This is a genomic window from Halopseudomonas litoralis (assembly GCF_900105005.1).
In the GTDB taxonomy this organism is placed as follows: Bacteria; Pseudomonadota; Gammaproteobacteria; order Pseudomonadales; family Pseudomonadaceae; genus Halopseudomonas; species Halopseudomonas litoralis.
The window spans coordinates 229,095-453,685 of record NZ_LT629748.1; the positions used below are offsets into that span (position 1 = coordinate 229,095).

Here is a 224,591-nt window from a genome sequence, read left to right on the forward strand (position 1 = left end):
GCTAGTGCTTCACGGCGCTGTCGCTACCACCATTGGTGCTGGGGTACGACGCATATCCACCAGCTGCGGTGCCACTTCAATGCCGGGGAAGCCGATCTTCTGCAGGCCGTTGACCACCACCCGTTCGCCTGCGGCAAGGCCCTCGGTGATCACCAGCATGCCATCGACCCGGCGGCCGGTTTCGACAATGCGCCGCTCGACCCGGTTGTTATCTGCCAGTACGTACAGATAACGACGATCCTGATCGGTCAGTACGGCTTTTCGATCAACCAGCAGCGCTGCACTGGCGGCGGCCACCGGCATCTCTACCCGGGCAAACTGGCCCGGACGCAACCTGCCATCAGGATTGGCTACCTGTGCGCGGTATTGCAGGGTGCCGGTACGCGCGTTGTATTGGTTGTCGACAAAGTCCAGCTGCCCCTGGTAGGGAAAGTCCTGCCGGCCGGATAACCCGATACGCACCGGCACTGCCTCGCCGTGGGGATTGTCCTGTACGGTCTGCTGATCACTCTCGAAATAGACATATAGCGGATCGACCGAGACTAATGTGGCCAGCAGGGTAGCGTCGGCGGTGGCGAGATTGCCGAGGGTCGCCTCGGCCCGGCCGATACGCCCACTGACCGGCGCTGTGACCTGGGTGTATTCCAGATCCAGCTTGGTACTTTGCAGCGCTGCAGCGGCGGCGTTGACTGCGGCCTGTGCCATGGTCCTGGCAGCATTGCGTTGCTCGAACTCCTCGCGGGATATCGCCCGGCGTTCCCATAACTGTTCGGCGCGAGCCGCCTCGCTGCTTGCCAGCGCCAGCTGGCTGCGCATACGTGTCAGCTCTGCCTCGGCCAGTTGTACACGAGCCTTGTAGGGGCGTGGGTCAATTACAAACAATACATCGCCTGCATTGACCAGCTTGCCCTCTTCGAAGTTGACCTGGTCGATATAACCGCTGACCCTCGGGCGCAGCTCCACAGTCTGCGGTGCTTCGACCCGTCCACTGAAAGCACCCCACAGTGTGACCGGCTCGGCCTTGACCTCAGCTACTTCGACCTCGGGAGGCGGTGGTGTAGGGTTATCCTGGTTCTGGCCCCGGGCATCGCAGCCGGCCAGCACAGGCAGAAGCAATGCGCCGAGCAGCGCTGATCTTGCCTGATTGAAGTTGAATGCGTGCATGTGTGGTCTCGCTTCCCCTCGGGGGATCACTGGTCGAAGTCATCGGCGCAGGGCGCCATGTGGAGGCGAACAGTAAGACCGGAGCTGCCAGAGGAGATAGCGCATTACTGCGGCAAGATTGCCTGATTCTGTTTCAGGCGCATTTGAGCAGTGTTCGCATGCTTATGACCGGATTGTTCATGGACTGATATAACTGGTCTGGAAGGCTTTATTCATAAAGGTTTGAGCGATCCTGCAGGATTGTTGCCTATTCCTGCAAACCGTCGGATCAGGCCTTATGCCTTACCCGATCCTGTATATACTGCCTCCACGCTCTGGAGGTCCGCCATGCTTGATGTTGCTTACTTACCCTCACGCCCTGCCAACGCCCCGGTACTGCCGGCCGAACCCATGTGTCGGCAACTGGCCGATCTGGTATCAGCCAGAGCCACTGGTGAAGGCATTCACAAAACCATCATTCCGGGGTTGGATCTGTTTCGCATCGATGCGCCTTCCGGTTGTGTGTCAACGGTTTATGAGCCCTCCTTATGTATCATTGCCCAGGGTCGTAAGGTTGTTGAACTGGGTGACCGGGAAATCGTCTATGGCGCGCTCAGCTATATGGTTTCCAGTGTCGATCTACCGGTCCAGGGGCGGGTTATAGATGCCTCCCCTGAACAGCCCTACCTGGCGGTAAAGATCAATATCGATCCGGCGGAAGTGGCCGATCTGGTGTTGCTGTTAGGCGAAACCGAGGCGAGCGGGGAGCCGATTGACTGCCCTTATTCAGCCTGCGGTCTGTGCATTGCCCAGGTCGATTTGGGCATACTCGATGCCATGACCCGACTGGTGCAGCTGCTTGACTCGCCGACCGATGCAAAAGTGCTGGCGCCGTTGATCCAGCGGGAGATCATTTACCGCGCACTGATTGGCGAAATGGGCGCGCGTATGCGCGAATTCGTCTCGGCTGACAGTCAGTCGCACCGAATCTCCCAGGTGATTGCAACGCTCAAGAGCCGTTTCGCCGAACCCTTGCGGGTGCGGGAGTTGGCCGAAGAAGTGAACATGAGCGAATCAGCGCTGTACCACAGCTTCAAGCAGGTGACCTGCATGTCACCGGTGCAGTTTCAGAAAAAACTGCGCCTGCATGAAGCGCGTCGCCTGATGCTCAGCGAGGGACTGGAAGCGGCCACCGCAAGCTACCGGGTCGGCTACGAAAGTCCGTCCCATTTCAGCCGCGAGTACAGCCGCATGTTCGGGGCGCCGCCCCGTGCCGATGTCACCAAGCTGCGGCGCGAAACCCGCATCAGCATGCAGGCCTGACCGGCTTATGGTAGCCGCCTCTGTACCTGGCCACTTTCCATTAAAAGCCCCTGCGACAACTAACCACGCCCTCTATCCCGCATCTCCCGCAATTATTTGATATCCATCAAGGGGTGGTTCCCCTGCCAGCTGTAGCCTGATCCTGAAGCTCGGTGGTGGGTGTCAAGATCGATGTTAGTCGGATGGTTTTACACTCTCCCGGGCATGTTCCGACTCTGCAATGGCAGGGTCTCACCTGATCGGGATCGAACTCATGAGAGCCTTTCTTCTCTACCTTTTTACCTTCTGCGGACTTGTCGGGTTTGGTGCGCCCGCGATGGCCGATCACTCAAGTGGCACCGCCAGCGTGAAGCCCGTGCCGGATGTCGTCTTCACGCTGCGCACTGATATTGCCGATGGCAAGTTGGTCTACATCAGTGAAGCGGGTCCGACCAAGGGGCAGGTGAACCCTGATCTTCGCGTGGCGGAAGATGCCGTGGTGCAAGTGAATATCGTGAATGGTGATGGAGCCCTCCATGATTTCTCCATCCCGGATTTCAGCGTCAAATCCGATCAGATCGGCGGCAAGGGCTCCGCTACTGCGATCGTCTTCCGGGCGAACAAGGCCGGCCTCTACGAGTATCTCTGCACCCTGCCCGGGCACAAGGCAGCGGGTATGTTCGGCAAGCTGATCGTGGGTGATGTCCAGGAAACGGTTGTCAGCAACTTCCCGGACCTGTCCAAGAACCCCAGTGAAGTGGGCGAGCCGGTCGGCAAGCGCGGGGCCAAGGAAATTACCATCGATCTTGAGGCCACCGAGGTAGAAGGGCGTCTGAGCGATGGCGCGAGCTACAAGTTCTGGACCTTCAACAACACCGTACCGGGCCCGATGCTGCGGGTGCGCGTGGGCGATACCGTGAACATCAACTTGAAGAACTCCCCTGACAGCGCACATATTCACTCGGTCGACTTCCATGCCGTCACTGGCCCTGGTGGTGGTGCTGCGGTGACTCAAGTGGCGCCCGGCCATTCCAAGAGCTTCTCGTTCAAGGCGCTGGCTCCCGGCCTGTACGTCTACCACTGCGCAACACCCATGGTGGCCCAACACATCACCAACGGTATGTACGGCATGATTCTGGTCGAGCCTGAGGGCGGCCTGTCAAAAGTCGACCGCGAGTACTATGTGATGCAGGGCGAGCTGTACACCGCGCAGCGTCACGGTTCGGCCGGCCTGCAGGAGTTCTCGCTGGACAAACTGCTCGACGAACGTCCCGAACACATGATGTTCAACGGCTCCATGGATGCGCTGTCGGCCACCCACAAGATGGAATCCAGCGTTGACGAAACCGTGCGCATCTTCTTCGGTGTCGGCGGCCCCAACCTGGTGTCCAGCTTCCACGTCATTGGCGAGATCTTTGACCGAGTGTACGACCAGGCATCACTGACCAGCCCACCGCTGACCGATGTGCAGACCACACTGGTGCCCCCGGGCGGTGCAACCATGGTTGAGTTCAAGACCGAGTATCCCGGCAACTACATTCTGGTGGATCACGCATTGTCCCGCGCCGAGAAAGGGCTGGTGGGTATCCTGACCGTCAACGGCGAGGCCAATGACGAGATCTTCAAGTCCGAGGAGGAGGTGGATCACAGCAGCGGTCACTGATTGACCGGCGGTAAGCAACGCCCCGGAGGCTAAATGCCCTGGGGCGTTTCTTATTGCTCTGCTCAGATCGGCTGGCGGGTCGGCCGGACCACGATCTCGTTCAGCGAGACACGCCCCGGCTGGCTGAGGGCAAATAGAATCACCTCGGCTATATCCTCCGCCTGCAAGGCATCGATGGATTACTTCAGCTTGTCGAAGCTTTGCTTCTTTTTCTCGTCGGTAATCCCATCGAAAAATTCGGTATTCACCATGCCGGGATATATCTTGATTACCCGCGCATTGCTTGCGCATGACCTCGGGAAAAGCGGCGACGGCGGCCTTGGAGGCGGAGTAGACGGCGGAGCCGGGGATCAGGGCGTGAACCACGGAAGAGGATATGTTGATCAGCGTACCCTGGGTTTTTTCCAGCAACCCGCCGCGTGACAGTCCGGCATTGTTGACCAGCCTATCCAGAGAACCGCCCCATTCCAGCGCCTATTCCACAGGAGGCTCCGGTGACCATCACAACCTTGTCCTGTAGAGGTTTTGTCATTGTTATTCACTCCTGTTTGCTTGATGTCTCTCGGCTGCGCTTTGCGACTGGGGTCAACAAATGAACAAGCGTTCATTTGTTGACCCCCAATTAACGGGGCAGACAGGCTCACTCATCCAGCAACATGCGGAAGCCACCATAGATCAGGCGCTTGCCGTCGAAGGGCATGGGATTGGCGTCCGGTTGCAGGCGGGGATCCTGCATGACCTTGGCCATGCCTGCATCCCGCGCTTCCCGGGAGGGCCATTCGATCCACGAAAAGATCACGGCTTCCTCGGGCTCTCGTTTCACGGCCATGGAGAAGGACGTGGTCTCGCCTTCGGGAACATCATCACCCCAGCATTCCGTTACCCGCAGTGCGCCGTGCTCCTTGAACACCAGAGCGGCCAGACGTGCGTGTTGGATATAGGCGTCCTGATTGGCGGTGGGAACCGCTGCGACAAATCCGTCGATGTAGTTCATGTTCATCTCCTGTTTCGGTATTTGAGCTGTTTCAGTCTTTCGGTGGCAGCTCGCGGGCGGGCCGCACTTCGATGCTGCCCAGGCGCGCCGGTGGAATACGGCTGGCGAGCCGGATTGCGTCGTCCAGGTCAGTGGCCTCGAGCAGGTAGAAGCCGGCCAGTTGCTCCTTGGTTTCAGCGAAGGGGCCGTCGGTAATCAACGTCTCGCCGTTGCGCACGCGGACCGTGGTGGCGGTCGTCACCGGTTGCAGGGGCTGACCGGTGATGTACTTGCCATCGGCGGTCAGTCGTTCGACGCCGGCAATGCATTGCTGATTGAGGTCGTGCCACTCCTGCTCGGTCATGGCTTCAATCAGACTCTCCTGGTAGTACACCAGTGCGACGTATTTCATCGGGTATTAACCTCCTCAGTGTCTGCGTTTTGCGGGCATTGACCAGTGCCGTAACCGATCATCCAATGGGTGCCGAAGCGGTCGGTGGTCATGCCGAAGCGTTTGGCCCAGAAGGTTTCTTCGAAGGGCATGATGGTCTGGCCGCCCTGCTGCAACTGCTCGAATACCTCGGCGGCGCGCTCAAGGGTGTCGAACTCCAGGTGAACGCAGCTGCCCTGCATCGTCTGATGACAATCGCCAGCCATATCGGCGCCCATCAGCCGCCGGCCACGAATGTTCAGGGAGGCGTGGATGATCCGGTCGGCCAGCTCGGCCGGCACTTCCGTTGCCGCGGGTGTCTCGCTATAGGGGATCATGGCTTCCAGCACACCGCCGGTGACCTGCTGGTAGAAGGTCATGGCTTCACGGCAGTTACCGGGGAATGACAGGTGGATATTCATCTCCATCGGCAGCTTTACCTGCCGCTGATGCTCATCCTTGAGCGCACCGAGTTCGAAATCGCTCAGCTCGAAATAGCGGCGCAGCTCCAGGGTGGCGTTGCCGTCGCTGTCCTCGAGCGGCCATTGCCTGGCCCAGTCGATGGCCTCTTCCAGGGAATCCACTTCCAGTACCGAGTAGCCGGCCAACTGGTCCGAGGCGGGAGTGAAGGGGCCGCGGTGGACGGTGGCTTCACCGTTGCGAAAGACGATGCGACAACCTTCGCTGGTGGGCCTGATGCCATTGCCGAACAGGAAGACGCCTGCCTGAATCATGCGTTCGTTGTAGTCGTGCATCGCACGATAAACCTGGTCGGATGGCAGAGTGCCTTTTTCGGTGTCTTCATCCGCTTTGCGCATCAGCATGAACTTCATTTTGTCGCTCTCCTCTGGTGGATGGTTACCCGTGAGTCGTGCGGACGAGGATCAGATCGACAACGGCGTCGATTTTTCGATGAAATTTTTATGGTCGGCTGGTGAGTTGCTCTTCCAGAAGGCGCAGTTGGCGCGCCAGAAAGCGGCGCTCCGGCTCCTGTACCACCAACGCGAGTGCCCGCTGGTAAGCCAGTCGGGCCGATTCGAGGTCGCCTGCGCGGCGCAGCAGGTCGGCGCGTGCGGCATGAAACAGATGGTAATTGAGTACTTCCCGGCTGGCGCTGAGTTGATCCAGCAGCCGCAGCCCTTCCTGCGGCGAGTCGCGCATGGCCACCGCCACAGCCCGGTTGAGCGCTATCACGGCGGATGGTTGTTGTCGGTGCAAGGCGTCATAGAGTAGGGCGATCCGCCTCCAGTTGGTGTCGGCGGCATTGCTCGCGGTGGCGTGCTCCGCTGCGATGGACGCCTGCAGCGTGTAAGGGGCGACGGGGGTGAGTTGCAGCGCCCGGGCCAGCCAGTCGAGCCCGAGACGGATATCCTTCTGATGCCAGAGACGGCGGTCCTGCTGTTCCAGTGTGACCAGCTCGCCATCCTGGTCCTGGCGGGCGTCACGCCGCGAATGCTGCAGGTACATCAGGGCAGCGAGCCCGTACACTTCTCCATGGGGCAGTAGCCGAGCGAGTGATTCGGCCAGCCGGATGGCCTCGCCAACGAGGCTGACATCGAGGACATGCTGGCCTTCGCTACGCGAGTAGCCTTCGTTGAACACCAGGTAGATCACCTTGAGCACGTCCGGCAGCCGTTGCGGCAACTCGTGATGGTCCGGCACCTTGTAGGGGATGCCCGCGTCGCGGATCTTGCGTTTGGCCCGGACGATGCGCTGCGCCACGGTGACAGGTCGCTGCAGCAGGGCGCGAGCGACCTGCTCGGTAGTGAGGCCGCACATTTCCCGCAGGGTCAGCGCCACTCGCGCTTCCATGACCAGCGCCGGGTGACAGCAGGTGAACAGCAACCGCAGCAGACCGTCATCGATGGGCGTTTCGTTGACCTCCACTGTGACAGCATCGCCAGACTCCATCAGGTGAGCATGGCGACGCACAGTCTGGTTGCGGCGGATCTGATCAATGCCGCGCCGCTGGCCAGTGCTGATCAGCCATGCGGCAGGGTTGTCGGGAATACCTTCCTGCGGCCATTGCCGCAAAGCTGCGACGAAGGCTTCCTGCAGAGATTCCTCGGCCAGACTGAAGTCGTTGAGCAAGCGGATCAGCGTCGCGAGAACCCGGCGAGAATGGTCCCGATAGATCTGCTCGATGTGGGCGGGAGAAGCGGACATGACATTCATGGTGGGCAGCTCGGTTGTCGTTAACCATGGTATGGAACGCTGGCGGCGAATATTGAGCCTATATTGATCTGACACCCCTTTGCTACCGGAGCCATGATGCCCAAGCAGCCGTCCGCAGCCGAACAACGCGCCATACTTCAGCGGCTCGATAAATTCAGCCGTTTCACCGACAGCAGCATCGGCCTGCCTTTCACCAGATTCAAGATCGGCGTCGAGGCCATCATTGGCCTGGTGCCGGGTATCGGGGATCTGGCTGGGTTGGCGATGTCCGGCTATGTGTTGCTTGAAGCGCAGCGGGCGGGTGCGAGTAGCAAGGTAAAAAGGCAGATGCTACGCAATATCGGCATCGATTTCGTTGGCGGTCTGATACCGGTGGTGGGGGATGCCTTCGATGCTGTCTACAAGGCCAATACGCGCAATACCCGGCTGCTGAGAAACTATCTGAACGAGCAGCTCGCCATAGAACTGCCCCCGCCGGCCTTTCCATGGAAGGTATTGATCGGTTTGTCTGTATTGTTTGCGGTGGTTATCGGGGGGGTGGTGATCTTGGTGTGAAAGTGGAAACAGGGCTCAGATGAAACTTTGCGCTTATCCGAGCCCGTTCAGTTCCGCGTTACTGCCTCACATATTGCGGTGACCGTGGTCCAGGCAAGATTCCATTCTGCATACCTACCTCAGATACACGTGCTGCCCCCGTCCACCGGCAGGGCGATGCCGGTAGTAAATCCGGCGCTTTCCGAACACAGGTACAGCACCGCGGCAGCGACCTCTTCAGCTCTGCCAACGCGACCAACCGGATGCAGTCTGGCGGCGGATTCGGCTTTGCGCGGCTCGATCTCGACGGCACGGCGGAACATGTCGGTGTCGATTACCGCGGGGCAGACCGCATTGATGCGGATGCCTTTTCTGGCGTATTCCACCGCGGCCGAACGAGTAAGCCCCAGCACGGCATGTTTGCTGGCGGCGTAGGCGCTCATCTTCGGCGCAGCGCCCAGCGCGGCGATGGAGCCGGTGTTGACGATGGCGCCGCCACCGTTCTTGAGCATCAGCGGAATCTCGAAGCGCATGCACTGCCAGACGCCCTTGACGTTGACGTCCATGATGCGATCGAACACGGTCTCATCGGCGTCGGCCAGCTTGTCCTGTTCGAACTCGACGCCCGCGTTGTTGAAGGCACAGTCCAGTCGCCCGTACTCGCGGTCAATCATCGCCGTCAGGGCTTTGACCTGTGCGGCGTCGACCACGTTGCAGGGGTAGAATACCGCGTCACCGTCGTTCGCCCGTATGTTGGCGGCTACCGCCTCGCCATTGGCGGCGTCGATGTCCGCCAATACCATCCGCGCCCCTTGTACGGCGAATGCCTCCGCGGTTGCCTTGCCGATCCCGGCTGCAGCACCGGTGATCAATACGACTTTGCCCGAATACGCTGAACTCACGCTATCTGCTCCTGAGCGAGGCACGCAGCCCATGCTGCGTTTGCCGTCGAGCCGAGAATATCAATGTGTCGCTCCGTTTGGGGTTGGATCAGATTGGCTGTTTACGCATCATATTGTCCGCTGATGAGACAGCGGCGTGTGGGTCATCTCGGGTTGAGGCGTATCGGTCAATCTATGCGCCCTCGCGTTTTCGGTCTGGGCCATCGCGATGCCCGATGATGCGCGCATATCAATGCAGGCCGCAGTGGACTGGATTGCGACCAATCTCGGTTGGTATTACGTGGTGACAGTAACGCTGGTGATCGGCTTTGTGCTGTGGGTAGCGCTGTCCAGGGAAGGTAGTGTGGCTCGGCCCTGACCATTCGCGGCCGCAGATGTTTTGGTTTGAGAAAAACCAGGCTGAGGGTTTGCTGTAAACTCGCCTGCTTGATTTAACTTATTGTGCCCACGGAGCCATCATCATGACCTATATCGAAGAATCGCTGTCTTCAGGCGAGAAGATCGAAGCGCTTTTTCCGCTGCACTGGTTTGCGCGAGTACCTATGTACCTCTGGTTGGTGCTGGCTATCCCAACGCTGGGCCTCACGCTGATTCTTGCGCTCTATGAGTACCTCAAGCTGAAGCACCTGGAGCAGGGTGTAACCAATAAGCGAGTTATTCTCAAGCGTGGCATTATCAGCCGCAACACTGAAGAGATGAAGCTGCAGTCAATCGAGACGGTCGAGATCGAGCAGGGTATCGGCGGGCGGATGTTCGGCTACGGTACCGTCAAGATCACCGGTCGTGGCATCAGCGATGTGACCTTCAAGGGAATCGATGATCCCATGCAGGTCAAGCGCGATATCGAAAGTGTAAGCAATCCGCTGGGCTGACCGTGCTCAGGTACCTGAACGGCTACGGTCCTGAGGTTAAGCAGCAGGTGCAGCAACTGATCGACAATGATCAGCTGGGGGTTTGGTTGCAGCGCCGCTACCCGCCGGACAGCGGGCATGCGATTCAGACTGATGTTGCGCTCTATGACTATACCCAGCGCCTCAAACAGCAGTACATGCGTAGCAGTGGGCCGATAAGCAAGGTGTTCTTTGATACGCGTATGCATGTGATCGACAACGCGCTCGGTCAGCATCAGTTCGTCAGTCGCGTGCAGGGCAATAAACTCAAGCGCAAAAACGAAATCAAAGTCTCAGCTCTGCTGAAAACCTTACCCGAGGCGCTGCTGCGGATGGTCGTGGTGCATGAGCTTGCGCACCTGCGTGAGAAGGAGCATAACAAGGCCTTCTATCAGCTCTGTCAGCATATGCAGTCGGACTATCATCAGTTGGAACTGGATCTGCGGCTGTTTCTTACCTTTCGAGAAATAAATGGGGACAAGTGAGAAGGGAGCCTTCTCACACACAGGTGCTTCCACCATCCACCGGCAGCGCGGAGCAAGGGTCTTACCCCAACTGGCGAATCCGAACCACCAAATGGCCAGGGACTGCCGTTTGAACTATGTTCAGGGGCAGCACAGGAGAAATCAATGCATCCGTATAGAAACTTCATCTTGATGATTGCGGTATCCGCTACGCTGATGTTCTGTTTGATGTACTTGAATACATATCAACTTGATCATGTCTGGTTCAGCCAGACTCGTCTGTTCATGACGTTCATCATGGCTGGCTGCATGGCTCTGGTAATGCTCTTTTTCATGCGTCATATGTACAGGAACAAGATGGCGAACCTCGCTATCGTCATAGGGAGTATTGCGCTGATGGGTTTGGGCCTGGGGCTCGTCCGAAGCCAGGCTACTGTTGCCGATACCGCCTGGATGAAAGCCATGATTCCCCACCATTCCATTGCCATCCTCACGAGTGAGCGCGCTGATATCACCGATCCTCGTGTCAGAAAGCTGGCTGACGACATCATTGAGGCGCAGCGGCGCGAGATCGGCGAGATGGAATCGCTGATCAAGGACCTCAAGGGTCAATCAGCGGAAGCACCACGCAAGTGAAATTTGGCAATGTTCGGCAGTTGATGCAACGGATCACGCGTGCAATTTGCAGCCTCCGCTCAATCTCTTACCGTCTTCCACGGGCGCTGAACTTTGACGTCGAGTCTTGGAGGTCACTTGGAGCAACTGTTCTTTAGCGGAACGCAGAGCCTGTTCCGTACCTTGCTCGTCGGTGTGCTGGCGTATGTCACCTTGGTAGTGTTCCTGCGCATTTCGGGGAAACGTACGCTATCGAAGATGAACGCCTTCGACCTGGTTGTGACCGTCGCCCTCGGTTCCACCTTGGCGACGGTTCTGCTGACCAAGGACCTGGCGCTCGCCGATGGAGCATTGGCCTTCGCTCTGCTGATTGGGCTTCAATTTATAGTCACTTGGTCCAGTGTGCGAGTGCGCTGGGTGCGGAAAGTCGTTACCGGAGAGCCGCTGATGTTGCTGCATCAAGGTGCTCTGTTGCCGTCAGCCCTTCGCCGTGCGCGGGTCACGGAGGATGAGATCAGAGCGGCTGTGCGCACGGCTGGGCTGGCTTCCCTGTCGGATGTTGAAGCTGTGGTGCTCGAAACGGACGGCTCGTTCAGCGTCATTCGGCAGAGTGAGGGTAACCCCTCCGCTCTCATCGGCGTTCGAGATCCCGCGGGTGAAGCTCAACAAGCGAACCGTGATGAAAGTTAATTTTCAGGGAGATCGGAGATGCAGGATTCAAAGCATTCTGGGTATCCGCATCGGCCTCAGCCTGAAGGCGTCAACTGCTCCTGAACGATCTGGTCCAGCTGGCCACTCAGGCGCTTGCGCAGTTCAGCCTCGATCACCGGCAATATTTCATCAATCACATCCTGCATGACCAATTGCGCTTCGGCTTGCAGGCGAGCTTCCATCCGCACTTCGCGCGCACCGACATGCGGGCCAGTGAGTGATCGCGGAACAGCCTGCTGTAACAGTCGCTCAAGCTGAACCCGTTCACCAGCCAGCCGCGCCAGTGATTCATAAGGCAGAAAAGGGTTGGATGTTTTGTCGTCGTTGGTCGAAGCGACCGGAGCCAGCGTATCGCTGCCGGAACCGATAATGTCCTGCAGAAGAGGGATGTCGAGGTGGGTATCTGGCTGTTGACTGGTTGCAGATGGTTCATCCAGCAAGGTGCGGATGGATTCCAGGTCCTTCAGCAAGCGAGATGGGTCCGTTTGTTCGCGCTGCGTCATACATCATCCTGCTATCCGTATCTGATGAGTGTTCAGAGGATAGCCCCGTTTGCGGTAAAAACGAAATCGTTCACGCGCTGGAACCAGAATTGGGTCGTGTTCCACCAGTATTTCCGCCAGACGGTTGAAGCGGCTGAAGAATTCGGGGGTGTCATTGCTCAGGTTGATGAGGAAGTCATTGTGCGGGTCAGGGGTATCGCCGCACCCGCAAACGATGACCTCGTTGGGCTGATCGGCATGCGGTGCGTGGGGAAGAAAACTGTCCGGTCGAAATGACCAAAGCAGTTCATCCATTGCGCCAACCGCGGCCTCGTCAGCGCAATGCAGATATACCCGCCGATTCTGCTCCCAGGCCTTGCGTGCCAGGCGGCAGGCAAAATGCAGTCTGGCCTCGGGGCGTGAGCTGGAGAGTACATAAAAATCAATATTGGTCATGGTCGCCATTGCTGTTGAAGGGGCGGTGGACGTCGGGTCCTGATGGACCCGACTCCGTTTTAGCTCAGCCTTGAACCTGATTCAGCAGATACTGGGTCAGTAGCGGAACTGGTCGCCCGGTGGCGCCCTTGTCTTTACCACCGCTGATCCATGCGGTGCCTGCGATATCCAGATGCGCCCAGGGGTAGGCCTTGGTGAACCGCGACAGGAAGCAGGCAGCGGTGATGGTGCCGGCCTTGGGGCCGCCGATATTGGCGATGTCGGCGAAGGGGCTGTCCAACTGCTCCTGGTACTCATCGAACAACGGCAGTTGCCAGCCGCGGTCATCGGCCTGCTTGCCGGCGTTGAGCAACTGATCAACCAGCACGTCATCATTGCCCAGCACCCCGGTAGTGTGGCTACCCAGCGCGACAATGCAGGCGCCGGTGAGGGTGGCGATATCGACGACGCTGGCCGGCTTGAAGCGCTCGGCATAGGTCAATGCATCACACAGAACCAGACGGCCTTCGGCGTCGGTATTGAGAATCTCGATGGTCTGACCGGACATGCTGGTGACGATGTCACCCGGCTTGGTGGCAGTGCCACTGGGCATATTCTCGGCGGAGGCGACCAGAATGGTCAGATTGATCGGCAGCTGCAGGCTGACCACGGCCTTGAATACGCCGAGCACGGTGGCTGCGCCGCACATGTCGTACTTCATTTCATCCATGCCGGAGCCGGGCTTGAGGCTGATACCGCCGGTGTCGAAGGTGATGCCCTTGCCGACCAGTACATGGGGCTGGGCGCTGGCGTCGGTGCCCTGATAGCTGAGGCGGATCAGTTTGGCGGGCTCGGCGCTGCCGGCACTGACCGACAATAGCGAACCCATACCCAGCGCTTTCATGTCCTTCTCTTCCAGCACTTCCACTTCGGTGCCCTTGAACTGCTTGGCCAGAGCCTTGGCTTCTTTTGCCAGATAGGTCGGGGTGCAGACATTGCCAGGCAGGTTGCCGAGGTCGCGGGTCAGGTCAGTACCATCGCTGATGGCCTGGCCGTGGGCGATGGCCTGTTTCAGAGCAGCGGCATCGGCCTTGTCGGCGGACCAGAGGGCGCATTTCTTCAGGCGTGGCTTGTCGGCTTTCTTGCTCTTGAACTGATCGAACTGGTACAGGTTCTCGCGGATGGTTTCTACCGCCAGACGCGTACGTGCGTACAGGTCCCGGCCCTGGACGGACAATTCGCTGAAGGTCAGCACCGCGTCGGTGGCGCCGCCGTCTTTCAGTGTGGCGACAGTCTTCTGCAGCAGTTTGCGATAGTCACGATCGCCCAGTGCCGGCTTCTTGCCGCTGCCGATCAGCAATACGCGCTCTGCACTGATGCCGGGCAGGGCGAACAGCATCAGGGTCTGGCCTGGCTTGCCGGTGATGTCGCCGCGTTTGACGGCCGCGCTGATCTGGCCGCCGCAGATGCCATCGAGATGGGCGGCGGTACCGGTGAGGGTGCGTGCTTCGTTGATGCTGACGACCAGGCAACCGGTTTTAATGGTTTCCGCTGCGCCGTGTTTGACGTTGAACTCCATGGTGCTCCCCAAGACAAATCATGTGGTTTGACCGATAATGCAGCTCATTATGACCGGCACTTGTGCCGAAGCAGGCCGGACAACTGCAGACAGTGATGCTGTAGCTGCATTCTGGCCTATTCCCGAGAGCCCTTAAAGCCCCGGATTCAAGGAAACCAATGTGATCGTATTCCGATACCTCAGCCGCGAGGTGCTGACGACGCTTGCGGCCGTCAGTGGTGTACTGCTGCTGATTATCATGAGTGGCCGCTTCATCAAGTATCTGGCCCAGGCCGCAGCGGGGCAGCTGGACCCCGGCGTGCTGTTCATGATCATGGGTTATCGCCTGCCGGGCTTTGTCGTGCTGATTCTGCCGCTGGGCATGTTTCTGGGTATCCTGCTGGCCTACGGGCGGATGTATCTGGACAGCGAAATGGCGGTCCTGTCGGCTACCGGTGTCAGTGATCGAAAGATCCTCGGCTACACTCAGGGCCCGGCGTTGCTGGTGGCGTTGCTGGTCGCCTGGCTGAGCCTGTGGGTGGCGCCGGCCGGTGTGCTGAAGACCCAGCAACTGTTCAATGAGCAGGATGCCATGACCGAGTTCGACACCCTCGCAGCCGGACGCTTCCAGTCGCTGGGCAGCGGTCAGCGGGTGACCTACGCGGGTGGGCTCTCGGATGACCGCACTGAGCTGGAGACCATTTTCATCGCCGAAAGCACCGGCTCTGGCGAGGACGCCAGTGTTGGCGTGCTGGTAGCCGAGAGTGGACGCCAGCAGATGAACGCGGACGGCAGTCGCTATCTGGTGCTGCAGAACGGCTTTCGCTATGACGGGCGCCCGGGGGCAGCTGATTTCAGGACCATTGAATACGATGCCTACGGCGTACTGCTGCCCAAGCCGGAGGTGGTGACCGAAGTGACCGACCGTGAGGCGATGCCATCCACACAACTGCTCGGTAGCGCGGATCTGAAGAACCGGGCCGAGCTGCAATGGCGCCTGGCAATTCCTCTGTTGGTGCCCATAGTCGCGTTTTTTGCGGTGCCGCTGGCGCGCGTCAATCCGCGCCAGGGTCGCTTCCTCAAGTTGTTACCGGCCATCATTCTGTATATGGCCTATCTGGGCCTGCTGGTCACTGCACGAGGCTGGATGGAGGCGGGTAAAACCCCTGCAGCGCTGGGTTTATGGTGGGTCCATGGCCTGTTTCTGATTGTTGGCGTGACGCTCAATTTCCGTGCCCTGACCGCGCCCAGTGCGCCAGCGGGAGGTCGTCATGCGGCTGCTTGATCGCCATATCGGCAAGACTGTTTTTATCAGCGTGCTGACGGTGGCGATGATCATCGTTGCGCTGGATCTGCTGTTCGCCTATATCGGCGAACTGGAAGATCTGGAAGGCGGCTACGGTGCAGTCGAGGCGCTGACCTATATCTTCCTTACCCTGCCCCGCCGGCTGTATGACCTGTTGCCGATGGCAGCACTGGTCGGCTGTCTGATCGGCTTGGGCACCCTGGCGAGCAACTCGGAACTGACAATCATGCGCGCCTCGGGTATGTCCATCGCGCGGATCATGGGCGCGGTGTTGAAACCGCTGCTGGTGCTGATGTTGGCTGGGGTACTGCTGGGGGAATATGTCGCGCCGTACAGCGAAAACATGGCGGAAAGCCGCCGCGCGCTGGCGGTTGGCAGCGGCGAGGCGGTCAAGTCCAAGGGGCTGTGGCATCGCGAAGGCAACGACTTCATTCATATCAATGCGGTCCAGCCGAACGGCGTCCTGCATGGCATCACGCGCTATCGCTTCGATGAGCAACGCGAGTTGCTGGAAACCAGTTTTGCCCAGCGTGCCAGGGTTCAGGGGGAAGATTGGTTGCTGGAGGATGTGGCCACCACGCTGTTCGAGCCTGAAGGCACCAGCCGTGTGGAGCAACACACGCAGCAGCGCTGGGACGTGGGCTTGTCACCGCGCTTGCTGCGTGTTGTCCTGCTCGATCCCGACGTATTACCGCTGACCGGTATCTGGCATTACCAGAACTACCTCGCCGAGCAGGGCCTGAATAACAGCCAGTACTGGCTGGCCTTCTGGAAGAAGTTGTTGCAGCCGGTAACCACCGCTGCACTGGTGTTCGTCGCCATCTCGTTCATCTTCGGCCCCCTGCGCTCGGTCACCCTGGGGCAGCGTGTCTTTACTGGTGTGCTGGTCGGCTTCAGCTTCCGCATTCTGCAGGATCTGCTGGGGCCATCCAGTCTGGTGTTTGGTTTTTCACCGTTGATTGCGGTCTTGCTGCCCATATTGATACTGGTGGTGATGGGTAGTTGGTTGATGCGCAGGGCAGGGTGATGTGCCTGCGCACATCACTACTTCGGCAACACCACTGTCCGGGTGCCGGATGCAATGTCCTGCCAGGTGCGCGACTCCTTGTCCCACAACGCCCACCAGATCCCCAAGCCACCGCAGAGCCATGAGATCAGAGCGACGGTGACGCGGTTGATGGACTGTTGCCAGGTGATGGACCTGCCGTCGGGTTGCTGTATGCGAACACGCCAGGCTTGCATGCCCAGAGTCTGGCCCTTGAGCGTCCAGAACAGGCCGAAGAAGCCGTAAAGGCTGATGATCATGAGTATGGTCAGCACCGGGTCGCGATCCAGAGTGCCGGTATCAGCCATGGCGCTGAGTGCTTCGCTGCCGTGGATCAGGCGCAGAATGCCTTGCTGGTAGGTCAGGGTCAGCACCATGAGCAGGGCCAGACACAGGGTGAAATCATAAAAGCTGCTGGCCACGCGGCGAGCGAGACCAGGAGCGGGGAAGTCCCCGGTGGGTTGCAGTTGCTTGACCGCCATGCGGCCTCCATCTGAGTAGGGTAAGCGGGGTGCTTAGCGACGAGTCAAAGGTTGGCGATCAAAGCTGACACCGGCCAACCCCTGATTCATCAACGAGCGAATGTTAGTGTGATCGCTGCCGTCGGGGCTGGCCAGCACGGACTGATAATGCTCGGCGAAGCACTTGAGCGCCTGCTCATCAGTCAGTCCTTGGTCCAGCGCCATGGCGAGCAGCTTGCAGGAGCCCTGGTTCTGCTCTGCGCTGTTGCGTACGTCACCATTGCTGAAGGCGCTGGGCTGATAATGATAGTGCTGCTCGATAAACGCCAGGGTCTCGGCAAAGCGATGATCCGCCGATTCCAGCCGAGCCTTGAACTGCTCGGCGGTCATGACCGTTCGGCGCTCAGGGTGATGGACACGGACTCGGCAAACCGCAGGGCGTGGGGCTTGTCCACTTCAACTTCGGCATAGCGCACCTGCTCGTGCTGCATGATGATATCAAGCAGCTCTTGGGTGAGCCGTTCCAGCAGTGCAAAACGGTTGTTTTCCACATGGCCGATAAGCGCCTTGGTTATGGTGCGGTAATTCAGCGCGTGGTCGATCTCGTTCTCGGTCACTGCATTGTCGGCCGGGTAGAGAATGCGGGCATTGATCAGCACGTCCTGCCGGTTGTTGATTTCCTCTTCCTTGATGCCGATGAAGGTACGCAGGCGCAGATTCTTGACCCGGATACGCGCCATGCCTGGCTCAAGACGTTCCATATCAGTTGCTCCGGCCGATCAGTTGCAGGAATTCCTGGCGGGTATTGACCGACTCGCGGAAGCTACCGAGCATGACGGATGTGAGCATGGATGAATTCTGCTTCTCGACGCCGCGCATCATCATGCACATATGTTTTGCCTCAATGACCACCGCCACGCCCTGGGCGTCGGTAACTGACTGCACGGCTTCGGCGATCTGTCGGGTCAGGCTTTCCTGAATCTGCAGGCGGCGGGCGAACATGTCGACAATGCGCGCGATCTTGGACAGGCCCACCACCTTGCCGTTAGGCATGTAGGCCACGTGAGCCTTGCCAATGAAAGGCAGCATGTGGTGTTCGCACAGGGAGTACAGCTCGATGTTCTTGACGATGACCATCTCGTCGCTGGAGGACTCGAACAGTGCACCGTTGACGATCTCTTCGAGTGATTGGTCGTAGCCGCGGCAGAGAAACTGCATGGCCTTGGCTGCCCGCAGCGGCGTGCCCTTGAGACCTTCGCGCTCCGGGTTCTCACCTAGGTTGGTCAGAATGTCGTGGTAGTTGCTGGTCAGCTTTTCGAGGCTCATCGGAATTCTCTCATGGATTCACTTCAGGTTTCTGCCGCCATTCAGGTCGAGGCAGGTACCGGTTACGTAGGGGTTATCCAGCAGATAGCGGATGGACTGGTAGACCACATCGGGTCCGGGCTCGATGCCCAGTGCCGATTTGGCCAGCGCCTTGCTGCGATAATCAGGCGAATCGCCTTCATTGAACATGATTAGCGCCGGCGCGATGGTATTGACTTTGATGCGTGGCGCAAGCCGCGCTGCGAAGGAGCGGCTGAGGCCCTCCAGACCGGCCTTGGTGGCGCTGTAGGCAATATGCTTGGCACTGCCGCGCTGGGCTACATGATCGCTGATATGAATGATATCGCCGGTAACATCGGGATCGAACAGCTCTGCGCAGGCCAGGTTGAGCAGATAAGGTGCCTGCATGTGCACCATGAACATCTGCTGAAACGCGTCGGCTGCGTTGTCATCATTCATCCACTCCGAGGCATTATGGATCAGTGCGCGCAGGCGGATCTGCCGGCGGGCCAGGGTATCGATCAGTTGTTGTATGCCATCCTCAGTGGAGAAGTCGGCCAACAGCACCTCAATATTCTCCAGCGGCTCGTCCTGCCACTGCGCACGAGACTGGCGACATGTGATGATCACCCGAAAGCCGTCAGCCACAAGACGCTGGGCGCAATACAAGCCCACACGCTGTGCTGCTCCGGTAATCAGAATGGTCTGCTGCTCGTTCATTGCGCCGGGGTCTGGTTGGTTCTGGAAAGCGGCTATCTTAGCATGTATGCCCGCAACGGGCGCTGATGTGGGAGTCTTCCACGGCAGCGGCGGGCTGATTCGGGCATAATATGCGCCCGGTCAATTTTCAAAGGGGGCAGAAAATGCATCTGGCAATACTCAGTGGTTCGGTTTTCGGTACCGCCGATTTTCTCGCGGACGAGGCAGCTGAGCGCTGTACCGCAGCAGGTTTGCAGGTCAGCCGGATCAACCCACCCTCGGTCGATGCTCTGCTGGATGCTGGCGCGGATGCGATTCTGGTGTGCTGTTCGACCACCGGTATGGGTGAGCTGCCCGACACCATAGTACCGTTCTACAGCGAGATGCAGACGCGCTTTCCGCTGCTGACCGGCGTTCCTTTCGGGGTGATCGGGCTGGGTGATTCGTCCTACGCCGATACCTTTTGTCAGGGCGGTGAGCAGATTCGCGAACTGCTGCTGGAGTTGCAGGCGCGCGAAGCCTTGCCCATGCTGCAGCTTGATGCCAGCGAGACGGTGACTCCCGAGACTGATGCCCAGCCCTGGCTGGATGAGCTGATCGTACTGCTGAAAAGCGCCTGAGGTATTTCTTCAGAGCAGACTATCGGTACCGGTCGCCAGGCGGGTCAGCGCTTCCTCATCCAGAATGGTGATCTGGCTGTAGTGGATGCTGATCCAGCCGGCCTGTTCGAGTTTCTTCAACAGTTTGTTGATGCTCTGGCGCGAGCTGTTGAGCATCAACCCAAGCATTTCCTGGGACAGCTGGATCGATAGCCGTTCGTTACCCAGGGCCACGTCGCCATAATACTGCGCATGCATCAGTAGCCGCTTGGCCAGTCGGGCGGGCAGCGGCAGCAGAGCGCTGTCTTCCATCATGTTGAAGGACAGGCGCAATCGCCGACACAGCAAGCGCATGAAGTGTGGGTACAATTCGGGACGGTGCCCAAGCAGCTGCTGGAAACCCTTGCGAGGAATCATCAACACCTCGGTAACGCCCATGGCGTGGGCATCATGGGTGCGTGGCAACCCGTCAAACAATGATATTTCACCAAACCAGTTGCCGGGACTCAATACCGTCAGCAGCGCTTCGCGGCCATCGGCGCCGGTATTGCTGATGCGCATGGCGCCCGTGCTGACGCCATACAGGCCATCCGGCAGATCACCGCGGGCATGCAGCCGCTGGCCATCCTCCAACCGGCGCAGCCGTGCCATCGACACCATCTCACTGATGCAATCCGCCGGCAGGTCGCGAAACCACCGGTTGCGCTGCAGCAGCGCGACATGTTGGTCGCTACCATGCTGCGACACTGTAAGCTGGTTGACAGTGCTGTCTGCTGCCACGTTCTAGACTCTCCTCAAATGCCCGGTCAGCATATATTGCCGCTGAATATGCGCAGTATGCCGCAGTTGACCGAAAAGTCCTGCCCCCGGCGCGTCCCTACATACAAGAGGATCACCTCCATGAATGCAATTCAGTCACTGCCCGTAACCGATGTTCAGGCGCTGGTCAGCGCCGAGGAATGGCAGACCCGTGTGGATCTCGCGGCCTGTTACCGCCTGATCGCCATGCAAGGTTGGGATGACGTGGTCTTTACTCACGTATCGGCCAAGATTCCGGGCACTGAACACTTCCTTATAAATCCCTATGGATTGATGTTCGAGGAAATGACTGCCTCCAATCTGGTCAAGATCGACCTGCATGGCAACAAGGTCATGGATTCGCCTTACGAAATCAACCCGGCAGGTTTCACCATTCACAGCGCGGTGCATGAGGTACGGCATGACGCTGGTTGCGTATTGCACACCCATACGCCGGCCGGGGTCGGCGTGTCCTGCCAGAAGGACGGCATCCTGCCGATTTCTCAACAGGCGCTGTTCGTCATGTTCAGTCTGGCCTACCACGACTATGAAGGGGTGGCGCTGAACGAAGAGGAAAAGGTACGGCTGCAGGCGGACCTGGGCAGAGCCAACAATCTGGTGCTGCGCAATCATGGTCTGCTGACCTGTGGCAAGACGGTGTCCGATGCCTTCCTGACCATGTACACATTGCAACGCTGTTGCGAAATTCAGGTCGCGGCCCAGGCGGGCGGCGGCGAGCTGCTGACCATTCCCCAAAGCATTCTCGATGGCGCCAAGGAAAGCATGCGCAAGGTGACTCGTGGCGCGGGCAGCGGTATCGCCTGGCCGGCACTGCTGCGCAAGCTGCAGCGGGTCAACCCGGGATTCGATGTCTGATATGGATCGGCTCGCGGGCATCGCCCTGAGCGACTGGCAGGCTCAGGCGCGGGAATTCGATTTCCGCGGTCACCCGCTGCGTTACTGGGAGGCCGGGCAAGGCGAGCCGCTGTTGCTGATCCACGGTTTTCCTTCGGGGTCCTGGGACTGGCACTATCTGTGGCAGCCATTGGCTGAGCGCTATCGGGTCATCGCCTGTGACATGCTCGGCTTCGGCTTTTCTGCCAAGCCGCGGCGGCACAGCTACAGTCTGTTGGAGCAGGCCGACATCCAGTCGGGTCTGTTACGGCAACTGGGTGTGTCGAACTACCACATTCTGGCCCATGACTACGGCGACAGCGTAGCGCAAGAGCTGTTGGCGCGGGATCTGGAAGGTGAGCGGCGGATTGGCAGTCTGTGTTTTCTCAACGGCGGCCTGTTCCCGGAAACGCACCGGCCAGTGCTGCTGCAGAAGCTGCTGATGAGCCCCATCGGTTTTCTGATTGGTCGGCGTTTCAGTAGGGCGCGGTTGGCTGAAAACTTCGGCAAGGTGTTCGGGCCGCAGACGCAGCCCGATGAAGCTGAGCTGGATGCGTTCTGGCGCATGATCGAGACCAACAACGGCCCGGCGGTGATGCACAAGCTGATTCATTACATGGCTGAGCGGCCGGTGCACCGCGAGCGTTGGGTCGGCGCCATGCAGCGCACTCCAGTGCCGATGCGAGTGATTGACGGTGCGGTCGATCCGATCTCGGGCTCCCATATGGTGGCGCGTTACCGGGAATTGATTGCCGAGCCTGACACGGTCTTACTGGAAGGTATCGGGCATTATCCGCAGATCGAAGCGCCAGAACGGGTGTTGGCTGGCTATCTGGCGTTTCGGGACAAGCTTGAACAGAGCAGCTGAGCTGCCCTGTTTCACTTCTGCTCTTCGCGCAGGAACACCAGTTTGTCGGGGCTGGAGCTGGCCTTGTCGTAGTAGTACCCCTCGAGGTTGAAGTCCTTCAGGCCTTCGGGGTCCTTGAGCCTTTCCGTGATCACGTAACGGGCCATCAGACCACGAGCCTTCTTGGCATAGAAGCTGATGATCTTGTACTGGCCATTCTTCTGATCCTTGAATACCGTCTCGATCAGTCGACCCTTCAACGCCTTGGGTTTGACCGCGCCGAAGTATTCCTGGGAGGCGAGGTTGAGCAGCACGTCATCGCCCTGGTCCTGCAGGTCCTGGTTCAGCCAATCGGTAATGTCATTGCCCCAGAATGCGTACAGGTCCTTGCCGCGCGGGTTGGCCAGCTTGGTGCCCATCTCCAGGCGGTAGGGTTGCATCAGGTCCAGGGGACGCAGAATGCCATACAGCCCCGACAATATGCGCAGATGCTGCTGAGCGAAATCGAGGTCGTCCTCGCTGAAATCAACGGCGTTCATGCCCGTGTAGACGTCACCCTTGAACGCCAGCAAGGCCTGTTTGCTGTTGTCGGTAGTGAATTTTTCGCTGAAGCTGCCGTAACGGGCAACGTTCAGTGCAGCCAGCTTGTCCGAGAGGGACATCAGCTTGGCGATCTCCTGGGGAGATTTTTCCCGGAGCACGTCAATCAGCTCCTGGCTGTGATCCAGATAGCGCGGCAGGGTGTGGCGGTCGGTGGCCGGGGCTGTCTCGTAATCCAGGGTCTTGGCGGGGGAAATCACCATCAGCATGACAAAGGCTCCTTCGATTCGTTGCCCGGTATTATGCCGCATATGGGGCGTGAAGGCTTGCAATGGGTGTGATAGAGGGGGTTGATGAGCTAACTGGGGCGCCTCCAGCCCTCTCCCTCAAGGAGAGAGGGGCAGGGCGTGTCGAGCGCTGTTCTAGAGGTGAGTTTCGGCGTATTCAGCCAATATAGACCGCGGTACGCCTTGCAGGTGGATATGTACGCCGTGGGGGAAGTCCTTGAAGCACTCGGTCAGATAGGTCAGCCCCGAACTGGTGGCGTTCAGGTAGGGCGTATCGATCTGCGCCAGGTTGCCCAGGCAGACCACCTTGGAGCCGGCGCCGGCGCGGGTGATGATGGTCTTGATCTGGTGCGGCGTGAGGTTCTGGCTTTCGTCGATCAGGATGAAGCTTTGCTGAAAACTGCGTCCGCGAATGTAGTTGAGGGACTTGAACTGCAGCGGCACTCGATCGAGTATGTACTCGACACTGCCGTGGGTGCACTCGTCATCCATGTGCAGGGCTTCCAGGTTGTCGGTAATCGCGCCCAGCCAGGGCTCCATTTTCTCCTTCTCGGTTCCCGGCAGAAAGCCGATATCTTCATCCAGCCCTTGGGTACTTCGGGTGGCGATGATGCGTCGGTAGGTCTTGCTGACCATGGTCTGCTCGATGGCTGCTGCCAGCGCGAGGATGGTTTTGCCCGAGCCAGCAGCGCCGGTGAGGTTGACCAGGTGAATATTCGGGTCAAGCAGGGCATGCAGAGCCAGTGCCTGGAATGTATCTCGTGGGCGAAGCCCCCAGGCTTCCTGATGCATCAGCGGTTCCTGATGCATGTCGAGTAGCTGGAGGCTGCCTCCGTCAACCGCCTTGACCTGTCCGATGAAACCCTGCTCGTCAATGATGAAGTCATTGATATGCAGGGCTGGCAGAGGCTCGATGAGCTGAACTTCATGCACTGTATGACCGGTAAGCTGGCGGGTCTCGACCTTGTTAGCGCGATCCCAGAACGAGCCGTCCACCTCATGATAACCGCGGGCCAGAAGATTGATGTCATCCAGCAACTGATCGGTGTGATAGTCCTCCGCGTCGATACCGCAGGCCCGGGCCTTGAGCCGCATGTTGATATCTTTCGATACCAGGGCGATGCGGTTATCGGGGTGGCGCATCTGCAGTTGGCACAGCTGGTTGATGATCTTGTTGTCGTTGAGGTCGTTGGGCAGGCAGTGGGCGGGAAGCGGGGCCTTGTCCATCAAAATGGCAAGGGTACCGTGGGCGCCGAGCTTGCCTCGTTGAATGGGAACGCCCGATTCGACCAGGTCGGGTGGCGCATCGGCCAGGGTCTGGTCGATCAGCCGGATGGCCTGGCGACAGTCCGCTGCGGTGCTGGTCTTGCCGGATTTGAGCTTGTCGAGTTCTTCAAGGACGGTCATCGGGATGATGACGTGGTGTTCTTCGAAATTGAGCAGTGCGTTAGGGTCGTGGATGAGGACGTTGGTATCAAGTACGTAGAAGGTGTGTCGGGTTGCTCCGCACGCTTCCATGGGCTATTACCTCGCAATGGTCGCAATCACGAGACTGGATCAGGCGTCGGTCCGCACCTGGCAGTCCGCAGGCCGACTCGCATTACCCGGCGGTATCAATGGATTACCGCTGGGTTTCGGTCGGTTGATTGAGGTATAGCTCAAAATAAATGACAGTCACAAGCATTGTGCAAGTAAATGTGAAAGTTAGTAGCTAACGGACCGGTGGTGGTTCACCGGGGCCGGATGCGGTATATAGTCATCGGCCCGGTTATCTGAAAACCTTTCAGAAACCTTAGCGGCGGTCCCGTCGCCCATCTCTTCTGTTGCCCGAACGCTTGCGGTTGGCCGCAGCAGCGGCAGCCTGCTCCGCCTCGTTGGCGTCGCTGACGGCTTTTTCCTCTGCTGTGCGTTGAAGCTTGGGTACCGGTTTGAGGTAGATCTCTTCCGGCGGAATGCATTCAAGCTTGTCACCCAGCAGCTCCTCGATGGGCGGTAGCTGGAATGCATCATCCTCGCCGGCAAAACTGATCGAGGTGCCCTTGGCGCCGGCACGACCGGTTCTCCCAATGCGGTGTACGTAGTCTTCCGGATCGTCCGGCAGGGTGTAGTTGATCACGTGGCTGATGCCATCGATGTGGATGCCGCGGCCGGCCACATCGGTAGCGACCAGTACCCGCAGTTTGCCTTCGCGGAAATTATCCAGGGTGCGTACACGCTTGTTCTGCGGCACATCGCCGGACAGCTGGGCGGCGTTGATGCCGTCGCGTACCAGGCGTTCCTGGATGCGGCGCACTTCGTCCTTGCGGTTGGCAAAGACCATCACCCGTTCCAGCTCCAGCTGGGTGATCAGGTTGTACAGCAGCTTGTACTTGTCGCTGCCGCTGACGGCGTAGACTTTCTGAGTGATGTTTTCCGAAGCGGGGCGTTCCGGTTCGATTTCGACGATGGCCGGCTCGACTGTCCACTGCTGCGACAGGTTCATCACGTCATCACTGAAAGTGGCGGAGAACAGCAGCGTCTGGCGGTCACCCTTGCGTGGCGTCTGGCGGATGATCTGCCGCACCTGGGGAATGAAGCCCATGTCCAGCATGCGGTCGGCTTCATCGAGGATGAGTACCTCGACCAGATCCAGATGCACTTCGCCGCGGTTACAGAAGTCCAGCAGGCGGCCGGGAGTCGCTACCAGGATGTCGCAGTATTTCTTCTCCAGCTGCTTGAGCTGCTTGTCGTAATCCATGCCGCCGACAAAGCCCATGACGTTCAGCCCACAATGCTTGGTCAGGGCTTCGGCGTCGCTGGCAATCTGCATCACCAGTTCGCGGGTAGGAGCGATGATCAGTGCGCGCGGCTCACCCATGAAACGTTCATCCGGCGCCGGGGTTTCCAGCAGTTGGGTGATGGTTGAGATGAGGAAGGCGGCAGTCTTGCCGGTCCCGGTCTGGGCGCGGCCAATAGCATCATGACCGAGCAGGGTGTTGCCCAGCACTTCGGCCTGGATCGGTGTGCAATAGCTGAAGCCCTGATCCTGGATGGCGCGCATCAGGCTGTCGGGCAGCGGGAAGTCGTGGAAGCGTGTCTTGCCTTCTGCCGGCTCGATCGCGAAATCGGCGATGGACCACGGCTTGGCTGGCGGCGGGGCGGGTCGCGGTTTAGCTTGGCGGGTGCGCTTGGGACGTGCTTCCCTTGTTTCCTCCCGGGTTGCTGCTTCCGGCACCCGTGCAGCGGTGCTCGGGGTGACCGGAGCAGCCGCTGGCTCGATGTGCTTCTCGTGATGCGGCGCGGGCGTCTTGCCGGGCTTGAACAGTTTCTTCAGTGCTTTGAGCACAATATTCTCTCGATTGGATATGAATAATCACCGAGCAGTGTAAAGCAACCCAGGCGGTTAGCGAAGACCCAGACGGTCGACCAGCCAGGCGCGTATATCGTTGATCTCCTGCGGACATACTTCGTGGGCCATGGGGTAGGCATGCCAATGGGTGGTATGTCCGGCGTCACGCAAAAGATCATGGGCGCGGCGGCCCATTTCCGGCTGCAGGATGTCGTCGTGCAGACCGTGGGCGAAAAACGCATCCAGTACCGGTCCTTGATGCTCGCTCAGCATCTGTTCCAGAGTGGGGCCATAGGTTGATAGCGCCATGATGCCGCCCAGCGCCAAGCCACTTGCCAGAGCGGCATGCATGATCACCGCACCGCCCTGGGAGAACCCGGCCAGAATGATACGCCCGACATCGATGCCGCTGGCGATCTGCTCGTCGATCAGCGCCTGCACCATGGCGACCGATTCGGCCAGCTGCTGCATATTCATGACCCGCTGCGGCGTGACCGTCAGAATGTCGAACCAGCACGGCATGGGATAACCGCCGTTGATGGTTACCGGGCGGGTGGGCGCCTGGGGGAAAGCGAAACGCACACCATGATCAGTCGGCAATTCCAGCGCCTTGACCACGGGAACAAAGTCATAGCGATCCGCGCCCAGGCCATGCAGCCAGATGACGCAGGCATCAGCCGGCTGGGGTGACTCAATGATCAGGGGTTGGTTCGACATGCTTTATCCTCAGGCGCGCGACATGAATTTGCCGGTTTCGGTGTGGACGCGTACCACCTCGCCGGTTTCCAGGTACTCGGGAATCTGGATTTCCAGACCGCTGGCAAAACGGGCGGTCTTGGTACGGGCACTGGCGGACGATCCCTTGATCGCCGGCGGTGTTTCCTCAATGGCCATTTCCACCACGGCCGGCAGTTCGATACCCACCAGATTGCCTTCCACAATCAGGCCATAGACACCCTGAATACCATCGTGCAGATAAGGGATCTGCTCTTCGAGGGCATCCTCATTCAGGGTGAACTGGGAATAGTCCTCATTATCCATGAAGGTATAGCCGTCAGCATCCAGATAGAGAAACTGCACCGCGCGCTTCTGAAAGTCGATGGGGGCGAGGAAGTCATCTCCGGTCAGGCTCTGGTCGAGCTTCTGTTTGGTCTGCACATGGTTGAAGCGCACCTTGTACAGCGTGGTACCGCTGCGCGAGGAGGGGCTCTTTACATCGATCTGCGACACGATATACGGCTGGTTGTTGATCTGAACGATCTGGCCTTTCTTCAGTTCGGCGGCTTTCGGCATGGTGCTGGCTCGGTCACGTGGAGAAAAACGCTATTGTGCGTTCCTCCCCGGTCGCCGTGCAAGCTGCATACTTCACTCTCCTTGGCTGCTGACCAGGCGTTGCAGTCCCTCGCTGTTGAGCAGATTGACATCAATCTGCCGGGAGGCGATTTCGATATCGTTTTCGGCGAAAAGGCGATCAATCTCGCGGTTGGTTTCATCAATGGCCGCGTTGCGGTCGATCAACTGGCGCACATGCATGCGCAGCTCATGCTCGAGCCGGTGGTCATTGAAGTCGAAAAAGAACACCAGGGGTTCGGGGTCATCCAGCACCCGCGGATTGTCTTGGGCTATCTGTAACAGCAGCTCGCGTACCCGCGTCACATCCGAGCCTTTGGCTACGGCGATTTTCACCGTTACCATGGTGATGGTGTCGGATAGCGACCAGTTGATCAGATGCTCGGTGACAAAGGTCTTGTTCGGGATGATGATTTCCTTGCGGTCGAAATCGGTGATGGTGGTGGCGCGGATGCGGATGCGGTTGACCGTCCCGGTGAGGTCGCCAATGGTTACCACATCGCCGATGCGAACCGGCCGCTCGAACAGAATGATCAGCCCCGAGACGAAGTTGGCGAAGATCTCCTGCAGGCCGAAACCCAGCCCGACACCCAGTGCCGCCACCAGCCACTGCAACTTGCTCCAGCTGACCCCAAGGGCGGACAGACAACTGATGATGCCCACACTGACGATGAGATAGCTGAGCAGGGTGGTGATGGCGTAACTGCTGCCCTGGCGCAGTTCCATGCGCGACAGCACCAGAATTTCCAGCAGCCCCGGCAGATTGCGCGCCAGGGTGATGGTCAGCACGATGACGATAATCGCGCCCAGCAGATCGCCGGCACTCAACGGCTTCATCAAGGGGTTGTCGGCGGTGCCGCTGTTGTATTCCCACAGGGTGATGGATTCCAGATAGGAAGCCGCACTGATCAGGTCAGACCAGACCAGATACACCAGCACGCTGAACAGTATCAATAGAGCCAGCCGGCCCAACCGCAGTGACTGCTGATTGATCTGCTCCAGCTTGAGTTCAGGTATCTCCAGCGGTGTGTCGTTCTCGGTACCGTTGGCCTGTTCTTCCGCCTGACGCTTGCTGATTGCCCGCTGATAGGCGAGATGCCGGCCGGCCACACGCAGATTGCGCACCACGATACCTTGCAGCAGCATCCAGGCGGTGATCAGGTAGAGAGTGTCAATCATCCGATCCGCCAGACGGATGGCGGTGTAGTGATAACCCCAGACGGTCATGCCCGCCAGCACCAACGGTGTCAGGATCAGTATCAGCGAGGCCACGAAGTGGAATATCCGTGAATTGTTCAGAGGCTCGCTCTGGCGCATGAGACGGCCGACCAGCAGGCTGAACAGGCACAGGGTGGTGATCATGATCAGCCGGCCCAGCACGTCCCGGTCCAGGTGCTCCGGGTTGGTGGTGCCCAGGCTGATGATCAGCACCATCGGCAAGAGGACCCAGGCGAGCCGCCGAATCAGCCTGCGCATGCGCGAGACCTTGGTCGCGGACCAGCGGAAATGCAGGATGGTGATGCCCTGGGGGTCGAACAGCCGATATAGCAGGTGCAGTACGAACCAGCTCACTGACAGGTGCAGCAGCGCCTGCCCGAGCGTTGGCATGGCCGGTGTATCACCATAACTCAAGCCGAAGCCGGCGCCGGCCAGCAGTATGGGTATCGGCAACACCCAGGCCGCCGTCAGCAGCAGCGCAAGGGGGGTGGTGCGCTGGCTGTCGAAGCGGTAATGACCGACTTCGTCGTGGAGCTGCTGCAGACGTGTACGCAGCCGCTTGCGCAACAGCATCGGTATTGTCGCTACTGCCAGGAGCAGCGCCAGCCAGCCCGGATTGTCCCTGAGCGTCAGCAACAGGCGCTGAGTCTGCGGCAGGGGCTGCAGATCCTGCCACTGGGAGAGCATCTGCTTTGGCAGATTGAGCAGCCAGGTACGGTTGATGGGCGGATTGCTGGCCACCCAGAACAGCTGATCATCAATGGTTTGTTGGAGCTTGGTGCTCAGTTGCTGCAGCTGATCTTCGTTGATCTGCAGGGCGACAGCCTCACCCAGCAGGGTATTGATATGGGTGCTGAGCTGGTCCACCAGCGTAACCCGACTGCGAATCAGTTGCAGCAGATCCTCGCGCAGCGCATCCCGCTGCTGCTCCGGTAGCTGATTGAGCAGTCGCGTGAGATAGGCTTCCTCGTTGCGTAATTGCTCGCGCAGCTGATTGATCTCGAATTGGCGCAGGCGCATGTTCGCTACTGAGTCGGGCAGTGTCCGATCAATCTGGACAACCGGCAGCGCCTGTTTCTCCTGGTGCAGTATGCGCGATAGCAACAGACTGCCTTCCAGCACGCTGATCTGCTGATCCAGCGCGCTTTCCAGTTGCGTGAGGTAATCGACTTGCTGAGAGGTCTGGATATTACGGCGCGACAGGGTGCTGATGCGGTTGGATGATTCCAGTAAATCTTCGCTGATCCGCTGATTGATCAGGCTCTGCTTGTGCAGCAACTGGTGATTGCTGATCTGTGTTGATTCGGCGGCGGTGTCGCTGATGACCTGCTCCGACAGGCTACGTCTCTTCTCGTCGAGGACGTCCTGTAAGATATTGATTTCCTTGTCGATATTGCCCAGCTCGGCGAGTAGGAGGCGACGCTTTTCATTGGCCAGTTCCAAAAGCGTGTTATTGGCTGACAGTTGCTGGCGCAGCAGCGAATTGGATTGTTCCAACTGGGTCAGCTCGGCCTGGATGGCGGCTTCCCGCGCACGATTCAGCTGATTCTGCGGCTGGCGCTGCAGTTGACGCAGTTGCTCGTTGAGTTCATTGGCGCGCGATTGGTTGGCGGAGATCCGGCTCTGGGTCTTCTCCGGACGGGTTTCGGCGGAAATCAGCTCGCTGTTGATCGCGGTCAGCTCGTTCTGCCAGTCATACATCTTCGCCACCTGATCACCCAAAGTTGCGTCGAGCGTCTGCAGCGTGCTGGGGGAGAAGCGCTGGTGCAGTTGTTCTTCATTGATCGGCTTCAGTGCCTGGATTCGTTGGCGCAGCTGGCGCAATTCTTCAGGAGCGTTGTCGAGCGTCGATTGCAGCTCGGTCTGCTGTTCCCGCAGGGATTCGGTCCGTTGCAGAGCGGTCAGCGTTTGCTCCCAGGCTTCCTGCAGCTGCTGTTGTTCAGCAGCGGATTTTCCGCTGTCGGGCAGAGCAGCGATATCCGCCTGCAAGCGCTCGATGGCGCTGACATCGCTGTCGCTCTCCTGGGCATTGGCTGCGGGCAACAGCAATGACAGGCATGCGAACAGAATGAACGGCAACAGATGAAGGCGTGACATGGATAGCAATCCGCTGGGGGCTGATGGCTAGGTTAGACGGCGGGGCGGGGTAATGAAAGGGGGGAGGGGGAGGCTTGTTTGCGGACGTGACTTGAACGGCATGGCTCCCCCTCTCCCGCGATGGGAAAAGGGGGAGCAGAGGAATGCCTTAAAACCAACTATCCTGCATCTCCATACACGTCTGGTCACGTGCGTCGAGCAGATCCAGTTCATGGTGGCAGGCCGGCACTTCCCAGGTCAGGAAGTACCGCGCAGCCTGCAGTTTGCCACGGTAGAAGCTCTCATCGGCCGCATTGCCTCTGGCCAGTCCTTCCTCGGCCCGAATCGCCTGTTCCAGCCAGCGCCAACCAATCACTGCATGACCAAACACCTTCATGTACAGCGCCGAGTTGGCCAGGGTTTCGTTGACCTTGCCGCTGCCCAGATCAGTCAGCAGTGCCTGTGTAGTGGTCTGCAGGCGCTGCAGCAGTTGTTCCAGCGGTGCACGCAGTTCTTCCAGCGACGCATGTTCGGCGGCACGCTGAATGCTGTCCTGAATCAGACCGGTCAGCTGGCGCAGGCCGGCACCCTTGTTCTGGGTCAGTTTGCGAGCCAGCAGATCCAGTGACTGGATGCCGTGGGTGCCTTCGTGGATCGGGTTCAGGCGGTTGTCGCGGTAGTACTGCTCCACCGGGTATTCGCGGGTGTAGCCGTGGCCGCCGAGAATCTGGATCGCCAACTCGTTGGCCTTGAGGCAGAACTCCGACGGCCAGGATTTGACGATCGGGGTCAGCAGGTCCAGCAGCTCGTTGGCCAGCTGACGCTGTTCCTCGGTGGTGCCGGTCTTGCCGTCATCCACCAGGCGGGCACAGAACAAGCCCAGATCGAAAGCGCCTTCAACATAGGCCTTCTGCGTCAACAGCATGCGGCGCACGTCGGTATGTTCAATGATTGCCACCTGCGGGCTGGTCGGATCCTTGCCATCGGGGAGGCGACCCTGCGGACGCTCACGCGCATACTCCAGCGAATACAGGTAACCGGCGTAGCCGAGCATGATGGCGCCCATGCCAACACCGATACGCGCCTCGTTCATCATCTGGAACATGTAGGCCAGGCCCTTGTGCGGCTCGCCGACCAGATAACCCACGCAGTTGCCATTGTCGCCGAAGTTCAGCGCGGTGGAGGTGGTGCCGCGCCAGCCCATCTTGTGGAACAGGCCAGCCAGGACCACATCGTTGCGCTCACCCAGGCTGCCGTCGTCGTTGACCAGGAACTTGGGCACGATGAACAGGGAAATGCCTTTCACACCGGGCGGGGCGTCGGGCAGCTTGGCCAGCACCATGTGCACGATGTTTTCCGACAACGGATGATCGCCCCCGGAAATGAAGATCTTGTTGCCCTTGATACGATAGGTGCCGTCACCAGCCGGCTCGGCGCGGGTGCGCAGGTCGGACAGGGAAGAACCCGCGTGCGGCTCGGTCAGCGCCATGGTGCCGAAGAAGCGGCCTTCGATCATCGGCTGGAAGAAGCGCTGTTTCTGGTCTTCGGTACCGAACTTGCCGATCAGGTTGCTGGCGCCCATGGTCAGCATCGGATAGGACGAGGTGGCGATGTTGGCCGACTGGAAGTGGGCAAAGCACGCGCGCGACAGCAGGTTCGGCAGCTGCATGCCGCCTTCCTCGAAACTGCGTCCGGCATTCTGGAACCCGGCTTCGATAAAGGCATCGACGGCAGGCTTGACCTCGGGAATCAGCACCGCGGAGCCATCCACATACTCCGGCTCATTCTCGTCGCTCTTGCGGTTATGCGGGGCGAAGAACTTTTCCGCTATCTGCCGCGCGGTAGCCAGCGCGGCATCGAAGGTCTCGCGGTTGTGATCAGCGAAACGCTCGCGTTGGGTCAGTTCCTCGGCGTTCAATACTTCATAGAGTTCGAACGCCAGGTTGCGTGAGTCGAGCAAGGTATCGGTCATGGTTGCACCCCTGTGAGGTCACCTCTGTCATCCGTTGATTTGCAGAGGCTGCGAAGAATAGTGTGCCGCAGTGTATGCGGCACATTGGTCGTCGGGGAACAGCCATTGATGGTATTGATGAAGCAGGATCAGAAGAGCTTCAGAACAGCCGCAGCGTTGGTTCATCCAGTGCAGCGCGCTGTTCGCGCAAGGTGAGAATCTGATCGGCCCAATAGCGCTCGCTGGCAAACCAGGGAAAATGCATGGGAAAGGCAGGGTCATCCCAGCGGCGGGCCAGCCAGGCGCTGTAATGGATCAGCCGGATGCTGCGCAGGGACTCGATCAACGGCAGCTGGCGCGGGTCGAAGTCGTGAAATTCGTTGTAGCCGTCAACCAGCTCGGCCAGTTGCGCCTGACGCTGATCGCGCTCGCCGGACAACATCATCCACAGATCCTGAATCGCCGGGCCCTGGCGGCAATCATCCATGTCGACCATATACAGGCTTTCATCGCGCCACAGCAGGTTGCCGACGTGCAGGTCGCCGTGCAGGCGGATGGTCTGGTATGGGTATGTGCGGTAGATCTCATCGATGCGCGCCAGCAGGTCATCGGCCACGGAAAAGTAGGCTGGACGCAGGCTCGCCGGCACGCTGTCATGCTCGCGTAACCAGGCAATGCTCTCGTGGCCGAAGGATTGCACGGTCAATTCCGGGCGATGTTCAAAGGGGCTCATGGCGCCGACTGTATGCAATCGCCCGAGCAGACGGCCGAGCATCAGCAGATGATCGGGATTGTCCAGCTCCGGGGCGCGACCGCCGAAACGCTTGAACAGACTGAAACGAAAGCCGGCAAACTCGAACAGCGTCTGGCCGTCGATCTGCATAGGCGGTATCACCGGGATATCTCGTTCGGCCAGCTCCAGGGAAAACTGATGCTCTTCCAGAATCGCCGCATCACTCCAGCGCTCCGGGCGGTAGAACTTGGCAATCAGTGGCTGGCCGTCTTCGATACCGATCTGGAATACGCGGTTTTCGTAACTGTTCAGCGTTAGCGTACGGGCATCGCTGAGAAAACCGAGCGACTCCACCGCGTCCAGCACGGTATCGGGGGTCAGCAGGGCGAAAGGGTGACTCATCAACAACTCCTGATGAGCGGCGAGCCGCAAGCCGCAAGTTACAAGCAATCCGTATCAATCGGATCGCTACTCAATTGATTGCAGCTTACAGGGAATCACCACATACCAGCCAGCCGCACGGACAACTTGGCGAATGCCGCTACGACTAAGGTGTGCGTGCGACGCACCAAATGCTGACGCTGGCCGCGCCGGCGTCCAGCAGGATGCGGCTGGCTTCGTTGACCGTGGTGCCGGTGGTCACGACATCATCGATCATGGCGATGTGTTTCCCAGCGATGCGTTCCGGATGACGACAAACAAAGGCATTCTGCAAGTTCCGCCGGCGGGCCTGGGCGTCCAGACCTTGTTGGGGCGCTGTCGGCCGTTGCCGCACCAGACTGTGACGATCCACTGGCAGCTTCAGCAGGCGGGCAATCGGGCGGGCGAGTTCCAGCGCCTGGTTGTATCCGCGTTGTGCCTGGCGAACGCGGTGCAGCGGCATGGGGATCAGCAGATCGGGGAGTGCTTGCTGCCGCTCCTGGTAATGCTGGGCAACGGCCTGGTGCAGCAGGCGCGCGAGTAATCGACCATAGGTCAGTTGCTGATGGTATTTGAAGGAGGGGATGAGACTGTCCAGCGGAAAGCTATAGCGGAACGGCGTCACTACTTGAACGAAGGCGGGCTGATTATGCTGGCACTGACCACACAGCTGATCCGGGGAGGGCATTGGCAGAGCGCATTGACGGCAGGCCGGACCCAGCCAGGGCAAGTCGCCGAGACATCCATGGCACAGGCACTCCGGAATGCCCGTTGCTGACCCCAGACATAAAAGACAGCGGTTGAATTGATTAAAAGATAGCCAGTTGTAAACCTTGTTGATCATAAGTGGTTGACAGTCTCCATGCCGTCATTATCATGCGTTGCATAATGAAATCCATACCGACTCCAAGGATATGCCCCGATGACTGCGTCTGCTACCCGTCACGACTGGACTCCGGCAGAAGTGCTGGCCCTGTTCCGCCAACCCTTCAACGATCTGCTGTTCCAGGCGCAAACGGTGCATCGCCAGCACTTTGATGCCAACCGCGTTCAGGTCTCGACCTTGCTGTCGATCAAGACCGGTGCCTGTCCTGAAGATTGCAAATACTGCCCGCAGTCTGGCCACTACAACACCGGCCTGGACAAGGAAAAGCTGCTGGAAGTACAGAAAGTGCTGGATGAGGCGGCAGCGGCCAAGGCCATTGGCGCCACCCGTTTCTGCATGGGTGCAGCATGGAAGCATCCTTCCGAGAAGGATATGCCTTATGTGCTGCAGATGGTGCGCGGTGTCCGTGAACTGGGTCTCGAAACCTGCATGACATTGGGCAAACTGACCAAAGAGCAGACCGCCGCACTGGCCGATGCGGGGTTGGATTATTACAACCATAACCTGGATACCTCGCCGGAGTTCTACGGCAATATCATCACCACCCGTACCTATAGTGACCGCTTGCAGACGCTGTCCTATGTGCGTGATGCGGGCATGAAGATCTGCTCGGGCGGGATTCTTGGTATGGGTGAATCGCTGGAAGACCGCGCTGGTCTGTTGATCCAATTGGCGAACCTGCCAGAGCACCCCGAAAGCGTGCCGATCAACATGTTGGTCAAGGTCGTTGGTACGCCACTGGAAGATGCCGAGGACATCGATCCCTTCGATTTCATCCGCATGCTCGCCGTAGCACGCATCATGATGCCGAAATCACACGTGCGTCTGTCTGCCGGCCGCGAGCAGATGAGCGAACAGACCCAGGCGCTGGCGTTCTTCGCCGGAGCCAATTCGATCTTCTACGGTGACCGTCTGCTGACCACCAGCAACCCGCAGGCAGAGAAAGACATGCGCCTGTTTGACCGCTTGGGTATCAAGCCCGAGGAGCGCCAGGAGCATGATGATGAAGTGCATCAGGCGGCGATCGAGCAGGCGCTAATCGAACAGCGCGACAGCGCCATGTTTACCAATGCGGCGGTGGTCTGAGCATCGCCGCGTGATCAAGCTGTCCGAATAATTGCACCGGCGAGTGCCGGTATCCTGAAATTCTTGAGTCTGCACGGCAAGCTCGGTATCTGAGCTTGCTGCTGGCAGCCGCGTGGACCTATGTCTTTTGACCTATCCAGCCGCCTGGCCGAGCGCCGCGCTGCCCACCTCTACCGCCAGCGCCCGCGGCTGACCTCGCCGCAGGATGTACAGGTGACGGTCGACGGACAGCAGTTGCTGGCGTTCTGCAGCAATGACTATCTGGGCCTGGCCAATCATCCCGAAGTGGCTGAGGCCATGGTCGAGGGCGTGCGCCGCTGGGGTGTTGGCGGCGGTGCCTCGCATCTGGTGATTGGTCACAGCGAGGCGCACCACCAGTTGGAAGACGCGCTGGCAGAATTGACCGGTCGGCCGCGGGCGCTGCTGATGTCCAGCGGTTACATGGCCAATATAGGAGCCATTACTGCACTGGTCGGGCAGGGCGATACCGTTCTGCAGGACCGGCTCAACCACGCCTCGCTGCTGGACGCCGGGTTACTCAGTGGCGCGCGCTTTTCCCGCTATCTGCACAACGATGCAGACAGCCTGAACAAACGGTTGGCCAAGGCCGTCGGCAATACCCTGGTGGTCACCGACGGCGTGTTCAGCATGGATGGCGATCTTGCCGAGCTGCCGGCTATTTGCGCCCAGGCCCGTGCCCGAGGCGCCTGGGTCATGGTTGATGATGCCCATGGCTTTGGTTGTCTGGGCGAGCAGGGCGGAGGGGTTGTCGAGCATTACGGATTGAGCGTCGATGACGTGCCAGTACTGGTGGGTACGCTGGGCAAGGCCTTTGGTACGGCCGGCGCCTTTATTGCAGGCAGTGAAGAGCTGATCGAAACTCTGATCCAGTTTGCCCGGCCCTATATCTACACCACCAGCCAACCGCCGGCGGTGGCGTGGGCGACGCTGAAAAGCCTGCAATTACTGCGCGAGGAAGGCTGGCGCCGGGAACACCTGGCGCGGCTGATTGCGCGCTTCCGTGAGGGCGCCAGTGCACTTGGTTTGCAGTTGATGGACAGCGCCACGCCGATCCAGCCGCTGCTGATTGGTAACAGTGAACGCGCCATGCAGCTGTCCGCTGCGTTGCGTGAGCGCGGCATTCTGGTGACTGCCATTCGCCCGCCGACGGTACCTCAGGGCACGGCTCGATTGCGCGTTACCCTGTCTGCTGCGCATAGTGGGGAGGATATTGACCGCCTGCTGGGTGCTCTGCAGCAGGCTCTATCCAGCTTGCCGGAGATAAGCGCATGAAACACATCACTCTATTACCAGGCTGGGCGCTGGCGCCGGACAACATGCAGCCGCTGCGCGAGGCGTTGCTCGAGCGTATCTCGAACGTCACTGTGGATATTCTGCCACTGCCAGCGATTCAGCTATCGAGTCTGGAAACCGACCTGAGTAGTCTTGCTCAACAGATCAAGCCGGGCGTGCTGATTGGCTGGTCCCTGGGTGGCATGCTTGCGGTGCAGCTGCATCGGCGATTCCCCGAGCACTTCCCCCAGATCGTTACCCTGGCCGCCAATGCCTGCTTTGTTGAACGCAAAAGCTGGGCTGACGCCATGCCAACGGACATATTCAAGGCGTTCTATAACGATTATCGCGATACGCCGGAGAAAACCCTCAAGCGCTTCGCTCTGCTGGTCACCCAGGGCAGTCCACATGCCAGACAACTGGCCAAGAACCTGTCCTGGGATGCATTGGATGCCGATCAGCGTCTGCACTCCCTGGCCGTACTGGGCATGCTCGATAACCGCGTGGCATTGAGTCGTCCGACCCAGCCCATGCTGCATTGCCTTGGGGCGCTGGATGCGCTGGTGCCTGAAGGCGCTGCACCAGCCATCGCGGCGCTGCATGAAACATCCAGCGTGGCGGTGCATCCTCAGGCTGGCCATGCCTTGCCGCTGGAGCAACCACTCTGGCTGGCCGAGGAAATCGCCGGATGGCTGGAGTCCGGGCATGCCTGAGCAATTGCCTGACAAACGGCTAATTGCCGATTCATTCAGTCGCGCGGCGGCGACCTACGATCAAGCCGCCGCTCTTCAGCGCACCGTTGGCAGCAATCTGCTGGCGCGCTTGCCAGTGGATTTCGCGCCCACCGAGTTGATCGATCTGGGATGCGGCACCGGTTATTTCAGCCGCGCGCTGCATGAGCGGTTCGGGCAGCGGGTCATGGGTCTGGATCTGGCTGAAGGCATGCTGCGGCATGCTCGTCAGATCAGTCCGGAAGTAACCCAGTGGGTGGCGGCCGATGCCGAAGCCTTGCCGCTGCGCTCGAACTCGCAGGATCTGATCTTTTCCAGCCTGGCGCTGCAGTGGTGTCCAGATCTGTTGTTGGTGCTGCGCGAGGCGTATCGGGTGCTGCGTCCCGGCGGCTGCCTGGCTTTCAATACCTTGCTGGAAGGCAGTCTGCACGAGCTGCGCACGGCCTGGCGGGCAGTCGATGATTTTGTTCACGTCAATCGTTTCATGGTGCCCGCTGAGCTGGAAAGCATACTGGCTGCGGCGGGTTTTGCCGACTGGCGCTGCGAGGTGGAAGAACACACCCTGCATTACCAGCGTCTCGGGGAATTGACCCACGAACTCAAGGCGCTCGGCGCGCATAACATCAATCCCGGCCGGCCGGGTGGCCTCACCGGCAGGGCGCGACTGCGCCTGCTGACTGAAGCTTACGAACGTTTCCGCACAACCCGGGGGCTACCTGCCAGTTGGCAAGTGGCACAGATACTGATGTTCAAACCCATCTGAGACGGAGCCCTTCATGCCTCAGCGTTACTTCATCACCGGCACCGATACCGAGATCGGAAAGACCACCATTGCCGCAGGTTTGCTGCACGCAGCGCGAAGTTGCGGACTGACGACCGCGGCAGTGAAGCCAGTGGCCGCCGGCTGTGAATCCACTCCTGACGGGTTGCGCAATGACGATGCCCTGACCCTGCAGGCGGAATGCTCCCCGCCGCTGAGCTACGAGGTGCTCAATCCGGTAGCGCTGGCACCGCCGATTGCTCCACACATCGCTGCCCGAGAAGCCGGATTGGAACTGACGGCTGCCAAGCTGGCCTCCAGCTGCTTCAAGGTATTCGAACGTGGTGCGGATCTGACCCTGGTGGAAGGAGCCGGTGGCTGGCGCGTGCCGTTGAATGATCAGGAGACGCTGGCTGATCTGGCTATCGAGCTGGATGCGCCGGTGATCATGGTGGTGGGTCTGCGCCTGGGCTGTATCAATCATGCGTTGCTGACTGCCGAGGCCATTGCGGCTGATGGTCTGAAGCTGGCTGGCTGGGTGGCCAATCAGGTTGATCCGCAGATGGATCGCCAACAGCATAATCTGCAAACGCTGAAAACGTTGCTGCATGCACCCTGTCTGGGAGTAGTGCCACGGCTGGAGCAGCTCAGCGCGGCTGCGGTTGCCGAGCATCTGGCGCTGGAGACGCTCATTGCTCCGACCGGCGGCATGTCATCCTGAGGTTTTATATGCTTGAATTGGCATATTGCCACTATATGAGACCGAGCCATGCCTTCGCTTGATCTGCTCTCTTCCGGCTTTGATGCCATGCGTCAGGGTCAATATCGCGCCAACACTGCCGCGGCGGAAATCGCTCGCGCCGGCGCGCCGGCGAACGCTGCAGCAACGAGCGCCATTCCCCTGCAGCCAGCAACCGGCCAGCCCGCAGCCAGCACGAGAGTGGACAGCAATCGCCCGGTGAATCTGGTGGACAGCCTGGTCGAACTGCAACAGGCCCAGCGTGAGGTCGAAACAGGCGCCGCTGTCATCGACACCGCCGACGAAGTGCTGGGCACTCTGATCGACACGAGAGCCTGAGCAACGGCCCTGCAGGCTGCCAGTTCGGACGCCGGAGCGTCCACTGCGCGGTTCCCACGCGGAGCGTGGGAACCATCGTTCAGGGGGTAAGCCGCACCCGTCAGCCACGCCAGTTGCTACCTACACCACACGACACCAGATCGTTCCCACGCTCCAGCGTGGGAATGCCTGCCGGGACGCTCAGCGTTCCATCCCATCACTCCTGCCTCTCGATCTTGCTGTTAGTCTGCAGACTGACCAAGCCTGTTCTCGCTGCTTTTCATCCAGTGGGGCTTGACATTGGTGTGGCTGAAACGTAAGTTTCAAACACGCGTTTGAATGGGCCGTCCGGCTCGTCGCCGTCCCGAATCCTGAAATAATCGTTGAGGTCAGTACCATGCCAGAATACAAGGCTCCCCTGCGTGACATCCGTTTTGTTCGCGACGAAGTACTGGGTTATGAAGAGCATTACAGCAGCCTGCCGGGATGCGAAGACGCCACCCCCGATATGGTCGATGCCATCCTTCAAGAGGGTGCCAAATTCTGTGAGCAGGTCATCGCACCGTTGAACCGCGTTGGTGACACTGAAGGTTGTACCTGGTCTGCCGATGGTGTGAAAACGCCGACCGGCTTCAAGGAAGCCTATGAGCAGTTCGTCGAAGGCGGCTGGCCGAGCCTGTCTCTGGACCCCGAATATGGCGGTCAGGGCCTGCCCGACTCCCTGGGTCTGGCAGTCAGCGAAATGGTTGGTCAGGCCAACTGGTCCTGGGGTATGTACCCGGGTCTGTCCCATGGCGCGATGAACACCATCGAAGCCCACGGCACCGACGAGCAGAAGCAGGTCTACCTGACCAAGCTGGTTTCCGGTCAGTGGACTGGCACCATGTGCCTGACCGAATCCCATTGCGGTACTGATCTGGGCATGCTGCGCACCAAGGCCGAGCCGGCTGGTGATGGCAGCTACAAGATCTCCGGTACCAAGATATTCATTTCTTCCGGTGAACACGATATGGCCGAGAACATTGTCCACATCGTACTGGCCCGCCTGCCCGATGCACCGGCTGGCACCAAGGGTATTTCCCTGTTCATCGTACCCAAGGTTCTGCCGAACGCCGAAGGCGAGAACGGCGAGAGCAACGCAGTGACCTGTGGCTCGCTGGAGCACAAGATGGGCATCCACGGTAACGCTACCTGTGTGATGAACTTCGACAACGCTACCGGTTTCCTGATCGGGCCGCCGAACAAGGGCCTGAATTGCATGTTCACCTTCATGAACACTGCACGTCTGGGTACCGCTCTGCAGGGTCTGGCTCACGCTGAAGTAGGTTTCCAGGGTGGCATCCAGTATGCCCGTGACCGCCTGCAGATGCGTGCATTGACTGGCCCGAAGGCGCCGGAAAAGCCCGCTGACCCGATCATCGTGCATCCTGATGTACGTCGCATGCTGCTGACGATGAAGGCCTTCGCTGAAGGTAACCGCGCCATGGTGTACTTCACTGCCAAGCAGGTCGACATCATCAAGCGCAGCCAGGACGAAGAACAGAAGAAACTGGCTGACTCGCTGCTGGCATTCCTGACGCCGATCGCCAAGGCGTTCATGACCGAGGTCGGTTTCGAAGCGGCCAACCACGGTGTACAGATCTATGGTGGTCACGGTTTCATCTCCGAGTGGGGCATGGAGCAGAACGTACGTGACGCGCGTATTTCCATGCTGTACGAAGGCACCACCGGTATCCAGGCGCTGGACCTGCTGGGCCGCAAGGTGCTGATGACTCAGGGCGCTACCCTGCAGAACTTCACCAAGATCGTGCACAAGTTCATCAAGGGTCAGGAAGGCAACGAAGCCGTTCAGGAGTTCGTTGGTCCGCTGGCTACGTTGAACAAGGAATGGGCTGATCTGACCATGAAGGTCGGTATGGCTGCCATGAAGGACCGCGAGATGGTCGGTGCTGCGTCGGTGGATTACCTGATGTACTCAGGTTACGTCTGCCTGGCCTACTTCTGGGCTGACATGGCGCGTGTTGCTGCCGAGAAACTGGCAGAGGGCACCAGCGACGAAGCCTTCTACAAGGCCAAGCTGCAGACTGCGCGTTTCTACTACCAGCGCATCCTGCCGCGCACCCGCGCCCACGCAGAGGCCATGCTGTCCGGTTCGGCGAACCTGATGGACATGGACGAAGAGAACTTCTCGCTGGGCTACTGATAGCTGGCGTTGAATGATCTACAAAAGCCGCTCCTGGTGACAGGGGCGGCTTTTTTTGTGTTCGCGTGGTTGATGTTTGCGATATCTGTGGTTGCGCGCCGAGCCGAGTAGCCCTAGCCAGACACGCCGTAAATACATCCCTGTAGGCTCGTTGATAACATCCCTGTCATCAAACGGTCTGACTGGGGCTACTCGGCTCGGCGCTAGTTTGATTGCGAAGTGGCTGCTGGTCTAAAACCCGATGAAATCCAATCGTCTCGTCTGTTGTATGGTTTTAACTACCAGCAGCTTCGGTGGTGATAAGGGCTGAGTCGTTGGGCGCGGACCGGACCGTCGGTTGCCATGGATGGCAACCGCGAGCCTACATGGATGTATTTACGGCGTGTCCGGGCAGTGCCCAACGACTTAGCACCAACCCACCAGCGTCCGGTCACTAATAAATTAGCCATCCCAAGCCAACCGAACCCCACTGAACTGCCACCGCGCCCACGCTGGAAAGAAGTTTCGATATGAGGCCCGGCTGTGACCGGTGGGCGTAGCCAGCGAGCCGCCACGCAGTACCATCTGGTTGATCATGAACTTGCCGTTGTACTCGCCGACTGCACCAGCAGCAGGCTGGAAGCCGGGGTAGGGAAGGTAGGCGCTGTTGCACCATTGCCATACTTCATCGAACAGGCCTTGCAGCGGCTGATTCTGCGTTGTGGCGTGCTCCCACTCCATCTCGGTAGGCAATCGCGCGCCGGCCCAGCGGGCATAGGCATCGGCTTCGTAGAAGCTGATATGGGTCAGGGTAGCCTCATCGTTCACGGGTTGGAGACCGTGCAGGGTGAATACATGCCAGCCGCTGTCATCATGCTGCCAGTACAGCGGGGCCTGCCATTGTTCGCTGCAAACCTGATCCCAGCCATCTGATAGCCACAGCTCCGGTCGCTGATAACCGCCGTCACGAATGAAGGCCAGATATTCGCCGTTGCTCACATTGCGGCTGGCCAGGGCAAAGGGCTCGAGCCAGACGCGGTGACGTGGTAACTCATTGTCGTAACAGAACCCGTTGGCGTCATGTCCCACCTCGACCAAGCCACCTTCAAATACCAGTGGAGTGGCAGCTGGGCCTGGGGATGGGCGTTGATCGGTACCTGTCTCCCGCCACGCAGGGAACAGCGGGTTGCGGGAGAAGTGGTGCTTCAGGTCGGTGAGCATCAGTTCCTGGTGTTGTTGTTCATGGTTGAGGCCCAGCTCGACAAGTGTGGCCAGCTCGGCTGGAAAGTCTGCGGTGGCGAGGGCCAGTTGCATGTGCTCATCGACATGTCTGCGATAGGCCAACACCTGATCCAGTGATGGCCGTGACAGCATGCCGCGTTCAGGCCGGTCATGGCGGTCGCCTACGCCAATATAGTAGGAATTGAACAGTATCTTGAAGGCGGGATCGAAGGGTGTCGGTGCATGGGCCAGTTCCCCGAGAATGAAGGTTTCGAAAAACCAGCTGGTATGCGCCAGGTGCCACTTGAGCGGACTGGCCTCGGCCATGGATTGCAGCTGGCAGTCTTCCGCACTTAACCCGTCAATCAGCTCGACACTGTAATCACGTACCTTGCGATAGCGTGAGCCCAATACTGCGGCCTCGGTATAGGGGGCTTGCATCGTCATCTCAAGGCTCCGCCAGAAATACGCCGAACCATTCCTGCGGGTCGGTCCACAGATGCTGGCAATGGAAGCCGGCCTCGGCGAGCAGAGCGCTGAAGTCGTCGGTGGTGTATTTGTGGGAGTACTCGGTGAGAATATATTCCCCTGCGTCGAAGTGCCGCTCTACATCTTGAAGTTGCACGTTGTGTGATTGCTGGGCCACCAAGCGCATCTCGATTCGACGCTGGACCGGATCGTACACCGCCTGGTGGGCGAAATTGGCCGGTTCGAAGTCCGCATGCAACAGCCGGTTGGCGACCTGAAGTACGTTCAGATTGAACTCAGCGGTAACCCCCTCGGCATCGTCATAGGCTGCTTCCAGAATAGGCGGGGGTTTCACCAGGTCTATGCCGATCAGCAGTTGGCCACTATCACCGCAGTGCCGGCGGATACAGCGCAGCAGGCTGAGCGCGTCAGCACGGGCGAAGTTGCCGATGGAGGAGCCGGGGTAAAAAAACATCGGTGGGCTGGATTGGTCTTCGGCGAGCAGTTTGCCCAGATCGAGACGCTGGGTGAAATCGCTGACCACGCCAATGCATTCCAGTTCGGGATGCTCGTGGGCGATGTCAGCCAGACAGGTTTGGAGAAAGTCGCCGGCGATGTCGACACCGATCAGTCTTGCCGGTGTGACATGCTGCAGCCAGCGTCGCGACTTGCTGCAATCACCACAGCCCAGATCTATCCATTGTGCGTGGTTGACCAGCGCCGCGCTGATGTCATCCGCGCTGTGTTCGAAAATGGCCGCTTCGGTACGGGTCGGGTAGTACTCTTCGAGCTCGCAGATACGGGTGAATAGCTCGCATCCGGTGTCGTCATAGAAGTATTTCGGGTTGATGCAGGCCTGGGGTTGCAAGAGCCCCTCGAGCAGCTGCTTATGCTCGTTATCGAGGTCAGGCGGGAGCAGGTTCTCCAGACGAGGCAAGGGCGTGGCGATATTCACGGCATGTCCTGTGGCTAGGTGGTCTTATTGAACCTAGCACATCAGTCGCAGATCGCCATTCGCCCCGCCGTTGGGTTACGCCGCGTTCTCGACGACTTCGCGGATCAGCTTGAACAGTTTGCGCGAAGCGGCTGGCGGTTTGTCTTCCGCGGCTTCCTTCATGGCCTGACGAACCAACTGACGAATGGTCTGGCGCTCGGCGTCGGGGTAGGCTTCCATGAAGGCTTGCTGCTCCTCCGGCTTGCCGGTGAGCAGGCGGTCGCGCCAGCGTTCCATCTGATGAAAGAACTCTGCATGGGCCTGGCTGCTGCTGTCGAGCCGGTCAACGTAGGCCTGAATGGTTTCCACATCCTGAACTTGCATCAGCTTGCCAACGAAGCTCAGATGGCGCTTGAGTGCGCCGCGCGCGGTATGGCGGTGCGCCTCTTCCAGTGCCTTGCGCAACTCATCGGTGAGATCCAGCTTGTCCAGCTGATGAGGCTTGAGCTCGGTCAGCCGACGACCCAGTTCCTGGTACGCGCGCATCTCGCGTTTGACCTGACTCTTGCTTACCTCGTCTTCCTGCTGGTCGTTGTCGTGTTCTTCTGGGAAATCTGTCATGGTTGCTGCCCGTTCGCCGGTTCTGTTCAATGCGCCATGATACCCGTTCACAGGCCGGCTGTCCGGGGTACAATGGCCGCCTTACAAGGAGATCATATGACCGACCAGCTTCCTGTCCAGCACGATGACGACCCCAGCGCCCTGTGCCAGCAACTTGAGCAGCGCGTGGCATTCATTCTCGACGAGGCCCGCCGTCAGGGCGCTTCAGCCTGCGAGGTGGCGGTCAGTCAGAATACCGGGCTGTCGGTTGGCGTGCGCCGTGGTGAAGTGGAAACCGTGGAGCTGAACCGGGATCAGGGATTCGGTATCACCTTGTACCTGGATCAGCGCAAGGGCTCGGCCAGTACATCGGATACCTCCGACGAGGCGATCCGCTCGGCAGTCGAAGCGGCGTTGGTAATAGCGCGCAATACCTCTGCGGATAGCTATTCCGGTCTTGCTGACGCCGCATTGATGGCGCATGACCTGCCTGATCTGGATCTGTATCACCCCTGGGCACTGGATGCCGATGCCGCCATCGAGCGGGCGCTGGAGTGTGAGGCGGCGGCGCTGGCGGTGGATTCACGTTTGAGCAGCGACAGCGCCAATATCAGCAGCCAGCAGGGTTGCCGGGTGTATGGCAACAGCCATGGTTTCATCGGCAGCTCGCTGGGTACGCGCCACAGTGCATCGGCGGTATTGATCGCCAATACCGAAGACGGTATGCAGCGTGATTACTGGTACACGGTGGACCGCAAGGCCGAGCGCCTGATGGGGGCGGAGGCTTTGGGCCGCAAGGCCGCTGAGCGCACCCTGGCACGGATGGGCGCCAAACCGGTGAAGACTGCCAAGGTGCCGGTATTGTTTGCTGCCGATCAGGCTGCCGGGCTGCTCGGCCAGTTGATCGGGTCGATTTCCGGCGGTGCTGTATACCGCCAGTCCACTTTCCTGCTGGATGCCATGGGCAGTTCGATATTCCCCGAGTGGGTCACCATCGATGAGCGGCCGCATCTGCTTCAGGCGCTGGGCAGCACGGCTTTCGACGGAGATGGCCTGGCCACCCGCGCGCAAAGCTTCATTCAGCAGGGCGTACTGCAAAGTTGGGTGCTGGGCACCTATTCCGGCCGTCGGTTGAATCTGCCCAGTACGGCCAATGCGGGCGGCGTGCATAATCTGCATATCAGTTCCAACGCCGGTGACCTGTCGGCGCTGCTGAGGGAGATGGGCACCGGTCTGCTGGTTACCGAATTGATGGGGCAGGGCGTCAACGGCGTGACCGGGGACTATTCCCGGGGCGCGGGTGGTTTCTGGGTGGAGAATGGTGTGATCAGTCACCCGGTCCGGGAAGTCACCATCGCCGGCAACCTGAAAGACATGTTCAGCAATCTGCGCTGTGTCGGCTCCGACATCGAGCGACGCGGTAACTATCTGACGGGCAGCTGGTTGGTTGACGGGATGACGGTCGGCGGCGCCTGATAGGCTTTGTATGTGGGAGCGGGGGGGTTACTCCCCCTCGCCGAAGTAGTCGTTGATCAGTTCGAGCAATTCGTCCATTGCCTGCTCGGCTCGATCGCCTTCGCAGGTAATGCACACTTCAGTGCCTTTGCTGGCGGCCAGCATCATGACCTGCATGATGCTCTTGCCGTCGACCATCTGCTGTTCGTTACCGCCGATCAATATGCTGCAGTCGTGCTGTTTGGCCACGCCGACGAACTTGGCTGCAGCCCGGGCATGCAGGCCCAGCTTGTTGACGATCTCTACCCGTTTGCACAGCCGGGTCATGGCAGGTCCCGGTGGCGGATGAGCAGGTTGGGCGATTCGGCGCTGAGCTCCCTGACCAGACGCTCGGCGATGTAGACTGAGCGGTGATGTCCGCCGGTACAACCAATGCCTATGCTCATGTAGCTGCGCTCGCCGGCGGCGTAACGCGGCAGCCATTTCTGCAGGAAGTGGTGGATGTCCTGATACATGTCCTGTACATCGGGTTCGGCGTCCAGATAGTCGCGGATCTGCTGATCCTTGCCAGAAAACGGCCGCAGGTCGGGCTTCCAGTAGGGGTTGGGCAGGCAGCGTACGTCGAATACCAGATCGGCGTCCACCGGCACGCCACGTTTGAAGCCGAAGGATTGAATCAGGATCGAGGGGCTGTTGTTCTGCGTGCTCAGCAGGCGTTGCTTGAGCAGGTCGCGCAGTTGGTACAGTGTCAGATGACTGGTGTCGATCTTCAGACTGGCCAGGTCGATGATGGGTTCGAGCAGCTTCAGTTCCGCAGCAATTGCCTCGCCGAGGGACAGGTTGCCATCGGTCAGCGGATGCTTGCGGCGGGTTTCCGAGAAGCGCTTGATCAGCACCTCGTCAGTGGCTGCGAGAAACAGCACGTCGCAATGGATACCCGCATCACGTACCTGTTTGAGCAGTTCAGGGAAACGCTGAAGGTCGCTGGGCAGATTGCGCGCATCGATACTGATGGCGACTTTAGGCAGGCTCAGATCGGTATTGTTGGCCTGCCGGGCCAACTCCGGCAGCAGGCCTGCCGGCAAGTTGTCGATGCAGTAGAAGCCACTGTCTTCCAGAAGATGCAGAGCGGTACTTTTGCCGGATCCGGAACGTCCGCTGACTACAACCAAACGCATTGATTTCAGTCTCCGCCGTGGCCAGCCATGACCCGATACAGGCTTTCTGCATCCGGGGCCTGTCGCAAGGCCTCGCGCAGGTGCTCCTGGTCAAGTTTTTCGGCCAGCATCTTGAGTATCTGCAAATGCTGCTCGGTAGCCTCATGCGGCACCAGCAGTACGAAAATCAGGTCAACGGGTTCGCCATCCAGGGAGTCGAAGTCGATCTTGCTGTTGAGCTGCAACAGCGCGCCAATGGCTTCCGTACATTGCTCCAGACGGCAATGGGGGATGGCAATACCATTACCGAAGCCGGTCGAGCCGAGTTTTTCCCGGGCGATCAGACTTTCGTAAATGGCATCAGAATCCAGAGCGGTGTGCTGGGCGATCATCTTGCCGATCAGTTCCAGCACACGTTTTTTTGAGCCCCCCGGCACACCAGCGAAGGTGAGCTGGGGGGTGAGTATGTGTTCTATTTGCATGGTTCGCTTTCAAGTCCTACCGGGCATTGACGCCCTGTTGGCGGCCAATATGTTTTTCCTTGTGTTTGATCAGCTGGCGATCCAGGCGGTCGGCCAGCAGGTCAATGGCGGCATACATGTCGGTATGTTCCGCTTCGGCAACCAGATCGTTGCCGGCAATGTGCAGGGTACCTTCGGCCTTCTGCTGGAGCTTGTCCACCTCCAGAGTGATCTGCACGCTGATGATCTTGTCAAAATGCCTTTCGAGGCGGGCCAGCTTTTCGGTTACGTAATCACGCAGAGCATCGGTGATATCCAGTTGAAGACCAGTGATGTTCATTTGCATAATACTTCTCCTGATTGGCTTTATGAACCGGGGTCCCGTTTCTGGTTACCCCAATGGTGCCACTTCTCGTTTTCGTATTCCTTGACTCTAGTCGAATCTGCCTGTGTGCAGGCCTAAACCAGTCGTTTCCGTTCGCTGGATGGCGCGATATTAAGCGACTCGCGATACTTGGCGATGGTCCGGCGTGCCACATGGATGCCTTGTTCTTCCAGTAGACCAGCGATCTTGCTGTCACTCAATGGTTTCTTCGGATTTTCCGCCGCCACCAGCTTTCTGATCAGTGCGCGGATAGCGGTGGAAGAGAATTCACCGCCTTCGGCGGTACTGACATGGCTGGAGAAGAAATATTTGAGCTCGAAGATGCCGCGCGGGGTATGCATGTACTTCTGCGTGGTCACCCGGGAGATGGTCGACTCATGCATGCCCACGGCCTCGGCGATGACATTCAGCACCAGTGGCTTCATGGCTTCTTCGCCATGCTCCAGAAAGCCGCGCTGGTGCTCGACAATCTGGCTGGCAACCTTCATCAGTGTCTCGTTGCGGCTCTGCAGACTCTTGATGAACCAGCGCGCCTCCTGCAGGTGATTACGCAGGTAGGTATTGTCGCTGCTGCTGTCCGCCCGTTTGACCATGGACGCGTACTGACTGTTGACCCGCACCTTGGGTGCGGCTTCCTGATTCAGCTCGACGATCCAGCGATTCTGGTCGCGCCGCACGATGACGTCAGGTATCACATATTCCGCCTCGCCAGAGGCGATCTCGCCGCCCGGGCGGGGGTTCAGCGTCTGGATCAGCGCCACAACCTCGCGCAGCTGATCTTCCTTCAGTCGCGAACGACGCATCAGTTGGGTGAAGTCACGGCTGCCGAGCAGTTCGAGGTGGTCGCGAACTATGCGTTTGGCCTGCTCCAGCATGGGCGTGGAATCGGGCAATTGTTGCAGTTGCAGATGCAGGCATTCGCTCAGGTTGCGTGCGCCGACGCCGGTCGGTTCGAATTGCTGAATCCGATGCAGCACCATCTCGATCTCATCAAGCTCAACCTCGAGAGACGGATCGAGCGAGGCAAGGATGTCGTCCAGGGATTCTTCCAGATAGCCATCGGCGCTGATCCCGTCGATCAGCGCAATGGCTATCTGGTGGTCGGTGTCCGACAGCGGCAGCAGATTGAGCTGCCATTCGAGATGGCTCTGCAGGGTTTCGCCGGTACCGGTGCGTGATGTGTAATCCCAGTCATCGTCATCCTGGCTGGGCAGGGAGCTGGCGGAGGTCTGGTAGATGTCTTCCCATTGGGTGTCGACCGGCAGATCGTTGGGGATCTGCTCGTTCCAGTTGCCTTCTTCTTCACTGTGGCTGTGCTGGTCTATTGCATCAAGGGCGACAGGTTCGGGCAGAGCAGTGGCGGGCGCATCATCGTCATTGCCGGCAGTGTCAGCAGAGCTGGAACTGAAATCATCATCGCTGTCGTCGGCCATCTCCAGCATGGGGTTGGCTTCCAATGCTTCCTGCACCTCCTGCTGGAGATCAAGACTGGACAACTGAAGCAGTCGGATGGCCTGCTGCAGCTGCGGAGTCATGGTCAGCTGCTGCCCCATCTTGAGGACGAGCGTTGGTTTCATAGTGTTGCGGTTTACCTTGTGCCTGTTTCAAGCCATTGATGGTTAAAACAAAATCATGGCTATTCGCCCTAGCATGCCTGAATCCGTCGGGCTTTTACAAACGGAAGGCGTGGCCCAGATATACGTCCCGCACCAATTGGTTGGCAAGGACTTCCTCGGCGCCGCCTTCGGCAATGATGTGCCCGTCATTGACGATGTACGCCTTGTCACAGATATCCAGCGTCTCGCGTACGTTATGGTCGGTTATCAGCACGCCGATGCCTTTATCCTTGAGGTGCTGGATGATCTGCTTGATGTCATTCACCGAGATCGGGTCGACCCCGGCGAAGGGTTCATCCAGCAGAATGAACTGCGGATCGGTGGCCAATGCACGGGCAATCTCTGCACGCCGGCGTTCGCCGCCGGACAGGCTCATACCGAGGCTGTCGCGCAGGTGATGAATATGAAACTCACGCAGCAGCGAGTCGAGTTTGCCTTCGCGACCCTTGCGGTTCAGTTCCTTGCGTGTCTCCAGGATCGCCATGATGTTGTCGGCTACGCTGAGTTTGCGGAAGATCGAGGCTTCCTGGGGCAGATAACCGAGACCCTGGCGCGCCCGGCCATGCATGGGCAGGCGGGTGACATCCTGGTCGTTGATCAGGATGTTGCCCTGGTCAGCCTTGACCAGCCCGACGATCATGTAGAAACAGGTGGTCTTGCCCGCGCCGTTGGGACCCAGCAAGCCGACGATCTCACCGCTGTTGATCGACAGCGATACGTCCTCCACGACCCGGCGTGATTTATAGGCCTTGGCCAGGTGGCGGGCTTCAAGTTTCGTCATTGGTGGCCGGCTCAGTGCGTTTGCGTGGCTGGATGATGATTTCGATGCGTTCTGCAGAGTCGCTGTCCTGTGCGTCAGACCTACCGGCGTCCACTACCTGACGCTGGATGTCGTAACTGATGCGCTGGCCCTGGAAGGTATTGCCCGCCTGCTCGAGGAAAGCGTCCTTGATCAGCACCACGCGGTCGGCAGCTGCATGATATTCAATAGTCTGGGCCCGCGAGTCCACCGGGTTGCCATCTGCTTCGGGCGTCTGCCTATAGGTGGCGGGAGAACCCACGGAAACAAGCTTGCTCACTTCGCCGTTGGCATCGGCGGTCAGGGTTACACGGTTGCCGGTCAGGCGCATGCTGCCCTGGGTAATGATGACATTGCCGGTGTATACGGCAGTATTACGGCGGTCATCCAGCGTGGCGGCATTGGCCTGGATGCGGATCGGCTGATTGGCGTCGTCCGGCAGTGCCAGAACCGGCGTGGCAGCACTCGCCAGCAGGGCAAGGCATAGAGTTCTAAAGAGCGTCATGTTCGCCTCTTACATTGGACAGCAGCTTGATGCTGCCATCGTTGAAATTCGCTTCCATGCCGGTAGCTGTGGTCACGCCGTTGAGCGCTTCGATTCTGACGCTGCGGTCCGTCTCGGCAAGATGGCGGTCGGGAAAGATGGTCAGTTCCGGTGTCGACAGGCGTCGTGCCGATCGCCCGGCCAACTGCTGCTCGATCACTACATTCTGACTCAAAACCACCTGATCGCCACCTGCGCTCACTTCACCGTAGCGGGATTGTACGTCCCAGGGTTGCTGATCGTCTTCGCGGTAATAGAGCAGCTTGGGGTCGTCCAGTTCAGTGACGTCCTTGCCGACCTGATGGGCCGCGCGCACGCTGTGGAGATCGTAGACAGGCTGACCCTGCGCATTCAACTGGCGAATTTTAGCGTTATCCATGAAGAAGTCAGGCTGCAACGGGGCCTGCACCATCTGGGGAGTAAAGCTGGCTGGACGAATATTCCAATAGCCGACCGCGAGCGCCAGCGCCACGGCGAGCAGCCCCACACCGCCGGTGGACAGGTAGCGCGGAAGCTTCACAGGTACTCTGCCTGGGCGTTGTCGAGCGTACCCTGGGCGCGCATGATCAGTTCGCAGAACTCCCGCGCTGCGCCAGCGCCGCCGGCATTGGTCGTTACGCCATGGGCATGTTCGCGGACAAAGGTGTCGGCGGTGGCCACGGCCATGCCGAGACCGACGCGGCGCATGACGGGCAGATCCGGCAGATCATCGCCGAGGAAGGCGATCTGCTGCATATCCACCGGCACCTGTAGGCGCAGCTCGGACAGGGCGGTGAGTTTATCCTCGCGTCCCTGGATCAGATGCTGGATGCCAAGGTTGGCTGCCCGGCGCTCAACCAGCGGCGATTTACGACCGCTGATGATCGCCGTCTGCACGCCGGAGGCAATCAGCAACTTGATGCCATGGCCATCCAGGGTATTGAAGGATTTGAATTCGGTACCGTCGGGCATGAAGTACAGGCGACCATCAGTCAGCACGCCATCCACATCAAAGATTGCCAGGCGGATATTGCGAGCCCGCTCAAGCAGGGTCGGTTCGATACTCATACCACCCCCGCGCGCAGCAAGTCATGCATGTTCAGCGCGCCGACCGGCTTGCCGTTTTCATCCACCACGAACAGACCGCTGATCTTGCCGTCTTCCATGATCTTCAATGCTTCGGCGGCGAGAATGCCCTGACGCGCTGTCTTGCAGCGCGGGGTCATGACCTGTTCGATGCGGGCATTGCGAATGTCGACATCCTGATCCAGCGTGCGACGCAAGTCGCCATCGGTGAAGATGCCGGCCAGCTGCCCCTGACTGTCGGTGATCCCGGTGAGGCCGAGCCCTTTGCGGGTCATTTCCAGCAGGGCATCACGCAAGGGGGTTTCCGGTGATACCAGCGGCATCCGTGCGCCGCTGTGCATGATGTCATCCACCAGCAGCAGCAGGCGACGACCGAGACTGCCGCCCGGATGGGAAAAGGCAAAATCTTCGGCGCTGAAGCCACGCGCTTCCAGCAGGGCAATAGCCAGGGCGTCGCCCATCACCAGCGCGGTGGTGGTGCTGGAGGTTGGCGCCAGATTCAGCGGGCAGGCTTCCTGTTCGACGCCGGTGTTCAGATTGGCGACGGCGGCCTTGGCCAGGGTGGAATCCGGATTGCCGGTGAGGCTGATCAGCGGAATGCCGAGCCGTTTTATCAGCGGCAGCAGGGTGACCACTTCGGCCGTGTTGCCCGAGTTGGACAGGGCAATCACCACGTCCTGGGCGGTAATCATGCCCATGTCGCCGTGGCTGGCTTCGCCGGGGTGCACAAAGAACGCCGGGGAACCGGTGCTGGCGAGGGTGGCGGCGATCTTTCTGCCAACATGCCCGGATTTACCCATGCCGGTAACGACGATACGTCCGGGGCACTGGATGAGAGTGGCGCAGGCAGTGTCGAAGTGGCCTTCGAGCCGAGTGAGCAGGCTGTCGACGGCGTCTCGTTCCATATTGATGGTGCGCTGCGCTGATGCGGTGTAATCGAATTCTGGCATGGGCTCTGATTTCTATTTTCGGTCAGCGCTGAGTATAACGTTTTGTGGCGGTTAGCTCATCCGTGCTGTTTCTATGAATAAATGAAAAACGTCACAGCTTGGGCTGCATCAGTGGAACTGGTATATTACTCCGTTCATTTTTCCGTCATTGCGCCGGTTAACAGGTAAGGCCGCTTATAACTATGCCCGAGTCATCGGATTTCATCGTCGATCTGCAGCAGGTTACGTTCACCCGTGGGGAACGGACCATCTTCAATAATGTAGACATACGGATTCCCCGCGGCAAGATAACCGGCATCATGGGGCCTTCCGGCTGCGGTAAAACCACGCTGCTGCGTCTGATCGGCGCGCAATTGCGTCCTGACAGCGGCGCGATTCTGGTCAATGGTCAGAATATCCCCCAGCTGGGGCGTGAAGAGCTGTTCGCCGCGCGGCAGCACATGGGCATGCTATTTCAGAGTGGTGCCTTGTTCACCGATCTCAACGTATTTGAGAACGTCGCTTTCCCGCTACGCGTACACACCAGCCTGCCGGAAGACATGGTTCGCGATATCGTCCTGCTGAAGCTGCAGGCGGTTGGACTGCGTGGCGCCAATACATTGATGCCCGATGAGCTTTCCGGTGGCATGAAGCGCCGCGTTGCGCTGGCGCGTGCCATTGCGCTGGACCCCGAGCTGATGATGTATGACGAACCCTTCGTCGGCCAGGATCCGATTTCCATGGGCGTGCTGGTGCGGTTGATTCGACTGCTCAATGATGCGCTCGGGCTGACCAGCATCGTGGTATCCCACGACCTTGCCGAAACCGCCAGCATTGCCGATTACCTCTATGTGGTGGGCGATGGTCAGGTGCTCGGGCATGGCGCACCGGATGAGTTGATGCATTCTGATAATCCGCGCATCCGGCAGTTCATGCAGGGCGAGCCGGACGGCCCCGTGCCGTTTCACTTTCCCGCCCCGGACTATATGGATGAACTGTTGCAGAAGGAGCGCAGAAAGTGAGTAGTCCCGCAGATCGGATAGCGTTGCTCGGCCGTTCCGGCCTGGATGTGGTTGCTGCCATTGGCCGTTCCGGCATCTTTCTGTTTCAGGCTCTGGCGGGGCGCTCCCGGTACGGTAACGGCTTTACCTTGTTGCTCAAGCAATTATATGCGGTGGGTGTGCTCTCGCTGGCCATCATCATAGTGTCCGGCCTGTTCATCGGCATGGTGCTGGCATTGCAGGGTTACAACATCCTCAAGGATTACGGCTCCGAGCAGGCCGTCGGCCAGATGGTTGCACTGACATTGCTGCGCGAACTGGGTCCGGTGGTGACCGGGCTGCTGTTTGCCGGGCGCGCCGGTTCTGCGCTGACTGCCGAGATCGGCCTGATGAAGGCTACTGAACAGCTCTCCAGTCTGGAAATGATCGGCGTCGACCCGCTCAAATACGTGATTGCCCCGCGTTTGTGGGCCGGCTTCATCTCCATGCCGTTGCTGTCGCTGATCTTCTGTGTGGTCGGTATCTGGGGTGGCGCCATGGTCGCAGTCGACTGGCTGGGTGTCTATTCCGGCTCGTACTGGTCCAACATGCAGAATTCGGTACTGTTTGGAGTCGATGTGCTCAACGGCTTGATCAAGGCCGTGGTGTTCGCGGTAGTGGTGAGCTGGATTGCGGTTTTCCAGGGCTATGATTGCGAGCCGACGTCTGAAGGCATCAGCCGGGCCACCACCCGTACTGTTGTCTATGCCTCCCTGGCCATCCTCGGCCTGGATTTCATTCTCACTGCTTTGATGTTTTGATCTGCCAAGGAAACTGCCATGCGCACCCGTAAACTGGAATTGACTGTCGGCCTGTTCATCCTGGCTGGATTGCTGGCCTTGCTGATACTCGCCCTGCGCGTCAGCGGCCTGACCATGAGTACCAGTGGTGATACCTACACCGTATATGCCCACTTCGACAACGTCTCCGGTTTGACGGCGCGTTCCAAAGTGACCATGGCCGGTGTGACCATTGGTCAGGTGAAAAGCATCACCTTTGACAAGAATCGTTATACCGGCCTGGTTGAAATGGCCATCAACTCTGATGTGGACACGCTGCCGACCGACAGCACTGCTTCGATCGTCACGGCCGGTCTGCTCGGTGAAAAGTATGTGGGTATTTCCGTTGGCGGTGAGGAGCTGGTGCTGGGCGAGGGTGATGAGATTCTCGATACCCAGTCGGCGCTGGTGCTTGAGGAACTGATCGGCCGCTTCTTGCTCAATACCGTCAGCAAAGACGATTAACAGGAGAATAGTATGCGCAACGTCATGACATGGGCTTTTGCTCTGCTGCTGAGCGTGCCGCTGCTGGCTCACGCCGCCGCAGCCACGCCCCACCAGGTGGTCGAGGATACTTCCGTGCGGGTAATGGAAGTGCTCAATGCCAACCGTGAACTGTACAAGCAGGATTCCAACGCGTTTCTGGACGGCCTGAACGAAGTGCTGGACCCGGTAGTGGACTTTCGCGGCATCGCCCGCAGTGTGATGACCGTCCGCTACAGCCGCAGCGCCTCGGACGAGCAGATGGATCGCTTCATCGATACCTTCAAGCGCAGCATGGTCGAGTTCTACGGCAATGCATTGCTCGAGTTCGACAGCGGCAACATCACCGTGCTGCCGCCGGCCAAGGGTTCCCAGCAGTCCGATGAGCGCGCCAGCGTGGATATGGAAGTGCGCGCCAATAACGGCAACGTCTATCCGGTCACCTACACCATGACCAATATCGACGGACAGTGGATGGTGCGCAACGTGATTGTCGAAGGCATCAATATCGGCCTGCTGTTCCGCGATCAGTTCGCCCAGGCCATGCAGACCCACCGCAATAACCTGGATGCGGTGATCGACAACTGGGGTAGTGTGGTTGCCGAATCCCGTGAAGTTGTTGAAAAAGAGACCGGCGAGTGAAGGCGCGTTGGGTGCCTGACGGCAAACGGCTGCGCCTGGAAGGCGAGCTGGATTTTGCCAGCGTGCTTCCGATGCGCGACGAGCTCGACCGCTATCTGACAGCGTCGGCCGGCAAACAGGTGATACTCGATCTGTCCGGCGTTACCCGGATCAACAGCGTAGGCCTGTCGCTGCTTCTGTCTGCTGCCCGTACGGCGCAGGCGAGCAACGTCCAGCTGCAGGCTGACGGCCTGCCGGCTGGACTGATGAGCATGGCGACAGTCTGCGGTCTGGATGCCTGGCTGGAAACACTTTCTGCTGCGACTATCAGCACAACGGAGATACCCCATGCAGGCCATTGAAGTCAAAAAACTGCTCGAACAGCATCTGCCCGAGACACAGGTGGAAGTAGAGGGCGAGGGCTGCAACTTTCAGCTGTTGCTGATCAGCGATGAGCTGGCGGCGCTGTCGCCAGTCAAGCGTCAGCAGCAGGTCTATGCGCTGCTCAACGGACCGATTGCCGACGGCAGCATCCATGCGGTCACCATGAAATTTTTTACCCGCGAAGCCTGGGACAACCGTTAACCGGACCCAGCACAAGAGAACCCGTATGGACAAATTGATGATCACCGGCGGTAATCGCCTGGATGGCGAGATCCGCATTTCCGGCGCGAAAAACTCCGCGCTGCCGATTCTGGCCGCAACCTTGCTGGCCGATGAAGCGGTTACCATCTGCAACCTGCCGCACCTGCACGACATCACTACCATGATCGAGCTCTTCGGTCGCATGGGCATTCAACCGGTCGTCGGTGACAAGCTCAATGTGGAAGTGAACCCGACCAGCATTACCACGCTGGTTGCGCCTTATGAGCTGGTCAAGACCATGCGCGCCTCGATCCTGGTATTGGGGCCGATGGTGGCGCACTTTGGTTATGCCGAAGTGGCCCTGCCCGGCGGCTGCGCCATCGGTTCGCGGCCGGTAGACCTGCACATCCGCGGTCTGGAGGCCATGGGTGCCGAGATTACCGTCGAAGACGGCTATATCAAGGCGCGGGCACCGGAAGGCGGTCTGCGTGGAGCGCATTACTTCTTCGATACCGTCAGCGTCACCGGCACGGAGAATATCCTCATGGCGGCCACGCTGGCCCGCGGTCAGACGGTGATTCAGAACGCCGCGCGCGAACCTGAGGTGGTTGATCTGGCCGAATGCCTGATCGCCATGGGTGCCCAGATCACCGGTCACGGTACCGATACCATTACCGTGGATGGCGTTGAGCGCCTGCACGGCGCAACCTATTCGGTCATGCCTGACCGCATCGAGACCGGTACCTTCCTGGTGGCGGGCGCGGCTACGCGCGGCCGCGTCAAGCTAAAGGATACCGATCCCTCGATTCTGGAAGCGGTATTGCTGAAACTGGAAGAGGCGGGCGCACAGATCGATACCGGCAAGAACTGGGTCAGCCTGGACATGAAGGGTAATCGCGCGCGTGCGGTCAACCTGCGAACTGCGCCCTATCCGGCATTCCCTACCGACATGCAGGCGCAGTTCATGGCCATGAATGCGGTGGCCGAGGGCACCGGTACCGTGATCGAAACGGTATTCGAAAACCGCTTCATGCACGTTCAGGAAATGAGCCGCATGGGTGCGCGTATTCAGGTTGAAGGCAATACCGCGATCATCACCGGTGTGGAAAAACTCAAGGGTGCACCGGTCATGGCTACTGACCTGCGCGCTTCCGCCAGCCTGGTGATCGCTGCGCTGTGGGCTGATGGCGACACCCTGGTTGACCGTATCTACCACATCGACCGTGGTTACGAATGTATTGAAGAAAAGCTGCAAATGCTTGGCGCCGCTATCCGCCGCGTTTCTGCTTGAGAGGATTCACATGAGCAATAGCCTGACCATCGCCCTGTCCAAGGGCCGCATTCTGGACGACACGCTACCACTGCTGAAGCTGGCGGGCATCGAACCGGTGGAAGATCTGGACAAGAGCCGCAAGCTGATCTTCAGCACCAGCGACCCGGATGTGCGTCTGCTGATCGTCCGTGCCACCGATGTACCGACCTATGTCGAACAGGGTGCTGCGGATCTGGGCGTGGCCGGCAAGGACGTGCTCATGGAATACGGCAGCCAGGGGCTGTATGAGCCGCTGGATCTGAAGATCGCCAATTGCCGGCTGATGACCGCCGGCCCGGTGGATACCCCCGAACCCAAGGGCCGGCTGCGTGTGGCGACGAAGTTCGTCAACGTTGCCCGTCGTTATTATGCCGAGCAGGGGCGCCAGGTGGAGCTGATCAAGCTGTACGGCTCCATGGAGCTGGCGCCGCTGGTGGGTCTGGCGGACAAGATCATCGATGTGGTCGATACCGGCAACACGCTCAAGGCCAATGGTCTGGAGCCACAGGAGCTGATCGCGCACATCAGTTCGCGGCTGATCGTCAACAAGGCATCGATGAAGATGAAGCACGCCCGCATCAAGACCTTGATTGACCTGCTGTCCGATGCTGTCGAGCGTCGCGCCAGTTGATTGCTGTAAGCTGATACCAACCTGAGAGGAAGACACCATGAGCACGCCGTTGAAAATCGCCCGTCTGGATATCAATCAGGCCGATTTCAACCATCATCTGGATGGTCTGCTGGCGTGGGAAGGTGTATCCGATAAGGCGGTCAACGAGCGGGTCGAGGAGATCATCGCTGCCGTGCGTGCGCGTGGCGATGCTGCCGTGGTCGACTATACCGCCCGTTTCGACGCGCTCGATGTGGCCAGCATGGCCGATCTGACACTGGATCGTGCCCGACTGGAACTGGCACTGGAACGCATTACCAGCGAGCAGCGTCAGGCGCTGGAAGTCGCCGCCGAGCGGGTACGTATCTACCACGAACACCAGCGTCAGGAGTCTTGGCGCTACACCGAGGCCGATGGCACCGTGCTGGGTCAGCAGATCACACCGCTGGACCGGGTTGGCCTGTATGTGCCGGGCGGCAAGGCGTCCTATCCTTCCTCGGTATTGATGAACGCGATTCCAGCCAAGGTCGCCGGTGTGCCGGAAGTGGTCATGGTGGTGCCCACTCCGCGTGGCGAGATCAATGAGCTGGTACTGGCTGCTGCCTGTCTGGCCGGGGTTGATCGGGTATTCACCGTGGGTGGCGCACAGGCCGTGGCCGCACTGGCTTACGGCACTGAAAGCATCCCCGGCGTGGACAAGATCGTCGGCCCGGGCAATATCTATGTGGCTACCGCCAAGCGTGCCGTGTTCGGCAAGGTCGGTATCGACATGATCGCCGGTCCCTCGGAGATTCTGGTGATCTGTGACGGCCAGACCGATCCCGACTGGATCGCCATGGACCTGTTTTCCCAGGCCGAGCACGATGAAGACGCCCAGTCCATTCTGCTGTCACCGGATGCAGGCTTCCTGGATGCCGTCGAAGCCAGCCTGAACAAGCTGTTGAGCAGCCTGGAGCGCAGCGACATGGTGCGCATCTCACTGGAGAGCCGTGGCGCGCTGATCAAGGTCGACAGTCTGGAACAGGCCTGCGAGCTGTCCAACCGCATCGCTCCCGAGCACCTGGAGTTGTCGGTGGCTGATCCCGACGCCATGCTGGCGCAGATTCGCCATGCCGGCGCCATCTTCATGGGCCGCTTCACGCCTGAAGCGCTGGGCGATTATTGCGCCGGTCCGAACCACGTGCTGCCAACGTCCGGTACGGCGCGGTTCTCGTCGCCGCTGGGTGTGTATGATTTCCAGAAGCGCTCTTCGGTGATTTTCTGCTCACCTGAAGGCGCCTCTGAACTGGGCAAAACGGCTTCGGTGCTCGCCCGCGGGGAGAGCCTCACCGCGCACGCTCGCAGCGCGGAATACCGCATCAAGCCCTGACTGCATCAAACCCTGATAGTTTTCAGCTTCATTTCCGTTGAGGATTGAACCGTGAGTCGTTTCTGGAGCCCTTTTGTAAAGGATCTGGTGCCCTATGTGCCGGGCGAGCAGCCCAAGCTGGACAACCTGATCAAGCTGAACACCAACGAGAACCCCTATGGCCCCTCGCCAGCGGTGCTCGAAGCCATTCGCGGCGAGCTGGATGCGAGTCTGCGACTGTACCCCGCGCCCAACGCGGACCTGCTGAAGGAAACCATTGCCGAGTATTATGGCGTGACCACCGCGCAGGTTTTCGTTGGCAATGGTTCTGATGAGGTGCTGGCGCACATCTTCCATGCGCTGTTCCAGCACAGCAAACCGGTGCTGATGCCGGATATCAGCTACAGCTTCTATCCGGTATATTGCGGCCTGTACGGCATCGAGGCGAAAGCCCTGCCGCTGGCCGAGGACTTCAGTATTCGGCCGGAGGATTACCGGGGCGAGAATGGCGGCATCATCTTCCCCAATCCCAACGCGCCGACCGGCATGCTGCTGCCGTTGGCGGGTATCGAGCAGATTCTGCAGGCCAACCCCGACTCGGTGGTGGTGGTGGATGAAGCTTACATCGATTTCGGTGGTGAAACCGCCATTGCTCTGGTCGACCGCTATCCCAACCTGCTGGTAACCCAGACCTTATCCAAGTCCCGTTCACTGGCAGGATTGCGCGTCGGTCTGGCAGTAGGGCATTCGGACCTGATCGAGGCGCTGGAGCGGATCAAGAACAGCTTCAACTCCTATCCGCTGGATCGCCTGGCGATTGTCGGCGCGGTGGCGGCTTTTGCGGACCAGACTTACTTCCAGCAGACCTGTCAGGCGGTGGTGACCAGTCGTGAAGCATTGACCAAGGGGCTGGAAGAGCTCGACTTCGTCGTGTTGCCATCGGCGGCCAACTTCGTCCTGGCGCGACATGTCGAGCGCGACGGGGAAGAGCTGGCGGCGGAGCTGCGGGCGCAAAAGGTCGTTGTGCGGCACTTCCGTTCGCCGCGCATTGAGCAGTTCCTGCGTATCACCATAGGCACGCCGGAACAGAATCAAGCCTTGCTGCACGCCCTCGGCAAGCTGCTGACAGCCTGAGGTATCAGGCGCCGAAGGTTGGCCGCACGCCAACCTCGGCGGTGAAGGTCATGGCTTCGCCGCTGCGCAGTACCCCGAGCTCCACCTTGGAGCCCGGTTTTGCTCGGGCGACCTGGTTCATGGCATGCCTGCCATGCACAATGGCTACACCATCTATTTTCAGAATCACATCGCCCGGGCGCAAACCGGCAGTCCAGGCCGGGCCGTTGCGGTACAGGCCGGACACGACTATCCCTTCTGCCTGAATCAGCCCGAAGGATTCCGCCAGATCGTTGGTCAGGGGCTGGACTTCCACACCCAGCCAGCCACGAATGACTCGCCCGCGCTCGATGATCTGCTCCATCACGTTCAATGCCAGCGCTGCCGGGATGGCAAAGCCGATGCCCTGGGAGCCACCGGACTGGGAAAAGATGGCGGTATTGATGCCTATCAGCTGGCCGTGGGCATCAATCAGCGCGCCTCCGGAGTTGCCTTGGTTGATGGCTGCATCGGTCTGGATGAAATCCTCATAGGTATTGAGGCCCAGCTGATTGCGTCCAGTGGCGCTGATGATACCCATGGTGACTGTCTGGCCCAGGCCGAACGGGTTACCAATGGCCATCACCACATCGCCGGTTTTCTGCTGGTCTGCCGGGCCTATAGTCGCGGCGGGTAGGTCCGGCAGGTCTATCTTGAGTACTGCCAGGTCGGTCTCGGGGTCGGTTCCAATCAACTCGGCAAGCGCTTCGCGCCCATCGCGCAGAGCCACCAGAATCTCGTCAGCCTCGGCGACCACATGGTTGTTGGTCAGCAGATAGCCGTCATCCCTGAGTATGACAGCAGAGCCGAGACTGGACTGGCGGCGGCTGGGTTGCGGCAGTGTATTGGAGTAATCGCGCAGGGTCGGATTGTCGAACAGCGAATTATTATCATTCGAGCGGCTGACCTGCTTGGTGGTAAAAATATTGGCTACCGCTGGCGCCGCCTTGTTGACCGCATCGCTGTAGGACACCACGCCTTTGGTGGTAGGCAGCGTCAACGCGGGAGCCATTTGATAAGCCGAATTTTCCGGGAGCCCCAACCACTGGGGAAACTGCTGAATAATCAGCAGAGCGAACAATAGACCGCAAACTGCAGGCCAGCCCAGATTACGCAAAAAACCTTTCATTGGGGGAACCTTTCAGTGAGGCCAGGGTCGGGCCGGAATTTCGCATTATAGAGAGATTGGTATGGATTGGGCAGGGGGGCAGTTCACAACCTTGTATCATTGTGCAGCAGACACCAGAATGCCGTTTTCTTAAAAGGGGAGAGTCGCCATGACACAGTGTTCCGAATTGGTCGCCTATTGTAACAACCTGTTGGAGAGCAATGCTTTTCAGGATTACTGCCCCAACGGTCTGCAAGTGGAGGGGCGCAGCGAGATCCGCCGTGTGGTCAGTGGAGTGACGGCCAGTCAGGCGATGATCGAAGCCGCGGCGGAGCAGGGCGCGGACCTGCTGCTGGTCCACCATGGTTACTTCTGGAAAGGCGAAGCAGCGCCCATCACCGGGCTCAAGCAGCGGCGGATTCGAGCCTTGCTGGAGCACGGCATCAACCTGGTTGCCTATCACCTGCCATTGGATGTGCATGCCAAACTGGGTAACAACGTCCAGTTGGCCCAATTGCTGGATTGGCACATTACCGGTGGCCTGGAACCCAACAATCCTCGTTCTGTAGGGTTGCAGGGTGAGTTGGCCGAGGCGGTCAGCGGCGCCGAACTGGCGCAGCAGCTCAATGTGGCGCTGGGCCGTGAGCCCTTGTTCATCAGTGGCCACAGCCGGCCGGTGAAGCGAATTGCCTGGTGCACCGGCTCAGCACAAGGCTATATCGAAAAGGCTGTCGCGCTGGGTGTGGACGCCTTCATTACCGGAGAGGTCTCCGAACCGACCTTTCACATTGCCCGCGAATGCGGCATCAACTTCTACGCCGCCGGGCACCATGCCACCGAACGCTATGGCGTGAAAGCCCTGGGCGAGCATCTGGCTGAGCATTTCGGCGTGGAGCATCAGTTCATTGATATCGATAACCCGGTTTGAGCTGAACCGGGGTATATATGCTTATAGCTTAAAGGTATAGAAGGGTTGCTTATTAGAAGGTGATGGCTTTGATACAATGCCGGCATTCTTGTTCATGCCCTTCACCGTGAGTACCCCATGCTGGAAAAACTGACCCATCTCAAACAGCTGGAAGCTGAAAGCATCCACATCATTCGTGAGGTTGCAGCCGAATTTCAGAATCCGGTGATGCTCTATTCGATCGGTAAGGACTCAGCCGTGATGCTGCATCTTGCGCGCAAGGCTTTCTACCCCGGCCGCCTGCCGTTCCCGGTACTGCACGTCGATACCGGCTGGAAATTCCGCGAGATGTACAGCTTCCGCGAGCGCATGGTCGAAGAAATGGATCTGGACCTGCTGGTACACAAGAACCCCGAAGGGGTGGAGCAGGGCGTAGGCCCCTTTACCCACGGCAGCGCCGTGCATACCGACGTGATGAAGACCCAAGGTCTGAAACAGGCGCTGGACAAGTACGGCTTCGACGCTGCTTTCGGTGGCGCGCGCCGTGACGAGGAAAAGTCGCGCGCCAAGGAGCGCGTCTATTCCTTCCGTGACAAACACCACCGCTGGGACCCGAAGAACCAGCGCCCCGAACTGTGGAACATCTATAACGGCAAGGTGCACAAGGGCGAAAGCATCCGCGTGTTCCCGCTGTCCAACTGGACCGAGCTGGATATCTGGCAATACATCTATCTGGAAAGCATCCCGATCGTGCCGCTGTACTTCGCTGCCGAGCGTCCGGTGGTCAATCGCGACGGCTCGCTGATCATGGTCGATGACGAGCGTATGCCGCTGAATCCCGGTGAAACGCCGGAAATGAAAATGGTGCGTTTCCGCACCCTGGGCTGCTATCCGCTGACCGGCGCCGTGGAATCCACAGCTGCAACGCTCCCGGAAATCATCCAGGAAATGCTGCTTACCCGTACTTCCGAGCGCCAGGGCCGCGTGATCGATCACGATCAGGCCGGATCGATGGAAGAAAAGAAACGCCAAGGCTATTTCTAAGCGCCCAGCCCGGAGAATTGTTACATGAGTCACCAATCTGATTTGATCAGCCAGGACATCCTGGCCTATCTGGGGCAGCACGAGCGCAAGGAACTGCTGCGTTTCCTGACCTGCGGTAACGTCGATGACGGCAAGAGCACCCTGATCGGCCGCCTGCTGCATGATTCCAAGATGATCTACGAAGATCACATGGAAGCCATCACCCGCGATTCAAAGAAATCCGGTACCACCGGCGAGGAAGTGGATCTGGCGCTGCTGGTCGACGGCTTGCAAGCCGAGCGCGAGCAGGGCATCACCATCGATGTTGCCTACCGCTATTTCTCCACCGCCAAGCGCAAATTCATCATTGCTGACACCCCCGGCCACGAGCAGTACACCCGCAACATGGCGACCGGCGCCTCGACCTGTGATCTGGCGATCATCCTGATCGACGCCCGCTACGGCGTGCAGACCCAGACCCGCCGGCACAGCTTTATCGCCTCTCTGCTGGGTATCCGGCATATCGTTGTGGCGGTCAACAAGATGGACCTGATGGACTTTGACGAGACCGTCTTCAACCAGATCTGCGCCGATTACAGCGAGTTCGCCAAGGGTCTTGAAACCCTGGCCGACAGCACGGTGCATTTTGTTCCCATGTCTGCCCTTAAGGGTGACAACGTGGTCAATCGCAGTGAGCGCAGTCCCTGGTACACCGGGCCGGCGTTGATGGAGATTCTGGAAACGGTAGACGTTTCCGCTGACCGCAATCTGACCGACCTGCGCTTTCCTGTACAGCTGGTCACCCGACCCAACCTCAACTTCCGTGGCTTTGCCGGCACCATTGCCTCCGGTGTGGTGAGCAAGGGCGACGAGCTGGTGGTATTGCCCTCGGGCAAGAGCAGCCGGGTCAAATCCATTGTCACCTTTGATGGCGAGCTGGATGCGGCTGGCTCAGGGCAGGCTGTTACCCTGACACTGGAAGACGAAATCGATATCTCCCGTGGCGACATGCTGGTCAGCATCGATAACCGGCCGCTGATCGGTGATCTGTTCGAAGCCAACATGGTCTGGATGTCCGAGCAGCCCATGCAGCCTGGCCGCAAATATGACATCAAGCGCGCCACCAGCTATAGCCCGGGGTCCTTTACCCGTATTCACTTCCGTCAGGATGTGAATACCCTGGCGCAGGAAGAAACCGCCGAGCTGGCACTGAATGAAATCGCCCGGGTCGAGCTGGCCCTGGAACGGCCCATCGCCTATGACGATTACCGTGCCAACCGCACCACCGGCGCTTTCATCGTCATTGACCGTATGACCAACGCGACTGTTGGTGCCGGCATGATTGTAGCCAAGGCGCAGGGCGAGAAGAGCACCAGTGGCAGTCAGCAGGGCGAGTTTGCCCACGTGACGCCGAGCGAGCGCGCAGTGCGTTACGGTCAGGAGCCGGTTACCTTGCTGTTTACCGGCCTGTCCGGTGCCGGCAAAAGCACCTTGGCCTATGCCGTGGAGCGCCGCCTATTCGACCGCGGCCGCGCCTGCTTCGTGCTGGACGGCAAAGCCATGCGTCAGGACCTGAGCAAAGGTGTGGGCCGCGATGCCGCTGGCCGGGCGGAGAACCTGCACAAGGGCGCCCGCGTTGCCCGGCAGCTCAATCAGGCTGGCCTGATCGCCTTGGGCGCCTTCGTTGCGCCTACAGCAGAAAGCCGCGCGACCGCCAGACATATCCTGGGGGATCGTTGCCTGTTGGTGCACCTTAATACCTCGCTGGAGGTATGTCAGGCACGCGACCCATCCGGGCTGTATGCGGCCGGTGAAGAAGGCACGATTCCGGGCATTTCCTTCCCCTACGAAGCCCCTGAAGACGCCGATCTGGTCATCGACACCGCCGAGCTGGACCTGGCAGCCAGTGTCGACAAGGTCATCGAACTGCTGCGCGAGCGGTCGCTGATTTAACGCTGTATCTCTCCGGCGGGCAGCAATGCCCGCCACTGATTCTGCGTAATTGTGTATCCTGTGCCAGATGAAACCTGCTGATATCGACTTCATGCTTGAAGCAATCGCCGAGGCGCGCAAGGGCGCTGAACTGGGCGAAGTGCCGGTCGGCGCCGTGCTGGTGCGTGATGGCAAGATCATCGGCCGCGGCTTCAACCAACCCATCAGCAGCCACGACCCCAGCGCCCACGCGGAAATGGTCGCCCTGCGCCAGGCCGCCGCTGATGACGCAAACTATCGGCTGCCCGGCACCACTCTCTATGTCACCCTCGAACCCTGCACCATGTGCTCCGGCCTGCTGGTGCACAGCCGCATCTCGCGCTTGGTATTCGGTGCCAGTGAGCCACGCTCCGGTGCCGTGATCAGCCGCAGTCAGGTGCTGGATCAGCCATGGTTGAATCATCGGGTCCAGGTGGAAGGTGGAGTATTGGCGGAGCAGTGCGGGGCCTTGTTGACCGAATTCTTTCGGGCTCGGCGGCAGTAAAACAGGCTGGTTCACCCACAGCCTGCTCTCCCAGGCTGGTCCGAACTCAGATCCCCTGCGGCAACTGATCCAGAATCCCTGGCGCGTGATACTGCTCGCTTGGCTGTTGCGGCGTTTCCGACTGGGGCTGAGTCACCCAGGTGAGAATCTCGTAATAGCGGCGGATGTTCTGCACATAGTGGACCGGCTCAGCACCACGGGCGTAACCGTAGCGAGTCTGGCTGTACCACTCTTTCTTCGACAGCAGCGGCAGATGATCCTTTACATCTATCCAGCGGTTCGGGTCGCGGCCATTGTTGCGGGTCAGGATGCGGGCGTCGTCGAGATGGCCGATACCGACGTTATACGCCGCCAGAGCAAACCAGGTGCGGTCAGGCTCAGGGATGTCGGTGGAGAGCTGATCGCGCACCCACACGATATAGCGCGCACCACCAGCTATGCTCTGCGCCGGGTCAACGCGGTTGGTCACGCCCACGAACTTGGCGGTGGGCAGAGTCAGCATCATCAAGCCTCGTACACCGGTCGGCGAGCGGGCATCCACGTCCCACAGCGATTCCTGATAGGCCATGGCGGCCAGCAGGCGCCAGTCCATACCCTGCTGATCGCCTGACTGGCGAAACAATTTCTCGAAGCGCGGCAGGCGTTGCTGCATATGTCGGGCAAAGGCGCGGGCGCCAACGTAATCCAGCACATCGGCATGCCCGTAGAAGCGTTCCAGCAACTGGTCGAGCGTGCCGTTGGCGCGAATGGTCTCGAAGAACTTGTTCACTTCCAGCAGCAGGCTATCGTCATCGCCACCGGGCAGCGCCCAGGCCATCGGTTTTGCCGGACTCAGATCGAAGCCGACATGCACAGCGGGATAGAAGGCCTGGTTGACGATCAGCTCATTGGAATAGACCACCGCAAAATCAATTTCATCATCGTTGACCAGACGCAGCAGGTCGACGACTTCCAGATTATCCGACTCCTCGAATATCAGCTGTGGGTGCTCGGCCTGCAGTTCGCGCAACTGATCGGCCAGCGAGCTGCCCTTGAGCACCATGATGCGCCTGTCGTACAGATCCTCGATGCCGCGTGGCTGACGATTGCCGCGGCGGTAGACAACCTGGGGGGTAACCTGCAGATAGGCGTCGGCAAAACGCACCTGATCGGCGCGGGCGGGGTTGGCGGTCAGGCCGGCGGCGGCGATATCCGGACCGTTGTCCTGCGCCAGTTGCTGATACAGATGATCCAGTGTCGGGCTGGCGATCATCTCCAGCTCGAGATCCAGGCTATCGGCGAAGCGTTTGCTCAGCTCGTATTCCAGCCCTGTATCACCGTGCCGTCCCTGATAGAAGGTCGTCGGCGTATTGCGGGTGATGACATGCAGCGTACCTTCCTCGCGCAACTGCTCCAGGCGGCTGGGCTGTTCACAGGCACTCAGCAGTACTGAGCACAGGATGGCCAGTACGGAAACAGTTGTAGGGCGAAGCAGGTTTTTCGACATGTCCTGAGTATATGTAAATACGCCTCTCGGCAATAGGTCGGGATTGTTGCAAGTGGGTGGTTGCGGCAGCTGGTCACACCGATCTGACCCAGAATAGCCCGAACGCGCAGCATGGGTTATCCTATGCGCCTTCTTTTCCCAATTCTCAAGTCTCCGAGGCCGAAATCAACATGCATATCCTGCGTGGCGCCCCTGTCCTTTCCGATTTCCGACGCAACAAGCTGCTTGCTCGTCTGCAACAGCTGGTTCCCGGCGTGCGTGGTGTGTATGCCGAATTCATGCATTTCGCCGAGCTGATCGGTGAATTGGCAGAGCAGGAGCAAGTCGTGCTGGACCGCCTGCTCAAGTACGGTCCGACCGTTGCGGTCGAAGAGCCGACTGGTACGCTGGTGTTGGTGGTACCGCGTTTCGGCACCATCTCGCCATGGTCGAGCAAGGCGACAGATATTGCGCATAACTGCGGACTGCGGGCAATTGAACGCATTGAGCGTGGCATCGCCTATTACATCACCGGCGAGCTGAGCGCGACTGAACTGCAACAGGTCACTGCACTGCTGCATGACCGCATGACCGAGCTGGCGCTGGACAACGTGCAGGCTGCCGCGCAGCTGTTCCACCACACCGAGCCCAGGCCGTTCAACCGGGTGAACATCATTGAAGGCGGCAAGGCTGCTCTGGAACAGGCCAACAGCGAGCTGGGTCTGGCACTGGCCGACGACGAGATCGACTATCTGGTACAGAGCTTCAGCGACATGGGGCGCAATCCCAGTGATGTCGAGCTGATGATGTTTGCCCAGGCCAACTCCGAGCATTGCCGCCACAAGATCTTCAACGCCAGTTGGGATATCGATGGTGAAGCGCAGGACAAGAGCCTGTTCGGCATGATCAAGAACACCTATCAGATGCGCAGCGAAGGCGTATTGTCCGCGTACAAGGACAACGCTGCGGTGATCGAAGGTTCTGTCGGCGGACGTTTCTTCCCCGAGCCGGGCACCGAAGAATACCGCTCGCATCAGGAACAGATTCACATCCTGATGAAGGTTGAGACGCATAACCACCCGACTGCGATTTCCCCATTCTCCGGCGCCTCCACCGGCTCCGGTGGTGAGATCCGCGACGAGGGCGCCACTGGTCGCGGCGGCAAGCCGAAGGCCGGTCTGACCGGTTTCACCGTCTCCAACCTGCGCATTCCAGGCTTCGAACAGCCCTGGGAAGAAGACAACGGCAAGCCGGGTCGCATCGTCACCCCGCTGCAGATCATGATCGACGGCCCGCTCGGCGGCGCTGCGTTCAACAACGAATTCGGTCGCCCCGCGCTGACCGGCTACTTCCGTACCTTCGAGCAGACCGTCCAGTCGCCCCGTGGCCCGGAAATCCGTGGTTATCACAAGCCGATCATGATCGCCGGCGGTATGGGTAACATCCGCGCCGATCACGTCGAGAAAGCCGAGATTCCGGTGGGCGCCAAGCTCATCGTCCTGGGCGGCCCGGCCATGCTGATTGGTCTGGGCGGCGGCGCTGCTTCCTCCATGGCCACCGGCAGCAGTGCCGAAGACCTGGATTTTGCCTCCGTGCAGCGGGAAAACCCGGAGATGGAGCGCCGCTGTCAGGAAGTCATCGACCGTTGCTGGCAGCTGGGCGAAAAGAACCCCATCGCCTTCATCCACGACGTCGGCGCTGGCGGTTTGTCCAACGCCTTCCCGGAGCTGGTCAACGATGGCGGCCGCGGTGGCCGTTTCGAACTGCGCAACGTACCGAATGACGAGCCGGGCATGAGCCCGCTGGAAATCTGGTCCAACGAGTCCCAGGAACGCTACGTGATGGCCGTGCCAAACGCCGATTTCGAGCGTTTCCAGGCCATCTGTGAGCGCGAGCGCTGCCCCTTCGCCGTCGTCGGCGAAGCGACCGAAGAGCAGCTGCTGGTTCTCAACGACAGCCACTTCGACAACCAGCCGGTGGACATGCCGCTGTCAGTACTGCTCGGCAAGGCGCCGCGCATGCACCGCAGCGTCACCCGCGAAGCAGAGCAGGGTGATGACTTCGACGCCTCCGGCCTCGCGCTGGAAGAAGCCGCGCTGCGCGTACTGCGCCTGCCGGCTGTGGCCAGCAAGAACTTCCTGATCACCATCGGCGACCGCAGCATCACCGGTCTGGTTGCCCGCGATCAGCTGGTTGGTCCCTGGCAGGTACCCGTCGCCGATTGCGCCGTCACCGCCACCAGCTTCGACGTACACACCGGTGAAGCCATGGCCATGGGCGAGCGCACACCGCTGGCCCTGCTGGATGCACCGGCGTCCGGTCGCATGGCTGTCGCCGAAACCGTCACCAACATGGCTGCCGCGCGGATCGACAAGCTGTCGGATATTCGCCTGTCTGCCAACTGGATGGCCGCCGCCGGTCACCCCGGTGAAGACGCCCGTCTGTACGACGCGGTCAAAGCGGTCGGCATGGAGCTGTGCCCGGAACTGGGCATCACCGTGCCGGTAGGCAAGGACTCCATGTCCATGCAGACTCGCTGGAACGATGACGGACAGGACAAGAGCGTTACCTCGCCCATGTCGCTGGTCGTCACCGGTTTTGCGCCGGTACAGGACGTGCGCCAGACCCTGACTCCACGCCTGCGTGTCGATCAAGGTGACACCGACCTGATTCTCATCGATCTGGGCCGCGGTCAGAACCGTCTCGGCGGCTCCGCATTGGCGCAGGTCTACAATCGCATCGGCCAACAGGCACCGGACCTGGACGACGCCGAAGACCTCAAAGCCTTCTTTGCGGTGATTCAGGGTCTGAACCAGGACGACCTGCTGCTGGCCTATCATGACCGGTCCGACGGTGGTCTGCTGGCCAGCGTCGCGGAAATGGCCTTCGCCGGTCATTGTGGTCTGGATCTCAACCTGGACGTACTGGCCGACAACGCCAGCGATCTGCCTGCTGCCCTGTTCAACGAAGAGCTGGGTGCGGTGATCCAGGTGCGCCAGAGCGATACTGAAGAAGTACTCAGCCAGCTGTCCGCCGCCGGCCTGGGCGATTGCAGCGCCGTCATCGGCAGCCCGACCGAAGAACAGGTTCTGAACTTCTGGTTTGCCGGTGAAAGCGTGCTCAACGGCACCCGTGCCGATTGGCAGCAAGCCTGGAGCGAAACCAGCTGGCAGATCCAGCGCCTGCGTGACAACGTCGAATGCGCCGATCAGGAGCACGAACGCCTGGCCGACGACAAGAACCCCGGCTTGCAGGCCATGCTCAGCTACGACATCAACGAAGACGTCGCCGCGCCCTTCATCAACACCGGCATGCGTCCGGCGGTTGCCATCCTGCGTGAGCAGGGCGTTAACGGTCAGGTGGAAATGGCCGCCGCGTTCACCCGCGCCGGCTTCACCGCCATCGACGTGCACATGAGCGACATCCTCAGTGGCCGTGTCGATCTGGCCGACTTCCGCGGGCTGGTCGCCTGTGGCGGCTTCTCCTACGGTGACGTGCTGGGTGCGGGCGAAGGTTGGGCCAAATCGATCCTGTTCAACGAGCAGGCCCGCGAAGCCTTCACTGCCTTCTTCGCCCGCCCGGATACCTTCACCCTGGGTGTGTGCAACGGCTGTCAGATGCTGTCCAACCTGCGCGAACTCATCCCAGGCAGCGATCACTGGCCGCGTTTCGTGCGTAACCGCTCGGAGCAGTTCGAAGCCCGCGTCGCCATGGTAGAAGTCCAGCCATCGCCGTCGATCTTCCTCAGCGGCATGGTCGGCTCACGCATGCCGATCGCCATCGCCCACGGAGAAGGTTTTGCCGAGTTCGCCAGCAGCGCTGCCGTAGATGCCTGTGAAGCCAGCAGCAGCGTTGCCCTGCGCTTTGTCGACAACAATGGCCGCATGACCGACCGCTACCCAGCCAACCCCAACGGCTCCCCGCGTGGCATCACCGGCCTGACCAACCGCGACGGCCGCGTCACCATCATGATGCCGCACCCGGAACGGGTCTTCCGCACCGTACAGAACTCCTGGCATCCCGATGACTGGAGTGAAGACGGCGCTTGGATGCGCATGTTCCGCAACGCAAGAGTCTGGGTAGGCTAACAACCCACCCCGCACCAACAAAAATCCCGGCCAAGCGCCGGGGTTTTTGTATGCACAGAACAGCTGCTGCACAGCCCGACTCCCTCCCCCCTCGCGGGAGAGGGTAGGGAGTCTCAAGAAGAACTAATATGCTTCAATGATTACTTTCTTCAGAGACCACCCCATGAAAACAACAACCCTCATAACCCTCGTCCTCCTGACCACCGCCTGCACAACCCAAACCACCCACATCTACAAACCCGACGGCACCAAACAATGCGAGCCCGCCACCACCACCCTCACCGAGAGCACCAACCAACTGACCAGCACCGACATTGAAGTCATCACCTCCAACTGCGCCACCCAAACCGGCATGTCCGTAATGACCGTCTGTGGCGCCCCAACCCTGGGCATCCATCTCCACCAAATCAACACCGGCGATGTGCAGAAAGCCAAAGAACTCGGCTACGAAGACGCCAACAACCTGATCAACCAAGAGCGCGGCGCGGGCTACGAAATAACCAACTGCCCCTAACGTCATTGAAATGGCCAGATGCCTGCATTATGGTTAAAGCCACGCAGGGAATGCAGACACTCTCCTCCAGGGCACCGGACAGCCTTCAATTCCCTCTAGAATAATTACCGCATATGCCTGAATGCTCGAGGTAGGGCGGTAGCGTGCCTGAACACCTGTAATGATTAACCCAGCGGGCTCTGCACCCCAGCAAAGCCCTGACCAAGCACATGAGTGTAAACCTGTGTAGTGCGGACATCCGCATGACCCAACAAGGTTTGTACCGTACGAATATCACTACCTCGGCGTAACAACTCGGTAGCAAAAGTGTGACGGAAAGTATGACAACCAACAGGCTTCTCGATACCGGTAACGCGAACCGCCTGTTTAACAGCACGCTGAATGGTGCTGACATGCACATGATGGCGAACGCTTCGACCATCTTCGTCAAGACAGATCCCGCTTGAAGGGAAAAGCCACTGCCACGCCAGCGAAACAGAAGCGCGTGGGTATTTACGTCGCAACGCGAAAGGGAGAGACACAGGAGCCTTGTACATTTCCTCCTGTGAGCGCCATGCAGCCTCAATCTGCTCTATACGATGCTTAATAGGGGTTATCAAGGGAGCGGGCAGTAAAGTGGTTCTATCTTTTCCACCTTTGCCGTCCCTGACTACGATCGTCTGATTTCGGAAGTCTATATCCTTGATGCGCAGACGGGAGGACTCGACTACCCGCAGCCCCGCACCGTACATAAGAGAAGCCAATAAGCGGTACGGTTGGCCCAAGTGCTCAATGATAGACATAGCCTCCTGGTGGGTGAGTACCGTCGGCAACCTCGGTGGCCGCTTTACCCTGACCACGTCACCGATCTCGCCTAGAGGCTGTTCAAGGACGCGTGCATATAGAAATACAATGGCATTCAGTGCCAGATTTTGGGTCGCAGCCGCAACTTGACGGTCAGTGGCGAGCCAGCTGAGAAACGCATTCACATCAGACGTTCCCAGCTCAAGAGGGTGGCGCATTCCGTGGAAGCGTATGAAATAACGGATCCAGTACCAATAGCTTTTCTCCGTACGGATGCTGTAGTGATTTAAGCGCATCACCGAGCGAAACTGCTCCCTCAGGCGAGGCTTAGGAGCTAGGCTGTCCATGTATCGTCCTTAGCTGTGTTTTTATACAGTAGTAATAGATGCGCGAAATGACGAAGTCAAGCGAATACAGAAGGAGTAGAGATGGTTATGGATAAGTCGCTGATTTTGAAGGAATTTAATATGGCGCGTAATCCCGGCTATCCGGAGTTATACCGAAGTCATTCTTATGCATTAGTGCCGCATGCGGTCTAATCACTGTTAACCAGAAGGTGTTATGAGCGCAAACGTTCCTATTTACATAGCTAATCCCAGCCCTTTTCGATTGATTTTGAGGGGCGAAAGTGATGCGTGGAAGTGCACTATTCAGCAAATCAACAGCAATAGCTATGACTACATTAAGCTCCATAGAGTATCAAAGTTTTTCGACGCCGAAATCGCAAAGCCGTTCCCACTATGTGTGGCTTATGATGGAAGTTTCATCTTGCCTGCGGTTAGGGAGTATTCTTCTCTTGAAACAACGCTTAGTGAGTTTAATAGGATTTTTGCGTCAATACTTTTAGGTGGGGTTTACATAGAAAGTGTAGAGCCACAGGATTTGTCACAAGGAGAGATGACAGAGGTTGGGTATTTTCGACATGTCCGGAGTTTTGGAGGAAATGGTGTATTACACCAAGCATTGGGTAATAAGGATGCTGGCAGTAGCGATAGGATAAAGCTTATAGACCCTCCGACTATATTGGCGTCAGAGGTTCAGTCTGCTTACCTATACGGGGCTAGAATACTCAAATCTATTGGGAACCTGTCGCCTTCATTATTGGTTACAGGTTTTACAAATTACATTAATAGGCAAACAAAAGAGTCACTAACTCATTCATGGATATCTATTGAACAGCTTCTCGATCATATTTGGCATTCGGTCGTGGTGGCCGAGTCGAAGAGTGGTCATATTCACAAAAGAAGAAAGTTTTTAGAGTCACAGCAATGGACAGCAGCACATAAGTCAGAACTACTTTTTCAGAAAGGTATAATTTCTGAAAAAGTATACGATAATTTCAGTTCTGTCCGTGACGAGCGCAACAAATTCATTCATAGAGGAGCCGAGCCTTCGTTTGAAAGCTCTAATGTTGCACTAAGTTTATTGGTTGAGCTTCTGGTGTGTGCATGCAAACTTGGCGGTGTGGATTTCAATAGAAATAACCTAGATTGCTACTTAGCTAAGCACAAATCAAAAAGCCCGGCCCACCACATAGGTAAAACCGAAGAGATTGATTGGTCTAAAGTCCAGTATTGGAAAGAGATTCCTAGAATCCCAGGGGAAGAAAGGTGGGTGGGAGACTTTGAAAGATTTGAAGACATTACTCTTCAGCCTATTGGCTCGGATAGTTCCAATGGTTAACAAAGCATTTCAGCGGACAAGCCGCTGAACGCGGCGTTAGCTATTTCAGTTAAAATTGATACACATAATAAGGTAAAAATATGAAACGAATGTTGGTATTGGGCGCGTCTATTGTCGTAGCGTCAGGGTTGCTAGGCTTAGAGCAAATTAATAACTTTAAGCAGTTCGGCAATGTTATAGAATTAACTTCTGGAAAAATTAGACTTGGCGAAGTCTATCGTGAAACACTGAGTTCAACTTACGAAGTCACATTTGTTGGTGATGATCGTGCATCCACCTCAGTTTATGCAAACACTAAAAACCTTTACTCTTCTGCTTATGAAGACCTCAAGAATACTATTGATGAGGTTAATAAGAGTAGAGAGAAAAATAAAGAAGAGCCATTATCAATCGACACTGTAACTTGGACTAAAGATGCAACGATTAATTTAACTACTAAAGTTACCTATCAGTCAGAGTTTCACCCAAACTTTGTTCTAACCATTGATGAAACAACGATAAACTATATTGCAGGTAAAGATGGATCAAAAAACATTTCACATTATTTGTCTGAATTAAAGTCTTACTCTAATAAAATGGAAGCGACGTATGAGGCAAGTAATTCATTTATCAAATAGCTAACAAAGCATTTAAGAGTGATTCCCAACGCTTGGCATTTTTCATTCCATCGTTGGGTTCCGTGTTTACGGTGGTCTGTTTCGGTTTCGTGGCAGCGTTGCTCACACCTTAATGCGGCGTTATGCATTAAGGAAGGTCTGAAAAAGACTTCCTGAAAAGGTAAAATGCGTCAGCGCCATTTTCGAGACCACCGCATGAAACAGATGAGCTTTGCAGACGCCGAATACGCTGGTAAACGTAAGCAGACCCGCCGTGAGCGCTTTCTGCTGGAAATGGATCAAGTGGTTCCCTGGAAGCCATTGCTGGCGCTGATCGAGCCGCACTATCCCAAGGGCGAAGGTGGTCGACCTGCTTACCCGCTCGACGCGATGCTGCGAGTTCATCTGATGCAGAACTGGTTTGGGTACAGCGATCCAGCGATGGAAGAAGCGCTGTATGAAACCACCATCTTGCGACTCTTCGCGGGCCTTCAACTTGATCGCATTCCGGATGAAACCACTATTCTCAACTTCCGTCGGCTGCTGGAACGCTACGGCCTGTCCACGGCGTTGTTCGAAGTGGTCAATCGTTACCTGGGTGAGCACGGGCTAATGCTGCGCCACGGCACCGTGGTCGATGCAACCATCATTCATGCACCCAGTTCGACCAAGAACAAAGAAGGTAAGCGCGATCCTGAGATGCATCAGACCAAGAAGGGTAACCAGTATTATTTTGGCATGAAGGCCCACATTGGCGTTGATGCTGAGTCAGGGCTGGTTCACAGTCTCGTGGGGACGGCGGCCAATGCGGGCGATGTTACTCAGGTAGACAAGCTTCTGCATGGCGAAGAAACCCATGTATGCGGTGACGCCGGCTATACCGGCGTTCAGAAACGGGATGAACACAAAGGGCGCAAGCAGGTGGTCTGGTCGATTGCGATGCGCCCAGGCAAGCTCAAGACATTGAGCAAAACCAAGCTGATCGAGAAAGGCTTGCGCCGCATCGAGCGCGCCAAGGCTAGTACGCGAGCCAAGGTTGAGCACCCATTCAGGGTGATCAAATGCCAGTTCGGATTTACCAAGGTGCGATACAAGGGGTTGGCCAAGAACACAGCCCAGCTGCATACCTTGTTTGCCCTGGCCAACCTATGGATGGCCCGAAAACAGCTGTTAAGTGCAGGATAAATCCGCCCGGAGTACTGGGTACAGCGGCCTAGATGGCCGAAAAGGGGCTGCAACGCGGTGAAAACGCGACTGAGGGCGATGAAATCGTTCCTGAAATGTTTTTTTTGTGAGCCGAGGTCATAATCGCCGCCCATATGGCCGGTATTTCAGACCTTCCTTAAGGGGGGAGTCAGTGCTCGAACCAGTAGTTCAGGAGGAAGCCACGGGGTGCGGAATCGCATCGGTTGCCAACATTCTGGGCAAGACGTACTCAGAAATGAAGGCTGTAGCCAATGCTATGGGCATCCATGCTCCGGACAAATCGCTGTGGTCAGATACGCAGTATGTCCGGCGTATGTTGTCGAGTGCAGGTGTCAAAACCTCCGCCGATGAAACCCCATTTGAATCTTGGGAGGCATTGCCAAATCTGGCATTGTTGTCTATCAAGCATCATCAGGAAGAAGGCAAGGACTACTGGCACTGGGTTGTATTCAAGCGCGTGGGGGGCCAACCTTTCGTGCTGGATTCGGCTAGTTACCTGCCATCCAATATCCGTCAGGATTTCGACGCCATGCAGCCCAAGTGGTTCATTGAGGTCGAAAATGCATAACCAGGTGCTGTTGTCGCCGCTGTCGCGGCTGGGACTGCTTACGCTCCGCTCCAGCCGCCCCAAAGCTTATCGTTATGTGTAAAACTATGCAGATTACAATTATCTATCTTAAAGATGAAATGCTGATTTCAAAAATTAATTATGAGTCTTGGCGTGAAATTCAAGATGAATATGATGACTACAAGACATCGCTTGGACCCTGGAGCACCGATGAAGTAGTTGAGTATTTGAACGATGAATACATTAACCTGAACCCACAAGCGGAAGTTCAAGTTGGTAATTTATCAAGCGGTCCCCAGAAGACAATAATGCTTACTTTCAATGATTGAGAATCTACACATAACAAGCAAAGGCAGCATCGCCCTGCGGGCTGGACACGCTAGCGCGCCGCTGCTTTGGGCGTTAATTTTGCTCGGAGCTTATGGCGTTGATAGAAGAATCTTGTAGTTTAATTGGGACTTGGATTGAGCCGAAATATATTATTCCGGCGGCCATGATGTTGCTCTCATCTGGGCTTTTTCCACTCCTTCTTCATAAATATAAAATGACCAGGGAGCGTAAGGAGAAATTGTTCGATACCAGAAAATCCGAGTATCAAGAATATTTTAAGGTAATGGAAAGTGCAGCGCGCTTGGCGGGTCAGGACTATGACAAGTTCTTATCTAAAACATTGCCTGAAGCTTCATTGCGCTTATATAAAGACGAATCCTCACCTGAATCTATAGTTAATTATCAAAATATATTAAATGAATTCACTAAAGGTGTTCAGGAAGGTTTTCAGAAAGCAACGCATGAGTTGGTAGGGTTGCGGATTGTGTGCTCTGATGCACTTGCTGATTTGTTAGATAGATTTGAATCATTGTACAAAGAAATTCTTACACTCCAGCCTATGATGCTTCAGGAAATAAGAGAGTCTGTGACTCCTGAGTCATTCATTTCTGGTGAGTTTAATTTCGAAACTCCTACCCAGGTAAAAATGGTAGAGATGGGCACAGATCTAGGTTTGCTCCGAGATGAAATTATCAAGCAAATGAGGAGTGAGCTTGGTTATAAAAGTTAACAAGCGCAGGCACTGCGACGGCTTTGATGTTGCGGCTTCGCCTTCACTGAAAAGCCGCGCGTGCTGCGAGCGTTAAACTTCACTGCAACGGAGTTTGTATGAATATTGAAAAAATGGCTGAAAAGCTTGAGCCATGGATGCGTGTCGATACTTGGCATACCACACACCCAAAGGATTACGAGCGATTTCATTTGGCATTAAGTGCAGCGTTTTCTGAATTTGGCCCTGCAATCAGCTACGATGATTTCAAAAATGCAATGGAGCATCTAGCAGCGAAGCTCCCATCGGCTAAACTCGCGAAACAGTATCTTAATGAAGCTATTGAGCGTTACGCTGCAAATGCAGAAACCATTTCTAGTTATTTATCTGATATAGAAATTTAACAACACGCTCAACTATTGCTCACTTTGTTCGCTGGGACCGGCGTGCCGCCGGCCTGTTAGCTCCACGTTATAAGTCACCGAGGCCCACTGCAGGCTTCGAAGCCTAAGAAAAGGAAACAACCAAATGATAGTCGGAGTCATCCTTCGGTACTATAAGACATATCGTGGAATTAATTATATTCCCATTACTGATCAGGATAGATTTTGCGGCTTGGTTGGGGACAACGGCATTGGAAAAAGCTCTGTTCTCGAGGCGTTAGATTCATACTTTAATGGCAAGCCTTGGAGCTACCACACAGCCACCAAGAAAACTGGTGTTTCATCCGCTGAGCCTCAGATTGTTCCGATCTTCTTGGTTGATGAAGCACTTTTCGATGCGGATACTCTTCCTTTGGCTCAGGCGCTTCACAAGGTTGCAACTGAACTTACAGAAAGTGAAGTTCCACCAAAGGTCAGAGTCAACGGCAAGCGTTTCATTGAGCATCGTGACCACCTTCTATCCAGGGCTAATGTGACAGACAAGTTATTGCTGCCTCTCGGGATAGATTACAATGGTTCACTTACGGTATCGTGGTTTAATAACAGGTCATTAGTTGAGGCTTTATTGGGTGAGGAGCAGCCGTCGGATAAATCTTCGCTCGATCACGAAGAGTTGTCTAGGCTTTTCCCTCTTCTTTCTAAAGTCAAATCGAAAATTGAGTACATCTACATCCCAAGAGAAATAGATCCTGAATCTTTCACAAAGTTAGAGACCAGTGAAATACAGATCTTGATGGGCGAAACTCTCGTTGAGATTCTCAGCTCTAGGGTGACACATCAGCAAATTCAGGACATCAACACCAGGCTAAACCAGTTTCTTGAGCAGCTCACAAACGAGCTTGAAATTTACTCGTATAGAACCCCAACTGACCGTCAGCAGAATCTAAAGCGTAGTGATGTCTACAGCCTGATCATTCAAGCATTCTTCAGAATTAGGAAGTTACACAGAAAGCAAGGGGATCATTGGTTAGAGATTAGTTCTCTTAGCTCAGGTGAGAAGCAGAAGGCTATAATCGATGTTGCTCATAGCCTGCTAACAAAACATCGTGGCAAAGGTGAAAATCTTATCATTGGCATCGATGAGCCCGAATCTTCGCTGCATATGTCAGCCTGTTTCGACCAATTTGATGCTTTATACGACATTAGCCGAGATTGCATGCAGGTACTGTTCTCATCCCACTGGTATGGGTTTCTTCCCACCATAGAAAGTGGGAGTGCAACAATAATCTCGAAAGTTGATGATACACACGTTTTCGACCAAATCAACCTGGCAGCGTACCGAGAACAGATAAAGCGGATGGCTGCATTTTCAAAAGGACGATTACCGCATGATATTCGCCTAAAAAGCATCAATGATTTTGTGCAATCAGTAATCACAAGCGTTATTGGTGATAAGCCATTCAACTGGCTGATTTGCGAGGGATCTTCCGAAAAGCTTTACCTGAGTGCGTACTTTGCCGATTTGATTGAAAAGAAACGTTTGCGGATTGTGCCTGTCGGCGGGGCTAGGGAAATAAAGAGGCTATATAACCACCTTCTGACGTCCTATGAGGATTTCAAGGACGAAATATCTGGGAAAATTATTCTTATATCAGACACCGATTCAGAACTAGTTCGGTATGATGTTGCCAGCCATAAGAATTTAATTTGTAAAAGAATCGTCAATTGTGAAGCCGCAAAGGATACCAAGCTTGTAAACATTCAGGCCAATCCTGTGTCGCCTGCAACAGAGATTGAAGACGCTCTGAATGGTCGGTTGTTTTGGAATACGTTGCTTGATTTCCAGGATGAATACGCCGAAAAATTGGGGTTCATGAGCGAGCTTGATGTCGACCCCGATGACCGATGCCCGCATCTGGCTCTTGATCTTAGGGGAAGTGAACGGCAGAAACTTCAGAAGTTTTTCGACACTGAAGGTGTGAAGTACGCATTCGCGCAGAGGTATGTGCAGTTGCTAGATGACTCGTATACAGTGCCAGCATGGATCAATGAAATTCGAGGATGGGTGGAGTGACTTATAACAGATCGCTGCACCTGACGTTTGACTCGCTGTTCAGCTTGGCTACCAAGCCCCTCACGTCGAGTCAAACGCAGGTGAGCTCAGGGGTAAGGCTTTTAGAGAGAATTGTTCTCTATCAAAACAAAGGGGGTAAAACTTATGAGCAAGAAAAACAAGTATGATCTTGGCGACATCGTAAAACTTAAGTCTGGGGGGCCGGACATGACGGTTAAGGACGTCCTGACAAAAATGAACGATGAGTTCAATGGTAGTTATCGCTGTCAATGGTTTGCAGGAAAGAAACTCGATATGGGCGTGTTCCCTGAGGAGTCCCTTGTTGCTGCAACGACAGGAAGATAATAATGAATGTCTCAGAAGCATCTACATGGATGAGGTCTCAGCTAGATGAAGATAGTTGCCTCTACCAAGATGACGTCGTTGATTATTTGGTCAAAGAAGGCGCGGAAGCTCTTCTCAGAGAGAATAGCGATGGCAATCTAGTCCTTGAAAGAAAACTTCTGAATGAATTTCGTAAGTTGACCCAAGACGAAGTTGTATGGGTTAAACCCGATAAGTATTGGCGTTTTCGAGTGCCGGAAGATGAGCCTGGTAGAGATGCGAGAGGTTAGCCTAACAATCGCAGGCACTGGGACAAAGTTTCCGCTGCGCTTCAACTTTGCCCGTGCTGCGGGCGTTATGAAGGCCAAGGAGGTTCGGGTTGTGATTCATGATTGCCCTTCTTGCTCACTCGCAGAGGCATGGTTTGAAGAAGATGGCTCTGATATCTATCTCAACCTGAACCGGGTGGCGACTGAAGAGGACCTCGAAATTGACCATTATCTTGAGTACGAAGGTCAAACAATCGAGACTGTAAAAATTCTTGTGGCGTTCTGCCCATATTGCGGCCAGAAACTCGGAAGTTCTGATCGAGTAGTCGTTCCGCAGTTTCAGCACCATAATTTTGGCGGTAGGAAATGAGCGTTCATAACCAAGCGCATCACTACGCAGCCTTCGGCTGCCGGATGCTCGCAAGCTCGCAAGCTCGCACCGGTGTGCGCGGCGTTAAATGCCCATGAGAAGGATAAGTGCCGAAATGAAGGCCGCGCTTAGGGAAGCACTGTTCGGCGACTCCAGAGGCGTAAAGAAAGGTACGTTAAACGCCCTCGTGCGACGTGGCCTAATGGAGAAGAATGGCGAGCTCACTACGGAGGGCTGGAGAAGTGCGGTTGAGAGCCTGAAACTTCCCGAGCAGTGCTCCCATCTCGGGCTTCCATTTGAGCAGATCGACGGGATTCAATTTGACAAAGAGCCGGAGCGAATTGCTTGGAAGCATTATATTCAGCAGGGATACGAAGGGGCGTATTGTGAAGGAGGGCCCATTCTCCTCATTATTCGCGCGGCAGCATTGGACGTACTCACGGATCTCAATCCGTTCGGCTCCCGGGAAGACGCTTGCAATCGATTCACAGAAGCCCAGCTTAAGATTCATGAAAACTATATTCCCGCGATTGCTTCCGCGGTGGAGAAGGCTGACCTGAGTTCTGTAGTTCGAGGCTTTCGGGAGATCTATCCTTCGTTGATGGTCAAGGAAGCCTATCCAGGGCTTACTGAGAACGCGATATCAGCAATCTTCTCTACCTTGGGTAGCAGCGCCCTTCGCGCGATCACAGAGGCAATAGCCGAAAATCCATATCAATACCGTGCGGGCTGGCCAGATTTGACGCTCACCAAGGATGGCAAGATGTTGTGGGTAGAGGTAAAAACAACGGACAAACTCCACATGAGCCAAATCATCACCATCAGCAAGATGAAGCCGCTGCTCCCTGGCAGGCTAATTGTTGCGCAGCTCACTAAGGCATAAAACTCGGTGGCTGGGCATCTAACAATTCGCTTTTGTCGGACAACTTCTCCACCGCTTCGCGGCTACAAAGTTGCCGCAATGTAGTGGTCAACTAATCCCGGACACTGTTTTAAGTTTTTCTTCTGCCACTACCGGTGCGGTCCCCCCATTGAACGCGTGGGGCCGCTCCTGATTGTAATATCCCATCAGGTAGCTGCTGATATCCTTCCGGGCAGCGGCCAAGCTGTGATAGCCCATCGGCGGTATCCATTCCGTTTTCAAGCTGCGGAACAGACGCTCCATGGGGGCATTGTCGGGTCGCTGTTGCTGGGCGGCTCCAAGGTCAACCCGCTCAAGTTTACTGATTTCCTGAACAAAAACAGTTCTGAAGGCTGGCGGGTGCAGACCATGGAGAAGGATATCCGCAGAATGCTGTTGTTCTGGAAGCGTGAAGCCTATGTGGTCATCCTTGGTCGGAACACATGAAGTACGGTTCGATCATTTGTACCGGTCTGTTCGTGCTGGGCGTGGCGTTGTCGCTGGTGCAGTTGTGGCTAACCCCGCTGAGCCCGGAATTGTTCTTCAAGTTGATTGTGACGATAGGTGCCTTTTTTGTTGTCGCCTTGGGCATTACCCTGGTGTGTCGGGAATATGTGTCCGATAAGGAAATGAAAAAGAAGGGCTATATCGACTGATATCTACGCGCTGCAGCGGGTATGTGTCTCTGTCGCGCTCGATCGCAAAGCCCCCGGCTGTTGGCGCGGCCGGGGGCTTTGCGTTCATGCTGGTGTCAGGGAGTCGAATAATTCACGGATTGCCCGATTCCTGATCGTGAGATGTAACTTTATTCCCATCTTCGGGATCTGGCGGCAGCGGCGATAAAACGGAACATAACCACGAAAGGACGCGATCTATGAAATATATAAGTCTTTTATTACTGGCTATTCTGACCGGCTGCGCTTCGGGGCCTGCGGAGAAGTCAATGTCAGAAGTACAGCCGTCGCCGGCGGCACTCTTTGCTCCTCCTCCACAACTATGGTCAGCGCAGAAGATACTCAGTGGGTCTCCAGAAGCCTGTGCCGACGAAGCGTTGGAGATACTCAAGGCGCTGCAATTTATTAGTGTGGCGAAAAATGGCACCTATGTTTACGGCAATCTGATGTCCAACCGTGCTGCGATAAAATGCATACCCAATGGTGAGGGCACCTTCGTCTACACTGTAGTGGCTGGGCCGGAGAAGAAGCAGGTCGAGCGGCTGCGTAATGAGATTTTCTGGCGCTTGTAAACCCAGCTACTCAACGTGGCCTGCAGAAAGAAAACTCACTGGATCTGGTTTGTATTCCCTCGGTTCAAAGGGCTTGGCAGCAGTTTCAATGCTGAACGGTACGGCTTGAGTGGGTTGGCTGAAGCCAAAGCGTACCTTGAGCATCCGCTCTTGGGTTCCCGACTCCGTGAAGCGTGTAATGACCCAGGCAAAGGCGGCGGGAGCGAAAATCATCAAGCCGGCGCAGGATACGTTCTGGGGAGACTATGCGGGATATTTCCAGGACCTGGATTCCCATCTGAATTTCGAAACAGGGACAGAGGCATGCGGTGCTGATCTGTTCCCTGCATGCCATCAGTTGAAATTGAATTTTCTTTCGATATCTCTTTTCTTTGTTACGTATTCCCGAGTTTCCAGCTCACCCAGCGTCAGCTGATTATCCAGTTCGGTAATTTCGGCTTCCATATCACGCTTGAGCTTATGCTTGCTCATATCGTAGTTGATTGCCATGGAGCCTTGGTAGCCGCTGACTGGATCCCACAGGATCGAAAGCGGCCAGAAGAGCAGATTCACAACTCCCATTCCGGGTGATCTGGCATAGAAAGAGCCGCCACCGGGCAGCAGACCCAGTGCCGCCCCAACTTCAGGTTTTTTCTCCACAACCAGAACATCAGCGGATTCCATTGCTCGATATTCTCTTTCCTGCATGGAGTTCAGGCCAGTGGCGCAGCCGCTCATCATGGTGAGTGCAACGACACATGCTCCCAGTTTCAAATGCATACAAACAATCCCTTTTAAATTAATTCCTGCCCGCATGACCAGCCCAAGTATTTCTGTGTTTGTCGGCGGTTCCGAGTCAAGGCGCTGTGTTTTACAAACGAGGCGACACCTTGGTTGGCAATATCATAATGAAATTAAAAGGCCATTGCCATGGTGTTGAAACAAAGAGGGAGGGCACCCTGAACACCTCGCCCATTATTCCAGATCAATACGTGCAACTGCGGCGGAGAAGTGCTTCACGCCAGTAGTCTTAATCCTGGTAGGGCGTTGGGTCGGCTACGCAGGCCTGGGCCATGGCTTCGATGCGTTCCACACAGGTACCGCAACGGCCGCAGTGAATCCTGCCGCCTTCGTAGCAGGACCAGGTGTCCGCCACCGGTACGGTAAAGCGCGCCGCATCCCGGGCGATTTCGGTCTTGTCGGCGTTGACGTAGGGTGCGAACAGGGCCACCTCGGCTACACCATCCAACGCCTTGGCTTGCATCTGGCCGAACAATTGAATGAAGTCAGGGCGACAGTCGGGATAGATGAAATGGTCGCCGCCATGGACCGCCAGGGCGACGCTGTCGAAGCTGCGGGCGGACGCCACGCCGAAAGCAATGGTGAGCATGATGGCGTTGCGGTTGGGCACCACCGTCAGCTTCATGTTCGCTTCGCTGTAATGGCCGTGGGGCACGGCGATGTCATCGGTCAGGGCCGAGCCGGAAAGCTGGCTACCGATAGAGGCGATGTCCATGACCAGGTGCGGGACCTCAAGGCGCTCGGCGGCAAGACGCGCGGCGTCGATTTCCTTGCGGTGGCGCTGGCCGTAGTCGAAGGTCAGCAGGGCGCCGAGGGCGTTCTCTGCGGCCAGCCGGTAGGCCAGAGTCACGGAGTCGAATCCGCCGGAGCAGATCAATAATGCATTCATATTGTGTCCTTGTTTTGTCCGGGTAGGCTGCGACCGGGTGAGGTGGGCTATTGTACTATCATCAGCACGGACTCATTAAGTCCACATCGCCCAAGACACATACGAGGAAATATCATGAGCGCTGGAGCTTCACTTGATCGCTGGCTGGAAGATTCATTGGTCCAGGAGCTCATCGATCTGAAGGAAACAGTCTGGTTCAATCCGGCTGTGCAGCCTGCGACAGTGGCGTTGTCTGATGTGGGGCTCACTCTGGACGATATGCACGATGCCAGCGCCCGGCTGACACGCTTCGCTGCTTATATCCGCCGCATTTTTCCTCAGACTGAGCAGGCGGGCGGGATTATCGAGTCGCCGATCCAGCCCGTGCCGCAAATGCAGAACGCCATCGGCCAGCGTTACAACCTGCCGCTTTCCGGACAGCTGTGGCTCAAGCTCGATAACGCCCTGCCGATTTCGGGCTCGATCAAGGCGCGTGGCGGCATCTATGAAGTGCTCAAGCACGCAGAGGATCTGGCCTTGGCTGCAGGGTTGCTGAGCCTGGATGACGATTACGCGAAACTTGACAGTGATGCCTTTCGTGCTTTCTTCCGGGGGCACCGCATTGCTGTAGGTTCTACCGGCAACCTGGGCCTGTCGATCGGCATCATGAGCGCCACTCTGGGTTTTGAGGTGACTGTGCATATGTCGGCTGATGCACGTGAGTGGAAAAAAGAGTTGTTGCGCGAGCACGGCGTAACCGTGGTCGAGTACGAATCGGACTTCAGCGTTGCCGTGGCTGAAGGAAGAAAGCAGGCTGATGAAGATCCTGCCTGTCACTTCATTGATGACGAGAACTCCACCAGTCTGTTCCTCGGCTACGCTGTTGCGGCGGAGCGACTGAAGCTTCAGCTGGATGCCGCTGGTATCGTTGTTGATGCTGAACATCCGCTGTTCGTTTACCTGCCCTGCGGGGTGGGCGGTGGGCCGGGCGGTGTATCTTTTGGCTTGAAACTGGTGTTTGGTGATGCGGTGCATTGCATTTTTGCTGAACCGACCCACTCACCTTGCATGTTGCTCGGCGTTTATACCGGCCTGCATGATGAGGTATGTGTGCAGGATGTGGGTATCGACAATCTGACTGCCGCTGACGGTCTGGCCGTGGGCCGTCCGTCCGGCTTTGTCGGCAAGGCAATGCAGCGGCTTATTGATGGCTATTACACCATTCGGGATGAAGAGTTGTATGCCTTGCTTGCGCTGTTGGAGCAGGAAGAAGGTATCCGCCTGGAGCCGTCAGCGCTTGCTGGCGTGCCGGGTATTGCTCGCATCCAGGCGCCGGAGCACCAGGCTTATCACCAACGTCTCCAGCTGACTCCCGCCAGATTGGCCAACGCAACCCACCTGGCCTGGGCCACTGGAGGAAGCATGGTGCCGGATGACGAAATGGAGGCCTATCTGGCTAAAGGTAAAGAGGCGCTGAGACAGACCACGGCAGTGTAGGCGGGGTCTGGAGTGATTAAAACTATTTGGGAAGTCGTCCGGCATCGGGGCCGGTTGGAGTGGATTTGATGAATGTTCGGGAAGTTACAAGAGACGACTTTGACTGCATCTGGCCAATTTTCCATGAGATCGTCGCTGCTGGTGATACCTATGCATACCCGCGAGACACGACCAGGGAGCAGGCGCTGAAGCTTTGGCTGGATGCGCCGCGAAAGACCTTCCTTTTCGAGAAAGATGGTCAGGTTCTGGGTACGTATTACATCAAGACCAACCAGGCAGGCCCGGGCGAGCATGTCTGCAATTGTGGCTATATGGTTGCATCTGCCGCGCGAGGGCAGGGTTTGGCCACAACCATGTGCGAACATTCTCAAGAGATTGCCAGAGAGCTTGGCTACAAGGCTATGCAGTTCAACTTCGTTGCAGCCAGTAATGAGGGGGCGGTAAGGCTCTGGAACAAGTTGGGTTTCGCTACCGTAGGGAGACTGCCCCAGGCGTTTCAGCATCCGTCCAGGGGATATGTTGATGCCTTGGTGATGTACAAATGGTTGGAAGCAGGGGCATAGTTTCGGCCGCTTCGTTCTCTATCATGATTCAAGGGCTCCGCTATGCTCGTCACCATTGCTCGTTACAGCCTGCCTTACGAAGCCCATATTGCTAAGTCCCGGTTGGATTCGGAAGGTGTGCCGGCATTTGTTGCGGATGAGCACACCATCAATATGCAATGGTTGCTGTCCGATGCGCTTGGCGGGGTTCGGTTGCAGGTGCCGGAGGCGCATGTTGATGCGGCGCTGGCGATCCTGGCGGAGGACCGCGAACAGGATCTGGTAGAAGAGCAGGGCGTGGATGCAACGCCGTGCCCGCATTGCGGTAGTGAAGATACTGAGTACCAGCAGATAGGCAGGCGTTGGGCGTTTCTGGCATTTCTTGGTCTTGATTTTCCGCTGTTCCCGGTCAAGGACGGGGTCAGGTGCAAGCAATGTGGGCGGGTATCGCCGGTGCGATGATCGAGGCTATGTGGCCATTCATCTCATCCCTTACGCGGCCCGCTGCGTCTTTCTCCACGCGAGTATCAGACCCACCACCAGCCCTGCCAGCATGATCTGAACTGCCGCAATCACCCATCCCAGGGCGAGAGAGTTGCCTGTCAGGCTGCTGATAACACATCCCATCAATGACAGGACGCCGAACAGGCGCAGTATCCGGCGACGTCTCTCGCTTGGGCTGGTATTGAACAGATCCCGGTGATGCCGGGACATGGCCAGACTCAGTGCGAGCATGCCGCTGCAGGCCAGTGCGAAAGCGATCAGCGTCATGCTGCCAGCTCCTGTTCGGCGTCCGGTTCTAGCTTCAGAGTTCTGGTTTGCCGCAGGAATCAGCCGGTTGGCCCAGAGCAGAGCAACGGAGGCAATGGTTAACCGAAGAACACCGCGGTGTTCAGTGCTCGCACCACACTCAAACCGGAGGTCTGCCGATTGGCGCGCTTGCGCAGCCAGACGTTATTGCCGGCGACCAGCATCATGCAACCGGCCAGGCCTACGAGATACATGCCGATCTGCCCTGCGTGCAGGTTGTAATGCAGTGTGAAGAAGAAGTCCCCGCCTACTGTATCGGGCAGCTGCGCGCCGCTGGCAGGATCGAATGCGGCCTTGCCGCGCTGGCCGCTGGCATCCTCTTCCCAACCCGGTTGCCAGTAGGGCGCCCGTTGCGTGGAGCCATGCATCCAGGAGGCATGTAGCGGTGCGCTGACGTTGTCGCTGAGCCAGGCGCTGATGTCGTCCGCCCCGGCGGCTGCGGTAGTGGCCGGGGCATGCAGCGCCGGACGCATCCAGTGTTCCAACTCCTTGTCGAAGCAGGCCAGGGTGAAGATGACGATGAACAACAGCCAGCTGGGCAGCAGGCCGCCCCAGGTATGCAGCCCGGCCATGGTCTGGCGCAAGTTCATGGGCGCAGCCTCCAGTCAGTGGGCAGGTAGGCCAGAAAATAGAGGCCGCCAGCGGTAGAGACTAGCATCAGCCAGGCGCGGAGCGGACTGCGCGCGGCGAAGGCGTAGAGGGCGGCGGTATACAGGCTGCGGCTGCCGGGCGGCTGGTACTTGATCCCCAGCTCCCACTGCTCACCTTCCATGGGTGTGTACGGTTGGTTGTCGGTGGCGTTCAGGCCGATGACCGGCTGGAAGGATTCGCTGTAGCTGAGGTAGGGCGCCAGAGACCCAGCACTACGCAGAGGCGCAGGGAGCCGGGAAACGCGCGACGAGCACGACGAAGGGGATGGGGCATTGGCGGAGGTCCTGTTGTTTTCCGCAATGCTAATGAGAATTATTCTATTCTGCAAGTCGTGTACGTTGCTTCCCGTCACAAAAATATGACGCAGCGCATCGTCCGCTCGTGACGGGCAGCAGACACCCGGATGCTCAGGGTATAAAGAGTCTGTTGATGGTGACCGTCGGTGCGTTGCACATATTGTAGGAGGCAGAGCACTGCACCATCTGGGCGCCGGTTGCGCCATTGACCTCTACCGCTGCTACCACGGCTATCAGCGAACCCATGGCAAACACTGGCCAGAACGGCCATCTTTTCATTTTCATGGTTGACCCCTTCTTATCGGGTGTTATTTGGCACCATGCCGGATTTCTCCATTGGTTCTGAGATTAGGTCGCCGAGATAGACCCTGCCTCGTTCATTTGAGGTAGACGCGGGCTAATACTGACGGATGGTAGCCGGGACCGCGCCTGGTTTTGCACTCCCGCACCGTTTGTGACCTGCCTGAGACGCGTCACACCAGATTCGCCACCCCGAACGGAATATGCACCATCGGAATATCACCCGCATCCGACTCCAGGTGCGAGCGCTGGTCATCGAAGAACATGTGAGGTTTGAGCACGCTCAGAATCCGATCCTTCTTCATGCCGCCGAGAAAAAACACTTCGTTTGGGTTAACGCCCCAGTGTTCCAGCGTGGTAATTACACGCTCGTGTGAAGGGGCATTGCGGGCGGTGACAATAGCGGTGCGCAGCACGCGTTCGTAGTTTTTATCTTCGGCCAGCGCCTGATCTTCCAGGTGCTGCAGGTGCGATATTTTACGGAACAGGTCAGCCAGTGGGCCCGGTGTATGAGGTATGTGCGAGTGGGAAGTCTCGTGTGCCTGAAACTCCTTTAGCGAGCCGGTCTTGTAGACACGTTCCGAGGCGTCATCGGCAATCACACCGTCGAAGTCGAAGGCTATGCGCAGCTCCACATCATCTTCATCGTCCACAACATGACTCGGAAGCACGGTGCCGGCCGGGTGGCCGTAATCGATGGCTTGCAACACGTCACCCTCGTTGGCGCTGAGAAACAGCGAAGCGTTGAAAGCCGGAATGTAGGCGTAGGGTGATTTGCCTTCCAGAAAGGCGGCGCGGCTGATGTCCAGGCCGTGGTGGACGATGGAGTTGAAAACCCGCTTGCCGGTGATGGCGGAGTTGCGTGACAGCAGCACTACCTCGACCGGGCACTGTGCGGGAAATTTGCGGTTGATGCTCAGAAATCGCCGCACAAAAGGAAAGGCCACACCCTTGCTCAGGGGCGTATGCAGGTGCTCTTGCTGATATTCCCGGTAGGCCTTTTCCCCATGTTCGCGAAACACCTGGTCGGATTCGGTCAGATCGAACAGGGCGCTGGAGGCAATGGCGATGACGAGTTTCTGCTCAATGGGGTAGGACATGGTTCCGGATCCGTCTGGTTGCGCAGGCTCCATGGTAACTGATCTGCAAGGCAACGAACCGGAACCATCGCCAGCGGCGTCATTGCTGATATTCTGTATGACGTTTTCGACTGATGACACCTTCCTGTTATGGCACTTCCTCTCACAACGGCCCTTGGCGCCGCTGCTGCACCAGCCAATCCGCTGGTGGAAATCTACCGCGATGACTGGCTGCTCGCGGTACATAAACCCGCTGGGCTGCTGGTCCACCGCAGCCCGATAGATCGTCACGAAACCGAATTTGCCTTGCAGTATGCGCGGCAGCTCAATGGCGGCGAGCATGTCTATCCGGTGCACCGGCTGGATCGGCCTACTTCGGGGCTGCTGGTATTTGCCCGCGACCCCGAGACAGCCAGCACGCTGGGCAAGGCGTTGATGGCCGGGCAGGTCAGCAAGTCTTATCTGGCCATGGTGCGAGGTTGGGCACCGGAAGCCGGGCTGATCAATCATCCCTTACGTGAACACGCCACTGACCGGCGCTGCAAGGACGAACCTCAACCGATTCGCGATGCGGCCAGCCGCTACCAGCGTCTGGCCACCACGGAGATTGCGGTCGAGATAGAAGGTTACCCGGTCAGCCGTTATAGCTTGCTGGCGCTCTACCCGGAAACGGGTCGCAAGCATCAGCTGCGACGGCACATGCAGCACATCAGCCATCCCATCATTGGCGATACCAATTACGGGCGCACCCGACACAATCATTACTTTGCCGAACGCTTCGGCGGCGGCCGGCTGATGCTGGCTGCCACCGGAATGACGTTCCAGCACCCTGCGACGGGCGAGCCGCTGCAGTTGCACTGTGAGCCGGAACAGAGCTTCGTGCAGGTGCTGTCGATATTTGATCAGCTGCCGCCATTGACGGCGCAATAAGCGGTCAGATATCAGTCACTACATGTCCGTCGATCGGTGCGATACGGCCGTTGACCAGGGTGTCGACCAATGCCTGTGTGGCTTCCAGACCCTGATGGGTTTCCAGCTCGAGCCAGGGGCTTTCGGTGTCACTGACCCGTTGGATGAAGCTCAATTGCGCTTCGTTGAAGCGGCGGGTGACTTCCGCCGGGCCCCAGTCTGCGTTGCGCTTGCGGATCTGGTTTGGCGCAAAGTAGCTTTGTGGTTGAGGGCCGCTGAGGACCAGTTGCTGTTCGCTGATATGATCCTGGCTGTGGGCCGAGCCGGCGTAGCAGTCATGAACCAGCGCATTGCCAAAATGCGCATGTACCCGCTGACGCAGATCGGCATTGCCGGAAAAGTCCACGTACAGCGTCGGTACGCTGGGGTCCAGGGTTTCCAGCTGGTCGTAGGTGACGCTTTTCTGGTAGCAGCCGAGACCGTCGACGTATGCCTGGTTGCTGGCCGAGGTGATGCCCACCACTTCTATATCCTTGTCCTGCAGGCAGAAAACCGTACCGAAAGCTGTCTTGCTGGAGGCGCTGGATACCAGAACGCGCTTGGCGTCGAAGAAACGGTTGTCTTCCAGATAATCCGCGAGCATGAACGAGGTGATGAACAGCGGCCGCAGCAGCATCTGGTAATCTTCGTTCTCGGGACGGTAGGCGGCGTCAGTGCTGTTGCGCTGGTATTGGTTATAAGCCGAGACCAGATCCAGGCGATGCTCACTGCCGTCATAGAAACCGCGCTCGGTGATGCGCACCGGTTTGACCACCAGGTGGCTGGCTATCGGCCAATAGCCGTAGAAGCGCTCGCCCACGGCAAGGCCTTCCACTGTGGTGCTGACGACCTCGGCAAAACCCCAGGCAGGCATGTGACCCCAGGCTGCGTCGTCGGTGGGAAAGTAGTTCCAATAGCGCAGGTGCGGAGTGTCGCCAAAGGCGGCGTAGGTGATGTTGTTGGTGGTCAGCGCCAGGCGGTGGATCTTCAGCAGCGCCTCGCCGGGTTGCAGATCACCCTGGGTTTGGGTAACGATGCGGGTACGAGCGAGGTCACTCTTGTCAGTTTGCAGGCTTTGGGTCTGAGTCATGATGGGCTCCGGTAACAATAATCTTGCAGTACACAGACTGTACGCCAGCCCTGCGCTGGATGGGTTCGGATAACCATGAGCAGTAAAATACCCTCTGTAACCCGCAGTAAACCGCTGAAACGCCCAACTCAAGCGCGGGCGCGCTTCACTGTGCAGGCGATATTCGATACCTATGTTCGGATTTGGCAGCGCGACGGCTGGGCCGGGCTCACTACCCGTGCGGTAGCGCTGGAGGCGGGCGTTGCGGTGGGCACTCTGTACGATTATTTTCCCAGCAAGGAGGCGCTGCACTCAGCCTATGTACGCCACTGCATCGAAAGGCTGATTCAGGCGGTGGATGTGCAGGTGGTGGAGCCGACCGATCTGAACTGGCAGCAGCGGATTCACCTGCTGATCCAGCTGCTCAGCGGCATGCAGCGCGAAGAACTATCGTGGTTCCATCCGGACATGATGGAACTGGAGCCGCTGATTGCAGAACAGAAATACCAGTTGCGCGCCTATGCAGAACTCCTCGCCATGTGGCGACGGGTAATGGACGCCTGCACCGACCTGCCGCAGCAGCCGGATGAGCACCTGATCGAGGCGCTGCACCTGGCGGTATGGGGCGGCCGGCGTTATGCCATGCAGCTGCGTCTGGACGAGCAGCGGATGCGGCTATGGGCGGCGGAGATGGAGGCGCTCTGTCTGGCGCGGCTGGATTAAGCCTCCTTCGCCAACTCCGCTTCGATCGCCGATACCAGTCGCGAATCGTCCGCTTTCACATCCGGGGCGAAACGTGCGACTACCTCGCCATTGCGGTTGATCAGAAACTTCTCGAAGTTCCACAGCACATCCGCCGGATTCTCCGGGTTCACGCCGAAGCCTTTCAGCCGCTCGCGGAACGGACCGTCGCCGGTGGCCTGGGGTTGGGCGCGGGTCAGTTCGGCGTATAGCGGATGCTGCGCCTCGCCGATCACCGAGATCTTGGAAAACAGCGGGAAGTGCACGTCGTAGGTGGTCGAGCAGAAGTCGCGGATCTCATCCTCGCTGCCGGGCTCCTGGCCTTTGAAGTCATTGGCCGGGAAGCCGAGCACTTCCAGCCCTTCACTATGCTTGGCCTGATACAGGGCTTCGAGCCCTTCGTATTGCGGCGTCAGGCCGCATTTGGAGGCGACGTTGACCGCCAGCAGTACTTTGCCGCGGTAGTCAGCCAGGCTGCCGGCCGTACCGTCGATGCGGATCAGGGGAATATCGTACAGAGCGCTCATGGTTGTTCCTTTGTCGTTGTTGGCAGTGGTTATTGAAGGTAGCAGAACCCTGGGCGGACGGGCAGTCTGCGACCAGTTTTTACTGATGATGCTGAATTTGACCAGGTAAAGGGAAATGGTTAACCGCAGCCGGAAGCGATATCCTTTGAAGGATCATTACCGAGCGGCGCCCCGCGCTGCGATTCTGAGCGCGCATGCCGCTGAAGAGGTCCCTGCAGGCGGTAAATGATGTTTCAGGATTGCAATGAAGAACTTTACTGAAGGGCCCATCGCCAGGCAGCTCGGGACATTTTCCCTGCCCATCGTCGTGAGCAGCCTGTTGCAGGTATCCATCCAGCTGATCAATGGTCTTTGGGTAGGGAATCTGCTGGGCAGTGGTGCATTCGGTGCGGTAACGGTCGGCACTATTCTGATGATGGTGGTGCTGGCTTTTGTGATGGGGGTCAACCAGGCGACCCTGGCAGTTTTTGCCCAGCTGCGTGGCCGCGGAGACAAGGAGGAGATGCGCGCCTATTTGAGCGCGTTCGTCATCATTCTCGGCCTGTTGTCAGGCGTCATCAGCATCCTTGGCTATATTTTTGCCGATGCCTTGCTGGCGTTGCTCAACACGCCCGCTGCGATTATCGATGATGCGCGGCTATATTTGCAGATCAACTTCGTCGGCACCTTGCTGCTGGTCGGCTACAACTTTGTCAGTACTGTGCTGCGCGCCTTTGGCGATAGCCGCACGCCGCTGTATTTCGTGCTGTTGGCGACCGTCCTGACCACCCTGCTGTCGCCGTTATTCATTGGCGGGTTTCAGTGGGGAATTGCCGGGGCGGCCTATGCCATTGTCGCTGCCCAGGGCGCGGCCTTTCTCTACAGTCTGGTGCATCTGACGCGAAAGTTTCCAGGACACGGGTTTCGCTTGCGGTTGCCGCAGCGGGCGGAAGTGCAGACGATACTGCGACTGGGCATTCCCTCTGGAGCGCAGATGGTCGTTATCCATGCAGGCACCACCGTCATCCTGTCATTGGTGAACAGTCTGGGTGCGGATGCGGTGGCAGGCTTCGGCGCGGCCCAGCGGCTGGATAACCTCATCCTGCTGCCGGCTGTGGCGCTGGGCACGGCGGTTACGGCGATGGCGGGGCAGAATATCGGCGTGCAACAGTGGTCGCGGGTAACGCAGATAACCCGAGCGGGTCTCATCTACAATACGAGCATCATGTTGCTGCTGGCCAGTGTGCTGTATGTCTGGGCGGAGCCGTTGATCAGGTTGTTCATCCAGGACGAGGCCAGTGTGGCCTTCGGCACCAGCTATCTGAAGACGATTGCTTTCTTCTATCCGTTTATCGGGCTGAACTTTGTCTTCAACAGTGTAGTACGGGGAGCGGGGGCGATGTTCCAGGTACTGGCGCTGAACATCATCTCCCTGTGGATATTGCGTGTGCCTTTGGCTTACTGGGCCACCGCGATGTACGGCGAAACCGGCGTGGCGCTGGGTATCGGCTTCAGCTTTCTGCTCAGTTCGGTGTTTTCTTTCGCCTATTATCGGTGGGGCGGATGGAGAGAAAAGAAACTGTTTGAGTAGGCGTCATTTTTACTGGATCGGCTGCTATTATCTGCGGCCGATACCCGAAGAGTGACAGAAGATGAAAAGCTGGATATTCCTCTCCATAGCGATTGTGGCCGAGGTCATTGCCACCTCGGCGTTGAAGGCCAGCGAGGGGTTCAGCAAGCCCTTGCCGACCCTGCTGATGATAGTTGGCTACGGGATCGCCTTCTATCTTCTGGCGCTGACCCTGCGCACCATTCCGGTGGGCGTGGCCTATGCCATCTGGTCTGGTGCGGGAATAGTGTTGATTACTGCGGTGGCGTGGTTCATGTACGGGCAGAAGCTGGACCTGCCGGCGCTGCTTGGCATGGGGCTGATTGTTGCCGGTGTGGTGGTGCTGAATGTGTTTTCCAAGGCGGTTGCCCACTGAGCTGGAGAGTCCGACAGTGCAGACCGGCCATGCCGGCCCGCCATCTGTGGGGCGAGAGGCTTGCTGGAAGGCATGACGCTGCCGTTTACAGCGCCTCTGTGAGGAGAAGCGTCCGATCCCACCGTTCCCAGGCAGAGCGTAGGAGCCACCGCATTTGAGTGGATGACTCATCAAGGACCAAGGCTATAAATCCATCTGCTGCTGAATACCCTGGCTCCTTTCCCTGGCGTTCAGCGGCTCGCCGCGGGTGGCGTCATAGGTCAGTTGGCCTCGATACAGCCGAGCCGGGCGGGTGTAGGGATGTTTTTCGATGTGTTTCTCATCCTGAATGTGCATGACCTGGGTGCCGCTGGCCATCAATACATCGGATACCAGTGAGCGATGACAGCGCCACCAGAGCACTTCGGCGCACATCATGCTGGTACATCGTCGCACGGCCAACTGGTGCAGACGTTCGAGGCCGGTGGCAAATTCCTGGCTGGCGGTATGGTCGGCGTAACCGCGAAAGGAGGTATTGCGCCACGCAGTATTGACCGAATCCGATGCTGGCCGGCGGCGACCACCCAACTCGGTGATCAGCAGATACTCGATACCCTGCTCATGCAGGCTGGCGCGCAACGCCTCCTGACCGAACTGCGGCATACGACGGGAACCGGGAAAGCGCCGCACATCCGCCACGGCCTCGATTCGATAATGCTGGAGCAGAGTGATGAACTCTTCTATCGAGCGTGTCGAGTGGCCCAGGGTCCAGATGGTATCGGCCTGTTCCATGCTCATTTGATCCGGGTCAGGGCATCTTCCCTGTGCATGGCGATGTGGTCGGTCTTGTCGCTCTGGATCTCGTACTGTGGCGAGTCCTTGCTCGCCCGGCGCGGGTGGCCCTTGTAGGTGGTATCGGCGGTATGCACCTTGATGATGGTGCCGCTGACCCGCCCGGCTTCGGAATTCCAACTGACGTGATCGTTGATCTTGAACTTGTGGCTCATGATCTTTCTCCTCCATATCCTCTTACTTGCTGTGACACGAGCCAGGCTGGAAGGTTTGCCCTGAGTTATTGCCGGTTGGCATGACGGGAAGCAGCGAACTAATCTTTTCCGGCGGGATACTCACACTCTATTAACGATTCGGGAGATGCGACATGGAAACCATGGAACTGCACCGCCGACTCCGAAGCGGCGCAGGGCAGCGTCACCGGCCGCCAGCATCTGGCATTTCAGGCGCGGGACGAGGCCATGGTCGAAGCGTTCCACAGGGCTGCTTTGGCCAGCGGAGGACAGGACAACGGTGCGCCGGGGTTGCGCTCCTATCATCCAGGCTACTATGCCGCCTTTGTGCTCGATCCCGAAGGCAATAATATCGAGGCGGTGTTTCATGGCGAGGCACGCCGCAGCGCGCCTTCAGTGCATATCAGCTTCGAGCCGGATTGAGACGGGGTGGGCTGCCGATGGGTAGCCCCGGCGCGGTGCCGGGGATAGTTGGATAGGGCGTCAGACCTTTTCCTGCTGCTTGGCGGATTGCCGTATCGGCGATGCCAGATAGGCTTCCAGCGAATCATCCATCGCTTCCAGCCAGCGGGTATGGTGCGCAGTGGCCATGTTGCCCGTCATCAGCGAGCGATAGATATTGTCGCGGAAGGTGAGGATATTCTCGTTCTTGTGCTCAAGCCACGCCATGAAGGTCTTGTTCACCCCGTCGATATCGAAGCTGGGATAGTCGGTCTGCTCGATCAGGCTGCGCACATAGTCACCCTGAAACTCGATCATCCCCCGTTCGTCTTCTATCTGTAGCTCGCGCTGGCGCCAGGCCTGGCTGTGCTTGACCATGGTCTGGGCGTCAGGCAGGGCAATGCGTTTGAGGATGACGTCGCGCACGAACCATGCCTGGGCGTCGAACATATTGAAGGTGTACCACTGGTCCTGCATGCCCAGATAGAACAGCCGGGGGTTGGCCTCCCAGACGGTGCCCTGATAGATGTTCAAAGGCCACAGCCGGTTATCGGTTTTCAGGCGTAATGATTCGTCCAGGAAGGGAAAGTGGTGAATATAACCGGTACACAGGATAATCGCATCGACATGCCTGGCAGTACCATCGGCAAAATGAGCGGTATTGCCATTTACTTTGACGAGTAAGGGTTTTTCTTCCCAGTTGTCCGGCCAATCGAAGCCCATAGGGCCGCTGCGATAGCTGGTAACGATACTGCGGGCGCCGTATTTGTAACACTGCGAACCGATGTCTTCGGCAGAATAACTGCTGCCGATGATCAGGACGTCCTGACCACGGAATTCCAGCGCATCGCGGAAATCATGGGCATGCAGAATGCGTCCATTGAAGCTCTGAAATCCGTCGAAATCAGGAACATTGGGCGTGGAGAAATGCCCCGAGGCGACTACCACATGATCGAAGGTTTCTGTTGTCACCTCATCGGTATCATGATCATGGGCGGTGACGCTGAAAAGGCAGGTCTCTTCATTGTAGGTGACCTGACGAACCGGGCAGTTGAAGCGAATGTACTTACGCACATCGGCCTGTTCCACACGGCCTTTTATATAGTCCCAAAGCACTTCGCGCGGTGGGTAGGAGGCGATGGGGCGGCCGAAATGTTCTTCGAAGCTGTAATCGGCGAACTCCAGGCCTTCCTTCGGTCCGTTGGACCATAGATAGCGATACATGCTGCCATGCACGGGCTCGCCATGCTGGTCCAGGCCGGTACGCCAGCTGTAGTTCCAGAGCCCGCCCCAATCCGACTGTTTCTCGTAGCAGACCAGGTCGGGAATCTCGCAACCCTGTTGCTGGGCGGATTGAAAAGCACGAAGCTGAGCCAGACCGCTGGGGCCGGCGCCGATAATGGCTACTCTCATTTATTGTTTCCTTCACTAATTGAATATCGCGAGCGGCACCGCATCATCAGACAGCAGGCATGTCTCGCGGCAACACGAAAACTGGCCGGAATGGCCCGGCCAATAATGAATTTTTGCTTAGAGGTGTAATCGTACAGTAAATAGCCAATTTCTGCGAATTGGCTATGGGATTAGCACCGCGGCGGTGAAGGCAGGCGCGAGGCAGGCATCTGTAATATATTGATCGGACTGGTTTTCCTTTATCTGAAAGGTTCTGTCCCTTGTCCGACTCAAGACCCCTACCGCGCTGGTTGTTGCTCCTGTTGCCTGTTGTGTTGCTGGCGGCCTGGTTTGGCTGGCAGCAATGGCAGGGACCCGAGGTGGCCGGTTATCAGTTGGAGATGCACCCGCTGGTACAGCGGGTGGTTGCCAGTGGCGAGGTGGACAGTCAATCGCTCGCCCAGATCGGTAGTGAAATCACCGGTGTGGTGAAGGCGCGGCATGTGCGCGAGGGCGACAGCGTCAAGGCGGGTGACCTGCTGCTGGAATTGCGCGATGAGGAGCAGCAAGCCGGGCTGCTCGAAGCCCAGGCGGCGTTGCAGCAACTGGTTGAGTCCGAGCGTCCGCAGGCCCAGGCCGCCTTGCGTGAGGCGCAGAGTGATCTGCAGCAGGCGACGCGTGAGCGTGAGCGCCGGGATACGCTTTTCCAGCGCCAGCTCGTATCGGTGGAGCAGCGCGAACAGTCTCGCCAGGCGGAAACCAGTGCCAGGGTCAGACGCGATCGGGCGCAGCTTGCAGCCACGGCTGCTGACACCGGTGGCAGTGATGAACAGGTATTGCAGCAGCGTCTGGCCGCCGCCCGCGCTGCGCTGGAAAAGACGCGAATCAAAGCCCAGGTGGATGGTGTGGTGCAGGTGCGACAGGTCGAACCGGGCGATCTGGTGCAGCCCGGCACCATGCTGCTGCAGATCGCCCGTTCCGACAGTCGCGAGATCATAGTGCCGCTGGACGAGAAGGACCTCGGGCCGGTGGCCATCGACCAGCCGGCGCTGGTCATCGCCGACGCCTTTCCCCTGAATACATTGGAAGCCAGAGTCAGCTTTATTGCCCCGGCGGTCGATACCAATCGCGGCACCATAGACATCCATCTGCAGGTGCTGGAACCGGCGGAGTTCCTGCGTCAGGGAATGACGGTGTCGGTGGACATCCGTACCGGCAGCCGCCAGCAGGCGCTGGTGCTGGCCAATGACGCCTTGCAGAACCGCCGTGGTACCCAAGCCGAGGTACTGCGCTGGACCGCCGATCGCCAGGTGGAGCGGGTGCCGGTGCAATTGGGTTTGCGCGGTACCGGATTGACCGAAATTGTCGAAGGGCTGAGCGCCGGGGATGTGGTGCTGACGGGCGATATTGAAGAAGGGCAGCGGGTGCGGGTGCGCATTGAGCCTATGTTGCTCGGCGGCAGGGAGTGACCAGGGTGCAACGTCTGATTGCCAGCGTCTGGACCGAATGGTTGATCGCGCTGCGCTTTCTGCTGGATAACCGTATGCAGACGCTGATGATCCTGTTCGGTATCACCGTTGGCTCAGCGGTGATCGTGTTCATCACCGCGCTGATTACCGGCCTGCAGGACAACGTCGTCGAACGCACCCTGGGCACCCAGGCGCATATTCGTATTCTGCCGCTGGATGAGTTCAACCGTATGGTGCCGCTATCTGGTGATGCCGTCTCGCTGACCCTGGAGAACCCGCGTGCCCAGCGGCTGCGCTCGATCAGCAACTGGCAGGAGGTGGTCGCCGTGCTGGATCAGCATCCGCGGTTGCCGGCTGTATCGCCGGTCATCAGCGGGCCGGCGCTGGCGCTCAGCGGCGTAGCGCGCGCTTCGGTCGCGCTGATCGGCATGGACCCCGAGCGCTATGAGCGAATCATTCCGATCAGCGATGACCTGATTGCCGGCGAGTTTCGCGTGGGCGCCGGGCATGCGGTGATCGGCAGTGAGCTGGCCAGGGACCTCGGGCTGGATGTTGGTGACAAGCTGCGTCTGGATGGCGGTGATGGTCGTGAAGCTGTGGTGGACATAGCTGGGGTGTTCGAGCTGGGTGTGCGCGAACTGGATGCCCGTTATGTCTATCTCGATCTGAAACAGGCCCAGACCCTTCTGGCGCTGCCTGGTGGGGTGACTGTGATCGATACACGGGTGGACGAGATCTTCGCTGCCGATGATCTGGCTCGGAGCATCGAGCGGCTGACCGGCCTGCAGGCGGAAAGCTGGATGCAGACCAACGGCCAGTTGCTTAACGCGCTGACTTCGCAGAGCATGACCACCGAGATGATTCGCGTATTCGTCGGGATCTCCGTGGCCTTCGGCATTGCCAGTGTGCTGGCGGTGAGCGTGGTGCAGCGCACCCGGGAGATCGGCATTCTGCGCGCCATGGGCAGTCCGCGCGGGCAGATCTTGCGCGTGTTTCTGTTGCAGGGCGGGTTGTTGGGGCTGGTCGGTTCCGGTGTGGGCTGTGCGGTTGGGTGGGGATTGGTGCAGGTATTTAATTTGTTCGGCCCCGGCCTGTTCTGGGTGCCGGTCGCGCCGGGGCTGATCCCGGTGGCCATGGCGATTGCCACTCTGGCGGGTGTGCTCGCGGCGGCCGTGCCGGCGCGCCGGGCGGCCCGTTATGATCCGGCGATAGCGATCCGTTATGTCTGATGACGTGCTGCGCCTGGAGCGCATCGGCAAGATCTTCAACCAGGGCACGCCGCTGGAAAGCACTGTGCTGCACGATATCGACCTGCGGCTGGGGCGTGGTGAGCTGACCGCGTTGATCGGGCCATCCGGTTCCGGCAAGAGCACACTGCTCAACCTGATTGGCCTGCTGGATGTGCCCAGCGCCGGTGAACTCTACCTGCAGGGCCAGCCGACCCGCGACAGCGACGACGCAACCCGCACCCACCTGCGCAACCAGGCGCTGGGTTTCGTGTTCCAGTTCCATCATCTGATTTCCGCCTTCAGCGTGCTGGAGAACGTGCTCATGCCGCTGATCATCCGCAGCGGCAGGCCCTCGACCGAAGCCATCGATCTGGCGCGCGGCCTGCTCCGCGAAGTGGGGCTGGAGAAGATGGCTGACAAGAAACCCACCGAGATTTCCGGCGGTCAGCAGCAGCGGGTGGCCATCGCCCGCGCACTGATCACCCGTCCGCCACTGCTGCTGGCAGACGAGCCCACCGGCAACCTCGACACCAAAACGGCGGAAAGCGTGTTCGATCTGTTCCGGCGTATCAACAGCCAATTCGGTTGCTCCATCCTGGTGGTTACCCATGATCCGCGGCTGGCGGCCAGCTGTCCGCGCACCGTGCAGTTGGTGGATGGGCGCATCGTCAGTGACGAAACGGGAAATCTCACCTCCGCCTGAATTAAAACTTGATTGTTATAATATAACAAATAATACTTGCCTCCCTTCGCGGCAGCCTTTCTGCTGCGGGTTATTGCATGGGAGGGTATATGGAGAGATCAGGGCAATTGTTGAAAGGCGCCATCACGCTGGCCGGGTTGGCGGGACTGGTGGCATGGCCGACGCCACTGTTGGCTGCCGGCGAGCCGGCGGCGCTGCCGGACACTGTGGTGCGCGCCTCGGCGTTGAACAGTCAGGTGGCGGATATGAGTGCGGCCAGCGTGGTGCTGCAGGGCGATGAGCTGGCCAAACGCCGGGCGGCGACCCTGGGCGATACCCTGTCGGGTCTGCCGGGCATTCATTCCAGCGGCTTTGGACCGGGTGTCGGGCGGCCGGTGATTCGCGGGCTGGAAGGCAGTCGAGTCAAGGTGTTGAGCGATGGCGTCGATGTGCTGGATGCGTCCACCAGCAGTCCGGATCATGCTATTACCAGCGAGATGCTGTTGCTGGAGCAGGTCGAAGTGATCAAGGGGCCGGCGACGTTGATGTATGGCGGCGGCGCGATTGGTGGGGTGGTCAACCTGATCGATCGCCGCGTGCCGACCTATGTACCGGAACGCGGGGTGGAAGCGGATCTGGAATTGCGTGGCAACAGCGTGGCAGATGAGCGCGCGGGCGCCTTTGGCATCACCGCCGGTACCGGGCAGTTTGCCCTGCGCCTGGAAGGCAGTAAGTCGGATGCCGATCCGTATTCCATTCCAGGCAACCCGTCCAAACAAGAGGGCGCTTTCAACGAGTCCGACGCCGCCGGGCTGGGGCTGAGCTGGATAAGTGATCGTGGCTATCTCGGCATCGCCTACAGCGAGCAGAATCGGGAGTACGGTCTGCTGGCTCATGAGCATGCCGACTGCCATACCCATGGGCCCACCTGGCACTGCGGCGGGCACGGCCATGGTCACGACGATCATGATCACGACCATGACCACGAGCACGGTGCCGCCTTCATCGATATGCAGCAACAGCGCTGGGATCTGCGCGGCGAGTACCGTGACCCTTTCGCCGGGTTCGAGCGGGTGCGGCTGCGTATGGCGCATACCGATTATCAGCATGAGGAGATCGAGGGCAGTGAGGTGGGCACCCGGTTTGACAATCAGGGCAGCGAAGCGCGTCTCGAGCTGACCCACAAGCCGATCGCCGGCTGGCGCGGCGTTATCGGCGGGCAAACCTCGCGGCGTGATTTCTCGGCGCTGGGTGAAGAGGCCTACGTGCCGGCAACCCTGACCGCTAACCATGCGCTGTTTCTGCTGGAGGAGCTGCAGCTCGGCGACTGGCGCTACGAGTGGGGACTGCGCCATGAGTGGCAGAATATTGATGTAAAGCGCAGCGCGCGCGATGTATCCCATCGTGGTACCTCGCTGTCGGCAGGTACTACCTGGCGGTTCGCGCCGGAGTACGCGCTGTTCGCCAACCTGTCTCGTTCCCAGCGTCTGCCGACCGCCGAGGAGCTGTTTGCCATGGGGCCGCATGCGGCAACGCGCACGGTGGAATTGGGTAATGCCAATCTGAAGGAAGAGACCGGCTACAACATGGAAATCGGCCTGCGCAAGCTCAGCGGGCGTCTGACCTACAGCCTGAGCGCCTTCCGTAATCAGGTGGATGATTTCATCTATGCGGCGGACGCCGGATATGATCCGGGTGGCCACTATCGGGTGGTGGAATACCAGCAGGACGATGCCGTGCTGCAGGGGCTGGAAGGCAGCTTTGGTATCCAGGCCACCGACAGTCTGAAGGTGACCCTGTTTGGCGACACCGTGCGCGGCAAGTTGCGTGACGGCGGCGGCGACCTGCCGCGTATTCCGGCGGATCGTTATGGCGTGCGTCTGGAACAGCGTTTGACCAGCCATGTGGATGCTGAGCTGGAAGGCTACCGCGTACGTCGTCAGAGCGATATTGCCGACCATGAAAGCGAAACCGGTGCCTACACCATGCTCACCGCTGGGTTGAGTTATCAGGGTCACAGCCAGAGCGGAATGAACTATCTGCTGTATGTCCGGGCCAACAACCTGCTGGATGACAAGGCGCGGCAGCACACCTCCTTTATCAAGGATGATGTACTGCTGCCGGGGCGTAATATGACGGTGGGCATGCGTCTCAGTTTCTGAGAGCCATTGAGCAAAGCAGTCCGGGCTGTAACACTGCACCTGTCAGTGTTCAGTCCGGAGCTTTCCCGTCATGTACAAACTCTGTTTCTTCGTTCCCGAAACTCATCTTGAACCGGTCAAGCAGGCGGTGTTTGCCGCCGGAGGAGGGCGCATTGGGGATTATGAACATTGCTGCTGGCAGGTGTTGGGGCGCGGACAGTTTCGCCCTGGGCCAGGTGCGAATCCCTTTATCGGTAAGGCCGGAGAGCTGGAGAACGTGGCTGAATATCGGGTGGAGCTGGTGTGCGCGGACGAGCTGATCGTCCGCGCCGTAGCCGCACTCAAACAGGCCCATCCCTATGAAGAACCCGCTTATGACGTCTGGCGTCTGGCGGATATCTGAAGCGAACTGCGGACAAGGCGGGCCGGGTTTTATCCCGGCCCCTCCAGGGGGCTGCAGTGCTTACTTGATGCCGAACGGCTGGGGCCGTGGGGTGTCGTTGGTCGACGGTGGCAGGATTGGCATGGTGAAGGTCGGCTGATCACCGGTCAGGGTCTTGAGGAAGGCGACGACGTTATCGATTTCCTGCTCCTGCAACTCGCGACCCAACTGCAGGCGCGCCATCACGTCGGTGGCCTCTTCCAGTGACCAGTACGCACCGTCATGGAAGTAGGGGTAGGTCAGCTCGACGTTACGCAGCGACGGCACCTTGAAACTGAAGCGGTCCGCATCCTTGCCGGTCACGGCAACGCGACCTTCAGCCGGGTTGGTGGTCTGGTAGGGCTCGACCACACCCATGCGCTGGAAAGACGTGCCGCCCGCCGCCGGGCCGTTGTGGCAGGCCACGCAGCCGATGGACTTGAAGGTCTCGTAACCGGCCAGCTCCTGCTGGGTGATGGCGTCGTCATCACCTTTGAGCCATTGGTCGAAACGCGAATTCGGTGTCACCAGTGTCTCCTCGAACACCGCGATGGCATCGGTGATATTGCCGATGGTGATTTCCTTGCTGCCATAGACCTTGGCGAACTCTTCCCGGTACTGCGGGATGGAGTTGATCACGTCCACGGCCAGCACATGGCTGGAAGCCATTTCCATCGGGTTGGCGATCGGGCCACCTGCCTGCTCCTGCAGGTTGGCGGCGCGGCCGTCCCAGAACTGCGCTACGAACAGGCTGGAGTTCAACACGGTCGGCGAGTTGATCGGGCCTTCCTGCCAGTTGTGACCGATCGAGGTGGGCAGGTTGTCGCTACCGCCCATGGACAGGTTGTGGCAGGAGTTGCAGGAAATGAAACCGGACATGGACAGGCGTGGATCGAACCACAGCTTCTTGCCCAGCTCGACTTTTTCCGGTGCGGTGACGACCGCGGGCTCGATGGGCTTGATCAGTTCACTGACCAGGCGGTCAGCATGCACCTGTGTGCTGAGGCCGATGCCGGCGGCAATGGCCAGGCATATCAGTTTGATTTTCATAAATAATGTGCTCCCTACACGGACGTGGACAAGCATGGTTCTGCGACCATGTTGCTTGACTCTGATTGTCCTATATCCGGATGTAAGGGAGGTTGATATGGGTCAAGGTCTGATCTCGACCAGGGTCTGATCCGGCACCATATCCCACAATTCGCGCATGCTCTGATTGTCCAGAGCGATACAGCCGTTGGTCCAGTCGAGCCCCTCGAAGAACCATTCGGGGTAATCCTCATCCACGGGCGTACCGTGAATCATGATCATGCTGCCGGGGTCGGTGCCGCGCTTCCAGGCCTGGGTTTGGTCCTTGAGGTTGGGATAGTCCAGATGCAGGCTGAGGTTATAGCTGGGGCTGCGGTGGCGCCAATCGATACTGTAGACACCTTCCGGGGTACGGTTGTCGCCCCGCTCCTGCTTGTGGCCGAGCGGCTGTTTGCCCAGTGAGACGCGGTACTGGCGAATCACCTGACCATCGCTGATCACTTCCAGCCGGCGTTCCTGCTTGTGGATCATCAGCTTGTCGATGGTTGGGGAGCCGGCCAGGCAGTTGATGGCGAGCAGGCCGAACAGCAGGACCGCCAGCAGGTGCCTCATTGGTTGAGGTTGCCGGGTTTGCGTGGCCAGACAATATCAGACATGCGCACCGGGAAATGCTGGGTCGGATAATCCTGGAAATACTGCCGCAGGGTCTTGCCGATGGTTGGGAATGCCAACTGATCCCAGGGAATTTCAGCTTCGCTGAACAGTCTGACTTCCAGGCTCTCTTCTCCGGCGGCGAAGTCCATATCGGCCAGCTGCCCGCGGAAAAACATATACACCTGGTTGATATGCGGCAGGTTGAACAGCATGTATAGCTGCTGTTGCAGAACTCTGGCCCGAGCCTCTTCCCAGGTTTCCCGCAGCGCTGCCTGCTCGGTGGTCTCGCCGTTTTCCATGAAGCCAGCGGGCAGTGTCCAGAAGCCGTGGCGGGGTTCGATGGCTCGGCGGCAGAGCAGAACGTGGCGCTCCTGGGTAACCAGACAACCGGCGACGATACGTGGGTTCTGATAATGAACGACCTTGCAGTGCTCGCAAACATACCGGGGGCGGGTGTCGCCCTCCGGAATGCGCTCGACGATCGGTTGTGCACAGTGACTGCAGAATTTCATGACGCCCGATACTCCGGTTGAAGGCTATGGTTAATCTTGCGGTGCATCGAACGATCGGTAAAGGGGGCAATCATCGTTGCGTAACGGGTATAGGGTAGTATTCAGTGGCCGGGAGGCTCTGGCCCGGTGACGGTGATCATGACATCATGGGTAAAAACAACGAGGTAGGTTGCATGCTGGACAAAGTACGCGCGCGGATTCCCGAGTATCGCCCGCGATTGGTTGAAACCGCCGGCTTGCCGGAAGCCGGTGTGCTGGTGCCCGTCACCTGTGTGGATAACGAGCCGGAAATCATTCTCACCTTGCGCTCCAACAGCCTTTCAACTCACTCGGGCGAAGTGGCATTCCCCGGTGGCCGGCGTGACCCCGGTGATGTCGATCTTGCTTTCACCGCCCTGCGTGAGGCCCACGAAGAGATCGGCTTGTTGCCTGACCTGGTCGAAGTGGTCGGTCCGCTGGGCAGTCTGGTGTCGCGCTTCGGCATCAAGGTCACGCCCTATGTTGGCATAGTGCCGGACGTCTTCGACCTGTGCCCTAACGAGAGCGAGATTCAGGAAGTCTTTCGCGTGCCAGTCAGCTACTTTCTCGGCGACAACCGGGAAATGACCCATCGCATCGACTACGAGGGACGCAGCTGGTATGTGCCCAGCTACCGCTATGAAGGCTTCAAAATCTGGGGACTGACGGCGCTGATTCTGGTGGACTTCATCAACGTGGCATTCGATGCCCGCATCCCGCTGCGTACCCCTTTCAGTGGACCAATCCGGATTGAGGAAGAGTGATGAAATACAGACTGGGCGATGACCGTGTGGAGATGGCCGATGATGCCTGGATTGCCGAGACGGCGACCGTCATTGGCAGGGTGCGTCTGGAGGCGGGTGCCAGCGTCTGGTTCAACGCGGTGCTGCGCGGTGACAACGAACTCATTCTGATCGGCGAGAACAGCAACGTGCAGGACGGTGCCGTGATGCACACCGATCCAGGTGCGCCTCTGACTCTGGGCAAGGGTGTCACTGTCGGCCACAAGGCCATGCTGCACGGCTGCACCGTCGGCGATTACAGCCTGATCGGTATTAACGCTGTGGTACTGAATGGCGCAAAGATCGGCCGCAACTGCATCATCGGCGCCAATGCGCTGGTCCCCGAGGGCAAGGAGATTCCCGATGGTTCGCTGGTCATGGGCTCGCCTGGCAAGGTGGTGCGCCAGTTGACCGAGCAGCAGCAACAGGCCGTGGCCGCTGGCGCAGCGCATTATGTGCATAACGCTGAGCGCTACCGCCGCGAACTGCAGCCGCAGGACGACTGATGAGCGCGGAATTGCCGGTGAGATCCCCCTGCGTACACATTTGCTGTCTGGATGAGCAGAATATCTGTACCGGTTGTCAGCGCAGCGGCGCGGAGATCACCGAATGGGGACGCGCCAGCAATGAGCGTCGCCGGGAAATCCTGAATCTTTGTGAAAGCCGGGCGCGCGAGCAGGGCGTCTGGATGAATATCGGAACTGTGAAAGGATAGTCGGCATGCCCTGTATAGGAACACCACTGACCGGGAATGCGACCCGTGTATTGCTGCTTGGCTCGGGTGAGCTGGGCAAGGAAGTGGCCATCGAACTGCAGCGTCTGGGCTGTGAAGTCATTGCTGTGGATCGTTACACCAATGCGCCTGCCATGCAGGTCGCCCACCGCAGCCATGTGATCAACATGTTGGATGCCGCCGCGCTGCGTCAGGTCATCGAGCTGGAACAGCCGGCGTATATCGTGCCGGAGATCGAAGCTATCGCTACGGCCGCGCTGGTGGAGCTGGAAGGCGAAGGTTACAAGGTCATCCCCACCGCCCGCGCGGCGCAGCTGACCATGGATCGCGAAGGTATTCGCCGGCTGGCCAGCGAAGAGTTGCAACTGCCGACGTCGCCCTATCGGTTCGCCGATGGGCATGCGGATTATCTGGCGGCGGTCGCAGAGATCGGCTTGCCCTGTGTGGTCAAGCCGGTGATGAGCTCCTCGGGCAAGGGTCAGAGCCTGTTGCGTAGCGAGGGTGATATCGAAGCGGCCTGGGAGTATGCCCAGTCCGGTGGCCGTGCCGGTGTGGGGCGGGTCATCGTTGAAGGCTTTGTCGACTTCGATTACGAGATCACCCTGCTGACTGTGCGCCATAGTGGCGGCACCAGCTTCTGCGCCCCCATCGGCCATCGTCAGGAAGCGGGCGACTACCGTGAATCTTGGCAGCCGCAGCAGATGAGTGGTCAGGCGCTGGCCCAGGCCCAGCAGGTGGCGCGCAGTATCACCGATGCCCTGGGTGGGCGCGGTGTGTTCGGTGTCGAACTGTTCATCAAGGGCGATCAGGTGTGGTTCAACGAGGTATCACCGCGACCACACGATACGGGGCTGGTGACGCTGATTTCCCAGGATTTGTCCGAGTTCGCACTGCATGCCCGAGCCATTCTCGGTCTGCCGATCCCGCAGATTCGTCAGATCGGTCCATCAGCGTCGGCGGTGATCATGGCGGAAGGCAGTTCGAACGAGGTCAGCTTCGGCAACCTGCAACAGGCACTCAGCGAGCCGGATACCCAGCTACGCTTGTTCGGTAAACCTGATGTGGACGGCCTGCGGCGCATGGGCGTGGCGCTGGCGCGGGATGTGGATATCGAGTCGGCGCGGGCCAAGGCGCGGCGAGCGGCAGAGGCGGTACACGTCGAGCTGTAGAAGCCCTTTTAAAGTAGGTGCGGCTCCCTTTTTTGGGAGCGGCCTTGGCCGCGAATGCTCCAGCAGATAACCCTTCGCGGGCAAGCCCGCTCCTACAGTTGCATCAGCTACCTACAAGACCCGATACCAGACTCAGCCCGCAAACTCGATCGCTATCAGGTTTCCGGTCTTTCCTGCCGCCGCGGCTCCACGTGCCAGATCCGCACACTCTTGATCATGTTGTCCTTGGTTTGCAGGATTTCCATACGGTAGTGCCCGATGCTAAGGCACACACTGTTGTCGGGGATGCTTTCCAATCGTTCGGTGATCAGCCCGTTGAGTGTCTTGGGCCCGTCCTCCGGCAGCTTCCACAGCAATTGACGATTGATCGCGCGCAGGGCCACGCTGCCATCAATGACGTAGGTGCCGTCATCCTGGGGATGAATGTCATGGTTGGCCGGCAGAAGGTCCGTGGTGAATTCACCGACAATCTCTTCCAGAATGTCTTCCAGGGTAATCAGCCCGATGACGTCACCATATTCGTCCACCACGAAGCCGATACGCCGCTTATGCTTCTGGAAGTTCAGCAGTTGAGTATGCAGTGGCGTGTTTTCCGGAATGAAATACGGGTCCTTGCTGGAGGCGATCAGGCTCTCCTTGGTCAACTCGTCGCGGCTCAGCAAGCGGGCGATGATGCGCATGTGCACCAGGCCGGTGACGTTGTTGATGTCTCCACGAAATATCGGCAATCGGGTATGGTGGCTGGTGCGCAGCTGGTCGAGAATGATCGGCATGTCGTCATCCAGGTCAATACCGTAGGCCTCGTTGCGCGGCACCATGATGTCGTTGACCGTCATCTTTTCCAGATCGAGGATGCTCAGCAGCATATTCTGACGCTTGCGCGTGATGCCTAGGGTGCCCTCGTTGACCACGGTGCGCAGCTCCTCGGCACTGAGCTGGCCATTCTGATTGTTCTTCGGGTTCACCCCGAGCAACCGTAGCAGCCCGTTGCTCACCGTGCCGCACAGCCACACCACCGGATACAGCACCCGCTGCAGCAGACTGAGGATGATGGCGACGCGAAAGGCGACCATTTCCGGGCGCAGCGCCGCCAGCGTTTTAGGCGTGATTTCGCCGAAGATGAGAATGATGATGGTCAGCAGGATGGTGGAAATGGCAATACCGGCATCGCCCCACAATTGCACGGCGATAACGCTGGCAATCGAGGCGGCGAGGATATTGACAATATTGTTGCCGACCAGAATGGTGCCCAGCAGGCGGTCGGGGCGGGTGAGCATGTTCTCAGCGCGCTGCGCGCCGCGGTGCCCCTTTTTACTGAGGTGCTTTAACCGATAGCGGTTGAGGCTCATCATGCTCGTTTCCGAGCTGGAGAAAAATCCCGAAAGGGCGATGAGCACAGCCAGTATCAGTAATAGAACGCCGGTATTTGCGTCATTCAAAGGCTACCTCGGCACGCGGTTGGTGAGTGTCGTCATTACATCGGCAGAATGAATTCGCTGACCAGTTTGCTGCCGAAGAATGCCAGCATCAATAGCAGGAAACCGCCCAGCGTCCAACGGATGGCGAAGCTGCTGCGCCAGCCGCGGAAATGCCGACCCCACAGCAGAATACCGAAGACCACCCATGCCAGGCAGGATAGCAGGGTCTTGTGCGCCACATTCTGGGCGAACATGTTATCGAGGAATACGAAACCGGAAATCAGCGCCAGCGTCAGCAGTACTTCACCACACAGCAGGAACTGGAACAACAGGGCTTCCATGGTCTGTAGTGGCGGAAAGGTGCGGTTGAAGCGGACCGGATTGCGATGTTTGAGTTGGTTGTTCTGAACGGCCAGCAAGGCTGCCTGAAAGGCCGCTATGGTCAGAATGCCGTAAGCCAGAATCGACAGCAGTACGTGCACCAGCACTGCCGATTGACCGGGAACGGTGGCTGCACCGTGGCCCGGAAATGCCCAGGACAGCAGATCGGTGATCAAGGCCAGGGGAAAGAGCACGATCAACAGGCTGGTAACCGGCGCACTCAGGCTGAAGACCAGCGTAACAGCGAGCACCAGCCAGGCGATTAGCGAGGAAACATGGAAGAAGCCGAATGACAACCCGCTGCCGGTGAAGAGTTCAACGTACAGGCTGACCGCATGCGCAACCAGCGCGATGGCGCCGATGCCGCGCAGCAGGCCGGGGTTGGCGCTGCGTCTGCGGGTCAGGCAGCGTATCTGGTAAAGCGTGCCGCCGAGATAAAACGCAGCAGCAAGCAGGCTGGAGATCAGAGCTGTCATACGTCCTTGAAAATACTTATCAATAAAATCGAAGTGTCGCACAAGCCGCGTTGAGGATAAAGCGCTTGCTGCATCCGTACCAACCCCAATGTATACTTGCCGACCAGAACGCCTCAACCCGCCGTCGCGGGGTGCGCGGGGCAAAGGAGAATTCGTCGATGTTTGAAAATCTTACCGAACGCCTATCGGCCAGTCTGGCTGGGGTCACCGGCCGCGCCAAGCTGACCGAAGACAATATCAAGGATACGTTGCGCGAAGTGCGCATGGCGCTGCTCGAGGCGGATGTCGCCTTGCCGGTGGTCAAGACCTTCGTCGATCAGGTACGCGAGCGTGCCGTGGGCCAGGAAGTGTCGCGCAGCCTGTCTCCGGGGCAGGTGTTCGTCAAGATCATCAAGGCCGAGCTGGAAGCGGTCATGGGCCAGGCCGAGGGCCTGAACCTGGCGGTGGCACCGCCGGCAGTAATCATGATGGCGGGTCTGCAGGGCGCCGGTAAGACCACCAGTGTGGCCAAGCTGGCCAAGACGCTGCGCGAGCAGCAGAAGAAGAAGGTCATGGTGGTCAGTGCTGACGTCTATCGTCCAGCCGCGATCAAGCAGCTTGAGACACTGGCTGCAGAAGTGGAGGTCAATTTCTTCCCGTCTGATCTCAGCCAGAAGCCTGTTGCCATTGTCGAGGCCGCGATCCGCGAAGCGAAGAACCGTTTCATGGATGTATTGATCGTCGATACCGCCGGTCGACTGCATATCGACGCCGACATGATGGACGAGATCAAGGCCGTGCATGCTGCGGCCAAGCCTGCCGAGACATTGTTCGTGGTCGACGCCATGACCGGTCAGGACGCTGCCAATACGGCCCAGGCGTTCAACGAGGCGCTGCCGCTGACTGGGGTCATCCTGACCAAGGTTGACGGTGACGCCCGTGGTGGCGCAGCGTTGTCGGTACGGCATATCACTGGCAAGCCGATCAAGTTCCTCGGTGTCGGCGAGAAGACCGATGCCCTCGAGCCCTTCCACCCCGACCGGGTCGCCTCGCGCATTCTCGGCATGGGTGATGTGCTCAGCCTGATTGAGCAGGCCGAGCAGAAGCTGGACAAGGACAAGGCCGAGAAACTGGCCAACAAGCTCAAGAAGGGTAAGGGCTTTGATCTGGAAGACTTCCGTGACCAGCTGCAGCAGATGCGCGGTATGGGTGGTCTGGGCTCGCTGATGGATAAATTGCCGATGATGGGCAAGGTCAATCCCGCGCAGATGGAAACTGCCCAGACCCAGGCCGAGAAGCAGTTCAAACAGATGGAAGCCATCATCAACTCGATGACGCCGGGCGAACGTCGCAATCCGGATGTCATCAGTGGTTCGCGCAAGCGCCGCATTGCTGCCGGCTCGGGCACCCAGATCCAGGATATCGGAAGGGTGATCAAGCAGCACAAGCAGATGCAGAAGATGATGAAGAAGGTCAGTGGCAAAGGAGGTATGGCCAAACTCATGCGCGGTATGGGTGGCATGGGCGGAGGCGGTGGTGGAATGCTGCCACCGGGCGGCGGAATGCCGCGATTCTGACGACTTTGCCTCAGCGCGGATTCCTTGCGTTATGAGGTGGGCCGGCTCGCCAGCGGGCCGGGGTACAAAAGAGTTTCATTTGTTCGCGATATTCCGTAGAATACGCGACCTTTCGAGCTATATGCTCGTAATGAATTTTGTGAGTCTTATTCAAATACAGGAAATGATGTCCACATGGTAACCATTCGTCTTGCTCGTGGTGGCTCCAAGAAGCGCCCTTTTTATCATCTGACTGTTGCCAACAGCCGCAATGCCCGTGATAGCCGCTTTATCGAGCGCGTAGGCTTCTTCAACCCAGTTGCTGCTGGTAGCGAGCCCCGTCTGTCCGTAGACCAGGATCGCGTAAGCTACTGGCTGAGCCAGGGCGCACAGCCTTCTGATCGTGTAGCCAATCTGATCAAGGAAGCTCAGGCATCTGCCTGATATGACACGCCAGCCTGAGCCGGTTGGATCGCCTTTGGTGGTCCTCGGCAAAATCGTATCGGTTCATGGCATACGCGGAGCGGTGAAGGTGTATTCACACACTGATCCGCTGGACAATGTGCTGGACTATCCCGAGTGGACTCTCCGCAAGGGTGATGTGCAGCGTCAGGTGTCTGTCGTCACGGGGCGCGTTCAGGGTCGTGTTCTGGTGGTCCAGCTCAAAGGGCTGACTGACCGGGACCAGGCACTTGAGCTCAAGGATTGGGAAATCTGCGTACCGCGTGCTGAATTGCCGGCGTTGGATGACGGTGATTTTTACTGGTATCAGTTGGTAGGTCTGCAGGTAGTGACTCTTGAGGGTCAGCTGCTCGGTCGTATCGACCACCTGCTGGAAACCGGCTCCAACGATGTCATGGTGGTAAAGCCCTGTGCGGGCAGTCTGGACCAGCGTGAGCGGCTGCTGCCGTATCTGCCGGACCTGTACATAAAGCACATCGACCTGACTGAAGGTGTCATGCAGGTCGATTGGGATCCGGAGTTCTGACCGGTGTGGGCCGGTGTAGTAACTCTGTTTCCCGAGATGTTCACGGCGTTGACCGAGCACGGAGTGACCGGCAGGGCCGTCAAGCGGGGCCAGCTGACAGTCGAGTTCAGTAATCCCCGTGAGCATGCCCATGACCGTCATCGCACGGTCGATGATCGACCCTTTGGTGGTGGTCCGGGCATGCTGATGAAGGTCGAGCCGTTGCTGGAAGCCATAGAGGCGATCCGGCAGAAGGCACCCTCCAGACCCCGGGTGATCTATCTCTCTCCCCAGGGTAAGCTGCTGACACAGCGCCGGGCCGAGGAATTGGCCCAACTGGACAGTCTTGTCCTGCTGTGTGGCCGCTATGAGGGCATCGACGAACGCATTGTCGAGACGTGCGTCGACGAGGAAATATCCATCGGCGATTACGTACTGTCCGGCGGTGAACTGGGAGCCATGGTGCTCCTGGATGCGGTAAGCCGACTGATCCCCGGTGTGCTTGGGCACGCTGATTCAGCGGCAGAAGATTCGTTTTCGGAAGGGTGGCTGGATTGTCCGCATTACACCCGGCCGGAAGAGTTTGCAGGGCAGCGCGTACCGGAGGTGCTGCTCAGTGGTAATCATGCATTGATCCGGCGCTGGCGCCTCAAGCAGTCCTTGGGTAGAACCTGGCAACGTCGCCCGGAACTGCTCGAAGAGCTGACCTTGAGCAAAGAACAGCAGAAACTGCTGGCGGAATTTATCCGCGAGCAGGAAACCGATAACCATTAAGCAAGTCCGGCGGCTTGTAGGAGCTTTAGAAATGTCTAACATTATTGCCCAGCTCGAAGCAGAGCAAATGACCCGTGAAATCACTCCGTTCGCACCGGGTGACACTGTAATTGTCCAGGTACGAGTGAAGGAAGGCGAGCGTCAGCGTCTGCAGGCCTTCGAAGGCGTGGTTATCGGTAAGCGTAACCGGGGTCTGAACTCCGCGTTCACCGTTCGTAAAATCTCCAGCGGTGTTGGCGTCGAGCGTACCTTCCAGACCTTCTCTCCGGTAGTTGACAGTGTTACCGTCAAGCGTCGCGGCGACGTGCGCAAGGCCAAGCTGTACTACCTGCGCGCCCTGTCCGGCAAGGCAGCACGTATCAAGGAAAAACTGTCCTGATAGGACGTTTTGCCTTGAAAAAAACCGCCTTCGGGCGGTTTTTTGTTGTCTGCTATTGCTTGTCTTCAAAAGAACAAGCAATCAAACGTTCGCAGCTTCGGAAAGGGGGATCAGGATTTCTGCGACCAGACCGCCTTCTTCTCGGGACTTCAAATTGAGTACGCCGCCGAAGCGTTCTGCAATGGCGCGCACAATGGAGATACCCAGGCCTGCTCCATCCTGGCGCTGTCGCCCTTGGTCTCCGCGCCAGAAGCGCCGGCCGATCTGGGACACCTGCTCCGGGCTCAGCCCGGGCCCTTGGTCGGTGACGGTGAGCACGCAGCGCTGATCTGAGTGATTGAACAATGCCTTTACCTCAATGGCGGTGGCGTCGGGCGAATAGCGAATGGCATTGTCCACCAGATTGCGGACAGCGGTTTCCAGCATTGATCTGGGCATGGGTGTTCCGGCATCGGCGCCTTCGACAGTCAGGGACAGACGACTTCGCTGAGCTTCTTCCAGTCGATTGAGCACGCCGTTTACTGCCTCCAGCACCGAAGCGCACTCGTCTCCCTCGCTGATAGCCGCCTCGGTGCGGGCCAAGGTCATCATCTGATCAAGCGTGCGCCGCAGCCGGCGCACGCCTTCCTCGGCACCGGACAGCGAGGCCTGTGCTTCCTCGCCCTCACTCAGGCGGACGACTTGCAGGTGGGTATCGATGACCGTCAACGGCGTGCGCAATTCATGGGCTGCTGCGTCGGTGAAGGCGCGTTGACTGGACAGCGCCCGGGCCAGCCGGCCGAGCAGTCCATTCATCGCGTCCAGAACCGGGCGCAGCTCGCTGGGGGCATGGTCGAGGACAATCGGCGTGGTGTCGTCCGTTTTCTTGGCGCGCAGCTGTTCACGCAGGGCTTGCAACGGAGCCAGGCCGCGCCCGATGCCGATCCACAGTGCTGCCAGACCGCCAAAAAAGGCGATCAGAAAGGGCACACCCGCCGCCCGCAGCAGGTCGTTGATGAGCACGTTCCGCTCATCGATACGGTCTGCGGTGGTGATCTGGTAGCCGTTGTCGTGCAGGATGTAGATCCGCCATTGTCTACCTTCCACTGCACGCGTGCTGTAGCCTGCCGGCAGGGTGTCAAAATCCGAAGAGGGCACGCTGCCGGTACGCGCCAAGACTTCGCCACGCAGCGCCCGGATCTCGCAGGCGATGCCTTCTTTGCCGCTGATACGCACAGCCTCGGTAAAGTTCGCCGGAGAGGAGTTGGGGTCCAGTGCCGCACCTTCGAGCAGACCCGCCACCATGCGCGCTGACATGGCCAGACGGCCGTCAAGGGTGCGATCCAGATTGGCGCGCATGCCTTGCATCATCCAGGCTGCCGCGGCGGCCCAAAGCACCACCAGGGCGATTCCTGCGATCAGTACCGCGCGCAAGCGCAGGCTCATGGGGTGAGCCTCCAGCCCAATCGATAGCCCAGTCCGCGCGCCGTCTCGATCGCCTCGGCGCCCAGTTTTCGCCGGATATTGTGAATATGCACATTCAGCGCGTTGCTGTTGATGGCCTCACCGAGTCCGTACAGGCGTTCGTTGAGCGCATCAGGCAGTACCCAGCGGCCATCGGCGGCGGCTAGGTGAACCAACAGATCGACTTCTCGACGGGACAACGTGACCGATTCGCCATCAAGCCAGGCCAGGCCGCTATCGGGTTCCAACCGTAAAGGTCCCGCTGCGATAGCCTGGGCGGCTCGGCCCTGGGTGCGCCTGACCAGCGCATGTAACCTCGCGGCCAGCTCGCGCAGGTCGAACGGCTTGACTAGATAGTCGTCTGCGCCTCCCTGCAGGCCGGTGAGTCGATGTTCAATGGCATCGCGGGCCGAGAGAATGAGGATGGGCAAGTCGGGTTCAAACGAGCGCATGCTGCTCAGCAGCTGCATGCCGTCGCGGTCAGGTAACCCCAGATCGAGCACCAGAGCCTGGAAAGTGTCTTCCATTTGCGCCGTTTCCGCCGCGGCTGCAGTGCAGACGTGATGCACAGCGATCCCGTGTTTGCGCAGTCCAGCGACAATGCCCTGGCCGATCAATTCGTCATCTTCTACCAGCAGCACCCGCATCTCAGACCTCTTTGTCGCCCAAAAAGGCCATCTTAGGCCAAGAGTTACCGGGCCGTCAGCCTGGGATGAATATCAAGAACGGCTTTAGTTTCGCTTAATCGGACTATGCTATAAGCGCACGCCATTGGGACAGATCGCGACAGGAAGTGACTGCCGCTATGTTGCCGCAGGGGTAACTTGAGGAGTTTTTAATGAATAAAAATCATATTCAAGGGGCGGGCTTGAGTGCCTGTTTGCTGCTGTTTTCTCTGGGTGTATCCGCTGCGCCGACAACGCCTGATCCAGCGCAGGGCAAGGCCGCGGCGGGGCTGTGCGAGACCTGCCACAAGGCCGATGGCAGTGGGCAGAATATTCCGGATGGAGAGTCCTGGCCGCGACTGGCCGGGCTGGATGCGGATTATTTAACCAAACAGATGCAGGACTTCAAGACCGGAAAGCGCCGCAACCCCAGCATGGAGGCGTTTGCCCAGATGCTTGATGACGAGAAGATCGTCCATATTTCCGCCTGGTTTGCCAGCTTGCCGGCCACTACCAGTGGGCAGCCGGAAGATACTGAAAGCTATTCTGCGGAGCAACTCGAACGCGGCAAACAACTGGCCACGGTAGGAGACTGGGATCAATACGTGGTGCCATGCTCACGTTGTCATGGCCCGGATAACCTCGGGGCCGGTACGGTATTCCCGGCGATCGCTGGACAGCATTTTGGTTATATACGAGACCAGTTGCTGGATTGGCAACAAGGCCACCGCGACAATGATGCTCAGGAGCTGATGGCCACCATCGCCGCACGGATGAGCACTGAGGACGTCAATGCGGTCGCTGCCTGGCTTTCCACTCAGCCAGCCGCCGCCCAGTAGAGGAATTACCCATGACCACTTCAACACCTATGATATCCCGGTTTCGTCGGTACTTGTTGACCACACTGGGCTGCATACTGGCAGGTCACATATCACTGGTCCAGGCTCAGCTGTCCGAGGAAAGTTTGAGTATTCTCGCCAGTATGGCTCCAAACGCTCCTGCTCCTGCTGCGGACAGTTTTGTGCATATCCCACCCACAATGGCTGATCTGGAAGCGTCATCCTTGCACCCGGAATTGAAACGGGTCATCCGGCGCGGCTATGACATTTTCACCAATACCCAGCAGTATCGTGATCAATATGTATTCAACGATATGAACTGTGATAGTTGCCACATGGGTGCCGGGCGCTTGCCGTTTGCCGGGCCGATCTGGCCGGCGGCGGTCACCCTGCCGAACTACCGGCCGAAGAATGATCACGTCAACAATCTGGAGGAGCGCATCGCTGGCTGCTTTACCTACTCCATGAACGGCAAGCCGCCGGCCTATGGCAGTGATGAAATGCTTGCGCTCAGTGCCTATCATCAATGGCTGGCCAAGGGCGTGCCTATGTACCTGGCGGACGCCAACATATATGGACGTGGCTATCCGCGGGTTGCGGAGCCCGCTGAAGCACCGGACTACCAGCGCGGCAAGGCCACCTATGAAGCGCAGTGCTCGATATGCCATGCCAATGATGGCGGCGGCTTGAGCGTACGTGATGAAGTGGTCTTTCCGCCACTATGGGGCGATAACTCCTACAACTGGGGTGCCGGCATCAGCCGCTTGTTCACACTGGCAGGCTTTATCAAACACAACATGCCGCTGGGTCAGCCCAATACGCTCACCGATCAACAGGCGTGGGATCTGGCCCAATTCATCGACTCGCAGGAGCGCCCGCAGGACCCGCGCTACACGGGTGATGTGAAAGAAACACTGGAGTTGTACGGCGACACCTTCCATAAACACACCTTGTACGGCCAGGAAGTGGAAGGCCGGTTGCTGGGCGATCACGATAACGTCGGCCGCAAGGATTTTCTCAAGCCTGACGTGCTGCGCGACCGCACCTTCGACTGATAGTGTTCGAGCAGGGCGGGGCATGCATTGCCCCGCTTTGCGGTATATCAGATAGAACAGCACGTTGTTGCCTTCCTGTCTTTAGTTTCGCTTAACCGAGCAGGTGCATCATTCCCTGAAATGCCTTGCTTGGAGGAGCCGAAATTGTCTTTGTACCGACGTGCGCTTGCGATTGTTCTTCTATTTTTTTGTGTCATCGGTAGCGCATTGGCCAGTGGCGGCCTGTTCTCCTGGGGGCGGGAGCCCGAACTTCTGCAGGCCGTGGACGTTTTCCAGCTGGAAAATGTTCGTCAGCAAGATGATAGCTTCGAGGTAAATGGAAATATCACCGATGGTTACTATGTGTACCGCCATTCGTTGAAGCTGGTTGACGGGCAGGGCAACCCGGTTGAATTGGAGCTCACGACAGGTACGGCCCAGCACGATGAGTTCTTCGGCGACACGGAAATCTACACCGGCGCTATGCTGCGTCTGGACTTTCCGGTCGAGACAGCAGGTCCGCTGACCCTGCATTGGCAAGGATGCGCAGAGGTTGGTTTCTGTTATCCCCCGCAGACCTTGCAGGTGGATTTGCCAGCGAGCGGGGCGGGTGCTGCCTCGGACCAAGGTTCATCCGTTCGTTCGTCCAACCCAGACAACACACCCCTGAGTGCCGGCGAAGACCAGCAAGCCGCACAGCGACTGGCCGCGCTAGGTCCGGTGTCGGGTACGATGCTGTTCTTCGGCTTCGGTCTGTTATTAGCATTCACGCCCTGCACACTACCGATGATTCCCATCGTCTCCAGTATGGTGGTCGGCAGTCAGGCCAAGCCTCGGCGCGCTTTCGTTCTCTCCTTTTTCTACGTGGTGGCGATGGCCGGCACCTACGCGGCAGTCGGGGTGGCGGCCGGCCTGGCCGGCGCCAATCTTCAGGCAACGCTGCAATCGCCCTGGCTGCTGGGCGCGTTCGCGGCATTGTTCCTGATCCTGGCAAGCTCGCTGTTTGGTCTGTTCTCCTTGCGCTTGCCGTCCGCATTGATGGACCGGGTCGAGTCGGCAGGGCGTGGGCGTTCAGGGGGCAGTGTTATCGGTGCTGCAGCGCTGGGCTTTCTGTCTGCACTATTGGTCGGTCCGTGCATGACCGCGCCCCTGGCGGGTGCCTTGCTGTACATCGGACAAACCGGCAGTGCGCTCTATGGCGGTCTGGCCCTGTTTGCGCTCGGCCTGGGCATGGGGCTGCCGCTGTTGGCGATTGCGACCTTCGGCGCGCGCATCCTGCCCAAACCTGGCGCCTGGATGGACAGGGTGAATATTGCCTTCGGCTACGTCATGGTCGGTATGGCGGGGATGATGCTGGACCGCTTCCTGTCTGGCACCCTGAGTCTGATGTTGTGGGGAGCATGGATATTGTCAGTGGCCGTCGGCCTGCTGGCCTGGGCTCAGGCGGTAACAGCGAAGCCGCGTCTATTATGGGCGCTGCGCACCGGTGCAGCCTTTGTCGGTCTGTGGTCGGTATTCATGCTGATAGGCGCGGCGTCGGGCGGGGATTCGGTATTGCAGCCGCTGACGCACCTGCGCGGTGGCACGGCGGTAGCCTCTACGACAGCCACGCCGACCTATGTTCAGGCCAAATCGGTGGAGGATGTGGATGCCCGTTTGGCAGAGGCCGCGGCGCGGGGCGAGTGGACTCTGATCGACTTCTACGCTGACTGGTGCATCAGCTGCCATGTCATCGAGCGCAATGTATTCGGTGACCCGGTCGTGGCGCAACGCCTGGCACGCATGCAGATCCTGCGTCCAGACGTGACGCTCAACGACGCAACTGATCAGGCCCTGCTCAAACACTGGGGCGTCATGGGGCCACCGACACTCATTCTTGTGGGACCAGATGGCGCCGAGCGCCGCGACCTGCGCATGGTAGGTGAGGTCAATACGAGTGAATTTCTCGATCGTCTGAATGCAGCAGGTACACCATGATGAGTATCGGTCCGTTCTCCATAAAGGTCGTCGGCGTCGTCGCTGCCATAATGCTCGCCTGGCTGGTCACCCGCGCTGTTGCCAAGCGCATGTCAGATGTTTCTCACAAGCTGGCCGGTGCAGTGCTATTTGATGCCGTGTTCTGGGGGCTGATAGCCGCCAGGCTGGGGTATATCGCTCAATGGCGGGAAGACTACTTCGCCGCGCCGATGTCGATGCTCGCTATAGGCGACGGCGGGTTCTCCTGGTGGGTGGGGGTGCTGGCGGCGCTCGCGTTTGTCTGGTGGCGGACCCGTACGTCACAGCGGTTGCGTCGGCCGGTTCTGGCGGGGGTGATGACCGGCGTCGCGGCGTGGTTCTTGGCCGGTATGGTGGTCGGGCTGCTGCATCATTCGCCGCCCCTGCCGGATCTGCATTTGGCGACACTGGAAGAGCAGCCCATTTCGCTACTGTCCTATCAAGGGCGTCCAACCGTGGTGAATCTCTGGGCCACCTGGTGTCCGCCCTGTCGTCGGGAAATGCCGGTATTCGAGCAGGCTCAGGCAGCGTTTCCGGAAGTGGCCATTGTCATGATCAACCAGGGAGAAAGCGCTCAGCAGGCGCAGGCTTTTCTTGAGAGTCAAGGACTGAACTTGAGCGATGTATTGCTTGATCCCTTCTCCCGAACCATGCACGCAGTGGGTGCGCGTGCCTTACCCACCACCTTGTTTTTCGATGCCGAAGGCCAGTTGGTGGATTCGCATATGGGTGAACTCACCATGGCCAGTTTCAAGAGCAATATGTCGCGCCATTTTGCGCAATCCGCCCAGCCGGCCACAGACGAGGAGTAATCATGTTTTCACACGTTATATTTCGCCAACGCCCAGGGGTTACTTTCGGCCTAGCAGCCGGCCTGATTTTGGTGGCGGGCTGTTCTCAAGCGGAGAGTACGGACACGCCCCAGGTCGTGAAGGCGCTGGAGGCCCAAGGTCTGACCATCGTTCAGGAGTTCGATGTGAGCGGTGATCTGCGCGGATTCGCCGGCGTGGCAGGCGATCAGCCCATTGCGGTCTACGTTACCAGCGACGGCAAGGCGATTGTCGGCACGCGGCTGGATGCCCAGGGGCAGTCGGTCGATGCCGCTACGCTCCAGGATCTGGTGGCCAAACCGATGAGCGAAAAAACCTGGGCGCAGCTGGAAGCCGCCACTTGGGTCTTGGACGGCGATGCCGATGCACCCCGTGTGGTCTATACCTTCAGCGATGCAAGCTGCCCCTACTGTCACCGCTTCTGGGAAGCGGCCCGCCCCTGGGTGGATTCGGGCAAGGTGCAGCTGCGCCATCTGTTTGTCGGCGTCATCAAAGCGGACAGCCCCGCCAAGGCGGCCGCGATCCTCGAAGCGCCTGATCCATCAGCGGCATTATTGGAAAACGAAAAGAACTTCGCTCAAGGAGGAATCACGCCGGCGAAGGGCGTTTCGAATAATGTGCAAAAGATTCTTGACGAGAATCAGATGCTCATGCACGCCAACGGCTTCCGCGGAACACCGGGCATCATAGTTCAGCAAAGCGATGGCCTGATCAGGAAGTTCAACGGCATGCCGCAGCCGGGGCAGTTGGTTGAGGTGTTAGGTTCGCGAGAATAACGGGGTAGAGTAGCAAATCCCTGCCGAGGGTGAGTAAATGAGGGACGCAATATAATCTGCGGGCCATTTCGGTATTGGAGATGCTAGATGAACATGAATCGAGCCAGTGAGCCGCTACTCAGAGAAAATGACGGCGGCATAGTCACTCTGCAACTGAACCGTCCATTGCAGTTCAATGCCTTGTCGGAAGAGCTGCTTGATGCGCTGCAGCGTGAACTTGATGTCATCAGCAAGGACCCGCAGGTGCGCTGCGTTGTGCTGTCAGCTGCCGGTAAGGCGTTCTGCGCCGGGCATGACTTGCGCGAAATGCGCGGGCAGCCCGAGCTTGATTATTACAAGGCGCTTTTTGCCCGTTGCAGCCGGGTCATGCAGGGAATTCAGCAGCTGCCGGTGCCGGTTATCGCGCGTGTTCAGGGTGTGGCAACAGCAGCAGGTTGCCAGTTGGTAGCGAGCTGCGACCTGGCGATAGCAGCGGAGTCGGCACGTTTCGCTGTCTCGGGCATCAACGTGGGCTTGTTCTGTTCGACGCCGGCGGTGGCTCTGTCGCGCAACGTTTCTTCCAAGCGCGCCTTCGACATGCTGGTGACAGGACGCTTCGTCAACGCTGCCACTGCGGCGGATTGGGGACTGATCAACGACGCGGTCGCCGATGAGGACCTGGACGCCGCGGTGGCAAGGAAAGCTGCAGAGATTCTCGCCAAGAGCCCCACCGCCGTTCGCTACGGCAAGGCGATGTTCTACCGGCAGAAACAGATGGAACTGGCCGATGCCTACGCCTACGCCAGCGATGTCATGGCGCAGAATATGATGGAGGAGGACGCCTGTGAAGGTATTGATGCCTTCCTCGAAAAGCGTCAGCCTCGCTGGCGTTCCTGATAATCAACGGATGGTGAGGTAATCCGGGTTCAACCGGGAGCTCTGACAGTCGGTTTGAACGGGGCTGGTGCAATCAGTGTCGCGCCTTCAGGCGCACTGTCACGAAAGGTGCGCCGGTAGTGCGAGGGTGAGGTGCCCAGCTGCGTGGCAAATTGCTGTCTCAGTGACAAGGCCGTGCCAAAACCAACCTCCGCGGTGATGCGCTCGATCGACAGGTCGGTGGTCTCCAGCAACTGTTGTGCTCTGGCGACGCGCTCGGTGTTCAGCCACTGAGTGACAGTGGTGCCGGTCATGTCCCGAAAGCGCCGGGTAAAGGTGCGGCGGCTCATATTGGCCACATCAGCCAGGGTGTCTAGGGATAGCGGTTCCGACAGGTTTGCGCGTGCCCATTCCAGCAGGCCGGGCAGGCGGTTGTCGCCGGGTAGTTGTTGTACGGGGCGTTCAATATATTGCGCTTGCCCGCCCTGTCGGTGTGGTGGTGTAACCAGCAATCTGGCCGTGTGATTGGCCACCTCGCTGCCGTGGCGTTGCCGCACCAGATGCAGGCAACAGTCAATCGCAGCGACCGTTCCCGCCGAGGTAATGATGTTGTCATCAGCCACATACAATACATCCGGGCGGAACACCGCCTGCGGAAAGCGCCGAGCAAACACCTCGCGCGCCGCCCAGTGGGTGGTTGTTTCCTTCCCATCGAGCAGACCCGCATCACCCAGTACAAAGGCGCCAAGGCACAAACCCACAATCAGCTTGCCCTGGGCATTGGCTTGCTGCAGCGCAGCGGCGAGCTCGACCGGCGCGGGCAGCTCAGCATCACTCCACGCCGGAATGATGATGATGTCGGCTTTTTCCATGGCTTCCAGGCCATCGGGGACTTGGATCACCATACCCTGATCACTGGTTATGGGGCCGGGTGTCAAAGTGCAGTAGCTCAAGTTATAGCGCGGAAAGCCGGATAAATCATCATCCGCACCGAAAACCAGGCCCGGTACGGAAAGGTGGAACAGACTCACGCCTTCAAAGGCCAGAACAGCAACGTGAACATCAGACATGGGCACACCTGTAAGCAATGATTGGCCTGATTGTAGCGTTTATTGGCGTGTGGGCCACTTTTGCCAGTGTGCTGGAAACGTCAGAATAGCGACTACTCGTCATCAACAATTATTGGAGTAGCACATGTCTATCAAAATCCTCGCCAGTTCCCTTGCTTTGGCAATCAGCCTCGCCTCCGGCGTGGCATTCTCCCAGGCAGCTGCGACCGATACCTCGGCAGCGGCCCAGGAAGCTGTGCAGCTGCAGCAGATTCGCAATGCTACTGTGAAAATCACCTACGCTGACACGACCTTCCTGATCGACCCGATGCTGTCAAAGACAGGCACCTACCCCGGTTTTGAAGGCACCTATCGCAGCGAGTTGCGCAATCCGCTGGTAGACCTGCCTATGTCGGAGCAGGACGTGATTGATGGCGTCGATGCGGTTATCGTCACTCATACCCATCTGGACCACTGGGATGATGCGGCGCAGAAGTTTCTGCCCAAGGATATTCCGCTGTATACGCAGCATCAGGCTGATGCCGACATGATTCGTTCACAGGGCTTTACCGATGTGCGGGTACTGTCTGATAAGGCCGATTTTGGTGGCGTGACTCTGACCAAGACTGGCGGTCAGCACGGCACGGATGAAATGTATGCCTTGCCTGAATTGGGGGCCTTCCTTGGTGACGCCATGGGCGTGGTGTTTCAGGCACCCGGTCACAAGACACTCTATCTGGTAGGCGATACCATCTGGCGCGATGAAGTTGATCAGGCGCTGGCTGAATACCAGCCACAGGTCATCGTCCTGAATGCGGGATATGCAATGCTGAATGGCTTTGACGATTCCATCATCATGGGCAAGGACGATGTACTGCGCGCCACCCAGGTGGCGCCGGACGCCGCGATAGTGGCCACCCATATGGGTGCCATCAACCATATGGCCCTCAGCCGTGAAGAACTGAAGAAATATGTCGAGGAAAACGGCATCCAGGATCAGGTTGAGATCCCGGAAGACGGTGCTTCTATCGACTTCTGATCAGACAGGGCTGTCTGTCCAATACAGGCAGCTTTTTTCAATTCTCACTTCCCGCGTGCATTGATAAATCTGTTTCAGCACCAGCACCGCGGTTCGCGATGAGCATCAACAGACTCTAGCCCGGGCGTAAGCCACGACGCAGCGTCACGGATGGTGTCTCCCCGAACAGTGCCTTGTAGTAGGTGCCAAACATCCCCATATGCCAGAAGCCCCAGCGAGCAGCAACCTCACTTATCAGAACCCTGCCTGGTGGAGTAGTAAGAAGCTCCTGACGTGCGCCATGCAGCCTGATATAACGTAAAAATGCTACTGGGCTTATGGATAGGACTTTCTGGAACGCATAGTGAAGCGTTCGGCGGCTGATACGCAGTTCTTGGCATACTTCAAGTACCGTAGGGGGGAGATGTTTATTCGAAAGCATATACTCCCTGGCCTTTTCGACAATATGCCGGTGGACGAACTGTCCCGGGTTGCCCGGCTGGACATGGCCTAAAGTCTCAAGCCCGACTATTAGGGTGTTCATTATGTCGCTGAACAAAACTTGGCGTACTCTCGTATCATTTAAAGAGTATGGGTTGTTGGAAACACCTTCGAATATATGATGCAAGCTGTAGCGGAGGCTTTGACAGAGCTGTTGTGATGCTGGCGCTACGCCGCTGAGCTGATAAAGATGCTGTACATTAATTTCGGTAAAATCCTCTATGTACTGGTTAAGTGCATTAAGATCCAGAACGGCGACATAAATGTCAGAACTGGACGGAGTTCTGAACCTTAATTCAGAGTTTGGTTTGAGGAAGAATAAAGAGTCGCTCACCAGCTTGTCGCCACTCCAGAAGCCCTCACCTTCAATATTTACCGGGATTCCAACAACAAAGCTATTAGGCCATGGCTGACCCTGCTGGTCGACGGCTTTATCCATTCTTTCGCGAAACAGTTGTATTGGGCCAAGAGATATATCACTGAGTGAGCCATGAAAAGCCCCTTCGCTGATCTGCAGATACTCTTGATGCCATTTGGGTAAGGCCTGTGCTTGCAAAAAAACATCACTTGTTTCTATAACGGTGAAAGACGCCTCGGCAGGTGGCTGAGTAGCGCTTGGGGTTGGTGTTTCGCCTATATTTATATTTAAACTCATTGGCTTTGTTCTCATCGACCATTCAGTGATCACATTCCTCAATCTACCTCGCTGCTCTCGTTAAGCAGCTGTTTTGATTGGGTCTGCAGTGTTTCAGCAGGCCAAGGAAGTCCTTCTGGTAATCGGTTGGATTGTAATTTACCACGAAATGTAACGCCGAGCACCTGCTGGTCTAAACTCTGCTAAGTCGCCTCTATATAGCATCGCCCACAATGAGAAATAGACAAGAGCTAATTGGTGAGCGGCCATCAGCTGTTGCCGATTCTTGATAATTTCAGGACTGTTTATGCCATTTCACGATAAAGGCTTTGTCTTGCGCTGGATATTATTCTGGTTGGGTGCTTTGTTTCGTCCATTGATATACACCGGTCAAGAATAAAAATCAGAGAGGAATACATAATGCTTTATATTAAACCTGGTCACCCTGGCTCGCTGGTTCAGCTCAAGCCGCGCTACGGAAACTTCATCGGTGGGGAATTCATGGTGCCGGCCGATGGCGAGTATTTTACTAATACCTCACCGGTGACGGGTGAGGTGATTGCTGAATTTCCCCGTTCTAAGGCTGCGGACATCGACAAGGCACTGGATGCCGCTCATGCAGCAGCGGATGCTTGGGGTAAGACTTCGCCACAGGATCGTGCGCTGGTTTTGTTGAAGATCGCTGATCGCATCGAAGCCAACCTGGAAATGCTGGCCGTCGCTGACACCTGGGATAATGGTAAGGCCATACGTGAAACGCTGAATGCTGACGTACCGCTGGCCGCCGATCACTTTCGGTACTTCGCCGGGTGTATTCGCGCCCAGGAAGGTAGCGCAGCGGAAATCAATGAACACACCGTTGCATATCATTTCCATGAGCCATTGGGTGTGGTTGGGCAAATCATTCCATGGAACTTCCCCTTGTTGATGGCTGCGTGGAAATTGGCTCCGGCCCTGGCTGCCGGTAACTGCGTCGTACTCAAACCGGCTGAGCAGACGCCGCTCTCCATGAGCCTTTTTGCAGAGCTGGTTGGTGATCTATTGCCGCCGGGCGTTCTGAACATCGTTCAGGGCTTCGGCAAGGAAGCTGGAGAGGCGCTGGCTACCAGTACGCGCATTGCTAAAATCGCCTTCACCGGCTCGACACCGGTTGGCGCACACATCATGCATTGCGCCGCTGAGAATATCATCCCGAGTACCGTGGAGCTGGGTGGTAAGTCGCCGAATATTTTTTTTGAGGACATCATGAGTGCGGAGCCGGAGTTTATTGAGAAAGCCGCCGAAGGTTTGGTGTTGGGCTTCTTCAATCAGGGTGAGGTCTGTACCTGTCCGTCACGCGCCTTGGTCCAGGAGTCCATCTTCGAGCCGTTCATGAATGAGGTGATGAAAAAAATCAAAAAAATCAAGCGTGGCGACCCTCTGGATACCGAAACCATGGTTGGTGCTCAGGCCAGTGAGCAGCAGTTCGAAAAAATCCTTTCCTACCTGGACATTGCTCAGGAAGAAGGTGCGCAGGTGCTCACTGGTGGTGAGGCGGAGAAGCTCGAAGGCGGATTGGCTAGTGGTTACTACATTCAGCCAACCTTGCTCAAGGGAGATAACAGCATGCGTGTGTTCCAGGAGGAAATCTTCGGGCCAGTGATCGGTGTGACCACGTTCAAGGATGAGGCCGAAGCTCTGGAGGTCGCTAATGATACGGAGTTCGGTCTCGGTGCGGGGCTCTGGACGCGCGATATGAATCGTGCCTATCGCATGGGGCGGGGTATCAAGGCTGGTCGCGTATGGACCAACTGCTATCACCTGTATCCGGCACATGCGGCGTTCGGTGGTTACAAGAAGTCTGGCGTCGGTCGCGAAAATCACAAGATGATGCTCGATCATTACCAGCAAACCAAGAACCTGTTGGTCAGCTACGACATCAATCCGATGGGCTTTTTCTAAGTCATGATCGCGGCTTTCTGAAGAGAGGGCCGCGGCAAGACTGGAAATGTGTATATGTTACGTTCCGCTCTTATTAGGATCTGTACGAAAAGTGCCTGCGCTCGGCGACTTTTCGTACAGACCCTAATGTTGCCGAATTACGATAGCCAACACGGCTTCATTGCCCAAATGCGATATCGGTCTGAGCGCTCTCACTTGTAACCTTAATACGTCACTGACTGAACCTTGAGTGGGCCTTTTGGCCCATAGCCACAGTCGGCCCTAACTACTACTACACCTGCTAATAATAAATTAGGGAGCTAACAATGCGTGCGCAAAGTGCATGTTTAACACTCCTGCGACCGCTGGCGCTATGTATAGCGACAGTAGTTGCCTCCGGGCTGGTCAATGCCGACCCAGTATCCGACGCCAAAGCCTTGCTCAACACCAAGTGCATGGCCTGTCATGTTCCCGTCGAAGGTAAAGGGTTGGATCGGATCGATGCCTCCCGTCGTACGCCCGAAGGTTGGGACATGACCATCGAGCGAATGATCGTGGCACATGGAGTCAGGGTCTCTGCAGAGGAACGACAGACGCTGGTGAAATATCTGGCTGATACCCGTGGTTTGGCACCGGAGGAAACTGCGGATCGCCGTTACCTGCTGGAACGTGATTTTACACTGATAGAAACCCCCGATAACAAGTTGGTCCACGAGACCTGCGGTCGTTGCCACTCCGAGGGGCGCATTGCTCTGCAGCGCCGTACCGAAGACGACTGGCGCAAGCTCGCCCACTTCCACGTCGGCCAGTATCCGGTCATTGAGATTCAGGCTGGTGGTCGAGACCGTAATTGGTGGGAGATCGCGTCCAAGGAAGTGCCGCCAATTCTCGGCAAGCTCTATCCCAATATATCTGACAGCTGGAAGCAGTGGCAGCAGCATAAGTACGCCAGTGCGGAAGGTTCCTGGCGCATCGTAGGCCATCGTCCAGGTTGGGGGGCTTATGAAGGGGTGGCGACTATCGAGGCAGATGACGTCGCCGATCATTATAAACTGGATATGCAGTTGACATATGCCGATGGTCGCAAGGAGCGCGCGCAGGGTAATGCGGTTGTCTATACCGGTTATGAGTGGCGTGCCACCGTCAAGCAAGGTGATGAAGAGGTTCGTCAGGTGTTCACTCTTTCACCGGACGGCCAGACGTTGTCGGGCCGTTGGCATCAGGCTGGAGTGAACTCCCTCGGCGGTGATTTGCAGGCCGTACGTAATGGTCCGGATTCGCCCACACAGCTGCTGGCAGTTGATCCAAGCCATATCCGTGCAGGTACGATGCAGCGTGTCACCCTGTACGGCAACAATTTGTCCGGTGATATAAATCTGGGCTCCGGCATTGAGGTGGTGAAGGTTATTGAGCGCTCCGCAGACAAAGTGATTATTGAGGCGCGTGCTGCTGCTGGTGCTGAGGAGGGTATGCGTGCTGTGGGCGTGGGCAAAGCTGGTTTGGAGCAGAGTTTGGCACTCTATCAGAAGGTTGACTTTCTGAAGATAGAGCCGGGTGAGGCCATGGCTCATATTGGAGGGAACGGTGGCCCGGTTCCGAAGATTCCCGTGCAGTTTGAAAGCGTGGGCTATGCCTACGGGCCGGACGGTAAGCAGGGTACGGATGATGATATTCGTCTTGGCTATTTCCCGGCTACCTGGTCGGTTGACAACCTGAATGAGAATGCCATGCAAATGCGGGATGTCGAGTTCGCCGGTAACCTGCAGCCGGGTGGCCTATTTATTCCTGGTGATGCTGGCCCCAATCCTAAGCGCAAGTACGGCACTAATAATACCGGTGAGTTGAAGGTGACCGCGGTGGTTGATGATGCCGGGCGTGCTGTCGAGGCAAGTAAGCCTTTCGTGGTGACAGTGCAGCGCTGGAACGACCCACACATCCGTTGATAAACCAGGAGCGACGCTATGAGTGCGCTTTATTTAAATCGTTATAGTTTTCACGATGTCAAGCTGGAAGGGCGTCGGGTGCTGTTTCATATCCCGTCCAGCGGTTTGTTTGAACTGGATGAGTTGGGTGGGTCTCTGATCGACTTTCTCAAAGAGAACGAGCAGATAACGTTGGATGGTGTGCAGCAGCGTTTCGACGGTCAGGCTGCATCGGCGGATATCACGCAGACGCTGGATAGTTTTCGTGAGCTGTCGATTATTGGCGACGAACCGGGTATGCCGGATCCTGGAATGAAGGTAGAGATCCGTCAGTTTCCAATCAGTACCGTGGTTTTGAACGTCAATACGGGCTGCAACCTGAGTTGTACCTACTGCTACAAAGAGGATCTTGCTGTCCCTACCAAGGGCGTACGGATGAACTTCGAGACGGCCCGCAAGAGCATAGAATTGTTGCTGAAGGAAGGTGCTCCCAATGACCGGCTGAATGTGATTTTCTTCGGCGGTGAACCCTTGAGCAATCTGCCCTTGATCAAGCAGACCGTTGAGTACACAGAGCGGCGTTGTGCGGAGGAGGGCAAGCTGGTCGATTTCTCGATGACCACCAACGCCACAATGCTTACTGAAGATATTGTCGACTATCTGGATAGTCACCGTTTCGGCATCTCAATCAGCATGGATGGGCCGCAGGCGGTACATGACCGGCGACGTATTACCGTCAGCGGCCAAGGTACCTATGCGGTAGTTGCTGCCAAGGCACGGATGCTCCTTGAGCGTTACCGCTCGAAACCGGTAGGTGTGCGTGTCACCTTGACGGCTGGCTATACCGACGTACAAGCCATCCATGAGCATCTGAAATACGATCTCGGTTTTTTTGAAGTCGGTGTTGCGCCCGCTACTTCTGGGCCAGTGACGGTGTTCAATCTGAGCAGTGACGAATTGCGCGAAGTCTTCGATGGGATGATGGCATTGGGTCGGGATTATCGTGATGCCGCACTGGAGGGACGCAACAATGGTTTCTCCAATATGCATCAGTTGATGAGCGACCTGTACGAAGGACGCAAAAAGGCACTGCCCTGTGGGGCCGGTGTTGGCCTGCTGGCGGTGGATCACGACGGTGACCTGAACCTCTGTCATCGTTTTACCGGTTCCGATATGCCGCGTTTTGGCAACGTCGATGATGGCATAGCCAAAGAAGCGCTGGGTAGCTTTCTGGAGAGTGCTACCAGTCGCGTTGATAAGGGTTGCTCGACCTGCCGTATCCGCAATTTGTGCGCGGGTGGCTGTTATCACGAATCTTATGCGCACTTCGGAGATCCGCTATCGCCAACATATCACTACTGCGATCTGATGCGGGAGTGGGTGGATTTCGGCATCGAGATCTATGCGGAGATTCTGCAGAAGAATCCCCAGTTCTTCAAAAAGCATCTGAGCACTCGGAGTGTCCAGCTATGAACCATATGAAGCCTTTAAACATGAAAGCTCACCTGGTCGAGGTGGCGATGGAAAGTGGCGATACCGAGGAGGTCGTAGCCATGGCAGCGGTGGTTGGCTGCTCGACTACCTTCGACCCAGGTTGGGAAGTTGACCCATTCCTCGGCGTAGCCGGTCTGTGTCAGCCAATGGAAGCTGACCTTTATGGTTGTGCTGATCCCTGCTGGTGGCCGGCACAGGTTCCGGACACGCTACATAACTACACAGACTGGGGAGCCGGGAAGGACGCAGCGATGGAGGATTGGGCTGACCTGCAATCGGTCTTCCCCAAGTAAGCCACGCCAACGTATTCGGCCTGAGCAGTCTGCGCTGCTAGGCCAAGAGGGAATCATAATGAACAATAAGAAGTATTCGCGCTTGTATAGCGGCTTGTTACTGGGTGGTGCAGGGCTGGGTTTGAGTTTCCTGACTCAGATGGCGGTGGCTGATACGAAGGACTATCTGGTCACTGCGGCACGCCCAGACAAGGTGATTGTCGTAGATGTGGAAGCCCGAGAGGTATACAAGACTCATACAATCCCCAACACGGCGCAGGGGACCAGTGTTGCTGGACTGACGGTTTCCAAGGATGGCAAGGTAGCCTACATGATCCATAACCGTTGGGAAACGGTATCCGGTATTGACCTGGAGAGTGGCGAAGAAGTGTTTCGTGCCGAGCTTTCCTCTCCGGGAATACGTGGCAAGGCTCACTTTGCTATCGATGTCAGCCCGGACGGCAAGGAGCTGGCAGTACATGTCAACCCGACACGTCTGAAGCTGGCGGAATACGAGGTGCTGGATACCTATATCGCCATCTATGATACCAGCGACGGAGTGGGAGCTGTACCGGTGCGTAAATTGGATGCACCGCGTAGAACCACTACTCTGGCCTACTCACCGGATTACGAACGACTGTATGCTTTCAGCTGGGATATGCTCGTACTCGACCCACAAACTGGCGAACAGATTGGCATGCACCCCTGGAAAGGCTGGACGCGCGAAGGCTTTGGTGAGCCGGATACGCTGTCGGTGTCACCGCAGTTCGAGCAGGCAAACGAGTTCGCCACTCCGTACTTCATCAACTATACCGACGAGAATGGTGAAACCTCGATAAAAGCGGGTGTCTGGTCCCTGGATCTGGCCAAGGATACGGTACGTTTCAGCGAATTCGAGGCGCCTTTGGTGATGCCCTTTTCGACTGTTATCAACCCGGTTCGGCGTAACGAGGCTTACACAGCCTACACCCAGTTGACCAAAACGGATATAGACACGGGTGAGATGCTCAAGCGTATAGATCTGGATCGTACTTTTTATACGGTTCAGGTATCGAGTGATGGCAAAGAGTTGTACATCGGCGGTACGGTGAATGAAATTGCAATCTATGACAGTGAAACGCTGGAATCGAAAGGCAAGATCGTCATCAGCGAGGGGGATCAGGTGCTGAGTTCCCTTCGCATGGTGCAGCGCTGAATCGCTAGCATGCGTCTTTTTTCTGCTCGGGGGGAGGGCATGCCGCTTGGCATGCCCTCCCAACAAAGTGACGGAGACATGTGGCGCTGGGTAATGACCTTTGCTGCCCCCCACTGGCGCCGATTCATGCTGATCCTGATGCTTTCGTTGCTGGTGGCAGCTGGCGGGTTGGCACAACCTTATATGACCAAACTGCTGATTGACGATGGTATCCTCGCCAAGCGTTTTGATTTCCTGATCTGGAGTGTAGCAGCCCTAGTGGGGCTGGCCTTGGTCTCTTCCTTGCTGGGGGGGCTGACCCGTTATCTATATGTCGAGGCTTCCGCGCTGGTATTGCACGGTATACGCGAAGCCATGTTTGCTCACTTGCTGCGGCTTTCTCCCGACTTTTATACGCGGGTTCGACAGGGCGACATCCATGCACGTCTCGAAGGTGATATCGGTGAGCTGCAACGCTTCATAATCGATTCCTTGCTGAGCCTGGTCAATAACAGCTTTCTGTTGATTGGCTCGGTTCTCATTCTGGCATGGATGAGCAGTGAGCTGGTTGTACTGTTATTGGTGGTTTTGACTCTTAATGCGCTTTTTCTGCGTTTCATTCGTCCCCGTATCGAACGTCTGACGCGCGTCGCGCGCGAATGCGGCTCCGATATAGCGGCCTTCTTCGTAGAGATTCTCGGCATGGCCAAGTGTGTGCAGTCCTTCAATGGCCAGCGCCGCGAGGGTGAGCGTCTGGGGACGCTGCATGACTCACTGCGCATGGCCACTTTGCGCCTGCAGGTGGTCGGGTACCTGGCTGGAGCTGTGCCAGGCTTGGTGCTCTCGTTGAGTATCAGCGTGGTGTTTCTGGTCGGCGGGTATCGTATTGGCGAAGGGAGCATGACCCTGGGTACGCTGATCGCCTTTGTCACCTATATGCAGCGGGCCAGTGGGCCCGCGCAATCGCTTATGGGTTTGTATGTTGCTTATCAGCGTGCCCGCGTCAGCCTAGCACGTGTCCGTGAGATTTCCGCTGAGCGCCCTGCAGTGCAATCGCCGGATGCTGCGCTGCGCGTCGCTGTGAAAGGGCCTGGAGATCTATTACTGGAGGGCGTGAGCTTCGGTTATCCCGGCACCGGGATAACCATCCTTAAAACGCTTGACTGTCATATCCCGGCGGGTAGCCGAGTGGTAATCCGCGGCGCCTCGGGGGCTGGAAAATCGACACTGGTCGACCTGCTGCAACGCCACTTCGACCCCGAGCACGGGCGTATTCTGCTGGATGGAGAAGACATGCGTCACCATGACCTGCAGCAGCTGCGAAGCAGGGTAGTGGTGGTGTCTCAGGAGACCCAGCTGTTCTCATGCAATCTACTGGAGAACATTCGCTACGGATGCCACCAGGCAAGCGACGAGGAAGTGTTGGCGGCGGCAAAGGCTGCGGGTCTGAATGAGTTTGCTGAGGATCTTGAAGTCGATGTGGGGCAGCGGGGTATGCGTCTGTCTGGGGGGCAGCGGCAGCGTGTTGCGTTGGCCAGGGCGATTTTGCTGCGGCCGGACATTTTGATCCTTGATGAAAGCACCACCGGACTCGAGCTGCATCTGGAGCAGCAAATCCATCAGAAAATCGATCTGTTGTTCGCAGGACGAACACGGATATTCATCAGCCACAGGGCTCTCAGCGATGAGCGCTTCGATATCGTTGTGGCGCTTGATCATGGTCAGACCGTGGAGAGCGTTTCATGAGCGTTCGTATCGGCATCATCGACAGCGGCGTTAGTGAAGCGCTATACGGTCATGTTCGGGTATCGCGTCGTTTCGACGGCCTACCGGGTAATGCCCCGGCTCAACCGGACAGTGTCGGACATGGCAACAGGCTGGCCAGGCTTATTCTGCAGTCGTGTCCGGAAGCCGAGTTGCTGATAGCGCAGGTTTTCCACAATCAGGGCCGTTCGCCAGTATCGCGGGTTGCCGAGGCGCTTGACTGGCTGGTGGAGGAGGGGGCACAAGTAATCAATATGAGCTTTGGACTCGCCGGGTCTGCTGTGCTCCTGCATGACGCCTGCCGGCGGGCGGCGGCTAGGGGGAGGCTCCTGGTCGCCTCGGCACCGGCTATTGGTGGGATTGTATTCCCGGCGGCGCTGCCAGAGTGTCTGGCAGTAACCGGCGATGCGCGTTGTGCTGTTGACGAAGTTTCCTGGCTGGGACAAGCCCACGCAGACTTGGGTGCCTGTCCGATGCTGGTGCCGGGCCAGCCGGAACACGGTGGTGGCTCCAGTTTTGCTTGTGCCCGGGTGTCTGGTCTGGTTGCACACATTATTGCCCGCGAAGGCATTCCGTCTTCACAGATACCGGCGTACCTGCGCCAGACCGCGCATTACGTGGGTGTCGAGGAGCGCAGAGGATGAAGAGCTGTCAGCGTGTGATGCCCCTGTTGGTGACTGCGGGCTTCTGCCTGATGATTTTCCTGGCTCCGAGCGCTGGAAACGCGTTACTCGCGGGGGTGGCAGTGCTGCTGGTGTGGGGTACGCTCGTGCCGGGTTGGCGTGTTATTGCCTGGCGAGCAGCAACGGGTGCCCTTGTCGGCAGTTGCCTGGCCCTGATGTTGCTGCTGGCTACGGATAGCTTCGGTGTTCGTTACGTCTGGCTTTACAGTAGTGAAGCGCTTCCAACTTACCTGAAGCTGGCCAATCTGTGGGGTGGGGACGAGGGCACGATACTGTTGTTGGCGCTATTGATCATGCCGGCAGCTATGCGCCATGTCGATTATCCTGGTTTTGAGGGAAGCAGCAGCGGGCTGATCGCCGCTTGGTACGTGGCCAGTGCCGCCTGGTTCGGGCCGTTCACCGCGACGCCGGAGGAGTGGCTTGCAGCTCAGTCCAGTCAGGGCATGAACGCGCACTTGCAGAGTATATGGATGGTCTTGCACGCGCCACTGATCCTGGCTGCATACGCCTGGACGCTGGCCCCTGTTGGGGCGGCTATCCAGGCGCTGAGAGCGGTGCCCAGCGGTTACGCAAATAAAGCGCTGGTATACGGTCGTCGTGCCTGGTGGTTGCTTACCGCCGGGATAGGCTTCGGCATGATCTGGGCTCTGCAGGACTTTACCTTCGGTCAGCTATGGCACTGGGATCCGGTACAGACCAGTATCTTCATCGTCTGGGCGCTGCTCGGCGCGATTCTGCATGGGGTGCGACGTTGGCGTGATACCGGCACCTTTGGCCGCGTATTGCCGGTACTCAGCCTGTTGCTGGCAGCTAGCACCTGTATGGCCATGGCTGTAACCCGGAGCGAGGTGCTGGCCAGTTCTCATCGTTATATCGGTACCACTTCCTGGCTGAATCATTTATCGCTGGCGTTATTGTTTCTCTGTTGTGCCTTGTGCTTCTCGTGGCGTCGCCGGCAGAACAGCCAGGAGCAGAAAAGCAAGCGGCTAGACTGGACACTGCGCCTGTCGGTGCTGAGCTTTTCAGCAATGGCAATGCTGGCTGCTGTGGCGCTGATGCAGGCTCATCTGCGGCAATGGCTGCAGATTGAAAAGACAGATGAACAGAAGCCTTTCTTCGAGACGCTGAGCCGGTGGGCCGATTCCAATGAAATTGCCCGTTTTGAACAGGCGTTTGCGCAGTGGGACATGGATGGTTATGCACTGGCACGCTGGTTGTTGCCCCCTCTTCTGGTTATGGGGTTGGTCGGTGGGTACACCTTCCTGCGCCGGGCGTTGTTCCCCACCTTGGCTGGCTTCGGGACCGTGTTCGCCGTGGCTATCTGTCTGTTTCTGGCATGGCAGGGAGGTTGGCTGACTGAGCATTACACGGGCAGAGGGGTGCTGTCCCAGCATATTGTCAGGGTACTGCCGTGGTTCGATGCTGCTCTGGCTGCCGCACTGTTCTTGCTGCTTGCCTGCTTGTTGTGGTGCGTTATCAGTGTCTGGCGTAGCCGCCGGCTTGGTACGCTTCGTTTCACGGGTAGCCTCGCGCTGATTCATGGTGGTGCTGTCGTTGCGCTGGTCGGTGGCTTGGCCGCAACAGCTCTGAATAGCTATCTGCCGATCCTGTTGCAAGATGGTGAGGCATTGGGGCAATGGCGTTATATGACAGAGGACATGCAAGTGCGCGTGCTGCCTGCGTCCAGTCATTCGGATTACTCGGGTTTTCGTGCCGTGGCGCAGGTTGAGATCAGGCACGATCATGAGGTAGTGCAGGGCCAGGCACTCTTCCAGGATGCTCGCCAGTTGCCTCCGGGCTACCAAGGGCCGGTACGCCAGCTCTGTGAGATTCTGGATTACCGCTATGCCCGGCATGCGGGTGACCCCGGATACATGTTGCACCCTTTCATCATCCGTAGCTGGTTGGCTGACACCCAGGTATGGGTGCCAGCTTCAGCGGGGCTTATGTCAGCCTCTGATGTTGTGAGCACAACTGACGAAACTCTGGTAGTGGTACGCCGTTATCCGCTGGTATCGCTGGTATGGGGTGGTTTCATCGCGATGTTACTGGGTGCGTTGTTACTGCCTCGCCGCCGCCTGGAGAAAACAATATGAAGCAAGTTGTGGTAATGGGTGCCGGTCCGGCTGCGGTTGTCACCGCTATTATTCTCAAGCGGATGGGGTATGAGGTTCTGGTCGTGGGGAAAGCCCGGCGAACTACTTATCTGGAAGGCGCTTCGCCTCGGGTTGCAGAAGGGCTGGCGCGTGTGGGATGCCGGCAGGCGCTGGCATTACTTGGGGCACGCTGGCAGCGAGGGGCGGCATGGGGCGGTGAGTATCGTGAGATTAACGGTGAGCATGTCATTGATCGACGTTCGCTGGATGAGGCTCTGCTTGGTGATCTGGCGGATGCTGGCGTGAGCTTTGTCGACGCACGGGTACTGAGTCTTTCATGGGAGGGGGAGCATTGGCAGGGGACTGCGGAAGGTGACAGTGGAGAGTCGGTCAAATTCAAGGCGGGCTTTCTGGTAGAGGCTCGTGGCCGCAACGCGCCCAAGTATGCATCGGATATATACACTGGTCCTCTCAGCATAGCTCTGATCGGCAGTTTTCAGGGGCGGGCAGGTGGCGAACCCCGCACGCTGACTGAGGCCTTTGAAGAAGGTTGGGCCTGGGCAACCATCGATTCTCAAGGGGCCTGCAGCCTGCAACTGATAATAGATCATGCTTGTCTGGATGCCCCCCTGAATGACTTGCATGAGCGGTTGCGCCCTCACCTGAGTTTGATTCCGCAGCAATTGGGCCCGCTTTTGCCGTTGGGTCCGGTGATGTCTCGAGGGATTCAGCCGGTGCTCCGTGGTGGGCTCATCGACCGTACTTTTCTGCGAGTGGGCGATGCCGCATATAGCTGTGATCCGCTATCCGGGCATGGAATGTACGAGGCTATCTCTGGAGCCTTCGCTGCCGCGCCAACGATCAACACATTGCTTACAAGGCCGGATCAGGAGGAGCTTGCTTGCCGTTTTTATCGCGAGCGAGCGCAATCGCTCTTTCACCAGCGGCTGGATATGGCAACCGAGTTCTATCTGGGTGAGACGCGGTGGCCGGAGCAGACGTTCTGGTGCAATCGCCAGAAAACAATCAATGCTGTCAGCCAGGGGTTATCCGCAGCTTCATACGCTCAGGTGGTTTCTACGCCAGTGGTGGAGGATGGTCTGATCGTCGAAAGAGAAGTGCTGGTCACAATGGCGCACCCCCGTGGAGTACGTTTTGTAGCCGGAGTTGAGGTGGTCAGTTTGCTCAAGGCAATCAGGGCCGAGCCAATAGAGCCCGGTGTTGACTCGTTGGCGCAGCGCTTGTCAGTTGCTCCAAAGCAGATAGCTGCTGCATTGGCATGGTTGCAGCAGGAGCCTGAAATCGTGCGTTGAATCTCGGTCGGCCAAAGGTCTCGGCACAGTTTGATGACAATCCCTTCAGTGACGGCTTCTGTGCGCTGTATGCGTAACGAGGTTCGGATAAATCAGTTCGCTAGTTAATGAAGATAATAATAGAGGAAGATCCATGTACAAGATTCAGAACCACAAGGTATCCGAGAATCAGCTCCGTCAAACCCATCTGGACCAGGATGGCTATGAGCGCATGTACCGCCAGTCCATCGAACAGCCGGACATGTTCTGGGCTGAACAGGCCAACCGCTTCGTCGAGTGGATGCAGCCCTGGAGCAAGGTCCACGAGAGCAACATGGAAAAAGGCGAAGCCGCCTGGTTTGTTGATGCCAAGCTCAACGTCAGCGTCAACTGCATTGACCGTCACCTGAAAACACGTGCGGATCAGACGGCCATTATCTGGGAAGGCGACGACCCCAACGACTCCCGCTACATCACCTACCGCGAGCTGCATGAAGAAGTCTGCCGGCTAGCCAACGTGCTCAAGGAGCGTGGCGTCAAGAAGGGCGACCGCGTATGCCTGTACATGCCGATGATCCCCGAAGCGGCCTTTGCCATGCTGGCCTGCGCCCGTATCGGCGCCGTGCATACGGTGGTATTTGGTGGCTTCTCCCCTGAAGCGCTGCGCGATCGGATTCAGAACGCAGAATGCGACGTGGTGATCACCGCCGACGAGGGAGTACGTGGCGGCAAGACAGTCCCGCTCAAGCAGAATGTCGACAAGGCGCTGACCGCCTGCCCCAACGTGCACACCGTAGTGACCGTCAAGCGTACCGGTGCGGACGTTGCCTGGGACGAACAAAAGGACGTCTGGTATCACGAAGCCTGCGCCCAGGTCAGCAAGGAATGCACACCTGAACCCATGGACAGTGAAGATCCGCTGTTCATCCTTTACACCTCCGGCTCCACCGGCAAGCCCAAGGGTGTTCTGCATACCACGGGCGGCTATCTGGTCAGCGTCGCGCTGACCCATCATTATGTGTTCGATTACCACGACGGCGAAGTCTTCTGGTGTACCGCCGACGTTGGCTGGGTCACCGGTCACTCCTACATCGTTTACGGTCCCCTGTGTAACGGCGCCACCACGCTGATGTTCGAAGGTGTCCCGACCTACCCGACTGCCTCACGTTGCTGGGAGGTCGTCGACAAGCACAAGGTCAACGTCTTCTATACCGCGCCCACCGCCATCCGCGCGCTCATGGCGCTGGGTGAAGAGCCGGTCAAGAGTTCCTCGCGTGAATCCATACGCCTGCTTGGCAGTGTCGGAGAACCCATCAACCCGGAGGTCTGGGAATGGTATTACCAGGTGGTCGGTGACAGCCGCTGCCCGATCGTCGACACCTGGTGGCAGACCGAAACCGGCTCCATCCTGATCGCTCCGCTGCCGGGTGCCTGTGGCCTGAAACCCGGCGCCGCCATGCGCCCGATGTTCGGTGTGGTACCCGCACTGGTGGATAACGAGGGCAATGAACTGGACGGCGTAGCGGACGGCAACCTGGTGATCAAGCAGTCCTGGCCGAGCCAGATCCGCACCGTCTACGGCGATCATCACCGGTTGATCGAAACCTATTTCAGCACCTACAAGGGTGTCTACTTCACTGGTGACGGCGCTCGGCGCGATGCCGACGGTGATTACTGGATCACCGGTCGCGTGGATGATGTGCTGAATATCTCCGGCCACCGCATTGGCACCGCCGAGGTGGAAAGCGCGCTGGTGTTAAACGATTACGTCGCTGAAGCAGCGGTGGTCGGTTGCCCGCACGACATCAAAGGCCAGGCCATTTACGCCTATGTCATGCCGATGAAAGGGGTGACCCTGACCGATGAGGTGATGGCCGAGCTGAAAGTAGCCGTCAGCGAGCAAGTGGGCGCCTTTGCCAGACCGGACTTCATTCAACCGACCACCGGCCTGCCGAAAACCCGTTCCGGCAAGATCATGCGACGTATCCTGCGCAAAATCGCCTGTGATGAGCTGGATACCCTGGGGGACACCTCGACGCTGGCCGATCCGGGCGTGGTCGATGAGCTGGTTGAACATCGCCTGAATCGGGGGCGATAAAAGAAGTATTGCAACGCAGCACGGTGGCGATCTGTCGTCCGGACAGACGATGTCATTACTGCTATCAAGCTATAGAACAGAGGCTGAACTTCTTTCACGGGAGCAGTTGCATGGCGTCGATGCAGGCGGATATTGCAGTAGTCACTGGGGCCAGCCGGGGTGTGGGTAGAGGGATTGCGGTCGCGTTGGGGCGGGCCGGGATGACGGTGTATGTCACGGGGCGAACGCTCAGTGGTCAGGGCCAGGAGCAGGTCAATGGCCAGGTGCTGGGCGGCAATCTGGAGGAGACGGCGGCGCTCGTGACTGCGGCCGGCGGCTGCGGTATTCCGGTTCGTTGCGATCATGCCGATGATGCCCAGGTAGTCAGGCTGTTCGAGCGGGTCGAGGCGGAGCAGGGGCGGCTCGACCTGCTGGTCAATAATGCGACCTTTCTCCATTACCAGCTGGTCTCTCCAGGTCCTTTCTGGGAGAAGGACCTGGGCATGGTGGATATGCTCGATGTGGGCCTGCGTTCGGCTTATGTCGCCAGCTATTACGCTGTCCCGCTGCTGCTCAAATCCCCGCGGGGTCTGATCACCTTTATTTCGTCCTACGGGGCCAATTGCTATATGCATGGCCCGGCCTATGGCGCGCAGAAGGCTGGGTGCGACAAGCTGGCCGCCGACATGGCGGTGGACCTGGAGGGCACTCAGGTTGCTGCGCTGTCTTTGTGGCTCGGCTTGCAACACACCGAGCGCAGCGCGCTGGTCGGAGCGGGAAGTGGTGTGGATTATTCAGCTTTCCTGGCGCAGGCGGAAACGCCTGAATTCAATGGTGGTGTCATTCACGCGCTATTGAATGACCCGACCTTGGCGCAGTTGAGCGGGCAGACGCTGATTACCGCGGAGCAGGCCGCGCGCTACGGCATTGTGGATACCGAGCAGCGCCGGCCGGCGTCAATGCGACAACAGTTGGGTGGGCCGGTGCCCGTACACCCGGCACGGATCGGATAGGGGATAGGCAAGCATGCAACAGGCAAGCATGGCGGTGCTGGAGCAGCGCCTGCAGCAACTCGAGGCGCTGGAACAGATTCAGCAACTCAAACACCGATATCTCAATGCCTGTGATCGCAAGGATGTGGAGGAGATCCGCGAGTGTTTCGCGCCGGGACCTATATTGATCGATTACGGCGTGCTCGGCGTATTCCATGATCGCGACAGCTTCATGGCGCTTTATACGCGTCTGGCCTGTCAGCCGAATGTCATCGATCTGCACCACGGGGCCAATCCGGAAATCGTTCTGGAGTCGGCGACCGAGGCGCGCGGTCGATGGGCTTTGTACTATTTTAATCTGGATGCGCAGACCGGTCTTACCCGTCAGCTCGGTGGGCAGTATGAAGACCGCTATCGGCTGACCGAGATGGGTTGGCGCATCATTGAAACCCGCTCACGGCTCCACTCAATCGTTGAGGGGCGCAATTTGGCTACGCCGGACTAGAAGGCCCGGCAGATACCCGTTGTGCTCAGAACCTCCCGGATAAGCGGCCCCTGTTCCGGCTCCGCTAAAGGCTCTATGCTCATTCGGCATACTTAACACCTTACATCCTCAGTGGAGCCTGATCTCCGGGAGCAAGCCGATGTCCGCAACAAAACAAGAAATAGCGACCTTCATGGCCGCGGAGTTCCCCCAAAGCAAATGCATAGTCGAGGCCGTTGGTGATGGCCGGGCAACCGTGTCACATAAGGTCGGGTCGGATGAGCTGCGTCCGGGCGGGACTGTGTCGGGCCCGGTTCTCATGGGGGTGGCTGATGTTGCACTGTATGTGGCCATTCTCGGCGAGATCGGCATAGTGCCATTGGCGGTCACCACCAGCCTGACCGTCAATTTCCTGCGTAAACCTTCTGCCGATGCGCGCATTCTCGGTGAATGCAAGCTCATCAAGGTGGGGCGCTTGCTCGCGGTGGGTGAGGTGTCGTTGTATTCGGAAGGCTCGAGTGATCCGGTGGCGCACGTTGTTGGCACCTATGCCATACCGCCGCAGCGGGAAGGGCTGATCAAGGAAGGCAAAAAATTGGACGTGTGAGTGACGTTTACGTGAAGGTCTCGGCGGGCGGTTTTTGTTGCCTGCGACAAAAGCCTCTATGATGTCGGACGAACTTGTCCGAGACCCGCATGAATACGCCCGCACCCTGCCTGCCCAGCGAAGAGGATCTGCGCGCCATTGGCCGTTATCTGGACAGCCTGTGGCTGGAGCGCGGTCTGGCAGCCAATTCGCTGGATGCCTACCGCACTGATCTTTCGCTGCTGGCCGGTTGGCTGAAGGGGAGGGGCGGGTTGTACAAGGCCAGTCGGCCGGACCTGATGGAGCATCTGGCCTGGCGCATCAACTCCGGTTATCAGGCGCGCTCCACGGCCCGTTTGCTGTCCTGTCTGCGCGGTTTCTATCGGCATGCGCTGCGTGAAGGTTTGATAGTTGAAGACCCAACCTTGGATATAGCCATGCCGCGGCTCGGCAGGCCGCTGCCGGACTCACTCAGCGAGGCGGATGTGGAAGCCTTGCTGGCGGCGCCGGATATCGATGACAGCCTGGGACTGCGTGACCGCTGCATGCTGGAAGTGCTGTACGCCTGCGGCTTGCGCGTCAGCGAGCTGGTTGGTTTGCGGCTGGATCAGGTGAACTTGCGTCAGGGCGTACTGCGCATTAACGGCAAGGGTAACAAGGAGCGCCTGGTGCCGCTCGGGGAAGAGGCGCTGGCCTGGATCGAGCGCTATTGTGCCGCGTCGCGTCCGGCGTTGCTCAAGGGCCAGCCCAGTGATGTGCTGTTCCCCAGTCGTCAGGCGCGGGAGATGACCCGGCAGACCTTCTGGCACCGGATCAAGCTGCACTCGCAGCAAGCGGGTATCCGCAGTGCGCTGTCGCCGCATACTCTGCGGCATGCCTTTGCCACGCACCTGCTCAATCATGGCGCTGACTTGCGGGTGGTGCAGATGCTGCTCGGCCACAGTGATCTGTCCACCACGCAGATCTATACCCATGTCGCGCGGCATCGGCTGCGTGAGCTGCATGCCAGTCATCATCCCCGTGGGTGAGAAAACCGTTTCATGATAAGCTTGCTCGTCTTCAAGAGGATTGATTAATGCGACTGAAATACCTGACGGCCGGCCTGCTGGCGCTGTGCGCGACACAGTCCTGGGCTGATGCGGAGCAGAGCATCCGCCAGAGTCTGGACCAGCTGAATTTTCCGATGGCAGTTTCGGCGATTTCCGAGACGCCGATCAATGATCTGTATCAGATCCAGCTGGACAACGGTCGCGTGCTCTATGGCAGTGGTGACGGCAAGTATCTGGTGCAGGGTGCGCTGATCGCCGTGAATGATGGGCAGCCGCGCAATCTGACTGCTGAGGTCGAGGCCAAGGCCATCAGTGAGGTGATCAATGGTATTCCGGCCGATGAGCTGGTGGTGTTTGCTGCCGAGCAGCCGAAAACACACATCACCGTATTCACCGATGTGGACTGTGGCTACTGCCGCAAGTTACATGAGGAAATCGGCGAGCTGAACGGGTTGGGAATCGAGGTGCGCTATGCGGCCTTCCCCCGTGCAGGCGCCAATAGCAAGACCGCCGAGGTCATGCAGTCGATCTGGTGTGCCGACGATCGGCAGACCGCGATGACCCGTGCCAAACAGGGCAAGTCGGTGACACCGGCAACCTGTGATAACCCGGTAGATGAGCAGTATGCGCTGGGAGCTCAGGTTGGCGTGCAGGGCACCCCGGCTATCTTCATGGCCAATGGCTCACTGGTGCCAGGGTATAAGCCGGCCAGGGATCTGGCGGCAGAGGCTATTGCCAACAAATAAGATCTTCATCCGTGAATGAGCGGATTCGAAGCATCCATCACAACACAGAGAATACAGTGGGGACCTTAGTTTGAAACCGGTCAAAGTAGGTATATGTGGTCTGGGCACCGTTGGTGGTGGCACGTTCAATGTTCTGCAACGCAACGCACAGGAGATTGCCCGCAGGGCAGGACGGGTGATCGAGGTTGTCCAGATTGCCACCCGGCACCCGAACCCAGCCTGCAATGTCGGTGACGATACTCAGGTCACTGATGACGTCTTTGCCGTGGTCAACAACCCCGAGATCGATGTTGTCGTCGAGCTGATCGGCGGCTATGGTCTGGCGCTGGAAATCGTCATGCAGGCGATTGCCAACGGCAAACACGTGGTCACTGCCAACAAGGCGCTGATCGCTGTGCATGGCAATGAGATCTTTGCTGCCGCACGCGAGAAAGGGGTCATGGTGATGTTCGAAGCGGCCGTCGCTGGCGGCATCCCGATCATCAAGGCGCTGCGCGAAGGGCTGGCGGCCAACCGCGTACAGTGGTTGGCGGGCATCATCAATGGCACCGGCAACTTCATTCTCACTGAAATGCGTGACAAGGGCCGGACCTTTGCCGATGTGCTGGCTGAAGCGCAGGCGCTGGGCTATGCCGAAGCCGATCCGACCTTCGACGTGGAAGGCATCGATGCAGCGCACAAGCTGACCATTCTGGCATCGCTGGCCTTTGGTATTCCGCTGCAGTTCGACAAGGCTTACACCGAAGGCATCACCAAGCTGACCACCGCTGACGTGAACTACGCCGAAGCCTTCGGTTATCGCATCAAGCATCTGGGTATTGCCCGACGCACCGAGCAGGGCGTCGAGCTGCGCGTGCATCCGACACTGATTCCCGCTGACCGTCTGCTGGCCAATGTGCATGGCGTGATGAACGCGGTGATGGTCAATGGAGATGCGGTTGGTTCGACGCTGTATTACGGCGCGGGCGCCGGTGCCGAGCCTACTGCGTCGGCGGTGGTGGCAGACATCATCGACGTGGCGCGTGCTCTGGCTACTACTCCGGACTGTCGCGTACCGCACCTGGCTTTCGGTGCAGATGTGTTGTCGGATCTGCCGATCCTGCCAGTTGGCGAGGTGGAAACTGCGTACTACCTGCGTCTGCAGGCCCAGGACCGCCCCGGCGTACTGGCACGGGTAGCGAGCATCCTGTCCGAGCGCGGCATCAATATCGAATCGATCATGCAGAAGGAAGTCGAGGAGCAGGACGGTCTGGTGCCGATCATCATCCTCACTCACCGCGTCCGCGAGCAGCGCATGGACGATGCCATCGCCGCGATGGAAGCACTGGATGAAGTGGCCGGGCCGCTGATGCGGATCCGGGTTGAACAATTGGATTAATCAGCGGCAAGCGTGAAGCTTGACGCTCAAACCAAAGGTTTGGACAAATGCGTTATATCAGCACCCGCGGCCAGGCGCCGGCCCTGAATTTTGAAGACGTACTGCTTGCCGGTCTGGCGTCAGACGGCGGCCTGTACGTCCCCGAGAACCTGCCACGCTTCACTCAGGAAGAGATAGCTTCCTGGGCTGGCCTGCCGTACCACGAACTGGCTTTCAATGTGATGCGCCCCTTTGTTGCCGGCAGCATTTCCGATGCCGACTTCAAGGCGATCCTCAAGGATACCTACGGTGCGTTCGCGCACAGTTCGGTTGCGCCGTTGCGTCAACTGGATGCCAATGAATGGGTGATGGAGCTGTTCCACGGCCCGACGCTGGCATTCAAGGACTTTGCCCTGCAGCTGCTGGGTCGCTTGCTGGATCACTTCCTGACCAAGCGCGGCGAGCGTGCGGTGATTCTCGGCGCCACATCGGGTGACACAGGTTCGGCCGCCATCGAAGGTTGCCGCCGTTGCGAGAGCGTGGATATCTTCATCCTGCATCCGCACAACCGGGTGTCCGACGTGCAGCGCCGGCAGATGACCACCATCGCCGGTGACAACATCCACAACATCGCCATCGAAGGCAACTTCGATGATTGCCAGGAGATGGTCAAGAACAGCTTTGCTGATCAGGGCTTCCTCAAGGGCAACCGGCTGGTCGCGGTCAACTCGATCAACTGGGCGCGGATCATGGCGCAGATTGTCTACTACTTCCATGCTGCCCTGCAGCTGGGTGGCCCGCAGCGTTCCATGGCGTTTTCGGTACCGACCGGCAACTTCGGCGATATCTTTGCCGGTTATCTGGCGCGCAACATGGGTCTGCCGATCAGCCAGCTGGTGGTGGCCACCAACCGTAACGATATCCTGCACCGCTTCATGAGCGGCAATCGCTACGACAAGGACACGCTGCATCCGTCCCTGTCGCCGTCGATGGACATCATGGTGTCGTCCAACTTCGAGCGTCTGCTGTTTGATATGCATGGTCGCAACGGCGCCCTGGTCAAGGAGCTGATGGAGAGCTTCAAGCAGACCGGCAAGTTGTCAGTGGAAGACGAGCGCTGGACCGAGACTCGTCGTCTGTTCGACTCGCTGGCGGTGGATGACGAAGCGACCTGCGCGACTATCGCCGAGGTGTACCGTGATTGCGGCGAACTGCTTGATCCGCATACGGCGATTGGTGTGCACGCGGCGCGCGAATGCCGTCGCAGCATGAGCACGCCGATGATCACCCTGGGTACGGCGCATCCGGTCAAGTTCCCGGAAGCGGTGCGCAAGGCCGGTCTGGATGAGCCGCAATTGCCGGCGCATCTGGCAGACCTGTTCGAGCGTGCGGAGCGCTGCACCGTGTTGCCGAACAGCCTCACCGATATCCAGCAGTTCGTTGCTGCCCATGGTAATCGGGGCAAGCCGCTGTAATCTGCGCCCGTGTGCCGCGGCAAACTGCTTACCGATCGATCCCACGCTCCGCGTGGGAATGCATGCAGGCACGCTCTGCGTCCCAATCCCACCGCGGTGCTGGCTGCCAGTTCGGACGCAGGGGCGTCCACGGCGCGGGCTACCACACAGAGCGTGGGAGCCATCAAAACCGAGTGCTGGCTCCCTACTTGATCGTTCCACGCTCTGAGCGAGAATGCCTTCCATTTCCCCAACGCCTGTAACTTCCTGCAACGTCCTACGCCAAATTCGCTGGCACCAACCACCGACTCCCGTTGTCCGACATTTCAGGGAGGCGTTGAACAATTCCAAACCGTCTCCTCAGCCTCGCTTCCCGGCCAGGTTCACTGACTCGTGAGATGACAGGAGTTGACTCCGAATGCTCTGGTTTCTGGTGCTGCATATCATCGCCCTGGTGTTCTGGGTGGCCTCACTGTTGTATCTGCCGGCTTTGATTGCCGGTCATGAAGCTCGCCGTTCGCCGGTGGAAGTGCGTATCAACCCCCACAACTCGATCGAACGCTTCGTCTTTACTCGTATCGCGACGCCCGCTGCGCTGCTGGCGATCATCGCCGGCACTCTGGTGTTCGTGGTCGATGGCACTGTGGACGGCTGGCTGGTGGCCAAGCTCACGGTAGTGACCGCGTTGGTGGTCTGCCACGTTGGAGTGGGGTTGCTGGTACTGAAGATGGAACAGAAGGCAGAGCATCCGCTGCGTGGCTGGTGCATCACTGCTGCGATGCTGATATGTACGCTTTTTTCACTGATTCTCTGGCTGGTGTTGGCCAAACCATCAGTAGAGCTGCCGCTATGAAACCCATGTCGCGACAGCGCAGTCATTCACTCCGGCTGAGTCGGTTCCGGCGCTTCTTCGAAGTCCACCCCAACGGCGTGGTCATAGACCAGTTGGCCGCCGAGCAGGCTGGTGGCGCCGATCGCCAGACCGCTGAGTGCCGACAGGAACAGTCCCCACGGCAGAATGGCCGCATCGGCCTCACCAATACGCATCAGCCAATTCAGCGAGGCCAGCGACAACAGCATCACCGCCAGGACCGCATGACACCAGGCGGTGATCAGCCGGCGAATCTTGCGCACGATGAGCAGATCCAGCAGGCCGACGGTCCCCGATATCCAGCCGCCGACGGTGCCCACCCCGGCCAGCCAGAGGCCGGCCCGAGCCCAGAATTGGTCGCCCGTGAGTACATAGCCGATATCCGTGCCGATCAACCCGATCAGCGCGGCGACGGGGAAATGGATGAGCATGGGATGGATCGGATGGCCGCCAATCGACATCTTGCTGGCGATGGACTCAGACATCATGCAGTGGCTACTCCTGTTAATGAAAATGCACCGGCCTGCAGCCGACAAGGTCCCTCAAGCGTAGCATCCTGCGCCGGGGTCGGCCTATCGATGCTGTTGGCAGGTTGCAGTGGACCCTATTCGGCTCTGGACCCGGCCGGGCCTTCTGCCGCCGGGGCTGCCGGCCTGTGGTGGGCGATGGCCGGGTTCTCTGTGATAACGCTGATCGTGTTGGTACTGCTGTGGCTGCATGCCCTGCGTCGGCAGCCGGGTGAGGTGTCGAATGAGCAGGCGCAGCGCATCCAGAATCGCTGGGTCATCGGCGGCGGGTTGATTCTGCCGATTGCCAGTATCACCGTATTGCTGGCGTTCGGCATTCCCATCGGGCATCGCATGTTGCCCTTGCCGCTGGCAGAGGGTGAACCGCTGCGCATCGATGTTACCGCGCGGCAATGGTGGTGGGATGTCAACTACCCGGGCAGCGAGATCCGATTGCGCGATGAGTTGCACATCCCGGCGGGCATGCCGGTGGATCTGCACCTGACCAGTGAGGATGTCATCCATGCTTTCTGGGTACCCCGGTTGGGCGGAAAACTGGACATGCTGCCGGGGCGCACCAACGTGCTGCGCCTGCAGGCGGATGAGCCGGGCGTGTATCACGGCCAGTGCGCTGAGTTCTGCGGTACCGGTCATGCACATATGAAATTCACCGTACGGGCCCATGCACCTAACGAGTTTGACGCCTGGCTGGAAGGAGCAACGGCTGATGAGTGAAGAGCAGAAACATAACGCGCAGCTGCATGAAGACTTTGATCGGGTCTGGTCCAACCTGCCGGGTATTGGTCAGTTGGCAGCAGTGAACCACACGTCAGTGGGGCTGCGCTTTATCGTCACCGGGCTATTCTTCTTCCTGGTCGGTGGTGTGCTGGCCATGCTCATGCGTACCCAATTGGCCTTGCCGGAGCAGGATATCGTCGGGCCTGAACTGTACAGCCAGCTGTTCACCATGCATGGCACCTTGATGATGTTCCTGTTCGCCATTCCGATTCTGGAAGGGGTGGCGATGTACCTCATCCCGAAGATGGTCGGTGCCCGCGATCTGGCATTTCCGCGGCTCGGTGCCATGGGGTACTTCTGTTATCTGTTCGGTGGGCTGATCATCCTTTCGAGTCTGGCTCTGAGCATGGCACCGGACTCGGGCTGGTTCATGTACACGCCGCTGAGCAGCAGCACCTTTTCGCCCGGTCCGGGATCGGATTTCTGGTTGCTGGGTATTACCTTTGTCGAAATTTCCTCGATGACCGGGGCGATCGAACTGGTTATTTCCATCTTGCGCACCCGGACCAATGGTATGAGCCTGCGGCAGATGCCCATCTTCTGCTGGTACATCCTGGCGATGGCCTTGATGATCGTCTTCGGTTTTCCACCGCTGATTCTTGGCAGTATTCTGCTGGAACTGGAGCGGGCTGCCGGCCTGGTGTTCTTCGGCGTGGCCGGCGGTGGTGATCCGTTGTTGTGGCAGCACTTGTTCTGGTTGTTCGGCCATCCGGAGGTATACATCATTTTCCTGCCGGCGGCTGGTATCGTTTCGACCCTGATTCCGGTCTTTTCCCGTCGGCCAATTGTCGGTTACCGCTGGATTGTATTGGCGGTCATTGTCATGGGGTTCATCAGTTTCGGGCTCTGGGTGCACCACATGTTCACGGTGGGTATTCCGCAGTTGGCGCAGGCGTTCTTCTCCATGGCCAGCATGCTGGTGGCAATCCCCACCGCGATCCAGATATTCGCCTGGCTGGCCACGCTCTGGACCGGGCGGGTGGTATGGAATCTGCCGATGCTGTGGATTCTTGGTTTTCTGATCATCTTCGTGGCGGGGGGGCTGACCGGGGTGATGCTGGCGCTGGTGCCGTTCAATTGGCAAGTGCATGACACCCATTTCGTGGTGGCGCACATGCATTACGTGCTGGTCGGCGGCATGCTGTTTCCGCTGATCGCCGGTCTGTATTACTGGATGCCCCATGTATCCGGACGCATGCCATCGGACTTGCTGGGACGCTGGGCGTTCTGGCTGGTGTTCATCGGTTTCAACATGACCTTCCTGCTGATGCACCTGACCGGACTGCTGGGCATGCCGCGCCGGGTGTATACCTATGAGGCGGGGTTGGGCTGGGACTGGCTCAATCTGCTGTCATCCATTGGCGGCTTCGTGATGGCGATTGGTATTGCCATGTTCCTGCTGGATATTTTTCTACACTTCCGTTTCGGTCGCGTCGCTCCGCGTAACCCCTGGGGTGCGGACACGCTGGAGTGGGCGGTCGCCATGCCGGTAACCACCTACAACTTCATCAGCTTGCCGGATATTCGCAGCCGCCATCCGCTGTGGCACAACCCACAGTTGCCGTTCGAGATAGAAGAGGGCAAGCACGCCATGGCCTTCATTCGCCACGAACGGCGGGAAACCTGGGGCTCGGACGCCGTCACCGGGCGCGTGCGCGAGGTTATCCATTTGCCGACCAACTCCTGGATTCCATTGCAAGCCGGGCTGATACTGGCGGTGGTCTGTTTAAGTCTGCTGACCAAGTTCTACTGGCTTGCCCTCGGCTCGGCGGTGGTCGCTGCCGTCATCATGCTGCGTTGGAGTTGGGTCAACGGAGCGCATCCGCAGTCGGCGCCGGTACACGAGGATGATCCGGTGGACCCGCCACTGCATTCACGGACCTTCGATGGGCCAGGGCGCTGGGGCATGCTGGTGACCTTGATGGCCAACGGCTCGCTCTACGCCTCGCTGCTGTTCGGCTGGTTCTATCTATGGACCGCCGCGCCGCAATGGCATGCGCCGGAGCAAGGGCCGCTGGCGTGGACGCCGCTACTGGCCAGCGGCGTGCTGTTGAGCCTGGCGGTGGTGACTTTCCAATGGTTGACCCGACAGCTGCGCCGAGGAGTAACCGCACGGCTGCAATCGGGTCTGTGGCTTGTTGCCGCCATGGGGCTCGCGCATGTGGTGCTGCTGACATGGCTGGCACTGGCTGCGGACCTGTCGCCGACAAGCTCGGCGCACGACGCGGTGCTGGCGGTGATGCTGGGCTATCTATTATTCCACGGTGCCTTGGCGGCGATATTGACCGCCATGCAGGCCGTACGTGTGCGCTGTGGTTATGTGGGTGCGCATCTGCCCTATGAGCCGCTGGTGTTGCAGCCGTTCTGGAGCTATACGCTGGGCGTGTTCTGGCTCAGCTTTGCTGCTTTCATCCTGCTGCCGATGGCTTGGTAAGGAGTGCCCATGACTATCCCGCCCTGGCATCCTCTGCATCTGATCATCGGCCTGACGGTCTGGGCCATCTGGTTCGTAGTGCTCTACGGCGGACTGTCGGTCGCATGCGAGCTGGTGCCGCCCGATCCCGCCCAAGGAGCGCTGACCTGGCTCAATGCCCTGTTGTGGTTCTCCACGCTGCTGGTAACTGTGTTGCTGGGCGTGGCGGCCTGGCGCTGTGCCCGTGTCACCCCGGATGATACCCAGCCGAACCGGCGTTTCATTGCGCGCACTTCGGCGGCGCTCTATTTTCTGTCGGCCTTCGCCACCCTGGTATTGGCGGTGCCCACCTGGTTCCTGCCGCCATGTGTATGACAACCAGAACCCTAGTGATCGGGCTGATGCTTGGGATGCTTAGCCCGGCGGCGCTGGCCCATAGCCCGCTCAATAGCGACGGTGCCGATCTGATCAGCGCGCTGATCAGCGTCGGTATGTTGTCTACGTTCTGGTTGCTGTTTCTGGTCGGTCAGCTGCGTCGCCCGACCCGCTGGTGGCAGTCGCTATGCTTTCATCTGGGTTCGGCGATCTGTCTGTTTGCCATCGCCGGTCCGCTGGATGAGTGGGCCGAGACCAGCGCCTCCGCTCATATGACGCAGCACATGCTGTTCATGGTGGTGATTCCGCCATTGTGGGTGTTGGCCCAGCCCCTGGCGCAGATAATCAGCAGCGGCGGTCGACTGGTACTGCCGGTATACCGCGGATTGCTCAGACTGGCCGCCTGGCCGATGGCCATGGCCTGGGTGCACGGTCTGATCCTCTGGTTCTGGCACACCCCGTATTTTTACGTTCTGGCGTTGGATAATCCCTGGTGGCATGCGGTGGAGCATCTGATGTTCATTCTGTCTGCCGGGTTGTTCTGGTGGTCGGTATTGCAGAGCCGGCACTCGGGAGGGCCCTGGGCGTTGCTGGCATTGCTGTTCACGCTGATGCATACGGGGGTGCTCGGCGCGATATTGACCTTCGCCCAGGCGCCTTTTTATGGCGATGCCCGCGACTTGCAGGATCAGCAACTCGCCGGCCTCATCATGTGGGTCATCGGCGGCTTGCCCTATATAGCTGCATCAGCCTGGATCGGGCTGCGCTGGTATCGGCAGCTGAATCGGGAAATGCAGCTGAATGCCACGGAGAACCGCACATGAAGCAGAAACTGAGCAGTCTGGAACAGCTGCTCGATCGTATGGATGAGGCCGGGGAAGGAGAGGAGCATGTCTCCCTGGACATGCTGATGGACACCATCGGCAAACGTTCCTTCGGCCCGATACTGCTGCTGATTGGTCTTATCCTGATAACGCCCCTGAGTGGGATTCCGACTTTACCGTCGACCATGGGGGTCGCGGTGTTCCTGATCGCCTTGCAGATGCTGGTGCGGCGCAAGCATATCTGGCTGCCCGGCTGGATCCTGCGGCGCAAGATCAAGCAACAGAAACTGGCCAAGGCTTCGCAATGGCTGCGACGCCCTGCGCGTTTTATCGATCGGCTGGTGAAGCACCGGCTGAATATTCTGGTAGAAGGGCCAGGCAGTTGGCCGATTGCACTGGTCTGCCTGCTGTTGGCAGTGACCTTACCGTTATTGGAGCCTGTGCCGTTTGCCGCGAGCAGTGCGGGAGTGGCATTGACCTGCTTCGGATTGGCGATGATCGCTCACGACGGCCTTCTGGCGCTGCTGGCCTATAGCGCCACGCTGGGTATCAGCGGGCTGGTTGCCTACAGTTTTCTGTGAAGGGAACTGTCTCGCGGGTTGGCGACCTAACCTTCAGAACTGAAACGCAACGGTGTTCTACCGTTCACGGATCTACGGAGACTGCAGGATGATATTGAAGCGTTTGGCGTGCTCGTTGCTTTGGGTAATGCCTCTGGCTGTCGAAGCACAAGAGTTTCAGTTCCAGACCGTTATCGACAAGGCTGAGGTGCTGGCAGGCAGTGCCTGGAAAGCGCCTAAGCAGGTTCCCCGGTTTCTTCAGGAGTTGAGCTATCACGATTACCAGGGCATCCGCTTCAAGCCCGAAAGCAGTTTGTGGCGGGAGGATGAAGCGCCCTTCAGTGTGATGCTGATACCGCCGGGTCTGTTCTACCAGCATGCGGTGGGTATCAACATCATCGAGAATGGTGAGGCCGAGCCGCTGGCCTTTGACAAGACCCAATTCAGTTACCCCAACAGTGAAATCGAGAAGCTGATGCCCGCTGACCTGGGGTTTGCCGGTTTCAAGCTGACCTTTCCCTTCGATGCGCCGGATATCCACAACCAGTTCCTGGTGTTTGCTGGCGCCAGTTATTACCGTGCGGTGGGCCGGCATAATAATTTCGGCCTTTCCGGGCGCGGCGTTGGGGTCAATACCGGCCTGCCCAGCGGTGAGGAGTTTCCGGCTTTCACCGAGTTCTGGCTGGAAAAGCCCAGCGCGGACGCCAAAAGCCTGACCTTCTACGGATTGCTCGACGGCAAGAGTCTGGCTGGTGCCTATCAGTTCACCGTTACCCCAGGCGATGAAACCAGCATGCAGGTCAAATCGGTGCTGTTCCCCCGGCAGGAGATGGAATTAGCCGGTATCGCACCGCTGACCAGTATGTTCTATTACGGCGAGAATACCCTGAGGCCGGATGGCGAATGGCGCCCGGAAGTGCATGACAGTGATGGTCTTCTGCTGCATGACGGCGCCAGTGACGAATGGTTGTGGCGCCCGCTGAACAACCCCGCCACGCTGACCATGGATTACTTCGCTACCGAGCAATTGCGCGGCTTCGGCCTGATCCAGCGCGATACCGATTTCCGCAGCTATATGGATGCCGAAGCGGGTTATGGCACACGGCCCAGTGCCTGGGTCGAACCGGAGGGCGACTGGGGCCAGGGCCATGTGGTGCTTACTCAACTGCCGACGCCGGACGAGACCAACGACAACATAGTGGCGTTCTGGACACCCGACACCAAGCTGCAGGCGCAAGGCCCGCATACTTTCTCCTATACCGCCCATTTCGGTGCGGCTGACGTGGCGGGCAGTCCCATGGCTCGGGCGGTGGACAGCTATCTGGGTGATGGCAAGCGTATCGGCGGCGGCGATGCCGAAGGGGCAGTGCGGGTGATCGTCGACTTTGCCGGAGGGCCGCTGGATGAGCGTGCTGCGGACGCCCCGGTCACCGGCGACGTGACTGCGCTGGAAGACGGCGAACTGATCGAACATTTTGTGGAATACGTGCCGGCGCTCGAACGCTGGCGGTTATCCATGCTGGTACGTCCGGTGCCCGATCGACCCTTGTCGCTTCGTGCCTTCTTGCATGAAGGCGAAGAGACCTTGAGCGAAACCTGGACCTATCAGCTCGCGCCAGGCAGTGATGTATTGAATGTCATCAATTAACCGCGGGAGACAGCATGCGTGCAACCGTATCTGAAGTCGCATTAGGCCGCGTGCTCGCCTGGCTGCGCTGGGCGGGCCGGGATCTGACGCCAGATCTTGAGCGCGCCGCCCTGCAGGCCATGGCCGACAGCGTCGCCGAAGGTTCTACCGATTTGTTCGGCGCCTGTATGCAGCGTCTGCAGGCCGGCGGCGAGCTGGCTGCCGCTGATCGTCGCGCCCCCCCTGGCAGTCAATGTCCGGCTGCGTCGGTGGCTCCGCCCTTGCGGCGGGGCAGTATCGGTTATGGGGAATATTGATGATGTCGATAGCCACCCAAACTCATGTTGTCGATAACGCCAGGGGCCGGAGCCGCTGGTGGACTGCGGCTCTGCTGCGTCGCAGTTGCCTGTTGATACTGGTTCTGGGGCAGACGCTGGTGGCCAGCTGGTTCATGTTGTCGATCTTGCCTTATAAGGGCGGCAACGGTGTGGAAATCGGCATGTTGGTGCTGTTCGCCATCCTGTTTGCCTGGATATCCTTCGGCTTCTGGATTGCTGTCGCCGGGTTTGTCCTGCGGCGCCTGGGTGGCGACCGGCATTCGCTGCTGCGCCAGCAGGATTCAGCTGCCCTGAATGCGACACCGCTGGCACGTACTGCTATTCTCATGCCTATCTATCACGAGTCGGTGGAACGCAGCCTGGGCGGGCTGAGCGCGGTCTATCGCAGTCTCGAGCGCACCGGCCAACTGGAACACTTCGATTTCTTCATTCTGTCTGACAGTCGCGACCCGGAGGTCTGGCTGCAGGAGCAGGCCGCCTGGGCGAAATTGGTAAAGGAGCTGGGCGCCGAGGGCCGATTGTTCTATCGGCGCCGCAAACTCAATCTGAATTACAAGAGCGGCAATGTCGGTGACTTTCTGCGGCGCTGGGGACGTAATTACGACTACATGGTGGTACTCGATGCGGACAGTCTCATGGGCGGCGAAACGCTGGTGAAGCTGGTTCAGCTGATGCAGCGTCATCCGGCGGTCGGCATTCTGCAGACCAGTCCCGAATTGCTCAATGGGCGCTCGCTGTTTGCCCGGGTTCAGCAGTTCTCCAGTCAGCTCTATGGTCCCTTGTTTACCACCGGGCTGGCGGCGGTGCAGCTCGGTGAGGCGGCGTTCTGGGGGCATAATGCCATTCTGCGGATCCAGCCTTTCATGACCCACTGCGGGCTGCGTAAGCTGCCCGGGTGGGGCTTGTTTCGCGGCCCGATCATGAGTCATGACTTTGTCGAGGCGGCCTATCTCGGGCGCGCTGGATACGAAGTCTGGCTGGAACCGGGTTTGCAGGATAGCTGGGAAGAATCACCCCCATCGCTGGTGGACGAGCTGACCCGGGACCAGCGCTGGGTCAAGGGCAACATGCAGCACCTGTGGTTGATGCTGGGCAGCCGTAAGCTCAGGTTTGCCCACCGCATGGCCTTTCTCAACGGCATCATGTCCTATCTTGCATCTCCTCTGTGGTTGGCCTTTCTGGTGTTGACTACCGTCGCCACCACTCGACTGGTGCTATGGCCGATCAACTATTTTCCCGATCCGTATCAACTGTTTCCGCTGTGGCCGCAATGGCAGCCCTATCGTGCCGCTACCCTGGTGGTTTGCACGCTCGGTCTGTTGTTTCTGCCCAAATTTCTGGGGCTGGCGGACGTTGCGCTGACGCAGCGGGTGCGTGCCTTTGGCGGCTTCTTCCGGCTGCTTGGCAGCGTGTTCCTGGAGATTGTCGTGTCGGCCTTGCTGGCGCCGATCCGCATGTTGTCCCATTCGCGGTATGTCGCCGAAGCCCTGTCGAACGTGAACCTGCGCTGGGCAGGGCAGAACCGGACCAGCGAAACCGGCTGGCTTGAGGCATTCATCTATCAGGCCCCCGGCTCGATTCTCGGGTTGGCCTGGGCGCTGTTCGCGTTGTGGCTCAAGCCGATGTTTTTCTATTGGTCGTTGCCGGTCGCGCTACCGTTGATTTTTGCTGCGCCGATTTCCGTGATACTCAGCCGAGTGCAGCTCGGTCAGCGTCTGCGGCGTCGCGGCTGGCTGATGACCGGCGAGGAGGCCTTTGGCTCGAAGCTGCTAGAGGACATGGCGCGCAGTCCGCTGACCGGAGCGCGGCAGCCCGGCTTCTGCGAGTCGGTCATTCACCCTGGTCATAACGCATTGCAGGTGGCATTGGGGCGTACTGCTGCGCCGGGGCTGCGGCGTCAGCGACTGGATAGACTATGTCAGCGTTGTCTGAAGCAGGGCCCGGAAAGTCTTGACCGTACCGAGCAGAACTTGCTGGCACAGGACTCTCAGGCCATGGCACAGCTGCATCGCCAGGTTTGGCGAGTCGCGCCGGGGTCGGTCTGGGGGCGATTGCTGCACCGGGAGATCCTGCGTCAGCCGGCAAGCCGGTGAACAATAAGCTGAATGCTATGCTGCAGTCGTGCAGCTGACGAGGCGAAAGCAGGCCAATGGATGTTTCCGAGATCATACTGACCACCCTGGTCAGCGAATTTTCCGACCTGACGGATATTGAGCAGGCCACCCGTGTCACCCTGCGTCTGTTGCTGGCGGCCTTGCTCGGTGGCCTGCTCGGCTACGAGCGCGAAACCCACGGCAAGGCCGCCGGCATACGCACGCATATGCTGGTGTGCACGGGCGCGGCCTTGTTCGTGCTGGGCGCGGAACTGGTTGGTGCTGGTGACGACGCCATGAGCCGGGTGGTGCAGGGGATTGTCGCCGGTATCGGCTTTCTCGGTGTGGGCACCATTATCAAGGGTGACAATATGAGCTCGGTCAAGGGCCTGACCACCGCCGCGGGGGTCTGGATGACCTCGGCGGTCGGCGTTAGTGTGGGGCTTGGTCTGGAAGCTACCGCCGTGTTTGCAACGCTGCTGATGCTGTTCATTCTCAATGTGCTGCCGCATTTTTTCGAGGGCGCGGATCGCAAACGCGACCCTTGAAGCCTGACGCCAGGTCGCGCTTTCAAACCTCCAGACGTTTCACCAGTCGGGAAAAGTTGCCACGGTCCACGCCCAGGGCCTCGGCGGCGCGGCTCTGGTTATGGGCATGGTTTTCCAGGGTCTGACGGATCAGCTCCACCTGAAACGCTTCGGTGGCTTCGCGCAGGGTCTGGCCGGCCGGAGGGGGTAGGGTATCGGCAGCAGTCGGGCTGGTTCGGGGCGCGCCAGTCCGATGTGCGATATCCATCGATGAGCTGTTCAGCTCCAATAGCTCAGCCGTGACGGTCAGCAGGCGACGGTTGCCATCCTGGTCAGCCTGCGCCTTGAGGACGGCTCGACTGATCATATGCTCAAGCTCGCGCACGTTACCCGGCCAAGAGTAGGCCAGCAATGCTTCGCGGGCACTGGCATCCAGCCGCAGACCACGCAGGCCGATACGGCGTCGATTCTGTTCGAGAAAATGCCCTGCCAGCAGCAACACATCCTTGTGTCGTTCGCGCAGGCTGGGTACCGCGATGGGATAGACCCCGAGTCGATGATAGAGATCGGCACGAAAGCGTCCTTCCGCCACTTCCCGGTGCAGATCGCGGTTGCTGGCGGCGATGATGCGGACATCCACCTGATGATGGTTGTCGCTGCCGAGGCGCTGCACCTCACCGCTTTGCAGTGCGCGCAGCAGTTTGGGCTGAACCGTCAGCGGCAACTCGCCCACCTCATCAAGAAACAGCGTACCGCCGTGGGCCAGCTCGAACTTGCCGACACGGCTTTGCACCGCGCCAGAGAACGCGCCGCGGGTATGGCCGAACAGCTCGCTTTCAACCAGGCTTTCCGGCAGCGCCGCGCAGTTGAGATAGATCAGCGGTGCCCGGGCTCGATTTGACCGGGCATGCACCCCTCTGGCCACCAGTTCCTTACCGACCCCGGTTTCGCCGGTGATCAATACGGCCAGGTCGGAGTGGGCGACCATCTCGATCTCTTTCTGCAGCTGCTGCATGGCTCGACTGCGGCCGATCAGTTCCTGCTGCCCATCGGCGATCAGCGCCTGGGTCGTCGCCTGATGGTGCTCAGTGCGGCTCTGCAACTGAGTGGTCAGCTCGGTGACCCGAATCACCGCCTCGCTCAACCGTGCCAGATAGCGCAGCTCACCCGGGTCAATCTGGTCGAAGGCGTTGGCGTTGAGCGCGTCCAGTGTCAGCACGCCCCAGGGAACACCCTGCAGATACAGTGCTATGCCCAGGCAGTCATGCACATGCAGGTCGCCTTCAACACTTTTCAACAGTCCGTCATAAGGGTCTGGCAGCGGTGAGTCTGCAGCAAAACGCACCGGTTCGTGGCTGAGCAGAATCTTGGCCAGCCGCGGGTGGTCATCGGTGACGAAATGGCGGCCCAGGGTGTCGGTGCTCAGGCCATCCACTGCCAATGGAATCAATTCGCTGCCGCGCAGTTGCAGGAGCGCTGCTGCATCGCAGGGCAGCAACTGGCGGATGGTCGTCAGCAGTTGCTGGAAGCGTTCAGCAGGGGCCAGTTCCTGAGCCAGGGCGGTGATCACGCCGAGCAACGGGTAATGTGTGGATGTTGTCATATATACAATCTGATTGTTTTTTATACATCGGGTGCGGTGTTGTTATTTTTACACAGATCCCGCGATAGTCCAGGGATTGCGGTGATTATTGCCGCTGGCACGATACATGCTCTGGATCAGGTGCCTTGATTTGAGTCAATTTCCAACAAGAGAGCAAAAATGCTATCCCAGAACAGTAAAGACATCATTGCCGCGACCCTGCCGGCGGTACGTGAGCATGCCGGCACCATCACCGCGGTCTTCTATCCACTGATGTTCGAGCGCTACCCGGCAGTAAAGGCCTACTTCAACGAAGCGCACCAGCGTCAGGGTACGCAGCCACAGGCATTGGCCAATGCCGTGGTCGCCTATGCGGGCAATCTGGATCGGCTGGAACTGCTGGGCGATGCGGTTTCCTTGATCGTACAGAAGCACGTGTCGCTGAATATCCAGCCGGAGCATTATCCGATTGTCGGCGAGTGTTTGCTGGCTGCCATCAAGGAAGTGCTTGGCGATGCTGCCAGTGACGCGGTTCTGGGTGCCTGGGGCGAGGCCTACGGTCAGTTGGCCGATATCCTGATAGGCGCCGAAGAAGAACGTTACCGGCAGAACGAGCAGAAAACCGGTGGCTGGCGCGGTGAGCGGCGTTTTGTTGTCCAGCGCAAGGAAGTCGAGAGTGAGGTCATCACCTCCTTCTACCTGGTGCCCAGCGACGGCGGTACGCTGGCTGAATTCATGCCCGGCCAGTTCACCTGCGTTGTGGTGGATATCAATGGCAGAAGCCTGCGCCGCAACTACTCGCTGTCCGACCGTCCCGGTCTTGGTCATTACCGGATCAGCGTCAAACGCGAAGCAGAAGGGGAGGTTTCCAACTTTCTCCACGACCAGGTACAGGTCGGTGATGAGCTGAATCTGACGGCGCCCAGCGGCAGTTTCGTGCTCAACCAGCAGCAGCGACCATTGGTGTTGCTGACCGGTGGTGTGGGTATCACTCCGGCCATCAGTATGCTGCAGCCGGCGCTGGAAAGCGGTCGTCAGGTGCACTTTCTGCATGGCGCTCTGAACAGTCGTACCCATGCCTTCCGCGCCCATGTCGACGCGCTCGCGCAGCAACATGACAACCTGAAGATCAGCTATGTCTACAGTGATCCGCTGGAGGATGACCAGGCCCATGGCACCGGTTTCTTCGACCAGCAGAAACTCAGCGCGATGTTGCCCGACAGTGCAGATGTGGATGTCTATTTCCTCGGTCCCAAGGCCTTCATGCAGAACTGCCAGAAGATGCTGAACGAACTGGGTATCCCGGCGGAAAATCAACGGTATGAGTTCTTTGGGCCGTTGGAGGAGCTGACAGCATAATCATGCTGTGCCCCGGCGCTATTGCCGGGGTCATATCAAGATCGGGCTTCGCTTGCGGGTGGGGTCCGTTCGGTCGCCAGGGCAGTGACGATGAGCGTCGGCAAGCGATTTGCGCTACACTGCCGGCCCCTCAGATTCAGGAATACCCGGCCCCATGGCGCTCCAGTCCATCCCCTGCAAAGTCCACCTCAATATCACCGACACCGACCGCAACGTCTATGAAGATCTGCGTATCACGGTGGCTCGGCACCCCTCGGAGACCGGTCAGCGGCTGGCCTCGCGCATCCTTGCCTATGCCCTCTGGTATCAGGAACGGTTGGCGTTCGGACGTGGCTTGTCGGAAGTGGATGAGCCGGCATTGTGGCACAAGAGCCTGGATGACAGGGTCGAGCACTGGATCGAGGTCGGGCAGCCGGACGCGGATCGCCTGACCTGGTGCTCGCGGCGTGCCGAGCGGGTATCACTGCTGGCCTACGGCAGCACGCGAGTGTGGGCAAGCAAGATAGTCCCGGCCGTGGCCAGTCTGAAGAATGTGAATATTGCTGTACTTGCTCAGGAGCCGCTGGATGCGTTGGCCGGCGAGCTGGGCCGGACCATCGAGTGGAGCGTGATGATCTCCGATGGCGTGCTCTACGTCAGTGACGCTGATACTCAGCACGAGTTCGTGCTGGAGTGGTTGATGGGGGAGCGCTGACAGTCATGCGTATCGAATCCCGACTGGTTCCTGCCGAGTTGCCTTATCTGGGTGATCTGCCGCCTCTGTTGACCCGTCTGTATGCCGCACGCGGGGTGCGTTCGGCCGGCGAGCTGGACAAGAGTCTGAAGGCGTTGTTGCCCTGGAAGCTGTTCAAGGGCATGGAGCAGGCGGTGGCGGTACTGCGCGAGGCGCTGGAGCAGCGCCAATCCATTCTGGTGGTCGGTGACTTCGACTGTGATGGCGCCACCGCCAGCAGCGTCGCCGTGCTCGGCTTACGTGCCCTCGGCGCTGCCCGAGTCGACTATCTGGTGCCCAACCGGTTCGAATACGGCTACGGCCTGACGCCGGAAATTGTCGCCGTGGCCCTGGAGAGTCAGCCGGATGTACTGGTTACCGTGGATAACGGCATTTCCAGTATCGACGGTGTGGCGGCTGCCAAGGCGGCGGGGCTCAAGGTGGTGGTCACCGACCATCACCTGCCTGCGGAACAATTGCCGGCTGCCGATGCCATCGTCAACCCCAGTCAGCCCGGCTGCGCGTTCCCCAGCAAGGCGATTGCCGGCGTCGGGGTGATCTTCTATGTCCTGATGGCGCTGCGCGCCGAACTGCGTGCAAGCAGCTGGTTCAATCCGCAGCGCCCGGAACCGAATCTGGCCGAACTGCTGGACCTTGTTGCTCTGGGCACCGTGGCCGATGTAGTGCCGCTGGATGCCAATAACCGCATCCTGGTGCATCAGGGTCTGGCGCGTATCCGTGCCGGCCGTTGTCGACCGGGCATTCAGGCGTTGCTGGAGGTTGCCCGGCGCCCCGCAGAACGTCTGGTCTCCACCGATCTGGGATTCATCGTCGGGCCACGGCTGAATGCGGCCGGACGGCTGGATGACATCAGCCTGGGTATCGAGTGCCTGATGACCAACGATGAGCAGCTGGCGCGGGATATGGCCCAGGAGCTGGACAGCCTCAATCGTGATCGCAAGAGTATCGAACAGGATATGCAGAAGCAGGCACTGGCGATGCTCGATGCGGCGGATCTGCAGGAAGCTGACATGCCGTTCGGTCTTTGCCTGTTCGATGCAGAATGGCATCAGGGCGTGATCGGTATTCTTGCCTCGCGGCTCAAGGATCGCTATCACCGTCCGGTGATTGCATTTGCTGATGCCGGAAACGGTGAGGTCAAGGGCTCCGCCAGATCGGTCAGTGGTCTGCATATCCGCGATGCGCTGGATGCGGTGGCGGCGGGCAATCCGGGTTTGATCAGCAAGTTCGGTGGGCACGCCATGGCGGCAGGATTGTCGTTGCCGGCCACGCATTTCGAGGATTTTCGTGCAGCTTTTGATCGTGAAGTGCGCCGCCAGCTGACCGCCGAGGATTTGACCGGACGCCTGCTGTCCGATGGTGAGCTTGCCATGGATGAATTCAATCTGCAGATGGCCGCGCATCTGCGCGAAGCGGGCCCCTGGGGTCAGCATTTCCCTGAACCGGGATTCCACGGTGAATTCAACCTGATCCAGCAGCGTCTGGTCGGCGAGAAGCACCTGAAGATGGTGTTGCAGCCCCACGGGGGGAGTGAGGTGCTGGACGCCATCGCCTTCAACATCGATCCGCAGGTCTGGCCGAACCCGAGCATTCGGCAGGTGCGTCTGGCCTACAGCCTGGATATCAACGAATACCGTGGCCGGCAAAGTCTGCAATTGTTGGTCAGGCATCTGCAGGCCTGCTGAGCAAAAGCTGTTCCCCTCAAGCCGGTGGTCGGGACAATGGTTGTGCTGCTTCCATTCGCGACGCAGTCACTGCACGGGAGCCACGATTTCCGCTACAATGCCCCCTTTTTCCTGACGGGATTTGTCACCATGGAAATCAATCCGATTCTGAACACCATCAAAGACCTGCGTGGCCGCTCCGAGACCATCAGGGGGTATCTTTGACTACGATCAAAAACGTGAACGTCTCACCGAAGTAGAACGCGAGCTGGAAGACCCGAGCGTCTGGAACGAGCCCGAGCGCGCGCAGAATCTGGGCCGCGAGCGTGCCTCGCTGGCACAGATTGTGGAAACCCTGGATGACATGCATACCGGCCTGGGTGATGCCACAGAGCTGTTGGATATGGCGGTCGAGGAAGATGACGAAAGCGCTGTCGCCGATGTGGTCAGCGAACTGGCACAGCTGCAGACGCGTCTCGAAGCGCTGGAATTCCGCCGCATGTTCAGCGGTGAGATGGATGAGAACAACGCCTACCTGGACATCCAGTCTGGCTCCGGCGGTACCGAAGCTCAGGATTGGGCGAACATGTTGCTGCGCATGTATCTGCGCTGGGCTGATCAGAACGGTTTCGAAGCCACCATCATGGAGCTGACCGCGGGCGAAGTCGCTGGCATCAAGGGCGCGACTCTGCACATCAAGGGCGCCTACGCCTACGGTTGGCTGCGTACCGAAATCGGTGTGCACCGGTTGGTGCGCAAGAGCCCCTATGATTCCGGCAACCGTCGCCATACCTCATTCACCGCGGTATTTGTGTCGCCGGAAATTGACGACAACATCGAGATCGAGATCAACCCATCTGATCTGCGCATCGATACCTACCGGTCGTCCGGTGCCGGTGGTCAGCACGTCAACACCACCGACTCGGCAGTACGTATTACCCACATGCCGACCAACACAGTGGTCAGTTGCCAGAACGAACGTTCTCAGCACGCCAACAAGGACACCGCGATGAAAATGTTGCGGGCCAAGTTGTACGAGCTGGAAATGCAGAAGCGTTCGGCAGCATCTCAAGCCCAGGAAGACAGCAAGTCCGACATCGGCTGGGGCCACCAGATCCGCTCCTATGTACTCGACCAATCGCGGATCAAGGATCTGCGCACCGGCATCGAGGAAAGTGACTGCGATGGGGTGTTGGATGGCGACATCAACGACTTTCTTGAAGCCAGTCTGAAGCAGGGGCTGTAATTCAGCCCCTGGACCAACCGCCAAGGCGGCACGACTATCGAATTGATTTATCCAGGACATTGAAATGAGCGAACAACCGCTGAATGAGCATGCACTGCAAGAGGAAGAGAACAGCCTGATCGCCCTGCGCAAGGAAAAACTTGCGACAGAGCGTGCCAAGGGCAAGGTTTTCCCGAACGATTTCCGCCGCGACAGTCTGGCGGGCGATTTGCAGAAAAAGTATGCCGACAGCAGCAAGGAAGCGCTGGCCGAAGCCGCTATCCCGGTCAAGGTGGCGGGGCGCATCATGCTCAACCGCGGTGCGTTCATGGTGCTTCAGGATATGAGCGGGCGAATTCAGGTGTATGTCGATCGCAAGGGTCTGCCGGCGGAGTCACTGGCTGAGATCAAGACCTGGGATATGGGCGATATCATCGCTGCCGAAGGCACGCTGGCGCGCTCCGGCAAGGGTGATCTGTACGTGCACATGACGGCAGTCAAACTGCTGACCAAGTCACTGCGCCCTTTGCCCGACAAGCACCACGGTCTGACCGATACCGAGCAGCGCTATCGTCAGCGCTACGTTGATCTGATGGTCAACGAAGAGACCCGGGATACCTTCCTGGTGCGCTCCAAGGTCATTGCGCATATTCGCAAGTTTTTGGCTGAGCGTGATTTCCTTGAAGTGGAAACCCCCATGCTGCAGACCATCCCCGGTGGCGCTGCGGCCAAACCCTTCGAGACTCATCACAATGCGCTGGATCTGCCGATGTTCCTGCGGATTGCGCCTGAGCTGTACCTCAAGCGGCTGGTGGTGGGCGGTTTCGAGAAGGTTTTCGAGATCAACCGCAACTTCCGTAACGAAGGCGTTTCGACCCGGCACAACCCCGAGTTCACCATGCTCGAGTTCTACCAGGCCTATGCTGACTACGAAGACAATATGGACCTGACCGAGGAGCTGTTCCGCGAGCTGGCCGTGGCGGTGCTCGGCAGCAGTGATGTGCCCTACGGTGACAAGGTCTTCCATTTCGGCGAGCCCTTTATCCGACTGTCGTTGTTCGATTCGATTCTGAAGTACAGCCCGGATATCACTGCCGAAGATCTGCAGGATGTGGAAAAAGCCCGCGCCATCGCGAAAAAAGCCGGTGCCAAACTGCTCGGTCATGAAGGCCTGGGCAAGCTGCAGGTGATGATCTTCGAGGAGTTGGTCGAGCACCTTCTGGAGCAGCCGACCTTCATTACTCGCTATCCCTTCGAGGTGTCGCCGCTGGCGCGTCGCAACGATGAAGATCCGAACGTGACCGACCGTTTCGAGCTGTTCATCGGTGGCCGCGAGATTGCCAACGCCTATTCCGAGCTGAATGACGCGGAAGACCAGGCTGAGCGTTTCCATGCTCAGGTTGCTGACAAGGATGCTGGTGATGATGAGGCCATGCATTTCGATGCCGACTTCGTCCGCGCCCTGGAATACGGCATGCCGCCCACCGCTGGTGAAGGTATCGGTATTGACCGTCTGGTGATGCTGCTGACCGATTCACCATCGATTCGCGATGTGATTCTATTCCCGCATATGCGGCCTGAGGTTTAAGGATCAGAACCACCTGCCCATTCTTCGTGGAGCATCTGAGTGGTTCTGTGTAAGGAAAGCGGATTAGGTGGTCTGGTGTGGGTGGCGAGGTCGGGGGTGGCCTATGTCGGACACGCACAAGTACGTCCATGTAGCTCGCGGTTGCCATCCCTGGCAACCGACGGTCCAACATAGGCCACCCCCGACCCCGCTTGTATAGATTGTGCAGTGATCCGCTTTCCGGATGGTTTGATGTGGAGAGGCTGGCTTTTTCGGATGCCTGTGATTTGGTCCCAATAAAGCGCTAGCTGGAAACATTGATCCACACTGAGGCTTACGAGCCGGGTCAGGTACCGCTGGGGTCGGACCGTCGGTTGCCAGGGATGGCAACCGCGAGCTACAGGGATGTATTCATGCGTGTCCGGCCCCAGCGGTACCTGACCCGGCCACCTCACAAATCAGCCAGATCAAGGTTTCCCTGCACGGCAACGAGCAGCGGGAACAAGAGGGAGCACCATCATGGCGGTAAAGCAGAGCGAGCAGTACCAACTGGTGATCCGCAGCCTGTCCGACCGCATTGTTGATGCGCAGGCGCCGATTCGGGTGCTGGACGCCATCAAGTGGGATGACAATATCCGTGATCAGTTTTTCCGGGATGGCTGCAGCAAGCTTCCGGATGTCGGTCCGGATTATTACAAGCGTCGCCCTCTGTCCTTTGACCCGGCCGAGCGTCTGCAGGTGTTTCAGGACATCGAGCGGGATATCACTCGGCAGCTCGGCACCTTCAATCCGGTCGGTCAGATCATGCGCCGGATGTGCCGCGAGTATCGCATGGTCATCCGCATGCTCGAGGGGCGCGGTACGCCGGAGATGGGCAGGATCTCGCAGGAGTTGTACGGGTCCGCCTCCGACGCCTTCCATGCCGGCGACCCGACCATCACCGACCTGGGCATCACGCTCAGCGAATCGCTGAGCAATATCGGCAATGATCTGGGGCGCGAGCCGAAGACCATTGCTGCCCCCGACGCCGTAGCTATTTTGCAGGAGCGCATGGACCAGGCGTTTCCGGATGATCAGACGGTGCGTGTTTTCGAGTCTGATGGCATTGTCGCCGATGCCGCCGCCGGCGCCGATTACATCAAGATCCGCAGTGACGCCATGTTCAACCAGCGCGACCTGAAGATACTCGCGGTGCATGAAGGCATGGTGCATGTGGCGACCAGTCTCAACGGTCAGCATCAGCCGATCTGTACCTTCCTGGCCAAAGGCCCGCCGTCGTCTACGGTAACCCAGGAAGGGCTGGCGATTCTGATGGAAATCATCACCTTCGCCTCCTATCCCTCGCGTCTGCGCAAGCTGACCAATCGTACCCGGGCGATTCAGCTGGCTGAATCCGGTGGCGATTTTCTGGATGTGTTTGGCTTCTATCGTGGCGAAGGCTATAGCGATGAAGACAGTTACAATAATGCCAGCCGGGTATTCCGCGGCTCCAGCAGCTATGGTCTGCCATTTACCAAGGACCTGGCCTATCTCAAGGGCTTCATTCTGACCTACAACTATATCCAGCTGGCGGTACGCAAAGGCAAGCTGCAGCAGATCCCCTTGCTGTTCTGCGGCAAGACCACGCTGGAAGACATGCGTACCCTTGGTCAGCTGGTGGAAGAGGGTCTGGTCGTGCCGCCGCGTTACCTGCCAGAGCCCTTTGCTGATTTGAACGCGCTGAGTGCCTGGATGTGTTTTTCGGGTTTTCTGAGCAATCTCAGCCTCGATCGTATCGAAGCTGATTACGCGAATATTCTCTGACTGGAGTTTTGCATGAGCGAGAAGCGGGAAGTTAACAAGCTGCCTTATATCCTGACCGCCCTGGGAACCTTGTTCCTGACCATGGGTATGCTGCATTTCTACGGCTATCTGAATTTTGCCAACGAAGAAGAAGGCTTGCTGGTGGCTGAATTCAGTCTGGTAACCGTGGGGTCGGAAGAGGCGGGCCAGCTGCGCAGCAAGACGCCGAACCATGTGGCGGAGTGTGTCGATGGTGTGCTGATTCTGCACAATACCCGACATAACGGGCTTTCCGGTTTGCTGGTGGATGAGCGTCAGCGCGTGGTGCGCTGTAATGAGCAGACCGTCCCGGTTGCCCAATGAGCAGGGGTGATCTATCGGGGCGGTTGACCGGTGACTGGGAGCAGGCGCTGGGTGATGAGCTGGATCAGCCTTACATGCAGCAATTGCGTGACTTTCTGCTGGCCGAGAAAGCTGTCGACAAGGTGATCTACCCGCCTGGGCCGCTGATTTTCAATGCGTTGAACACGACCCCGCTGAACAAGATCAAGGTGGTTATTATTGGCCAGGATCCCTATCACGGACCGGGGCAAGCACATGGGCTGAGCTTTTCCGTGCAGCCGGGTGTGCGCACACCGCCCTCGCTGCAGAATATCTTCAAGGAAATTCAGCGCGATCTGAAGTATCCGATACCGGCTCACGGTGATCTGCGGTACTGGGCCGAACAGGGCGTGCTGCTGCTCAACGCGGTACTCACTGTGCCCCAGGGGCAGGCCGGTGGGCATGCCAACCGGGGCTGGGAGCGTTTCACCTCGCGGGTCATCGATATTCTCAATACCCGGTGCGAGCATCTGATATTCATGCTCTGGGGCAATTATGCGCAGAAGAAAGGCGCGCAGATCGACAGTTCACGGCATCTGGTACTCAAGAGCGTGCATCCCTCGCCGCTGTCGGCGCACCGCGGTTTTATCGGCTGCGGGCACTTTTCTGCGGCCAATGCCTATCTGCTTGAACAGGGGCGCGAGCCCATCGACTGGCGCCTTCCTGCATTGCCGAAGGAATGAACTCCAGAGGCGAATGCCGGTCGGGTTGAAGCCTTCGGCGGGATGTTCAATGATGTGAGCTCCGTTCTTGTTAAGGAGCTCGCCATGGAACACGCCCTGCAGCCCTATACCGCGCTGGTTCCGCGCACTGACAAACTGGTGGTGCAGAAGGCCGGGCATACCGCCCTGTTGACTATCGACAACCCGCCAGCCAACACCTGGGACACCGACACCCTGCACGGCTTGTATGAGCTGATCGGGCATCTCAGCGATGATCCGGATATCTATGCACTGGTGATCATCGGCCGTGGCGATCGTTTCTTTTCCGCCGGCGCCGATCTGAAAATGTTCGCCGAGGGCGACAAGGCCCATGCGCGTTTGGTGGCGCGGTTGTTCGGTCACGCATTCGAGGCGCTGCGGGATTTTTCCGGTGTGACCATCGCGGCCTTGAATGGCTACGCCATGGGTGGCGGTCTGGAATGTGCCCTGGCCTGTGATATCCGTATTGCCGAACGTCAGGTGCAGCTGGGGTTGCCGGAAGCCGGCGTCGGTTTGTTGCCTTGCGCGGGCGGCACCCAGGCGTTGGCCTGGCTGGTAGGCGAGGGCTGGGCCAAGCGCATGATCCTCTGCGGCGAACGGGTCGATGGGGTCAAGGCCGAGCGTATCGGGCTGGTCGAGGAGGTGGTCGAAGAGGGGCAGGCGCTGGCCACCGCGCTGCGGCTGGCGGCCCAGGTGAGTCGACAGAGTCCGCAGGCGGTCAAGGCCTGCAAACAATTGATCCAGGGCGCCCGGAGTCAGCCGATGAATACCTTGCTGGCGGCTGAACGCGAGCGCTTCGTCGACCTGTTCGATCTCGAGGACACCCGCGAAGGGGTTGATGCTTTTCTGCAGAAACGCCCGCCGCAGTGGACCAACCGCTGAGCAGCGTTGTTCAGGCGCCGCGCCATTCCTCTGCCAACCGTTGTACCAGTTCGGCCGCCGGTAGCTCTCGGGCCAGGGGCGCGCCCTGGCCGGCCCATTGCGCGGCAAAATCATGGTTGCCCTGCTGGCTGGCGGCGGCGTTCAGTTGCTTGGCAGCATCATAGGCGATCGGGTAACCGGCTGGCGGTGGGCTGCCAGCCGCATCTCCATGACTGATGATGCGATTGAGCATACCGCGTGCGGGACGACCCGACAGGCTGGCGGTCAACCGCGTGGTGGCGGCTCGCTCGCTTTGTAAAGCCTGGCGATAGGCGGAATTGGCCGATGATTCGGGGCACAGGATGAAGGCAGTACCCAGTTGCACGGCGGCTGCTCCCAGATCCAGCATGGCGCGAATGCCCTGACCATCCATGATGCCGCCGGCGCCGATCACTGGCAGGCTGGTGTGCTGTACCAGCAACCGAACCAGCACTGCAGTGCTCAGTTGTTCGTCATCTGCTGCCGGGTCAAACACGCCCCGATGTCCGCCGGCTTCAATACCCTGAGCGACGATGCCATCGATGCCGGCCTGTTCGATCAGTCTGGCTTCCTCGAGATTGGTGGCGGTGGCCAACAGACAGATCCCTGCCTCCTGCAGCGCTTGAATGCGCTCCGCAGCGGGCAGGCCGAAATGAAAGCTGACCACGGCGGGGCGTAGTTCCAACAGCATGTCGAATAGCTGATCGTTTTCGACGGCGCTTTGATAACCGGCCTTGATGCTGCTGGGCGGCGGCATGCCGATTTCATCGAACAGCGGCGCCAGGTGCTGCAACCAGCGTGCCTCACGGGCTGCATCAGGCTGGGCTGGCGCATGACAGAACAGGTTGATATTGAACGGCTTGTCGGTCAGCGCGCGGGTCTGCTCGATCATCTGCCGGGCCTGCTCCACCGTACTCGGCCCGATACCCAGCGAGCCAAGCCCGCCGGCATTGGAGACCGCTGCGGCCAGCTCCGGCGTGGCGACGCCGGCCATCGGTGCCAGAATAATGGGCAACTGGATGCCGAGACGGGTCAGGAAAGGGGAGGTGTTGTGCATGATATCTCCTTGCGCTGCGGGTGGTCGAGCGTTCGATTCTACCTCAGCCCAGCAACAGCATGGCGGCTTCCATTTCTGCGGAGAGGTCTTCTTCATCCTGATCGTCGGCAGGGTTCAGGCCAAGCCGATTGAAGGAAGAGATATCCGTCCAGTCCCTCTGCGCAAGCGGATGGTCGCTGCCTTCCAGGCTTTGCAACATGGCAACCTGGACGATGTCAGCATAATCGACCGTGCTCGGGTTACGGTTGAACTCCAGATGCTGGCTGGGTACATGGCGTAACGGTTGGGGAAAATCCCAGGCAGCGAGGATCCGATCGCCGAGGATGGGATGTATCCGCTCGATGACCTGTTCCAGGCTGATGGGATCGCTCAGCAACTGGCTGTTGTCTTCTGCATGGCTGAGAATCGGTAATACGCCGATCTGATGTACCAGGCCAGCGAGCATCGCCTGGTCGGATTTCAGTCTGGTGTAATGTTTGCACAATACATGGCTGATACCTGCTACCTCGGTGCTGCGAGCCCAGACCTCGCGCATCTTGTGGTCAATGACATCGGTAGTCGCCTGAAACAGCTGCGCCATGGCCAGGCCGGTCGCCAGGTTGGCGGTATAAACCACGCCCATGCGGTTGACGGCCATGTTCAGATCGGTGATTTCCTGGCGCGATCGCAGCAGCGGGCTATTTACCACCTTGATCAGGCGCGCGCTCAGCGCTGCGTCGGCGCTGATTTCTTTTACCAGTTCGCTGATGCTGACATTCGGGTTTTCGGCGGCTTCGCGAATGCGCAGAGCGACTTCGGGCAGCGTGGGCAGCACCAGCTGGTCTTTGTCGATCGCCTGAATCAATTCTTCCTGAACACGCAGGGCCAGATCAGTCATGACATCCTTCCTTGATTATTTTCCCTTGATTATTCGCCAGCTGCGTCAGCAGCCATTTGGTCTTCGTAGGGCAGTGTAGCCAATTGTAGTGGCCTGGTGCTATCGCCTATATGCAGTGTAGGTAATTGTGCCGCCTCATTCTGTAGAACGGCAAGCAGTTCCATACGATCTTCGGCGCTGGCTGCAACCACGACTTCACCTACGGCCTGGTCGTTGGCGCTGTTCAGGATGGGCGTTCCCGGCGCGGGCAATTCAACACCGGCGCGGGTCAGGCGATACATGCGCCGCTTGAGCTTGCCCAGATATTGCATCCGCGCGACAATTTCCTGCCCGGTATAACAGCCTTTCTGAAAGCTGACACCGCCCAGCTGCTGCAGGTTGAGCATTTGCGGTATGAAGCTTTCCCGTGTCTGGCTGTGTACCTGGCCGATGCCCAGGCGTATCTGCTGTAGTTGCCAGGCGTTGAAAGCGACCGGCTCGGCGTGTTGGGCAAGGGTGGTGGCTAGTTCCTGAGCCCGACTGGCCGGCAGCCAGAGTTCCACTGTGGTGTCGTCGAGATCGATCACCTGGCCGGCGTCCGGCGTACTTGCTTCGCGGCTGAGGCTGGCGGCTGCAAGCGCTTCCTCTATATGGCTGCCCCAGAGCCCCAACCTAACCCATTGATCGGTACTGTCGCTGAGCTGTACCTTGAAGAAGGCGGCATACTTGGCCAGATCCGACTGTTGCAGCTCCAGCAGCTCGGCATCCATGGCCAGCAGATATCGCTCTTCCGATAGTTTCAGCAGGCGGAAGCTGGACTGCATTCGCCCCTTGGGATTGCAACGGCTGCCCAGAGTGTTGCCGCCTGAGGGCAGGGTGGCTACATCGCAGCTGAGCTGACCCTGCAGGAAACGTGTCGCATCGCTACCTTCAATTTCAAGAATCCGCTCACGCTCCAGCAGTGCCAATGCAGTGGCTGAGCTGGACGCCGGTGGCTGTTGCGGAAACAGCGCGGACAGTTCTCTGATCTCTTGCATGATCTGGCTGACTCCAATTGGTTCGGATCGAGGTGGATCTATTGTGCCCATGATAGGGCGCAGCGTGTGGCTTGTCAGTGCTCTCAGTTGCTCCAGAGGCTATAATGCGGCCAATGAAGGTGTTTCAACTGACTGGAGATGGTAATGACGGCGGAAGTGGAAAAAAAGCGATTGTACTGGCATAGCCGGCGCGGCATGCTCGAGCTGGATGTTCTGCTGCTACCCTTTCTGGAAGAGGCTTATTCATCGCTGGATGAAGAGGATCAAACGCGCTACCGGCAGTTGCTCGAGTGTGAGGACCAGGACATGTTCGTCTGGTTTATGCAGCGCGGCGAGCCGGAAGACCCGGATCTCAAACGCATTGTGAGGATGATACTGGATCGTGTCCAACCCAGCTGACTCATTGCTGCTCAAACGCCAGCCTTCACGCTGGCTGGGCGGCCTGCTCATTATCATGACCATGCTTGGCTGCATGGCCTTGTACCGCAGTGCGCTGCCGATATTGCCGGCGTCGCTGTGTGCCCTGCTTTTATTGATGTACTGCTTCTGGATCTGGCCGCGGCAGGTGAGCTTGCGCCATGCGCACTCTGTCACGGGGCTGCGGTTTGACAGTCACGGCTGGCACATATTGCGCCGTGACGGTACGGAAATGGGGGTGCGGCTTCTGGCGGATACTTACGTCAGCGCTCTGCTGACGGTGGTGCGCCTGCGCGAACCGGGGCGGCTATTGCCGATTTCGGTGATTCTGCCGGCGGACGCCGCGGCGGAAGATGCATTGCGGCGGCTGCGGTTGCGGCTGCGCTTCAGTCGTCAGCGCTGGGTGGCTGCAGAATAGTATCCCGGGCCTCGGCCAGCAGGTTCGGATAGTCCAGGGTGTAATGCAGGCCGCGGCTTTCCTGACGCAGCATGGCCGAGCGAATGATCAAGTCAGCGACCAATGCCAGGTTGCGCAATTCCAGCAGATCACGGGATATGGTGTAGTTGCTGTAGAACTCGTGAATTTCGGCGCGCAACATATCTACCCGATGCTTGGCTCGTTGCAGACGTTTGGTGGTGCGCACTATGCCGACATAGTCCCACATGAAACGGCGCAACTCTTCCCAGTTGTGCGAGATGATCACATCCTCGTCCGAATCGGTCACCTGGCTTTCATCCCAGTGTGGCAGTTCGTCCGGCAGCTCGGAGTCGGCGAGCTTCTGCAGGATGTCCTGGCTGGCCGCCCGGCCATAGACGATGCACTCCAGCAACGAGTTGCTGGCCATCCGATTGGCGCCATGCAGACCGGTAAAGCTGGTTTCGCCGATGGCATAGAGTCCCTCCACGTCGGTCATGCCGGTTTTGTCCACCATCACCCCGCCACAGGTGTAATGTGCTGCCGGCACCACCGGGATGGGCTCACGGGTGATGTCGATGCCAAAACTCAGGCAGCGCTCATATACGGTGGGGAAGTGTTCGCGGATGAACTCGGCGGGTTTGTGGCTGATGTCCAGGTAGACGCAGTCCAGACCCAGTCGCTTCATTTCATGGTCGATGGCGCGTGCGACTATGTCGCGGGGGGCCAGTTCGGCGCGCTCATCAAAGCGCGGCATGAAGCGGCTGCCGTCCGCCAGTTTGAGTTCGGCACCTTCGCCGCGCAGGGCCTCGGTGATCAGAAAGCTCTTGGCTCTCGGGTGATAAAGACAGGTGGGGTGAAACTGGTTGAACTCCAGGTTCGCCACCCGGCATCCGGCCCGCCAGGCCATGGCGATGCCGTCGCCCGAGGCGCCGTCTGGGTTGCTGGTGTACAGATAGACCTTGCTTGCGCCACCGGTGGCGAGCACGGTGAAGCGGGCGCCGAACGTCTCTACATGCCCGGTACTGCGATTGAGAATGTAGGCGCCCAGGCAGCGATTGTGCTCATGGCCCAGTTTGGTACTGGTGATCAGGTCGACGGCAACGCGGTTTTCCAGCAGCTCGATATTGTCGTGGGCCTGAGCTTGCTGCAACAGTGTGTTGAAAATCGCTGCGCCGGTGGCATCAGCCGCATGAATGATGCGTCTATGGCTGTGGCCGCCCTCGCGAGTGAGATGGAAGTCATCGGTCTCGCTGCCATCTTCCCGGCGCCCGCGGGTAAAAGGCACGCCCTGGTCCACCAGCCAGCCGATGGCATCTCGGCTGTCGCCGACAATCTGCCGAACGGCATCCTCATGACAAAGCCCGCTGCCGGCGATCAGGGTGTCCTGAACGTGTGCATCCACAGTGTCTGCATCATCCAGTACCGCAGCCACGCCCCCCTGGGCCCAGAAGGTCGATCCTTCCGACAACTGCCCTTTGCTGATCACCGCAATACGCAGGTTATCTGCCAGATTCAAAGCCAGCGTCAAACCTGCTGCACCGCTGCCGATTACCAGTACATCGTATTGCTGTTGTCGGGTCATGAAGGTCTCTTGGTCGTGGAGCCGGGGGTAGTATATATAAGGTAACTGATTCACAATACTGCCACAGAAAACCGCCGCGCCGCGTCGTGAAATACCCAAATATCATCATATCGCCATCCTGTCGCGGAACTTTTTTTCCAGTGCAGGCTCTTAGATCTGAACCTGAGTGAGGGGAGAACTTTTGGTTACATCGCGGGTCTATCGCAATAGAACAAGTCAGTGCGGTGGTACCGCATCATGACTGAACAAACCGACCAACAGCTGGTCGAACGGGTGCAGCAGGGAGATAAGCGCGCCTTCGACCTGCTGGTGCTCAAGTATCAGCACAAGATTCTGGCTCTGGTCACGCGTTTTGTGCATGACTCCCACGAGGCCCAGGATGTCGCCCAGGAGGCGTTCATCAAGGCTTATCGTGCATTGGCCAACTTCCGGGGGGATAGTGCCTTTTATACCTGGCTGTATCGGATCGCGATCAATACGGCCAAGAACTATCTGGTAGCCAGAGGGCGACGTCCGCCGGATTCGGATATCGCTGCCGAGGATGCCGAATACTACGACGGCGACAGTGCTCTCAAGGATATTCATTCACCCGAGCGTGAACTGCTGCGGGATGAGATTGAGCAGGTGGTTAATAGAACCCTGCAGTTGCTGCCCGAAGATTTGCGAATGGCTCTGACTTTGCGTGAATTCGAGGGTCTCAGCTATGAAGATATTGCCAATGTGATGGAATGCCCGGTGGGTACTGTGCGATCAAGGATTTTCCGAGCACGGGAGGCCATCGACAAAGCTCTGACGCCACTGCTTGAAGCGTGAAGTCAGGGAAACGGTGACGCCCCAGCGGGGCCTATATAGTAGAGGTAGTGCAATGAGAAGCGAATCCTTGCGGGAGACTCTCTCCGCGCTCATGGACGACGAGGCAGAGCAATTGGAACTGCGCCGAGTCCTGCATGCCGGTGAACAGGCTCCAGAGGTCCGCCGTACATGGGAACGTTACCAGCATGCGCGGTCCGTCATGCACAATGAACCTTGGCAGACAGGTGTTGACCTGTCGGCAGGCATTGCCGCAGCACTGGCTGATGAGCCGACTCCGGCGATAGCGCCGTCGGTCAATTCTGCACGTTGGAAGCTGCAGTTGGGGCGGGTGGCCGTTGCCGCTACCGTCACACTGGCAGTGCTGGTCGGCGTGCGTATGGTTAACCAGGAGGCAATGCCCGACAGCAGCAATACCATGGCTGCCGTCGAGCGCACTGCGCCGGCTGCGGGCACGCCGGCGATGGTGTCAGGTCAGGCGCGCGCGGGGGCTGTTCTGGCCGGCTTCTCTTCGTTGTCCGATCAAACCGAGCAGACCCAGCCGAGCGGTCCCTCTGCCTGGCAGGAACAGCGGATTGGCAACTATCTGCGTCGACATGCGGAAAGTAGTGCGCAGGCTGCTCCGCAACTGGTCCCCTACGCCCGCGCAGCGAGCCTGGAAAATAATTAGTGCGATTGAAACACGTATTGGGGTGGTCGGGATTGGCTGCCCTGTTGCTTGCTCCCAGCCTATCGGCTGAAGAAAGCACCCTCTGGCTGGAGCGTATGGCGCAGGCTGCCCGTGAACAGAGCTATTACGGCGCCTATGTGTATGAACGCTCCGGTGTCTTCACTACTCACAATATCTGGCGCAAAGCGGGAAGCGACGGGGTCCGGGAACGCCTGCTGCAAACTGCAGGACGGCATCAGGAATGGGTGCGGCACGATGGCCAGTTGGTCTGTGCCACCACTATCTCACAGGGCAAGGTCCATCAAGGCATCCCCGAATTGAATACCGATCCGGCGCGACTGGCTGACTGGTATGGATTGCGTGTATTGGGTAATACGCGTATCGCTTCGCGACCGGTGACGGTCATCTCTCTGCAGCCCCGCGATGCATTCCGTTATGCCTACGAGTTGTATCTGGATAATGAAACCGGGTTGATGCTCAAGTCGTTGTTGGTGGATGAACGACGTGAGCTGCTCGAGCGGTTCCAGTTCGCCGCGATCAGTTTTGACGATCCGGTACATGAAGACCTTGTGCCCACCACCTCCTGTCTGCAAGTGGATGCTGTCGAAGATACATCGGCCGAACTGGCCAACTACTGGGAGCCGGCATGGCTGCCCCCGGGATTTGTGCTGGGGCACCAGCAAGTGCAGAGCTTGAAAGATACCGATTCACGCTTTACCGCGCAGATCTACACCGATGGTCTGGCACGTTTTACGCTGTTCGTCGAGCCGCTTGGCAAGGATAGTCTGGCGGAAGACCTGCGCGCCCAGTTGGGGCCGACCGTGGCGGTCAGCCGGCGCCTGGTGGCCGCGGACAACCTCTATCTGGCGACTGTGGTCGGTGAGATTCCGCCCATTACTGCCGAGCGTATTGTCGACTCGCTCAGCGAGTCGATTGCTGGAGCGCAGCGATGATTGAAGAGCAGGGGCGAGTATTGAGCGTGGAGCCGGGCGCAGTCTGGGTGGAAACCATCCGGCGCAGCGCCTGTAGCAGCTGCCAGGCTCGGGCCGGATGCGGTCAGTCGCTTCTGCAACGTTTGGGCGGGGGCGCCCGTCAGGGATTCGTCCGTGTGTTGGATGACCGGTCCTGTCGAGTTGGTGATGACATCATTGTCGGTATTCCGGAAAACGCAGTGCTGCGCGGTTCCTCCCTGGTTTATATGGTGCCGCTGCTGGCGCTTTTCGCCTGTGCCTTGCTGGCTCAGGCTGCCGGTGTGACTGAGCCTCTGATTATATTGGCAGGCTTCTTCGGCCTGGCTCTGGGTTTTGTTGCAATACGCTGGCATAGCAGTCGTCTGGATGCGGATCCAACGTTCACCCCGCGGGTGATTGGTAGGGCCGTCAGTTTGGACACCATCAGCGATTTACAGAAAAGGAGTGATTGTTGATATGACATCAGTACAGCGATGGGTGCTCGGGGTTGTCGGCATGTGGTTGATGGCCTGGCAGACGTTGGCGGTAGCGCAACTGCCCGATTTCACCGAGTTGGTCGAAGAGGCCTCACCTGCGGTGGTCAATATCAGTACGCGGCAGAATGTCACGCGTCGTGCGTCGGGTCCGATGATGCCGGATATGGAAGGTATGCCGCCGATTTTTCGGGAGTTCTTCGAACGCAGCTTCCCTGAAGGCTCCCAGTCCGCACCGCAGCGGCAGGCGCAGTCGCTCGGTTCGGGATTTATCGTCTCCAAAGATGGGTACGTCCTGACCAATAATCATGTCGTCGCGGAGGCGGACGAGATCTTCGTACGTCTGTCGGATCGTCGTGAGCTGGAAGCCGAACTGGTCGGTGCAGATCCGCGCTCGGATCTGGCCCTGTTGAAGGTCGAAGCGGGTGCTGACCTGCCGGTCGTGCGCATGGGAAAGTCCGCGGAATTGAAAACCGGTGAGTGGGTGTTGGCAATCGGTTCACCCTTTGGCTTCGAGTACTCGGTGACTGCCGGTATCGTCAGCGCCAAGGGCCGTAGTCTGCCCAATGAAAGCTATGTACCCTTCATTCAGACGGATGTGGCCATCAATCCAGGTAACTCCGGCGGCCCGTTGTTCAATCTGGACGGTGAGGTGGTGGGGATCAACTCCCAGATATTCACTCGTTCCGGCGGGTTCATGGGACTCTCCTTTGCCATTCCGGTGGATGTGGCCATGGACGTGGTCGAGCAGCTGAAAAGCGAAGGCTCGGTTCGCCGTGGTTGGCTGGGTGTGGTAATCCAGGAGGTCAACAAGGACCTTGCTGAGTCCTTCGGCCTGGAGCGTCCTGCGGGCGCGCTGGTAGCTCAGGTCATGCCGGGCGGGCCGGGTGATGAGGGGGGGCTCCAAGCAGGCGACGTGATTCTTCGCCTCAATGGCAATGACATCGTCATGTCATCCGATCTGCCGCACGCGGTAGGCCGTTTGCGTCCTGGCAGCAAGGCGACCATGGATATCATCCGTGATCGTAAGCGTAGGAAGCTCGAACTGGAAATCGGCGCCTTGCCCGAAGACGGCGCGCAGGCAGCAAGTCCGGGTACGCCATCGCCGCATGCGCCGACGGCGGCGGACAATCGTCTGGGCATAGCGGTTGTCGAGCTGACCGACGAGCAGAAGAAGAATATGGATGTCCCCGCTGGCGTGGTAGTGCGCGAAGTGTCGCCAGGTCCCGGCGCAATGATCGGGCTGCGTCCCGGCGACGTCATCACCAACCTGAACAACCGTGCGATCGAATCTGCTGCGGACTTCACCAAGATCGCCGGCAGTCTCCCCGCTGATCGCTCCATTTCCATGCGGGTGATCCGCCAGGGCCGTGCGAGCTATATCACCTTCCGTCTGTCCGAATAAGTTGGCCCCAGTGCGGGGAGACAGGCGCTGCGCTAGCCGTGTTCTCCCCGCCACGGATAGCGCAGCGCAGTCTAATCAGGTAGACTTGCGGGCTGTTTTCGGGGTAGCCCCCGGTCACCGCCATGTCTGGCAAACCACGTCTGGAAGAACCCTGTAGTGAGCGACCTGAGCCTGATCCGCAATTTCTCAATTATTGCCCATATCGACCACGGCAAGTCGACGCTTGCCGACCGCTTCATCCAGATCTGTGGAGGGCTGACCGAGCGCGAGATGGCCTCCCAGGTGCTGGACTCCATGGACCTGGAGCGCGAGCGGGGCATCACCATCAAAGCCCATAGCGTTACCCTGTATTACACAGCGAAGGACGGCAAGACCTATCAGCTCAACTTCATCGACACACCTGGCCATGTGGACTTCCATTATGAGGTCAGCCGCTCGCTGGCAGCCTGTGAAGGTGCCTTGCTGGTAGTCGATGCGGCGCAGGGTGTTGAGGCGCAATCGGTAGCCAACTGTTATACCGCCATCGAGCAGGGTCTGGAAGTGATGCCGGTGCTGAACAAAATCGATCTGCCCCAGGCCGAGCCCGAACGGGTGCAGGCCGAGATTGAAAGCGTGATCGGCATTGATGCCACTGATGCGGTGACCTGCAGTGCGAAGAGCGGTATGGGTGTCGAGGACGTGCTGGAGCGTCTGATTGCAGTGATCCCACCGCCGGTCGGTGAGATCGAAGCACCGCTGCAGGCATTGATCATTGACTCCTGGTTCGACAACTATCTGGGTGTGGTCTCGTTGGTGCGCGTCAAACAGGGCCGCATCAAGAAAGGTGACAAGGTTCTGGTCAAGTCCACCGGCAAGCTGCATCAGGTCGACAGTGTGGGTGTCTTCAATCCCAAGCACACCGAAACCGGTGATCTCAAGGCCGGGGAAGTGGGCTTCATCATCGCCGGCATCAAGGACATCCATGGCGCGCCGGTAGGCGATACGCTGACACTGTCCAACACGCCGGATGTGGACATGCTGCCCGGCTTCAAGAAGGTCCAGCCGCAGGTCTATGCCGGTTTGTTCCCGGTCAGTTCCGATGATTTCGAAGACTTCCGCGACGCGCTGTCCAAGCTCACGCTCAACGATGCCGCGTTGCAGTACGAGCCGGAAAGCTCGGATGCCCTGGGTTTCGGCTTCCGTATCGGCTTCCTCGGCATGCTGCACATGGAGATCATTCAGGAGCGTCTCGAGCGCGAATATGATCTTGACCTGATTACCACTGCGCCGACCGTGATATTCGAGGTGGTGAAGAAGGATGGCGAGAAGATCTACGTCGATAACCCTTCACGCCTGCCCGACCCGTCACTGATCGACGAAATGCGCGAGCCCATAGTGCGAGCCAACATTCTTGTGCCTCAGGACCATCTCGGCAGCGTCATCACTCTGTGTATCGAGAAGCGGGGCGTGCAGCATGACCTCGTGTTTCTCGGCACTCAGGTGCAGGTGATCTATGACCTGCCGATGAATGAGGTGGTGCTGGACTTCTTCGATCGTCTGAAGTCGGTCAGCCGGGGTTATGCGTCACTGGATTACGCGTTTGATCGGTTCCAGGCCGCCAATCTGGTGCGTCTGGATGTATTGATCAACAGCGAGAAGGTCGATGCGTTGGCGTTGATCGTGCATCGCGACAACGCTGCGTTCAAGGGTCGGCAGCTGGTCGAAAAAATGAAAGAGTTGATTCCTCGCCAGATGTTCGATGTTGCCATCCAATCCGCTGTGGGTGGGCAGGTGGTGGCGCGTTCGACGGTCAAGGCGCTGCGCAAGAACGTTATCGCCAAGTGTTATGGTGGCGATGCCAGTCGGAAGAAGAAGCTGCTTGAGAAACAGAAGGCCGGTAAGAAACGGATGAAGCAGGTTGGTAACGTCGAGATTCCACAGGAAGCCTTCCTGGCCGTCCTGAAAGTGGAATAACCAGAATGTTCATCGCAACCGGGCCGTCCATCAATACACCCCAGGGGTAACGCAAGACCGATTATGCATATCAACTTTCCGCTGTTGCTGGTGATCGCCGTGGCCGTCACCGGTCTGTTGGCACTGTTGGATTTCATCTGGTTTGCACCCAGACGGCGGCGGGCAATGGCCGCCTACGAAGCAGGCGTCGAGGTTACCGATGCCGGTACGCTGGAGCGCCTGAACAAGGAGCCGCTGCTGGTTGAATACGGCAAATCCTTCTTTCCGGTGCTGGCTGTGGTACTGATTCTGCGTTCGTTTCTGGTCGAGCCGTTCCAGATTCCATCCGGCTCGATGAAGCCGACTCTGGAAATCGGTGACTTCATCCTGGTCAATAAGTTTTCCTATGGTATCCGGTTGCCGGTGCTGGAAACCAAGATCATCCCGGTGGGTGACCCGCAGCGCGGTGACGTGATGGTATTCCGTTATCCGAACGACCCGCGGATCAACTACATCAAGCGGGTGGTCGGCCTGCCAGGCGACGTTGTGCGCTATGCCGACAAGCAGCTGTTCGTCAATGGCACGCCGGTAGAGCGTGAACTGCTGCGCACTGTGGGCGATGACGAAGTGCCGGCCGGGCATCCGTTGCAGGCCCTGGCGACGGTTGATATCTATCTGGAAGAGCTGGGCGAAGCATCCCACGAGGCGCGTTACAAACGCCTGTCCCAGACACCTGCAGCGCATGAATGGACAGTGCCTGACGGGCACTATTTCATGATTGGCGACAACCGTGATAACTCCAATGACAGTCGTTACTGGTCCGCACCGGACATGCCGAGGGAGTTGTGGGGCATGGTCCCGGACAACTATATTGTCGGCAAGGCCTTTGCCATATGGATGCATTGGCCCGAGCCGAAACTGAGCAATCTGCCGAGCTTTGCAAGAGCTGGGTTGATTGATTAGCACGCGTCTGGAAACCAGACGCTTTCGGGGTGACCCTTCTGCCAGGGATATGGCAGCAAAACCTATAACATCAACAACGGACGTACGAGGTTATCCCATGCGCCATTCTCAGAAAGGCATGTCATTTTTCGGCTGGTTGGCGGTCATTGCGCTGTTTGTATTTGCTGCCATCACCGCGATGAAACTGGTACCGATCTATATGGATCATTTTGCCCTGCGCAAGATCGTCACCACGGTGAACGAAGATCCCTCGATCAAGATCAACTCGCTGCGCGACCTGCATGCACATATCAACAAGGGCATGCAGATCAACAGCATCCGCGACATCAAGGAAGATGAGGCGATTACCGTGACCGCCAGCGGAACCAATACCTATACTGTCATTATCAAGTATGAGGTGCGTTCACCCATGCTGCGAACCGTGGACCTTCTGGTTCATTTCGATGAAACCCATATTGTCAGACCGCTAAAGTGAGCAATAAGCTAGACCGACTGGAAAGAAGAATAGGCTACAGTTTCAAGGATCAGGACCTGCTGGTTCTGGCCTTGACCCACCGTAGCCTGGGTGGGCGCAATAACGAACGCCTGGAGTTTCTCGGCGATTCGATTCTCAACTTCGTTGCTGCCGAGGCGCTTTTCGAGCGCTTCCCGCAGGCCCGGGAAGGGCAGTTGTCGCGCCTGCGCGCGCGCCTGGTCAAGGGTGTCACCCTGGCTGAACTGGCCAAGGGCTTTGAGCTGGGTGAGTACCTCCGGCTGGGCTCGGGTGAACTGAAAAGCGGCGGGTTCCGCCGTGAATCGATTCTCGCCGACACCACCGAAGCCATTATTGGCGCCATCTACCTCGACAGTGGCATGGAGGCGGCGCGCGAACGCATATTGTTGTGGCTCACCGGCCATATCGAATCGCTGACCCTGGTGGACAACAACAAGGATCCCAAGACGCGCCTGCAGGAGTATCTGCAGGGCCAACATATCGATCTGCCTCAATACGAAGTCATCGACGTCAGCGGTGAAGCCCATTGCCGGGTTTTTCGAGTCGAATGTCGTGCGGCGCCGCTGACCGGACACACATTTGGCGTCGGCAGCAGCCGGCGTCTGGCCGAGCAGGAAGCCGCACAGAAAGCCCTGATCGCCATGGGCGTGGAGAAAGTGAATGAGTGATAGCACACCTCGCTGTGGCTATATTGCCATTGTTGGTCGACCAAACGTGGGCAAGTCGACATTGCTCAACCATATTCTCGGCCAGAAGTTGGCGATCACCTCGCGCAAGCCGCAAACCACCCGCCACACGCTGCTCGGCATCAAGACCGAAGAGAATGTGCAGGCGATCTATGTGGATACCCCCGGCTTGCACAAGGAGAACGAGAAGGCACTGAACCGCTTCATGAACAAGAGTGCCTCTCAGGCACTGCGTGACGTGGACGTGGTGCTGTTCGTGGTGGATCGCATGCGCTGGACCGATGAAGACGAAATGGTCTGGAACAAGGTGCGACACCTGGAATGCCCCGTGGTGCTGGTGGTCAACAAGGTCGACCGCCTGGAAGACAAGAAGGCCATGTTGCCGCACCTGGAATGGTTGACACAGCAGTTGCCCAACGCCGAAATAGTGCCGGTCTCGGCATTGAACGGCGGTAATCTCGATCAACTGCAGACGGTGATTGCCGGCTTGCTACCTGAAGGTGAGCATTTCTACCCGGATGATCAGCTGACTGATCGCAGCTCGCGTTTTCTCGCTGCCGAACTGGTGCGAGAGAAGGTCATGCGCCAGCTGGGCGCCGAGATTCCCTATCAGGTCGCGGTAGAGATCGAGCAGTTCAAGCAGGAAGGTAAGGTACTGCACATTCACGCGCTGATCCTGGTCGAACGCGAAGGCCAGAAAAAGATCATCATCGGTGATGGCGGCGATCGCATGAAGAAGATCGGTCAGGAAGCCCGTCTGGATATGCAGAAACTGTTCGGCAGCAAGATCATGCTCAATCTGTGGGTCAAGGTCCGCCGCGGCTGGTCCGATGATGAGCGTGCCTTGAACTCGCTGGGTTATCGTTTCGACTGACGATGCAGTCACCGCTGAGTCCGGCCTATGTCCTGCATAGCCGCCCCTACCGGGATAGCAGCGCCTTGGTGGACCTGCTGACGCTGCACCACGGTCTGCAGCGGGTGGTCTGGCGTGGGGCACGTGGCCAGCGGCGCAAACTTGCCCCGCAGCCCTTCATGCCGCTCATGGTAGGCATGCTGGGCCGCGGCGAGCTGAAAACTCTGACCCAGGCAGAGATCTCCGGCGGCTTCCTGCAATTGCAGGGCGAAATGTTGTTCAGTGGACTCTATCTCAATGAGCTGCTGGTGCGTCTATTGGGCGCCGGTGACTCTCAACCGCTGCTCTTTGCTGCCTACCAGGGTGCGCTCGAAGCACTCGCAAGCAACCAGCCGGTGGAACCCGTTCTGCGACGCTTCGAATGGCAACTGCTGGCCATTCTGGGCTATGGTTTCAGCCTGACCGAAGACGCCAGCGGACTGCCTGTCCGCGAGCAGCAGCGCTATGTCTGGCACGCGACCGAAGGCCTGCAGCCAGTGCATGACCCGCTGACTATCGACGCCGGCCTGCCGGGCCAGGCGCTGCTGGCCATGGCGGCTGATGACTGGACTGATGCAATCACGCTGCGCGCCGCCAAGCAGTTGATGCGCCAGGCGCTCGGCGTACATCTCGGTGACCGACCATTGGTCAGCCGACAACTTTTTGCCCGGCAACCCCGTAAAGGAGATGAACAGTGACTCAACCGCAGCGTGTACTGCTTGGTGTCAATATCGATCATGTGGCCACTCTGCGCCAGGCCCGTGGTACCCGTTATCCGGACCCGATCCAGGCGGCCATCGAGGCCGAGCAGGCCGGCGCCGATGGCATAACCGTGCATCTGCGTGAAGACCGTCGGCACATCCAGGATCGTGATGTGCGATTGCTTGCAGAAGTTCTGCAGACGCGGATGAACTTTGAAATGGCGGTGACTGACGAAATGATCGCCTTCGCCGCTGAGATCCGTCCCGCTCACGTCTGTCTGGTGCCTGAGCGCCGCGAAGAACTGACTACCGAAGGTGGTCTGGATGTCGCTGGTGGTGGTGCGCGCATCCAACAGGCGGTGGAGCAACTGACAGGTTTCGGTTGCCAGGTCTCCTTATTCATCGATCCGGACCCGCAGCAGATCGAGGCGGCACGCAATGCCGGAGCGCCGGTGATCGAGCTGCATACCGGACATTACGCCGAGACCAGTGGCGCCGAGCAGGAACAGGCGCTGCAGCGTATCAGTGAGTCGGTCGCCTATGCTCGCAAGCTCGGGCTGGTGGTCAATGCCGGACACGGCCTGCATTACCACAACGTTGAGCCCATTGCGGCGATTACCGGCATCAACGAGCTGAACATCGGTCATGCCATCATTGCCCGCGCGCTGTTTTCCGGGCTCGCCGGTGCGGTGGCTGAGATGCGCGCACTGATCCTGGGGGCTGAAGCGCCCCGATGATCATTGGCATAGGCACCGATATGGTGTTGGTCAGTCGTATCGCGGCGGTCTTGGGACGGCAGGGTGAGCGCTTTGCCCAGCGTATCCTGACTGCCGAGGAACTGCAGCGCTACCGCGCCCACTCCCAGCCGGTGCGCTATCTGGCCAAGCGTTATGCCGCCAAGGAGGCCATTCTCAAGGCGCTGGGAACCGGGCTGGCCAAGGGCATGTCCTGGCAGCACATGCAGATCGATAACGACGCCCATGGAGCGCCGCATGTGGTACTCAGTGGTGTCGCATTGGAGCGGCTGCAGCAGGGCGGCGGTGGCCGCATGCTGCTGTCACTCAGCGATGAGCGGGAGCAGGCGCTGGCATTTGCCGTCTGGTCAGGCGCTTGACGTGCTGCGCAGCCGGTTGATGGCGTCCAGTACGGCCTGCACCGCGCTGCGACTGTCCTCACCTTTCTTGAGCAGGGTTTCCGCAGCCTGACAATGCGCGCGCAGTTCTGGCACTCCGCAATAGCGGGTAGCGCCGTGCAGTTTGTGGATCAGCTCCCGCACGCTTGCCCACTCTTCGCGCTCCAGCGCCTCGGTGATGTTTCGGTGATCCTGCGGCAAGCCATCCAGCAACATTTGCATTATGTCACTGGCCAGGTCCTCCTTGCCGGCCGCCAGCTGCAAACCTTCTTCCCGGTCGATGATCTTCAGTGGCGCTGGCTGTCGTGGCGGCTTCGGTGCGGCAATAACGGGCTGGGGGATATAGCGTGTCACCTTGTCTTGCGGGGACGGCAAGTCCGGGGCCTTGCTCGCCGGGGCCAGGCCGGTCCACTTGTTCAGGCTCTGGCGCAGTTGCTCGGTGGTGATCGGTTTGGTCAGATAATCATTCATGCCGCATTGCAACAGCTGATGACGTTCACTGCTCAAGGCATGGGCTGTCAGCGCCACGATCGGAATCGGATCGAAGCCGGCGACTTCTTCGCGCAGGCGCAACTCGGCGGTGGTCTGACGACCGTCCATGCCGGGCATCTGCACATCCATGAAAATCAGATCGACTCGCTGTTCGGTCAGCAACTCGAGGGCTTCTTCGCCACTGGTGGCGAGCAGGGGGGTTACGCCAATATCGCCGAGGAATGCCTCCAGCAGTTTGAGATTGGCCAGATGGTCATCCACGCACAGGACCCGCAACGCGTGGCAACGCTGCTGGATCGGCGGTAGCGTGACCACCGGGTCGTTGCCCAGCAGGTGCATCACGGCTCGGTACAGCTTGCGGGTATATACCGGCTTCGACATGGTCTGGCACATGGAGCGTGGTAATTGGTCGAGCAGCGGGTAATGCTCGGTAGTGTCGGTCAACACTATGGTCTTGCAGATGTTCAATTCCGACCACTGGCGGGCCATCTCCAGGGTGTCGCCCGGGGGCGTCGCCGTATGCCGGACACTGATCAACGCCAGCTGCAGCGAGTCGTCGCGGTTGGTGCGTGAGGTCAGCGCCTCGTGCAGTTGCTGGGGATTATCGAAAACGCGCACCGACAGGCCGATGTCCTCCAGACTGTGCAGCAACATCTGACGGCTCAGCAGCTGCGGTTCGACCAGGGCCGCGCGCATGCCCAGCAGGGGTTTTTCCGGTAACTCGTCTTCGCCGCGGGCGGATCTGCCCAGACGCAGGGTCAGCCAGAACTCGGAGCCCTCGCCTGGTTGGCTACGCAGGCCGATTTCACCGTGCATCTGTTCGACCAGACGTTTCGATATGACCAGCCCCAGGCCGGTGCCTCCTGTCTGCCGGGAGATCGAGTTGTCGGCCTGGCTGAAGGCCTTGAACAGGGATTTCTGCTGCGTCGGCGACAGGCCGATACCGGTGTCGTTGACACTGATACGCAGCAGCACCTGGTCCACGTCCTGATGTTCGGCCATGACCCTGACGCTGACCGAGCCCTCATGGGTGAACTTGATGGCATTGCTGATCAGATTGGCGAGGATCTGCTTGAGACGCATGGGGTCGCCGCGTAGTCCCAGCGGGGTGTCCCGGTAGATGATGCTGACCAGTTCCAGGCCCTTGTCATGGGCACTGGGCGCGAGCATGGTCAGGGTGTCGTCGATCAGGTCACGCAGGTTGAACGCCAGATTTTCCAGAATCAGCTTGCCGGCCTCGATTTTGGAAAAGTCCAGAATCTCGTTGATGATGGCGAGCAGGTTGTCGGCGGACTTTTCGATGGTCGACAAGTACTCCTGTTGTCGCCCATTCAGCTCGCTGCGCTGCAGCAGGTTGCTGAAACCGAGAATGCCATTGAGCGGGGTGCGCAACTCATGGCTCATATTGGCGAGGAATTCGGATTTGATGCGACTGGCTTCCTGGGCAGTCTTGCGCGCCAGATCCAGTTCGATATTCTGGATTTCGATGGTCTCCAGCGTCTGGCGCAGATCATCGGTCGCCTGATCGATGTTCTGCTGCAGCTCGCCCTGGGCGCTCTGCATGGTCTGCGCCATGTTGTTGACCCCCATCGCCAGATCATCCAGCTCGCGGCTGTCCTGTCCGGCGAGGCGGACATTGAAATGTCCCTGGCTGATCTGACGAATGGCATTGTTGATGCGTGCCACCGGATCGCTGATGCGTCGTCCCATTATTGAGACTACCAGGCCGGTGAGAGCCAGACTCAGGATGATCGCCACCAGGGTGGCAAGCAGGGTCTGGTAGCGGTGCAGCAGCATGTTGCCATGGCTGAGTTCGACTTCCAGCCAGCCCAGGATGCTGTCCGCCTCGACATCCAGACGTAATGTCCGATTGGGCAGATCGAGGCTGGCCAGCAGGGGCATGAGGAAACGGCTGCTGTTTTTGCCGCGCTGAATCTGCAATCCGGTGCCAGCGGTCATGTCGATACCGGTGACGGGTTCGCCGGCCGGGTACATGAACGGGCCGCGATGCTCCAGTTCCTGCATGTTGGCATCGTACAATGTCAGCGCTCGAACATCGGTGTGGTTGAGTGCCGCCCCGAGCATCGGTCCAATAAGACTTATTTCACCGCCCAGCAGCGCATCGGCGGCGGGCTGCTGCAGGTACTCGACGGTCATCAATCCCCGTTGCAGCAACTGCTGCTCTACTTCGCGCACCTGCTGCCAACTGAAATAACCGCCCAGCGCCAGTGCCATCAGGCCGGTGGGGATGAGCGTGATCATCAGCAGGCGGGCCTTGATGCCCAGGCTGCGGCGCGGTCGTGATGGCGGGTCGAGCTTGTTCAATGTATGTATCCCTTTCCCTGTTGCCGGTATCATAGGCCGATTGACCAAAAAGCACAGCCGGGCAACGCAACCCGTTCCTGCCTCGCCTGAAGGATGAATGATGACTAGTGAGTTTCCAACCATTGCCGACTGTATTGGCAATACGCCCCTGGTTCGTCTGCAGCGCATGGCGGGCAATACCGGCAATACGATTCTGCTCAAGCTGGAAGGTAACAATCCGGCCGGGTCGGTCAAGGATCGTCCCGCGTTGTCGATGATCCAGATGGCTGAGCAGCGTGGCAGCATACAGCCCGGCGATACGCTGATCGAAGCGACATCCGGCAACACCGGTATTGCCCTGGCCATGGCGGCGGCGATCATGGGCTACCCGATGATCCTGATCATGCCGGAGAATTCCAGCGACGAACGCAAGTGGGCAATGTCTGCCTACGGTGCCGAGCTGATTCTGGTGAGCAAGGAAGAAGGCATGGAGGGCGCGCGGGATCTGGCCGAGAAAATGCAGCGTGAAGGCAAAGGCAAGTTACTCGACCAGTTTGGCAATCTGGATAACCCCGAGGCGCATTACCGCACCACTGGTCCGGAAATCTGGCGCGATACCGCCGGTCAGGTTACCCATTTCGTCAGCTCGATGGGCACCACAGGCACCATCATGGGCGTGTCGCGCTATCTGAAGGAACAGAACCCGGACATTCAGATCATCGGTCTGCAGCCCACCGAGGGCGCGGCGATTCCGGGCATCCGCCGCTGGCCTCAGGCGTACCTACCGAGTATTTTCGATGCCGAGCGGGTGGATAAGGTGGTGGACATGAGTCAGGAAGAAGCCGAAATCACCATGCGCCGGCTGGCACGTGAAGAAGGCATTTTCTGCGGTGTGTCCTCGGGGGGCGCCGTAGCGGCGGCTCTGCGGCTCAATGCCGAACTCCGCGATGCGATCATTGTGGCGATTATCTGCGATCGCGGTGATCGCTATCTATCCACCGGGGTATTTGATGACCGCTCATGAATAGGTCTCGCGGCAAGCCGAGACGGGCTCCCGATGCGCCTGCGGCAGTAGGTCAGCGGATCGAACTGACGCTGGAGCGCCTGACCCATGACGGCCGGGGAATTGGCCGCTGGCAGGGGCGCACGGTATTCGTTGAAGGCGGCTTGCCCGGCGAGAAGGTCGATGCCCGGGTAATACGCGCCCGCAGCAAACTGATCGAGACGCGGTTGGAAAAACTGCTTGATGCCAGTCCTGAACGCCTTGCACCAGTGTGTCAGCACGTCGCGCTGTGCGGCGGATGCAGTCTCCAGCACATGCCGCGTCAGACTCAGCTGGAAATCAAACAGCAGGCGCTGGCTCAGCAATTGCAGCATTTTGCCGGACTGCAGCCGGAACGCTGGATGCCCGCGCTGACCGGGCCGGAGTATGGCTATCGCCAACGTACCCGGCTATCCATGCGCTGGGATCAACGGACCCAGCGGCTGATGGTAGGCTATCGGCAGCGCGCCAGCAGCGAGTTGGTTGAACTTGAAGAGTGCCCCGTTCTGGTGCCGGTTCTTGAAGCTGTGCTCAAGGAACTGCCGGTGGTGGTGCAGCAGTTGAATGCGCGTGCCGGGTTGGGACACATCGAGCTGATCGCCGGGGAACACCCGAGCATGGTGGTCCGGCATATGCAGCCATTGCCCCAGGCCGATGTCGACCAGTTGAAGGCATTGGCTGCGGCCCATGGGCTGATCTGCCGGCTGCAACCTGATTCGTTGGGCCCGGCGCGGGCGTTACATACGGACATGCCCGATCCGGCCTATCGACTGGCCGATCAGCAGTTGGAATTTCGCTTTGCCGCCGGTGACTTCACCCAGGTGAATGCCGAGGTCAATCAGCAGATGGTCAACCAGGCGCTGGAATGGCTGGCGGTGCAGCCTGGCGATAAAGTGCTGGACCTGTTTTGCGGTGTAGGTAATTTTGCCTTGCCGTTGGCGCAATCGGGTGCTGAAGTGACGGGTATTGAAGGCAGCGCAGAGATGGTCGAGCGCGCCGGCAGCAATGCGCAATTAAATGGGTTGGCGAAAGTGCACTTTATGCAGGCGGACTTGTCGAAGCCGCATGCGACAGACTGGCTGGATACTACCTATCAGGCAGCCCTGCTGGATCCGCCGAGGGATGGGGCTGCCGAACTCGTCGCCACACTGGCCCGGAAGAAGTTGCAGCGGATACTCTATGTATCCTGCAATCCGGCCACGCTGGCGCGCGATGCGGGCATTCTGGCGGAATCAGGTTATCGACTGGTGCAGGCGGGGATAATGGACATGTTTCCCCAGACCGCCCATGTGGAAGCCATGGCACTCTTCGTGTCAGGCAAGGACAGAACGTAATGGTACAAGTCAGAGCAGATCATCCGGTCAATCAGGATGGGACCGTCGATCTCGACGCCTGGATCGAACGGATTCAGCAGCGGGTACCGCTGCCGGCACCCGAGATACTGAAACAGGCTTGCGAATGGGCCAGTGAGCTCGAGCTGGCGGCCAGCAAGACTGAACACCGCTGGGCCAACGGTGCCAGCAGTTATCGTACCGGCCTGGAGATGGCCGAAATTCTCGCCGACCTCAAGCTGGACCAGGACTCTCTGGTGGCGGCGGTCATCTATCGTGCGGTGCGTGAACGCAAGACCGAGCTGGTCGAAGTCGAACGCTGCCTGGGCTCCAGCGTGGCGACACTGGTCGATGGCGTACAGCGTATGGCGGCAATCAGCGTGTCGCAGAATCCACCCAAAGCCAATACCTTCAATACCCAGTCGCAGGTGGAGAACCTGCGCAAGATGCTGGTCACCATGGTCGATGACGTGCGCGTCGCCCTGATCAAGCTGGCCGAGCGTACCTGTGCCATTCGTGCGGTAAAGGATGCCGATAACGAGAAGCGCTACCGGGTTGCGCGTGAGGTGTTCGACATCTATGCCCCGCTGGCCCACCGTCTGGGCATCGGGCATATCAAATGGGAGCTGGAGGACCTGTCCTTCCGCTACCTGGAACCGCACAAGTACAAACAGATCGCCAGGTTGCTGGATGAGCGGCGGCTGGATCGTCAGGAATACATCGAGGCGGTCATGGCGCAACTGCGCAGCGAACTGGAGGACTCCGGTATTGCCGGGGACATCTCCGGCCGAGTCAAGCATATCTACTCAATCTGGCGGAAGATGCAGAACAAGGGCATCGACTTCAACCAGATCTATGATGTGCGCGCGGTGCGCGTGCTGGTTCCCCAGGTGCGCGACTGCTATACCGCGCTGGGCATAGTACATAGTCTGTGGCGGCATATTCCCAACGAGTTCGACGATTACATCGCCAATCCCAAGGAGAACGGCTACCGCTCGCTGCATACCGCGGTAATCGGCCCTGCGGGCAAGGCGCTGGAAGTGCAGATTCGTACCCATGCCATGCATGAGGAGGCGGAGCTGGGCGTATGCGCGCATTGGCGCTACAAGGGTACCGACGTGGACAGCAGTTCGACTGTCTATGAGGACAAGATAGCCTGGCTGCGTCAGGTGCTGGAATGGCACGAGGAAATGGGCGATATCGGCGGGTTGGCCGAACAGCTGCGGGTCGATTTCGAGCCGGACCGCATCTACCTGTTCACCCCCGACGGTCATGTGCTGGATGTGCCGCAGGGCGCAACACCACTGGACTTCGCCTACCGCGTGCATACCGAGGTCGGCCACCATTGTCGGGGCGCCAAGGTCAATGGACGTATCGTGCCCTTGACCTATGTGCTGCAGACCGGCGAGCAGGTGGAGATCATCACCGGTAAGAGCGGCGGTCCGAGCCGTGACTGGTTGAATGCCAATCTTGGCTACCTGCATACGTCTCGAGCACGGGCCAAGGTCCAGCACTGGTTCAAGCAGCAGGACCGCGAGCAGAACGTGCAGGCCGGCAAGCTCATGCTGGAGCGCGAACTCACCCGCATGGCGCTCAATGGCGCGGACTATGCCAAGCTGATCGAGCGCCTGGGCATCCGTAGCCAGGAAGACCTGTTTGCCGCCGTCGGATCGGGTGATATCCGCATGGCCCATGTCGTCAACGTGGCACATCAACTCGTCGAGCCGGATGACCGCAGCGAGCAGATGGAGCTGATTCCACGCCGGCCGAGCAAGCCCGGACGGCGTGGTGACGTGCATATCCAGGGCGTTGGCAACCTGTTGACGCAACTGGCCGGCTGCTGTCAGCCGGTACCGGGTGATCCCATTGTCGGTTATATCACCGTGGGGCGCGGGGTGACGGTACACCGTGCCGACTGTGCCACGGCCATGCAGCTGCAGGGTCGCGAATCCGAACGCCTGATCGAGGTGAGTTGGGGCGGCGAGCCGGTACAGACCTACCCGGTGGAGATCTATATCAAGGCCTATGATCGCTCGGGGCTGTTGCGCGATGTATCGCAGTTGCTGGCCAATGAAAAACTCAATGTGTTGGAGGTCAGCACGCATACCAACAAGGACGATAACTACGCCAGCATGCTGCTGACCATCGAGATCCCCAACCTGCACCTGCTCGGCCGGCTGCTGGCGCGGGTCGGTCAACTGCCCAATGTGGTCGAGGTGCGGCGTAACCGCCAGGAGCGTCGCGCATGAGTTATCAGTTGGATGATCTGTTGTATCTGATGGAGCGTCTGCGCGACCCGCAGCATGGCTGTCCCTGGGACCTGCAACAGTCCTTCGCCAGCATAGTGCCGCACACGTTGGAAGAGGCCTATGAAGTTGCCGACGCCATTGCCGAAGACGATTTCGAACAGCTGTCCGGCGAATTGGGTGACCTGTTGTTCCAGGTAGTGTTTTACGCGCAACTTGGCAGCGAGGCCGGGCATTTCGACTGGCATGCGGTGGTTGACGGTATCACCCGCAAGCTGCTGCGCCGTCATCCGCATGTATTTCCGGATGGTGAACTGCGTACGCCGCCGGGCACGCTACAACTGGAAGAGCAGCAGATCAAGGAACGCTGGGAGCAGATCAAGGCCGAGGAGCGGGCGGAGAAGGTTGGCAAGACCAACGCACCGGAACAGTTGTCCCTGCTGGAGGATGTTCCGCGCGCCTTGCCGGCCTTGAGCCGAGCCCAGAAACTGCAGAAGCGAGCGTCCGGCGCCGGGTTCGACTGGCCGACGGTGACCCCGGTAATCGACAAGATTGCCGAGGAGCTGGAGGAAGTGCGCGAGGCCATCGGCCGGCGCGAACACGATGCTATCGAAGAGGAAGTGGGTGATCTGCTGTTTGCCATGGTCAACCTGGCCAGGCATCTCAAAGTGGATGCGGAAACCGCTCTGCGCGGCGGCAATGAAAAGTTCGAGCGGCGGTTGCGATATATCGAAGAGGCGTTGACCAGTGCTGGCGAACGTTTTGCCGACACACCGCTGCAACGCCTGGATGACCTCTGGGATGAAGCCAAAAAGCAGGGTCTATAGCCTCTCAGTGCCGCGACATGCTGTCGCGGCCTGCGGTTCACGGAGCCTGCTGGCATAGACTACCAAGCTTCTGTAATGACCTTACAGGCCGATTGACGGAGCGCAATTGGCTTGTGCATAACCTGCTCTGCGTGTATGTTGAACGCCCTTTTCGCGATGCGGAAGGGGTCCAGAATTCTTTGCTCCACTATTCGGTGGAGCATGCCAGCCACACGACTGCCGTCGTGGGCGGCCCCGGTTTCAGTCAGATTGAGGAGTTCAACATGCGCGTCATCCTTTTGGGTGCCCCCGGCGCCGGCAAGGGCACACAGGCCCAGTTCATCTGCCAGCGGTTCGGTATTCCGCAGATTTCCACCGGTGACATGCTGCGTGCAGCGATCAAGGCCGGTACCGAGTTGGGCAAGCAGGTCAAGGAAGTAATGGACACTGGTGGTCTGGTATCGGACGAGCTGATCATCGGCCTGATCCGCGAGCGCATCACCCACGATGATTGCGCCAATGGTTTCCTGTTCGACGGTTTCCCGCGGACCATTCCGCAGGCCGAAGCCCTGGTGGATGCTGGTGTCAGCATCGATCACGTACTGGAAATCGCCGTGGACGACGAGGAAATCGTCGGTCGCATCTCCGGTCGCCGCGTGCACCCGGGTTCCGGTCGCATCTACCACGTCGAACACAATCCGCCCCGCGACGCCGGCAAGGATGATGTCACCGGTGATGCCCTGATCCAGCGCGAAGACGATAAGGAAGAGACCGTTCGCAAGCGCCTGCAGGTATATCATACCCAGACCAAGCCGCTGGTGGACTTCTACCAGAAGCTGTCTGCTGCCAACGGTACGCCCAAGTGCTCGCGCGTTGAAGGCGTAGGCAGTGTTGAAGAAATCACTGCTCGGGTGTCGGCAGCTCTGAACTGAGTCTGCTGCTACCGCGCTCCAGGCCCGTGCCGGCACACGCCGCACGGGCCTTGTTGTTTGTTACAATCGCCTTCCTTTGCCACTCGCCGTGATAATTCGATGACCACCACACTACTTGCTCTGGATACCGCTACCGAAGCCTGTTCCGCTGCCCTGTTGCATGATGGACGTCTGTTCCATCGTGTCGAAGTGGCGCCGCGCATGCATGCTCAGTTGTTGCTGCCGATGATTGGTGAGCTGTTGGCCGAGGCGGGCATCGAGCTGGAGCGGGTGGATGCGCTGGTATTCGGGCGCGGCCCGGGTGCCTTTACTGGGGTGCGCATCGCCACTGGCATGGTTCAGGGGCTGGGTTTTGCCGCCGGCAAACCGGTGATTGGTATTTCCAATCTCGCGGCGCTGGCCCAGCGCGCCTGGCGTGAGCACGGCGCCGAACAGGTCTGCGCCGCGATTGATGCGCGTATGGATGAAGTCTACTGGGGCTGTTACCAGTTGATTGACGGCGTGATGATTTTGTCTGGTGCAGAGCGAGTGTGTGCTCCGGAGCAGGCAGAACTGCCGGCTGAGCTGTCCGCCCCGGCGGGTGCCGGTACCGGCTGGCAGTATGCCGAGCGGTTGCCTGTGGCAGTTGAACGCAGCTGGCCGCAGATGCTCCCTGATGCCACCGACCTGATCAGCCTGGCCCTGCCGGCCTGGAAGGCCGGGCAGGTGCTGGATGCAGCTGATGCCCAACCGGTGTATCTGCGCGACAAAGTCGCTACGCCCAAACATGGCTGATTTTGCGTTTTATCGGGCGCGGAGCTACTCTTTATTCTGACTTCTGATCGGAGCTGACCCCCCCATGCGTGTGGACGGATTCAATCCTGCCAATGCGCTTTCTACGCGCCCCACGCGTCCGGCTGCTCCGTCAGCGGAAAGCACGGTCACGGGCGCTGCTCAGCCTGCAGCAGCGGCGCGGACGCCGCCTATTGTTCCGCGAGTAGTGGAGCAACCCAGCGCCAATTTCGAATACATTCCAGCTCGCCAAGGGCCAACTGAGCCGGTACACGGCTATGCCAATCAGGCGCTGGCCAGTTACCAGTCCATGGCCAATCTGCCAGACGCTGACGCCGACGGGGTGTTTGGTATTGATCTGTTTGTCTGAGCTTCGTATCCGTGTCTGATCCCGTGCCTCCCCGATTGATTCTTGGCTGTCCTTTATGGGCCGAGCCTGCTTGGCGTGGGGCACTGTACTCCAGTGGCGCCGACGCGGACCAGCGACTGTATGAATATTCCCGCGTGTTCTCCGCTGTTGAGGGTAATACCACCTTCTATGCCTTGCCTGGCCCCGAGGTGGTAGCGCGCTGGGCTGATCTGTTGCCAGCGGACTTCCACTTCTGTGCCAAGTTGCCGCGAGAAGTCAGCCACGCCGACCGGCTGGACGCACGGCAGCCCGAACTGCAACAGTTCTTCCAGCGCATGACGCCCCTGGAGCAACGGCTGGGGCCGGTGTGGTTGCAGCTGCCGGCGCGCGTTGGGCCGCTGCATCTCGAACAGCTGATCCGGTTTCTCGATGCGCTGCCGCGCGATTACCACTATGCAGTGGAAGTGCGACACCTGGATTTCTTCCGCAAGGACGATAACGAAAGGCAGCTCAATCGCATGCTGCATGAGCGGGGCATGGAACGCATCATGTTCGATAGTCGCGGGCTGTTCGCCAGTACCGCAATCGATCCAGCGACCCTGGATGCCCAGAGGCGCAAGCCGCGTCTGCCGGTGCATGCCATCGCGCTGGGCCAGTCACCGACGGTGCGCTTCATCGCCGGCATGGACAATCAGCAGAGTCTGCGCTGGTTGGAGCCGTGGCTGGACAAGTGTGTGCAGTGGCTGGCGGAGGGGCGCTGCCCGGTGTTGTTCATGCACACTCCGGACAACCGCCTGGCGCCCGAACTCGCGCGGCTGTTTCATGCCCGCCTGCAGCAACGGCTACCGGACCTGCCGCCGATGGCCCCGTGGCCGGGTGAACAGCAACAGCAGGCCTCGCCCCAGCAGGGTGGGTTGTTTTGATGGTGGGCTGAACCTCTACCTCACGTGGAGTAAACTGCTGACTTGCTCCCGATTATTTCTTCAGGTTCCGATCCTCCATGACTGATTTTACTTCCTGTACCGTGGCCGTCAGCTGCTTGCTACCCGAATTGGAGCAGCCGGCGCGGTTGTTGGCGACACGCTTGCAGCTGCCGCTGCAGACCGTTGACATCAATACCGCCGCCGCCGAGCTATTGCTGTGTGTCGGCAGCGATGGTCTAAGCCTGCAGGCCACCGGCTCAGGCGCCCCGGGTGCGGTGCGGGTAGACTTTGTCGAAGGTGCATTGGCGCACCGGCGGCAATTCGGTGGGGGCACCGGGCAGATGGTGGCCAAGGCAGTCGGTCTGCGGGGCGCAATCCGGCCGACAGTGCTGGACGCGACTGCTGGGCTGGGACGGGATGCCTTTGTACTGGCGGCACTGGGTTGTGAGGTCACGCTGATCGAGCGCCAGCCGGTCATTGCTGCGCTGCTGGACGATGGCCTGCAACGCGCCCGACAGGCCGGCGGGGAGGTGGCTGAGATCGCCGAGCGGATGCATCTGCTGCATGCCGACGCCATTGAAGCCATGGACCGCTGGTCGGCTGAGGCGCCGCAGGTGATTCATCTGGACCCGATGTTTCCGCACCGTGAGAAGTCGGCGCTGGTCAAAAAGGAAATGCGCCTGTTTCGCCCGCTGGCGGGGGATGATCTGGACGCACCCGCGCTGCTGGCCGCGGCCCTGCATCTGGCCAGCCACCGGGTCGCTGTCAAACGCCCGCGCAAGGCCCCGGCCATCGACGGCCCACCACCCAGCGCGCAGCTCAGCGGCCAGTCCAGCCGCTACGATATCTACGGCAAGAAGAAGCTCTAGCTACCCCGCGCTGCGCGCCACCTGCCGTATCGATAGGCGGATTTCGGCGCTGAGTACCCGTTTGGCGGTGTTTTCGGCGATGTCTTCCAGCTCCGGCTGATAATGCAGCCGACCCTGGGCGTCGCTGCTCAATACCTCGAAAGCCTGCAGTCGCTGGATGAATTGGCGGAACAGGGTCTTGTCGAAGAACTCCGGCGCATTGAGTCCATGCAGGATCGACAGACGCTGGGCCATGACAGTGCACAGGCCCTCCAGCTGTTCGGCAGTGAGGCTGCCGTTGGGGTTGTTCAGCAGCAGCGCGGCGGCCATGTAGAAGCGCTCCAGCATCTGAATGATGCTGCGCGCCAGCAGAGTGAGCAGAACGAACTCAACGGAGGCGGTATCCGGACGGTGGATCTGGCCATTCTCCTCACGCAGCAATCCCCGGCCGATCAGGCCGTCAACATAGCGGTTGATGATCTCCGGCAACTGTTCTTCGCGCCAGTGCAGAAACAGCTCGCCCTGCAGGTAGGGATAAAGCGCACTGACCAGGCGCACGATCTGTTCGCGATTCATGCGTGCATTGTTCAGGAACAGACTGGCGATCAGGGCCGGCAGCGCCACCAGATGCAGAATGTTGTTGCGATACCATGTCATCAACACAGCCTGGGAATCGTCGAGGAACAGAATTTCGCCCAGCGCATCGGACTGGCGACCAATCATGCCCATGGACTCCACATGACCGATCTGCCCGGCACCGCTGAGCCCTGGCAGGGTGGTATCTTCGCTGTAGGGCACATCATTCAGCAGACCGGTGAAGGTGTCCAGGATGCGAGCCAGGGTTGCTTCATCCAACGCCATTCGGCGGGTGGACAGCATGGCCAGAGCGACCAGGTTGACCGGGTTGGCATCAGCGGCAGCATTGATTGCGCCGCCCAGAGTACGCGCCAGTTGCCGGGTTGCTTCAGGTAGCCAGTCTGGTTTGAATTCCGGCTCTCCGAGCTGGCTTCGCCATTCGGGTTGCTGCTCATCGAGGAAGTCATTCAGCGCCACCGGCGTGCCGAAGTTCACCGCCACTTCACCGAACCGCAGCTTCAGCGCCGACAGTACCCGAAACATATCGAAGAAGGACTCCTTCTTCTTCTCCTTGCCGCGCAGCTCGCCGAGATAGGTGCGACCTTCCAGTACCCGCTCATAGCCGATATACACAGGCATGAACACAATAGGCCGCCGCGATGAGCGCAGGTAGCTGCGCAGGGTGATGGCCAACATACCGGTCTTGGGATCAAGCAGTCGACCGGTACGCGAGCGTCCGCCCTCGATGAAATACTCGACCGGAAAGCCGCGGCTGAACAGGGTATGCAGGTATTCATTGAACACGGCGGTATACAGCTGGTTGCCGCGGAAGCTGCGACGCATGAAGAAGGCGCCGCCGCGGCGCAGAATACTGCCCACCACTGGCATGTTCAGGTTGATACCGGCGGCGATGTGCGGTGGCGTGAGGCTGTTGCGAAACAGCAGGTAGGACAGCAACAGGTAGTCGATATGACTGCGGTGGCAGGGCACATAGATGATCTCGTTGCCACGAGCGATATCCTGAACGTTGTCCAGATTGTTGACCTTGACCCCGTCATACAGCTTGTTCCAGAACCAGGAAAGAATGACTTCGAGAAAACGGATGATGGTGTAGGTGAAGTCGGAGGCGATTTCATTGGCATAGCGTGCGGCGCGCTGGCGGGCGCGCTCTTCAGTTATATTCTGCTCGGTCGCCTCGCGGGCGATGGCTGCACGCACCTGTGGGCCATGCATCAGTCCTTTCAGCAGGGTGCGGCGATGGGACAGATCGGGGCCGACCACGGCGCCGCGTTGCTGTCTGAAATGTACCCGCAACAAACGGTTGACCTTGCGCAGGTTACGGCTGTGCCCGAGATTCTCGTCGGTCAGTTCGCGCAGAGACAGCGGCTGGCCGAAGCTGACGCGGATCTTGCGACCATGCAGCAGAATAGCAAAGAGCTTGCGCAGCTTGCCTCCGACACCCCAGTTGTGCGCGAACAGCAGCTTCAATGGTGAGGATTCGACATCCGGCGACTGCCCCCAGAACACGCTGACCGGCACCACTTTCACATCCGGCGTTACCTGCAGTTCGACGGCGGTGAGCGCCCGCAGCAGACGCGGGGAGCGTTTGCGCGGGTCAGCGCGACCGCTCCAGACAAGCTCGCTGGTGAGATGGAAATAAGCTACATCTTCTTCGAGCGTGCCGCCCGGCGGCATGACCGGGCGTGGCAGGCCGATGCGGGCACATTCACGGTCCAGTACCAGCAGATCGGAGAAGGAGCGACCGGGCAATACATAGAGAATGGGCGCGGGGCTGGCCGGGGCTATTCTGGTCAGCGGATCGCCAATGCTCTCCGAGCGGGCCCACAGATACAGCAGGCGGCGCATAAGGCCGAAACGCACGCGACTGAACAGTGAGGGCTTTGTTGATGGCATGGGTAATCTCTGAGATGGCAGGCAACGACCAGGCGATTCTACCGTTTTTCAATACTCTGTTACATTCGGTGGCGCATAACAGGGTATTGAAACGCTGCGGCAGTATTCCCATATCGGTTACTCGGCACGATTTCATTTGTGCTGAAGATGTAGCGCTATCCGCGGAACAAGTGCAGGCCTGGAATGTCCTTTTCCCGTGCGGTAGTAATCAATGTATCCTTGCGCTTTGTGGTGCCCGCCTGATTGCGGCGCGCCAGTATTCTGGGGAAATGGAAGAGGCCATGATAAAGATAAACAGCCTGACCAAACGCTTTGGCGAGCATGTCGCCGTGGACAATTTGTCCTTTGACGTAAAACCGGGGGAAGTTCTGGGATTTCTCGGCCCCAATGGCGCCGGCAAGTCCACTACCATGAAGATGCTTACCGGCTTCCTGACGCCGGACGGTGGCAGTGCTTCTGTCTGTGGGTTCGATATCCGCACGCAGATTCTGCAGGCCCAGCAGCAGATGGGTTATCTGCCCGAAGGCGCCCCCTGTTACGGCGATATGCGGGTGAAGGGTTTTCTCGAATTCATTGCCGAGGTGCGCGGTTTGCGCGGCGCCGACAGGCAGCGCCACGTGGCGCGCGCGGTCGAGCAGGTTGAGCTGCAAGCGGTGCTTGGCCAGACCATCGATACGCTGTCCAAGGGATTCAAGCGCCGGGTCGGTCTGGCCCAGGCGATTCTGCATGATCCGCAGGTGCTGATTCTCGATGAGCCTACCGACGGCCTGGACCCGAACCAGAAGCATCAGGTGCGTAACCTGATTCAGCAGCTGGCCAGCGGCAGCAACAAGATAGTGGTCATCTCCACGCATATTCTCGAAGAGGTCAGTGCGGTGTGCAGCCGGACGGTGGTGATTTCCCGTGGTCGTCTGCTCGCCGATGGCACACCCGAGGAGCTGGAAGCCCGTTCCACTTATCATCAGGCAGTGACGGTGCTGCTGCAACAGCCGGTGGACAGTCAGCCGCTGTTGGCGCTGCCAGGCGTGAAGGCAGTTGAAGTCGCACGCGAGGGGCATCAGCTGACGGTCATCGCCGAGCCGGGTGCGGTGATCTTCCCGGCGATTGGCGAATACGCTCGTCAGCAGCAATGGCAGGTAAAGGAATTGTCGGTCGAGCGTGGACGTCTGGATGATGTCTTCCGCCGCCTGACTGCGGAGGAGGCCGCATGAAAAGTCTTGGCGTGATCTTCAAACGTGAGCTGGGCAGCTATTTTGCCACTCCGCTGGCGTATATCTTCATCGTGATCTTTCTGGTGCTGTCCGCGGTGTTCACCTTCTACCTGGGTGGCTTCTATGAGGGCGGGCAGGCGGATCTGATCCCGTTCTTCAACTTCCATCCCTGGCTGTATCTGTTTCTGGTACCCGCGGTGGCCATGCGGCTGTGGGCCGAGGAGCGCAAGTCCGGCACCATCGAGTTGCTGATGACACTGCCGGTATCGCGTACCGACATGGTGCTGGGCAAGTTCCTGGCCGCCTGGGTATTCGTCGGTATCGCCCTGGTGCTGACGTTTCCGATCATCATCACCGTCAACTACCTGGGTTCGCCGGATAACGGCGCGATCTTTACCGGGTATCTGGGCAGCTGGCTGCTGGCCGGCGGTTATCTGGCCATCGGCTCGTGCATGTCGGCCCTGACCAAGAATCAGGTGATCGCCTTCATTCTCAGCGTGGTGGCCTGTTTCGTGTTCATTGTCAGCGGCTTCCCGCTGGTACTGGATCTGTTCAGCGGCTGGTCACCCCAGTGGCTGCTGGATGCGATTGCCTCGCTCAGCTTCCTGATTCGCTTCGATGCCATCAGCAAAGGCGTGCTGGATCTGCGTGACCTGCTGTATTTCATATCGCTGATGGCCGTCTGGCTGTTTGCCACCGCGATTGTCATCGACCTGAAAAAGGCCGATTGAGGCAAGGGAGAACAACAATGAAACGATTGATGTATTCAGGTACCGGCCTGCTGGTACTGCTGCTGGCCTTCATCGCCTTCAATATGGCTACCGGGGTATTGTTGCCGGGCGCCCGGCTGGATCTGACCGAACAGAAGCTGTTTACCATCTCCGATGGCACGCGGGACATTCTCGAAGAGCTGGACGAGCCGATAACCCTGTATTTCTTCTTCTCCGACCGGGCCAGCAAGGACATGGTCGTGCTGCGCAATTATGCCCGCCGGGTGGAGGAAATGCTGCGCGAGTACGAGCGCGTCGCCGACGGCAAGCTGAAGCTGCAGATCATTGATCCGCAACCCTTCTCCGAAGCCGAAGATCGGGCCGCCGAATTCGGCCTGCAGGCCGTGCCGCTGACCCAGAGCGGAGATCAGCTGTACTTCGGCCTGGCCGGTACCAATCAGCTGGCTCAGCGTGAAACTATTCCTTTCTTTGCCCTGGAGCAGGAAGGCCTGTTGGAGTATGAGCTGAGCCGGCTGATCAACAGTCTGGCCCACCCGGAAAAACCGCAGATCGGTTTGATGGCCGGCCTGCCCATGACCGGTGGTATGAACCCGATGACCGGGCAGCCCGGCGCGCCCTGGATGGCGTTCGAGCAGATGCAGCAGATGTTCGACGTGCAGAATCTGGACAGTGATATTGATAGCGTACCCGAAGAGATCGACGTGCTGCTGCTGGTGCATCCCAAGGCGCTGAGCGAGGCAGCGTTGTTCGCCGTCGACCAGTTCGTGCTGCGCGGTGGCAAGTTGCTGGCCTTCATCGACCCGCTCGCCGAATCCGACCAGAGCATGGAGGCCATGATGGAAGGCATGGCCGATGGCAAAGCCTCCGATCTCGGCCCGCTGCTGGCCGCCTGGGGTGTGCAGTACAACCCCGAGCAGGTGGTGGTGGATGCGCGTCTGGGTATGTCGGTGAGCCGTGGTCAGGGGCAACTGCCGGCACGGCACATCGGCTGGCTCGAGGTCGAACCGCAGTTCATGAGCAAGGACGACACTGTTACCGCGCCGCTGCAATTGCTGACCGTTGCCACAGCGGGTGCGCTGCAGCCGATGGCCGATGCGTCAACTTCATTCATGCCGTTGTTGTCCAGTTCGGCCAACAGTGCTCTGGTGCCCAGCAGTCGTTTCAGTGGCATGCAGGATCCTGAAGTGCTGCTTAACGGCTTCCAGGCAGATGATCAGGTCTACCACTTTGCCGCACGTCTGCAGGGGCCGGCGCAGACTGCGTACCCGGATGGGTTGGAAAGCCGTGAGCCTGCATTGACCGAGTCGGACAACATCAACGTATTAGTGATCGCCGATACGGACATGCTGACCGACCGCATGTGGGTGCAGGTGCAGGACTTCTACGGCCAGCGCATTCCCCAGCCCTGGGCGGATAACGGTGGGCTGCTGATCAATGCGCTGGATAACCTGTCCGGCTCCGAAGCGCTGATCAGTGTGCGCTCACGCGGTGATTTCAGTCGCCCGTTTACTGTGGTGGAGGATCTGCAACGCAAGGCGGAGCGGCGTTATCGCGCCAGTGAGCAACGTCTGCAGCAGCAACTGGAACAGACCGAACAACGCCTGCGTGAACTGCAGCAGGGCCAGGATCCAACTCAATTGACTGAGCTGAGCGCCGAGCAGGAAGCGGCGATTCAGGGTTTTCTCGACGAGAAGCTGGCCATCCGCAAGCAACTGCGCGATGTGCGATATGAATTGAATGCCGATATCGAGCGTCTGGGTAACCAGCTCAAGGCAATCAACATCGCGTTGGTACCGGCATTGCTGACCTTGGGTGTACTGGTATGGTGGGTGGTGGGACGTCTGCGCCGCCGCACCATTTGAGGAGAACTGTCATGCGTAATAAACCATTGATCTTTACCGTGGTGCTGACCGCGGTACTGGTGGCGCTGGCGCTGAATATGCGTGATAAGGATCGGGTCGCGGACCTGTCCAGCCGTAATCTGCTGTCACCGATGCAGGTGAAACAATTGGCCTTGCTGGAACGCATCAGCCTGCGACGGGGAGAGGGGCAGGTCGAGCTTGCCCGGTCTGAGGGTGAATGGGGCGTGGTCAGTCATGCCGGCTTCCCGGTTCAGCAGGAGCGCCTTGCGGCGCTGATGCACGCGGTGCGGGGCGCTCGGGTGGTTGAAGAGAAGACCAGCAACCCCGAGTATCATGCACGCCTGGGACTTGATGTGACCGCAGCGGACAGCGAGGCGCTACAGGTTGACTTGCACAGTCCAGAGCTGGATTTTGGCCTGATCTACGGCGACACGGTTGGCACAGGACAGTTGCTGCGGTTTGCCGAACAGGACCAGGTATTGCTTATCAATCGCCCGTTCAGCATGTCAGTCAATCCAACCGACTGGCTGGCGCTGAACGTCATTGATATCCCTATGCAGCAGCTGGCGACCGCACGCTGGACCCACGCCGATGGCGAGACGCTCGAGTTCGACAAGGCGGGGGAGGGTGAGTACAACCTGCGTTTGCTCGGGTCGGATGCGCAGCAGACGCAGGGTGGTAATGAGCGCTGGATCAACAGCATGGTGCTGGCGCTGATCAACCTGACCGCACAGAATGTGGCCTTGCGTGACGACCTGGCATTGGCCGAGCCCATGTTGCAGATGCAGGTAACCACCTGGTCCGGTGCCGACCTGGCGGCTTCGCTGCATGCCATCGACGGGCGTTACTGGTTGCTGATCGATAGTTACACGCCGCCACAGGAAGGTGAATTGGATGTATATGCCGACCCTCGTTGGGCGTATCAGATCGGAGTCGCTCAGATGGAGAATCTCAACAAGCGGCAGGCAGACGTCGTTCGCGCTCCATAATGGAATCCGCTTGCAGCGCTTGGTTGTTTGGCTAGAATCGAGAAAGGCCGAACGGAGCATGGCCACGCCGCTCCGTACTGCCTGAATGATGCGATTCAATTGTGATACGGAGATTGAGGAAATGTCTGATCGGCAAACCGGTACGGTGAAATGGTTCAACGACGCCAAGGGTTTTGGCTTCATTCAGTGCGAGTCAGGTCCGGACGTATTCGTGCATTTTCGCGCCATACGGGGCGATGGCCACCGGACTCTGGTGGAAGGCCAGAAGGTCGAATTCGCTGTCTCTCAGGGCCAGAAGGGCCTGCAGGCTGACGACGTAGTCGCGCTTTGAGCGTCGAGCCGGAGCCATTCTGGTATTGTCTGGCGCTGGGCGATGGTCTGTTGGCCACTGTTCCCCTGAGCGATATAGAAGAGGCGTTTGGGCAGCTGTATCCGCGCGGGGAAGCACCGCCGGATGCCGCTGTTTTCAGTCGTCATCGGCTGGATGGGTTGCAGTGTGAGGTCACCGTGTTCTTTTCCCCTTCGCTGGCCGATCTGGCCAGGCGATTCAAGGCACATCCCTGTGCTCGACCCCGAACCCGCGATCTTGAGTTGCTGGCCGGTTCAGCCGGCGCGCTGCAGCTGTAATCTGAAGGCTTACAATCCCGGCAGGTTATTGGTCAGCCAGCGCTGAAACTCTGCCGGCGGTAGAGCACCGTTAAGGCGGGCAACCTCCTTGCCCTTGTGCATGATGAGTAGCGTTGGAATGCTGCGGATGGCAAAACGTGCAGCCAGCTCTTGCGCCGCTTCGGTATCGACTTTGGCCAGGCGGGCACGTGGCTCGGCAGTGCCGGCGGCCTGGGTGAATACCGGAGCGAACTGCTTGCATGGGCCGCACCAGCTGGCCCAGAAATCGACCACCAGCGGCAGATCGGCATTGGCGTGGGCATTGAAGTTTGCCGTGCCGAGGTCTACCGGAGCGCCGATGAACAGCGACTCCTTGCAGGCTCCGCAACGTGGGGTCTGATCAAGTCGTTCAGCGGCCAGGCGGTTACGACGGTGGCAATGCGGACAGGCCAGTGTGATGGGCTCACTCATGAACGTGCTCCTGTTTGTCTGTCAATCGGACAGGCGGTGCGCCTCAGGGCTTCATCGCCCAGACGAATTCCTCTTCACCCTCGGCGGTGACCTTCATCCAGCTATCGGCGTTGGCCTCGCCGTGCTCTTCCTGCCAGCCACCAATGGAGCAGCGTACTTCGCGGTTTATACCAGCCGCTACCGCGCGGGCGCAGTCAACATCGGTCGCCCAGGGCGTATGTTCGCTTTCAAACCAGATGCTGGCCCATTTGCCAGCCGCCTTGCGCACTATCATCAGTGGTATGGCGGTTTCGCCATGCAGGGTGCCGCGACGCATGGTGTTGGCCCAGGAGCCCAGTTCGACACGGCCGACGTGCTGTTCCAGCCAGCCAATCAACTCGTCCAGAAAGTCTTCTTTCAGGTAGATCTCGATATCCGGTTGGCGCACAGAATTTCCTCTCAATGGCGTTGCAGCATGACCATGCGCATGGCGACTTCCAGCCCGGCAATACCGCTGTCGCGCAGTGCCTGTTGCCGGTCGGGGCGGCTGCGGAAGCCGTGGGGGGTCATGCCGATCAGATTGTCCAATGCGGCAGACTCCAGATCCAGAGCATAGCGCAGGACCTGATCATTGACGATCTCCAGACCCTCCGGCAAGACCTTGATCAATTCCGGGGTGGGATGAATGCTATCGTACAATTTTTCGCGCAGGGCCAGCAGGTGATCAGCGTGCGGCCCGACCAGCAGCAGCTGGCCACCGGGTTTGAGTACGCGCAGACACTCGTCCCAGGACCACGGACTGAACACGCACAATGCGGCATCCAGCCCTGCATCGGCCACCGGCAGACGCGCACTGGAGCCGACCAGCCACTGGATGTCGCGGTTGCGCCGACATGCCTTGATTACGGCATCTTTACTGATATCCAGTCCGGCGCAATCAGCTTGCGGCAGGGCACGAGCCAAGCGGTCGGTGTAATAACCTTCGCCGCAGCCCATGTCGAGCAACGCAGCGGGTGCCTGCTCGGTAAACAGTCGGTTAATCTCATCGCTGACCGGCTGGTAATGGCCGCCATCGAGAAATGCCTGACGATGGGCCAGCATGGTCGGCGTGTCGCCGGGCTGGCGGCTGTTCTTGTGCTGGACCAGCAACAGGTTCAGATAGCCCTGACGGGCCTGGTCATAACTGTGGCCATTGCTGCAGGACCAGTTTCGGTCTTCGGTGTTAAGCGGCTCACGGCAGTGAGGACAGATAAGCTGAGGCATCAGGCAAGCAACTGTTTGAGGGTGGTGTAATAGATGTCGGTCAGGATATCCAGATCGCTGGCGTTGACGTGTTCATTGGTCTGGTGGATGGTCGCATTCAACGGGCCGAGCTCGACTACCTGGGTGCCCATGGCGGCAATGAACCGACCATCAGAGGTGCCGCCGGAGGTGGACGGCTGAGTATGGCGACCGGTGACCTCATGGATAGCAGCTGTGACGCCGTCCAGCAACTCACCCGGCTCGGTGAGAAAAGGCTGGCCGGAGATCGTCCAGTCCAGCTCGTAATCCAGTCCGTGGCGGTCGAGGATGTCAGACACTCTTTGTTGCAGGCCGGGTACGGTGGACTCCGTCGAAAAACGGAAATTGATCAGCGCTTCCAACTCGCCCGGCACCACGTTGGTGGCTCCGGTGCCCGAGTGGATGTTGGAGATCTGGAAGCTGGTGGGCGGAAAGAAGGCGTTGCCCTGATCCCAGGTCTCGCTGGTCAGTTCCGCGAGCGCCGGTGCCGCCAGATGAATCGGATTACGAGCAAGATGGGGGTAGGCCACATGGCCCTGCTTGCCCTTGATCAGCAGACGCGCATTCAGCGAGCCGCGGCGGCCGTTCTTCACCACATCACCCACCTGTTCGGTGCTGGAAGGCTCACCGACGATGCACCAATCGACTTTCTCCTGACGTCGCATGAGGGTTTCCACCACCTTGACCGTGCCCTCTGTCGCTGGACCTTCCTCATCGCTGGTGATCAGAAGGGCCACCGAGCCGCGGTGATCGGGATGGGCGGCCACAAAGCGCTCCACCGCCACCACCATGGCAGCCAGACTGCCTTTCATATCGGCAGCGCCGCGGCCATAGAGCACGCCATCACGAATGACGGGATCAAAAGGCGGAGTGTCCCACTGTTCCAGTGGCCCGGTCGGAACCACATCGGTGTGGCCGGCGAAGCACAGCACGGGTTGTGCTGTACCGCGACGGGCCCAGAGATTGTCTACTTCACCAAAACGCATGGATTCCAGAGCAAAGCCGCAAGCCGCCAGCCGCTCGCCCATCAGCTGCTGGCAACCTGCGTCATCAGGCGTGGTTGAGTTGCGGGTTATCAGCTCGCAGGCGAGGGCTAGAGTGGGGGAGAGCGTAGTTTTCATTATGGCCGACCGGTCTGAATTCGGCGGCCATAATAGCAGATATACCCCTCATATTGATCGGCACCGCGCGTGGACCTACGGCTTGGCGGGGTGCGTTTCATGCCCCATGGGTGTGCTATCCGGTAAGCTCGCCTGTGGATCGCGGAAATCGGGGCTGTGCGTTTCGGAGTCCAGTGGCATGTGGCTGTAACGCTGGATATCCGGAGAATGATGATTCTTCTCATCCAATATCCGCTTAAGTTCACAATGCCCGGTGGCGCCACGAAATACCGCCATGCCGCCAAGGGCCATTTGCAAAACACCACTCAGACCGCCGGTGCGCATGCCATTACCCAGCAGAGCCAGACCGCCGATAATCGAGGCGGCGCGCTCTGCGCCTTCTACATTCTTGGGGGTGGTGAGATGAAGCATATTGATTACCTCTGGTTGAGACAGGAATGGTCCGCGTCAGCAGGTAAGCCTGCGCGCGGACCGGATGGGTCAACGCGCAGGGACGTTTTGCGCATCATGTGAAATGGTGACTTCGACGCGGCGATTCATTGCACGGGAAGCCGGTGTGTTGTTGTCCGATACCGGATGCGCTTCACCGAGACCGACAGTTTCGATGCGGCTCGACGCGACTCCTTCACGTACCAACGCGCGTCGTACGGCATCTGCTCGGGCCTGGGACAGCGTGAGGTTGTAGGAATCGGCGCCGGTGCTATCAGTGAAACCTTCGATAAGCACTTTGCGCTGATCGTGTTCTTTCAGAAATTCTGCCAGTTTGCGCACGCTGGAATTGGCCGCCGGTTTCAGCTCGGACTTGTCGTGATCGAACAGCACGTTGCTGAAGGTCACCACTGAACCGCGATCGGTCTGTTTGGCATTCAACTCGTCCTGCAACTGCTTGATCTGCGCATCCCTCGCTTCCAGACGGGTACGGGCACGTTTCTCGGATACGCCTTCCAATTCCTGCTCTGCCGCGCGCATGGCTATGGTCTGGCGCGCCAACTCGACGCGTTGTTCGGTCAGGTACGCCAGATGGTCGATTTCATGTGGCTTGGCACCTTCTTTCTGGGCGAGTTCCGCACGGCTCAGTGAGCCACGGGCGTCTTCGGTTTCCACAGCTGCCAGTTGGCGTGCCTGGGGATGGTTCTGCAATTCGGTCACGCTCAGTCGCGCCTGCTCCAGATTGGGATTGAGTTCGTTGGAGGCACAGGCCGTCAATAACAGGCCCATAGCCAGGCAAGCCGGAATAGTCAGATACGTACGCATGGGATCTTCTCCTCGCAATTGGATAAGTTGGCCGCAGTGGTTACCGGACGCCGCGCATGGTTTCTTCACGCAGCTCCTCGGTACCGCGTTCGGCTTCCTTTACCACTTCCAGGGCTTTTTCTGCACGGGCCTTGCGTTCGGCAACACGGGCATCCCATTCGGCCTGTTCGGCAAGATAGCGTGCTCGCTCATATTCCTCTGCCGTGTTGGCCTGTTCGGCCTGCAGGAGTTTCTCCCGGGCCTTGCGTAACTCCAGCGGTGCATATTCAGCGCTCTGCGCCGTATCGGCAGCATTGAGTGCCTGCTGGGCCGTCGCCAGCTGGGTAGTCGGTGGGGGGGTGCTGGCGCAACCGACCAGGGCAGCGGCAGCCCCAAGGGTAGCGACGGCTATCAGATGTTTGGGTACGTGTAGAAAAGCGTGTTTAGACATGGTTCCGACTCCAGATTGAATGCATTGCGTCAACAATGGTTACGGAAAAATGAAACTGTGCTTCCTTTACTGGCAGGACCATCCGGGCCATGAGCATTGCGCTGCCGATGCGCTGTAATCGACCAGTGTGAGACTGTTGCAATCACAGTATGTACAAAGGGTCTGACCGCTTGGTGTGGAGGCTGTTCAACAAAATGTAACGTCGCGCGGATGTTGCCGCGTGCCAGCGGGTAATTCAGGCGGGCCAGCGTGCCTTGCGCCAGGCGCGACGCTGCTTCTTGTCGAGGTAGGTCCAGGCCAGCAGTCGGCTGTGCTTCTGCCCCTGCGCCATGGGGATGACGCGGATGTCACGAGCCTGCTGTGTTTGCAGCTGTTGTTGCAGCATAGGCAGGTTGACGGCTTTCGATACCAATGTGGTAAACCAGAAAACCTGCCCGGTAATGGCGGCGCTGTCGGCGATCATCCTTGACAGAAACCCGGCCTCGCCACCGTCACACATCAGCTCGTTTTGCTGTCCACCGAAGTTCAGTGCAGGCACCTTGCCCGGACTGCCTTTGCCACCCTTGCCCAGGTTGCGCCATTTGCGCTGACTGCCACTGGTGGCCTCAGCCTGGCTGGCATGGAAGGGTGGGTTGCACAGGGTGAAGTCGAACTGCTCGTCGGCACCGACGATCCCGCCAAAGATACGGGATGGCGTCGGCTGGTGACGCAACCGGATACCAGGAGCCAGCACCGGGTTGGCGGCCAGAATACGCGCCGCATTGTCCAGCGCGGCAGAGTCGATATCGGCACCGACGAACCGCCATTGATATTCAACCCTGCCAAGCAGGGGATAAATCAGATTGGCGCCAGTACCGATGTCCAGGCCGACAAGCTGCTCGCCTGTGGGTATCTTGCCGTCATGGCTCTCGCCGAGAAGATCGGCCAAGGCGTGGATATAGTCGGCGCGCCCAGGCACCGGCGGGCAGAGATAGCCCTCGGGAATGGCCCACTCACGGATGCCGTACTGATGCAATAGCAAGGCGCGGTTCAATGCCGTCACCGCTCGCGGATTGGCAAAGTCGAGCGTGGGAAAACCCTCTGCAGCCCGGATGATATGGGCGGTCAGCTCGGGATGGGCACGGGCCAGAGCATGCAGGTCATAATGCCCCTGATGGCGATTGCGCGGGTGCAGCCCGGTTTTCGGCGGGCGTGGCGGGTTCGATCTGGAAGGCATGAGATGATCCATTTGGCAAGAGGTGAATTGTCCCACAACGACGTTGGAGGTTCATCCGGCTTGTGCACAATTAAGGTGGATGAATCTGTGGATAACCCTGTGATAGAAAGTGCCAGGCCGCATCAATGATGGCTTCGGGAGTGCTGGCTGTTTATTGATCAGTTGCGGAAATAGGCGGTCGCCATGCGTTATACTGCGCGGTCTTATTTCTGCGAGGTTTGCATGGCCATTGATGATCCGCGTTTCGGTGGTATAGCCCGGTTGTATGGTACCGAGGCCCTGGCTCGTCTGCAGGGCAGCCACGTAGCCGTGATCGGTATCGGCGGCGTCGGCAGCTGGACTGCCGAAGCACTGGCGCGCACCGGGGTGGGGCGTATCACCCTGATCGATATGGACGACATCTGCGTCACCAATACCAATCGCCAGCTACCGGCGATGAAGGGCAACATTGGTCGACTCAAGGTGGAGGCCATGGCTGAACGCCTCCGAGCCATCAACCCTGGTTGTGAGGTACGCCCGATCATGGGTTTCGTCACGCCAGACACCCTGGCTGAATACATCACCGATGATATCGACTGCGTAGTGGATTGCATTGATAGCGTGGCCTCCAAAGTTGCCCTGATTGCCTGGTGCCGTCGGCGCAAGATAGGCATCGTGACCACCGGCGGCGCTGGTGGGCAGATCGATCCGACCATGATCAAGGTGGCGGACCTGTCAAAAACCGTAAATGATCCGCTGGCCGCCAAGGCGCGTTCGATGTTGCGCCGCGACCACAACTTCCCGCGGGCCGACAGCAAACGCAGTTTTGGTGTGCCCTGTGTGTATTCCACTGAGCAGCTGCGCTACCCGAAACCGGATGGCTCGGTATGTCAGCAGAAGTCGTTTGTGGGGGAGGGCGTGAAGCTGGATTGTTCCGGCGGCTTTGGCTCGGTGACCATGGTCACGGCGACCTTCGGGATGGTGGCGGCGGCCAAGGCAGTGGAGCGACTGCTGCGGTAACCCACCGCAGGTTCGCTGCCGTTGAAGGTCTCACCAAGATGTTGCTGCCGCCATGGCTGTTGGTTGTTGATCGAGACGAGGGGAGATTTCCTCCCGGTATTTTGCCAACTGGCTCACAGCTCTGTTCTTCCAGGCCGGCTTCTCTTTTCCTGGTCTGATATAAGGGCACCTTTGTTCGTCAGACAAGGGAATACAGGATGTTCGCCCCGGCCAATATTGCACATTTCACGCTCGACATTCCCCGCATAGACCACGACTTCAAGGTGCTGTCTTTTCAAGGCACCGAAGCCATCAGCCAGCCCTACTGCTTCGAGCTGGATCTGGTCAGCGAACGTCCCGATCTGGATATCGAAGGTCTGCTGCACCAGCCGGTGTTTCTCAGCTATGCCGGCCCGGACAAGGGAATACACGGGCTCATCCACAGCGTCGCCCAAGGCGAATCCGGTAAACGCCTGACCCGCTACCGGGTCACTCTGGTGCCGCGCCTGGCCTACCTGCAACACGCCACCAACCAGCGAATCTTCCAACACAAGACCGTACCGCAGATCATCACCGAGGTGCTCAAGGGCCACGGCATCTTCACCGACTCCTTCCGCTTCCAGCTGCGCGAAGAGGGCCCCGAAAGAATCTACTGCACCCAATACGGCGAAACCGACCTGCACTTCATTCAGCGCCTGTGTGAAGAAGAAGGCATCCACTACCACTTCCAGCATAGTTCGGAAGGCCATCAACTGGTGTTCGGTGAAGACCAGACGATCTTCCCCACGCTCCCGGTAACCAAGTTTAATCAGGGCAGCGGCATGGCCGCCGACGAACCGGTCATCAAGCGCTTCAACCTGCGCCTGCAAACCCGCCCCAGCCACGTCACCCGCCGTGACTACAACTTCGAAAAACCGCGCCTGCTGATGGAAAGCGCAGCACAAAGCGAAGCCATGCCCGCCCTGGAAGACTACGACTACCCCGGCCGCTTCAATCACCGCGACCGAGGCACCCACCTCGCCACAAGAACCCTGGAAACCCACCGCGCCGACTACCGACTGGTTAACGGCGAAAGCGATCAGCCTCTGTTGATCAGCGGGCATTTTCTGGCCCTCGCTGAACATCCTCGTCAGGATTGGAATGATCTCTGGCTGCTGACCTCGGTAACCCACGAAGGCAAGCAACCTCAAGTGCTGGAAGAATCCGTCACCAGTGATGCCAATCCTGAAGATGGCTTTACCCAGGGCTACCGCAACACCTTCACCGCCACCCCGTGGGATGTGATTTTCCGTCCCCAAACAGACCAAAAGAAACAAACTATCGCCGGCAGCCAGAGCGCCGTTATCACCGGCCCGGAAAACGAAGAAATCCATTGCGACGAATACGGCCGCGTTAAAGTCCAGTTCCACTGGGACCGCCACGGCCAGGCCGACGCCAAGACCAGCTGCTGGCTCCGAGTGGCCAGCAACTGGGCCGGAGACCGCTATGGCGGCATCGCCATTCCAAGAATAGGCATGGAAGTGCTGGTCTCCTTCCTCGAAGGCGACCCCGACCAGCCCCTGATCACCGGTTGCCTGTACCACAAGACTCACCAGGTCCCGTACAACCTGCCGGAGCACAAAACCCGCAGCGTCTTCAAAACCCTGAGCACCCCTGGCGGCGACGGCTTCAACGAACTGCGCATCGACAACAAGGCCGGCGAAGAACAGATCTTCATCCACGCTCAGCGCGATTGGGATCAGAACATCCAGCACGACCAGACCATCCGCATCGGCAACGAACGCCACGACCGCGTCGAGGCCAACAGCTATACCGAGTTATTGGTCGAAGAACACCGCACCACCCACGCCGATCGCAAAACCGAGATCAGGGCTGACGATCATCTGACCGTTGCCAATAATCAACACATCAAGCTCGGTGATGGTCAGTTCATCGAGGCCGGCCAGGAAATCCACCTGTCCAGCGGCATGAAAGTGGTACTCGAAGCCGGCAGCGAAATCACCTTAAAGGCCGGCGGCAGCTTCATCAAGATCGACCCCAGCGGGGTAAGTCTGGTCGGGCCCAGTGTGAAGATGATTTCAGGTGGGAGTGCGGGGAAGGGGAGTGGGGCTGCGCCGACTCTACCGGCGCAGGCTTTATCTGCAGGTGCAGATAAAGCTGGTGGGCTGCTTATCCTGGCGGGTGAAAACAACATCAGTGAGATATTGATCCCCGCCCAAAAGCAGGCGTTGCAGCGAGCGGCCACACAGGCCCAGCCATTCTGCGCTATCTGCGAGCAACAGGTAACGAAGCAATGACATCTACTCAGGCATACCTGCTACTTGACGGCGCGCAGATGGATAATTTGCTGGTGCAGATCTACCAGCTGGAAGATACCCCTGAGATTCATTTGCTCTATCAAAATACGCATTACCAAGCCTTGGCTGAAGTCGGTCCTCTGTTGATTAAGCTGTCTACGGGTAGCCGCTTGGAGCAGCACTTTATGGAACATTGGCAGGCTAGCGCCGGGTTATGGCTTGAAACTGATGCGGGCGAGTCAGAGCTGGTGGAGCACCTGCGCAGCCTTGTTCATGTCGGTATTGGGTCCGACGTAACTGTGTTACTGCGGTACCATGACCCGCGAATCATGCGTCATTGGCTACCCGAGTTGCCGCCTGACGATCGCGACCGGACGATGGGGCCTGTGTTGCGCATGCGTTTGCCCGCTTTGCCAGGCGAAAACCGTGCTGGTGAGATCCGGCGCACGAAGCCCGCTACTGCTGCTCGCTACAGCAATACCCCCTGGCTACGCCTGAATGAGGAACAGGTCGAACGACTCAATCGCGCACATTTGGAGGAGTTCGACCAACGCTTGCTCGCGCATATCGACCGGCATTTTCCTGATTGTCTGGCCGATTGCGAGACAAATGCTCGCTTGGCTTGGGCCGCTGCCTGCCGGCAGAGCGCACAAGCCTATGGCTACAGCGCAGCGGATGAAGTGGCGCAATGGGCAAATCTTTGTGCGTTGCTGGGAATCGACTTCCCTCAGGCTCCGGCCCACCAAAGCTATCAGCAGATACTGACCACATCGCGCCTGTCTCATGAAAAGCGCCTGGAGCACCTGGCCCTCGAACTGCAACGCCATCTGCTGACCGACAAGGAAGTCACTGTATGACTACTCACAACCACGATCAGGCTCTGCACCTGGCCAACGCCAATCAGGCCGCAAAAAAAGATTTTGCTACCGAAAATCTGGCCAGCCCAGTTGCCGCTTGCCCAGCGCGTCAGGCTGAGATCTTTGTCGTGCCGGTCCGCTACGCGCTGGGCGAACAGGCAGCAGAGCATGCCAATTTTCAGCCAGGTGTGACGCCAAGCAGTCACCCTATGGCGCTGCGCCGTCTGCGCGAGGGTTATCTCTACATTTGGCACCAAGATAGCCAGTTGAAGCGCTACGCGATCGCAGATGATGGATTGTTGGTGGAGCAAGGGCTTGATGCCCCCGATGCGCCAGTGCCCAGCGGCAGCCAAACGGGCGTCGCTTTGAATAAGCAGTACGATGCCTGGCTGATGTTCAGCGAAATTCCTCTTCCACCTTCGGTTCATCAACTCTTGGCGCAAAGTGCCAGCGAACGCCAAGGGCGCATGCGCCACGTGAGCCTTACGCAGGTCGCATACAACTTGACCGCCGCACACTGTCCCCCGCTTGAGTTCAGTGACCAGCTGATGGCTGAATTGATGGCTGAACCGCGCGAGCAGGCATTGGCTCGCGATTATCAGCAAAAGGGAGATGCCTACCGGGAAGGAGTTAATGCGCTTGGTCAGCAGATGTACAAGAACCCCACCCCTGAACTTGTGCACGCATACGTGAATGCTTCCCTCCGGTTGCGTGAGGGCGAACAGGCCGCCGCGGGCCATCCAAAGTCAGCGGGTCAGTCCGGCGAATGGAGTGCGATTTCCTGGGACGTATCAGCCGTCGATACCTGGCTTAGTCGAGCTCGGAGTGAAGCCGGAGCACTGCATGCTGTGTTTGTATGCCTTGATGACGATCTTGGTGTACTGCGCGATATCAACCATGAACAGGAACGAGTGGAAGCGCTCCACGAAAGTTGGGTCGCAGATAATAACCTGCGTCAAAGCGTAGGAGGCTTCATCCGTAGCATGATCCGAGAGGATGGCGGTGAAGTATCAAACTTGCTCAACTATCGCTACCGCGATCATGATATTCAACTCACCCCTACGCAGGGCGAGACAATTCTGGAAAGCCAGCGCCGACTTGAAGAACTGTTCAAGGAAGAGAGCCACATTAACCAGGAACGTGGCCGCCAGTACAGCCACACCCAAGCCAATGCAAAGCTAGCCCGGGTCCATGACGAGGTGGCAGCTACAACTGCGCCGGTACGCGACTTCCTGCCGCCCGAACTCTATAACCAGGCCGAGCTCATCGTACGTGAATACCGCAAGGAAAAAGTCACCAACCTGGCCGGCGGCCGCGCCGCCGCTCAGGTCGCCGAACATATCGACCTGGAACGCATGGACGCCTGGCTTGACGAAGAAGCCCCCCAGCACTATCAGCAAGTGGAAGAGCGTCACGAAGCTCTCTATGCCGATCGTGCGAGATTTCTGCCTCGCCATGGCTCCGGCACCTGGTTCGTTGATTACAGCGACCTTGACCATCAACGCTGGCTCGACGAAGTTGCCAAAGCCACTCTTAGCGCCCAGTGCAGCCGTCAGAAGGGCGCCGACCAGTTCGCCGGTTACGTGCGCTCCGATGATGTTGGCAGCCTGCGTCTTGTATTCCATGCCTGGAGCCCGTCCTTGGAGGTGGCAGTTAACAGCACCAGCCGGCTGAATGAAATTTTGGCGGCACTCAGTCGAGACAATTTAGGTGCCACCCAGGCCGCCCTTGCCAGTCTGTTGGATGAGCCCGCCGTGGCTGCGTTGCAACGCTTGGCCCAAGATATGGAAGGTGCGTGGGCTAACACTGTTAGCAGGCTCGGTGCAGCGCTATTAGCACTCAAGTTACCCGGAGAGGTGGCCGGCCAGTGGGCGGGATCGTTTGTGGTTGCGAGGCTCGGTGATGATGTTCGCTTGGTGCGTTTTGCTGACGGCGTGAACCAGAGCTGGCGTCTGCTCGGAGGTAAGGCCGACACGCTCAATCAGTGGTTGCGTGGGACAGTGCAGGCCATTGGTCAGGGCCGCGCCTCCGCGATTGCACAGTCATCAGCGGTTCAGAACAGCGGCGGCTTGCTGCCACTGGCTGCGTTGCTACTCAATGGTCTTAATGCCAATCATTATCTTAGCCAGGCCGGCGCGGTCGATGGGATGGACAGTCGGCGCGTGGCTGAAACGGTATCGGCCAGTCTATATGCCGGTGCGGCGCTGACGGCTGTGATACAGAACTGGTTGATTCTGGGGAAAGGTGTCGAGGAATTAAATCTCCGTACATCAATCGCGCCGACGTTGACCCTATTCGGTGGGGTAGTTGGCGTTTTGTCGTTTGGTGCCGCAAACCGAGAATTTGAGGCGCTGCAGCAGCAAATTGAGCAAGCTCAGACTCGGGTCGACCCGTGGCTTGAGCGACGCCAAACGGTAACGCTTGGCCAAAGCGGGATTTACTTTGCCCAAGCAGCTCTGGGTCTTAGCCTGACTGGCATGCGAATGGCTAACCGTATCAGCACTGCCCAAGCCATCCGTTATTTCAGGATGGGCATGGGGCCGATAAACTTGCTGCTTCTTGGTCTGGGTGGCGCTTACCTTTATGCTTGGTCGCGACAGTCCACTCCCATGTAGAACTATCTTGCCGGTTGTTGCTGGTCTAAGGCTCGTGCCTTCAGGCGTGAAGATATTGCACCGGAAGCACAGCTTGAAGAGTTCCAGCATCTTCTTTTGCTGGTTTTCCAGCCTCGTGTCCATTTGGAAACCAAAAGGGTCAGTCTCGTCAACGGTCGCAAGTTCATCCGCCGACTGATCATAGACCTGCCCGGCGCCGAACCGAGCAACACTCGCTTGGACTTGGCTCTTCTCGGCAACCCGACGAACTGGGATGCACTGAGCGAATCCAACAACCCATTCGGCCATAAACCCCTGAGCGATTTAGGCGCGCCTTGGCTTCGTGGTAGTCAGTGTGAATGGATACCTCCCAGTGAAGGTCAAGGGCTACGCCTTTCAGGAGGCTTTGAACTAGGCAAACCCTTTATGGACGCGCCGAGTCGGCTCTTGCTACGCCTGCGTTACAATCATCCGCTGGCGATGCTCGCCAACGTCGGAGGGGTGATTGGCGGCGAACAGGGTCTGACCTACAGTCTCGACGCTGACAAAGGCCTTATTCCCCTACGTGATGGTGAGTCGACGTCGGAATTAAGCCGTGCCAGTCTCTACAGCCTTGGACAAGGTCCCAACGCGGTATTTCTTCAACCCAAGGGGGGACAATGAATAATAAATCCCACACTCATAAACGCCTTTTCTCCCGCGAGAACTACCTCGCCCCGCCAGCTATATCCACTGGCCAGCCGCCCAAGGACGTGCTCAACACTATCTGGCGCAAGAATGACGTGTATCTTGATATCGGTGAGTACAGTATCGGCTCGGCGGTGATGGTGATATGGCCCGTATTGATGCTTTCCTTATTGATTGGCTGGTATACCGTGGAAGGCTGGGACCTGCTTTACTGGGGTGGGGTCTCGGGAATCTGCGGCATTCCTATATTGCTCACACTTTACGGTTTGACCCAGCCCGTGCCTCCACCAACCCGTTTCAACCGTCAGCGTCGCGAAGTCTGCGTGCCGCAAAAGGATGGTAGTTATTGGATTGTACCGTGGGAACAGGTCGAAGCGCAGGCGGTGGCAATGGACAGCATCGGGCAGCACGGCAAAACCACGCAAGGGCTGCTGGTGGTCGGTTTTACTAATCCTGATCAGAACGCTGATGAGGTGGATAAACACTACAGCATTGGCTTCAGTTGTGGTGGCGGTACCACTGCTATGCGCCTGTGGGAGTGCATGCGCAGTTATATGGAAATAGGCCCGGATGCCGTATCTGACAATACCCACCGCTTTAATCGCAGCAAAGGAATATGGGCCACTTACATGGACGATGTTATCGAAGCAGGCAACCGCAAGGGCTGGTTCCTGGCATTACTATGGGAGGGGTTCTGTGGCCTGATCGTATTCAATACTCTGCTTATTGATTTGATCGAGCGGAAAAAGCTCTCGCCTCCACCTGACCTGACTGATCCCGCCATCATCGAATGGTCCAAGCCTCTGCCGCTCGATCAATGGGCCAAACGCTCACCGGAGCTGGAACAAGCGATCGCCGACCGAGAAATCGAGCTTGCCGAAGAACGCGCCATCAAGGAAGCCGCGGAAGCAGCAGCCAGGGCCGCCTTGCCGCCCGATCCCAGACCAGCAAAATCCAACTGGCCTACAGACTGAATGACCTTCCCTCGTACTAACTTGATGGCCCAGTATGTGGAGTATTCGCTATGAAGCAGAGAGACAATGGAACTGTCGCCAGATGAATTCGGACTATGCATCTACCGCTTATTCACCGGAGAAACTGCAACGTCAGTCCGTTGCCAAACCACGCTCCGCTCTGGCGCGTATGACCAGCCGGCGTCTGCCATGGGGCAATACTCAAGAAATAGTACCGGATATTTTCATGACGCCCGACCCAGACGCACTACGGGGGGTTGAGCTGGGGAAGAAAGAAAAGGAAGAGAAACTAGCTAAGGGCACTTACAGGCCTGCGCCTATGGAGCATATCGACTTCCACGACCGTTGTGATCATGAGCATTACCGGCACGCTCCCTGGGCTGCGAGAGCGCAATTCTGGGTTTATCTGATCAGCTTTGGGAAAGATGGTTTCTTTCTTTTTCTGGTACTGGGGGGGTGGGTTGCTTTCTTGGATGGGGCGCGTTCCTCTAGAAGTTTTTTTACCAGTTTCTGGGAATATTTCATGATTGCATTGAAACTATTCTTGCTTCCCTGCGGACGGGACTGTCAGATTTTTTGTGTTCGGGCCGTTAATGGCCTGCCATCAGGTAGGCCCTCACTTACCAGGTCGGCCTGGTGAAGCGATCTTCGTATAGGATCGCGAACTGATTCATAGCGGCTTTCCAGTCATGTGCCGCGTTACCCCAGTTGGCAGTGATATTACGTAGCGCCAACCAGATCAACTTCGTCGCGGCCTCATCCGTTGGGAAGTGGCCCCGGGTTTTAATGATCTTACGCAACTGAGCGTTGATGCTTTCAATCGCATTGGTCGTATAGATCACCTTTCGTATGGCGGGCGGGAACACAAAGAACGGAATGACCCTATCCCACGCACGCCGCCAGGCTGCTGTGACCGTCGGGTACTGCTTACCCCATGGCCCAGCTTCAAACGCGTCCAAAGCCTGCGCTGCGACCTCGGCGTTGAGCGCCTGATAGATGGGCTTGAGAGCTTTGGCCAGCTCTCTGCGCTTGTCCCAGCCTGCATAATCAAGGCTGTTGCGGATCAGATGTACAATGCAGGTCTGCAAGGTGGTATCCGGGAACACCGCACTCAGGGCTTCAGGTATGCCCTTCAGGCCGTCAGTCACGGCGATCAATATATCTTCTACGCCTCGGGTCTTCAGATCGTTGAACACCTTCATCCAGAATTTGGCGCCCTCCGTCGTTTCGATCCAGATGCCCAGAATATCCCGTGTACCGTCCGGTAACACCCCAAGCGCTAGGTAAACGGCCTTATTGCGAACCAGGCCCTCGTCCCGAATTTTGACCCTCAAGGCATCGAAAAAGATGACCGGGTACATTGGCTCCAAGGGGCGTTGCTGCCAAGCGCTAATCTCTTCCAATACGGCATCGGTAACCGAACTGATGAAGTCATGAGAAACATCGGTTCCGTACTGCTCGGCCAGGAAGGCTCGGATTTCACGAACCGTCATGCCTCGGGCATACATGGCAATGATCTTGTCGTCAAAGCCGGTAAAGCGGCGCTCATGCTTGGGAATCAGGATCGGGGCAAAGCTGCCGTCGCGGTCTCGGGGGATGTCCAGACGCAGCGGGCCATCATCGGTGAGCACTGTCTTGCCGCTCCGGCCGTTACGCTGGTTGCTCGCCCCCTCTGGGCGCTCAGCACCTTCAGGGTAGCCAAGGTGATGCCCTAGCTCGGCACCAAGGGCCCGCTCGATCAACGCCTTCTTGAACGCCATCGAGGCATCCTGAATGGCTTCA

At 58.6% G+C, this 224,591-nt stretch carries 232 protein-coding genes and 2 pseudogenes (1 of these 234 only partly in view); 155 read left to right on the forward strand and 79 right to left on the reverse strand.

The genetic code is table 11. The annotated features are described in order from the left end of the window. Window positions 1-9 precede the first annotated feature (9 nt). The gene (locus BLU11_RS01150) at window positions 10-1,164 is read right to left on the reverse strand and encodes an efflux RND transporter periplasmic adaptor subunit (RefSeq protein WP_090271652.1); all 1,155 of its coding nucleotides are present in this window, start codon (window positions 1,162-1,164) and stop codon (window positions 10-12) included. A 327-nt stretch (window positions 1,165-1,491) separates the two neighbouring features. Here BLU11_RS01150 and BLU11_RS01155 point away from each other — a divergent pair, with 327 nt between their 5' ends. Beyond that, window positions 1,492-2,466 (forward strand): AraC family transcriptional regulator, encoded by a 975-nt coding sequence (locus tag BLU11_RS01155; RefSeq protein WP_331456690.1) that lies wholly within the window; start codon window positions 1,492-1,494, stop codon window positions 2,464-2,466. 316 nt (window positions 2,467-2,782) lie between these two features. Then, window positions 2,783-4,108 carry a copper-containing nitrite reductase gene (gene nirK, locus BLU11_RS01160; RefSeq protein WP_197674239.1) on the forward strand — a complete coding sequence of 442 codons (1,326 nt, stop codon included), beginning with the start codon at window positions 2,783-2,785 and terminating at the stop codon, window positions 4,106-4,108. Window positions 4,109-4,748: 640 nt separating this feature from the next. On the opposite strand, the gene BLU11_RS01170 is transcribed toward nirK, so the two are convergent. The 4 genes from BLU11_RS01170 to BLU11_RS01185 form a co-directional block, all read right to left on the reverse strand. After that, window positions 4,749-5,102, reverse strand: a complete 354-nt coding sequence (locus tag BLU11_RS01170; RefSeq protein ID WP_090271655.1) for a DUF1428 domain-containing protein — start codon at window positions 5,100-5,102, stop codon at window positions 4,749-4,751. A gap of 31 nt (window positions 5,103-5,133) precedes the next feature. Continuing rightward, window positions 5,134-5,493: a YciI family protein gene (locus BLU11_RS01175; protein WP_090271656.1), complete on the reverse strand. Its 360-nt coding sequence runs from the start codon at window positions 5,491-5,493 to the stop codon at window positions 5,134-5,136. Further along, window positions 5,490-6,344 (reverse strand): YciI family protein, encoded by an 855-nt coding sequence (locus tag BLU11_RS01180; protein WP_090271657.1) that lies wholly within the window; start codon window positions 6,342-6,344, stop codon window positions 5,490-5,492. The genes BLU11_RS01175 and BLU11_RS01180 overlap by 4 nt, the downstream gene beginning before the upstream one ends. Window positions 6,345-6,432: 88 nt before the next feature. Next, complete coding sequence (locus BLU11_RS01185; RefSeq protein WP_090271658.1) at window positions 6,433-7,677, reverse strand: RNA polymerase sigma factor; 1,245 nt, start codon at window positions 7,675-7,677, stop codon at window positions 6,433-6,435. Between the two features lie 105 nt (window positions 7,678-7,782). On the opposite strand from BLU11_RS01185, the gene BLU11_RS01190 reads away from it, so the two are divergent. Next, the gene (locus BLU11_RS01190; protein ID WP_090271659.1) at window positions 7,783-8,241 is read left to right on the forward strand and encodes a DUF4112 domain-containing protein; all 459 of its coding nucleotides are present in this window, start codon (window positions 7,783-7,785) and stop codon (window positions 8,239-8,241) included. Between the two features lie 119 nt (window positions 8,242-8,360). Here the strand turns inward: BLU11_RS01190 and BLU11_RS01195 are convergent, their stop codons facing one another. Next, on the reverse strand, window positions 8,361-9,122 hold the full coding sequence (locus BLU11_RS01195; protein ID WP_090271660.1) for an SDR family oxidoreductase: 762 nt from the start codon (window positions 9,120-9,122) through the stop codon (window positions 8,361-8,363). 208 nt (window positions 9,123-9,330) lie between these two features. Here BLU11_RS01195 and BLU11_RS01200 point away from each other — a divergent pair, with 208 nt between their 5' ends. The 5 genes from BLU11_RS01200 to BLU11_RS01220 all read left to right on the forward strand — a co-directional run bounded on the left by BLU11_RS01200 (window position 9,331) and on the right by BLU11_RS01220 (window position 11,781). Next, window positions 9,331-9,480 (forward strand): BCCT family transporter, encoded by a 150-nt coding sequence (locus BLU11_RS01200; protein ID WP_231702245.1) that lies wholly within the window; start codon window positions 9,331-9,333, stop codon window positions 9,478-9,480. Window positions 9,481-9,583: 103 nt separating this feature from the next. Beyond that, complete coding sequence (locus BLU11_RS01205) at window positions 9,584-9,994, forward strand: PH domain-containing protein (protein ID WP_090271661.1); 411 nt, start codon at window positions 9,584-9,586, stop codon at window positions 9,992-9,994. Beyond that, entirely contained in the window at window positions 9,991-10,497 is a 507-nt protein-coding gene (locus BLU11_RS01210) for a M48 metallopeptidase family protein (RefSeq protein ID WP_090271662.1), read from the forward strand. The genes BLU11_RS01205 and BLU11_RS01210 overlap by 4 nt, the downstream gene beginning before the upstream one ends. Before the next feature lie 144 nt (window positions 10,498-10,641). Next, window positions 10,642-11,112, forward strand: coding sequence for a DUF305 domain-containing protein (locus tag BLU11_RS01215; RefSeq protein WP_090271663.1), 471 nt, complete (start codon window positions 10,642-10,644; stop codon window positions 11,110-11,112). Window positions 11,113-11,229: 117 nt separating this feature from the next. Further along, complete coding sequence (locus BLU11_RS01220) at window positions 11,230-11,781, forward strand: DUF421 domain-containing protein (protein ID WP_090271664.1); 552 nt, start codon at window positions 11,230-11,232, stop codon at window positions 11,779-11,781. A gap of 56 nt (window positions 11,782-11,837) precedes the next feature. Here the strand turns inward: BLU11_RS01220 and BLU11_RS01225 are convergent, their stop codons facing one another. From BLU11_RS01225 to BLU11_RS01235, 3 genes are all read right to left on the reverse strand, one after another. Further along, window positions 11,838-12,305 carry a hypothetical protein gene (locus BLU11_RS01225; RefSeq protein WP_090271665.1) on the reverse strand — a complete coding sequence of 156 codons (468 nt, stop codon included), beginning with the start codon at window positions 12,303-12,305 and terminating at the stop codon, window positions 11,838-11,840. A gap of 3 nt (window positions 12,306-12,308) precedes the next feature. Next, window positions 12,309-12,740 carry a DNA polymerase III subunit chi gene (locus BLU11_RS01230; protein ID WP_090271666.1) on the reverse strand — a complete coding sequence of 144 codons (432 nt, stop codon included), beginning with the start codon at window positions 12,738-12,740 and terminating at the stop codon, window positions 12,309-12,311. Window positions 12,741-12,804: 64 nt separating this feature from the next. Beyond that, on the reverse strand, window positions 12,805-14,298 hold the full coding sequence (locus BLU11_RS01235) for a leucyl aminopeptidase (RefSeq protein WP_090271667.1): 1,494 nt from the start codon (window positions 14,296-14,298) through the stop codon (window positions 12,805-12,807). Between the two features lie 160 nt (window positions 14,299-14,458). Between BLU11_RS01235 and lptF the strand changes: the two genes are divergently transcribed. Further along, entirely contained in the window at window positions 14,459-15,562 is a 1,104-nt protein-coding gene (gene lptF / locus BLU11_RS01240; protein WP_090271668.1) for an LPS export ABC transporter permease LptF, read from the forward strand. After that, window positions 15,549-16,610, forward strand: coding sequence for an LPS export ABC transporter permease LptG (lptG, locus tag BLU11_RS01245; RefSeq protein WP_090271669.1), 1,062 nt, complete (start codon window positions 15,549-15,551; stop codon window positions 16,608-16,610). Before lptF ends, lptG begins: the two co-directional genes overlap by 14 nt. Window positions 16,611-16,627: 17 nt before the next feature. Here lptG and BLU11_RS01250 read toward each other — a convergent pair whose 3' ends face one another. The 5 genes from BLU11_RS01250 to folM are packed head-to-tail and all read right to left on the reverse strand — an operon-like array spanning window position 16,628 to window position 19,135. Beyond that, window positions 16,628-17,110 (reverse strand): RDD family protein, encoded by a 483-nt coding sequence (locus BLU11_RS01250; RefSeq protein ID WP_090271670.1) that lies wholly within the window; start codon window positions 17,108-17,110, stop codon window positions 16,628-16,630. Window positions 17,111-17,143: 33 nt separating this feature from the next. Then, on the reverse strand, window positions 17,144-17,479 hold the full coding sequence (locus BLU11_RS01255) for a HopJ type III effector protein (RefSeq protein WP_090271671.1): 336 nt from the start codon (window positions 17,477-17,479) through the stop codon (window positions 17,144-17,146). Further along, window positions 17,476-17,850: a dihydroneopterin triphosphate 2'-epimerase gene (folX, locus tag BLU11_RS01260; RefSeq protein ID WP_090271672.1), complete on the reverse strand. Its 375-nt coding sequence runs from the start codon at window positions 17,848-17,850 to the stop codon at window positions 17,476-17,478. The genes BLU11_RS01255 and folX overlap by 4 nt, the downstream gene beginning before the upstream one ends. A gap of 1 nt (window position 17,851) precedes the next feature. Beyond that, a complete protein-coding gene (gene folE / locus BLU11_RS01265) occupies window positions 17,852-18,415 on the reverse strand; it encodes a GTP cyclohydrolase I FolE (protein ID WP_090271673.1) in 564 nt (187 codons plus the stop codon). Window positions 18,416-18,433: 18 nt separating this feature from the next. Then, on the reverse strand, window positions 18,434-19,135 hold the full coding sequence (folM, locus tag BLU11_RS01270) for a dihydromonapterin reductase (protein WP_090271674.1): 702 nt from the start codon (window positions 19,133-19,135) through the stop codon (window positions 18,434-18,436). A gap of 143 nt (window positions 19,136-19,278) precedes the next feature. Between folM and BLU11_RS01275 the strand changes: the two genes are divergently transcribed. Then, window positions 19,279-19,734, forward strand: a complete 456-nt coding sequence (locus BLU11_RS01275; RefSeq protein ID WP_090271675.1) for a flavodoxin domain-containing protein — start codon at window positions 19,279-19,281, stop codon at window positions 19,732-19,734. 9 nt (window positions 19,735-19,743) lie between these two features. On the opposite strand, the gene BLU11_RS01280 is transcribed toward BLU11_RS01275, so the two are convergent. Continuing rightward, on the reverse strand, window positions 19,744-20,493 hold the full coding sequence (locus BLU11_RS01280; protein ID WP_090271676.1) for a Crp/Fnr family transcriptional regulator: 750 nt from the start codon (window positions 20,491-20,493) through the stop codon (window positions 19,744-19,746). Window positions 20,494-20,613: 120 nt separating this feature from the next. On the opposite strand from BLU11_RS01280, the gene BLU11_RS01285 reads away from it, so the two are divergent. Both BLU11_RS01285 and BLU11_RS01290 read left to right on the forward strand, forming a co-directional pair. Next, window positions 20,614-21,387: a class II aldolase/adducin family protein gene (locus BLU11_RS01285; protein ID WP_090271677.1), complete on the forward strand. Its 774-nt coding sequence runs from the start codon at window positions 20,614-20,616 to the stop codon at window positions 21,385-21,387. A gap of 1 nt (window position 21,388) precedes the next feature. Next, entirely contained in the window at window positions 21,389-22,273 is an 885-nt protein-coding gene (locus tag BLU11_RS01290; protein ID WP_090271678.1) for an alpha/beta fold hydrolase, read from the forward strand. Between the two features lie 11 nt (window positions 22,274-22,284). Here the strand turns inward: BLU11_RS01290 and yaaA are convergent, their stop codons facing one another. The 9 genes from yaaA to BLU11_RS01335 form a co-directional block, all read right to left on the reverse strand. After that, window positions 22,285-23,061 (reverse strand): peroxide stress protein YaaA, encoded by a 777-nt coding sequence (yaaA, locus tag BLU11_RS01295; RefSeq protein ID WP_090271679.1) that lies wholly within the window; start codon window positions 23,059-23,061, stop codon window positions 22,285-22,287. A 153-nt stretch (window positions 23,062-23,214) separates the two neighbouring features. Continuing rightward, window positions 23,215-24,597, reverse strand: coding sequence for a PhoH family protein (locus tag BLU11_RS01300; RefSeq protein WP_090271680.1), 1,383 nt, complete (start codon window positions 24,595-24,597; stop codon window positions 23,215-23,217). 274 nt (window positions 24,598-24,871) lie between these two features. Continuing rightward, a complete protein-coding gene (gene rhlB, locus BLU11_RS01305; protein ID WP_090271681.1) occupies window positions 24,872-26,404 on the reverse strand; it encodes an ATP-dependent RNA helicase RhlB in 1,533 nt (510 codons plus the stop codon). Between the two features lie 57 nt (window positions 26,405-26,461). Beyond that, entirely contained in the window at window positions 26,462-27,124 is a 663-nt protein-coding gene (locus BLU11_RS01310) for an alpha/beta hydrolase (protein ID WP_090271682.1), read from the reverse strand. Window positions 27,125-27,133: 9 nt separating this feature from the next. Then, window positions 27,134-27,700 (reverse strand): elongation factor P-like protein EfpL, encoded by a 567-nt coding sequence (gene efpL, locus BLU11_RS01315; protein ID WP_090271683.1) that lies wholly within the window; start codon window positions 27,698-27,700, stop codon window positions 27,134-27,136. Between the two features lie 72 nt (window positions 27,701-27,772). Continuing rightward, the gene (mscK, locus tag BLU11_RS01320) at window positions 27,773-31,072 is read right to left on the reverse strand and encodes a mechanosensitive channel MscK (RefSeq protein ID WP_090271684.1); all 3,300 of its coding nucleotides are present in this window, start codon (window positions 31,070-31,072) and stop codon (window positions 27,773-27,775) included. Window positions 31,073-31,220: 148 nt separating this feature from the next. Next, on the reverse strand, window positions 31,221-33,023 hold the full coding sequence (locus tag BLU11_RS01325) for an acyl-CoA dehydrogenase (RefSeq protein ID WP_090271685.1): 1,803 nt from the start codon (window positions 33,021-33,023) through the stop codon (window positions 31,221-31,223). A gap of 139 nt (window positions 33,024-33,162) precedes the next feature. Then, window positions 33,163-34,137, reverse strand: coding sequence for a serine/threonine protein kinase (locus BLU11_RS01330; RefSeq protein WP_090271686.1), 975 nt, complete (start codon window positions 34,135-34,137; stop codon window positions 33,163-33,165). A 145-nt stretch (window positions 34,138-34,282) separates the two neighbouring features. Then, window positions 34,283-34,843: a ComF family protein gene (locus BLU11_RS01335; RefSeq protein ID WP_231702246.1), complete on the reverse strand. Its 561-nt coding sequence runs from the start codon at window positions 34,841-34,843 to the stop codon at window positions 34,283-34,285. A gap of 234 nt (window positions 34,844-35,077) precedes the next feature. Between BLU11_RS01335 and bioB the strand changes: the two genes are divergently transcribed. The 7 genes from bioB (at window position 35,078) to BLU11_RS01370 (ending at window position 42,171) form a co-directional block, all read left to right on the forward strand. After that, on the forward strand, window positions 35,078-36,127 hold the full coding sequence (gene bioB, locus BLU11_RS01340) for a biotin synthase BioB (RefSeq protein ID WP_090271688.1): 1,050 nt from the start codon (window positions 35,078-35,080) through the stop codon (window positions 36,125-36,127). Window positions 36,128-36,247: 120 nt separating this feature from the next. Then, complete coding sequence (gene bioF / locus BLU11_RS01345; RefSeq protein ID WP_090271689.1) at window positions 36,248-37,420, forward strand: 8-amino-7-oxononanoate synthase; 1,173 nt, start codon at window positions 36,248-36,250, stop codon at window positions 37,418-37,420. Beyond that, on the forward strand, window positions 37,417-38,133 hold the full coding sequence (locus BLU11_RS01350; protein ID WP_090271690.1) for an alpha/beta fold hydrolase: 717 nt from the start codon (window positions 37,417-37,419) through the stop codon (window positions 38,131-38,133). The genes bioF and BLU11_RS01350 overlap by 4 nt, the downstream gene beginning before the upstream one ends. After that, on the forward strand, window positions 38,126-38,914 hold the full coding sequence (bioC, locus tag BLU11_RS01355) for a malonyl-ACP O-methyltransferase BioC (protein WP_231702247.1): 789 nt from the start codon (window positions 38,126-38,128) through the stop codon (window positions 38,912-38,914). The genes BLU11_RS01350 and bioC overlap by 8 nt, the downstream gene beginning before the upstream one ends. 13 nt (window positions 38,915-38,927) lie before the next feature. Continuing rightward, the gene (gene bioD, locus BLU11_RS01360; RefSeq protein ID WP_090271692.1) at window positions 38,928-39,632 is read left to right on the forward strand and encodes a dethiobiotin synthase; all 705 of its coding nucleotides are present in this window, start codon (window positions 38,928-38,930) and stop codon (window positions 39,630-39,632) included. A 48-nt stretch (window positions 39,633-39,680) separates the two neighbouring features. Further along, window positions 39,681-39,989: a flagellar basal body rod C-terminal domain-containing protein gene (locus tag BLU11_RS01365; protein WP_090271693.1), complete on the forward strand. Its 309-nt coding sequence runs from the start codon at window positions 39,681-39,683 to the stop codon at window positions 39,987-39,989. Window positions 39,990-40,365: 376 nt separating this feature from the next. Further along, on the forward strand, window positions 40,366-42,171 hold the full coding sequence (locus BLU11_RS01370) for a phenylacyl-CoA dehydrogenase (protein ID WP_090271694.1): 1,806 nt from the start codon (window positions 40,366-40,368) through the stop codon (window positions 42,169-42,171). 441 nt (window positions 42,172-42,612) lie between these two features. Here BLU11_RS01370 and egtB read toward each other — a convergent pair whose 3' ends face one another. The 3 genes from egtB to yjgA form a co-directional block, all read right to left on the reverse strand. Continuing rightward, a complete protein-coding gene (egtB, locus tag BLU11_RS01375; protein ID WP_090271695.1) occupies window positions 42,613-43,818 on the reverse strand; it encodes an ergothioneine biosynthesis protein EgtB in 1,206 nt (401 codons plus the stop codon). A gap of 1 nt (window position 43,819) precedes the next feature. After that, window positions 43,820-44,794, reverse strand: coding sequence for an L-histidine N(alpha)-methyltransferase (gene egtD, locus BLU11_RS01380; RefSeq protein WP_090271696.1), 975 nt, complete (start codon window positions 44,792-44,794; stop codon window positions 43,820-43,822). A 75-nt stretch (window positions 44,795-44,869) separates the two neighbouring features. Then, complete coding sequence (yjgA, locus tag BLU11_RS01385; protein ID WP_090271697.1) at window positions 44,870-45,394, reverse strand: ribosome biogenesis factor YjgA; 525 nt, start codon at window positions 45,392-45,394, stop codon at window positions 44,870-44,872. 96 nt (window positions 45,395-45,490) lie between these two features. Here yjgA and pmbA point away from each other — a divergent pair, with 96 nt between their 5' ends. Then, window positions 45,491-46,849, forward strand: coding sequence for a metalloprotease PmbA (gene pmbA, locus BLU11_RS01390; protein WP_090271698.1), 1,359 nt, complete (start codon window positions 45,491-45,493; stop codon window positions 46,847-46,849). A gap of 27 nt (window positions 46,850-46,876) precedes the next feature. Here the strand turns inward: pmbA and BLU11_RS01395 are convergent, their stop codons facing one another. From BLU11_RS01395 to BLU11_RS01440, 10 genes are all read right to left on the reverse strand, one after another. Then, window positions 46,877-47,155 (reverse strand): HPr family phosphocarrier protein, encoded by a 279-nt coding sequence (locus BLU11_RS01395; RefSeq protein ID WP_090271699.1) that lies wholly within the window; start codon window positions 47,153-47,155, stop codon window positions 46,877-46,879. Then, window positions 47,152-48,006 (reverse strand): RNase adapter RapZ, encoded by an 855-nt coding sequence (rapZ, locus tag BLU11_RS01400; RefSeq protein ID WP_090271700.1) that lies wholly within the window; start codon window positions 48,004-48,006, stop codon window positions 47,152-47,154. The genes BLU11_RS01395 and rapZ overlap by 4 nt, the downstream gene beginning before the upstream one ends. A 5-nt stretch (window positions 48,007-48,011) precedes the next feature. Beyond that, on the reverse strand, window positions 48,012-48,467 hold the full coding sequence (gene ptsN, locus BLU11_RS01405; protein WP_090271701.1) for a PTS IIA-like nitrogen regulatory protein PtsN: 456 nt from the start codon (window positions 48,465-48,467) through the stop codon (window positions 48,012-48,014). 16 nt (window positions 48,468-48,483) lie between these two features. Further along, window positions 48,484-48,792 carry a ribosome hibernation-promoting factor, HPF/YfiA family gene (gene hpf, locus BLU11_RS01410; RefSeq protein WP_090271702.1) on the reverse strand — a complete coding sequence of 103 codons (309 nt, stop codon included), beginning with the start codon at window positions 48,790-48,792 and terminating at the stop codon, window positions 48,484-48,486. Window positions 48,793-48,905: 113 nt separating this feature from the next. Then, complete coding sequence (locus tag BLU11_RS01415) at window positions 48,906-50,408, reverse strand: RNA polymerase factor sigma-54 (RefSeq protein WP_090271703.1); 1,503 nt, start codon at window positions 50,406-50,408, stop codon at window positions 48,906-48,908. Window positions 50,409-50,502: 94 nt separating this feature from the next. Then, window positions 50,503-51,228, reverse strand: a complete 726-nt coding sequence (gene lptB / locus BLU11_RS01420) for an LPS export ABC transporter ATP-binding protein (protein ID WP_090271704.1) — start codon at window positions 51,226-51,228, stop codon at window positions 50,503-50,505. Next, window positions 51,215-51,751: a lipopolysaccharide transport periplasmic protein LptA gene (lptA, locus tag BLU11_RS01425; protein ID WP_090271705.1), complete on the reverse strand. Its 537-nt coding sequence runs from the start codon at window positions 51,749-51,751 to the stop codon at window positions 51,215-51,217. The genes lptB and lptA overlap by 14 nt, the downstream gene beginning before the upstream one ends. Further along, complete coding sequence (lptC, locus tag BLU11_RS01430; protein ID WP_157718497.1) at window positions 51,738-52,310, reverse strand: LPS export ABC transporter periplasmic protein LptC; 573 nt, start codon at window positions 52,308-52,310, stop codon at window positions 51,738-51,740. The genes lptA and lptC overlap by 14 nt, the downstream gene beginning before the upstream one ends. Continuing rightward, the gene (locus BLU11_RS01435) at window positions 52,307-52,837 is read right to left on the reverse strand and encodes a KdsC family phosphatase (protein ID WP_172828654.1); all 531 of its coding nucleotides are present in this window, start codon (window positions 52,835-52,837) and stop codon (window positions 52,307-52,309) included. Before BLU11_RS01435 ends, lptC begins: the two co-directional genes overlap by 4 nt. Continuing rightward, on the reverse strand, window positions 52,834-53,805 hold the full coding sequence (locus BLU11_RS01440; protein WP_090271707.1) for a KpsF/GutQ family sugar-phosphate isomerase: 972 nt from the start codon (window positions 53,803-53,805) through the stop codon (window positions 52,834-52,836). Before BLU11_RS01440 ends, BLU11_RS01435 begins: the two co-directional genes overlap by 4 nt. A gap of 182 nt (window positions 53,806-53,987) precedes the next feature. Here BLU11_RS01440 and BLU11_RS01445 point away from each other — a divergent pair, with 182 nt between their 5' ends. The 10 genes from BLU11_RS01445 to hisC are packed head-to-tail and all read left to right on the forward strand — an operon-like array spanning window position 53,988 to window position 61,696. Next, window positions 53,988-54,806 carry an ATP-binding cassette domain-containing protein gene (locus BLU11_RS01445; protein ID WP_090271708.1) on the forward strand — a complete coding sequence of 273 codons (819 nt, stop codon included), beginning with the start codon at window positions 53,988-53,990 and terminating at the stop codon, window positions 54,804-54,806. Next, on the forward strand, window positions 54,803-55,585 hold the full coding sequence (gene mlaE, locus BLU11_RS01450) for a lipid asymmetry maintenance ABC transporter permease subunit MlaE (protein ID WP_090271709.1): 783 nt from the start codon (window positions 54,803-54,805) through the stop codon (window positions 55,583-55,585). Before BLU11_RS01445 ends, mlaE begins: the two co-directional genes overlap by 4 nt. Before the next feature lie 18 nt (window positions 55,586-55,603). Continuing rightward, window positions 55,604-56,068, forward strand: a complete 465-nt coding sequence (mlaD, locus tag BLU11_RS01455) for an outer membrane lipid asymmetry maintenance protein MlaD (protein ID WP_090271710.1) — start codon at window positions 55,604-55,606, stop codon at window positions 56,066-56,068. Window positions 56,069-56,080: 12 nt separating this feature from the next. Further along, window positions 56,081-56,728 carry an MlaC/ttg2D family ABC transporter substrate-binding protein gene (locus tag BLU11_RS01460; protein ID WP_090271711.1) on the forward strand — a complete coding sequence of 216 codons (648 nt, stop codon included), beginning with the start codon at window positions 56,081-56,083 and terminating at the stop codon, window positions 56,726-56,728. Continuing rightward, window positions 56,725-57,069 (forward strand): STAS domain-containing protein, encoded by a 345-nt coding sequence (locus tag BLU11_RS01465; protein WP_090271712.1) that lies wholly within the window; start codon window positions 56,725-56,727, stop codon window positions 57,067-57,069. The genes BLU11_RS01460 and BLU11_RS01465 overlap by 4 nt, the downstream gene beginning before the upstream one ends. Beyond that, window positions 57,056-57,292 carry a BolA family protein gene (locus BLU11_RS01470; protein WP_090271713.1) on the forward strand — a complete coding sequence of 79 codons (237 nt, stop codon included), beginning with the start codon at window positions 57,056-57,058 and terminating at the stop codon, window positions 57,290-57,292. Before BLU11_RS01465 ends, BLU11_RS01470 begins: the two co-directional genes overlap by 14 nt. Before the next feature lie 25 nt (window positions 57,293-57,317). Beyond that, window positions 57,318-58,583 (forward strand): UDP-N-acetylglucosamine 1-carboxyvinyltransferase, encoded by a 1,266-nt coding sequence (gene murA / locus BLU11_RS01475; protein WP_090271714.1) that lies wholly within the window; start codon window positions 57,318-57,320, stop codon window positions 58,581-58,583. A 10-nt stretch (window positions 58,584-58,593) separates the two neighbouring features. After that, window positions 58,594-59,235: an ATP phosphoribosyltransferase gene (gene hisG / locus BLU11_RS01480; RefSeq protein WP_090271715.1), complete on the forward strand. Its 642-nt coding sequence runs from the start codon at window positions 58,594-58,596 to the stop codon at window positions 59,233-59,235. Between the two features lie 37 nt (window positions 59,236-59,272). Continuing rightward, window positions 59,273-60,583, forward strand: a complete 1,311-nt coding sequence (gene hisD / locus BLU11_RS01485) for a histidinol dehydrogenase (protein ID WP_090271716.1) — start codon at window positions 59,273-59,275, stop codon at window positions 60,581-60,583. 51 nt (window positions 60,584-60,634) lie between these two features. Beyond that, a complete protein-coding gene (gene hisC, locus BLU11_RS01490) occupies window positions 60,635-61,696 on the forward strand; it encodes a histidinol-phosphate transaminase (RefSeq protein WP_090271717.1) in 1,062 nt (353 codons plus the stop codon). Window positions 61,697-61,700: 4 nt separating this feature from the next. Here hisC and BLU11_RS01495 read toward each other — a convergent pair whose 3' ends face one another. Then, complete coding sequence (locus tag BLU11_RS01495) at window positions 61,701-62,843, reverse strand: S1C family serine protease (protein WP_090271718.1); 1,143 nt, start codon at window positions 62,841-62,843, stop codon at window positions 61,701-61,703. A 148-nt stretch (window positions 62,844-62,991) separates the two neighbouring features. Here BLU11_RS01495 and BLU11_RS01500 point away from each other — a divergent pair, with 148 nt between their 5' ends. The 4 genes from BLU11_RS01500 (at window position 62,992) to tadA (ending at window position 67,228) form a co-directional block, all read left to right on the forward strand. Next, window positions 62,992-63,750, forward strand: coding sequence for a Nif3-like dinuclear metal center hexameric protein (locus BLU11_RS01500; RefSeq protein WP_090271719.1), 759 nt, complete (start codon window positions 62,992-62,994; stop codon window positions 63,748-63,750). A 117-nt stretch (window positions 63,751-63,867) separates the two neighbouring features. Further along, window positions 63,868-64,773, forward strand: a complete 906-nt coding sequence (gene cysD / locus BLU11_RS01505) for a sulfate adenylyltransferase subunit CysD (RefSeq protein ID WP_090271720.1) — start codon at window positions 63,868-63,870, stop codon at window positions 64,771-64,773. Window positions 64,774-64,797: 24 nt separating this feature from the next. Then, entirely contained in the window at window positions 64,798-66,705 is a 1,908-nt protein-coding gene (gene cysN / locus BLU11_RS01510) for a sulfate adenylyltransferase subunit CysN (protein WP_090271721.1), read from the forward strand. Window positions 66,706-66,772: 67 nt separating this feature from the next. Further along, window positions 66,773-67,228: a tRNA adenosine(34) deaminase TadA gene (gene tadA, locus BLU11_RS01515; RefSeq protein WP_231702248.1), complete on the forward strand. Its 456-nt coding sequence runs from the start codon at window positions 66,773-66,775 to the stop codon at window positions 67,226-67,228. Between the two features lie 46 nt (window positions 67,229-67,274). Here tadA and mltF read toward each other — a convergent pair whose 3' ends face one another. Next, the gene (mltF, locus tag BLU11_RS01520; protein ID WP_090271722.1) at window positions 67,275-68,714 is read right to left on the reverse strand and encodes a membrane-bound lytic murein transglycosylase MltF; all 1,440 of its coding nucleotides are present in this window, start codon (window positions 68,712-68,714) and stop codon (window positions 67,275-67,277) included. Window positions 68,715-68,884: 170 nt separating this feature from the next. Between mltF and purL the strand changes: the two genes are divergently transcribed. Next, window positions 68,885-72,781, forward strand: coding sequence for a phosphoribosylformylglycinamidine synthase (purL, locus tag BLU11_RS01525; protein WP_090276129.1), 3,897 nt, complete (start codon window positions 68,885-68,887; stop codon window positions 72,779-72,781). A gap of 163 nt (window positions 72,782-72,944) precedes the next feature. Further along, a complete protein-coding gene (locus tag BLU11_RS01530) occupies window positions 72,945-73,295 on the forward strand; it encodes a hypothetical protein (RefSeq protein ID WP_090271724.1) in 351 nt (116 codons plus the stop codon). Between the two features lie 164 nt (window positions 73,296-73,459). Here BLU11_RS01530 and BLU11_RS01535 read toward each other — a convergent pair whose 3' ends face one another. Beyond that, window positions 73,460-74,425, reverse strand: coding sequence for an integron integrase (locus BLU11_RS01535; RefSeq protein ID WP_090271725.1), 966 nt, complete (start codon window positions 74,423-74,425; stop codon window positions 73,460-73,462). 214 nt (window positions 74,426-74,639) lie between these two features. Between BLU11_RS01535 and BLU11_RS19145 the strand changes: the two genes are divergently transcribed. From BLU11_RS19145 to BLU11_RS01590, 12 genes are all read left to right on the forward strand, one after another. Continuing rightward, on the forward strand, window positions 74,640-75,761 hold the full coding sequence (locus BLU11_RS19145; protein WP_157718499.1) for a hypothetical protein: 1,122 nt from the start codon (window positions 74,640-74,642) through the stop codon (window positions 75,759-75,761). A gap of 80 nt (window positions 75,762-75,841) precedes the next feature. Next, the gene (locus BLU11_RS01540; RefSeq protein WP_090271726.1) at window positions 75,842-76,378 is read left to right on the forward strand and encodes a hypothetical protein; all 537 of its coding nucleotides are present in this window, start codon (window positions 75,842-75,844) and stop codon (window positions 76,376-76,378) included. A 195-nt stretch (window positions 76,379-76,573) separates the two neighbouring features. Further along, complete coding sequence (locus BLU11_RS01545) at window positions 76,574-77,542, forward strand: IS5 family transposase (protein ID WP_028615150.1); 969 nt, start codon at window positions 76,574-76,576, stop codon at window positions 77,540-77,542. A 172-nt stretch (window positions 77,543-77,714) separates the two neighbouring features. Continuing rightward, entirely contained in the window at window positions 77,715-78,131 is a 417-nt protein-coding gene (locus BLU11_RS01550) for a hypothetical protein (protein ID WP_090271727.1), read from the forward strand. A gap of 86 nt (window positions 78,132-78,217) precedes the next feature. Next, entirely contained in the window at window positions 78,218-78,460 is a 243-nt protein-coding gene (locus BLU11_RS01555; protein ID WP_090271728.1) for a hypothetical protein, read from the forward strand. Window positions 78,461-78,552: 92 nt separating this feature from the next. Continuing rightward, complete coding sequence (locus BLU11_RS01560; protein ID WP_090271729.1) at window positions 78,553-79,191, forward strand: hypothetical protein; 639 nt, start codon at window positions 78,553-78,555, stop codon at window positions 79,189-79,191. A gap of 98 nt (window positions 79,192-79,289) precedes the next feature. Then, window positions 79,290-79,574 (forward strand): hypothetical protein, encoded by a 285-nt coding sequence (locus tag BLU11_RS01565; protein WP_090271730.1) that lies wholly within the window; start codon window positions 79,290-79,292, stop codon window positions 79,572-79,574. 124 nt (window positions 79,575-79,698) lie between these two features. Further along, window positions 79,699-81,627 (forward strand): ATP-dependent nuclease, encoded by a 1,929-nt coding sequence (locus BLU11_RS01570; RefSeq protein ID WP_090271731.1) that lies wholly within the window; start codon window positions 79,699-79,701, stop codon window positions 81,625-81,627. Between the two features lie 144 nt (window positions 81,628-81,771). Then, window positions 81,772-81,972 (forward strand): YodC family protein, encoded by a 201-nt coding sequence (locus BLU11_RS01575; protein ID WP_090271732.1) that lies wholly within the window; start codon window positions 81,772-81,774, stop codon window positions 81,970-81,972. 2 nt (window positions 81,973-81,974) lie between these two features. Then, entirely contained in the window at window positions 81,975-82,241 is a 267-nt protein-coding gene (locus BLU11_RS01580) for a DUF6953 family protein (protein ID WP_090271733.1), read from the forward strand. After that, window positions 82,213-82,590, forward strand: coding sequence for a hypothetical protein (locus BLU11_RS01585; RefSeq protein WP_157718501.1), 378 nt, complete (start codon window positions 82,213-82,215; stop codon window positions 82,588-82,590). Before BLU11_RS01580 ends, BLU11_RS01585 begins: the two co-directional genes overlap by 29 nt. A gap of 115 nt (window positions 82,591-82,705) precedes the next feature. Then, entirely contained in the window at window positions 82,706-83,473 is a 768-nt protein-coding gene (locus BLU11_RS01590) for a VRR-NUC domain-containing protein (protein WP_090271736.1), read from the forward strand. Window positions 83,474-83,560: 87 nt separating this feature from the next. Here the strand turns inward: BLU11_RS01590 and BLU11_RS19150 are convergent. Beyond that, window positions 83,561-83,767: pseudogene (locus BLU11_RS19150) on the reverse strand (integrase core domain-containing protein); the annotation flags it as partial. Here BLU11_RS19150 and BLU11_RS19775 point away from each other — a divergent pair. The 4 genes from BLU11_RS19775 (at window position 83,699) to BLU11_RS01615 (ending at window position 85,052) form a co-directional block, all read left to right on the forward strand. Next, window positions 83,699-83,938, forward strand: coding sequence for a DUF4177 domain-containing protein (locus BLU11_RS19775; RefSeq protein ID WP_197674241.1), 240 nt, complete (start codon window positions 83,699-83,701; stop codon window positions 83,936-83,938). The pseudogene BLU11_RS19150 and the gene BLU11_RS19775 sit on opposite strands and share 69 nt — an antisense overlap. Further along, window positions 83,935-84,147: a hypothetical protein gene (locus BLU11_RS01605; RefSeq protein ID WP_090271737.1), complete on the forward strand. Its 213-nt coding sequence runs from the start codon at window positions 83,935-83,937 to the stop codon at window positions 84,145-84,147. Before BLU11_RS19775 ends, BLU11_RS01605 begins: the two co-directional genes overlap by 4 nt. Window positions 84,148-84,365: 218 nt before the next feature. Continuing rightward, window positions 84,366-84,737 (forward strand): hypothetical protein, encoded by a 372-nt coding sequence (locus BLU11_RS01610; RefSeq protein WP_090271738.1) that lies wholly within the window; start codon window positions 84,366-84,368, stop codon window positions 84,735-84,737. A 15-nt stretch (window positions 84,738-84,752) separates the two neighbouring features. Then, window positions 84,753-85,052, forward strand: a complete 300-nt coding sequence (locus BLU11_RS01615; protein ID WP_090271739.1) for a DUF1810 family protein — start codon at window positions 84,753-84,755, stop codon at window positions 85,050-85,052. A gap of 18 nt (window positions 85,053-85,070) precedes the next feature. Here the strand turns inward: BLU11_RS01615 and BLU11_RS01620 are convergent, their stop codons facing one another. Together BLU11_RS01620 and queC are read right to left on the reverse strand one after the other, a co-directional pair. Continuing rightward, window positions 85,071-85,496 (reverse strand): hypothetical protein, encoded by a 426-nt coding sequence (locus BLU11_RS01620; protein WP_090271740.1) that lies wholly within the window; start codon window positions 85,494-85,496, stop codon window positions 85,071-85,073. A gap of 250 nt (window positions 85,497-85,746) precedes the next feature. Then, entirely contained in the window at window positions 85,747-86,406 is a 660-nt protein-coding gene (queC, locus tag BLU11_RS01625; protein WP_090271741.1) for a 7-cyano-7-deazaguanine synthase QueC, read from the reverse strand. Between the two features lie 114 nt (window positions 86,407-86,520). On the opposite strand from queC, the gene dsdA reads away from it, so the two are divergent. From dsdA to BLU11_RS01640, 3 genes are all read left to right on the forward strand, one after another. Continuing rightward, the gene (gene dsdA / locus BLU11_RS01630) at window positions 86,521-87,882 is read left to right on the forward strand and encodes a D-serine ammonia-lyase (RefSeq protein ID WP_090271742.1); all 1,362 of its coding nucleotides are present in this window, start codon (window positions 86,521-86,523) and stop codon (window positions 87,880-87,882) included. Between the two features lie 68 nt (window positions 87,883-87,950). Continuing rightward, window positions 87,951-88,445 (forward strand): GNAT family N-acetyltransferase, encoded by a 495-nt coding sequence (locus BLU11_RS01635; protein WP_090271743.1) that lies wholly within the window; start codon window positions 87,951-87,953, stop codon window positions 88,443-88,445. 42 nt (window positions 88,446-88,487) lie between these two features. After that, a complete protein-coding gene (locus BLU11_RS01640; RefSeq protein ID WP_090271744.1) occupies window positions 88,488-88,886 on the forward strand; it encodes a putative signal transducing protein in 399 nt (132 codons plus the stop codon). Between the two features lie 30 nt (window positions 88,887-88,916). Here the strand turns inward: BLU11_RS01640 and BLU11_RS01645 are convergent, their stop codons facing one another. From BLU11_RS01645 to BLU11_RS01660, 5 genes and pseudogenes are all read right to left on the reverse strand, one after another. After that, window positions 88,917-89,195, reverse strand: coding sequence for a DUF3325 domain-containing protein (locus BLU11_RS01645; RefSeq protein WP_090271745.1), 279 nt, complete (start codon window positions 89,193-89,195; stop codon window positions 88,917-88,919). Between the two features lie 98 nt (window positions 89,196-89,293). Further along, window positions 89,294-89,824 carry a PepSY-associated TM helix domain-containing protein gene (locus BLU11_RS01650; RefSeq protein ID WP_090271746.1) on the reverse strand — a complete coding sequence of 177 codons (531 nt, stop codon included), beginning with the start codon at window positions 89,822-89,824 and terminating at the stop codon, window positions 89,294-89,296. Between the two features lie 104 nt (window positions 89,825-89,928). Then, window positions 89,929-90,081 (reverse strand): annotated as a pseudogene (locus tag BLU11_RS19480) (TonB-dependent receptor domain-containing protein); the annotation flags it as partial. 211 nt (window positions 90,082-90,292) lie between these two features. After that, the gene (locus tag BLU11_RS19485) at window positions 90,293-90,466 is read right to left on the reverse strand and encodes a hypothetical protein (RefSeq protein ID WP_231702249.1); all 174 of its coding nucleotides are present in this window, start codon (window positions 90,464-90,466) and stop codon (window positions 90,293-90,295) included. A 188-nt stretch (window positions 90,467-90,654) separates the two neighbouring features. Further along, window positions 90,655-91,581 carry a 5'-nucleotidase gene (locus tag BLU11_RS01660; RefSeq protein ID WP_090271748.1) on the reverse strand — a complete coding sequence of 309 codons (927 nt, stop codon included), beginning with the start codon at window positions 91,579-91,581 and terminating at the stop codon, window positions 90,655-90,657. 129 nt (window positions 91,582-91,710) lie between these two features. On the opposite strand from BLU11_RS01660, the gene BLU11_RS01665 reads away from it, so the two are divergent. Next, the gene (locus BLU11_RS01665; RefSeq protein ID WP_090271749.1) at window positions 91,711-92,490 is read left to right on the forward strand and encodes a pseudouridine synthase; all 780 of its coding nucleotides are present in this window, start codon (window positions 91,711-91,713) and stop codon (window positions 92,488-92,490) included. A gap of 4 nt (window positions 92,491-92,494) precedes the next feature. On the opposite strand, the gene BLU11_RS01670 is transcribed toward BLU11_RS01665, so the two are convergent. Further along, complete coding sequence (locus BLU11_RS01670; RefSeq protein WP_090271750.1) at window positions 92,495-93,598, reverse strand: DUF2855 family protein; 1,104 nt, start codon at window positions 93,596-93,598, stop codon at window positions 92,495-92,497. Window positions 93,599-93,673: 75 nt separating this feature from the next. Here BLU11_RS01670 and BLU11_RS01675 point away from each other — a divergent pair, with 75 nt between their 5' ends. Further along, entirely contained in the window at window positions 93,674-94,300 is a 627-nt protein-coding gene (locus BLU11_RS01675) for a TetR/AcrR family transcriptional regulator (RefSeq protein ID WP_090271751.1), read from the forward strand. Here the strand turns inward: BLU11_RS01675 and BLU11_RS01680 are convergent. Continuing rightward, window positions 94,297-94,845 (reverse strand): glutathione peroxidase, encoded by a 549-nt coding sequence (locus tag BLU11_RS01680; protein ID WP_090271752.1) that lies wholly within the window; start codon window positions 94,843-94,845, stop codon window positions 94,297-94,299. The two genes, BLU11_RS01675 and BLU11_RS01680, sit on opposite strands and share 4 nt — an antisense overlap. 244 nt (window positions 94,846-95,089) lie before the next feature. Here BLU11_RS01680 and BLU11_RS01685 point away from each other — a divergent pair, with 244 nt between their 5' ends. After that, complete coding sequence (locus BLU11_RS01685; RefSeq protein ID WP_197674242.1) at window positions 95,090-96,415, forward strand: MATE family efflux transporter; 1,326 nt, start codon at window positions 95,090-95,092, stop codon at window positions 96,413-96,415. Window positions 96,416-96,476: 61 nt separating this feature from the next. Then, entirely contained in the window at window positions 96,477-96,809 is a 333-nt protein-coding gene (locus tag BLU11_RS01690) for a DMT family transporter (protein ID WP_090271754.1), read from the forward strand. A gap of 183 nt (window positions 96,810-96,992) precedes the next feature. Here the strand turns inward: BLU11_RS01690 and BLU11_RS01695 are convergent, their stop codons facing one another. Both BLU11_RS01695 and BLU11_RS01700 read right to left on the reverse strand, forming a co-directional pair. Then, window positions 96,993-97,580, reverse strand: a complete 588-nt coding sequence (locus BLU11_RS01695) for a DUF488 domain-containing protein (RefSeq protein ID WP_090271755.1) — start codon at window positions 97,578-97,580, stop codon at window positions 96,993-96,995. Between the two features lie 2 nt (window positions 97,581-97,582). Next, entirely contained in the window at window positions 97,583-97,795 is a 213-nt protein-coding gene (locus BLU11_RS01700) for a hypervirulence associated TUDOR domain-containing protein (RefSeq protein WP_090271756.1), read from the reverse strand. A gap of 129 nt (window positions 97,796-97,924) precedes the next feature. On the opposite strand from BLU11_RS01700, the gene BLU11_RS19655 reads away from it, so the two are divergent. Continuing rightward, entirely contained in the window at window positions 97,925-98,236 is a 312-nt protein-coding gene (locus tag BLU11_RS19655; RefSeq protein WP_090271757.1) for a VOC family protein, read from the forward strand. A gap of 60 nt (window positions 98,237-98,296) precedes the next feature. Here the strand turns inward: BLU11_RS19655 and BLU11_RS01710 are convergent, their stop codons facing one another. Further along, window positions 98,297-99,667 carry an NAD(P)-binding domain-containing protein gene (locus BLU11_RS01710; protein WP_090271758.1) on the reverse strand — a complete coding sequence of 457 codons (1,371 nt, stop codon included), beginning with the start codon at window positions 99,665-99,667 and terminating at the stop codon, window positions 98,297-98,299. A gap of 290 nt (window positions 99,668-99,957) precedes the next feature. Here BLU11_RS01710 and BLU11_RS01715 point away from each other — a divergent pair, with 290 nt between their 5' ends. From BLU11_RS01715 to BLU11_RS01735, 5 genes are all read left to right on the forward strand, one after another. After that, window positions 99,958-101,115: an efflux RND transporter periplasmic adaptor subunit gene (locus BLU11_RS01715; RefSeq protein WP_407920241.1), complete on the forward strand. Its 1,158-nt coding sequence runs from the start codon at window positions 99,958-99,960 to the stop codon at window positions 101,113-101,115. A gap of 5 nt (window positions 101,116-101,120) precedes the next feature. Further along, the gene (locus BLU11_RS01720) at window positions 101,121-102,344 is read left to right on the forward strand and encodes an ABC transporter permease (protein ID WP_090271760.1); all 1,224 of its coding nucleotides are present in this window, start codon (window positions 101,121-101,123) and stop codon (window positions 102,342-102,344) included. Beyond that, the gene (locus tag BLU11_RS01725) at window positions 102,337-103,047 is read left to right on the forward strand and encodes an ABC transporter ATP-binding protein (RefSeq protein WP_090271761.1); all 711 of its coding nucleotides are present in this window, start codon (window positions 102,337-102,339) and stop codon (window positions 103,045-103,047) included. The genes BLU11_RS01720 and BLU11_RS01725 overlap by 8 nt, the downstream gene beginning before the upstream one ends. Window positions 103,048-103,136: 89 nt before the next feature. After that, entirely contained in the window at window positions 103,137-105,188 is a 2,052-nt protein-coding gene (locus BLU11_RS01730) for a TonB-dependent receptor (protein ID WP_090271762.1), read from the forward strand. 70 nt (window positions 105,189-105,258) lie between these two features. Next, window positions 105,259-105,570: a Nif3-like dinuclear metal center hexameric protein gene (locus BLU11_RS01735; protein WP_090271763.1), complete on the forward strand. Its 312-nt coding sequence runs from the start codon at window positions 105,259-105,261 to the stop codon at window positions 105,568-105,570. Between the two features lie 60 nt (window positions 105,571-105,630). On the opposite strand, the gene BLU11_RS01740 is transcribed toward BLU11_RS01735, so the two are convergent. The 3 genes from BLU11_RS01740 to BLU11_RS01750 form a co-directional block, all read right to left on the reverse strand. Beyond that, complete coding sequence (locus BLU11_RS01740) at window positions 105,631-106,638, reverse strand: cytochrome-c peroxidase (protein WP_090271764.1); 1,008 nt, start codon at window positions 106,636-106,638, stop codon at window positions 105,631-105,633. Window positions 106,639-106,740: 102 nt separating this feature from the next. Then, window positions 106,741-107,229 (reverse strand): L,D-transpeptidase family protein, encoded by a 489-nt coding sequence (locus tag BLU11_RS01745; protein WP_090271765.1) that lies wholly within the window; start codon window positions 107,227-107,229, stop codon window positions 106,741-106,743. Next, a complete protein-coding gene (locus BLU11_RS01750; protein ID WP_090271766.1) occupies window positions 107,226-107,783 on the reverse strand; it encodes an NUDIX hydrolase in 558 nt (185 codons plus the stop codon). Before BLU11_RS01750 ends, BLU11_RS01745 begins: the two co-directional genes overlap by 4 nt. Before the next feature lie 173 nt (window positions 107,784-107,956). On the opposite strand from BLU11_RS01750, the gene BLU11_RS01755 reads away from it, so the two are divergent. Genes BLU11_RS01755 through purT form a run of 4 tightly spaced genes read left to right on the forward strand, consistent with a single transcriptional unit; the run spans window position 107,957 to window position 110,485 of the window. Then, complete coding sequence (locus BLU11_RS01755) at window positions 107,957-108,565, forward strand: NUDIX hydrolase (protein ID WP_090276136.1); 609 nt, start codon at window positions 107,957-107,959, stop codon at window positions 108,563-108,565. Beyond that, the gene (locus tag BLU11_RS01760) at window positions 108,565-109,089 is read left to right on the forward strand and encodes a gamma carbonic anhydrase family protein (protein WP_090271767.1); all 525 of its coding nucleotides are present in this window, start codon (window positions 108,565-108,567) and stop codon (window positions 109,087-109,089) included. The genes BLU11_RS01755 and BLU11_RS01760 overlap by 1 nt, the downstream gene beginning before the upstream one ends. After that, window positions 109,089-109,298, forward strand: a complete 210-nt coding sequence (locus tag BLU11_RS01765; protein ID WP_172828655.1) for a DUF1289 domain-containing protein — start codon at window positions 109,089-109,091, stop codon at window positions 109,296-109,298. The genes BLU11_RS01760 and BLU11_RS01765 overlap by 1 nt, the downstream gene beginning before the upstream one ends. 5 nt (window positions 109,299-109,303) lie before the next feature. Beyond that, window positions 109,304-110,485 carry a formate-dependent phosphoribosylglycinamide formyltransferase gene (purT, locus tag BLU11_RS01770; RefSeq protein WP_090271769.1) on the forward strand — a complete coding sequence of 394 codons (1,182 nt, stop codon included), beginning with the start codon at window positions 109,304-109,306 and terminating at the stop codon, window positions 110,483-110,485. Window positions 110,486-110,640: 155 nt separating this feature from the next. Here the strand turns inward: purT and BLU11_RS01775 are convergent, their stop codons facing one another. Next, entirely contained in the window at window positions 110,641-111,924 is a 1,284-nt protein-coding gene (locus BLU11_RS01775) for an HlyC/CorC family transporter (RefSeq protein ID WP_090271770.1), read from the reverse strand. A 35-nt stretch (window positions 111,925-111,959) separates the two neighbouring features. Next, a complete protein-coding gene (locus BLU11_RS01780) occupies window positions 111,960-112,760 on the reverse strand; it encodes a cytochrome C assembly family protein (RefSeq protein WP_090271771.1) in 801 nt (266 codons plus the stop codon). Window positions 112,761-112,918: 158 nt separating this feature from the next. On the opposite strand from BLU11_RS01780, the gene ffh reads away from it, so the two are divergent. From ffh to rplS, 5 genes are all read left to right on the forward strand, one after another. Further along, entirely contained in the window at window positions 112,919-114,316 is a 1,398-nt protein-coding gene (ffh, locus tag BLU11_RS01785; RefSeq protein WP_090271772.1) for a signal recognition particle protein, read from the forward strand. Between the two features lie 174 nt (window positions 114,317-114,490). Continuing rightward, window positions 114,491-114,739 carry a 30S ribosomal protein S16 gene (gene rpsP, locus BLU11_RS01790; protein WP_090271773.1) on the forward strand — a complete coding sequence of 83 codons (249 nt, stop codon included), beginning with the start codon at window positions 114,491-114,493 and terminating at the stop codon, window positions 114,737-114,739. Between the two features lies 1 nt (window position 114,740). Beyond that, entirely contained in the window at window positions 114,741-115,283 is a 543-nt protein-coding gene (gene rimM / locus BLU11_RS01795) for a ribosome maturation factor RimM (protein ID WP_090271774.1), read from the forward strand. 3 nt (window positions 115,284-115,286) lie between these two features. Next, entirely contained in the window at window positions 115,287-116,036 is a 750-nt protein-coding gene (trmD, locus tag BLU11_RS01800; RefSeq protein ID WP_090271775.1) for a tRNA (guanosine(37)-N1)-methyltransferase TrmD, read from the forward strand. A gap of 31 nt (window positions 116,037-116,067) precedes the next feature. After that, window positions 116,068-116,415 carry a 50S ribosomal protein L19 gene (gene rplS, locus BLU11_RS01805; protein WP_090271776.1) on the forward strand — a complete coding sequence of 116 codons (348 nt, stop codon included), beginning with the start codon at window positions 116,068-116,070 and terminating at the stop codon, window positions 116,413-116,415. Window positions 116,416-116,496: 81 nt separating this feature from the next. On the opposite strand, the gene BLU11_RS01810 is transcribed toward rplS, so the two are convergent. Both BLU11_RS01810 and BLU11_RS01815 read right to left on the reverse strand, forming a co-directional pair. Next, window positions 116,497-117,840, reverse strand: a complete 1,344-nt coding sequence (locus BLU11_RS01810) for an ATP-binding protein (RefSeq protein WP_090271777.1) — start codon at window positions 117,838-117,840, stop codon at window positions 116,497-116,499. Then, the gene (locus tag BLU11_RS01815) at window positions 117,837-118,505 is read right to left on the reverse strand and encodes a response regulator (RefSeq protein ID WP_090271778.1); all 669 of its coding nucleotides are present in this window, start codon (window positions 118,503-118,505) and stop codon (window positions 117,837-117,839) included. Before BLU11_RS01815 ends, BLU11_RS01810 begins: the two co-directional genes overlap by 4 nt. 191 nt (window positions 118,506-118,696) lie before the next feature. Here BLU11_RS01815 and BLU11_RS01820 point away from each other — a divergent pair, with 191 nt between their 5' ends. From BLU11_RS01820 to BLU11_RS01845, 6 genes are all read left to right on the forward strand, one after another. Beyond that, entirely contained in the window at window positions 118,697-119,362 is a 666-nt protein-coding gene (locus BLU11_RS01820; protein WP_090271779.1) for a c-type cytochrome, read from the forward strand. Window positions 119,363-119,544: 182 nt separating this feature from the next. Further along, window positions 119,545-120,417 carry a c-type cytochrome gene (locus BLU11_RS01825; RefSeq protein ID WP_197674243.1) on the forward strand — a complete coding sequence of 291 codons (873 nt, stop codon included), beginning with the start codon at window positions 119,545-119,547 and terminating at the stop codon, window positions 120,415-120,417. 144 nt (window positions 120,418-120,561) lie between these two features. Beyond that, window positions 120,562-122,373, forward strand: coding sequence for a protein-disulfide reductase DsbD (gene dsbD, locus BLU11_RS01830; RefSeq protein ID WP_090271781.1), 1,812 nt, complete (start codon window positions 120,562-120,564; stop codon window positions 122,371-122,373). Beyond that, a complete protein-coding gene (locus BLU11_RS01835) occupies window positions 122,370-123,203 on the forward strand; it encodes a TlpA disulfide reductase family protein (protein ID WP_090271782.1) in 834 nt (277 codons plus the stop codon). The genes dsbD and BLU11_RS01835 overlap by 4 nt, the downstream gene beginning before the upstream one ends. A gap of 2 nt (window positions 123,204-123,205) precedes the next feature. After that, window positions 123,206-123,997 (forward strand): thiol:disulfide interchange protein DsbG, encoded by a 792-nt coding sequence (dsbG, locus tag BLU11_RS01840; protein WP_269433228.1) that lies wholly within the window; start codon window positions 123,206-123,208, stop codon window positions 123,995-123,997. An 87-nt stretch (window positions 123,998-124,084) separates the two neighbouring features. Next, complete coding sequence (locus tag BLU11_RS01845; protein WP_197674244.1) at window positions 124,085-124,873, forward strand: enoyl-CoA hydratase; 789 nt, start codon at window positions 124,085-124,087, stop codon at window positions 124,871-124,873. 29 nt (window positions 124,874-124,902) lie between these two features. On the opposite strand, the gene BLU11_RS01850 is transcribed toward BLU11_RS01845, so the two are convergent. Beyond that, a complete protein-coding gene (locus BLU11_RS01850; RefSeq protein ID WP_090271783.1) occupies window positions 124,903-125,922 on the reverse strand; it encodes a GlxA family transcriptional regulator in 1,020 nt (339 codons plus the stop codon). Window positions 125,923-126,046: 124 nt separating this feature from the next. On the opposite strand from BLU11_RS01850, the gene BLU11_RS01855 reads away from it, so the two are divergent. Further along, window positions 126,047-126,940, forward strand: a complete 894-nt coding sequence (locus BLU11_RS01855) for an MBL fold metallo-hydrolase (protein ID WP_090271784.1) — start codon at window positions 126,047-126,049, stop codon at window positions 126,938-126,940. 115 nt (window positions 126,941-127,055) lie between these two features. Here the strand turns inward: BLU11_RS01855 and BLU11_RS01860 are convergent, their stop codons facing one another. Continuing rightward, window positions 127,056-128,108, reverse strand: coding sequence for a helix-turn-helix domain-containing protein (locus BLU11_RS01860; protein ID WP_231702252.1), 1,053 nt, complete (start codon window positions 128,106-128,108; stop codon window positions 127,056-127,058). Window positions 128,109-128,474: 366 nt separating this feature from the next. Here BLU11_RS01860 and exaC point away from each other — a divergent pair, with 366 nt between their 5' ends. From exaC to BLU11_RS01950, 18 genes are all read left to right on the forward strand, one after another. Continuing rightward, complete coding sequence (gene exaC, locus BLU11_RS01865) at window positions 128,475-129,995, forward strand: acetaldehyde dehydrogenase ExaC (RefSeq protein WP_090271786.1); 1,521 nt, start codon at window positions 128,475-128,477, stop codon at window positions 129,993-129,995. Window positions 129,996-130,300: 305 nt separating this feature from the next. After that, window positions 130,301-131,917 (forward strand): quinohemoprotein amine dehydrogenase subunit alpha, encoded by a 1,617-nt coding sequence (gene peaA / locus BLU11_RS01870; protein ID WP_090271787.1) that lies wholly within the window; start codon window positions 130,301-130,303, stop codon window positions 131,915-131,917. 18 nt (window positions 131,918-131,935) lie between these two features. Continuing rightward, window positions 131,936-133,369, forward strand: coding sequence for a quinohemoprotein amine dehydrogenase maturation protein (gene peaB, locus BLU11_RS01875; protein WP_090271788.1), 1,434 nt, complete (start codon window positions 131,936-131,938; stop codon window positions 133,367-133,369). Continuing rightward, on the forward strand, window positions 133,366-133,683 hold the full coding sequence (gene qhpC, locus BLU11_RS01880) for a quinohemoprotein amine dehydrogenase subunit gamma (RefSeq protein WP_090271789.1): 318 nt from the start codon (window positions 133,366-133,368) through the stop codon (window positions 133,681-133,683). The genes peaB and qhpC overlap by 4 nt, the downstream gene beginning before the upstream one ends. A 58-nt stretch (window positions 133,684-133,741) precedes the next feature. Continuing rightward, on the forward strand, window positions 133,742-134,857 hold the full coding sequence (gene peaD, locus BLU11_RS01885; protein WP_090271790.1) for a quinohemoprotein amine dehydrogenase subunit beta: 1,116 nt from the start codon (window positions 133,742-133,744) through the stop codon (window positions 134,855-134,857). 78 nt (window positions 134,858-134,935) lie between these two features. Continuing rightward, on the forward strand, window positions 134,936-136,582 hold the full coding sequence (locus tag BLU11_RS01890; protein WP_172828657.1) for an ABC transporter ATP-binding protein: 1,647 nt from the start codon (window positions 134,936-134,938) through the stop codon (window positions 136,580-136,582). Continuing rightward, window positions 136,579-137,244: a subtilisin-like serine protease QhpE gene (gene qhpE, locus BLU11_RS01895; RefSeq protein ID WP_090271792.1), complete on the forward strand. Its 666-nt coding sequence runs from the start codon at window positions 136,579-136,581 to the stop codon at window positions 137,242-137,244. The genes BLU11_RS01890 and qhpE overlap by 4 nt, the downstream gene beginning before the upstream one ends. Then, on the forward strand, window positions 137,241-139,379 hold the full coding sequence (gene ccsA / locus BLU11_RS01900) for a cytochrome c biogenesis protein CcsA (protein ID WP_090271793.1): 2,139 nt from the start codon (window positions 137,241-137,243) through the stop codon (window positions 139,377-139,379). Before qhpE ends, ccsA begins: the two co-directional genes overlap by 4 nt. Further along, entirely contained in the window at window positions 139,376-140,692 is a 1,317-nt protein-coding gene (gene qhpG / locus BLU11_RS01905; RefSeq protein WP_090271794.1) for a flavin-dependent monooxygenase QhpG, read from the forward strand. Before ccsA ends, qhpG begins: the two co-directional genes overlap by 4 nt. A 133-nt stretch (window positions 140,693-140,825) precedes the next feature. After that, window positions 140,826-142,769, forward strand: coding sequence for an acetate--CoA ligase (gene acs, locus BLU11_RS01910; RefSeq protein WP_090271795.1), 1,944 nt, complete (start codon window positions 140,826-140,828; stop codon window positions 142,767-142,769). 110 nt (window positions 142,770-142,879) lie between these two features. Next, complete coding sequence (locus BLU11_RS01915; protein WP_231702253.1) at window positions 142,880-143,761, forward strand: SDR family NAD(P)-dependent oxidoreductase; 882 nt, start codon at window positions 142,880-142,882, stop codon at window positions 143,759-143,761. Between the two features lie 13 nt (window positions 143,762-143,774). Beyond that, the gene (locus BLU11_RS01920) at window positions 143,775-144,245 is read left to right on the forward strand and encodes a nuclear transport factor 2 family protein (protein ID WP_231702254.1); all 471 of its coding nucleotides are present in this window, start codon (window positions 143,775-143,777) and stop codon (window positions 144,243-144,245) included. A 139-nt stretch (window positions 144,246-144,384) separates the two neighbouring features. Next, complete coding sequence (locus BLU11_RS01925) at window positions 144,385-144,831, forward strand: PaaI family thioesterase (protein ID WP_090271796.1); 447 nt, start codon at window positions 144,385-144,387, stop codon at window positions 144,829-144,831. An 89-nt stretch (window positions 144,832-144,920) separates the two neighbouring features. Further along, a complete protein-coding gene (xerD, locus tag BLU11_RS01930) occupies window positions 144,921-145,838 on the forward strand; it encodes a site-specific tyrosine recombinase XerD (protein WP_090271797.1) in 918 nt (305 codons plus the stop codon). 47 nt (window positions 145,839-145,885) lie between these two features. Beyond that, window positions 145,886-146,605 (forward strand): bifunctional protein-disulfide isomerase/oxidoreductase DsbC, encoded by a 720-nt coding sequence (gene dsbC / locus BLU11_RS01935; RefSeq protein ID WP_090271798.1) that lies wholly within the window; start codon window positions 145,886-145,888, stop codon window positions 146,603-146,605. A gap of 70 nt (window positions 146,606-146,675) precedes the next feature. Next, window positions 146,676-147,983 (forward strand): homoserine dehydrogenase, encoded by a 1,308-nt coding sequence (locus BLU11_RS01940; RefSeq protein ID WP_090271799.1) that lies wholly within the window; start codon window positions 146,676-146,678, stop codon window positions 147,981-147,983. Between the two features lie 47 nt (window positions 147,984-148,030). Next, window positions 148,031-149,437, forward strand: a complete 1,407-nt coding sequence (thrC, locus tag BLU11_RS01945) for a threonine synthase (RefSeq protein WP_090271800.1) — start codon at window positions 148,031-148,033, stop codon at window positions 149,435-149,437. A 397-nt stretch (window positions 149,438-149,834) separates the two neighbouring features. After that, complete coding sequence (locus BLU11_RS01950) at window positions 149,835-150,269, forward strand: CopD family protein (protein WP_090271801.1); 435 nt, start codon at window positions 149,835-149,837, stop codon at window positions 150,267-150,269. A gap of 26 nt (window positions 150,270-150,295) precedes the next feature. On the opposite strand, the gene BLU11_RS01955 is transcribed toward BLU11_RS01950, so the two are convergent. Beyond that, entirely contained in the window at window positions 150,296-150,775 is a 480-nt protein-coding gene (locus BLU11_RS01955; RefSeq protein ID WP_090271802.1) for a DUF2231 domain-containing protein, read from the reverse strand. Between the two features lie 90 nt (window positions 150,776-150,865). Between BLU11_RS01955 and coxB the strand changes: the two genes are divergently transcribed. From coxB to BLU11_RS02000, 9 genes are all read left to right on the forward strand, one after another. Next, entirely contained in the window at window positions 150,866-151,528 is a 663-nt protein-coding gene (gene coxB / locus BLU11_RS01960; RefSeq protein ID WP_090271803.1) for a cytochrome c oxidase subunit II, read from the forward strand. Then, window positions 151,521-154,025 (forward strand): cytochrome c oxidase subunit I, encoded by a 2,505-nt coding sequence (gene ctaD / locus BLU11_RS01965; RefSeq protein WP_090271804.1) that lies wholly within the window; start codon window positions 151,521-151,523, stop codon window positions 154,023-154,025. The genes coxB and ctaD overlap by 8 nt, the downstream gene beginning before the upstream one ends. Window positions 154,026-154,034: 9 nt before the next feature. Beyond that, entirely contained in the window at window positions 154,035-154,379 is a 345-nt protein-coding gene (locus BLU11_RS01970) for a hypothetical protein (RefSeq protein WP_090271805.1), read from the forward strand. Between the two features lie 26 nt (window positions 154,380-154,405). Next, entirely contained in the window at window positions 154,406-155,203 is a 798-nt protein-coding gene (locus BLU11_RS01975; RefSeq protein ID WP_197674245.1) for a cytochrome c oxidase assembly protein, read from the forward strand. Then, on the forward strand, window positions 155,200-155,784 hold the full coding sequence (locus BLU11_RS01980) for an exopolysaccharide biosynthesis protein (protein ID WP_090271807.1): 585 nt from the start codon (window positions 155,200-155,202) through the stop codon (window positions 155,782-155,784). The genes BLU11_RS01975 and BLU11_RS01980 overlap by 4 nt, the downstream gene beginning before the upstream one ends. 88 nt (window positions 155,785-155,872) lie before the next feature. Continuing rightward, window positions 155,873-157,411: a glucan biosynthesis protein G gene (locus BLU11_RS01985; RefSeq protein ID WP_197674246.1), complete on the forward strand. Its 1,539-nt coding sequence runs from the start codon at window positions 155,873-155,875 to the stop codon at window positions 157,409-157,411. A gap of 14 nt (window positions 157,412-157,425) precedes the next feature. Continuing rightward, window positions 157,426-157,707 carry a hypothetical protein gene (locus BLU11_RS01990; protein ID WP_090271808.1) on the forward strand — a complete coding sequence of 94 codons (282 nt, stop codon included), beginning with the start codon at window positions 157,426-157,428 and terminating at the stop codon, window positions 157,705-157,707. Then, window positions 157,707-159,821, forward strand: a complete 2,115-nt coding sequence (gene mdoH / locus BLU11_RS01995) for a glucans biosynthesis glucosyltransferase MdoH (protein ID WP_197674247.1) — start codon at window positions 157,707-157,709, stop codon at window positions 159,819-159,821. Before BLU11_RS01990 ends, mdoH begins: the two co-directional genes overlap by 1 nt. A 56-nt stretch (window positions 159,822-159,877) precedes the next feature. After that, window positions 159,878-160,369, forward strand: coding sequence for an MgtC/SapB family protein (locus tag BLU11_RS02000; protein ID WP_090271809.1), 492 nt, complete (start codon window positions 159,878-159,880; stop codon window positions 160,367-160,369). Between the two features lie 22 nt (window positions 160,370-160,391). Here BLU11_RS02000 and norR read toward each other — a convergent pair whose 3' ends face one another. After that, on the reverse strand, window positions 160,392-161,951 hold the full coding sequence (gene norR / locus BLU11_RS02005) for a nitric oxide reductase transcriptional regulator NorR (RefSeq protein ID WP_090271810.1): 1,560 nt from the start codon (window positions 161,949-161,951) through the stop codon (window positions 160,392-160,394). A 159-nt stretch (window positions 161,952-162,110) separates the two neighbouring features. Between norR and hmpA the strand changes: the two genes are divergently transcribed. The 9 genes from hmpA (at window position 162,111) to BLU11_RS02050 (ending at window position 172,224) form a co-directional block, all read left to right on the forward strand. Next, a complete protein-coding gene (gene hmpA / locus BLU11_RS02010) occupies window positions 162,111-163,289 on the forward strand; it encodes an NO-inducible flavohemoprotein (RefSeq protein WP_090271811.1) in 1,179 nt (392 codons plus the stop codon). Window positions 163,290-163,443: 154 nt separating this feature from the next. Beyond that, window positions 163,444-163,983, forward strand: coding sequence for a YaeQ family protein (locus tag BLU11_RS02015; protein ID WP_090271812.1), 540 nt, complete (start codon window positions 163,444-163,446; stop codon window positions 163,981-163,983). A 5-nt stretch (window positions 163,984-163,988) separates the two neighbouring features. After that, a complete protein-coding gene (gene recJ, locus BLU11_RS02020) occupies window positions 163,989-165,707 on the forward strand; it encodes a single-stranded-DNA-specific exonuclease RecJ (RefSeq protein WP_090271813.1) in 1,719 nt (572 codons plus the stop codon). A 129-nt stretch (window positions 165,708-165,836) separates the two neighbouring features. Then, a protein-coding gene (gene prfB / locus BLU11_RS02025) for a peptide chain release factor 2 (protein WP_157718505.1) occupies window positions 165,837-166,932 on the forward strand; the annotation gives its coding sequence in 2 pieces (ribosomal slippage) (window positions 165,837-165,908 and window positions 165,910-166,932; 1,095 coding nt in all). Window positions 166,933-166,996: 64 nt separating this feature from the next. After that, window positions 166,997-168,499, forward strand: coding sequence for a lysine--tRNA ligase (lysS, locus tag BLU11_RS02030; RefSeq protein WP_090271814.1), 1,503 nt, complete (start codon window positions 166,997-166,999; stop codon window positions 168,497-168,499). A 498-nt stretch (window positions 168,500-168,997) separates the two neighbouring features. After that, on the forward strand, window positions 168,998-170,281 hold the full coding sequence (locus BLU11_RS02035; protein WP_090271815.1) for a flavohemoglobin expression-modulating QEGLA motif protein: 1,284 nt from the start codon (window positions 168,998-169,000) through the stop codon (window positions 170,279-170,281). A gap of 12 nt (window positions 170,282-170,293) precedes the next feature. Continuing rightward, window positions 170,294-170,623 (forward strand): hypothetical protein, encoded by a 330-nt coding sequence (locus BLU11_RS02040; RefSeq protein WP_090271816.1) that lies wholly within the window; start codon window positions 170,294-170,296, stop codon window positions 170,621-170,623. Continuing rightward, window positions 170,620-171,324, forward strand: a complete 705-nt coding sequence (gene ung, locus BLU11_RS02045; RefSeq protein ID WP_090271817.1) for a uracil-DNA glycosylase — start codon at window positions 170,620-170,622, stop codon at window positions 171,322-171,324. The genes BLU11_RS02040 and ung overlap by 4 nt, the downstream gene beginning before the upstream one ends. 84 nt (window positions 171,325-171,408) lie before the next feature. Continuing rightward, window positions 171,409-172,224 carry an enoyl-CoA hydratase gene (locus BLU11_RS02050; protein WP_090271818.1) on the forward strand — a complete coding sequence of 272 codons (816 nt, stop codon included), beginning with the start codon at window positions 171,409-171,411 and terminating at the stop codon, window positions 172,222-172,224. Window positions 172,225-172,234: 10 nt separating this feature from the next. Here the strand turns inward: BLU11_RS02050 and BLU11_RS02055 are convergent, their stop codons facing one another. From BLU11_RS02055 to ygfZ, 3 genes are read right to left on the reverse strand one after another with little or no spacing between them, the layout of a single operon-like run. Beyond that, a complete protein-coding gene (locus BLU11_RS02055; protein WP_090271819.1) occupies window positions 172,235-173,299 on the reverse strand; it encodes an NAD(P)H-dependent flavin oxidoreductase in 1,065 nt (354 codons plus the stop codon). A gap of 43 nt (window positions 173,300-173,342) precedes the next feature. Further along, the gene (locus BLU11_RS02060; RefSeq protein WP_090271820.1) at window positions 173,343-174,176 is read right to left on the reverse strand and encodes an HDOD domain-containing protein; all 834 of its coding nucleotides are present in this window, start codon (window positions 174,174-174,176) and stop codon (window positions 173,343-173,345) included. 29 nt (window positions 174,177-174,205) lie between these two features. Next, window positions 174,206-175,192 carry a CAF17-like 4Fe-4S cluster assembly/insertion protein YgfZ gene (ygfZ, locus tag BLU11_RS02065; RefSeq protein ID WP_090271821.1) on the reverse strand — a complete coding sequence of 329 codons (987 nt, stop codon included), beginning with the start codon at window positions 175,190-175,192 and terminating at the stop codon, window positions 174,206-174,208. A gap of 144 nt (window positions 175,193-175,336) precedes the next feature. On the opposite strand from ygfZ, the gene BLU11_RS02070 reads away from it, so the two are divergent. Continuing rightward, window positions 175,337-175,591 (forward strand): FAD assembly factor SdhE, encoded by a 255-nt coding sequence (locus tag BLU11_RS02070; protein ID WP_090271822.1) that lies wholly within the window; start codon window positions 175,337-175,339, stop codon window positions 175,589-175,591. Beyond that, a complete protein-coding gene (locus BLU11_RS02075) occupies window positions 175,575-176,027 on the forward strand; it encodes a hypothetical protein (protein WP_090271823.1) in 453 nt (150 codons plus the stop codon). The genes BLU11_RS02070 and BLU11_RS02075 overlap by 17 nt, the downstream gene beginning before the upstream one ends. On the opposite strand, the gene nadB is transcribed toward BLU11_RS02075, so the two are convergent. Further along, window positions 175,996-177,609: an L-aspartate oxidase gene (nadB, locus tag BLU11_RS02080; RefSeq protein WP_090271824.1), complete on the reverse strand. Its 1,614-nt coding sequence runs from the start codon at window positions 177,607-177,609 to the stop codon at window positions 175,996-175,998. The two genes, BLU11_RS02075 and nadB, sit on opposite strands and share 32 nt — an antisense overlap. A 237-nt stretch (window positions 177,610-177,846) precedes the next feature. Between nadB and rpoE the strand changes: the two genes are divergently transcribed. The 13 genes from rpoE to acpS all read left to right on the forward strand — a co-directional run bounded on the left by rpoE (window position 177,847) and on the right by acpS (window position 188,719). Next, the gene (rpoE, locus tag BLU11_RS02085) at window positions 177,847-178,422 is read left to right on the forward strand and encodes an RNA polymerase sigma factor RpoE (RefSeq protein ID WP_407920221.1); all 576 of its coding nucleotides are present in this window, start codon (window positions 177,847-177,849) and stop codon (window positions 178,420-178,422) included. A gap of 52 nt (window positions 178,423-178,474) precedes the next feature. Then, window positions 178,475-179,089 carry a sigma-E factor negative regulatory protein gene (locus BLU11_RS02090; protein WP_090271825.1) on the forward strand — a complete coding sequence of 205 codons (615 nt, stop codon included), beginning with the start codon at window positions 178,475-178,477 and terminating at the stop codon, window positions 179,087-179,089. Continuing rightward, complete coding sequence (locus BLU11_RS02095) at window positions 179,089-180,042, forward strand: MucB/RseB C-terminal domain-containing protein (RefSeq protein ID WP_090271826.1); 954 nt, start codon at window positions 179,089-179,091, stop codon at window positions 180,040-180,042. Before BLU11_RS02090 ends, BLU11_RS02095 begins: the two co-directional genes overlap by 1 nt. Next, window positions 180,039-180,515: a SoxR reducing system RseC family protein gene (locus tag BLU11_RS02100; protein ID WP_090271827.1), complete on the forward strand. Its 477-nt coding sequence runs from the start codon at window positions 180,039-180,041 to the stop codon at window positions 180,513-180,515. Before BLU11_RS02095 ends, BLU11_RS02100 begins: the two co-directional genes overlap by 4 nt. 40 nt (window positions 180,516-180,555) lie before the next feature. After that, window positions 180,556-181,938 (forward strand): DegQ family serine endoprotease, encoded by a 1,383-nt coding sequence (locus tag BLU11_RS02105; RefSeq protein WP_269433243.1) that lies wholly within the window; start codon window positions 180,556-180,558, stop codon window positions 181,936-181,938. 156 nt (window positions 181,939-182,094) lie between these two features. Continuing rightward, window positions 182,095-183,891 carry a translation elongation factor 4 gene (gene lepA / locus BLU11_RS02110; RefSeq protein ID WP_090271829.1) on the forward strand — a complete coding sequence of 599 codons (1,797 nt, stop codon included), beginning with the start codon at window positions 182,095-182,097 and terminating at the stop codon, window positions 183,889-183,891. 63 nt (window positions 183,892-183,954) lie between these two features. Beyond that, complete coding sequence (gene lepB, locus BLU11_RS02115) at window positions 183,955-184,833, forward strand: signal peptidase I (protein WP_090271830.1); 879 nt, start codon at window positions 183,955-183,957, stop codon at window positions 184,831-184,833. Window positions 184,834-184,930: 97 nt separating this feature from the next. Further along, on the forward strand, window positions 184,931-185,308 hold the full coding sequence (locus BLU11_RS02120) for a DUF4845 domain-containing protein (protein WP_157718507.1): 378 nt from the start codon (window positions 184,931-184,933) through the stop codon (window positions 185,306-185,308). Continuing rightward, window positions 185,305-185,994, forward strand: coding sequence for a ribonuclease III (gene rnc, locus BLU11_RS02125; RefSeq protein WP_090271832.1), 690 nt, complete (start codon window positions 185,305-185,307; stop codon window positions 185,992-185,994). Before BLU11_RS02120 ends, rnc begins: the two co-directional genes overlap by 4 nt. After that, complete coding sequence (gene era, locus BLU11_RS02130) at window positions 185,987-186,886, forward strand: GTPase Era (protein ID WP_090271833.1); 900 nt, start codon at window positions 185,987-185,989, stop codon at window positions 186,884-186,886. Before rnc ends, era begins: the two co-directional genes overlap by 8 nt. 2 nt (window positions 186,887-186,888) lie before the next feature. Then, complete coding sequence (recO, locus tag BLU11_RS02135) at window positions 186,889-187,602, forward strand: DNA repair protein RecO (protein ID WP_090271834.1); 714 nt, start codon at window positions 186,889-186,891, stop codon at window positions 187,600-187,602. After that, window positions 187,599-188,342: a pyridoxine 5'-phosphate synthase gene (gene pdxJ, locus BLU11_RS02140; RefSeq protein WP_090271835.1), complete on the forward strand. Its 744-nt coding sequence runs from the start codon at window positions 187,599-187,601 to the stop codon at window positions 188,340-188,342. The genes recO and pdxJ overlap by 4 nt, the downstream gene beginning before the upstream one ends. Beyond that, window positions 188,339-188,719, forward strand: coding sequence for a holo-ACP synthase (gene acpS / locus BLU11_RS02145; protein ID WP_090271836.1), 381 nt, complete (start codon window positions 188,339-188,341; stop codon window positions 188,717-188,719). Before pdxJ ends, acpS begins: the two co-directional genes overlap by 4 nt. Here acpS and BLU11_RS02150 read toward each other — a convergent pair. Further along, a complete protein-coding gene (locus BLU11_RS02150; protein WP_231702308.1) occupies window positions 188,708-191,491 on the reverse strand; it encodes an ATP-binding protein in 2,784 nt (927 codons plus the stop codon). The genes acpS and BLU11_RS02150 overlap by 12 nt on opposite strands. A gap of 163 nt (window positions 191,492-191,654) precedes the next feature. Between BLU11_RS02150 and cysM the strand changes: the two genes are divergently transcribed. From cysM to BLU11_RS02190, 9 genes are all read left to right on the forward strand, one after another. Beyond that, window positions 191,655-192,557, forward strand: coding sequence for a cysteine synthase CysM (gene cysM / locus BLU11_RS02155; RefSeq protein WP_090271837.1), 903 nt, complete (start codon window positions 191,655-191,657; stop codon window positions 192,555-192,557). After that, window positions 192,554-193,909, forward strand: a complete 1,356-nt coding sequence (gene rlmD, locus BLU11_RS02160; protein WP_090271838.1) for a 23S rRNA (uracil(1939)-C(5))-methyltransferase RlmD — start codon at window positions 192,554-192,556, stop codon at window positions 193,907-193,909. The genes cysM and rlmD overlap by 4 nt, the downstream gene beginning before the upstream one ends. After that, complete coding sequence (gene relA / locus BLU11_RS02165; protein WP_090271839.1) at window positions 193,909-196,155, forward strand: GTP diphosphokinase; 2,247 nt, start codon at window positions 193,909-193,911, stop codon at window positions 196,153-196,155. The genes rlmD and relA overlap by 1 nt, the downstream gene beginning before the upstream one ends. Beyond that, window positions 196,152-196,979: a nucleoside triphosphate pyrophosphohydrolase gene (mazG, locus tag BLU11_RS02170; RefSeq protein WP_090271840.1), complete on the forward strand. Its 828-nt coding sequence runs from the start codon at window positions 196,152-196,154 to the stop codon at window positions 196,977-196,979. The genes relA and mazG overlap by 4 nt, the downstream gene beginning before the upstream one ends. A gap of 263 nt (window positions 196,980-197,242) precedes the next feature. Then, entirely contained in the window at window positions 197,243-197,890 is a 648-nt protein-coding gene (adk, locus tag BLU11_RS02175) for an adenylate kinase (protein WP_090276158.1), read from the forward strand. Between the two features lie 99 nt (window positions 197,891-197,989). Further along, window positions 197,990-198,664: a tRNA (adenosine(37)-N6)-threonylcarbamoyltransferase complex dimerization subunit type 1 TsaB gene (gene tsaB / locus BLU11_RS02180; RefSeq protein ID WP_090271841.1), complete on the forward strand. Its 675-nt coding sequence runs from the start codon at window positions 197,990-197,992 to the stop codon at window positions 198,662-198,664. A 64-nt stretch (window positions 198,665-198,728) separates the two neighbouring features. After that, window positions 198,729-199,031: a hypothetical protein gene (locus tag BLU11_RS19160; protein WP_157718509.1), complete on the forward strand. Its 303-nt coding sequence runs from the start codon at window positions 198,729-198,731 to the stop codon at window positions 199,029-199,031. Window positions 199,032-199,042: 11 nt separating this feature from the next. Then, the gene (locus BLU11_RS02185; RefSeq protein WP_172828658.1) at window positions 199,043-199,933 is read left to right on the forward strand and encodes a DUF72 domain-containing protein; all 891 of its coding nucleotides are present in this window, start codon (window positions 199,043-199,045) and stop codon (window positions 199,931-199,933) included. A gap of 77 nt (window positions 199,934-200,010) precedes the next feature. Further along, window positions 200,011-200,802, forward strand: a complete 792-nt coding sequence (locus BLU11_RS02190) for a class I SAM-dependent methyltransferase (RefSeq protein WP_090271843.1) — start codon at window positions 200,011-200,013, stop codon at window positions 200,800-200,802. On the opposite strand, the gene plsB is transcribed toward BLU11_RS02190, so the two are convergent. After that, the gene (gene plsB, locus BLU11_RS02195) at window positions 200,803-203,271 is read right to left on the reverse strand and encodes a glycerol-3-phosphate 1-O-acyltransferase PlsB (RefSeq protein WP_090271844.1); all 2,469 of its coding nucleotides are present in this window, start codon (window positions 203,269-203,271) and stop codon (window positions 200,803-200,805) included. It lies immediately after the preceding gene. 281 nt (window positions 203,272-203,552) lie between these two features. Between plsB and BLU11_RS02200 the strand changes: the two genes are divergently transcribed. The 6 genes from BLU11_RS02200 (at window position 203,553) to BLU11_RS02225 (ending at window position 208,691) form a co-directional block, all read left to right on the forward strand. Then, on the forward strand, window positions 203,553-204,482 hold the full coding sequence (locus tag BLU11_RS02200; RefSeq protein WP_090271845.1) for an ABC transporter ATP-binding protein: 930 nt from the start codon (window positions 203,553-203,555) through the stop codon (window positions 204,480-204,482). After that, window positions 204,479-205,213 carry an ABC transporter permease subunit gene (locus tag BLU11_RS02205; protein ID WP_090271846.1) on the forward strand — a complete coding sequence of 245 codons (735 nt, stop codon included), beginning with the start codon at window positions 204,479-204,481 and terminating at the stop codon, window positions 205,211-205,213. The genes BLU11_RS02200 and BLU11_RS02205 overlap by 4 nt, the downstream gene beginning before the upstream one ends. Before the next feature lie 17 nt (window positions 205,214-205,230). After that, window positions 205,231-207,075, forward strand: a complete 1,845-nt coding sequence (locus tag BLU11_RS02210) for a GldG family protein (protein WP_090271847.1) — start codon at window positions 205,231-205,233, stop codon at window positions 207,073-207,075. An 11-nt stretch (window positions 207,076-207,086) separates the two neighbouring features. Next, window positions 207,087-208,064, forward strand: coding sequence for a DUF4340 domain-containing protein (locus BLU11_RS02215; protein ID WP_157718511.1), 978 nt, complete (start codon window positions 207,087-207,089; stop codon window positions 208,062-208,064). 121 nt (window positions 208,065-208,185) lie between these two features. Beyond that, window positions 208,186-208,395 (forward strand): cold-shock protein, encoded by a 210-nt coding sequence (locus BLU11_RS02220; RefSeq protein ID WP_090276160.1) that lies wholly within the window; start codon window positions 208,186-208,188, stop codon window positions 208,393-208,395. Beyond that, window positions 208,392-208,691, forward strand: a complete 300-nt coding sequence (locus BLU11_RS02225; protein ID WP_090271849.1) for a hypothetical protein — start codon at window positions 208,392-208,394, stop codon at window positions 208,689-208,691. Before BLU11_RS02220 ends, BLU11_RS02225 begins: the two co-directional genes overlap by 4 nt. 9 nt (window positions 208,692-208,700) lie before the next feature. Here BLU11_RS02225 and trxC read toward each other — a convergent pair whose 3' ends face one another. The 8 genes from trxC to rlmF all read right to left on the reverse strand — a co-directional run bounded on the left by trxC (window position 208,701) and on the right by rlmF (window position 214,422). Beyond that, window positions 208,701-209,141, reverse strand: coding sequence for a thioredoxin TrxC (gene trxC, locus BLU11_RS02230; protein WP_172828659.1), 441 nt, complete (start codon window positions 209,139-209,141; stop codon window positions 208,701-208,703). Between the two features lie 43 nt (window positions 209,142-209,184). After that, entirely contained in the window at window positions 209,185-209,568 is a 384-nt protein-coding gene (locus tag BLU11_RS02235) for a hypothetical protein (protein ID WP_090271850.1), read from the reverse strand. Window positions 209,569-209,579: 11 nt separating this feature from the next. Next, a complete protein-coding gene (locus BLU11_RS02240; RefSeq protein ID WP_090271851.1) occupies window positions 209,580-210,383 on the reverse strand; it encodes a putative RNA methyltransferase in 804 nt (267 codons plus the stop codon). After that, window positions 210,383-211,522, reverse strand: a complete 1,140-nt coding sequence (dapE, locus tag BLU11_RS02245) for a succinyl-diaminopimelate desuccinylase (RefSeq protein ID WP_090271852.1) — start codon at window positions 211,520-211,522, stop codon at window positions 210,383-210,385. Before dapE ends, BLU11_RS02240 begins: the two co-directional genes overlap by 1 nt. A 75-nt stretch (window positions 211,523-211,597) precedes the next feature. Further along, the gene (locus BLU11_RS02250; RefSeq protein ID WP_090271853.1) at window positions 211,598-211,933 is read right to left on the reverse strand and encodes a YgaP family membrane protein; all 336 of its coding nucleotides are present in this window, start codon (window positions 211,931-211,933) and stop codon (window positions 211,598-211,600) included. A gap of 69 nt (window positions 211,934-212,002) precedes the next feature. Then, complete coding sequence (locus tag BLU11_RS02255) at window positions 212,003-212,776, reverse strand: OmpA family protein (RefSeq protein WP_090271854.1); 774 nt, start codon at window positions 212,774-212,776, stop codon at window positions 212,003-212,005. A gap of 40 nt (window positions 212,777-212,816) precedes the next feature. After that, window positions 212,817-213,206, reverse strand: a complete 390-nt coding sequence (locus BLU11_RS02260) for a DUF4398 domain-containing protein (protein WP_090271855.1) — start codon at window positions 213,204-213,206, stop codon at window positions 212,817-212,819. Between the two features lie 235 nt (window positions 213,207-213,441). Then, window positions 213,442-214,422, reverse strand: coding sequence for a 23S rRNA (adenine(1618)-N(6))-methyltransferase RlmF (gene rlmF / locus BLU11_RS02265; RefSeq protein WP_090271856.1), 981 nt, complete (start codon window positions 214,420-214,422; stop codon window positions 213,442-213,444). Window positions 214,423-214,644: 222 nt separating this feature from the next. Between rlmF and tcdA the strand changes: the two genes are divergently transcribed. The 7 genes from tcdA to BLU11_RS02300 all read left to right on the forward strand — a co-directional run bounded on the left by tcdA (window position 214,645) and on the right by BLU11_RS02300 (window position 223,449). Beyond that, on the forward strand, window positions 214,645-215,421 hold the full coding sequence (tcdA, locus tag BLU11_RS02270; RefSeq protein ID WP_090276166.1) for a tRNA cyclic N6-threonylcarbamoyladenosine(37) synthase TcdA: 777 nt from the start codon (window positions 214,645-214,647) through the stop codon (window positions 215,419-215,421). A gap of 197 nt (window positions 215,422-215,618) precedes the next feature. Next, window positions 215,619-217,697 (forward strand): type VI secretion system Vgr family protein, encoded by a 2,079-nt coding sequence (gene tssI, locus BLU11_RS02275; protein ID WP_090271857.1) that lies wholly within the window; start codon window positions 215,619-215,621, stop codon window positions 217,695-217,697. Next, window positions 217,694-218,554: a DUF4123 domain-containing protein gene (locus BLU11_RS02280; protein ID WP_090271858.1), complete on the forward strand. Its 861-nt coding sequence runs from the start codon at window positions 217,694-217,696 to the stop codon at window positions 218,552-218,554. The genes tssI and BLU11_RS02280 overlap by 4 nt, the downstream gene beginning before the upstream one ends. Continuing rightward, window positions 218,551-221,169 (forward strand): toxin VasX, encoded by a 2,619-nt coding sequence (locus tag BLU11_RS02285; protein ID WP_090271859.1) that lies wholly within the window; start codon window positions 218,551-218,553, stop codon window positions 221,167-221,169. Before BLU11_RS02280 ends, BLU11_RS02285 begins: the two co-directional genes overlap by 4 nt. A gap of 96 nt (window positions 221,170-221,265) precedes the next feature. Then, window positions 221,266-221,811 carry a hypothetical protein gene (locus BLU11_RS02290; protein ID WP_090271860.1) on the forward strand — a complete coding sequence of 182 codons (546 nt, stop codon included), beginning with the start codon at window positions 221,266-221,268 and terminating at the stop codon, window positions 221,809-221,811. Then, a complete protein-coding gene (locus BLU11_RS02295) occupies window positions 221,784-222,809 on the forward strand; it encodes a hypothetical protein (RefSeq protein ID WP_407920242.1) in 1,026 nt (341 codons plus the stop codon). The genes BLU11_RS02290 and BLU11_RS02295 overlap by 28 nt, the downstream gene beginning before the upstream one ends. Window positions 222,810-222,843: 34 nt before the next feature. After that, window positions 222,844-223,449 (forward strand): hypothetical protein, encoded by a 606-nt coding sequence (locus BLU11_RS02300; RefSeq protein WP_157718513.1) that lies wholly within the window; start codon window positions 222,844-222,846, stop codon window positions 223,447-223,449. On the opposite strand, the gene BLU11_RS02305 is transcribed toward BLU11_RS02300, so the two are convergent. Beyond that, a protein-coding gene (locus tag BLU11_RS02305) for an IS256 family transposase (protein ID WP_090271862.1) crosses the window boundary here: on the reverse strand, window positions 223,430-224,591 show its 3' portion. 98 nt of this gene lie beyond the right edge of the window; only the last 1,162 of its 1,260 coding nucleotides appear in the window; the start codon falls outside the window, past its right edge; it ends in the stop codon at window positions 223,430-223,432. The genes BLU11_RS02300 and BLU11_RS02305 overlap by 20 nt on opposite strands.

Coding starts and splice junctions, on each gene's coding strand:
- BLU11_RS01150 (WP_090271652.1), bottom strand. CDS start 1,164: ATGCACGCATTCAACTTCAATCAGGCAAGATCAGCGCTGCTCGGCGCA.
- BLU11_RS01155 (WP_331456690.1), top strand. CDS start 1,492: ATGCTTGATGTTGCTTACTTACCCTCACGCCCTGCCAACGCCCCGGTA.
- nirK (WP_197674239.1), top strand. CDS start 2,783: ATGGCCGATCACTCAAGTGGCACCGCCAGCGTGAAGCCCGTGCCGGAT.
- BLU11_RS01170 (WP_090271655.1), bottom strand. CDS start 5,102: ATGAACTACATCGACGGATTTGTCGCAGCGGTTCCCACCGCCAATCAG.
- BLU11_RS01175 (WP_090271656.1), bottom strand. CDS start 5,493: ATGAAATACGTCGCACTGGTGTACTACCAGGAGAGTCTGATTGAAGCC.
- BLU11_RS01180 (WP_090271657.1), bottom strand. CDS start 6,344: ATGAAGTTCATGCTGATGCGCAAAGCGGATGAAGACACCGAAAAAGGC.
- BLU11_RS01185 (WP_090271658.1), bottom strand. CDS start 7,677: ATGTCCGCTTCTCCCGCCCACATCGAGCAGATCTATCGGGACCATTCT.
- BLU11_RS01190 (WP_090271659.1), top strand. CDS start 7,783: ATGCCCAAGCAGCCGTCCGCAGCCGAACAACGCGCCATACTTCAGCGG.
- BLU11_RS01200 (WP_231702245.1), top strand. CDS start 9,331: ATGCCCGATGATGCGCGCATATCAATGCAGGCCGCAGTGGACTGGATT.
- BLU11_RS01205 (WP_090271661.1), top strand. CDS start 9,584: ATGACCTATATCGAAGAATCGCTGTCTTCAGGCGAGAAGATCGAAGCG.
- BLU11_RS01215 (WP_090271663.1), top strand. CDS start 10,642: ATGCATCCGTATAGAAACTTCATCTTGATGATTGCGGTATCCGCTACG.
- BLU11_RS01225 (WP_090271665.1), bottom strand. CDS start 12,305: ATGACGCAGCGCGAACAAACGGACCCATCTCGCTTGCTGAAGGACCTG.
- BLU11_RS01230 (WP_090271666.1), bottom strand. CDS start 12,740: ATGACCAATATTGATTTTTATGTACTCTCCAGCTCACGCCCCGAGGCC.
- BLU11_RS01235 (WP_090271667.1), bottom strand. CDS start 14,298: ATGGAGTTCAACGTCAAACACGGCGCAGCGGAAACCATTAAAACCGGT.
- lptG (WP_090271669.1), top strand. CDS start 15,549: ATGCGGCTGCTTGATCGCCATATCGGCAAGACTGTTTTTATCAGCGTG.
- BLU11_RS01250 (WP_090271670.1), bottom strand. CDS start 17,110: ATGGCGGTCAAGCAACTGCAACCCACCGGGGACTTCCCCGCTCCTGGT.
- BLU11_RS01255 (WP_090271671.1), bottom strand. CDS start 17,479: ATGACCGCCGAGCAGTTCAAGGCTCGGCTGGAATCGGCGGATCATCGC.
- folX (WP_090271672.1), bottom strand. CDS start 17,850: ATGGAACGTCTTGAGCCAGGCATGGCGCGTATCCGGGTCAAGAATCTG.
- folE (WP_090271673.1), bottom strand. CDS start 18,415: ATGAGCCTCGAAAAGCTGACCAGCAACTACCACGACATTCTGACCAAC.
- folM (WP_090271674.1), bottom strand. CDS start 19,135: ATGAACGAGCAGCAGACCATTCTGATTACCGGAGCAGCACAGCGTGTG.
- BLU11_RS01275 (WP_090271675.1), top strand. CDS start 19,279: ATGCATCTGGCAATACTCAGTGGTTCGGTTTTCGGTACCGCCGATTTT.
- BLU11_RS01285 (WP_090271677.1), top strand. CDS start 20,614: ATGAATGCAATTCAGTCACTGCCCGTAACCGATGTTCAGGCGCTGGTC.
- BLU11_RS01290 (WP_090271678.1), top strand. CDS start 21,389: ATGGATCGGCTCGCGGGCATCGCCCTGAGCGACTGGCAGGCTCAGGCG.
- yaaA (WP_090271679.1), bottom strand. CDS start 23,061: ATGCTGATGGTGATTTCCCCCGCCAAGACCCTGGATTACGAGACAGCC.
- BLU11_RS01300 (WP_090271680.1), bottom strand. CDS start 24,597: ATGGAAGCGTGCGGAGCAACCCGACACACCTTCTACGTACTTGATACC.
- BLU11_RS01310 (WP_090271682.1), bottom strand. CDS start 27,124: ATGTCGAACCAACCCCTGATCATTGAGTCACCCCAGCCGGCTGATGCC.
- efpL (WP_090271683.1), bottom strand. CDS start 27,700: ATGCCGAAAGCCGCCGAACTGAAGAAAGGCCAGATCGTTCAGATCAAC.
- mscK (WP_090271684.1), bottom strand. CDS start 31,072: ATGTCACGCCTTCATCTGTTGCCGTTCATTCTGTTCGCATGCCTGTCA.
- BLU11_RS01325 (WP_090271685.1), bottom strand. CDS start 33,023: ATGACCGATACCTTGCTCGACTCACGCAACCTGGCGTTCGAACTCTAT.
- BLU11_RS01330 (WP_090271686.1), bottom strand. CDS start 34,137: ATGAGTCACCCTTTCGCCCTGCTGACCCCCGATACCGTGCTGGACGCG.
- BLU11_RS01335 (WP_231702246.1), bottom strand. CDS start 34,843: ATGCCCTCCCCGGATCAGCTGTGTGGTCAGTGCCAGCATAATCAGCCC.
- bioB (WP_090271688.1), top strand. CDS start 35,078: ATGACTGCGTCTGCTACCCGTCACGACTGGACTCCGGCAGAAGTGCTG.
- bioF (WP_090271689.1), top strand. CDS start 36,248: ATGTCTTTTGACCTATCCAGCCGCCTGGCCGAGCGCCGCGCTGCCCAC.
- BLU11_RS01350 (WP_090271690.1), top strand. CDS start 37,417: ATGAAACACATCACTCTATTACCAGGCTGGGCGCTGGCGCCGGACAAC.
- bioC (WP_231702247.1), top strand. CDS start 38,126: ATGCCTGAGCAATTGCCTGACAAACGGCTAATTGCCGATTCATTCAGT.
- bioD (WP_090271692.1), top strand. CDS start 38,928: ATGCCTCAGCGTTACTTCATCACCGGCACCGATACCGAGATCGGAAAG.
- BLU11_RS01365 (WP_090271693.1), top strand. CDS start 39,681: ATGCCTTCGCTTGATCTGCTCTCTTCCGGCTTTGATGCCATGCGTCAG.
- BLU11_RS01370 (WP_090271694.1), top strand. CDS start 40,366: ATGCCAGAATACAAGGCTCCCCTGCGTGACATCCGTTTTGTTCGCGAC.
- egtB (WP_090271695.1), bottom strand. CDS start 43,818: ATGACGATGCAAGCCCCCTATACCGAGGCCGCAGTATTGGGCTCACGC.
- yjgA (WP_090271697.1), bottom strand. CDS start 45,394: ATGACAGATTTCCCAGAAGAACACGACAACGACCAGCAGGAAGACGAG.
- pmbA (WP_090271698.1), top strand. CDS start 45,491: ATGACCGACCAGCTTCCTGTCCAGCACGATGACGACCCCAGCGCCCTG.
- BLU11_RS01395 (WP_090271699.1), bottom strand. CDS start 47,155: ATGACCCGGCTGTGCAAACGGGTAGAGATCGTCAACAAGCTGGGCCTG.
- rapZ (WP_090271700.1), bottom strand. CDS start 48,006: ATGCGTTTGGTTGTAGTCAGCGGACGTTCCGGATCCGGCAAAAGTACC.
- ptsN (WP_090271701.1), bottom strand. CDS start 48,467: ATGCAAATAGAACACATACTCACCCCCCAGCTCACCTTCGCTGGTGTG.
- hpf (WP_090271702.1), bottom strand. CDS start 48,792: ATGCAAATGAACATCACTGGTCTTCAACTGGATATCACCGATGCTCTG.
- BLU11_RS01415 (WP_090271703.1), bottom strand. CDS start 50,408: ATGAAACCAACGCTCGTCCTCAAGATGGGGCAGCAGCTGACCATGACT.
- lptB (WP_090271704.1), bottom strand. CDS start 51,228: ATGACGAAACTTGAAGCCCGCCACCTGGCCAAGGCCTATAAATCACGC.
- lptA (WP_090271705.1), bottom strand. CDS start 51,751: ATGACGCTCTTTAGAACTCTATGCCTTGCCCTGCTGGCGAGTGCTGCC.
- BLU11_RS01435 (WP_172828654.1), bottom strand. CDS start 52,837: ATGAGTATCGAACCGACCCTGCTTGAGCGGGCTCGCAATATCCGCCTG.
- BLU11_RS01440 (WP_090271707.1), bottom strand. CDS start 53,805: ATGCCAGAATTCGATTACACCGCATCAGCGCAGCGCACCATCAATATG.
- BLU11_RS01445 (WP_090271708.1), top strand. CDS start 53,988: ATGCCCGAGTCATCGGATTTCATCGTCGATCTGCAGCAGGTTACGTTC.
- mlaD (WP_090271710.1), top strand. CDS start 55,604: ATGCGCACCCGTAAACTGGAATTGACTGTCGGCCTGTTCATCCTGGCT.
- BLU11_RS01460 (WP_090271711.1), top strand. CDS start 56,081: ATGCGCAACGTCATGACATGGGCTTTTGCTCTGCTGCTGAGCGTGCCG.
- BLU11_RS01470 (WP_090271713.1), top strand. CDS start 57,056: ATGCAGGCCATTGAAGTCAAAAAACTGCTCGAACAGCATCTGCCCGAG.
- murA (WP_090271714.1), top strand. CDS start 57,318: ATGGACAAATTGATGATCACCGGCGGTAATCGCCTGGATGGCGAGATC.
- hisG (WP_090271715.1), top strand. CDS start 58,594: ATGAGCAATAGCCTGACCATCGCCCTGTCCAAGGGCCGCATTCTGGAC.
- hisD (WP_090271716.1), top strand. CDS start 59,273: ATGAGCACGCCGTTGAAAATCGCCCGTCTGGATATCAATCAGGCCGAT.
- BLU11_RS01495 (WP_090271718.1), bottom strand. CDS start 62,843: ATGAAAGGTTTTTTGCGTAATCTGGGCTGGCCTGCAGTTTGCGGTCTA.
- BLU11_RS01500 (WP_090271719.1), top strand. CDS start 62,992: ATGACACAGTGTTCCGAATTGGTCGCCTATTGTAACAACCTGTTGGAG.
- cysD (WP_090271720.1), top strand. CDS start 63,868: ATGCTGGAAAAACTGACCCATCTCAAACAGCTGGAAGCTGAAAGCATC.
- cysN (WP_090271721.1), top strand. CDS start 64,798: ATGAGTCACCAATCTGATTTGATCAGCCAGGACATCCTGGCCTATCTG.
- tadA (WP_231702248.1), top strand. CDS start 66,773: ATGAAACCTGCTGATATCGACTTCATGCTTGAAGCAATCGCCGAGGCG.
- mltF (WP_090271722.1), bottom strand. CDS start 68,714: ATGTCGAAAAACCTGCTTCGCCCTACAACTGTTTCCGTACTGGCCATC.
- purL (WP_090276129.1), top strand. CDS start 68,885: ATGCATATCCTGCGTGGCGCCCCTGTCCTTTCCGATTTCCGACGCAAC.
- BLU11_RS01530 (WP_090271724.1), top strand. CDS start 72,945: ATGAAAACAACAACCCTCATAACCCTCGTCCTCCTGACCACCGCCTGC.
- BLU11_RS01535 (WP_090271725.1), bottom strand. CDS start 74,425: ATGGACAGCCTAGCTCCTAAGCCTCGCCTGAGGGAGCAGTTTCGCTCG.
- BLU11_RS19145 (WP_157718499.1), top strand. CDS start 74,640: ATGAGCGCAAACGTTCCTATTTACATAGCTAATCCCAGCCCTTTTCGA.
- BLU11_RS01540 (WP_090271726.1), top strand. CDS start 75,842: ATGAAACGAATGTTGGTATTGGGCGCGTCTATTGTCGTAGCGTCAGGG.
- BLU11_RS01545 (WP_028615150.1), top strand. CDS start 76,574: ATGAAACAGATGAGCTTTGCAGACGCCGAATACGCTGGTAAACGTAAG.
- BLU11_RS01555 (WP_090271728.1), top strand. CDS start 78,218: ATGCAGATTACAATTATCTATCTTAAAGATGAAATGCTGATTTCAAAA.
- BLU11_RS01560 (WP_090271729.1), top strand. CDS start 78,553: ATGGCGTTGATAGAAGAATCTTGTAGTTTAATTGGGACTTGGATTGAG.
- BLU11_RS01565 (WP_090271730.1), top strand. CDS start 79,290: ATGAATATTGAAAAAATGGCTGAAAAGCTTGAGCCATGGATGCGTGTC.
- BLU11_RS01570 (WP_090271731.1), top strand. CDS start 79,699: ATGATAGTCGGAGTCATCCTTCGGTACTATAAGACATATCGTGGAATT.
- BLU11_RS01575 (WP_090271732.1), top strand. CDS start 81,772: ATGAGCAAGAAAAACAAGTATGATCTTGGCGACATCGTAAAACTTAAG.
- BLU11_RS01580 (WP_090271733.1), top strand. CDS start 81,975: ATGAATGTCTCAGAAGCATCTACATGGATGAGGTCTCAGCTAGATGAA.
- BLU11_RS01585 (WP_157718501.1), top strand. CDS start 82,213: ATGAGCCTGGTAGAGATGCGAGAGGTTAGCCTAACAATCGCAGGCACT.
- BLU11_RS01590 (WP_090271736.1), top strand. CDS start 82,706: ATGAAGGCCGCGCTTAGGGAAGCACTGTTCGGCGACTCCAGAGGCGTA.
- BLU11_RS01605 (WP_090271737.1), top strand. CDS start 83,935: ATGAAGTACGGTTCGATCATTTGTACCGGTCTGTTCGTGCTGGGCGTG.
- BLU11_RS01610 (WP_090271738.1), top strand. CDS start 84,366: ATGAAATATATAAGTCTTTTATTACTGGCTATTCTGACCGGCTGCGCT.
- BLU11_RS01620 (WP_090271740.1), bottom strand. CDS start 85,496: ATGCATTTGAAACTGGGAGCATGTGTCGTTGCACTCACCATGATGAGC.
- queC (WP_090271741.1), bottom strand. CDS start 86,406: ATGAATGCATTATTGATCTGCTCCGGCGGATTCGACTCCGTGACTCTG.
- dsdA (WP_090271742.1), top strand. CDS start 86,521: ATGAGCGCTGGAGCTTCACTTGATCGCTGGCTGGAAGATTCATTGGTC.
- BLU11_RS01635 (WP_090271743.1), top strand. CDS start 87,951: ATGAATGTTCGGGAAGTTACAAGAGACGACTTTGACTGCATCTGGCCA.
- BLU11_RS01640 (WP_090271744.1), top strand. CDS start 88,488: ATGCTCGTCACCATTGCTCGTTACAGCCTGCCTTACGAAGCCCATATT.
- BLU11_RS01645 (WP_090271745.1), bottom strand. CDS start 89,195: ATGACGCTGATCGCTTTCGCACTGGCCTGCAGCGGCATGCTCGCACTG.
- BLU11_RS01650 (WP_090271746.1), bottom strand. CDS start 89,824: ATGAACTTGCGCCAGACCATGGCCGGGCTGCATACCTGGGGCGGCCTG.
- BLU11_RS19485 (WP_231702249.1), bottom strand. CDS start 90,466: ATGAAAATGAAAAGATGGCCGTTCTGGCCAGTGTTTGCCATGGGTTCG.
- BLU11_RS01660 (WP_090271748.1), bottom strand. CDS start 91,581: ATGTCCTACCCCATTGAGCAGAAACTCGTCATCGCCATTGCCTCCAGC.
- BLU11_RS01665 (WP_090271749.1), top strand. CDS start 91,711: ATGGCACTTCCTCTCACAACGGCCCTTGGCGCCGCTGCTGCACCAGCC.
- BLU11_RS01670 (WP_090271750.1), bottom strand. CDS start 93,598: ATGACTCAGACCCAAAGCCTGCAAACTGACAAGAGTGACCTCGCTCGT.
- BLU11_RS01675 (WP_090271751.1), top strand. CDS start 93,674: ATGAGCAGTAAAATACCCTCTGTAACCCGCAGTAAACCGCTGAAACGC.
- BLU11_RS01680 (WP_090271752.1), bottom strand. CDS start 94,845: ATGAGCGCTCTGTACGATATTCCCCTGATCCGCATCGACGGTACGGCC.
- BLU11_RS01685 (WP_197674242.1), top strand. CDS start 95,090: ATGAAGAACTTTACTGAAGGGCCCATCGCCAGGCAGCTCGGGACATTT.
- BLU11_RS01690 (WP_090271754.1), top strand. CDS start 96,477: ATGAAAAGCTGGATATTCCTCTCCATAGCGATTGTGGCCGAGGTCATT.
- BLU11_RS01695 (WP_090271755.1), bottom strand. CDS start 97,580: ATGGAACAGGCCGATACCATCTGGACCCTGGGCCACTCGACACGCTCG.
- BLU11_RS01700 (WP_090271756.1), bottom strand. CDS start 97,795: ATGAGCCACAAGTTCAAGATCAACGATCACGTCAGTTGGAATTCCGAA.
- BLU11_RS01710 (WP_090271758.1), bottom strand. CDS start 99,667: ATGAGAGTAGCCATTATCGGCGCCGGCCCCAGCGGTCTGGCTCAGCTT.
- BLU11_RS01725 (WP_090271761.1), top strand. CDS start 102,337: ATGTCTGATGACGTGCTGCGCCTGGAGCGCATCGGCAAGATCTTCAAC.
- BLU11_RS01730 (WP_090271762.1), top strand. CDS start 103,137: ATGGAGAGATCAGGGCAATTGTTGAAAGGCGCCATCACGCTGGCCGGG.
- BLU11_RS01735 (WP_090271763.1), top strand. CDS start 105,259: ATGTACAAACTCTGTTTCTTCGTTCCCGAAACTCATCTTGAACCGGTC.
- BLU11_RS01740 (WP_090271764.1), bottom strand. CDS start 106,638: ATGAAAATCAAACTGATATGCCTGGCCATTGCCGCCGGCATCGGCCTC.
- BLU11_RS01745 (WP_090271765.1), bottom strand. CDS start 107,229: ATGAGGCACCTGCTGGCGGTCCTGCTGTTCGGCCTGCTCGCCATCAAC.
- BLU11_RS01750 (WP_090271766.1), bottom strand. CDS start 107,783: ATGAAATTCTGCAGTCACTGTGCACAACCGATCGTCGAGCGCATTCCG.
- BLU11_RS01755 (WP_090276136.1), top strand. CDS start 107,957: ATGCTGGACAAAGTACGCGCGCGGATTCCCGAGTATCGCCCGCGATTG.
- BLU11_RS01760 (WP_090271767.1), top strand. CDS start 108,565: ATGAAATACAGACTGGGCGATGACCGTGTGGAGATGGCCGATGATGCC.
- BLU11_RS01765 (WP_172828655.1), top strand. CDS start 109,089: ATGAGCGCGGAATTGCCGGTGAGATCCCCCTGCGTACACATTTGCTGT.
- purT (WP_090271769.1), top strand. CDS start 109,304: ATGCCCTGTATAGGAACACCACTGACCGGGAATGCGACCCGTGTATTG.
- BLU11_RS01780 (WP_090271771.1), bottom strand. CDS start 112,760: ATGACAGCTCTGATCTCCAGCCTGCTTGCTGCTGCGTTTTATCTCGGC.
- ffh (WP_090271772.1), top strand. CDS start 112,919: ATGTTTGAAAATCTTACCGAACGCCTATCGGCCAGTCTGGCTGGGGTC.
- rpsP (WP_090271773.1), top strand. CDS start 114,491: ATGGTAACCATTCGTCTTGCTCGTGGTGGCTCCAAGAAGCGCCCTTTT.
- rimM (WP_090271774.1), top strand. CDS start 114,741: ATGACACGCCAGCCTGAGCCGGTTGGATCGCCTTTGGTGGTCCTCGGC.
- rplS (WP_090271776.1), top strand. CDS start 116,068: ATGTCTAACATTATTGCCCAGCTCGAAGCAGAGCAAATGACCCGTGAA.
- BLU11_RS01810 (WP_090271777.1), bottom strand. CDS start 117,840: ATGAGCCTGCGCTTGCGCGCGGTACTGATCGCAGGAATCGCCCTGGTG.
- BLU11_RS01815 (WP_090271778.1), bottom strand. CDS start 118,505: ATGCGGGTGCTGCTGGTAGAAGATGACGAATTGATCGGCCAGGGCATT.
- BLU11_RS01820 (WP_090271779.1), top strand. CDS start 118,697: ATGAATAAAAATCATATTCAAGGGGCGGGCTTGAGTGCCTGTTTGCTG.
- BLU11_RS01835 (WP_090271782.1), top strand. CDS start 122,370: ATGATGAGTATCGGTCCGTTCTCCATAAAGGTCGTCGGCGTCGTCGCT.
- dsbG (WP_269433228.1), top strand. CDS start 123,206: ATGTTTTCACACGTTATATTTCGCCAACGCCCAGGGGTTACTTTCGGC.
- BLU11_RS01845 (WP_197674244.1), top strand. CDS start 124,085: ATGAACATGAATCGAGCCAGTGAGCCGCTACTCAGAGAAAATGACGGC.
- BLU11_RS01850 (WP_090271783.1), bottom strand. CDS start 125,922: ATGTCTGATGTTCACGTTGCTGTTCTGGCCTTTGAAGGCGTGAGTCTG.
- BLU11_RS01855 (WP_090271784.1), top strand. CDS start 126,047: ATGTCTATCAAAATCCTCGCCAGTTCCCTTGCTTTGGCAATCAGCCTC.
- exaC (WP_090271786.1), top strand. CDS start 128,475: ATGCTTTATATTAAACCTGGTCACCCTGGCTCGCTGGTTCAGCTCAAG.
- peaA (WP_090271787.1), top strand. CDS start 130,301: ATGCGTGCGCAAAGTGCATGTTTAACACTCCTGCGACCGCTGGCGCTA.
- peaB (WP_090271788.1), top strand. CDS start 131,936: ATGAGTGCGCTTTATTTAAATCGTTATAGTTTTCACGATGTCAAGCTG.
- qhpC (WP_090271789.1), top strand. CDS start 133,366: ATGAACCATATGAAGCCTTTAAACATGAAAGCTCACCTGGTCGAGGTG.
- peaD (WP_090271790.1), top strand. CDS start 133,742: ATGAACAATAAGAAGTATTCGCGCTTGTATAGCGGCTTGTTACTGGGT.
- BLU11_RS01890 (WP_172828657.1), top strand. CDS start 134,936: ATGTGGCGCTGGGTAATGACCTTTGCTGCCCCCCACTGGCGCCGATTC.
- qhpE (WP_090271792.1), top strand. CDS start 136,579: ATGAGCGTTCGTATCGGCATCATCGACAGCGGCGTTAGTGAAGCGCTA.
- ccsA (WP_090271793.1), top strand. CDS start 137,241: ATGAAGAGCTGTCAGCGTGTGATGCCCCTGTTGGTGACTGCGGGCTTC.
- qhpG (WP_090271794.1), top strand. CDS start 139,376: ATGAAGCAAGTTGTGGTAATGGGTGCCGGTCCGGCTGCGGTTGTCACC.
- acs (WP_090271795.1), top strand. CDS start 140,826: ATGTACAAGATTCAGAACCACAAGGTATCCGAGAATCAGCTCCGTCAA.
- BLU11_RS01915 (WP_231702253.1), top strand. CDS start 142,880: ATGGCGTCGATGCAGGCGGATATTGCAGTAGTCACTGGGGCCAGCCGG.
- BLU11_RS01920 (WP_231702254.1), top strand. CDS start 143,775: ATGCAACAGGCAAGCATGGCGGTGCTGGAGCAGCGCCTGCAGCAACTC.
- BLU11_RS01925 (WP_090271796.1), top strand. CDS start 144,385: ATGTCCGCAACAAAACAAGAAATAGCGACCTTCATGGCCGCGGAGTTC.
- xerD (WP_090271797.1), top strand. CDS start 144,921: ATGAATACGCCCGCACCCTGCCTGCCCAGCGAAGAGGATCTGCGCGCC.
- dsbC (WP_090271798.1), top strand. CDS start 145,886: ATGCGACTGAAATACCTGACGGCCGGCCTGCTGGCGCTGTGCGCGACA.
- thrC (WP_090271800.1), top strand. CDS start 148,031: ATGCGTTATATCAGCACCCGCGGCCAGGCGCCGGCCCTGAATTTTGAA.
- BLU11_RS01950 (WP_090271801.1), top strand. CDS start 149,835: ATGCTCTGGTTTCTGGTGCTGCATATCATCGCCCTGGTGTTCTGGGTG.
- BLU11_RS01955 (WP_090271802.1), bottom strand. CDS start 150,775: ATGATGTCTGAGTCCATCGCCAGCAAGATGTCGATTGGCGGCCATCCG.
- coxB (WP_090271803.1), top strand. CDS start 150,866: ATGCTGTTGGCAGGTTGCAGTGGACCCTATTCGGCTCTGGACCCGGCC.
- ctaD (WP_090271804.1), top strand. CDS start 151,521: ATGAGTGAAGAGCAGAAACATAACGCGCAGCTGCATGAAGACTTTGAT.
- BLU11_RS01970 (WP_090271805.1), top strand. CDS start 154,035: ATGACTATCCCGCCCTGGCATCCTCTGCATCTGATCATCGGCCTGACG.
- BLU11_RS01975 (WP_197674245.1), top strand. CDS start 154,406: ATGCTTGGGATGCTTAGCCCGGCGGCGCTGGCCCATAGCCCGCTCAAT.
- BLU11_RS01980 (WP_090271807.1), top strand. CDS start 155,200: ATGAAGCAGAAACTGAGCAGTCTGGAACAGCTGCTCGATCGTATGGAT.
- BLU11_RS01985 (WP_197674246.1), top strand. CDS start 155,873: ATGATATTGAAGCGTTTGGCGTGCTCGTTGCTTTGGGTAATGCCTCTG.
- BLU11_RS01990 (WP_090271808.1), top strand. CDS start 157,426: ATGCGTGCAACCGTATCTGAAGTCGCATTAGGCCGCGTGCTCGCCTGG.
- mdoH (WP_197674247.1), top strand. CDS start 157,707: ATGATGTCGATAGCCACCCAAACTCATGTTGTCGATAACGCCAGGGGC.
- BLU11_RS02000 (WP_090271809.1), top strand. CDS start 159,878: ATGGATGTTTCCGAGATCATACTGACCACCCTGGTCAGCGAATTTTCC.
- norR (WP_090271810.1), bottom strand. CDS start 161,951: ATGACAACATCCACACATTACCCGTTGCTCGGCGTGATCACCGCCCTG.
- hmpA (WP_090271811.1), top strand. CDS start 162,111: ATGCTATCCCAGAACAGTAAAGACATCATTGCCGCGACCCTGCCGGCG.
- BLU11_RS02015 (WP_090271812.1), top strand. CDS start 163,444: ATGGCGCTCCAGTCCATCCCCTGCAAAGTCCACCTCAATATCACCGAC.
- recJ (WP_090271813.1), top strand. CDS start 163,989: ATGCGTATCGAATCCCGACTGGTTCCTGCCGAGTTGCCTTATCTGGGT.
- lysS (WP_090271814.1), top strand. CDS start 166,997: ATGAGCGAACAACCGCTGAATGAGCATGCACTGCAAGAGGAAGAGAAC.
- BLU11_RS02035 (WP_090271815.1), top strand. CDS start 168,998: ATGGCGGTAAAGCAGAGCGAGCAGTACCAACTGGTGATCCGCAGCCTG.
- BLU11_RS02040 (WP_090271816.1), top strand. CDS start 170,294: ATGAGCGAGAAGCGGGAAGTTAACAAGCTGCCTTATATCCTGACCGCC.
- ung (WP_090271817.1), top strand. CDS start 170,620: ATGAGCAGGGGTGATCTATCGGGGCGGTTGACCGGTGACTGGGAGCAG.
- BLU11_RS02050 (WP_090271818.1), top strand. CDS start 171,409: ATGGAACACGCCCTGCAGCCCTATACCGCGCTGGTTCCGCGCACTGAC.
- BLU11_RS02055 (WP_090271819.1), bottom strand. CDS start 173,299: ATGCACAACACCTCCCCTTTCCTGACCCGTCTCGGCATCCAGTTGCCC.
- BLU11_RS02060 (WP_090271820.1), bottom strand. CDS start 174,176: ATGACTGATCTGGCCCTGCGTGTTCAGGAAGAATTGATTCAGGCGATC.
- ygfZ (WP_090271821.1), bottom strand. CDS start 175,192: ATGCAAGAGATCAGAGAACTGTCCGCGCTGTTTCCGCAACAGCCACCG.
- BLU11_RS02070 (WP_090271822.1), top strand. CDS start 175,337: ATGACGGCGGAAGTGGAAAAAAAGCGATTGTACTGGCATAGCCGGCGC.
- nadB (WP_090271824.1), bottom strand. CDS start 177,609: ATGACCCGACAACAGCAATACGATGTACTGGTAATCGGCAGCGGTGCA.
- rpoE (WP_407920221.1), top strand. CDS start 177,847: ATGACTGAACAAACCGACCAACAGCTGGTCGAACGGGTGCAGCAGGGA.
- BLU11_RS02090 (WP_090271825.1), top strand. CDS start 178,475: ATGAGAAGCGAATCCTTGCGGGAGACTCTCTCCGCGCTCATGGACGAC.
- BLU11_RS02100 (WP_090271827.1), top strand. CDS start 180,039: ATGATTGAAGAGCAGGGGCGAGTATTGAGCGTGGAGCCGGGCGCAGTC.
- BLU11_RS02105 (WP_269433243.1), top strand. CDS start 180,556: ATGTGGTTGATGGCCTGGCAGACGTTGGCGGTAGCGCAACTGCCCGAT.
- lepB (WP_090271830.1), top strand. CDS start 183,955: ATGCATATCAACTTTCCGCTGTTGCTGGTGATCGCCGTGGCCGTCACC.
- BLU11_RS02120 (WP_157718507.1), top strand. CDS start 184,931: ATGCGCCATTCTCAGAAAGGCATGTCATTTTTCGGCTGGTTGGCGGTC.
- era (WP_090271833.1), top strand. CDS start 185,987: ATGAGTGATAGCACACCTCGCTGTGGCTATATTGCCATTGTTGGTCGA.
- recO (WP_090271834.1), top strand. CDS start 186,889: ATGCAGTCACCGCTGAGTCCGGCCTATGTCCTGCATAGCCGCCCCTAC.
- acpS (WP_090271836.1), top strand. CDS start 188,339: ATGATCATTGGCATAGGCACCGATATGGTGTTGGTCAGTCGTATCGCG.
- BLU11_RS02150 (WP_231702308.1), bottom strand. CDS start 191,491: ATGATCACGCTCATCCCCACCGGCCTGATGGCACTGGCGCTGGGCGGT.
- cysM (WP_090271837.1), top strand. CDS start 191,655: ATGACTAGTGAGTTTCCAACCATTGCCGACTGTATTGGCAATACGCCC.
- rlmD (WP_090271838.1), top strand. CDS start 192,554: ATGAATAGGTCTCGCGGCAAGCCGAGACGGGCTCCCGATGCGCCTGCG.
- relA (WP_090271839.1), top strand. CDS start 193,909: ATGGTACAAGTCAGAGCAGATCATCCGGTCAATCAGGATGGGACCGTC.
- mazG (WP_090271840.1), top strand. CDS start 196,152: ATGAGTTATCAGTTGGATGATCTGTTGTATCTGATGGAGCGTCTGCGC.
- adk (WP_090276158.1), top strand. CDS start 197,243: ATGCGCGTCATCCTTTTGGGTGCCCCCGGCGCCGGCAAGGGCACACAG.
- tsaB (WP_090271841.1), top strand. CDS start 197,990: ATGACCACCACACTACTTGCTCTGGATACCGCTACCGAAGCCTGTTCC.
- BLU11_RS19160 (WP_157718509.1), top strand. CDS start 198,729: ATGCGTGTGGACGGATTCAATCCTGCCAATGCGCTTTCTACGCGCCCC.
- BLU11_RS02190 (WP_090271843.1), top strand. CDS start 200,011: ATGACTGATTTTACTTCCTGTACCGTGGCCGTCAGCTGCTTGCTACCC.
- plsB (WP_090271844.1), bottom strand. CDS start 203,271: ATGCCATCAACAAAGCCCTCACTGTTCAGTCGCGTGCGTTTCGGCCTT.
- BLU11_RS02200 (WP_090271845.1), top strand. CDS start 203,553: ATGATAAAGATAAACAGCCTGACCAAACGCTTTGGCGAGCATGTCGCC.
- BLU11_RS02205 (WP_090271846.1), top strand. CDS start 204,479: ATGAAAAGTCTTGGCGTGATCTTCAAACGTGAGCTGGGCAGCTATTTT.
- BLU11_RS02210 (WP_090271847.1), top strand. CDS start 205,231: ATGAAACGATTGATGTATTCAGGTACCGGCCTGCTGGTACTGCTGCTG.
- BLU11_RS02215 (WP_157718511.1), top strand. CDS start 207,087: ATGCGTAATAAACCATTGATCTTTACCGTGGTGCTGACCGCGGTACTG.
- BLU11_RS02220 (WP_090276160.1), top strand. CDS start 208,186: ATGTCTGATCGGCAAACCGGTACGGTGAAATGGTTCAACGACGCCAAG.
- trxC (WP_172828659.1), bottom strand. CDS start 209,141: ATGAGTGAGCCCATCACACTGGCCTGTCCGCATTGCCACCGTCGTAAC.
- BLU11_RS02240 (WP_090271851.1), bottom strand. CDS start 210,383: ATGCCTCAGCTTATCTGTCCTCACTGCCGTGAGCCGCTTAACACCGAA.
- dapE (WP_090271852.1), bottom strand. CDS start 211,522: ATGAAAACTACGCTCTCCCCCACTCTAGCCCTCGCCTGCGAGCTGATA.
- BLU11_RS02250 (WP_090271853.1), bottom strand. CDS start 211,933: ATGCTTCATCTCACCACCCCCAAGAATGTAGAAGGCGCAGAGCGCGCC.
- BLU11_RS02255 (WP_090271854.1), bottom strand. CDS start 212,776: ATGCGTACGTATCTGACTATTCCGGCTTGCCTGGCTATGGGCCTGTTA.
- BLU11_RS02260 (WP_090271855.1), bottom strand. CDS start 213,206: ATGTCTAAACACGCTTTTCTACACGTACCCAAACATCTGATAGCCGTC.
- rlmF (WP_090271856.1), bottom strand. CDS start 214,422: ATGCCTTCCAGATCGAACCCGCCACGCCCGCCGAAAACCGGGCTGCAC.
- tcdA (WP_090276166.1), top strand. CDS start 214,645: ATGGCCATTGATGATCCGCGTTTCGGTGGTATAGCCCGGTTGTATGGT.
- tssI (WP_090271857.1), top strand. CDS start 215,619: ATGTTCGCCCCGGCCAATATTGCACATTTCACGCTCGACATTCCCCGC.
- BLU11_RS02280 (WP_090271858.1), top strand. CDS start 217,694: ATGACATCTACTCAGGCATACCTGCTACTTGACGGCGCGCAGATGGAT.
- BLU11_RS02285 (WP_090271859.1), top strand. CDS start 218,551: ATGACTACTCACAACCACGATCAGGCTCTGCACCTGGCCAACGCCAAT.
- BLU11_RS02300 (WP_157718513.1), top strand. CDS start 222,844: ATGTGGAGTATTCGCTATGAAGCAGAGAGACAATGGAACTGTCGCCAG.